We start from the raw sequence: 228,739 nt of genomic DNA on the forward strand, positions 1-228,739 counted from the left end.
CCGGAACTCCGTCGATGCCGTGAAGGCGCTGCTCGCAGCGGGTGCGGACCCGGAGCAGGGCGCGCAGTCCGCCCTCGCGACCGCGCGGATGTTCGAGCTTCCCGGAGATGCTGAAGCTCCTGGCGCCGGAGGGCGACCGCTAGGCCACGGCCAGGCCCGGGCCGGCCGTCCCGGTCGTGATCCCCAGTCCGGAGAGCACGGCCTCACCCTTCTGCCGGTCCAGGAAGCGCAGGCCCATGAAGTTGTCCCCCGGGTTGAAACCGGGAAGGGCCCACACCGCTTCGTACGGGATCCGTACCTGCAGCAGGTCGAGCAGACTGTAGACGTTGTCCCAGCTGCAGGCGGCCGGATCCGGCCGCCACAGTGCCTCCGCGAAGGCCGGGTTCCGGAAGCTCAGCCCCACCTCGCCGACGGCGAGGACGTGCTTCTGCCCGGTCAACAGGACGACGTCGCCGGTCCCGAGCCGGCACATCCGCCGGTCGTGCTTGGCCGTCGTCCCCCAGAAGTGCGCGGTCCCGGAGGGATGGAGCGCGTCGAGGGCGCGGCGTTCGGCCGGCCTGAGCGCCGACGCGTACCGCTGTTCTGTGAAAGGGACCGGCTGGTCCAGGGTGTCCGCCCAGTGGCGGCGGAACCTGGGCAGGCCGTAGGACGGCTGGATCACCACCTGTGTCATCCCCGTCCCTCCCGTCGGCCGGTGTCCCATCCTGCACGAGCGCCGGATGCGGCGCGCCCCGGACGCCAGAAGGTCGTCGACGCCCTGGCCCTCTGACCACCCTGCATGATCATCCGGGAATGCCACCTCCACCACCCGGGTTGGCGACGATATGAAGATCGGAATCATCGGTGCGGGACAGATCGGCGGCACCCTCACCCGGATGCTCTCGGGGCTCGGCCACGAGGTGCGGGTCGCGAACTCGCGTGACCCCGAGACCCTGGCGGAGCTCGCGGCCGAGACCGGCGCGACGGCCGTCTGGGCCGCCGACGCCGCGACGCACGCGGACGTCGTGATCGTCAGCATCCCGCAGAAGAACGTCCCGGACCTGGACGCCGGCATCGTCGCGAAGGCGAAGCCCGGCGCCCCGGTGATCGAGACGAACAACTACTACCCGCAGCAGCGCGACGGCCGCATCGCCGCGATCGAGGACGGCACCCCGGAGAGCGTGTGGGTCGCCGAGCAGCTCGGCTCCCCGGTGGTCAAGGTCTTCAACGGCATCTGGTGGAAGCACCTGCTCGAGCGGGGCGTGCCGGCGGGCACCGCCGGACGGATCGCACTGCCGATCGCGGGCGAGGACGGCCCGGGCAAGCAGCTCGTCTTCGAGCTCGTGGACCAGCTCGGTTTCGACCCGGTCGACGGCGGCACGCTCGAGGAGTCCTGGCGCCAGCAGCCCGGGACCCCGGTCTACGGCAAGGACTACGGCGTCGAGGACACGAAGAAGGCGCTCGCCGAGGCGCCGCGCGAGCGTCCGGAGGACTTCCGCGCGGCGTGACGGCCGGGTGGATCAGGCGGCGAGGGCCGCGGCGACGGCCCGGCGTCCGGCGCGGCGGAGCGGGCGGCCGAGGCGGGCGACGGTGTCGAGCATGACCCGCTCGTAGCGCTCGACGCAGGCGTCCCAGCTCAGGCTCTCACCCTTGGCCCGGGCCTTGCGGCTCGCGGCCCGCAGCGCCGTGCGGTCCGCGGCCAGCTCCAGCAGCGCGGTGCGCAGGCTGTCCTGGTCGCGGGTCGGGACGACGACGCCGACCCCCGCGACCAGGTCCCGCACGCCCGGCAGGTCGGAGACGACCGGGACGCACCCGGCGGCCATCCCCTCGAGGACGACCAGCCCGAAGGCCTCGGCCCGGGTCACCGACGGGAGGGTGACGACGTCGTTGCGGTCGTACTGGTCGTGCAGGTCCTCGTCGGAGATCCGGCCGAGGAACCGGACGTTGGACGCCCCGGCGGCCAGCTTCTCGTAGTCCGCTCCCCCTCGGGCGGGAGGTTGTCCTCCCCGCCGGTCCGGGATCTCGGCTCATCCCTGACACGAGGTGTCAGGGTTCGGCCCTAGCGTCGCCCGCATGACCACCTGGCAGGAGTTCGCCGACGTCGCCCCCCGGATCGCGAAGATCTTCATCCGCCGCCACGCCGCGACCGGCAACCTGTGCATGCTCGGCACCCTGCGGCCGGACGGGTTCCCACGGATCAGCCCGATGGAGCCGCGGTTCTTCGAGGGGCAGCTGTGGATCGGGGGGATGCCCGGGACGGCCAAGTTCCGGGACCTGGTCCGGGACCCGCGGTTCACCCTGCACACCGCGACGGTCGACACCCAGGTCACCGACGGCGACGCGAAGGTCTGGGGGTTCGTCGAGGACGTCCGGGACGAGGCGCTGCACCAGCGCTACGCCGAGGCCCTGTTCGCGGAGACCGGCTTCGACCTGCGGGGCCAGAAGTTCGAGAACTTCTTCGCCGCGGACGTCGTCGGCGCGTCGGCGGTCGAGGTCGGCGGGGACCACCTCGACGTCACGGTCTGGCGGGTGGGCGAGGCCGAGCGGGTCATCCGGAAGCACTGACCTCCGGGCCGGCCTACTCGTCCGGATCGTCCCGGAGCTTCAGCACCGTCCACAGCACGTACTCGACGGCCGCCTCGAACGCGGCCGCCCGGAGCTTCGCCCCGCACGGCGAGGTTCTGCGAGGCGAGATGCAGCATCCGGTCCCGGCCCATCCGGCGCACGACCAGCGCCGCGATCTCGTCCAGGTCGAGCTCCTCGTTGTCCAGGCGGGTGAGCGCGAACTCGACGACCAGTTCCTCGTCCGTCACGAGATCCGCTCCCTGGGCCGCCGGGTCCTGTGCAGGCCATCTTTCCGGAGTACCGGCGGGCAGCGGCGACAGGTCTCCGCGACGACGGCGCGATCCCGGTGGCCGCGACGCACGCCCTCCGGCCCGCGAACGGGACCGGAGGGCACTTGCGGGCGAGGCCCTACGCGAGCGAGCGGGCGAAGCCGGTCACGTCACGGACGGCCTCGGCGTAGACGTCGGGCATCGCCGCCCGGAACAGGATCTCGCCGACGTGGCAGAGGCCCAGGTTGATCTTCCCCACCGAGCTGACCCCGGCCGCGAGCAACAGCCGGTGGTAGGCCAGGCCCTCGTCCCGGAGCGGGTCGAGCTCGTTGCACGAGATCACGTGGGGTGGAAGACCCTGCAGGTCCTCGGCCTTCGCACGGTAGGGCCAGCACGTCGCGTCCGCGGCGTTCGCGGACCCGGGGTCGTAGACCTCCGCGAGCAGGGGGAACAGGCTCCGGTTGAGCCAGTACCGGTCGTTCTCCTGCAACGACGGGAAGCTCCGCCGGCGCGTCGGTCCAGTCGCCGAGGATGTACGGGCACTGCGCGTAGACACCCGCGATCTCCCCGACCCAGCCCTCGCGGTTGGCCTTGAGCGCCAGGGCGAGCGCGAGGTTGCCGCCTCCCGAGTCTCCCGTGACGACGACGTTCGACGCCCCGAGGTCGTCGAGATGCGCCGCGACCCATCGCAGCCCGGTCGCGCAGTCCTCGAGGCCGGCGGGGAAGGGGTGCGGTCCGAGCACGCCCCCGCCGTTGCGGTACTCGACCCCGACGACGACCGAGCCCGCCGCCGCGAGCTCCTCCCGCCACCGCCGGTAGATCGGGCCCTCGGCGCCGAGCATGACCATGCCGCCACCGTGGACCTGGTAGATGCACGGCAGCGGTCCGTCCGACTCCGTCGGGCGGTGCACGTGGAGCCGGATCTCGTTGCCGTCCCGCCCCTCGATGGTGATCACCTCGGAGGCGACCCCCGTCAGCGGCGGCCAGCCCTCGGCGAAGGCGGCGAAGAGGCCCTCGAAGCCCTCCTCGACGGCGCCGACGAACGCGAGGAGCTCCTCGCGACTCGCGGTGGGCGAGAGCGGCGCCCCCTCGGCGTGGACGCCGAGCCCGAGCCCGGACAGCACCGCGACCATCCGGGGGTCGGCGCGCGGATCCGTCCCCAGCGTCAGGTCCGGGTCGCCCAGCCGCCCGGGCGCGACGTACGCCGCGCCGGCGCTCACCGATGTGTCAGTACTCATGCGCACTCCTCGTCGAGATGCTCATCGTGGTCGTGCCGCTCACGTCCCCCGGCCTGCGGCAGAGCGGCGCCCGGGGTCGCGTCGGTTCGACGGACCCCTGGAACCGTCGCGCGAGTATGCGGTGGGTCACACATGCCGTCAACGCTGCGGGAGGAGGGCGTCCACGCGGCGAGACCCTCGTCCTGCGCCCTGAGGCGCGGCGCAGCATCCACCCGGCACGGGGAGGAGGTGTTCACCCGCGCCGGCGCCGCGATCGCGCAGGCGAAGGTGGCGGCCGGCGACAAGAACGTCCACCTCACGGGTGGCGCCGGAACCGTGGACCAGGCGCTGCGGCTGCGAATCAGTGCTGGGCGAACTCCAGCCATGCGTATTCGCCCATGTGACTTTCGAGGACCTTGGTGTTCAAGTTCTCCGACACCCATTGCCTCGCTGCGTCGTCGGCGGCCCTGGCGTCGCTCTCCGTGTTCCACGCGCTGAGCGAGACGATCTTTCCGTCCTGGATGATCGTGCCGTAGGCGAGGAAGCCCGGCTGCTGCTTGAAGATCGGCAAGATGCCCGCCCTGGCCTTCTCCGTGACCTCCTGGGCGTCGCCGTCGAACGAGTAGATCACGCATCGGCCGTAGGGCATGACTGTTCCCTTCTCGCGGGCTCATGTCGAGGGCAGACAGAGTCCTCCGATACTCTCGGTAACACCAAGCCCTTCACGGCGATCGGCCGATTCGGTCCGTACGTCATCAACGACGCCCTGCGCGACCCCCGTACCGCGGCGAACCCTCTCGTCCACCGCGAGCCGGGATCCAGTTCTACGCCGCGGCGCCGATCACGACCCCGGACGGGTAGCGGCTGGGAACCGTCTGCGTTCTCGACACCCGCCCCTGGGAGATCAGCGCGGCCGATCTCGCCACCCTGCAGGACCTCGCCGCCGTCGTGATGGAGCAACTCGAGCTACGCCTCGCCGCGCTGCGGACCGTCCGGATCGAACGGGAAGCTCCGCGAGCAGGCCGATCAGCACCGCGAGGAGATCGAGGTCTTCGCCTCCACACTGCAGCAGACCCTGCTGCCGCCCACGCTGCCGCACGTGCCGGGCCTGGAACTGGCCTGCCACTACTACACCGCGTCCCGGCACAACGTCGGCGGCGACTTCTACGACGTGTTCTCCCTGCCCGACGGTCGCTGGGCCTTCTTCCTCGGCGACGTCTGCGGCCACGGGGCTCCCGCGGCGGCGTTGACCTCTCTCACCCGCTACACCCTGCGTTCCGCCGCCGCCCACGACCCCGGCCCGATCACCGTGCTCACCGAGCTCAACACCGCGCTGCTCGACGACCCGGTCGCCCGCTACCGATTCGCCACCGTCGTGTTCGGCGTCCTCGACCCGGACCCCGAACAGGCGGACACGTTCACGGTCACGCTCGGGACCGGCGGCCACGAGGCCCCGCTGAAGATCGTCGCCCGGGCCGCAGGCGACGGATGCGACGTCACCGAGGTCCGGGCCGCCACCACGGGAATGCTCGTCGGTGCGGTCCCCGACGCGGAGTTCGCCGTCTGCCGGGTCCGGCTCGAGGCCGGGCAGGCCCTCCTGCTCCACACGGACGGGCTCACCGAGACCGCGGTCGACGACGGCCGGTTCGGCGGGGAGGGCCTGGTTCGGCTCCTCACCCGTGCGCGGACCGCGAGCGCGCACAGCATCGTCGGGTCGACCGTCGCGCGCATCGACGAGTTCGCCCCCGCCCCGAAGGACGACATCGCGCTGCTGGCCCTGCGCGTCCCGCCGTCATCCGGGTGACCGAGCGTCGCGACGGGCGGCGCCGGCCCGGCCCGAGCGGCCGGCCGGGTGACCGCGCTCAGAGCTGCAGGTACACCTGGGTCGTCGTGCCTTCCGGGCCGGTGTAGGTCCGCACGAGATCGGCGAGGTGGTGCACCATCAGCAGGCCGCGGCCGTTGAGCCGGGCGTGGTCGGGACGCCGCCGGCCGACGAGCGGGTCGTCGAGCCGGCCGTTGTCGCGGACCTCGCCGACGACCAGGCCGTCGTCGGTCCAGACCTGCAGGGTGCCGTGTCCACCGCCGTGGCGGATGCTGTTGGCGGCGAGTTCGCCCATCGCGAGCACGAGGTCGTCGAGCCGGAGCTCGTCGAGCCCGGCACGCTGCGCCTCACTCCTGGCGAAGTGGCGCGCGGCGCTGAGCCGGGACGCGTCGAAGGCGAACACCGCCGCGGACTTCGGCTGCGGCAGAGGGCTGTTGCTCCGTGCGGCCGCCCGGTCCGGGGCGTAGGCGTCGCTGCTGCGCGTCGTCCCGCGCTCGATCAGCTCGGGGTGGGTCTGCGCGGCGTCGGCCAGGACGGCCGGGTCCAGACCGTCGGCGTCGTACGGACACAGGATGGTGACCCGCCGGCCCCGGAACGCCAGATTGATCAACGCCTCGTGCTGCAGGCACGCCGGATACTCCAGCTCCGTGCGGCCGGCCCAGATCGGCTCCCCGATGATCCGCACGTGCCGGTCCAGGTGCTCGTCCGCCGCGGCGTGCAGCACCTCGGCCAGGATCCGCCCCGGGTTCCGGCCGACCTCGCCCATGTCGAGCATCCGCACCCGCTCCGCCGCGGAGCCCAGCTCGGCCCGCAGCAGGTCCAGGTTCGGCCGGGGAACCGACACCGCGACGGGGTCGCCGGCGGCGAGACCTTCGAGGACGAAGGGGACGGTTCCGGCGAGGTAGTCCTGCACGCCCGAGTACAGGAGCGCCGGGTGCTCGAACGAACCGTGGGGCCGGCCGTCTGCGACAATGGTCATGACTAGCTGATCCCGTCCTACCTCGCAGCTCCCCTGGCCGCCACTGTACCGACAGGGGCCCGCCCGTGCCTTCCCTGTGCCCTGGTACGTGGGCGATCCGTCCTCACCTCGTCGCCCCGGGCCCGCAGCGCGGCGGCATCCTCGACCCGTCAGCTCGATGCGGCGTCGGCCGCTCGTCGCCCAGATCGACCTGACCGCCCGTCCTCGGCTGCCCTGCCGGCAACCGCCCGGGCCTGACCGGCGTCGATCGTCTCGATCGCGCGTCACGCGGCCGGGAGGCGCCGCCCCGCACCTCTGTCTACGCTGGCAGCCCGCGACACGCTGCCGGGAGGACGGGGTCGGGGTGTCCCAAGCATTGACGACGACGGACCGGGTCCCGGTCGGGGGCGGGACGATCCTCGCGGCGCACGGGGTGGTGCTCACCCAGCCGGTCGAGGGCACGTTCCTCGCCTTCGACTCGACGTGCCCGCACCGGGGATGCGCGGTGCGGGCCGTGGCCGCCGGCCTGATCAGCTGCTTCTGTCACGGCAGCCGGTTCCGGATCGCGGACGGCTCGGTCGCCGGCGGGCCCGCCGCCGAGCCGCTGCGGCCGCGGGCGATCGTCGTCGTCGACGGGGAGATCCGGCTGACCGGCGACGGCTGAGGCCGCGACGAGGAAGGCTTCCCCCTGCCCCGGTGCACCGCGTACCGGGGCAGAACCGCGTGTCCGATGAGTTCCGGGCGGCGGCGCAGTCCTAGGGGCAGGAGTTCGTCGGCTCGAGGAGATCGCATGACTGGCGTACGAGTTCTCGTCGGCACCCGCAAGGGCGCGTTCGTGCTCACCGCGGACGGGGCACGGTCGGACTGGGAGGTGAACGGGCCGTTCTTCCCCGGCTGGGAGGTCTACCACCTGAAGGGCTCGCCGGCGGCCCCGGAACGCATCTACGCCTCGGTGTCGGGCGGCTGGTTCGGCCAGCAGATCCAGCGCTCCGACGACGGCGGCCGCACCTGGGAGCCGGTCGGCAACGAGTTCCGCTACGGCACCGTCCCGGGCACCCACCAGTGGTACGACGGCACGGCCCATCCCTGGGAGTTCGCGCGGGTGTGGCACCTGGAACCGTCGCGGACCGACCCCGACACCGTCCTCGCCGGTGTCGAGGACGCCGCTCTCTTCCGCACCGTCGACGGCGGCCGCAGCTGGTCGGAGCTGCCGGGCCTGCGCGAGCACGGCTCCGGGCCGCAGTGGCAGCCCGGCGCCGGCGGCATGTGCCTGCACACGATCCTGCCGGACCCGGTCGAGGAGAACCGCATGCTCGTCGCGATCTCCGCGGCCGGGGTGTTCCGGACCGACGACGGCGCGAAGACGTGGCGGGCGGTCAACCGCGGCCTGGTGAGCGAGGGCATCCCGGACCCCGACGCCGAGGTCGGGCACTGCGTCCACAAGCTCGCGCTGCACCCGTCGCGGCCCGAGACGGTGTACATGCAGAAGCACTGGGACGTCATGCGTTCCGACGACGGCGGCGACAGCTGGCACGACATCGGCGGGAACCTGCCGACCGACTTCGGCTTCGTCGTCGACGTGCACGCCCACGAGCCGGAGACCGTCTACGTCGTGCCGATCACCAGCGACAGCGAGCACTTCCCGCCGGAGGGGCGGCTGCGCGTCTACCGCAGCCGCACCGGCGGGGGCGAGTGGGAGCCGCTCACGCGCGGGCTGCCGCAGGAGCACTGCTACGTCGACGTGCTGCGCGACGCCATGGCCGTCGACGGCCTCGACGCGTGCGGCGTCTACTTCGGCACGACCGGCGGGCAGGTGTACGCCTCGCCGGACTCCGGGGACAGCTGGGCGCCGATCGTGCGCGACCTCCCCGCCGTGCTCTCCGTCGAGGTCCAGACGTTGCCATGAGCGGAAGCGGCCGGACGGAGATCAGGGTCAAACTGCCGACGCACCTGCGCCGCCTCGCCCACGTCGACGGCGAGGTGCGCGTCGACGTCGAGGGCCCGGCCACGCTGGGCGCCGTGCTCGACGCGATCGAGCTCACCTACCCGGTACTGCGCGGCGCGATCCGGGAGCACGGCACGCAGCGCCGCCGCGCCTTCGTACGGTTCTTCGCCTGCGAGGAGGACCTCTCCCACGACCCGTCCGACGCCCCGCTGCCCGAGGCGGTGAGCCGGGGGACGGAGCCGCTGCTGATCGTCGGGGCGATGGCCGGCGGGTAGGGGCAGGAGCGTCAGCTCGGGGGAAGGCCGGGCTGTCCTGCGCGCAGGTCGTGCCTTCGGGCGGGACCGTGCCGTCCACCAGATAGCCACGTGATGCGGTCCTGCGCGCAGCGGCTCGGGTTGAACAGCTCGGTGTGGCCCACGCCCTGCACCGTCAGCAGGTGCCCGTCCGCGAGCTTCCCGGACCGTCCGCTCCGAGCTGGCGTACGGGGTGGCCGGGTCGAAGGTGTTCCCGACGACCACCGGCACGCCCGGCGTGTCCCACGGGCCCGGGTAGGGCGAGGCGGCAGCGGACCGTCACGCACGGTCCGCCAGCACCGGAGGGGTATCAAGGTCGCGTGAACCGGCCGCCAGGTGGTACCCCACGTCCGAGCCGTTCTCCTCCGACGCGAGCATCGACGGGAAGTGACGAACATGATGACCGTCATCACAGAGGTCACGCTGAAGTCCGGCAGCGAGCCCGAATGGGACGCGGCCATGCGGGACAGGTTGTCGGCGGCGCGGGACCGGCCCGGCTGGATCGGTGGCCAGCTGACCATCCCCCTCGACAGGCCCGACAGGCGGACGGTGATCGGCACGTGGGAGAGCCGCGCGGACTGGGAGGCCTGGCACGGGGACGAGACCTTCGCCGAAACCCGCAAGCGGATGGACGGCCTGCAGGAGGGTCGCAGCGAGATGGCCTGGTACGAGGTGGTGACCGACGCACGAACCTGAGGCCCCGTGGGTGGACACCGCCCGCGCCCTCGACCTGCGCAGTCACGGCCGGTCACCAGACAGGCCCGCGCGCAGCGCCGACGACAAGGATGTCGGTGGCTCATCGAGCGGACAGCGTGAGCCGTAAGACGATCTCGCCGTCGTCGATCTCACCAGTGGGCTGGAAGCCGAATCGCCGGTAGAAGGGCCAGGGTTCGCCTTCGCCGGGCTCGTAGCTGGTCAGCAGCTGGGTGGCGCCATCGGCTCGAACCAGATCGGTGATCTGTGTCAGCACCTCCCAGCCGATCCCGCGCCTCTGGTACCGCTTGTCGATGAGGAGGCGCCAGAGGAAGTGCCGCCCTTTGAAAGGACCGGCCGGAGGTTTCCACGACAGCATCACGAAGCCGACCGGCTCGTCGCGGCGGTACACGGCGCGGTACCAGGGATTGGCCTCCGGCGTCGCTGCCGCCTCCTTGAGCGACTTGCGCACGGAGGCGACGAACTGCTTCTGCTCACGTGCGACGCGGAGGGCACGAACCGCATCCCGGTTGTCGTCGGTGATCTCCCGTAGGTGCACGTCTGGACACGTCATGCCGCACCCCTCCTGTAGGTAGCACTTGCCGTCCGGGTGGGCCGGCGATAGTCCCCTCCCAGGGCATCCAGCACCGGCAGCAGCAACGGTGCCGACCTTTCCGGGCACCCTGAGAACGTCCGTCGACACGATCTTGTCTCACGACCTGCATCACGCCGACAGCTCGAGCAGACGCGTCAGCGCGGCCACCCGCGTCTCGGCGGTCATCGCGTCCATCCGGGCCCCGAGGGCGATCGCGCCCGGCCCACCGGCCCGGCTGACCGCCGCCACCAGCACCGGGGTCGAGATGCCCCCATCGGCGCCTGCTGGATGGGTGTGGTGCAGCCGACGAGCTCCGTGGACGCCGTGGTCATCAACGCGATCACCCCCTGTGTCTGTGGGACGCCACCCTGGCCCACCACCCCGCCGGCCGGACACTGCCACCCGGGCGAGGGCCGCGGCATCCGCCGATCCCGCAGAGGATCAACGTCTCCACGACAGGCCGCGGCCCGGCCTACGCGACGCAGAACTCGTTGCCTTCGGGGTCCTGCATGATCCACCAGTGCCCGGCAGGTCCCTTGTCGACCTCGCGGACGCGGGTTGCCCCCAGCTCTTCCAGCCGGGCCACCAGCTTGTCGAGGCCGCCGGGCTCACTGTGAACGTCGATGTGCAGGCGGTTCTTGCCGGACCTGCGCTCGGGCACGTCCTGGAACAGCAGCCGCCGGCCGGCGCCGACGCCGCTGGTCCGGTCGAACGAGTCCTCGGGGTGGCGGATCGCGGCGTAGCCGCGGAAGGTCTTGCGGCCGTGATGCTCGACGACCGCCTCCGCGCCGATGCGGCCGGCGGTCAGCAGTTGTTCGACGAGCGCACTGGGGTCTTCCACCTCGTACTCCAGGGCCGCAGCCCAGAAGTCCGCGAGGGCGGACGCGTTCGTGCTGTCGACGACCAGCTTCCAACTCAACGCCATGTGACCAGTCCTATTGGTCACATGGACCACGCCGCAACCGAGGTACAGCCCGGGTGGGCGTTCGTCTGACCCTCCAGCGCGACTCCAGTGGCGACCAGGCCGTCTCGATGTCGCCTCTCGCGCAGGCCTTGCCGCCCCCGGAACGACCCGTGTCGCAGGCCGACACCGCCCACTCGTGCCGGATCTCGTGCCACGGAATCGACCCCGCTCGATCTCAACTCGTGCATCCCGGCTGGTCAGGCCTGGAGCCGGAGGTCGGGATCGAACCGACGACCTACCGCTTACAAGGCGGTTGCTCTACCACTGAGCTACACCGGCGTGCCCCGTCCACGGACCGGGCCAGCACGCATCGTAATCCCCGAACCCCGGCTCCGACCGGCTACGCCCCCGGATGGGAACCTGGCGCCGTGGTGGACGAGCTCAACAGCGCCGAGCGCCTGGCGAACCGCCTGAAGGGTGCTCTGCGACGCGACGCCCGGCGGCTGCTCGCCGCCGGACCGCCGACGGTGCCGATGTTGATGGTCGGGCCGAAGGTGCCCGACGACGCGCGGGTTCAGCAGGTCCTCGACTTCTGCATGCGGGTCGGGGAGGTGCAGCTCTCCAGCGGGGAGAGCGTCGACGCCGTCACCGACCTGATGCTGCGGCTCGCCTCGATCTGCGGCCTCTCGGCCGTCGACGTGGACATCACGTTCACCTCGATCACCATCTGCTGCCACCGCGGCATGGCGGCGTCGCCCGTCACGTCGATGCGGCTGGTCAGCTACCGGACGCTCGACCTCACGCGGCTCGCCTCCGTCGACCGGGTCGTCGCGGACCTGGAGGCCGGGCGCACGGACGTGCGGATCGCGTCCGTCGCGCTCTCGGAGGCAGTCGCGGCCAAGCACCCCTACCCGCGGTGGGCGGCGACGGCCGGCTGGGCCGCCCTGGCCGCCTCGATCGCCGTGATCCTGGGCGGCGGCCCGATCACGGCCGTCACGGCGTTCGTCGTCACCGGGCTCATCGACCGGATCGGCCGAATTCTGAGCAGGGCCGGCCTACCGGCGTTCTTCCAGCAGGTCGTCGGCGGATTCTTGGCCACCACCTCGACCGTCGGGCTGCTCGCCCTCGGGCTGTTCCCGCCGGGCACGAAGCCGTCGCTGGTCGTCGCCGCGAGCATCACGGTGCTGCTGTCCGGGCTGTCCGTCGTCGGTACCGTGCAGGACGCGATCTCCGGCTACTACGTCACTGCGGCGGGCCGGGTCGCGGAGATCGCCCTGCAGTCCGCGGGGCTCCTGACGGGCGTCGTGCTCGGCCTGCGGCTGGGCTTCGCGGTCGACGTCGCGCTCGAGGTGTCCGGTGACGTCTCGGGGAGCATCGGGCGGTACTGGGTCTCGGTGGTCGTCGCCTCCGTCGCGGCCGGCGGGTACGCCCTCGCCGGGTACGCGCCGTGGCGGTCCCTCGTGATCGGCGGCGCGGCGGGCGCCGCGGGCTGGGGCGTCTACCGGGCGCTGACGCAGTACGCCGGCCTCGGCCCGATCGCCGCGACCGGCGCCGCGGCGATCGTCGTCGGTGCCGCGGCAGGCCTGCTGCGCCGGACCAGGGAGGTGCCCTCGCTCGTCGTCACGCTCGCGGGCATCACCCCGCTGCTGCCGGGCCTCACCGCGTACCGGGGCTTCTACCAGCTGGCGGTGGAGGGACTGTCGGAAGGCCTGGTCACGATCTCGGTCGCCGCGGCGATCGGCCTCGCGTTGGCCGCCGGGGTGACCTTCGGGGACTTCCTGACGCGCCCGCGCCGGCTGAACCCGCTCACGGATCCGGCGGACGTGCAGGACGGTCCGGACTCCGCGGACCCCCCCTCGGACGGGGAGCGACAGTAGGCTCTGCCCCACGGATCCGCCGGCCCCCTGGGTCGTCGGGGGACGAGGAGGGGCACGTGACACGCAGCACCGGGGACACCAAGAAGAAGGACGAGCACCCGCCCGCGGACTTCGTGGTCGTCGCGAACAGGCTCCCCGTCGATCTGGAGAAGCTGCCGGACGGTGGCCAGCGCTGGAAGCGCAGCCCCGGCGGCCTGGTGACCGCGCTCGAACCGATGCTCCGGGCCCGGGACGGCGCGTGGGTGGGCTGGCCGGGCGTCCCGGACGTCGACGTCGAGCCGCTCGTCGAGGACGGCCTGCAGCTGCACCCCGTCCGGCTCTCCGCCCAGGAGGTCGAGGACTACTACGAGGGCTTCTCCAACGGGACGCTCTGGCCGCTCTACCACGACGTCGTCGCGCCGCCGGCGTTCCATCGGCACTGGTGGCGGGCCTACCGCACGGTCAACGAGCGCTTCGCCGAGGCGACGGCCGCGATCGCGGCCGAGAACGCCACCGTCTGGATCCAGGACTACCAGCTGCAGCTGATGCCGGCGATGCTGCGCGAGCTGCGGCCGGACCTGAAGATCGGTTTCTTCCTGCACATCCCGTTCCCGCCCACGGAGCTGTTCATGCAACTCCCGTGGCGCGCCCGGATCGTCGAGGGGCTGCTCGGGGCGGACCTGATCGGCTTCCACACCCCCGGCGGCGTCCGGAACTTCCGCTGGCTGGCCACCCACCTCGCGGGCGCGGCGCCGGTACGCAGCCGCAACGAGGTGACGGTCGGGCGGCGCACCGTGAAGATGGGCGCCTTCCCGATCTCCATCGACTCCGCGAACCTCGACGAGCTGTCCCGCACGGACGCCGTGATCAAGCGCGCGGCGCAGGTCCGCGAGGACCTCGGGAACCCGGAGAAGGTCATCCTCGGGGTGGACCGGCTGGACTACACGAAGGGCATCAACGTCCGGCTGCGCGCGTTCGAGGAGCTCCTGGAGGAGGGCCGGGTGAGCGTCGAGGACGCGGTGATGGTGCAGCTCGCGACGCCGAGCCGGGAGCGCGTCGAGCACTACCAGAAGATGCGCAACGACATCGAACAGTCCGTCGGTCGGATCAACGGCGAGTACGCGACGGTCGGGCACCCGCCGGTGCACTACCTGCACCAGTCCCTCCCGCGTGACGAGCTGGCGGCCTTCTTCCTGGCCGCGGACGTCATGCTCGTGACCCCGCTGCGGGACGGCATGAACCTCGTCGCCAAGGAGTACGTCGCCTGCCGGCACGACCTCGGTGGCGCGCTCGTCCTGTCCGAGTTCGCAGGCGCCGCGGCCGAGCTGACCAGTGCGTTCCTGGTCAACCCGCACGACACGGACGGGGTCAAGGAGACGCTCTACGCGGCCCTCACGATGAGCCCGCAGGAGGGGCGCAAGCGGATGCGGACGCTGCGCAAGCAGGTGCTGACCCACGACGTCGACCGGTGGGCACGCTCGTTCCTGGAGGCCCTGGGCCTCGACCCGGAGCCGCGCACGTGACCGAGCTGCAGGCCGAGCTGGAGCGTCTCGCCGGGCTGGAGACGCTGCTCGTCGCCCTGGACTTCGACGGCGTCCTCGCCCCCATCGTGCTCGTCCCGTCCGAGGCCCGGCCGCTCCCGGCGGCCGCGGCGGCGATCCGGGAGCTGGCGGCACTGCCCGGGATCTCCGTCGTGCTCGTCTCCGGGCGCGGGCTCGCGGACCTGGCGGCGGTCTCCGGCTTCGCCACGCCGGTGCGGATGGTCGGCAGCCACGGTGGCGAGTTCGGCGAGGGGCTGGTCGAGGGCGGCGGCTCGCTGCTCGACGACGACCAGGCGGCGCTCAAGGACGCGATGACCGAGGCGCTGGAGAAGCTGGTCGCCGGGGAGCCCGGTGCCGAGCTGGAGCACAAGCCGGCCGGGGTCGCGGTGCACGTGCGCAACGCGCCGCCGGAGGTCGGCGAGCGGGTGCTCGCCGCGGTCCGCTCGGGCGTCGGGACGTGGGGCGGCGTGGACTCCACCGAGGGCAAGGCCGTGATCGACCTGGCGGTGCTCAAGGTGAGCAAGGGCGCCGCGGTCGACCTCCTGCGCGAGCGGCTGCGCCCGGACGCCGTCCTCTTCGCGGGGGACGACGTCACGGACGAGACCGTCTTCACGAGGCTGCGGCCGGGCGACGTGGGGATCAAGGTGGGCGAGGGCGACACCGCCGCCGCCCACCGGGTCGACGGACCGGAGGACGTCGCCGCCCTCCTGACCGAGCTGGCCCGGCTCCGCCGGCGCTAGGGAGTGTCCGAGGGATCCATGCCGCGTCCGCGGCGTTCCGGGTGGATGCACCGCAAGGCCGAGGAGGGGCCGATCCCGGTGTTGGATCGGCGCCGACGAGAACGCCGCGGGGCGCCGCCTGGGGCGGCGCGGGCCGGCTGGAGATCCCTCGGACACTCCCTGGGTCGTGTGCGGAAGACGTCGCCCTGGCAACGGTTTCCGCGCACGATCTTCACCTACCAGCCGGAGAAGAACCGTTCGGCGGCGCGGGGCTCCCCGCTCGTCGTCCCGAGGACCAGTTCGGTGGGCAGCACGAGATGCCGGGGCCTCGTGCGGTCCCCGCGCTCCAGGAGGAGCTCGCCCGCCATCTGCCCCTTCTTGCGGAACGGTTGGCGGACGGTCGTCAGGCCGACCCGGTCGGCGTCCGGGATGCCGTCGAAGCCGGTGACCGTGAGGTCGCCCGGGACCGAGAGTTTCGCGTCCGCGGCGTGCCGGAGCGCGCCCATCGCGAGGATGTCCGACGTGCAGACGACGGCCGTGATGTCCGGATGGGCGGCGAGCAGCTCCGCGGCCGCGGACTCGCCGGCCTCCACGCTGTGCTCGAACCGCTCGTAGACCGGCACGTCCGCCCAGTCCACACCGACCTCGGCCAGCGCGTCCCGGATCCCGCCGAGCCGGGCCTGCTGCACCGGATAGGTCGTGGTCTCCTGCCGCTCGATGTCCGCGGGCCCGTCGTGCCGGTGGGCACCGAGCCGCATGCAGAGCACGCCGACCCGGCGGTGCCCGGCCGCCGTCAGGTGCCGCCCCAGCGCGAGCATGCCCGCGCGGTCGTCGATGCTCACCCGGTCCACGCCCTCGACGCCCGTGGGCTGGTCGCACACCACCGTCGGAACGGGACGCTCCAGGACGGCCCTGAAGTGCGGGTCGTCCTCGCTGACCGAGTAGACGATGAACCCGTCGACGCCCGCCTGGTGCACCGCGGCGACGTCCGCGTGCTCCGGGCTGACCGGCACCAGCAGCAGCCCCTGCCCGGCCTTCTCGCAGGCCAGCGCGAGACCTTCGAGGAACCCGGTGGCCACCGGGTCCCGGAACGCGTAGGACAGCGCCTCGGTGAGGAGCAGGCCGACGGCGCCGGCGCGCCGGGTGCGCAGCGAGCGCGCCACCGGGTCCGGCCCCGGATAGCCGAGCCGGCGAGCGGCCTCGAGCACCTTGGCGCGCAGCGGTGCGGAGAGCTGGTCCGGTCGGTTGTAGGCGTTGGAGACGGTCGTGCGCGAGACGCCGAGCTTCGCCGCCAGCGACGCCAAGGTCGCCGGACGACGCACGTGGGGGGCCCCGGTCATGTGCGAACCGTAGCCGCCGCCGGTCCCGCACCGGTAGTCCGCGCCCGGCGGGGGCGCGACGACCGCGGGAGACACACGCTAGAGTGAATTGACAATGGTTTTCAATACAGACATGCGCATCTGCTGATACGGAGCCCTCCATGATCCTGCGTCGCCCCCTGACGGTCCTCGTCGGCGTCGCCGCACTCTCCCTGGCCGTCGTGGCCTGCGGATCCTCGGACGACGCCGGGAGCGGCGCGCCGGCCGACGGGGCCGTTCCGGTCGTCGCCTCCACGAACGTCTACGGCGCCGTCGTCCGCGCCGTCGGCGGCGAGCACGTCTCCGTGACGTCGGTCATCGACAGCCCGGACGCGGACCCGCACGAGTACGAGTCCCGGCCCGCGGACGCCGCGGCCGTCGCCCAGGCGAAGCTCGTCGTGATGAACGGCGGCGGGTACGACGACTTCGCCACCAAGCTCGTCGCCTCGGCGGGGAGCTCCCGACGATCGTCGACGCCGTGCAGGTCTCCGGGCTGGAGCAGGCCGCCGGCTCCAGCGGGTTCAACGAGCACGTCTGGTACCACCTGCCGACCGTGCGGAAGGTCGCCGACCAGATCGCGAAGGACCTCGGCACCCTCGACCCGGCCAACGCGGCGGCCTACACCGCCAACGCCACGGCCTTCGACGGCAGGGTCGCCGGCCTCACCTCGAAGCTTGAGGCGATCAAGGCGCAGCACGCGGGCCGCCGGGTTGCGGTGACCGAGCCCGTACCGCTCTACGAGATCGAGGCGGCAGGCCTGGTCAACGCGACGCCCGAGGAGTTCTCCAAGGCCGTCGAGGAGGGCAACGACCCGCCCGCCGCGGTACTCGACGAGACCACGAGGCTCGTCGCCGGTAGGGACGTGAAGGCGCTGGTCTCCAACAGCCAGACCGAGAGCCCGACGACGACCCGGGTCGAGGACGCGGCGAAGGCGGCCGGGGTGCCGGTCGTGTCCGTCACCGAGACGCTGCCCGCCGGTGTCGACGACTACGTCGCCTGGCAGTCCTCGCAGATCGACGCCCTGGCCGCGGCGCTGGACGGGACGGCGTGACCGCCCTGGTCCCCGCCGCGGAGGGCGCGGGAGCGACGACGACAATGGGTCCCGTGAGCATCCCCGGGCGGGCCCCGTCGGTCAGCCTGCGCGACGCGCGGATCCGCTTCGGCGAGCGTGTCCTCTGGGACGGTCTGGACCTCGACGTGCACCCCGGCGAGTTCGTCGCCGTGCTCGGCCCCAACGGCTCGGGCAAGACGACGCTGCTGCGGGTGCTGCTCGGGCTGCAGCCCCTGGACTCCGGGACCGTCCTGGTCGACGGCCACCCGGCCCGGCGCGGCAGCGGCCGGATCGGCTACATCCCCCAGCAGCGGGGGATGCCCGAGGACCTGCCCCTGCGGGCGGCGGACCTGGTCGGGCTCGGGCTCGACGGGCACCGCTTCGGCCCGGCGTTCGGGTTGGGCCTGGCGGGGCGGCGCGAGCGGCGGGAGCGCGTGGCGGCGGCGCTGGCCGCGGTCGGCGCGACGTCGTACGCGGCGTCGCCGGTCGGGCGGCTCTCCGGCGGGGAACAGCAGCGGCTACGGGTCGCGCAGGCGCTCGTCGGGGACCCGGCTGTGCTGCTCTGCGACGAGCCGCTGCTGTCCCTCGACCTCGCCCACCAGCGGACCGTCACCGAACTCGTCGACGCGCGGCGGCGCACCGCGGACACCGCGGTCGTCTTCGTGACGCACGAGATCAACCCGGTGCTGCCGCTGGTGGACCGGGTCCTGTACCTGGTGGACGGCCGGTTCCGGATCGGCGCGCCGGAGGAGGTCATGACGTCGGAGACGCTCTCCGAGCTGTACCGGACGGACGTCGAGGTGCTGCGGACGCGGGGGCGGCTCGTGGTGGTCGGGGCCGAGCACGCGCAGGATCACCACCACCACGAGGCGCACGCGTGAGCAGCATGACCGACATCCTGGGCAGGCTCTTCAGCTTCGACGGCACCGGCGAGCTCCTCGACCTGCCGTTCGTCCAGAACGCCCTCCTCGCCTCCGCGATCCTCGGCCTCGTCGCGGGCGTGCTCGCCCCGCTGGTCGTCGGGCGCGGCATGGGGTTCGCGGTGCACGGCACGTCCGAGCTCGCGTTCACCGGCGCGGCCGCCGCGCTGCTGCTCGGGATCAGCGTGAGCGTCGGGGCGGTCGTCGGCGCGGTGATCGCCGGGCTCGTGTTCGGGGCGCTCGGGCTGCGCCGGCGCGAGCGGGACTCGGTGATCGGCGTCGTGCTGGCGTTCGGGCTGGGCCTCGGGGTGCTGCTGCTCGGGCTCTACTCCGGCCGCGCGTCCAACAAGTTCGGGCTGCTCACCGGCTCGATCGTGTCCGTGGACGCGTCGAACCTGTGGGTGCTCGGCGGGGTCGCGGTCGTCGTCCTCGGGACGCTCGCGGTGATCTACCGACCGCTGCTGTTCGCAAGCACGGACCCGGACGTCGCGGTCGCCCGCGGGGTGCCCGTCCGGCTGCTGTCGCCGTTGTTCGCCGTGCTCGTCTCGCTGACGACGGCGCTGGCGGTCCCGATCGTCGGCGCGATCCTGGTGCTCTCGGTGACGATCATCCCGGGCGCCGCGGCCGCGCGGGTGACGTCGAGCCCGCTCAAGGCGACGCTACTGGCCGTCGCGATCGCGGAGGTCGCACTGCTCGGCGGCACGGTCCTGTCCCTGGCCCCGGGACTGTCGATCTCCGGCTACGTCGCGACGATCGCGTTCGTCGCCTACCTGGCGTGCCGGGTCGTCGGCCGCACCCGCGGCGTCGTCCGCCGGTGAGCGGAGATCGCCGCTACGCCGGAAGGCGCCGCGGAGCTACAGCGATCTCCGCTCACCGGCACCTCAGTGTGCGAGGCGGCGGCGGCGCGCGACCTCGGAGAGCACGACGCCGGTCGCGACGGCCGCGTTGAGCGACTCCACCGGGCCGGCCATCGGGATCGACACGGTGACGTCGCAGGTCTCCCTGACGAGCCGGGACAGGCCCTTGCCCTCGGAGCCCGTGACGATGACCAGCCCGCTCTCGGCGAGGTCGAAGTCGTCCAGGGACACGTCGCCGTCGGCGTCGAGGCCCGCGATCATCAGCCCGGCCGTCGCGTACTCGCGCAGCGTCCGGGTGAGGTTCGTGCAGCGCGCGACGGGCACGCGGGCCGCAGTGCCGGCGGAGGTCCGCCAGGCGACGGCCGTCATCCCGGCCGCGCGGCGCTGCGGCACGACGACGCCGTGGCCGCCGAACGCGCCCACGGAGCGGACGACGGCACCCAGGTTGCGCGGGTCCGTCACCCCGTCCAGCGCGACGACCAGCGGCGGCGTCCCGGAGTCCGCGGCGGCCTCCAGCAGCTCGTCCGGGTGCGCGTAGGCGTACGGCGGGACCTGCAGCCCGACGCCCTGGTGCAGCGCCCCGCCGGACATCTTGTCCAGGTCGTTGCGCGGGACCTCGAGGATCGAGATGCCGACGTCCGCGGCCAGGTGGATCGCCTCGGCGATCCGCTCGTCCGAGGCGCTGCCGATCGAGACGTAGAGCGCCGTTGCGGGCACGCCCGCGCGCAGGCACTCGAGCACCGGGTTGCGCCCGAGGACCGTCTCCGGGGCGTCTCCGTCGCCGGTGCGGCGCCGGGTGTTGGCGTGCCGGGCCCGCTCCTCGCGGGCCTGCTTGCCCGCCGCGCGACGCGCGGCGGGGTGACCCTTGCGCTCCTCGGCGGCGGGGGTGGGTCCCTTGCCCTTCAGGCCACGACGGCGCTGGCCGCCGGATCCGACGACAGGCCCCTTCTTCGTGCCTTCCTTGCGCATCGCGCCGCGGCGTCGTGAGTTGCCGGCCATGTGTATCGAGTCCGTAATCCGTAGGGGTGTGACGAGAAAAGCGGTCTTGTCAGGCGTTCTTCAGCGACCAGGTGGGGCCGTCCGCGCTGTCCTCGACGGCGATCCCGGCCGTGAGCAGCCGGTCCCGGACGGCGTCCGCCTCGGCGAAGTCCTTCGCCTTGCGCGCCGCCTGCCGCCGCTCGAGCAACTCCTCGACGAGCGCGGTGAGCGCGCCCGCCGCGGCGTCGTCCGTGCGCTCGCCGGTGACCCAGCGGCCGTCGAGCGGGTCGACGCCGAGCACAGCGGTCATCGCGCGGACGGCCTCGGCCGCCGCCGTGGCCCCGGCCCTGTCCCCGGAGTCCAGCGCGCCGTTGCCCTCGCGCACCGTCGTGTGCACGACCGCGAGCCCGCCGGGCGTGCCCAGGTCGTCGTCCAGGGCGGCGGCGAACTGCGCCGGCACCTGTTCCGCGATCCCCGGCAGCCCGATGCGCTCGCGCACGCGGTGCACGAACGTCTCGATCCGCCGGTAGGCCGCGACCGACTCGCCGAGCGCCGCGTCCGAGTACTCGATCGCGGAACGGTAGTGCGGACCGACCAGGTAGTACCGCAGCTCGACGCCGCGGACCCGCTCGAGCACCGCCGGGATGGACAGCGTGTTGCCCAGGGACTTGGACATCTTCTCGCCGCCCATCGTGACCCAGCCGTTGTGCAGCCAGTACCGGGCGAACGGGTCCCCGGCGGCCTGCGACTGGGCCCGCTCGTTCTCGTGGTGCGGGAACACCAGGTCCAGGCCGCCGCCGTGGATGTCGAACTCCGGGCCGAGGTAGGCCGTCGCCATCGCGGAGCACTCGAGGTGCCAGCCGGGCCGGCCCGGGCCCCAGGGGGTGGGCCACGACGGCTCGCCCGGCTTGGCGGCCTTCCACAGCGTGAAGTCCAGCGGGTCCCGCTTCGTGCGGGACTCGCCCTCGCCCTGCGCGACGTCGTCGACCCGCTGTCCGGAGAGCTTGCCGTAGTCCGGGAACGTGCGGACGGCGAAGTAGACGTCCCCGCCCGAGACGTAGGCGTGCCCGCCGTCGATCAGGCGCCCGATGAGCTCGACCATCTGAGTCACGTGCCCGGTGGCCCGCGGCTCGATCGAGGGCGGCAGGCAGCCCAGCGCCTCGTACGCGGCGGCGAAGGCGCGCTCGTGCGTCGCGGCCCACTCCCACCACGGGCGGCCGGCGGCGGCGGCCTTGCGCAGGATCTTGTCGTCGATGTCGGTGACGTTGCGGACCAGCGTGACGTCGTAGCCCGAGCGGGTGAGCCAGCGACGCAGCACGTCGTAGTTCAGCCCGCTGCGGACGTGCCCGATGTGGGGCAGGCCCTGCACCGTGGCGCCGCAGACGTACATCGACACGGCTCCGGCGCGCAGCGGGACGAAGTCACGCAGCTCCCTGGTCGCGGTATCGAAGAGTCGGACGCTCACGTGACCCAGACTACGGAACCGCTGGTCCGCGAGGGCGGGCGGGCGGCGTGAGGAGGAGTTCCGCTTCGTCCAAGACGCCGGGCGGCCGTCCCGGCAGGCTGGACGGCATGAGCGACAGGTCCCCCATCATGTCCCTGTACCCGCGCCTCGCCGTCCGGGGCGCGGACGCCGCGATCGCGTTCTACGTCCAGGCCTTCGGCGCCGAGCTCGTCGAGCGGTACACCGCACCCGACGGGACGGTGGTGCACGCCATGCTCCGGGCCGGGCCCGTCCGGTGGGCGGTCAAGGACGCCGACGAGTACGACCCCGCTCCCGGCGAGGGCGGCCACTCCGCGATCCTCGCGCTCGACGTGACCGACGCCCACGCGGTCGCCGGCCGGCTCGAGGCCGCGGGCGCGACCGTCCGGTTCCCGGTCGCGGTCCAGCCCTACGGCGAACGCAGCGGCCGGCTCACGGACCCGTTCGGGCACCAGTGGATGGTGTCCCAGCAGCTCGAGGACCTGACGCCGGACGAGGTGCAGGCGCGGACGGACGCGATGTTCGCCGAGGGGACCTGAGCGCCCGGGCGGTGGCGGTTCCTCAGACCGCGGGCATCAGCAGGGCCGTGGCGATCGCCGCGATCCCCTCGCCCCGGCCGGTGAGGCCCAGGCCGTCGGTCGTGGTGCCGGAGACCGCGACGGGCCCGCCGACCGCCGCGGAGAGCACCCGCTGCGCCTCGTCCCGGCGCTTGCCGATCTTGGGAGCGTTGCCGATGACCTGCACGGCGGCGTTCCCGACGGTCCAGCCCGCCTCCGTGACGAGCCGGCGCACCTCACCGAGGAGCGTCACGCCGCTCGCGCCGGACCACTCCGGGCGACCGGTGCCGAACACCGCGCCGAGATCACCGAGGCCGGCGGCGGAGAGCAGGGCGTCGCAGAGGGCATGGGCCGCGACGTCGCCGTCGGAGTGCCCGGCGCAGCCGTCGACGCCCTCCCACTCCAGCCCGGCGACCCAGCACGGGCGTCCGGCCTCGACCGGATGAACGTCGCTGCCGATCCCGACCCTCACGAGCCCTCCTCCCGGACCAGCAGCTCCGCGATCCGCAGGTCCCACGCCGTCGTCACCTTGAAGGCCCGCGCGTCCCCCGGGACGGTGACGACCACCTCGCCCAGGGCCTCGACGAGCCCGGCGTCGTCCGTCGCGGACTCGCCGGCGGCTGCGTAGGCCCGCTCCAGGACGTCCCGGCGGAAGCCCTGCGGGGTCTGGACCGCCCGCAGCACAGAGCGATCCACAGTGGAATACACGACGCCCGCGGGGTCCACCTGTTTGACGGTGTCCGCCAGCGGGAGCGCCGGGACGACGGCCCCGTTCCCCGCCTCGACGGCGGCCACGACGGACGCGACGAGTGCGGCGGGCGTGAGCGGCCGCGCGGCGTCGTGCACGAGGACGACGTGGGGGCCGTCACCTGGAGGCCCGTCCGGTCGTTCACCGACGTGGGCATGATGCGGCAGAGCGCCGCACAGCACGTCGAGCGCCTTGCGCACCGACGTCGTCCGGTCCTGCCCGCCCACGATCACGGTGACGGGACGACCGGCGAACAGCGCGCAGGCCTCGTCGCGCAACGACTCCGGAACGGCGACGACCACCTGGTCGACGACACCGGAGGCCAGCAGTCCCTCGACGGCGCGGACGACGATCGGCACGCCCGCCAGCTCGACGAACGCCTTGGGCACACCCGCGCCCAGACGCACGCCCGAACCCGCGGCCGGCACGATCGCCGCCACGGTCACGACAGGACCATCCCTGATCCCGTCGTACTCGCCGCCGTACCCTTCGCCGATCAGGCGTTGGTGGTGGCCAGCACCTCGTCGAGCAGCACCTCGGCGCGGTCCTCGTCAGTGCCCTCGGCGAGCGCGAGCTCGCTGACGAGGATCTGGCGGGCCTTGGCCAGCATGCGCTTCTCGCCCGCGGACAGGCCGCGGTCCTTCTCCCGGCGCCACAGGTCGCGGACGACCTCGGCGACCTTGTTCACGTCACCCGACGCGAGCTTCTCCAGGTTCGCCTTGTACCGGCGGGACCAGTTGGTCGGCTCCTCGGTGTGCGGTGCGCGGAGCACCTCGAACACCTTGTCCAGACCTTCCTGGCCGACGACATCACGAACGCCCACGACCTCGGCGTTCTCCGCGGGCACGCGAACCGTCAGGTCACCCTGGGCGACCTTCAGGACGAGGTACTTGCGCTCCTCGCCCTTGATCGTCCTAGTCTCGATCGCCTCGATGAGAGCGGCACCGTGGTGCGGGTAGACGACGGTCTCTCCGACCTTGAAAACCATGTGTCCTCTGGCCCCTTTCGCTGCACCCAGGTTAACACGGCCGACAGCCGTCCTGTACGTCGGTGCGCAACGTCGTCGCAGGTCACGGGGTTGACAACAGGGTCAAAACGTGCAGGCGGCCGCATCGAGGGGGCCCAGCCCGAGCCGCGTTGCCCGCCGCTCGGACCCCGCGACTAGGCTGCTCGCGCGGGATGCTGCCACACGGTCACACCGGTGCGGACGCGTCCCGGACCCGCACCCGAAGACGACCGGCCACCACCGGAACCGCCCGGACCCGCGAAGCCCCGGGCCCGGCCGGCAGGAAGGACGCCCGAACCGTGAGCCGCCCCAGCGACACCCCGGCCACCCCGGCCCCCACCTCGCGTTCCCGCGCGTCCCGCCGCCCTACCGCGATCGCACTCGCGGGCGGCGTCGCGCTCGGTGCCGTGCTGCTGGCCGGCTGCGGTGCGGGTCAGCAGGCACAGACGTCCGAGCAGACCTCCGCCGTCGCCGGGGCCAACACCCAGGTCGGCAACATCGCCATCCGCAACGCCGAGATCGCCTTTCCCGACACGATCCCGGCGTCGGCGAACGTCTACCCGGTCGGGGGCACCGCCCCGGTCGAGATGATCATCGTCAACCAGGGGACGGCCGCCGACCGGCTCGTCTCGGGAACGAGCCCGCTCGGCACGGTCAAGATCGATGGCGACGGCTCGCTGCCGGCCGGGCGCGCACTCGTCGCGGGCACGAACAAGAACATCCCGACGCCGCCGGGCGCCAATCCCATCACGATGGAGATCACGGGCCTGCGCGAGGACATCCGGTCCGGCCTGTCCTACCCACTCGTGCTGAACTTCCAGCAGGCCGGGTCCGTCACCGTGCAGCTGCCGGTGGCACCGCCCGAGGAGCCCCGTCACGACCAGCCCGCCGAGGCGGCCGGCGGGGGCGCGCACTGACCGGGCGTACCCGCTCGCGCACCAGCTACCGGTGCGCCGAGTGCGGGCACCAGGCCGCCCAGTGGGTCGGCCGGTGTCCGCAGTGCCAGGCCTGGGGCTCGCTCGAGGAGACGGCGGCGCCCCCACGGGCGAGCGCCGCGAACCCCCTGCGCAAGGTCGCGGCGGGCGCGCCCAGCACCCCCGCGCAGCGCATCTCCGACGTCGCGCTGGACTCCGCGCGAGCCCGGCCGACGGGCGTCGACGAGCTGGACCGGGTGCTCGGCGGCGGGCTCGTCCCGGGCGCGGTGGTGCTGCTCGCGGGCGAGCCGGGCGTCGGCAAGTCCACGCTGCTGCTCGAGGTCGCGGCCCGCGCCGCGGCGTCCGGGCGCGTCCTCTACGTGACCGGCGAGGAGTCCGCCGGGCAGGTCCGGCTGCGCGCCGAGCGCACGAACGGCCTGCACGACGACCTGTACCTCGCCGCGGAGTCGGACCTCGGCGCGATCGTCGGGCACATCGACGCGCTCGCGCCCAGCCTGCTGATCGTGGACTCGATCCAGACCATGACCACCGGCGAGGTCGACGGCATCCCGGGTGGGGTCACGCAGACCCGAGCCGTGACCGTCGCGCTCACGTCACTGGCCAAGGAACGCGGGCTGCCGGTGCTGCTCGTCGGACACGTGACGAAGGACGGCAGCATCGCCGGGCCCCGCGTGCTCGAGCACCTCGTGGACGTCGTGCTGGCGTTCGAGGGCGACAAGCACTCGACGCTGCGCATGGTCCGCGGCGTCAAGAACCGCTTCGGGCCCGCGGACGAGGTGGGCTGCTTCGAGCTGCGGGACGAGGGGATCGTCGGCCTCGCGGACCCGTCCGGCCTGTTCCTCGCCCGGTTCGGCAGCACCCGCGAGTCCTCGGTCGCGGGGACGGCCGTCACCGTCGTGATGGACGGCCGGCGCCCGCTGCTCGCCGAGGTGCAGGCGCTGGTGGCGGGGGCGAACATCCCCAGCCCCCGGCGGGCCGTCAGCGGCCTGGACAGCGCGCGCGTCGCGATGCTCCTGGCCGTGCTGGAGCGCCGGGCGAAGGTCAAGCTGGCGGACTCCGAGGTCTACACCGCGACGGTCGGCGGCATGAAGATCGCCGAGCCCGCCGCGGACCTCGCGATCGCCCTGGCCGTCGCCTCCGCGAGGTGGGACGTCGCCCTGCCGCCGGACATGGTGGTGGTCGGCGAGCTCGGCCTCGCCGGTGAGGTCCGGCGGGTCAACGGCGTGCAGCGGCGGCTGGCCGAGGCCGCCCGGCTCGGCTTCACCCGGGCGCTCATCCCGACGGACAGCGACGTCGGCAAGGGCCTGGGCATGCAGATCACCGTGGTGCACGACCTGGGCCAGGTGCTCCGGGACGTGAAACCCCGCTGACGGCGCTCACGTCAGGCGGAACGCCGTGGGCGGGCTGATCCGGTCCGCCACCCGCGTCAGCAGCCGGTAGTCCCCCGCCGGCACCCGGGTGCGGGCGGCCTCGCAACCCGGTGTCGACGTCATGCCGGACCAGGTGACGGCGAACGCGACCGGCTGCCCCGGCACCAGCGTCCGCAGGTCGTCGGTCGACGGGTTGACGCAGTCGTTGCTGGACCAGAGCCGCTGCTGCTGGTCGCCGCTCCACACGACGATCTCCTGCAGGGCGCCGTCGAGGTCGCGGACGCACGCCTGCCCGCTCACGTTCGTGACGACGAGCCGGAAGACCGGATGGTCGCCGGACCGGTGCTCGGGGCGGTCGATCTCCGCGGTCACCGAGATCATGTCGTTCGTGCAGGGCGGCGGGCCGGTGCTGGGCGCCGGGGACGCGGGCGGCACCGCGACCGGGGGCCGCGGGGTGTCGTCGGGGCGGACGGTCTCGTCGGTGGTGGTCGGCCCCGAGGGGTCCGCTCCACCCTCGACCCCGGCGGTCGCGCTCGCGGGCCCGGCGCCGTCGGGCCCGGCGCTCGTCGGGGCGGCGCCCGGACCGCGCGGGCCGGTCCCGCTCGGGGTCACCTCGCTCGGGGCGGCACCGGTCGGGACGGCACCGCTCGCGACGGGGTCGCTCGGGACCGGGTTGCTCGGGACCTGGTTGCTCGGAGCCGCGAAGGCAGAACCCGCGGCCGGGCCGGGGAGCGCGCTCGCGGACTGCGTCAGGGCTGCGCTGTTGACCTCCCTGGTCGTCGCCTCGTCCGAGGCCCCCGGGTCCCGGTCGGCCGCGACGACCGCCGCCAGCGACCAGCCGCTCGCGATGAAGAAGAGGATGACGGACGCGAGCGCGTACCCGCGCCGCCGCCAGTACACGGGCGCGGGCAGCGGACCTACCGGCTCCCACATGTCACGCAACGTAGATCAGCTATTACTACGAGTACGCGGACTCGGCGCGGCGCGCCGCCCCGGTTCCACGCGTGTGGGGGACGGATCGGCCCACCCGCACGGCAATGGCACGATCGGGCACCGTGCCCAGCGCTCTGCTCCGTCCCGAGCTCGCCGACCACGTCTCCGGCTGGTTCCGCGAGAACGCCCGGGACCTGCCCTGGCGGCGCCCGGAGACGACGCCCTGGGGCGTGCTGGTCAGCGAGTTCATGTTGCAGCAGACGCCCGTCGCGCGCGTCGAACCGGTCTGGCACGTCTGGATGAGCGAGTGGCCCACGCCCTCGGCGCTGGCCGCGGCCTCGCGGGCCGAGGTCGTCCGCGCGTGGGGCAAGCTCGGCTACCCACGGCGGGCGATGCGCCTGCACGCGGCGGCCGAGGTGATCGCGAGCGAGCACGGCGACGTGGTCCCGTCGGACGTCGACGTGCTCGAGTCCTTGCCGGGCGTCGGCTCCTACACGGCGCGGGCCGTCGCCGCCTTCGGCTACGGGAAGCGCTGCCCGGTCGTCGACACGAACGTCCGCCGCGTCGTCGCCCGCGCCGTGCACGGGGCCGGGGACGCCGGACCCGCTCGGGTCAAGGCGGACCTGGCGGACGTCGAGGCCCTGCTTCCCCCGGACGACGCCCCGGCCGCCCTCGCGTCCGCGGCCCTGATGGAGCTGGGCGCCGTCGTCTGCACCGCCCGAGCGCCCCGCTGCGCCGCCTGCCCCGTTCAGGCACAGTGCGCATGGATCGCCGCCGGCCGCCCCGAGTACACGGGCCCCCGCCGTCCGACTCAGGGTTACGCCGGCACGGACCGGCAGGTGCGGGGCAGGCTGCTGGACGTCCTGCGCGCCGCGAACACGCCGGTCCCCAAGTCCGAGCTGGACGCCGTGTGGGCCGACGGGGCGCAGCGGGACCGCTGTCTGGACTCCCTGTTGACGGACGGGTTGGCCGAGCAGACCACGGACGGGCGGTTCGCATTGGGCGGCAGTGCACCGCATGGGTGAGAATGCATCCCAGGCCTTCACGCGCGGCAAGGGGTAGACGTTGGCGCAGATCGTCCGGTTCCGCCTCGACCTCGCGGCCGAGGACGCCGTCACTGCGCTGCGTGAGGAGTTGCGCGAGGCGGGGATGATCGTCCCGTCGGACACCCCCACGGTCACCTTCGCCGCCGCGGCGATCATCCCGGCGGCCGCCCGGGTGTCGCTGACCGAGGAGCTGCGGATCCTCTCCCTGCCCTCGCTCTGGCTCGCGACGCTCGGTTCCGTCGCCGGCCACGACGACGAGCTGGTGCTCGCCGCCGTCGTCGACACGGAGCTGCTGGCGGTGCACACCGCCGTCCACGACGCCCTGGCCGGACGGGTGCGCTCGCCCTTCGCGTCCTACCTGCCGGGGGCCTGGCTGCCGCACTGCACCCTGGCGCACGAGAAGCCGGCAGAGGCGTTCGCCCTGCTCCACCCCGTGCGCCCGATCCGGGCCGCGATCATGGGCGTCGAGATCGCGGACACCCGGGACGGGTCCAGCGAACCCCTGTTCGCCTAGTGGTCACCGCACCAGGAGGCCACCGAACGGCTGCGCCCGCACGAGGGCCGCGCCGTTCAGCACCCTCCTAGAGAAAACGTTCGACCAGGCGCAGGTACCGCTGCGGATCGGCGCCGTGCACGAGGTGACCGGTCCCCGGCAGTCGGACGTGCTCGGCGCGCGGCATCCGGGCCGCCATCGCGGCCATCTGTCCCGCCGGGGCCACGGACTCCTCCGCCTCGATCAGCAGGGCGGGACAGCGCACCGCGTCGACGTCCGCCCAGCGGTTCTCCCGGACCCACTCGCCGGCGATCGACACGGCGTGGTCGATCCGGGTCAGCAGGTGGAAGCCGTCGGACCGCTCCTCGACGCACTCGGCCATGTAGAGCCCGAGCTCCGGCCGGGGATGGCCGAAGCACTCCCGCACCTGCGCCAGCGACGCGAAGGGCTGCGGCACCGCGGCGAACCACGCGCGGGCGTCGTCGAGCGGGGTGCCGGGCAGGCCGGTGAAGTCCACGCCCATGTCCTCGACGACCAGCCCGGACACGAGGTCCGGCCGGTGCGCGGCGAGCGCCGTCGCGTGCAACCCGCCCATCGAGTGCCCCACCACGACCGCGGGCCCGGCGCCGGCCTGCTCGAGCACGTCCGCGGCGTCCCGGGCCATCCGATCCGTGGTCCAGGGGCCCGCGGCCTGCGAGCGGCCGTGCCCCCGGGCGTCCAGGCCGAGGACCCGGCCGTGGGCGGCGAGCCGGCGCGCGACGGGCCACCACGTCGTCGCCCGGCCCATGAGCCCGTGCAGCAACAGGATCGGCCGGCCGGTACCTCCGAACTCGACGACGGCGAGGTACGTCCCGTCCGAGGTCCGGACCGATCTGCGCACCCGCCGGAGACTAACGTGGAGAGCATGGCCGTCGTGAAGATCAACGCAATCGAGGTGCCCGAGGGCGCCGGTCCCGAGCTGGAGAAGCGGTTCGCCAACCGCAAGCACGCCGTGGACGGGCAGCCCGGCTTCCTCGGCTTCCAGCTGCTCCGGCCCGTCTCCGGTGACGCCCGCTACTTCGTGGTCACGACCTGGGAGTCCGACGAGGCGTTCGAGGCCTGGCGCAACGGCCCGGCCGTCGAAGCGCACTCCGGCCAGCACGACCCGAACGCGGGCGCCCGCCCGGTCGCGAGCGGCGCCTCGCTGCTGGAGTTCGAGGTCGTCGAGCTCTGAGCGAGGCGCTGGAGGGGGCCGCGGCACTTCTGCACGGTGCCGACGCCCTGCTGTTCTGCGCCGGCGCGGGCATGGGGGTCGACTCCGGGCTCCCGGACTTCCGCGGCCCCGAGGGCTTCTGGCGCGCCTACCCGCCGTACCGCGCACTCGGGCTGCGCTTCGAGGAGCTCGCGGACCCGGTGCACTTCGCGGACGACCCGACGCTGGCGTGGGGGTTCTACGGGCACCGGCTCGGGCTGTACCGCGAGATCACCCCGCACGCGGGCTTCGGGGTCCTGCTGCGCTGGGCCGCCTCGACACCGGCGAGGGTGTTCACCTCGAACGTGGACGGGCAGTTCCAGAAGGCCGGCTTCGCCCCGGAGCACGTCGCGGAGGTGCACGGCTCGATCCATCACCTGCAGTGCCTCGTCGCGTGCGGGCAGCCCGTCTGGCCCGCCGACGGGGTGTCCGTGTCCGTCGACCCGGACACGATGCGCGCGCGGGAGCCGCTGCCGTCCTGCCCGTCCTGTGGTGCCCTGGCCCGGCCGAACATCCTGATGTTCGGGGACCGGTCCTGGGACCCGTCGTACGCCGAACCCCACCTCGACGCCCTGGCCGCCTGGCTCCGGTCCCTGCGGAACGACGGGGCGCGGCTCGCCGTCGTCGAGATCGGGGCCGGGACGGGCGTGCCGACCGTCCGTCGCCAGGCCGAGCTGGCCTCCGCGGCGAGCGGCGCCCTCGTGCGGATCAACGTGCGGGAGCCGGAGGTCCGGCACGGCCGAGGCGTCGGCATCCCGGCGGGAGCAGCGGAGACCCTCGCCGCCCTGGCCCGCGCCATCGAGCGGTAGCGCGCCGACAGCCTCCCGGGCCCAGCCGCGTGAACCGGACACCTTCGGGCGCCTCGGCCGACCCGCTGCCGGCCCTTCACCACCCCGATCGGCCGGTGGGGGTGCCGAACTGCTCCCCGGAACCGGGCGGACCCGCCCGCCGGATGGCATTCGTCACAATGCCGTTGGCGCGGAGGCGTCGATACGTTCGGAAATTGCGCCATACGGGGTACCCAACTCGCGCAATCGGTGACCGAAACCGGACAGAAGGTGAGGCGAAATCGGGAGATTCCGTCTCAACTAGGACATCCGAGCATCGGCGCAGGGGCGTGGAAACGCTGCGTAACACGGCCTCCGAGGTCCTCGATGATCCGGCTGACAGGCGGCACCCCGCTCCCGTGAGGGCCGTCGCTCCCCCTGTCGGAAATGCGGTCCTCTCGTGGTTCGTCGTTCTGGTTCCTCCCCGCGTGCGGGCCGGCCCGCGCCGTCCTGGCTGCTCGTCGGCTCCCTCTTCGTGGTCTTCGTGACCGTCCTGCTCGTGAGCGGCTTCAGCTCGGCCGAGATCGGCAACGACGCCAAGGGCGCCCACGAGCAGGGCGATTCCGAGGCGGTCCCCGCGTCCGTGCTCGAGGGGGGCGCCATCGTCGACGGGCGGCAGAGCCCGGCGACGTCGACCGGCGTACCGGCCAAGACGATCGTCCTGACGTTCGACGACGGGCCGGACCCGACCTGGACCCCGCAGATCCTGGCTGTGCTGCGCAAGCACAACGTGCCCGGCACGTTCTTCGTCGTCGGGTCGATGGCGAGCCGCTACCCGGACCTGATCCGGGCCATCCACGACCAGGGCTCCGAGCTCGGCGTGCACACGTTCTCCCACCCGGACCTCGTGGACGTGCCGCAGTGGCGCCTCGAGCGCGAGATGAGCGAGACCCAGCTCGCCATCACCGGGGCCACGGGAACGAGCACGTACCTGATGCGGCCGCCGTACTCGTCGAGCGTCGACGCGCTCGACGACCGCAGCTACGAGACGGTCCGCCAGGTCGGCGCGATGGGCTACCTCACCATCTTCACCAACGTGGACAGCGAGGACTGGCAGCGGCCCGGGGTGCAGGCGATCATCCACAACGCGACCCCGCAGGACGGGACGGGCGGCACCGTGCTGATGCACGACGCCGGCGGGGACCGCTCGCAGACGGTGGCCGCGCTCGACCAGCTCATCCCGCAGCTGCAGTCCCGGGGCTACACCTTCACCACGACCACGGGCGCCATCCACCTCCCGCCGCAGCCGCAGGCGTCACAGCGGGACGACATCCTCGGCGGTCTCCTGCTGGGCACCATCGGAACCGCATTGTGGATCACCGACGCCGCCCGGTGGATCCTCGTCGCCGTCGCGACCCTCGTCGTGATCCGACTGGTGCTGATGATCCTGGCCGCCCGGCGGCACACCCGCCGTCGGCGTGACCCGAACTGGGCGTGGGGGCCGCCGGTGACCGAACCGGTCACGGTGGTCGTCCCGGCGTACAACGAGTCGAAGAACATCGAGTCGACCGTCCGGTCCATCCTCGCGAACGACCATCCGCTCGAGGTGGTGGTGGTCGACGACGGCTCGACGGACGGGACCGCCGACCTGGTGGAGGCGCTCGGGCTCGCCCGCGTGCGCGTCGTCCGCCAGCTCAACGCGGGCAAGTCCGCCGCCCTGAACACCGGCACCGCCAACGCCCGCTACGACATCGTCATCATGATCGACGGCGACACCATCTTCGAGCCGGACACCGTCCGCCATCTCGCGCAGCCGTTCGGGGACCCGAAGGTCGGCGCGGTGGCGGGGAACGTCAAGGTCGCCAACACCGACACCCTGATCGGGCGCCTGCAGCACATCGAGTACGTCGTCGGGTTCGGCATCGACCGCCGGGTGCAGGACACCACCCACTCGATCACCACCATCCCGGGCGCGGCGGGAGCCTTCCGCAAGTCGGCGCTCCGCGAGGTCGGCGGCCTGTCCGACGACACGCTCGCCGAGGACACCGATCTGACGATCGCCCTCGGCCGTGCGGGCTGGCGAGTCGTGTTCGAGGACCGGGCCCTGGCCTGGACCGAGGCCCCGGCGACGGCCGGGCAGCTCTGGCGCCAGCGCTACCGCTGGAGCTACGGCACCATGCAGGCGCTCTGGAAGCACCGCCGGTCCATCCGTGAGCCCGGCTCGTTCGGCCTGGTCGGTCTGGCGCACGTCCTGTTGTTCCAGATCCTGCTGCCCCTGACGGCGCCGCTCGTGGACATCTTCCTGCTCTACGGGCTGATCTTCGAGGATCCCGCGACGACGCTGCTGCTCTGGACGCTGATGATGGGCCTGCAGCTGGCCAGCGGGTTGTACGCGTTCCACGTCGACGGCGAGCCCAAGAACGCGCTGTGGGTCCTGCCCGTGCAACAGGTCGTCTACCGCCAACTGATGTACGTCGTGCTCGTCCAGTCCACGATCAGCGCCGTCAGCGGTGTCCGGGTGCGATGGCAGAAGCTGCAGCGCACCGGTGCCGTCGACGCCCTGATGTCACCCCGGCGGGCGCCGGTACCGCCGCCGGTGCCGCGGAAGCCGGAATCGGTGCTTCCCGCGCCGCGGAGCCCGGAGCCGCCGGCCCCGCGGCCGTCCGGCGGCCGGGAACGCTGGCTGGACTCGCTGCGGGCCGCAGCCCTCATCCGCGTGGTCGTCTACCACGCGCTCAGCCTCGGCTGGCTCTCCATCGTGTTCCCGTCGATGGGCGTCATGTTCGCTCTCGGTGGGTCGCTGATGGTGCAGTCGTTCCGCAAGATGCCGTCGATCGACGTCATCGGGCACCGGATCCGCCGGCTGCTGCCGCCGCTGTGGCTGCTCGGGCTGATCCTCGTACCGATCATGGTCTGGCAGGGCTGGGCCGCGGAGAACGACAACGCCGGGGTGCCCTGGCGGGACCTGGTGTTCTGGGTGTTCCCGATCCTCGACCCGCCCGGTAGTGACTGGGCCTTCGACGCGGTCGAGGTCCTCTGGTACATCCGCGCATACCTGTGGTTCGTGCTGCTCACCCCGGCGATGCTCGCGGCGTTCCGCCGCTGGCCGGTGGCGTCGATCCTGACCCCGCTCCTCCTGGTGGCCGTCGACGCGCTGCTCGGCTCCCCCCTCGCGGGCGCCTCGGGCATCGGTTCCGGGCTGCTGGACTTCCTCACGTTCGGCGCCTGCTGGATGCTGGGCTTCGCCCACCGCGAGGGCAAGCTCAAGCAGCTGCCGCGGGTCGTCCTGCTGGGGCTCGCCGCCGTGGCCGTCGCGGCCGGGGTCTTCTGGGCCCAGGGCCACCCGTCGCCGGACTCGGGGCTCGACCTCAACGACATCCCGCTGGCCCAGGCCCTGGTGTCCGCCGGAGCCGTGCTGCTGTTCCTGCGCGTCAACCCGCGCATGGGCTGGGTGGACCGGGTCCCGGGCCTCGGCCGGCTGATCACCGTGGTGAACAGCCGCGCCATCACGATCTACCTCACCAACAACATCGCCATCGACGGCGCGGCCTGGCTCAACGACCGGTACGGCCTGCCGTCCGAAGGATGGCCGTTGGTGGGGACGAGCTTCGTCCTCGTCGCGCTCGCGATCCCGCTCTTCGGCTGGGTGGAGGACCTCGCCGCGCACCGTCCGCTCCAGATCATCCCCGGTGGGCGGCGAGCGGTGCGGAAGCCGAAGGCCGACACGACCACCCTCGACGGCGCCTCGTTCCGCCCGCGGACGCTCGCCGCGGCGACGTCGGCCCGGATCGCGGCGGTCGCGGACACCACGGTGCTCCCGGTGGTGCCGAGGGCCACGGAGAGCCGCCGGACGCCGGCGCCCTCCCCTGCACCCGTGGGCGGCGGCCGACGAGCGGACGGTGGCCCACAGAGCGCGCCGAGCCTGCCGCGGCAGCCGCTGCCCCCCAGGCGCGGGACAGCGGGCCCGCCGCCACCTCAGCACGTGGTGCCGTCCCCACCGGCTCCAGGTCCCCGGCCTGCCCCGCACGCCCAGCAGGATCCCGGCTCCTCACCAGGGATGCCCCCGCCCACGCGGAGCCTGCCGGAGCCCCCGGAGCACCACCGCCGGTCCTGACCGGCGCGGCCTCCCGCTCCGCCGTACGTCCCGTTCGGGGGGACGTCGCGGACGGAGATCCCGACTCGGCAGGCGCTGGATCGCGGCTCGCGGGCGGTGGCAACGGAGAAAGACGAACGGCCCGCCCGGACGTGAGTCCGGGCGGGCCGTTCGGTGTCCTGCGCCGAAGCGCGGGGCGGGTCTAGCGCATCACTCCTCGCCGCTGCCGGCGGTGAGCTCCGCGGGCGGGGCGTCCGGGACGGTGACGGCCGGGCGGGGCTCACCACGGAAGGTGAAGCGCGCCTTGTCGTCCGCGGCCCGGGAGCCCTCGGGGGCGTCCTTGTCCAGACCCTCGACGTCGACGAGGACGATCTGGCCGGCCTCGATCTCGCCGAACAGGATCTTCTCCGACAGCTGGTCCTCGATCTCCCGCTGGATCGTCCGGCGCAGCGGCCGGGCGCCCAGGACCGGGTCGAACCCGCGGCGGGCCAGCAGCAGCTTGGCGTCCTCCGTGAGCTCGATGGCCATGTCCTTGTTCGCGAGCTGCTTCTCCACGCGACCGATCATGAGGTCGACCATCGTGATGATCTGCGGCTCGGTCAGCTGGTGGAAGACGATGATGTCGTCGATGCGGTTGAGGAACTCCGGCCTGAAGTGCTTCTTCAGCTCGTCGTTGACCTTCGTCTTCATCCGCTCGTAGTTCGACTGCTCGTCGTTGCTCTGCGCGAAGCCGAGCCCGACCGCCTTCGAGATGTCCTGGGTACCCAGGTTCGAGGTGAAGATCAGCACGGTGTTCTTGAAGTCGACCGTGCGACCCTGGCCGTCGGTGAGACGGCCGTCCTCGAGGACCTGCAGGAGCGTGTTGTAGATCTCCTGGTGGGCCTTCTCGATCTCGTCGAACAGCACGACCGAGAACGGCTTGCGCCGCACCTTCTCGGTGAGCTGGCCGCCCTCCTCGTAGCCCACGTACCCGGGAGGGGCACCGAAGAGCCGCGAGGCGGTGTAGCGGTCGTGGAACTCGCCCATGTCGATCTGGATGAGCGCGTCGTCCTCGCCGAACAGGAAGTTCGCCAGCGCCTTCGAGAAGCTCGGTCTTACCGACACCGGACGGGCCGGCGAAGATGAACGAGCCGGAGGGGCGCTTCGGGTCCTTCAGGCCGGCACGGGTCCGGCGGATCGCCTGGGCGACCGACTTGACGGCCTCCTCCTGGCCGATGATCCGCTTGTGGAGCTCGTCCTCCATCTTGAGCAGCCGAGTCGTCTCCTCCTCGGTCAGCTTGAAGACGGGGATGCCGGTCCAGTTCGCCAGGACCTCGGCGATCTGCTCGTCGTCGACCTCGGCCACGACGTCCAGGTCACCGGACTTCCACTGCTTCTCCCGCTCGCCCTTCTGGGCCAGCAGCTGCTTCTCGGAGTCCCGCAGGTGAGCGGCGCGCTCGAAGTCCTGCGCGTCGATCGCGGACTCCTTGTCCCGGCGCACGTTCGCGATCTTCTCGTCGAACTCGCGCAGGTCCGGCGGCGCGGTCATCCGGCGGATCCGCATCCGGGCACCGGCCTCGTCGATCAGGTCGATCGCCTTGTCCGGGAGGAACCGGTCGGAGATGTAGCGGTCCGCCAGCGTGGACGCCGCGACGAGCGCGTTGTCCGTGATGGTGACCCGGTGGTGCGCCTCGTAGCGGTCCCGCAGGCCCTTGAGGATCTCGATGGTGTGCGTGACGCTCGGCTCGCCCACCTGGATCGGCTGGAAGCGGCGCTCCAGCGCGGGGTCCTTCTCGACGTACTTGCGGTACTCGTCGAGCGTGGTGGCACCGATGGTCTGCAGCTCGCCACGGGCCAGCATCGGCTTGAGGATGCTCGCGGCGTCGATCGCGCCCTCGGCGGCACCCGCACCCACCAGGGTGTGGATCTCGTCGATGAACAGGATGATGTCCCCGCGGGTGCGGATCTCCTTGAGCACCTTCTTCAGGCGCTCTTCGAAGTCACCGCGGTAGCGGGAGCCCGCAACCAGGGAGCCCAGGTCGAGGGTGTAGAGCTGCTTGTCCTTCAGCGTCTCCGGGACCTCGCCCTTGACGATGTCCTGGGCCAGCCCCTCGACGACGGCGGTCTTGCCGACGCCCGGCTCGCCGATCAGGACGGGGTTGTTCTTGGTCCTCCGCGAGAGGACCTGCATCACGCGCTCGATCTCCTTCTCGCGGCCGATGACCGGGTCCAGCTTGCCCTCGCGGGCCTGCTGGGTCAGGTTGCGGCCGAACTGGTCGAGAACGAGCGAGGAGGACGGGGTGCCCTCGCCACGGCCGGAGCTGGCCTCGGCCGGCTCCTTGCCCTGGTAGCCGGAGAGCAGCTGCAGGACCTGCTGGCGCACGCGGTTGAGATCCGCGCCGAGCTTGACCAGCACCTGCGCCGCGACACCCTCGCCCTCGCGGATCAGGCCGAGCAGGATGTGCTCGGTGCCGATGTAGTTGTGTCCCAGCTGCAGCGCCTCGCGCAGGGACAGCTCGAGCACCTTCTTGGCGCGCGGCGTGAACGGGATGTGACCCGAGGGAGCCTGCTGGCCCTGGCCGATGATCTCCTCGACCTGCTGCCTCACGCCCTCCAGAGCGATCCCGAGCGACTCGAGCGCCTTGGCGGCCACACCCTCGCCCTCATGGATCAGGCCAAGGAGGATGTGCTCGGTGCCGATGTAGTTGTGGTTGAGCATCCGGGCCTCTTCTTGGGCCAGGACGACAACACGCCTTGCTCGGTCGGTGAACCTTTCGAACATGTGCACTCCTTGCCTGCTACGCCCACACATGAGGCGCGCAATGCGCCACGGACGTCGATACCAGCACCTACCACTGTATCGGCTACCGCCCGTCGGGCGCCTCTACGCGCACCCTAGGCGTTCACACGGACACAACGTGGTGACATCCGGTCTCATTCCCCGGAACGCGGACGTCCCGCCTGATCAGCTCGCCGCGGCGGTCTGTTCGCGCTGCCGCTCGGCGGCCTTGTCCGCCCGGAAGCCGTCCTCGTCCCGTCCCCTGCGCCAGTACCCGGAGACGGACAGCGCGTCCCGGTCGACGCCCCGCTCGCCGAGCAGGTGCCGGCGCACCTCGCGGACCTCACCCGCCTCGCCGTGCACGAACGCGTGCACGCGGCCGGGCGGGAACTCGAGCGCGCGGACGGCGGCGAGCAGCTGCCCCGCCCCGCCGGCGGCGGTGGTGTCGCGGTGCAGCCAGGTGACCCGGACGTCCGGGCCCGCCGGGAAGCTCCTGCTGGTCGTCGGCGTTCCCGACCTGCACGAGCACCCGTGCGGTGGCCCCGTCCGGGATCTTCTGCAGGGCCGCGGCGATGGCGGGCAGCGCCGCCTCGTCACCGACCAGGAGGTGCCAGCCGGCCGCGGCGTCCGGGGCGTAGGCACCACCCGGGCCGAGCAGCCGCAGGGTGTCCCCCGGCTTCGCCGCGGCGGCCCAGGGACCGGCCACGCCGGTGTCCCCGTGATGCACGAAGTCGATGGTGAGCTCGCCGGCGGCGTGGTCCAGCGCGCGGACCGTGTAGGTCCGGGTGAGCGGCCACTCGGCGCGCGGGTGGTCCCTGCGGATGGCCTCGATGTCGAACGGTGCCGCGTAACTCACACCCGGAGCCGGAAACAGAATCTTCACGTAGCGGTCCGTGTGCTCGGTGTCCGGGAAGGCGGCGAGCTCGTCGCCGCCCGCGATCACGCGGATCATGTGCGGCGTCAGCCGTTCGGTGCGCCGCACCTGCAGGGTGGTCATCCGACGTGCCACTGCGAACCTCCGAGGCGAACGGGCGGACGCGGACGGCGCGCCACGACGACGAACTCGATCGATGAGGCCACCCTAACCTCGTGGCGACACGAGGGGGCCGCCCGGGCGTGATCCGGACGGCCCCCTCGAACGCGGGACAGGAGGTCAGTTCTCCTGGTGATAGGCCTCGAGGACCTCGGCCGGGATCCGGCCCCGGTCCGACACCTTCATCCCGCGCTTGCGGGCCCAGTCCCGGATCGCCTGGTTCTGCTCACGGTCGATCGCCGGCCTGCGCGCCGGGGCCGAGCCGTTGCCCGTCGCCGTCGCTCTGCGGCGGCTGACGGCCGCCTTGCGCGCGGCACCCACGTAGTTCGCCAGCGCGTCCCGCAGTCTGTCGGCGTTCGTCGACGACAGGTCGATCTCGTAGTTCTTGCCGTCGATACCGAACTCGACCGTCTCGGCTGCAACCTCCCCGTCGAGGTCGTCGATCAATCTAATCTCACGGATCTGCGCCACCGCCGCAGCCCTCCACATCATTTGGTTCAACAGATGCACACGAACGAAATTGTGCACGGCAACGCCGTCGAATTGAATATATCTCCAATCCGGCGCCGTTGTCGAGGCGCCCCCACACGACCGGGTGGAGACGTCGGCGATTCGTGTGTTAAGGAGCTTTGCGCCGGGGGTGCGGCCGCCCGGAACGGAACGGGTCAGGACTCGGCGCGGACCAGCGGGAACAGGATGGTGTCCCGGATACCCAGCCCCGTCAGGGTCATCAGGAGCCGGTCCACGCCCATTCCCATACCGCCTGTCGGCGGCATTCCGTACTCCATCGCACGGAGGAAGTCCTCATCGAGCTGCATCGCCTCGGGATCGCCCTTGGCCGCGAGCAGGGACTGGGCGTGCAACCTGCTGCGCTGCTCCACCGGGTCCACCAGCTCGGAGTACGCCGTGCCCAGCTCGTGCCCGAAGACGATCAGGTCCCAGGCCTCGGCCAGCCGCGGGTCGTCGCGGTGCCGGCGGGTGAGCGGGCGGACCTCGACCGGATAGTCCCGCACGAACGTCGGCTCGATCAGCGTGTGCTCGACGAGCTTCTCGAAGAGTTCCAGGACGATCTGGCCGGCCGTCCACGATTCCTTGAGCGCGACGTCGTGTTCAGCGGCGATCTTTCGCAGCTCTTCCGTACCGGTGTCCGGGGTGACCTCGCTGCCCACCGCGTTCGCCACCGATTCGTGAAGCGTGACCGAACGCCACTCACCCCCGAGATCGTGCTCCGACCCGTCCGCGTGACGGACGACCGTGGAACCGAACACGGCGCGTGCACTTTCCTGCACGAGCTGCCGCGTCAGAACGGCCATATCGTCGTAGGTGGAGTAGGCCTGATAGGCCTCCAGCATCGCGAACTCCGGCGAATGCGTGGAGTCGATCCCCTCGTTGCGGAACACGCGGTTGAGCTCGAAGACCCGCTCGATCCCGCCCACGACCGCTCGCTTCAGGAACAACTCCGGGGCGATGCGCAGATAGAGGTCGGTGTCGAGGGAGTTCGCGTGCGTCACGAACGGGCGCGCGGTCGCGCCGCCGTGCAGCAGCTGCAGCATCGGCGTCTCGACCTCGACGAAGTCCCGGGCCGTGAGCTGCTCGCGCAGCGTCCGGAGCACGGCGGAGCGGGCGCGCACCATGTCTCGCGCCTCCGGGCGCATGATGAGGTCCACGTAGCGCTGGCGGACGCGCGTCTCCTCGGACAGCTCGCGGTGGGCCACCGGGAGCGGCCGGACGGACTTCGCCACCATGGACCACGAGTCCGCCATCACCGACAGCTCACCGCGCCGGGAGGTGATCACCTCGCCGTCCACCAGCACGTGGTCCCCGAGGTCCACCATCGCCTTCCACTCGGCGAGGGGCTCCTCGCCGACGTTCGCCAGGCTCAGCATCGCCTGCAGCTCGGTCCCGTCGCCCTCGCGGAGGGTGGCGAAGCAGAGCTTGCCGGTGTTGCGGACGAACATGACCCGCCCGGCGACGCGCACCCGGCGTCCGGTCTGCGTGTCCGGCTCGAGGTCCGGGAACGCGGCGCGGATCTCCGCGAGGGTGTCCGTGCGCGGGACCTCGACCGGATACGGGTCCTTGCCCCTCTCCAGCAGTTCCGCACGCTTCTCCCGACGGATCCGCAGCTGCTCGGGCAGATCGTCGTCGGCGGAGGGGGGCGTGTTCACGGAACCGTCATTCACGCTGGAGCAGCGTAGCCGCGACGCGGCGACGCCCGGCGGGCGGCCGGTGCTCCGGTTACGGTGCGCGGGTGACTTCCGCGGGTGGCGAGGGCCAGCAGGACGACCAGGAACCCGAGGACCCCGGGATGCACGGGGCGCCCGACCGGGAGCCGGAGGCCGGTTCCGGGGACGGGCGCGATGCCGGCGAGGGCGAACCGCGGGACCCGCGGCAGCCCGACCCCGAGGACCCCGGCATGCACGGGCCGCCGCCCTGAGTCGCCCCGCGGCCCGGGCGCCGGGCTACTGCCCGGCGCGCCCCGAGGCCGTCGGAGGTCTCACGTTGCCGCCGGCCACGAGGGTGCTGCGGACGTTGCGCAGGTAGGTCAGCCGTAGTCCCTCGAGCGTCAGGTCCGGGACGTACTCGGTGATCGTCTCCGAGACCCCCACCATCAGCGGCGCCAGGCCGCCGGTGCCCAGCACGGTGACCGGTCCGGCCTCGGGGCCGAGCTCGGCCTCGATGCGGTGCACCAGGCCGTCGACCTGGCCGGCGAAGCCGTAGAGCACCCCGGACTGCAGGCACTCCACGGTGTTCTTGCCGATCACCGAGCGCGGCGGCAGGAACTCCACCGTGCGCAGGGCGGCGGCGCGATGGGCCAGGGCGTCCATGGAGATCTCGATGCCCGGCGCCAGCGCGCCACCCAGGAACTCCCCGCGCGCGGACACCACGTCGATGTTGGTGGAGGTGCCGAAGTCCACGACGACGCAGGCCGTGTCGTGGCGGGCGTGCGCGGCGAGGGTGTTGACGACGCGGTCCGCGCCGACCTCCCGCGGGTTGTCGACGAGCAGCGGGACACCGGTCTTGACCCCCGGCCCGACCACGACCGTCGGCATCCGGGTGCCGCGCCGCTCCAGCATCACGCGGAGCTCGCGCAGCAGCATCGGCACCGTCGACAGCGCCGCGACCCCGGTGACCTGCCCGTCGTACTCGCCGATCATCGACCGGACGGCGACCTCGAGCTCGTCCGCCGTCATCCGGGGGTCCGTGCGCAGCCGCCAGTCCCGGACGAGCTCGGGCCGCACCCCGTCCTCGGCGTCCGGGTAGACGCCGAGGGCGATCTGTGTGTTGCCGATGTCGATGCAGAGGAGCACGTCAGATCGCGCTGACCGCTCCGGACAGCAGCCCCGAGCCCTCGGGGGCGTGCGCGGGGTCGTTCCCGAGCTCGACGACGCGGTTGTGCTCGTCGACGAACACGACGTGCGGCGAGTAGGTGAGCAGCTCGGCCTCGTCGAGCTGGCCGTAGGCGATCAGGATGACCAGGTCGCCGGGGTGCACCAGGTGCGCGGCGGCCCCGTTGATCCCGATCACCCCGCTCCCCCGCTCACCGGGGATCACGTAGGTCTCCAGCCGGGCCCCGTTGGTGATGTCGACGATCGCGACCCGCTCCCCCTCGAGCAGGTCCGCGGCCTCCATCAGGTCCTGGTCCACCGTCACCGAGCCGACGTAGTGCAGGTCGGCCTGGGTCACCGTGGCACGGTGGATCTTGGAGGTCATCATGGTGCGCAGCACGGGGGCTCCTAGAGCTGGACGGAGATGTTGTCGATCAGGCGGGTGGCGCCGAGGCGGGCGGCGACGAGCAGCCGGGCGCGCCCCGAGACCGGGTCCGGCCCCAGGTCGCCGTCGCGCAGCTCCAGGTACTCGACCTGCAGCGCCGGCTCCTCGGCCAGCACCGCGTGGGCCCGTTCGAGGACCGCGCCGGGGCCGTGGGCGGAGACCGAGGCCCCCTCGCGCAGCGCGCGGGAGAGCGTGGCAGCGCGGGGGCGCTCGTCCGCGGACAGGTAGGCGTTGCGCGAGGACCGGGCGAGCCCGTCGGGCTCGCGGACCGTCGGGACACCGACGACGGAGAGCGGGAAGTCCATGTCCCGCACCATCTTCTTGACCAGGACGAGCTGCTGGAAGTCCTTCTCCCCGAACAGCGCGACGTCCGGGCCGACGATGTGGAACAGCTTCGCGACGACGGTCAGCATCCCGTCGAAGTGCCCGGGCCGGAAAGCGCCGTCGAGCTCGCCGCCCAGCGGGCCGGCCGCGATGCGCGTGTCCGAGCCCGGCGGGTACATGTGCTCGACGCCGGGGGTGAACACCAGCTCGGCCCCCTCCTCGCGGCAGGCCTCGAGGTCCGCCTCGAGCGGCCGCGGGTACTTCGCGAGGTCCTCGTTCGGCCCGAACTGCAGCGGGTTCACGAAGATGCTCACGACGGGCACGACGTTGCCCGGGACCTTCCGCGCGTGCCGGATCAGCTCGCGGTGACCCTCGTGCAGCGCGCCCATCGTGGGGACGAGCACGACCTTGCGACCGGCGTTCCGCAGGGCGCGGGTGACGGGCGCCAGCGTCGACGGCTCGGAGTGCACGGTCAGCTCTCCGGCGGCGTAGCCGCCCCGGGTGCCACCGGCGGAGCCGGCCCTTCTGTACGCAGCAGGTGCGGTCACCGGTGTTCCTCCAGGGTCGCGCGGACCTCGTCGGCCGCGTGGTCGGGCAGCAGGCCGGCCGCGCCGGCGCGGTACGCGGTCCGGCGGGCCAGGGTGCGGTAGGTGTCCGCCAGCTCGGGATCGACGGCGTCGAGCTCGCGCAGGTGCTTCCGCACGGTCCCGGCGTCGCCGCGCGCGACCGGGCCGGTCAGGGCGCGGTCGCCGTGGCGCAGGGCGTTGTCCAGGGCCGCGGAGAGCAGCGGGCCGAGCAGCCGCTCGGCGGGCCGGATCCCGGCGTCCTCCAGCAGCTCGACCGCGTCCCGCACGAGCGTGACCAGGTGGTTCGCGCCGTGCGCGAGGGCCGCGTGGTAGAGCGGGCGAACGGCCTCGGCGATCCGCACGGGCTCGGCCCCGATCTCGACGACGAGCGCCTCGCCCACGCTCCACGCCGCCTCGTCGTCCTCCCGGGCGGTGACGCCGACGCTGCACGCGAGGAGCCGCTGGACGTCCTCCTCGCGGCCGGTGAACGTCATCACCGGGTGCAGGGCGATCGGCAGCACGTCGTGCTCGACGGCCGGGTCCAGGACCGAGATGCCGTGGGCGCCGGAGGTGTGGACGACGATCTGGCCGGGGCGGAAGCAGCCGGCGTTCGCGAGGCCGCGGACCAGGCCGGGAAGGACGTCGTCCGGGACGGCGAGCACCGCGAGGTCCGCGCGCTGGACCACCTCGTCGGGCGGCAGCAGCGGGACGCCCGGGAGCATCGTCTCGGCGCGGTGGACGGACGCCCGGGAGACGCCTGAGATGGCGACGACCTGGTGGCCGACACCGCTCAACACGGCACCGAGAGCTGCACCGACCCGGCCGGCGGAGACCACTCCGACGGCGAGCCGCGCAGGACGGCCTGCACTCATGACGCTCCTTCTCGTTCCAGTCCGCGCTTCGGGTACCGGACGAGCTGTCGACGACGACTGTTGGCGACGCGACGTCAGGGTAGACGCGGGGGACGATCAGGTAGCACGCTCGTGACGGGGTTCACCCGTCACGCGGGCGCGAGATCGTCCCCGGCGCAGCCCGGGAGCTCAGCGCGGCGGGCCCCAGCCGGGCGGCGGCCCCTGCTGTCCCTGCCCGTAGCCCGGCGGTGGCCCCGGCTGCCGGTGGCCCGGTGCCTGACCCGGCGGCGGCCCGTACCCCGGTTGCGGCGCGTACCCGAGCTGCCCGTACCCCTGCGGGCCCCGGAACGGCGCTCCCGGCACCGGCCCCGGTGCGGGCGGCTGCCAGCCGGGCGGAGGCGGCCGGCTCCCCCAGGTCGCGGTGAGGGCCTCGGGCATCCCGACCGCCCGGGCCCGGGCGGCCTCGAGGGTGTGCAGCATCTCGTCGTGCCGCCGGTGGGCGTCGTCCCGGGCCGCGCCACGGGAGATCCTGCTGCGCAGGAACGCGAGCTCGGTGACCGCGGCCTGGTAGTCCGCGACGGCCTTGGCGGCGCGCGATCCCGCCCGCCTGCGCACGGCGGCCCGCCAGCCGCGGCGACGCGCCAGGTTGCCGAGCAGCGGGACCTCGCTCCAGGCGATCCAGCCGGCCTCGGCGAAGCCCGGCAGCTGGTCCGCGACGGTGCGGGCCTCCCGTCGTCGCTGCCAGACGATCACCACGATCATCGCGACGAACAGCGGCAGCATCACGAACGCGTAGACGCCGAGGAACACCCCGCCGCCGAACAGCGTGGCCGCGCCGTTCCACATCGAGTGCAGGACCACTGCGACCAGGTAACCGGCCAGGACGGCCAGCACCCGGACGACCGGCGCGCGGTTCGAGGCGGCGATGCCCGCGCCGATTCCCGTCATGACGGTGAAGAGCGGATGCGCGAACGGCGAGAACACCCCGCGCAGCAGGACGACCGCCAGCACGCCGCCGCCCTGCGCCTCGATGCCCCCCTCGGCGAAGGCGCGGCCGATGTAGAGGATGTTCTCCGTGAAGGCGAAGCCCGCGGCGGTCAGTCCCGCGTAGACGATGCCGTCGACCACGCCGTCGAACTCCCGGCGGCGCCAGATCAGCAGCCCGACGAGGAACAGGCCCTTCACGGCCTCCTCCACGAACGGGGCGATCACGACGGCGCCGAGGACGTCCCCGCTGCCGCGGCCGAGCAGCTGGTCCGCCGCCAGCGCGGCGCTGGAGTTGATGAGCAGCGCGGACAGGGCGGCGAAGCACGCGCCCCACAGGAAGGCGTAGAGCAGCATCCGCGGCGGCTCGGGCTCCCAGCGGTCCACCCAGAGGAAGGTGGCGACGACGGGCCCGACGGGCAGCAGCGCACACAGTGCGCCGACGATCACGCCGCCGGAGCCGACGGAGCTTCCCGACGATGCCGAGCACCACGAGCCCGCAGATACCGAGCAGCACCAGCCCCACGACCGGGGCGAGCACGCCGCGGCGCCGCGCCACATGGGCATGCCTCGGAAGGGGATGAGCCATGTCCCGGGAGCCTACGGGTGGGGGAGGCCACCCGCCCGGCGCCGGGCACGAGCGGGTGGGAAGTCCGCGGCGGAGCCGTCAGTAGCGGCCGGGGTCCCCGTGGTCGCGGTCGTCGCGGTCGCGGACGTCGGCGTTCCGGTCGTCCCTGTCCCGGTCCCGGTCGCGGTCGTCCGGCGCCCGGCAGCACCGCTCGAGCCACAACGCCCCGGCGACGAGGCCCAGCGCGCACACCAGCCCGACGGCCGCCGACGCCGCGTCCGAGGCCGCCGCGGTGACGCTCCCGCTGCGGGGCAGGACGTACACCAGCAACCCCGTCCACAGCCCGGCGACGAGCGCCCCGCCCATGGCCGACGCCTGCGCGACGATCACCGCCCGGGCCGCGACCAGCGGTTCGAGCGGCCGGCTGCCGGGGCTGCGCCGGATCCGCCCGCGCAGCACGTTCCCGGCCACGGCCTCGGCGACGCCCAGCACCCCGAGCGTGACGCCCGCGGGCAGCGGGAACGCGGGCAGCGCGCCGTAGGTCAGCCGGACCAGCAGGAGCGCGACGACCGCCGCACCGAGCCCGGCGACGAGGAGATCACGCGGACGGGTGGGCCTCACGGCGCCAGCACCAGGTCGTCCCGGCGCCGCACGGCCTCGGCGTCCGCGTCCGGCAGCGCCCCCAGCAGGGCACGGACCGCGCCGCGGCCCGGGAGCATCGCGTCCGGCTCGACGTCCAGCCAGGGGACGAGCACGGTCGCGCGGTCCGCGGTGCCCGGGTGCGGGAGCAGGAGCTCGGGGGCCGCGCTGAACACCGGACCGTCCGGCCCGTCGACGCTCACGACGTCGACGTCCAGGGTCCGCGGGCCCCAGCGCACCTCGCGGACGCGCCCGGCGGCGTTCTCCAGCGACTGGCCGCGGCGGAGCCAGCCCCACTCGTCGAGGGCGGGGTCGTCCGCGATCAGGACCGCGTTGAGGAAGTCCGCCTGCTCGACGCCGCCCCAGGGCTCGGTCTCGTACACCGGGGAGACCGCGACGAGGACCTCCCGGAGGTCGTCGACCACGCTGCGGAGGTGGGCGAGGCGGTCCCCGAGGTTGGAGCCGAGGGACAGCACGGCCCGACTCATCGCGGGGTCCCCGCGCCGGGGAACGCAGCCGGGGTCATGCGGGGATCACCCTGGGCTCGCCGCCGCGGGCGCCGTTGCGGCGGGAGCGGCGGGCCACCACGGCGACGTCCGCGAAGTCCAGCGGGATCGGGGCGGACGGCTTGTGCAGCGTCACCTCGACGGCGTGCACCCGCGCGTCCTTCATGACGTCCTCGGCGATCTCCGCGGACACCGTCTCGATCAGGTTCCGGGGCTCGCCCGCCACGATCGCGGCGGCCCGCTCGGCCAGCTCCCCGTAGTGCAGGGTCTGCGCGAGGTCGTCCGTGGCGGCGGCCTCCTCCAGGTCCATCCACACGACGACGTCCACGACGAAGTCCTGGCCGTCCCGGCGCTCGTGGTCGAACACGCCGTGGTGGCCGCGGACCTTGAGCCCGCGCAGCTCGATCCGGTCCGTCATCGGGTCCTCCTCCGTGATCACGTCGAGGGTCACGCCGGGGGCGTGTCGCCCGGCCACGGGCCGGTGCGGGCCCGGGAGGCGCCCAGCCGGAACGCCGTGGCCACCGCGACCGCGTCCATCGTCGTCTCGACGTCGTGCACCCGGACGCCCCAGGCGCCCGCGTCGGCGGCGAGTGCGCTGACCGCCGCCGTCGCGCAGTCCCGGCCCGACGGCGGACGTACCGCGCCCGTGGAGTCCGCGAGGAGCTGGCCGAGGAACCGCTTCCGGGAGGCGCCGACCAGCACCGGGAAGCCCAGCGCGACGAGCACGTCCAGCCGGCGCAGCAACGCCCAGTTGTGCGCCGCCGTCTTCGCGAACCCGAGGCCCGGGTCCAGCACGAGCCGGCCGGGATCGACGCCCGCCATCACCGCGGCGTCGACCCGCGCGACCAGCTCCTGCCGCACCTCGCCGATGACGTCCTCGTAGCTCGCGAGCTCGTTCATCCGGTTGCTGTGCCCGCGCCAGTGCATGAGGATCCACGGCACCCGCAGCGACGCGACCGCCGCCGCCATGTGCGGGTCGGCCAGGCCGCCGGACACGTCGTTGACGAGCACGGCACCGGCCTCGACCGCGGCCTCGGCGACGGTGGCCCGGGTGGTGTCCACGCTGACCCGGACGCCCTCGGCGACGAGGTCCCGGATCACCGGGACGACGCGCGCGCGCTCGGTGTCCGCATCCACCCGCGCCGCGCCGGGGCGCGTGGACTCCCCGCCGACGTCGACGAGATCGGCGCCGGCGTCCCGCATCGCGACGCCGTGCGCGACGGCGTGCCCGCGGTCCACGTAGCGGCCGCCGTCGGAGAACGAGTCCGGCGTCACGTTGAGGATGCCCATGACGGCGCACCGGCCCAGGTTCGGGAGCGCGAGACCACCGGCCGCCATCAGCCGCCCCGGATCAGCGACAACGCCTCCGCACGCGACGTCGGCGAGGTCTTGAACATCCCTCGGACCGCCGAGGTGGTGGTGCGCGCGCCGGGCTTGCGCACCCCGCGCATGGCCATGCAGAGGTGCTCGGCGTCGATCACGACGATGACGCCGCGCGGGTCCAGCTTGCGGACGATCGCGTCCGCGACCTGGCCGGTCAGCCGCTCCTGCACCTGCGGGCGCTTCGAGTACAGGTCGACGACCCGGGCGATCTTGGACAGGCCGGTGACCCGCCCCTCGACCGACGGGATGTACCCGACGTGCGCGAAGCCGTGGAACGGCACGAGGTGGTGCTCGCACGTGCTGAACAACGGGATGTCCTTGACGAGCACGAGCTCGCCGTGGCCCTCGTCGAAGGTGCGCTCGAGCGGGGCGTCCGGCTCCACGTAGAGACCCGCGAACATCTCCTCGTAGGCCCGGGCGACCCGGGCCGGGGTGTCCCGCAGGCCCTCGCGGTCCGGGTCCTCCCCGACCGCGATGAGCAGCTCCCGGATCGCGGCCGCGGCGCGGGCGTGGTCCACGCCGCGCCGGGCCTCCAGCATCGCCGGGTCGAGCTCGGCTGGCGTGGTCAGTTCGGTACTCAGTTCCTGCCCCTGTCGTCGGGCGTTCCACCGGCGGGCGGGACGTCGCCGTCCGCGGGGAGCTGCGGCGCGGCCTCCGTGCGCTGTTCCTGCTGCGGCGCCGCCGGGTTCTGGGCATTCGGGTTCTGGGCGGTCGGGTTCTGGGCCGCCGGGTACGGGGGCGGCACCTGCTCCTGCGGCCCGGCCTGCTGCGGGTAGGGCGCCTGGGCGCCGTCCTGCGGGGGCGTCCAGTTCGGCGGCGGCCAGGCCTGGCCCGCCGGCGTGGTGGCCGGGCGCCAGTCCGCGGGAGCACCGTAGTTCGGCGGTACCGCGTAGGGCGGCTGGTGGGCCTGGTAGCCCCCGTTGCCGACCGGACCGCCCTGCCGGGCGACGTCCGCGCCGTTGCCGTGGCCGTTCCCGTATCCGCCGTTGACCGCCGGGGCCGGCTGGCCGTAGCCCGCGCTCGGGAAACCACCCGGGTATCCGCCGTTGGGCGGCAGCGGCCCCGGGCCACCGTTCGGACCCGGCGTCGGGACGCCGTTGCCGCCGCCCGGGTACGACCCGACGGGTGCCGGCTCGCGCTCGGGCTCGATCTGCGGCGGCCACGGCTCGCCGTTCTCGCGGGCGCGCTCGGCCGGGGTCTTGATCGGCGGCTTGTCCGACGGCGTGCGCTCGCCGAAGTCGTTGAACGCGGTGATCCGCGGCCGCTTCTCCACCCGGTCGAAGATGCGCTCGAGGTCCTTGCGGTTGAGCGTCTCCTTCTGCAGGAGCTCGAACACCAGGTCGTCGAGCACGTCCCGGTAGGTGTTCAGGATCTCCCACGCCTCGGTGTGCGCGGCCTCGATGAGCTTGCGCACCTCCTCGTCGATCTCGTGGGCGACCTCGAGCGAGTAGTCCGCCTGGTTGCCCATCGAGCGGCCGAGGAACGGGTCGCCCTGCTCGCGGCCGTAGCGGACGGCGCCGAGACGGGCGCTCATGCCGTACTCCGTGACCATCGCCCGGGCGATCTTGGTGGCCTGGTCGATGTCGCTGGACGCGCCGGTCGTGGGCTCGTGGAAGACCAGCTCCTCGGCACTGCGCCCGCCCATGGCGAACACGAGACGGCCGATCATCTCCGAACGCGTCATCAGGCCCTTGTCGTCCTCGGGGACGACGAGCGCGTGCCCGCCGGTGCGGCCGCGCGGCAGGATCGTGAGCTTGTAGACCGGCTCCAGGTCCGGCATCGCCCACGCGGCCAGCGCGTGCCCGCCCTCGTGGTAGGCGGTGATCTTCTTCTCCTGCTCGGAGATGATCTTGCCCTTGCGTCGCGGGCCGCCGACCACGCGGTCCACGGACTCCTCGAGCGCGGCGCCGTTGATCAGCGTGCCGTTCTCCCGTGCGGTGAGCAGGGCGGCCTCGTTGATGACGTTGGCCAGGTCCGCGCCGGACATGCCGACCGTGCGCTTGGCCAGGCTCAGGAAGTCCACGTCGTTCGCGAAGGGCTTGCCCTTCGAGTGCACGGCGAGGATCGCCTGCCGGCCCGCGAGGTCCGGGGCGCCGACGGGGATCTGCCGGTCGAAGCGGCCCGGGCGCAGCAGCGCCGGGTCCAGGATGTCCGGCCGGTTCGTGGCGGCGATGAGGATGATGCCGCCGCGCGCGTCGAACCCGTCCATCTCGACGAGGAGCTGGTTCAGCGTCTGCTCGCGCTCGTCGTGCCCGCCGCCGAGGCCGGCGCCGCGCTGGCGGCCGACCGCGTCGATCTCGTCCACGAAGATGATGCACGGTGAATTCTGCTTGGCCTGCTCGAACAGGTCCCGCACGCGGGAGGCACCGACGCCGACGAACATCTCGACGAAGTCCGAACCCGAGATCGTGTAGAAGGGCACGCCCGCCTCGCCCGCGACCGCGCGCGCCAGCAGCGTCTTGCCGGTTCCGGGCGGGCCGTAGAGCAGCACGCCCTTGGGGATCTTCGCGCCCAGGGCCTGGTAACGGCCCGGGTTCTGCAGGAAGTCCTTGATCTCGTAGAGCTCCTCGACGGCCTCGTCGGCCCCCGCGACGTCGCCGAAGGTGGTCTTCGGCATGTCCTTGTTGAGCTGCTTCGCCTTCGACTTGCCGAAGCTCATCACCCGCGAGCCGCCACCCTGGGCGTTGTTCATCATCCAGAACAGGACGAGGAGCACCAGGCCGAGCGGGATCAGGTAGATCAGCATCGTGGTCAGGAACGAGTCCTGGCGCACCACGGTGTTGAAGCTGGGGTTGTTCGGCGCGTCCTGCAGCTTCGTGAACACCGCACCGGCGGACTGCGCCGGGTACTGGGTGATCAGCTGCGTGCTGCCGTCGACCGGGTTGTTCAGCGTGAGGCGGAGCCGCTGCTCCTTGTCCTCGACCGTCGCGTCCTTGACGTTGCCGGTGTCGATCTGCGTCAGCGCGGTGGAGGTCGGCACCTGCGTGTAGCCGCGGGTGTCGTCGAACAACGTGCTGAACGCGAAGTAGACCAGGATCACGACGAGGATCCAGATCACGGGGTTGCGGAGCAGGCGCTTGCGGTCCATGCAGCTTCGGCCCTTGCGGCCTTCACCTTCCCGAGTGTGGTTCTCCGGGTCCGTACCCCCGCTGATCACGAAGGACCATGATCGCCCGGCGACGGGCGGAGCGGCCCTGATCCGCCAGGATAGCGGCCGAGGGACGAACCCGCGTCAACGCGTGCGACGAGGCGGACCCGGTTGGTGGATCGTGTTCGGACAACGAGCCGCGCGGGGGCCGGGTTCCCGGGCGGCAGCCGGCCCAAGGAGGCCTACGTCACGGATGGGTCACGATAGGACGGCGGGGTGAACCCGGATCCTCGCCGGACGTCCACCGGGTTGGTGGGGTATCCCCGGGGGCAGGCGCTCGTTGGACGGACGACGAGGCCCGGCGCAGGGACGGTGCCTCGTCCGTCATGTCTGTGTCAGCGGGGGAGTAGCGCCATGGTCGGGTCGGGTCGGGGAATGCGCGTCAGAGGCCTCGGAGCCGCGGCGGTGGCGGTCGGCGTCGTCACGGCGGTGGCGTTCGTCCTCCCCTCGACCGCGACCGCCCAGCCCACGATCCAGCTCCCCGCCGCCGCGCCGGCTCCCGGCTGGGCGCCGGCCGGTTCGGCCGAGCTGCACCCGGGCGTCCAGACCGTCACCACCGGCGGCGGCGCCTGCACCAGCAACTTCGTCTTCACCAGCGGGGACCGCACGTTCATCGGTCAGGCCGCGCACTGCGCCGGCACCGGGCAGGCCACGGAGACCAACGGCTGCGACTCCTCGACGATGCCGGTCGGCACCGCGGTGACGGTCCAGGGCGACCGCGGCTACACGACCAGCGGCACGCTCGTCTACAGCTCCTGGGTGACGATGCAGCAGCGCGGCGAAGCGGACCCGAACACCTGCGCCTACAACGACCTCGGGCTCGTCGAGCTCGACCGGGACGCCGTCGCGCACCTCAACCCGTCGGTCCCGTTCTTCGGCGGCCCCACCGGCCTCTCCGACGCGGGCCTGCCGGCCGGGGCGCTGACCTACTCCTACGGCAACTCCCCGCTCCGCCAGGGCGTCGCGGCGCTGAGCCCCAAGGCGGGCGTCAGCGCGGGCGACGTCGGCGGCGGCTGGGGCCACGAGGTCTACACGATCTCCCCCGGCGTCCCCGGGGACTCGGGCAGCGCGTTCCTGAACGACTCGGGCCAGGCCGTCGGCCTGCTGTCCACGCTGAACCTCGCGCCGCTGCCGGTGAGCAACGGCGTCTCGGACCTCTCCCGCGAGCTCGCCTACGCCAACGCCCACGGCGAGCTCGGGACGCTGAAGCTGGTCAGGGGCACGGAGCCGTTCACCGCCACCCCGCCCGGGATTCCGCTGCAGGACATCGCCCCGCCCGCCGGTCCGCCGGCCGGCGCCTGACGATCAGGTGTAGACGGCGGGCTCGAGGGTCCCGATGAACGGCAGGTCGCGGTAGCGCTCGGCGTAGTCCAGGCCGTAGCCGACGACGAACTCGTTCGGGATGTCGAAGCCCACGTACTTCACCGGGACCTCGACCCTCACCGCGTCGGGCTTGCGGAGCAGCGTCACGACCTCCAGCGACGCCGGCCCGCGCGACTCGAGGTTCTTCAGCAGCCAGGACAGGGTCAGCCCCGAGTCGATGATGTCCTCGACGATCAGGACGTGCCGGCCGGCGATGTCCCGGTCCAGGTCCTTGAGGATCCGCACCACGCCCGACGACGACGTCGACGAGCCGTACGAGCTGACCGCCATGAACTCCAGCTGCACCGGCAGCGGCATGGCCCGTGCGAAGTCCGTCATGAACATCACCGCGCCCTTGAGGACGCCGACGAGCAACAGGTCGTTCGGGGCGCCCCCGTCGCACGAGTCGGCGTAGTCCTTGCCGATCTCCTCGGCCAGCTCGGCGGTCTTGTCGCGAATCTGCTGTTCGGTGACCAGGACGGACGCGATATCGCCGTCGTACACGCCGATGCCTCCTGCATTTCAACGGATGGGCTGCTCAACGGATGTGCAGCACGAGCCTGCCACGCTCGCGGACCAGGTCCAACCCGCCCGGCAGCCGCGGGCCGCCCTGACCGCGCCACGCGCCCACGAGATCGTCCGCCGCGCGCAGGTGCGCGTCGGTGAGCGGACCGGTTCCGTGATCGCGCAACCAGGAGCGGAGCACCCGGCGGCGCACCGCGGCCGGGATTCCGGCGAGCTCGGCGACGTCCAGCGCGCCGTCGCGCTCTGCGGCGCATCTCACCCGGGACGCCCACCCGTCGAGCGCCGCGGCGTCCTCCCGGAGCTGGCCCGCGGTGCGTGCCAGGGCCTCGGCGACGCCGCCCGCGAGCACGTCCTCCAGCAGCGGGAGGACCTCGTGCCGCAGCCGGACCCGGGTGAAGCGCGGATCGGCGTTGTGGGGGTCCTCCCACGGGGTGAGCCCTCGTGCCGCGCACGCGGCACGGGTGTCCGCGCGGCGCACGGCGAGCAGGGGGCGCAGCCACGGCGCGTCCCACTCGCGCATCCCGGCGACCGAGCGGGGGCCGGAGCCGCGGCCGAGGCCGAGCAGGACCGTCTCGGCCTGGTCGTCGAGGGTGTGGCCGAGCAGGACGGCGGACCGTGGCTCGGGCCGCGCGGCGTCGAGGGCGGCGTAGCGGGCCCGCCGCGCGGCGGCCTCGGTCCCCCGGCCCCCTCGACGACGACGGGGTGCACGTCCGCCGTGATGCCCCGCTCGCGCAGCTGGGCGGCGAGCTCCCGGGCGCGTTCGGCGGAGCCCTCCTGGAGGCCGTGGTCGACCACGGCGGCGCGGGCGTCCGGCCGTTCGGCGTGCGTGGCGAACAGGAGCGCGAGGGAGTCCGCGCCGCCGGAGCAGCCGACGAGGGGTGGCGCGGCGCGGACGTCGTCAGGCAGGCGGGCCAGGGCGGCCCGGACCGCCCGCCGCACCGCCCCCGGATCCCCCGCCACCCCGCAACCCTCGCACGGGTCGTCGAAAGGCGCGTTGAGCCTCCACAACGCGGCCACAGGCCCGCGGGAAGCGCGTTGTGGCTCCGCGACGCGGAGGAGGGTCGAGTTCACCGGGTGCGGACCAGCCACTTCTCCGGGCTGCCCAGCTCCCCCCGGGTCGGGAGGGTGTCCGGGCTGGTCCAGATCCTGTTGAAGCCGTCCATTCCGATCGCCCCGACCACGTGGTCGGTGAAGGCGGCGCCGACGGCGTACTGCTTCATCTTCGCCTCGACACCGAGCAGCGCCCGCAGGATCCGGTCCACGATCCCGCCACCGCGGCGGCGCACGGTGAAGCGCTCCCGGATCGTCGCGACGCTGGGCACGACGCCCGGGCCCGCGGCGTCCATCACGTGGTCCGCGTGGCCCTCGAGCAGGGTGGTCAGGGCGAGGAGGCGATCCAGGACCGCGCGCTGCTCGGGGCCCTGCAGCAGCTCGACGAGCGCGAGGGTGTCCCCTCGGGAGTCCTTGAAGGCCCTGATCGCGTCCGGCAGCCGGTCGAGCATCCCGGCCTGCCGACCCGGGTCCCCGATGGAGAGGAACTGGCCGATCTGGTCGGCGAAGTAGTCCCGCAGCCACGGGACGGCGGTGAACTGCAGCCGGTGCGTCGCCTCGTGCAGGCAGACCCAGAGCCCGAAGTCCTCGGCCGGGACGTCCAGGGCCTGCTGGGCGGCGAAGATGTTCGGCGCGACGAGCAGCAGCCGGCCCTCGCGGTCCGGGCCGCCGAAGGGGTCGTACTGGCCGAGCACCCGGCTGCCGACGAACGCGAGGACGCCGCCGATCTGGAGGCCGGCCGTGGTGCCGGTGACCGCGCGCGCGGCCCGCGGGGTCTTCGGGAGGCGGGCCCCGGCCGTCAGCTGCGCCATGCCGTCGACGGCGGCGGCGGCCCACGCGGGCCGGTCCACGACGTCCGCGGGCAGGAGCGGGAGACCGGCTCCGAGCCCGGTGACGTCCCGGACGTGACCCTCGGCGACGGCCGCGTCCGAGCGCAGCCGGTCGACCAGTTCACGGGCGGTGGCCCGGTCCACCGGTGGGCCGTCCTGGACGAGCCGGGCGGCCGTGCGGCGGGCCAGCCCCCAGTTGATCGGGAGCCCCTGGGTGAGCTCCCGTTCGTCGGATCGGGCTGTCAGCCGGGCTGTCGACGTCACCGGCCCGAGGCTACGCGCGCCGAGCGGCGGCGCGGGGTCAGCGACAGCCGCAGCGGCTCAGGGTGGCGGCGATCGTGTCCAGCTTCGGCCGCACGGTCGCGGGGGACACACCGTTGGACATCAGCGCGAACACCAGCAACCGGCCGTCGACGTCCGTGACGACGCCCGCGAGGCTGCTCACCCCGGTCAGCGTCCCCGTCTTGGCCCGCACCACCCCGCGGCCGGCCGCCGAGGTGCCCTTCCCGAACCGGTCCGTCAGCGTGCCGTCGCCGCCCGCCACCGGCAGGCCGCTGATGATCGGGCGCAGGAACTCGGTGTCGTCCGGGCCCTCGGCGGGCGCCGCGGCGGCCCCCAGCACCGCCCCGAGCAGCCGCGGGGGCACCCAGTCGTCCGTGGACAGGCCGCTGCCGTCCACCATCACCGCGCCGGTGACGTCGAAGCCGGCCTGGGAGAGTGCCGCAAGGGTCTCCTGCGCCGCGCCCGCGAACGACGGATCGCCCTTCCGGGTGATCGCCAGCTTACGGGCGAGCGCCTCGGCCAGGACGTTGTCCGAGGTGGTCATCAGGTGTTCGACCAGCTGCGACACCGGCGCGGACACCACCACGCCGAGGTCCTGCGCGTCCGGTGGCGCAGTGCCCTCGGAGACCGCGCTCGCGCCGAGGCCCAGCTTCTTCGCGAAGGCGATGCCGGCCTGCCCTGCCGGGTCGTCGACGCGCGGGCCGTCCTGCTCGGCCGGGTCGATCCGGCCGCCGTCGAGCATCAGCGGCACCATCGGCGCCACGAAGCCGCCCGGGACGTCCGCGGGCTCCCAGCCTGGCGCGAGTGTCGGCCCGGTCCAGGCGCCGGTGTCGACCACGACCTTGCGGATCTGCTGGTTCGGCAACGCCTTCTCGACGTCCGCGACCAGGTCGTCGAGCCGGGCCGGGTCCGGGTACACGGAGTCCTTGCCGGTGGGCAGCGCGGTGAGGGTGGGGTCCCCGCCGCCGACGAGCACGACCGTGTCCGGCGTCGCCCCGGCGACCACGCGGGTGGCGAACCGATCGGTGGAGTCCAGGGTCAGCAGCGCCGCCGCGGCCGTGAGCAGCTTGCCCGTACTGCCCGGGACGAGCGCCTGATCCGGTGATAGTTGCCACAGCGGCCCCGCACCGCGCGGCGCGGCCGGGTCGACGACGACGCCCCCGAAGTCCCCGAGGCCCGACCCCTCGGTGACGGGCCCGAGTACCGAGGTGAGCCCGTTGCCGCTCGGCGTGGGCGCCGTCCCGGCGAGCGGGGCCAACTGCGGGACGGGTGCCGGGATGTTCGCGGCGGCACTCGCGGAGCGGCTGACGCCCAGGTCGGAGAGCAGCGACGGCGCCGAGAGCGCCACCGCCCCACCGCCCGCGGCGGCCATCGCGAGGACCACCAGGACGATGGTCAGGCGCCGCACACCGCGCCCGGGAAGCCGTAGAGTGTCACCGATCCGGCGGCCGAGACCCACGTGCGTCCGCTCCTCTCACGCCCGCGCGGAGTGAGCGGGCGGGTCGGCCGGTCACGACCGGCCCGATGCGGTCCCCCACACTAGAGGTAGGCGCCGCGGCCGATCCGCCGACCGGCCCGGCCTGCAGAACACGGTCTGTACACGAGCGTGCACGGCACGCACCGACAGCACAGGAGCACCAGAAGTGGACTTCGACGTCTTGATCGAGATCCCCAAGGGCGGACGCAACAAGTACGAGGTGGACCACAAGAGCGGGCGGATCCGGCTCGACCGGACCCTCTTCACCGCCACCCAGTACCCGGCGGACTACGGCTTCATCGAGGACACCCTCGGTGAGGACGGGGACCCGCTGGACGCCCTGGTCCTGATCCAGGAGCCGACGTTCCCGGGATGCCTCGTCCGGTCGCGGGCCATCGGCATGTTCCGGATGAAGGACGAGAAGGGCGGGGACGACAAGGTCCTCTGCGTCCCGGCGGACGACCCGCGCCAGGAGCACCTGCGGGACATCCACCACCTGCCCGAGTTCGACCGGGCGGAGATCCAGCACTTCTTCGAGATCTACAAGACCCTCGAGCCGGGCAAGAGCGTCGAGGGCGCGATGTGGGTCGGCCGCGCGGACGCCGAGCGCGAGATCCACAACTCGTACAAGCGCGCCCAGGACGCCGCGGCCGCCGAGGCCGCCGCCCTCGAGGCCGGGGAGTCGGTCGAGCACTAGGCCCCGAAGGGCCCTACCAGCCGCCCTTGTTCCACCGGTCCTCCAGGACCGACGTGAACCGGGACAGCAGCCGGGTGAGCGTCTCGCGCTCACCCGGCTCCCAGTCCGCCAGCATGGCGGCGATCCGTTCGTTGCGGATCTTGCGGTTCTCCTCGAACACGCGGCGGCCCTCCTCGGTCGCCGAGAGCACGGTGACGCGCCCGTCGCTCGGGTCCGCGGTGCGGGCCACGTAGCCGAGCCGCACCAGCTGCGCGATCTGCCGGCTCACCGTCGACGGGTCCGAGTGCACGGCCTCGGCGAGCGCCCCGGCCCGTTGCGGGCCGTCCTTCACCAGGTGCACGAGCAGCAGGTAGGCCGAGCGCTCGACGGCGTCCGGGTTCTCGGCCTGGTACTGGGCCTGAGCCCGGTCCACCAGCCGGAGCAACCGGACCAGCTCGGTGCCGAGCTCGTCCGCCCCCGCGATGGGGGCGGACGGCGGCTCCGTCACGTGCCTGCCCCCGTTCCTGCCTGCCTTCAGACCTTCTCGAAGACCGCGGCGAGGCCCTGTCCGCCGCCGATGCACATCGTCTCGACCCCGTAGCGGGCGTCCCGGCGCACCATCTCCCGCGCCAACGTGGCCAGGATCCGCCCACCCGTGGCCCCCACCGGATGCCCCAACGAGATCCCCGAACCGTTCACATTCGTCCGCTCGAAATCCGTCGGGGTGAACCCCCACTCCCGGGTACACGCCAACACCTGCGAGGCGAACGCCTCGTTCAACTCGATCAGATCCACGTCCTTGAGCGCCAACTCCGCAGCGTCCAACGCCTTGGCCACCGCCGGGACCGGCCCGATCCCCATCGTCCTCGGCGCCACCCCACCCAGCCCCCAGGACACCAACCGCACCAACGGCCGCAACCCCAGCTCCGCCGCCCTCTCCGGGCTGGTCACCACACAGACCGCCGCACCATCGTTCTGCCCGGACGCATTCCCCGCCGTCACCGTGGCGTTCTCGTCCTGCTTGCCCAGGATCGGGCGCAGCCTCGCCAACGTCTCGATGCTCGAATCGGGCCGGATGTGCTCATCCCGCTCCACCACCGTGTCACCCTTACGAGCCCGCACCGTGACCGGCACGATCTCCTCGGCGAAGCGGCCCTCGGCCGCCGCCGCGGCCGCCCGCCGATGCGAACGCACCGCGTACTCGTCCTGCTCCTCCCGCGGAATCCGGTACTCCGCCCGCAGGTTCTCCGCCGTCTCGATCATCCCGCCCGGCACCGGGAAATTCTTCCCCCCGCGGTCACCCGCCCCCGCGCCAGCGAATCGTTCAGCAACACCCCCGGCCCGCCCTTGGCGCCCCAGCGCATCGCCGTGGAATAGAACGACGCGTTCGACATCGACTCCGCCCCACCGGCCAGCACCACCTCCGACGCCCCGGTCTGCACCTGCATCGCCGCATACAGCACCGCCTGCAACCCCGACCCGCACCGCCGGTCGATCTGCAACCCCGACGCCGTCACCGGCAACCCCGCGTCCAACGCCGCCACCCGCCCGATCGCCGGCGCGTCCATCGACGGATAACAGTTGCCCAACAACACATCGTCCACCGACTCCGGCGGCAACCCGGTGCGCTCCATCAACGCCCGGATCACCGTCGAGGCCAACTCGTGCGCCGGCACGTCCCGCAACGTGCCCCCGAACCCCCCGACCGGGGTCCGCAACGGCTCGCAGATGACCGCGTCCCGCATCTCTTCTCGCTCCTCGTTCGGATCTTCGTAGAACTCAGCTGTACTGGCGGGTGAGCCACTCGGCGACGATCGCCGGGCGCTCCGAACCCTCGAGCTCGACAGTGATCTTGGTGGTGATCTGGACCGCGCCGCCGCCCGCGTCCGCGACGTCGACGAGCTCGACATTGCCCCGTACCCGGCTACCCACGGGGACCGGGGAGGTGAACCTCACCTTGTTCAACCCGTAGTTGATGCCCATCTTGACGTTGTCCACCCGGTACACCTGGGAGACCAGCACCGGGAGCAGCGACAGGGTGAGGAAGCCGTGGGCGATCGTCTTGCCGAAGGGCCCGTCCTTGGCCCGCTCGGCGTCCACGTGGATCCACTGGTGGTCCCCGGTCGCCTCGGCGAACTGGTCGATGTGGGACTGCTCGACCGTCACCCAGTCCGAGGCCCCGAGCTGCGAGCCCTTGGCCTGGCGAAGTTCGTCGACACCGTTGAAGACGCGCATGATCCACCCTTTCGGCGAGCTTGTGCTTTCGCGTCACCCTGCCACAGGGTCGGACGTTCGTTCGGTGTCCTCGGCCACGGGCGTGCGGCCATCGGGCGAGCGGCACGGCCCGGGGCGGGCCGCGGCCGGGAGCCCACCCCGGCCGGGTGTTCGGCGCCCGGACGGACCGCCCGGCGCTACGGGCCGCGACGAGGCGTTGCTCCGTTCGGCAACCGCAGGTCCGGCACACTATCGTTCGCCCCGGCGCGAGTGCTCGGGACGGGAACGATGACCACCGTGGGAACGGGTGACGCCCCCCGGCTGCGGGGTGGCCAAGGATGAGCGGCTCCTCTGTCGAGACCACGGCGGGGATGGTGCACGAGGGCGTCCTCCACGAGGGCCCGGAGCACCTGGCCGCGCAGTTGCGCGAGCCGCTGGCCGGAGCCGTCTCCGACGGCGAGCGCGTCGTCGCCGTCATGGACGACCTGACCCGCGAGGCCGTGAGCGCCGCGTTGGGCACGGCCTCGGAGCAGGTCGAGTTCCTGGATCCCGTCGAGGTGCACCGCGTCCCCGCCTTCACCGTGGCCTCCCGCTGGGGCCGGCTGACCCGCAACGCCGGGCGGCCCGGAGCGCGCACGACGGTCGTCGCCCAGCACTTCGCGGACGTCGCCGGACTCGGGCCGGAGCACTGGATCCGGCTCGACGCCGCGCTGAACGTGGTGCTCGAGGGCCTGCCGATCACGATGCTCTGCCCCTGCCCGCAGGATCCCGAGACGCTGTCGATCGTCCGGGCCACCCACCCGACGCTGCGGATCGACGGTCAGCGCGTCCCCAACGACCAGGTCCGGGACCCGATCGAGATCGTCGCGGAGTACCCGCCGCCCCCGCCGCCCGAGCTCGGCCCGCCGACGGCGCGCCTGGAGTTCCGGCTCGCGGACCTGCACGCGCTGCGCCGCCTCGTCGCCGCGGTGGCCGCCCGGGCCGGCCTGGGCCAGGAGCGCGCCGCGGACATCGTCCTCGCGGTGAACGAGATCGCCACCAACAGCGTCGAGCACGGCCCCGGCCTCGGCGTCCTGCGGCTGTGGGCGGACGGCACCGGGATGGTCGCCGAGGTGCACGACACCGGGCGGACGACGATCCCGTTCCCCGGCATGGTCGCCCCACCGGCGTCCGGCGAGCGCGGGCGCGGGTTGTGGCTCGCCTCGGAGCTGACGGACGTCCTGCAGGTGTGGAGCGACGAGCGGAGCGGCACCGTCACCCGACTGCGGATGGACCTCGGCTGAGCGCTCCCCGCCCGCGCGGTTGGCGGCGGTGGATGCCGCGGCGAGCCGCGTGACCCGCGCTCACGCCCCGTCGAGCTCCAGCAGCAGCTTCCCGGTGTTCTCGCCCTTGAACAGCCGGAGCAGGACGTCCGGGAAGTCCCCGACACCACCGCGGACGACGTCGTGGCGGCTGTGCAGCCTCCCCTCGGCGATCCACCGCGCCATCTCTGCGGCGGCCTCCGGGTAGCGCTGCGTGAAGTCCGTCACCACGAAGCCCTCCATCCGGGCGCGGTTGACCAGGAGGCTGAGGTAGTTCGCGGGGCCGGTCGGCTTGCCGGTCTTGTTGTACTGGCTGATCGCACCGCAGATCGGCACCCGTGCGTGCGTGCGGAGGCGGCCGAGCGCGGCGTCCAGGATCTCGCCGCCGACGTTGTCGAAGTACACGTCGACGCCGTCCGGGGTCTGCGCGCGCAGCGCCTCGACGAAGTCCGCGGACCGGTAGTCGACGGCGGCGTCGAAGCCCAGCTCGTCGACGAGCCAGGCGCACTTCCGCGGCCCGCCCGCGATCCCGACGACCCGGCAGCCGCGGATCTTCGCCAGCTGCCCGACGATGCTGCCCACCGCACCGGCGGCCCCGGACACGAGCACCGTCTCGCCGTCCTTCAGCGCCCCCACCTCGAAGAGCCCGAAGTACGCCGTCATCCCCGGCATGCCGAGCACGGCGAGGTTCGTGGGCAGGTCCGCGTCCGGGGCGAGCTTCTGCACGCCGCGACCGTCCGAGACGGCATACGTCTGCACGCCGAACAGGCCCGTGACCAGGTCGCCCACGGCGAAGTCCGGATGCGCCGTCGCCACGACCTCGCCACCGGCGAAGGCCCGCATGACCTCGCCGATCTGCACCGGCGGCACGTAGGAACGGCCCTCGTTCATCCACCCGCGCATCGCCGGGTCCAGCGAGACGAACCGGACGGCGACGACGAACGTGCCCTCGGCGGGGTCCCCGATCTCCGACTCGGTGTGGTCCCACACCTCCGGCGTGGGAAGGCCCGAGGGCCGCGCGGCGAGGCGGATCTGGTGGGTCGCGAACGTCATGGCCCCATCTAGCCATGTCGTTGGCCGGGCCCGCAGCGGCGGGTGCAGGATGTCGGGGTGGACGCGGTGCAACGGTTCGTCAGGCTCGTCTCGGCACCGGAGCCCCCGCTGGACGAGGCCGCGCTGCTCATCGCGGCCGGTGCGGACCCGTCGCTGGATCCGGCCCGCTGGCTGCACGAGCTGGATCGCCTCGCCGCGGGGGTGGACTCGCTGCCGCGGTTGCTGCGCCGGCTCTTCCTGGAGGAGGGCTTCCGGGGCAACGCGAGCAACTACTACGACCCGCGGAACTCCTTGCTCCCGCACGTCCTGACCCGCCGGACGGGGATCCCGATCTCGCTCGCCGTGGTGTGCATCGAGGTCGGCCGACGCGCCGGGATCCCGCTCGAGGGCGTCGGGATGCCGGGTCACTTCCTGGTCCGGGTGCCGGGTACGGACCAGCACCTCGACGTGTTCGACGGCGGCCGTCGCCTGGACCTCGCCGGCTGCGAGGCGCGCTTCCGCGCGGCGACCGGCGCGGGGCCACGGATCCGGTTCGGACCGCACCTGCTGGCTCGCGCCTCCACCCGGGAGATCCTGTCCCGGATGCTGGAGAACCTGCGCGGCGTCTACCGGGCCGGCGGCGCGCCCTCGCGCCGGGAGTGGGTGCTGCGGATGCGCCTGGCGCTGCGGGCGGACGAGGCCGCGCTCGTCGAGCTGGGCGAGGTGCTCGGGGAGCAGGGCCGCTGGGGCGAGGGCGCGCGGCTGATCGACAGCTGGCTCTCGGGCCGGGCCCGGGTGGACCCGCCGACGCGGGACCGCCTGGTCCTCGCCTCCCGGACGCTGCGGGCGCATCTCAACTAGCGCCGTACCGTGGACGACGTGACCACTCCCCCGCGTGTCCTGATCACGAACGACGACGGGATCGACTCCCCGGGCCTGTGGACGCTGGCGCGGGGCGCCCGGGATGCCGGGTTCGACGTCGTCGTGGCCGCGCCGCACACCAACGCCAGCGGGGTGGGCGCCTCGATCCTCTCCGTGTCCGACCGGCACCGCACCGCCGTCCATCCGCGGACGCTGCCTGGGCTCGACGGGATCCCCGCGTTCGCGGTGCAGGGGCATCCGGCGTTCATCGTGCACGCGGCCGGGCACGGCTGGCTGGACCCGCTGCCGGATCTCGTGCTCTCCGGGATCAACCTCGGCGCGAACACCGGGCACGCGGTGATCCACTCGGGGACGGTCGGCGCGATCCTCACGGGCGCGCTGCACGGCTTGAGCGGCCTGGCGGTCTCGCTGGACAGCGGGCTGAGCGAGCCGGAGGAGCCGCACTGGGAGACGGTGCTGCACGTGCTCCCGGAGGTGCTCGGGATGCTGACCTCGATGCCCGCGGCGACGCTGCTCTCGCTGAACGTCCCGGACCGGCCGGCGGACGAGCTGGGGCCGCTACGGGAGGCCACGCTGTCGTCGTTCGGGGCCGTGCAGGTCCGGGTGGATCACACCCCGGCTGTCGACGACGGCCCGGGCAGCCTGCTCACGACGATCTCCGAACCGGACGGCATCCACGACCCGGACTCGGACGTCGCGTTGCTCGCTCAGGGTCACCCCACGCTGACCGAACTGTCCCTGGTGGAGGCGAGACCGGGCCTGCTCTCGCAACGCTCCGTCACGCGTTCCGCCTGACGAGGTACGCCCACCCGGATGGCAGGGCCCGATGTGGGCGGGGTTCATGACGCATCGTCGATGAAGCACCCCCGGATCGGGCGTGACCAGCCCCACGTCGCACACTGTCACCATGGGTGACGGTGACGTGAGGTACGAATGGTCCACCCGCTTCGCGCGCGCCATCGCGGAGGAGCTCCGCCAGGGCGTCGCGAGCGGGGCGATGAGCCGGTTCGAGGCGGACCAGCTGCTGAACCGGATGCGCACCGTCGTCGAGCAGGCCCTGGATCCGGCGCCGATCCTGGGCTGAGCCCCCGCCTCGGGCCGACCTCGGTGCTAGTGCTCGTCCTTGCCGGTGAGCAGCTCCTCGAGCTCGTCCGCGGCCTTCACGACCAGCCGGAACGGCAGGTCGAAGCCGGTCAGCTCCCCTTCGTGCAGCGGGATGGAGTGCCGGAAGAGCGCCACACCGTCCTCGGCCGTGACCCCGCCGACGACGGACTCGGACGCCTTGGCGAGCAGCAGCGGCAGGTCCAGGTCCGCGATGCGACCGATCGGGGACTCGATCTGCGCCCAGGCCTGGCCGTCGGCGTCCGCCTTGTGCCGGACGACCACCAGCTGGGTGCGCTCCTGGGTGGTGGGCAGGTTGAACCACAGCTCGGCCTCGCTCGAACGCATGATCTCGTACCGCACCCGCACGAAGGACACGAGATCGTCCCAGCTCGCCACGTCGGCTCCTCACCTGTGCCGGTGTCTCCGGCATGTCGGCGACGCTACCGTGCCCAGCTCGTCCCGTGCGGTCCGAGGTCGGGAGTTGATCTGCCGGCGCGCGGTCGCCGGTGAGCACATCGGACTCCGGCAGGACCTCCGGGACGTCAGCGCCAGTCGTCGACCACCAGGGCGTCCGGCCGGTGGTAGCCGGGCTCGTCCGGGCGATGCATGGCGACCCCGATCAGGTCCGCGCGGTAGCCGCGCTCGCCGAGCATCCGGTAGGCGGCACGCCGGGCGGTGCTCACCCCGGCCACCACACGGCCCGCTCCTCGCGTGGTGGCGAACGCCTCGCAGGCGTCGAGAAGCCGGGCGAACGAGTCCGGCGCCCCCGTCCGGGCGGCGGCGAACTTGACGAAGCAGACCCCGGTGCCCGCCTCGCTTCCGGCGCCGACGTGGCAGATCGCGAAGCCCGAGCCGTCGTCGAGGAGGACCGTGTCGCCGAGGCCCAGCGTGTGGCAGGCCACCACCTCCCGGCTGACGTCGAGGCCGGGGTAGATGGTGTCGGTGAGCGACGCGCACTCGGCCAGCCTGGCGCTCGGGTCGGGATCGGAGTCGAAGGTCGACCATCCGGACCGGTGTGCGGCCGGCGCGGCCGGTGCGGCCAGCACGACGGTGAGGAATCGCGGCCGGAAGCCGTAGCGCTCGTAGAGGCCCAGGTGCTTGGGGCTGTGGCTGAAGGTGAACAGGCCTGCGTGGGTGAGCCTCCACGCGTCCATGATCTCCATGGTGCCGTCCATCAGACGCCGCGCCACACCCCGGTCCCAGAGCGGAGGGTCGACGGTCAGCGGCCCGAAGAACCCGACGCTGCCCCACCTGGTGGCGAAGGTGGACCCGACGAGCCGGCCGTCGATCTCCGCGGTCAGCGCGGCCTGCGGCGCGACGGCCCAGCGGCTGCGGACGTAGTCGCCGTCGCCGAGGAACGCCATCGGGTCCGGCATTCCCAGGAACGTCCCGAACGCCGTCCGCATGATCCGGTCGGCATCCGTCAGGTCGGCCTCGATCATCGACCGCACCTTGAGGCTCTCGACCTGGCCGGCCTGCGTGGCAGTCGTCATGACGCCCCTCCTCGGACGGGACGGCGCGCAGCGCGGACCAGCTGCTGCCGCCCGGGTGCGGGAGCAGGCCCGTCCACGTCGGAGGAACCAACGTAGTGACGCTCTGCCGTCGCCGCGACGGCTGATCGGTCGACGCAACGCCCCACCAGGCCCGCCGGCCGCGCCGGGGCGGGGGCCCGCCCTAGAGGCCGAGCTGGCGGGCGATCAGCATCCGCTGGACCTCCGACGTGCCCTCACCGACCTCCAGGATCTTCGCGTCCCGGTAGAAGCGCCCGACGGGGTACTCGTTCATGAAGCCGTAGCCGCCGAAGATCTGCGTGGCGTCCCGGGCGTTGTCCATCGCGGCGTTGGAGGACACCAGCTTCGCGATGGCCGCCTCCTTCTTGAACGGCTCGCCCTTGAGCATCTTCGCCGCTGCGGCGTAGTAGGCCAGCCGCGCGGTGTGCGCCCGGACCTCCATGTCCGCGATCTTGAACTGGATCGCCTGGTACTTGCCGATCGGGCTGCCGAAGGCCTGCCGCTCGTGGGCGTAGCGCAGGGACTCGTCGACGCAGCCCTGGGCGAGCCCGACGGACAGGGCCGCGATCGCGACGCGGCCCTCGTCGAGGATCGAGAGGAACTGCGCGTAGCCCCGGCCCCGGGCACCGAGCAGGTTCGCGGCGGGGACGCGGACGTCGTCGAAGAAGAGCTCGTGGGTGTCCGAGGAGCACCAGCCGACCTTCGAGTACGGCTTCGCCACGGTGAACCCGGGCGTGCCGGACGGGACGACGATCGCGGAGATCTCCTTCTTCTCGTCCGTCCCTCCCGTGACGGCGGTGACCGTGACGATCTCGGTGATGTCCGTGCCGGAGTTCGTGATGAAGCACTTGGACCCGTTGATCACCCACTCGTCGCCGTCGAGGCGGGCGGTGGTGCGGGTGGCGCCGGCGTCGGACCCGCCGCCGGCCTCGGTCAGACCGAAGGCGCCGAGCTTCTCCCCGGCCGCGAGCTGCGGCAGCCACTGCGCCTTCTGCTCGTCGGAGCCGAAGCGGTAGACCGGCATCGCGCCGAGCGACACCCCGGCCTCGAGGGTGATCGCGACGGACGAGTCGACGCGCGCGAGCTCCTCCAGGGCGAGGCAGAGGGCGAAGTAGTCCCCGCCCATGCCGCCGAACTCCTCGCTGACGGGCAGGCCGAACAGGCCCATCGCGCCCATCTTGCGCACGAGCTCGTACGGGAACTCCTCGCGCTCGTAGAGGTCCCCGATGACCGGGGCGACCTCCTTCTGCGCGAAGTCCTCGACGGTGGCCCGCAGGGCGGCGTGCTCCTCGCTCAGGTCGAGGTCCATCTCAGTTCTCCTCGGGTGTCTCGATGATCAGCAGCGTGGCGTCCTTGGCGACCGTGCCGCCGGCCCGCGCGCGCAGCTCGCGGACCACGCCGTCGACCGGCGCGGTGAGCACGTGCTCCATCTTCATGGCCTCGACGACGACGAGCTTCTGCCCGGCCGTCACCTCCTGGCCCTCAATGACCTCGACGACGGTCACGGTGCCGGGCATCGGCGAGAGCACCGGCCCGCCGCCGCCCGCGACGTCGGCCATCGCGGCCTCGAGCGGCTCCTGCTCCCGCACCGCCCAGGAGTACCCGTCCCGGCCGATCCACAGGACGCCGTCCTCACCCCGCGCCGTGACGTAGTGCCGGCTGACGCCGGCCTGTGCGTGGGAAACCTCGCTAGAACGAGGTTTCCCACTCACGAGGCGGGTCGACGTGCGGACACTCTCGCCTCCGTCGAGGGAGATCTCGGCGTCCGGCGCCCGGCCGCGGACACGGACCTCGACGGCGTCGTGGCCGGACGCGACGAGTTTGCGCGTGACCCACGCGGGGCCGCCGAGCCGCCAGCCGCCGGGGACGTCGAAGGGATCGACGATCTCGCCGTGGGGCTCGAGGCGGAGCAGGGCGCAGCCGGTCGCGACGCCCAGGACGTCCTCCGGGAGGTCCGCCGACGCCAGGTCGTCGACGCGGCGGCCGACGAGGCCGGTGTCCAGGTTCCCGGCGCGGACGTCGTCGTCCGCCAGCAACCCGCGCAGGAAGCCGATGTTCGTCCCGAGCCCGAGCAGCACGGTGTTCCCCAGCGCGGCGTCGAGCCGGCGCAGGGCCTCCGCCCGGTCCGCCCCGTGCGCGATCACCTTGGACAGCATCGGGTCGTAGTCCGACCCGACCGTCCCGCCCTCGACGATCCCGGAGTCCACCCGGATCCCCGGCCCCGCCGGCTCGTCCAGGGCGAGGATCCGGCCGCCGGTCGGGAGGAAGCCCGCGGCCGGGTCCTCCGCGTAGACCCGCGCCTCGACGGCGTGGCCGCGCAACTGCACGTCCCCCTGCGTGAGCGGCAGCGGCTCCCCCGCGGCGACCCGGAGCTGCAGCTCGACGAGGTCCAGCCCGGTCACCATCTCCGTCACCGGGTGCTCGACCTGCAGGCGCGTGTTCATCTCCATGAAGAAGAACTCGTCCGGCCGGTCCGCGCCGACGATGAACTCGACGGTCCCGGCGCCGGTGTAGCCGCAGGCCCGGGCGGCCTCGCAGGCCGCCGCCCCCATCGCCTCCCGTTGCTCGGGCGTGAGCAGGGGCGACGGCGCCTCCTCGACGATCTTCTGGTGCCGCCGCTGCAGCGAGCACTCCCGCTCGCCCAGGTGCACCACGTTCCCGTGCGCGTCGGCCATGACCTGGATCTCGATGTGCCGCGGCGTCGTCACCAGGCGTTCGACGAGCAGGGTGTCGTCCCCGAAGGACCCGCGCGCCTCCCGCCGGGCGCTCGCGAGCGCGTCGGCGAGCGCGTCGGCCGAGTGGACCTCGCGCATCCCCTTGCCGCCGCCGCCCGCGGACGGCTTGAGCAGCACCGGGAACCCGATCTCCTCGACGGCGAGGGCCAGGTCGGCGTCGGAGAGCCCGGCGCCGTCCGAGCCCGGGACGACCGGGACGCCGGCCTTCGCCACGGTCTGCTTGGCGCGGATCTTGTCGCCCATCGCCTCGATCGCGGACGCCGGCGGCCCGACGAACACGATCCCCGCGGCCTCGCACGCCGCGGCGAACGCGGTGTTCTCCGACAGGAACCCGTAGCCCGGGTGGATCGCCTCGGCGCCGGTGGCGCGCGCGGCCTCGATGACGCGGTCGATCGAGAGGTAGCTCTCCGCCGCCGCCGCGGGCCCGAGCCGCACGGCGACGTCCGCCGCGGTGACGTGCGGGGCGGAGGCATCGGCGTCGGAGTACACCGCCACCGAGCGGATCCCGAGGGCGCGCAGCGTCCGGATCACCCGGACCGCGATCTCCCCACGGTTCGCGACCATCACCGTCGAGAACATCCGCGCACCCCCTTCGCCGCTGCACGAACGGCACTCTCGATCACTAGGTCCGCACGAACGGCACTTTCCTGCAACGGAGCCGGCAGCACGGCGCTCACATCCGGAAGACGCCGAACGCCGGGTCGGCGAGGGGCGCGTTGGCGGCGGTGGACAGGGCGAGCCCGAGGACGGTCCGGGTGTCGGCGGGGTCGATGACGCCGTCGTCCCAGATCCGGGCCGTGGAGTAGTACGGGTGACCCTGGTGCTCGTACTGCGCCCGGATCTTGTCCTTGAACTCCTCCTCGGGCGTCTCGTCCCGCGGCGAGCGCACGGCGGCCAGCACCGTCGCGGCCTGCTCCCCACCCATCACCGAGATCCGTGCGTTGGGCCACATGAACAGGAACCGCGGGGAGTACGCCCGCCCGCACATCGAGTAGTTCCCCGCCCCGAAGGACCCCCCGATGACGACGGTCAGCTTCGGCACCCGGGTGGACGCCACGGCCGTCACCATCTTGGCGCCGTTCTTCGCGATCCCGCCGGCTTCGTACTCCCGACCGACCATGAACCCGGAGATGTTCTGCAGGAACACCAGCGGGATGCCGCGCTGGTCGCACAGCTCGATGAAGTGGGCGCCCTTGACCGCGGACTCGGAGAACAGGATCCCGTTGTTCGCGACGATCCCCACGGGGTGCCCGTGGATGTGCGCGAACCCGGTGACCAGCGTCGTCCCGTACTCGGACTTGAACTCGTGGAACCGCGACCCGTCGACGACGCGGGCGATCACCTCGCGCACGTCGTAGGGGGTCCGGGAGTCCGTCGGCACCGCCCCGTAGAGCTCGGCCGGGTCCACCGCCGGCTCCTCGGTCGGCACGACGTCCCACGGCCGGGGAGCGCGCGGCCCGAGCGTCCCGACGATCGACCGGACGATCTGCAACGCGTGCGCGTCGTCGTTCGCGAGATGGTCGGTGACGCCGGAGACCTTGGAGTGCAGGTCCCCGCCGCCCAGCTCCTCCGCGGTGACGACCTCGCCGGTCGCGGCCTTCACCAGCGGCGGCCCGCCGAGGAAGATCGTCCCCTGGTTCCGGACGATCACCGCCTCGTCGCTCATCGCCGGCACGTACGCACCCCCCGCGGTGCACGAGCCCAGCACGGCGGCGATCTGCGGGATGCCCAGCCCGGACATCTGCGCCTGGTTGTAGAAGATCCGGCCGAAGTGCTCGCGGTCCGGGAAGACGTCGTCCTGCTGCGGCAGGAACGCGCCACCGGAGTCCACCAGGTAGACACACGGCAGCCGGTTGTGCAGCGCCACCTCCTGCGCGCGGAGGTGCTTCTTCACCGTCATCGGGTAGTAGGTGCCGCCCTTGACCGTGGCGTCGTTGGCGACGATCACGCACTCGCGCCCGGCCACCCGCCCGACCCCGGTGATGATCCCGGCGCCCGGGGCCTCGTCGCCGTACATGCCGTTCGCCGCCATCGGGGACAGCTCCAGGAACGGCGACGACGGGTCGACCAGGTCGTCCACCCGGTCCCGCGGCAGCAGCTTCCCGCGCTCGACGTGCCGGGCGCGGGACTTCTCCGGCCCGCCGAGGCGGGCGACCGCCAGGCGCGCGTTCAGGTCCGCGACCAGGGAGCGGTGCGACTCCGCGTTGGCCGCGAACCGCTCGTCGCCCGGGTCCACCGCGCTGCGCAGCCGCGGTGCCTCGGTTCGGGTGTCCGGCATACCTCTCCTCAGCCAACTTCGTCGTCACGTCGGTTAGCGATCGTTAACATGTTAGCGGTCGTTAACCGGATGTGCCAGGGCCTTCAGCGGGCTCACATGGAGCGCCTTCTACGGTTCGGGGCGTGCGCGTGCTTCTGGTGGAGGACGAACGACCCCTTGCGGAGATGGTCCGCCGCGGACTCGCCCGGGAGGGCCACTCCGTGGACATGGCCCACGACGGGCCCTCGGGGCTCGACGCGGCGCTCTCGGGCGTGCACGACGTCGTCATCCTGGACATCATGCTGCCGGGGCTCTCCGGCTACCGGATCCTGCAACGGCTGCGCGCCGCCGGGGTCTGGACGCCCGTCCTCATGCTCACGGCGAAGGACGGCGAGTACGACGAGGCGGACGCCTTCGACCTCGGCGCCGACGACTACCTGACCAAGCCGTTCTCGTTCGTCGTCCTGCTGGCCCGGCTGCGCGCCCTGCAGCGCCGCGCCGGCGACGCCCGGCCGAGCGTCCTGACCGTCGGGGACCTGAAGCTCGACCCCGCGCGGCACCGGGTGTTCCGCGGGGACACCGAGGTCACGCTCACCCCGCGCGAGTTCGGCGTGCTGGAGCACCTGATGCGGCACGCCGGGGAGGTCGTCACGAAGACGGACATCCTGCGCGCCGTCTGGGACGCGCACTACGAGGGCGAGGTCAACGTCGTCGAGGTGTACGTCGGGTACGTCCGGCGCAAGATCGACGCGCCGTTCGGGACCGCGTCCATCGAGACCCTGCGCGGCGTCGGCTACCGGATGGCCGAGCCCACCTGAGCTATCTGCCCTCGGACGGCGAGTAGCTCTGCGGGCGGACGACCGGCAGCGGCCCCGTCGGGTTGACGTCCGCGGGTGAGTGGGCCTCGCCGAGCCGGATCGGCGTCGCGAGCTTCCCGGCCCGGACGGTCCGACGCGGGCCGGCCCTGCGGCACGGGGACCGGCCCGGACGTCGGCTCCGGGCGCGGCCGGGGCCGCCCACCCGGCGGGACGACGGGCGTGGGCCCGGTCGGCCGGTCGTCGTAGAGCGGCTGCGTCTCCTGCCTGGACGGCGCTGTCTCGGCCGGGTCCCGCTCCGCGGCCGGGCCGGCCGGCAGGGTCACCCGGAACAGCGCCCCGCCCAGCTCGGACTCGCCGATCTCGACACCGCCGCCGTGTGCGGCGATCACCTCGGCGACGATCGCCAGGCCGAGCCCGGCGCCGCCGTCGGACCGCGCGCGGGCCTCGTCCAGGCGCACGAACCGCTCGAAGACGCGCGTGCGTTGCTCCGGCGGGACGCCCGGCCCGTCGTCGCCGACCTCGACCACGGCCCGGTCGCCCTCGCGCCGTAGCGTCACCAGCACCCGGGACTCGGCGTGCCGGCGGGCGTTGTCCACGAGGTTGCGCACGACCCGGACCAGCTGCCCGCGGTCCCCGACGACGCGCACCGGCTCGGCGCGGACCGTGACGCCGTCCGCACCCACCCGGGCCCCGCCGATGTCCGACGGGCGGCCGCGCTCGGCCTCCACGATCTCGTCGAGGTCCACCTCGTCGTGGCGTGGCTGCAGGCCGCGCTCGTCGGCCCGGGCGAGCAGCAGCAGGCCGTCGACGAGCCTGCCGAGCCGGTCCGCCTCGGTGCGCATCGAGCGGACCGTGGCCCCGTCCGGACTGTCCGGGTGGTGCGCGGCGGCGATCAGCTCGAGGCCGGAGGAGATGGTGGCGAGCGGGCTGCGCAGCTCGTGGCTGGCGTCCGCGACGAACCGGCGCTGGTTGGTCTGCGCACCCTCCAGCCGTCCGAGCATCTGGTTCATCGTGGCCGCGAGCCGGCCGATCTCGTCCTGGGTCACGGGCTCGGGGACGCGCCGGTCCAGGTCCCGGTCCGTGAGGCTCGCGACGTGCGCGCGGATCCGCTCGACGGGACGCAGCGCCCGGCCGGCGAAGAGGTAGGTGAAGAACCCGGCGATCACCACGAGGATCGGCACCCCGATGTAGACCATCGTCTTGACCGTGTCCACGGCCTTGTGCACCGGTTCGAGCGGCTGTGCGGCCAGGATCGTGATGGGCCGGCCGAAGGGCTGGAACCCCACCGCCACCACCTGGACCTCCTGACTCGTGCCGTCCCCGAGCTCGACCCGGGTCGGGCCGACCACCCTCGTCCGGCCGCGCTCCACCAGCACGTCGGACATCCTCGGCATGCTCGCCAGCGGGTCCGACGCCGCGATGATCTGGATGTCCGGCTCGTCCGGGTCGTCGTTGTTCCAGTCCGTGACGACCTGGATCAGGTCCGTGCGCTTGCCGGTGGTGTCGAGCGCGTTGTCCCGGACGTTGCCGGTGGCCGTGAAGTTCGCCGCGATCCGCTGGCCGACCTGCTCGGCCTGCTGGGTCGCCGCCTCGTCGAGCTGGGTCTGCAGGGACCGGTTCAGCAGCAGCACGAGGGAGAACCCGGCCACCACGAGGACGACGGCCACCGCGGCGGCGGCCGCGAGCGCGGACGCCACCCGGACACCCATCCGGGCGCGGAGCCAGCGCAGACCGAGCATCCGACCAGCGTAGAGGGGCCGGCCTGTGTCCAGGCTGAGACGTTCGTCGGACGTTAGCGTTCGTTAACCTGACGCGCTACGCTCGGCCGATGGCGGCACCGGAGGTGGATCCGCGTACGGGCGTGCCCACCCGTCGGGAGCAGATCCTGCAGGTGGCCGCGCGGCTGTTCGCGAAACACGGCTTCCACGGGGTGAGCATCACCGACCTCGGCGCGGCCGTGGGGATCAGCGGGCCCGCCCTGTACCGGCACTTCCCGGGCAAGGAGGCGCTGCTCGCGGAGATGCTGCTCCGGATCAGCGAGGACCTGCTCGCCGGCGGCCGGGCCCGCAGCACGGGGGCGCCGCGGGACGTCCTGGCCGCGCTCGTGGACTTCCAGCTGGACTTCACCCTGCGAGAGCCGGAGCTGATCGTGGTGCAGGACCGGGACCTGGACAACCTGCCCGACGACGCCCGCCGCCGGGTCCGCCAGCTGCAGCGCACCTACGTCGAGATCTGGGTGGACACGCTGCGCCGGATCCATCCCGGGCTCTCGGCCGACGCCGCGCGGATCGCCGCGCACGGCACGTTCGGCCTGCTCAACTCCACCCCGCACAGCGGCTCACGGGGCAGCCCCGACGAGGTGGCCGCGCTCCTGCGCACCATGGCGCTCACCGCCCTCGACGGCCTCGGGCCAGCCGGGGCGGACGAGCAGCCGTAGCCCGTTCAGGCAGACGAGCACCGTCGACAGCTCGTGCCCGGCCACGCCCACGGCCAGCGGCAACGTCCCGGCGAGGTCCCACACGACCAACCCGACGATCACCGCGGCGGCGAACGCCAGGTTGGCCCGGGCGATCCGGCGGGCGCGCCGCGCGAGGGTGACCAGCGGCGCGGGCGCGCCGAGCGGGCCGCGCAACAGCACGCCGTCGGCCGCCTCGGCGCTCAGCGAGCCGGCCCCCTCGGCGACCGCGAGCCCGACGTCCGCGGTGGCCAGCAGGGGGGCGTCGTTGATCCCGTCGCCGACGGCGAGGACGGTGCGCCCCTCGGCCCGCCACCCGTCGACGATCGCGGCCTTGTCCGCGGGCAGCAGGCCGGCGTGGACGCGCGAGACGCCGACCCGGGCGGCCACGCCTTCCGCGGGGCCGGCCGCATCGCCGGTGAGCAGCGCGGGAGCGTCGCCCACGGCCTCGGCCAGCGCGGCCACCGCCGCGCGGGCCCCCGGCCGCAGCTCGTCCGCGAGTACGAGCGTCCCGGCCGGCTCCCCGTCCACGAGCACGTCGACGACCGTGTGGTCGACGGCCGGCGTCGCCGACCGGCCGACCCACACCTCCCGGCCCTCGACGACGGCCCGGACCCCGCTCCCCGGAACCGCTGCGAAGTCCGTGGCCGGCGCCAGGGCGAGCCCCCGCCGTCGCGCCTCGGCGACGACCGCCCGGCCGAGCACGTGCTCACTCCCCGCCTCCGCGGCGGCGGCAAGGGCCAGCAGCGCGTCGGCCGTCCCGGCCAGCGGCCGAACGTCCCGCACCTCCGGCCGCCCACGCGTCACCGTGCCGGTCTTGTCCAGCGCGACCGCGTCGACCTCGGCGAGCGTCTCGACGACCGTCGCGTCCTTGAGCAGCACCCCGCGCCGCCCGGCGACGGCGATCGCCGCGAGCAGCGGCGGCATCGTCGCCAGGACGATCGCGCACGGCGAGGCGACGATCATGAAGGTCATCGCCCGGAGCAGGGTCTCGCGCAGATCCGCGCCGAACGCGAGCGGGACTGCGAGCAGCGCCAGCGCGCCCACCACGACCAGCACGGAGTAGCGCCGCTCGACCCGCTCCACGAAGAGCTGCCGCCGCGACTTCGTCTCCGCGGCCCGCCTCACCTGCGCCGCGATCCCCGCGACGAGCGTGTCCGCGGGGTCCTTGTCGACCCGGACCCGGATGCTCCCGGTCCCGTTGACCGTCCCCGCGTGCACCTCGTCGCCGGCGCGGCGGCGCACCGGCAGCGGTTCCCCGGTGAGGCTCGCGGTGTCGATCTCGGTGACGCCGTCGACCACGGTGCCGTCCGCCGGGACCCGCTCGCCCGGCCGGACCACCACCTCGTCCCCGACGGCCAGGTCCGCGGCCCGGACCTGCTGCTCGCCGCCGAGGCCGACCCGGGTCGCGGTCTCCGGCGCCAGGTCGAGCAGCCCGGTGATGCCCGCGCGGGTGCGCGCCGTCATGACCGCCTCCAGCGCGCCCGAGCTCGCGAAGATGACGATCAGCAGCGCCCCGTCCAGGTACTGGCCGATCGCGGCCGCCCCCAGCGCGGCGACGATCATCAGCAGGTCGACGTCCAGGGTCCGTTCCCGCAGCGCCCGCAGTCCCTCCAGGGCCGGCTCCCACCCGCCCGCGAGGTAGCAGGCGGCGTACAGGACCGCGACGAGCGGTGTCGGCGCGCCGAGCAGGTCCGCGGGGACGGCCAGGGCGAACGCCGCGAGCGCCAGGGCCGCCCAGCGCACCTCGGGCAGGGACAGCAGACGGGACATGCGATCACCGTACCTTCGCAGGCACGCAGATACGCATACAGGAAGGTGTACTGCGAGCTGTTCAGGTGCTCAGGTGTCGGTGACCGGCGTGCGCCGCGCCGCGAACCGGCGCAGGGTCAGGAACGCGCCCGCAGGACCGGCGGTTCGCCCGTCGACCCCCGGTTGACGCCGACGAGGCCCCGCAGCCGGGGCTCCCCGCCGTACGCGGCGTGCATCCGCGGGCCCGCGGCGAGCAGCCCGCCGTCGACGACGATCTCCTCGCCGGTCACGAACCGCGACGCGTCGCCGCAGAGGAACGCGATCACCTCCGCGACGTCCTCCGGCCGGCCGAGCTCGGGCCAGGGCTGGGCCTCCGCCATCACCGCGGCCGTCACGTCCAGGTCCCCGCCGATCAACGGCGTGACGATCACGCCCGGGCACACGGTGTTGACCCGGATCCGGTCCGCGCCCAGCTCGGCCGCGGCCACCTTGCCCAGGTTGAGCACGGCCGCCTTCGCCGCGGAGTAGGCCTGCGGGCCGGCGCCGCCGCTGAAGGCCGCGACCGACGCCGTGTTCACGATCGCGCCGCCGCGCCCGGCCGCCCGCATCGCGCGGGCCCCGTGCTTGATCCCGAGGAACACGCTGCGGACCAGCACTGCGAACGTGTAGTCCCAGTCCTCGACGGTGATGTCGGTGAGCGCCCCGAACGCGCCCCCGACGCCGGCGTTGTTCACCACCGCGTCGATCCGGCCGAACGCCGAGACGCATCGCGCCACGGCCGCCTCGACGTCGTCCTCGCGGGAGACGTCCGCCCGCACGAACTCCGCGCCGAGCTCGGCCGCGGTCCGCGCACCGGTCTCGCCGTTGAGGTCCGCCAGCACCACCCGCCAGCCGTCCGCCTGCAGCCGCGCGACCGCGGCCCGTCCGATACCGCTCGCGCCGCCGGTGACGAGTGCGGCCGGAGCCTCGTTGCCCATGCCCCGGACGCTACCGGTCCACCCCCTGTGCGCGACGTTTCGCGCTAGAGCGCGAATCGCCGTGCACAACCCCGGCCGAGCTGCGAGGACAGGAGAAAACCCAGCTCAGGGCGGGTCGAGCGCGCGAAGCCTCGTTCTCGCGAGGCTGCGCGCTCACAGGGCGGCCTGACGTGCGGCGATGGGGTCCGGGGCGGCGCAGGCGGCCGCGGCACGGGCGCGGCACTCGTCGAGGGTGACCGACGCGAGGGACGCGCCCACCGCGGCCAGTGCACCGGAGCCCATCGACAGCGTGGCGACGCCCAGACCCACCAGCACGGGGGCGAGCGCCGGGTCCGCGGCGGCCTCACCACACACGCCGACCGGCGTCCCGGTCTCCACCGACGCCTCGCCGAGCATCCGGATGAGGCGGAGCAGGGCGGGCTGCCACGGGTCGTTCAGCGCGGCGACGGGCCCGGACTGGCGGTCCGCGGCGAACAGGTACTGCGCGAGGTCGTTCGTGCCGACGGACACGAAGTCCACCTCGGCCATGATCTCCCGGGCCGTCAGCACCGCCGCCGGGATCTCGATCATCACGCCCGCGCTGGTGATCCCGTGGGCGCGGCAGCGCTCGACGAACCAGCGGGCCTCCTCCGCGGTCGCGACCATCGGCGCCATCACCTTCAGCTCGGCGCCGGTCTCCTTCGCGGCGGCGGCCAACCCCGCGAGCTGGCGTTCGAGCACGTCGGCGCCGTTGCCCGGGACCCGCGCGATCCGCAGGCCGCGGACCCCGAGCGCCGGGTTGGGCTCGCCGTCGAGCGTCAGGAAGGGCAGCGGCTTGTCCGCGCCCGCGTCGAGCGTCCGCGCCGTGACGGGCTTGCCGGCGAACGCGGCCAGCACGCCGTCGTAGACCTCGCGCTGCCGCTGCTCCGACGGCTCCTCGGCCGCGGACAGGAACGCGAGCTCGGTGCGGAACAGGCCGACTCCCTCGGCCCGGTCGGCCGCACCCTTCGCGGCACCGGGCGCATCGCCGACGTTCGCCAGCAGCGGGACGACGTGCCCGTCGGCGGTCCGGCCGACGCCGTCCCACTCCGCGGCGACGGCGGCGGCACCGGCCACCGTCGCCTCCTCGGCCGTCGCCACCTCGACGACCTCGCCGGACGATCCGTCGACCACGAGGAACTGCCCGTCGGAGTAGGCCGTCGCCCCGGCACACCCGACGACGGCCGGGATGCCCAGCGAGCGGGCGAGGATCGCGGTGTGGCTGGTCGGCCCGCCCTGCTCCGTGACCAGCGCGAGCGCGACCCCCGGCCGCAGCCCCGCCGTGTCCGCGGGCGCGAGGTCCGCGGCGACGAGGACGGCGGGCGCGTCGAGGTCCGCGACGCCCGGGGCGGGCAGGCCCTGCAGCTCCGCGACGATCCGGTCCCGCACGTCCTGGATGTCCCGCGCGCGCTCGGCCATGTAGCCGCCCATCCCGGCGAGCATCTCCGCGAAGGCGTTCGCCGCCTCCCAGACCGCGCGGGGCGCGGGCCGGCCGTGGCCGACGAGCTCGCGCGCGTTGTCCAGCAGGGCGGGGTCCCCGACCATCGCGATCGTCGCCTCGAGGACGTCCTTCGCGTCACCCGAGACGCTGTCCGCCCGCGCCTGCAACCGCGCGGAGACCACCTCGACCGCGGGCTCGATACGCGCGCCCTCGGCGGCGGGGTCGGCCGGCGCGGGGCCGACCGGCGGCTCACCCGGCGCGTCCGCGACGCGCACGACGCGGCCACCGGCGCGTCCGGGACTGGCGGGGATGCCCTGCAGGGACAGGAGCGTCATCTGAATCTCCTCGGGGTTACTTCGACGTGACCCGTTGACAAACACAGTAAAACCCACATACTCGGACTGAAGCAAGCACCAACCCGGGAGCAAACAAAGATGTATGCAGCGGAGCGACAGCAGTGGCTGCTCAACCGCACCCGTGAGGCGGGGCGGGTCGACGTGGCCGCGACGGCCGAGGAGCTCGACGTCACGCCCGAGACGATCCGGCGGGACCTCGGCACCCTCGAGCGCCAGGGCCTCGTCCGGCGCGTGCACGGCGGCGCCATCCCCGCGGACCGGCTGGACTTCGAGCCCGCCATCGGCCAGCGGGACTCGCTCGCGGGCGTCGAGAAGGAGCGGATCGCCAAGGCGGCGCTCGCCGAGCTCGAGGGCTGTCTGACCGTCCTGCTGGACGCGGGCACCACCACCGCCCGGCTCGCCACGCTCCTCCCGCACGACCGCGAGCTGACGGTCGTCACCAACTCCCTGTCGATCGCCTCCATGCTCGCGACCCGGCCGAACATCGTCCTGCGGCTGCTCGGCGGCCGGGTCCGCGGGACGACGATGGCGGCCGTCGACGACTGGATGGTCGACACGCTCGCCACCCTCACCGTGGACGTCGCGTTCCTCGGCACCAACGGCTTCTCCCCCGAGCGGGGCCTCACGACCCCGGACCCGGCGGAGGCCGCGGCCAAGCGGGCCATGATCGCCGCCGCCCGGCGCTCGGTCGTCCTCGCCGACGCCGCCAAGTACGGCGCGGACCAGTTCGTCCGCTTCGCCACGCTGGACCAGGTCTCGATGCTCGTCACCGACACCGGCCTCGACGCCGCGACCGCCGCGACGATCGAGGCCGCCGGCCCGAGGGTGGTGCGGGCGTGATGCGCGGCGACGCGTTCCTTTCCGCGGTGGCCCGGTCCTGCCCCGTCGACGCACCGCTCCCCGTGGAGGCCCGATCGTGATCGTCACAGTGACCCCCAACCCGAGCCTGGACCGCACGGTCGAGCTCGCCGAGCTCCACCGCGGCGAGGTGCACCGTGCCCTGTCCGGCCGGCTGGACCCGGGCGGCAAGGGCGTCAACGTCGCCCGCGCCCTGACCAAGGCCGGCCTCGACACGATCGCAGTGCTGCCCTCCGGTCGCGCGCCGGGCGGGCGCCTCAACGGACTGCTCGACGCCCTCGGCGTGCATGCGGTCACCGTCCCGATCCACGGGGCGACCCGCTCGAACATCACCCTGGTCGAGCCCGACGGGACCACCACCAAGATCAACGAGCCCGGCCCCGTGCTGACGGCGGAGGAGGTGGCGGAGATCGCCGAGCAGGCCGTGGCCCGCGCCCCCGGCGCGTCGTGGCTGGTGACCTGCGGGTCGCTGCCCGAGGGCATGCCCGGCACCTTCCACGGTGACCTGGTGCGCCGCGCCCGTTCCGGGGGTACCCGGGTGGCTGTGGACACCAGCGGCGCGCCCCTCGTCGCCGCGGTGGCCGCCTGTCCCGACCTGATCAAGCCCAACCACGAGGAGCTGGCCGAACTGGTCGGCCGGCCCCTCGACAGCCTCGGCGACGTGCTCGCCGCGGCCCGTGAACTCCGTGCCGGCGGTGTCGGCGCGGTCCTGGTCAGCCTGGGCGCCGACGGCGCCCTGCTGGTCGAGGAGTCCGGCGAGTACCACGCCATGACCCCTCCCGTCACCGTGCGGAGCACGGTCGGCGCCGGGGACGCCACCCTGGCCGGCTTCCTGGCCGCGGGTGGCGCCGGACCGGACGCCCTGCGTCGCGCGGTCGCCTACGGCGCCGCCGCGTGCCGCCTGCCGGGAAGCGCGATGCCCGGCCCGCTCGACATCCCGCTCGCCGATGTCCGGCTCCACCCTGCGCCCGACGCCGCCCTCGTCCTCTAGAAGGAGACGCCACAATGACCGAACCGTTGATCACCGCCGATCTCGTCGACCTCGACCTGCCGTCCGACGACCGCCGCGAGGCGGTCCGGGCCCTGGCCGAGCGTCTGGTCAAGGCGGGCCGGGTCACCGACATCGACCAGTTCCTCGCCGACATCGAGGCTCGTGAGGCGCAGATGCCCACCGGTCTCGAGGGGGGCATCGGGATCCCGCACTGCCGCTCCGCCGCCGTCACCGTGCCGAGCCTCGCGTTCGGCCGCAGCACCGCGGGGGTGGACTTCGGCGCCGAGGACGGCCCCGCACGGCTGATCTTCATGATCGCCGCACCCGAGGGCGGCAACACCGACCACATGACCGTGCTGGCCGCGCTGGCCCGGCGGCTGGTCCGCAAGGCGTTCAAGAACGAGCTGCTCGAGGCGACCGACGCCGGTCACGTCGCCGACTACGTCCAGAAGGAGGTCGCGGGATGAAGCTGCTCGCCGTCACCGCGTGCCCCACGGGCATCGCCCACACGTACATGGCCGCCGAGGCCCTCGAGGTCGCCGCCGAGGAGGCGGGCCACGAGATCGTCGTCGAGACGCAGGGCTCGGCCGGCTCCACCCCGTTCACTCCCGAGCAGCTCGCCGAGGCGGACGCGATCATCCTGGCCGCGGACGTCGAGGTCCGGGACAAGGAACGCTTCGCGCACCTGCCGACCGTCACCAGCGGCGTCAAGAAGGCCATCGGCGGGGCGGACGGCCTCATCGAGCAGGCCGTCGCCGCCGCCGAGGCCGCACCGAAGGGCTCGCCGGCCGCCGCGGCACCCGCCCTGGCCGTCAAGCAGACCGGGCCGGGCACCGCGTCCAAGGTCCGCGGCTGGCTGATGACGGGTGTCTCCTACGTCATCCCGTTCGTCGCCGCGGGCGGCCTGCTGATCGCTCTCGGCTTCGCGATCGGCGGCTACCAGATCACGGACGCGCCGTCGGTCACCAAGGGCTTCGACTGGGGCTCCTCCACGAGCTGGGCCGCGCTGATGTTCCAGCTCGGCGCCCTCGCCTTCGGCCTGCTCGTGCCGGTGCTCGCCGGCTTCATCGCTTTCGCGATCGCGGACCGGCCCGCGCTGGTCCCCGGGTTCGTTGGCGGCCTGGTGGCCGTCGAGACCGGCGCCGGGTTCCTCGGCGGCCTCGTCGCCGGCCTGCTCGCCGGCGGGCTGATCTTCTGGATGAAGCGGATCAGGGTGCCCAGGGCGCTGGCCGGGATCATGCCGGTGCTGGTGCTGCCGCTGATCGGCACCGCGATCGTCGGCGGGATCATGTTCGTGGTCATCGGCGGACCGCTCGCCGCGGCGACGACCGGGCTCACCAACTGGCTGAACAGCCTCTCCGGCACCAACGCGATCCTGCTGGGCGCGCTGCTCGGCCTGATGATGGCCTTCGACATGGGCGGGCCGGTCAACAAGGCCGCCTACGCCTTCGCCGTCGCCGGGCTCTCGACGCCGTCGAACACCGCCCTGCTGATCATGGCGGCGGTCATGGCCGCCGGCATGACCCCGCCGTTGGCCATGGCGCTGGCGACGACGGTGCGCAAGCGCCTGTTCAGCGAGGTCGAGCGGGAGAACGGGCGGGCCGCCTGGCTGCTCGGCATCTCGTTCATCACCGAGGGGGCGATCCCGTTCGCCGCGGCCGACCCGTTGCGCGTCATCCCGTCGCTCATGGTTGGTTCCGCGGTCACCGGCTCGCTCTCGATGGCCTTCGGCAGCACCCTGCGGGCCCCGCACGGCGGCATCTTCGTGCTCCCGCTGATCGGCAACCCGGCCGGCTACCTGATCGCGATCATCGTCGGGACGGTCGTGTCCGCCGCACTCGTCATCACGCTGAAGACCCTGGGCCGCCGGAAGACGGCTGTCGCCGAGACCACCGACACCACCCCCGCCGCGGCTCCGCGCGCCGCCGCCCACGCCTGATCCCGAGGAGAAGAACACCATGGCCGAGCGCCGCGTCAAGGTCGGATCGTCCGTGGGGCTGCACGCCCGCCCCGCCAACCTGTTCTGCAAGGCCGCCGGGCAGCAGCCCGCGAAGGTCACCATCGCCGCGGGTGACCGCGGCCCGGTCGACGCCCGCAGCATCCTCTCCGTCCTCGGGCTCGGGGTGAACAGCGGCGAGGAGGTCGTGCTCACCGCCTCCGACGACGCGGACGGCGAGGCCTCGCTGGACGCGCTGGCGGACCTGCTGGCCCAGGACCTGGACGCCGTCCCCAACTGAGCCACCCGGGCGCTCGCTCCTCCTGAGCGCTCCCCTGCCGGACGGGCGGTTCTGCCGAGGGCACTCGGGAGGGCCGCCCGTTCGCACGTCCGGATGTTTCGTCGCTGTGACAACCGGCGGAAGGCCGACCCCCAGCGATGGCCCGGGGACGGTGCAGGGGCGACGATGGCTGCAGGACCTCACCGTTCCCGACGTCGCGAGCGGACGCACTCCCGATAGGACGGAGCACCACGGTGACCGCGAGCGCCCACCGCACCGAACTGCTGGCCCCGGACTCGCTGGCCGCGCACTCCGGTGTCGTCTCCGAGTCCGAGCACGACGCGCTGCGGGCGGACATCCGCCGGCTCTCGACGATGCTCGGCCGGACCGTCGCCCACCAGGCGGGGGACGAGCTGCTGGAGCTGGTCGAGGAGGTCCGCAAGCTCGCCCGGGACGCCACGGCGAAGGGCGGTGACCCGGACGCGGTCACCCGGCGGCTCGCGGGACTGGACACCGGCACCGCCGTCACCCTGGCCCGGGCGTTCTCCCAGTACTTCCAGCTCGCGAACGTCGCCGAGCAGCTGCACCGCTCCCGCGAGCTGCGGACCCTGCGCCCGCAGGACGCGCGCCCGTTGCACACGGTCATGGAGCGCCTCGCCGCGGAGGCGGACCGCGCCGCCGTCCAGGACGTCCTGGCCCGGGCCCAGCTGCGGCCCGTCTTCACCGCGCACCCCACCGAGTCCTCCCGGCAGTCCGTGCTGGCGATCCTGCGCCGGGTCGCGGACGGGTTGGACCACGGGCTCCCCGACGACGAGCTGGGCGCGCTCGTCGACCTGCTCTGGCAGACGGACGAGATCCGGCCCGGCAAGCCGACCGTCGCCGACGAGGCCCGCGCCGTCGGCTGGTTCATGGAGCAGCTGGGCTCGCGCACCGTCCCGGACGTGATCGGCGAGTTCGGCCGGGAGGCGAAGGCGCACGGCTTCGACGTCCCGGCGGACTCGCGCCCGTTGACGCTCGGGGTCTGGGTCGGCGGGGACCGCGACGGCAACCCCAACGTGACCCCGGACGTCACCCGCGACACCCTCGAGCTCTACGCGGACCGTGCCCTGAAGATCCACGGCGCGCTGGTCGAGCAGCTGATCCAGGAGCTCTCGATCTCCACCAAGGTCGTGGGCGTCTCCGAGGAGCTGCGCGGCGCGCTGGCCCGGGACCGGCGCAGCCTCCCGGAGATCCACGAGCGCTTCATCCGGCTCAACGCGAACGAGCCGTACCGGCTCAAGCTGTCCTACATCCAGGCGCGGCTGGAGAACACCCGCGCCCGGATCGCGGAGAAGGCCGCGCACGTCCCCGGGCGGGACTACCAGGGCTCGACGGAGTACGTCGCGGACCTGGGCGTCCTGGACCGCTCGCTGCGCGGCCACCTCGGCGCCCGGATCGCGGACGGCACCCTCGCCCGCACCATTCGCGCAGGCCAGGCGCTCGGGCTGCACCTCGCCGAGCTGGACATCCGCGAGCACAGCCAGCGCCACCACGACGCCCTCGGCGCGATCTACGACTCCCTCGGCGAGCTGGACAAGCCCTATGCGGAGCTGACTCGTGAGGAGCGCCGGGAGCTGCTGTCGCAGGAGCTGCAGGGCGGGCGGCCGCTGATCCGCCGGCACTACGGCGTCCCGGACGAGGCCGCGCAGGTCGTCGCGACGTTCGACATGCTGCACGAGGTCCAGCACGAGTTCGCCCCGGAGGTCGCGCAGACCTACATCGTGTCCATGGCCCAGGACGTCGACGACATCCTGGCCGTCACGGTGCTGGCCCGCGAGTCCTACATGGTCGAGCTGAAGACGGACCCGCGCTCGTCGGTGGACCTGGTGCCGCTGTTCGAGACCGTCGAGGAGCTTCTCCAGGCGGGCCCGCTGCTCGACGCGCTGCTGTCCGACCCGGGCTACCGCCAGCAGGTCCGCAACCGCGGCGACCTGCAGGAGATCATGCTGGGCTACTCGGACTCCAACAAGGGCGCCGGGATCACCAGCTCACAGTGGGAGATCCACCGCGCCCAGCGCCAGCTGCGCGACGTCGCCGCGCAGCACGGCGTCCGGCTGCGGCTCTTCCACGGCCGCGGCGGCTCCGTCGGCCGCGGTGGCGGCCCTGCTGGCGAGGCGATCGCGTCCGCCCCGTACGGCAGCGTCGACGCCACGATGAAGCTCACCGAGCAGGGCGAGGTCATCTCGGACAAGTACTCGCTGCCGACCCTCGCGCACGACAACCTGGAGATCCTGCTCGCCTCGATGCTCGACGCCAGCCTGCTCCACCAGGCGTCGCGCTGGCCCGACGAGACCCTCGCCCGCTGGGACGAGGTCATGACCTGCGTGTCGGAGGCGTCGAAGACGGCGTACCGGCGGCTGGTCGGGGACCCCGACCTGCCGGAGTTCTTCACCTCGGCCACCCCGGTCGACGAGCTGGGCCGGCTCAACGTGGGCTCCCGGCCGTCGAAGCGTCCGGGCAAGGGCGCCCCCTCCCTCGACGACCTCCGCGCGATCCCGTGGGTCTTCGGCTGGACGCAGACCCGGATGGTCGTCCCGGGCTGGTACGGCCTGGGCAGCGGGTTGGCGGCCGCCCGCGAGGCCGGGTACGGCGAGACCCTGGAGGAGATGCGGGACTGGGCCTTCTTCTCCAACCTGCTCGGCAACGTCGAGATGACCTTGGCCAAGACGGACCTGCGGATCGCCTCGTACTACGTGTCCGCGCTGGTGGAGCCCGCGCAACAGGGGCTGTTCGAGCTGATCCGGGCCGAGCACGAGCTGACCCTGCGCGAGCTGCTGCGGCTCACCGGGGACAGCACGCTGCTGGAACGGCACCCCGTCCTGCGCAACACGCTCTCGGTGCGCAACGCCTACCTCGAGCCGCTGCACCACCTGCAGGTCGAGCTGCTGGCCCAGCGCCGCAAGGCGGGCGAGTCGGACCCGGACCTCGAGCGCGCCCTGCTGCTCACCATCAACGGCATCGCGGCGGGCATGAAGAACACCGGCTGACGCCTCGTGCGCGAATAACGTTGTTCCCGCGAGGATCTCCGCGCACGAGGGCACGCTACCTTCAGCGCCGGGTCAGCCGGCCGCGAGCGCCGGCCGCCCCGCCGGTGAGCCCTCGGTGATCCAGCGGCCGAGGCGCTCCCGCGAGAACAGCTCGTCGACGACCATGAACGCCGCCCCCCGCAACCCGACCCGGTCGCTGAGCGGGGACAGCCCCACCTGCAGGTCCCGGGTGGCCAGCGGGAGCGAGCGGCGGTAGACCGCCTGCCGGATCGACGCCAGCAGCAGGTTCCCGGACGCGCCCACCCTGCCGCCGAGCAGGATCATCGACGGGTTGAAGAAGTTGACCAGCGCGGCGAGGGTCTCCCCGACGATCGCCCCGGCCCGCTGCAGGAGCTCGACGGCGACCGGGTCCCCGAACTCCGCGGCCCGGCCCACGTCGTGCGCGTCCAGCATGCCGGCCTCGGCCAGCCGCGCGGCCAGCACCGGGCTGCGCCCGCTCGCCGCCGCGGCCGTCGCGTCCCGGGCCAGCGCACCGCCGCCGGCCAGCGCCTCCAGGCAGCCGGTGTTGCCGCACCGGCACACTACGTCCGCCGCCTCCGGGACCGACCCGCCGAGCGAGATGTGCCCGATGTCGCCGGCGCAGCCCTGGGCGCCGCGGTGCAACCGTCCACCGGAGACCAGCCCGGCCCCGATGCCCGTGCCGATCTTGACGTAGATCAGATCGTCCACATGGCGCGCCAGCCCGCAGCGGACCTCGCCGAGCGCCATCATGTTCACGTCGTTGTCCACCCAGACGGGCGCGTCGTACCGGGCGGCGAGGCGATCCCGCACGGGGTGGCCGTCCCAGCCCGGCATGATCGGCGGCGCCATCGGCCTGCCGGACGCGAACTCGACGGGCCCCGGCACTCCGACCCCGACCCCCCAGACCGGCGCCGACGGGCCCTCGGCCAGCAGCGCGTCGAACAACGCCTCGACGTGGGCCAGGGTCGCGTCCGGGCCGGCGGCGATGTCCCACGTCTCGGCCCGGTGTCCGAGGAGCTCCCCGGCCAGGTCGGTGAGGCCCGCGGTGATGCTCGTGGCCCCCAGCTCGGCGACGAGGACGATGCCCGCGTCCGCGCGGAAGCGCAGCTGGCGGGGTGCGCGGCCACCGGTGGAGGGCCCGAGCGGGCCCTCCGCGACGAGGCCGCTGGCCAGCAGCTGGCCGAGACGCTGGGTCACGACCGTGCGCCCGAGGTCGGCGCGACGGGCCAGCTCCGGCCGTGTCTGCGCCTCGCCCGAGCGTATGAGGTCGAGCAGGGTCACCAGGCCGTCGAGTTGGTCCGGTGCGATCCCCGGCTCCGCCATCGTCCCCCTCCTTCGCGCGTGTGGCCGACGGTTCCGAGCGTAAGCTATTGACTTCTGTTTGTAGCGAACATTAGCGTGCTCGCATCGGTCCAAAGGAGGAGCGGGCATGCGACTCGGCTACCACTCGATCACCTGGGGCGGCGTCACCGGCGACGCGTCCGGGGTCACCAGCGTCAAGGACCTCGTCTACCGCGTCCCCGGGGACATGCACCGCGCCCTGCGCGACATCGCCGCGGCCGGGTACGAGGGCGTCGAGATCTTCGACGGCAACGTCGCGGAGCTCGCCGACGCCGGCCTGGCGGAGCTGCTCGACGAGACCGGGCTCGCCCTGGTCAGCGTCTACACCGGCGCCAACTTCATCTATCCGGACATCCTCGACGACGAGCTGTACCGGGTCCGGCGCGCCGCCGAGCTCGCGCAGCGCTTCGGCGCCGAGCAGCTCGTCGTCGGGGGCGGGGCCCGCCGCGCCGCCGGCACCACCGACCTCGACTACGACCGGCTCGGCGAGGCCCTCGACACCGTGGACGGGATCGCCGGCGAGCACGGCCTCTCGGCCTGCTACCACCCGCATCTGGGCACGATCGTCGAGGGACCGGACGAGGTCGAGAAGGTCTTCGCCCGCACCCGGATCGGCTTCTGCCCGGACACCGCGCACCTCGCCGCGGGCGGCGGGGACCCGGCGGCGCTGATCCGCCGCTACCCGGACCGCATCCGGCACGTGCACCTGAAGGACCTGCGGAACGGCGCGTTCCTGCCCCTCGGCGAGGGCGACGTCGACTTCGACGACGTGCTCGCCGCGGTCCGCGAGGTCGGCTACGACAGCTGGCTCCTCGTCGAGCTCGACTCCTACGACGGCGACCCCGCCGAGGCGGCCCGGATCAGCAAGGCGTTCCTCGACGCCCACCTGCCCAAGGCGCTCGCATGAGCCGGCGCGCACGCGGCCGCGCCGTCGCCGTCGCGGTCGCCCTGCTCGTCGCCCTCGCGGGCTGCGCGAGCACCGGCACGGCCGCCCCGCCGCAGCGCGGGTACCCGCCCGCCCAGCAGGCGCTCGCCGCCCTCGCCGGCACCGTCCTCGCCACCGGCCCCAACGGCGAGACCCCGGCCAGGGCGGACGCGGTGAGCCTCACCCCGGCCGAGATCGAGCAGGTCCGGGCGAAGAAGGCCACCGCCGCGATCGTCATGCACTACACCGGCGACGGCTGGACCGACGCCCAGATCGCGGGCCTGCGCCAGCAGTTCGACGAGCTGGGCATCGAGGTCGTCGCCGTCACCGACGCCAACTTCGAACCCGACCGCCAGGTCTCCGACATCGAGACGGTGCTCGCGCGCAAGCCGGACATCATCGTCTCCATCCCCGCCGACCCGGTGGCCACCGCGGGCGCCTACCGGCAGGCCGCCGCGGCCGGCGTGAAGCTCGTCTTCATGGACAACGTGCCGCAGGGCATGGTGGCCGGGAAGGACTACGTCTCCGCGGTGTCGGCGGACAACGTCGGCAACGGCGTGGTGGCCGCGCACCTGATGGCCGACGCGATCGGCGGCCGGGGCGAGATCGGCGTCGTCTTCCACGAGGCGGACTTCAAGGTCACCCGCCAGCGGCTGGAGGGCTTCGAGCAGACGATCGCGAAGGACTACCCGGACATCCGGATCGTCGACCGCAAGGGCGTCACCGGGCCGGACTTCGCCGGGCAGGCGCAGGCCGCGGCCACCGCGATGATGGTCAAACACCAGGAGCTGGCCGGGATCTGGGGCGTCTGGGACGTCCCGACCGAGGGCGTCATCGCCGCGGCCCGCGCGATCGACCGCTCCGACCTGGCGATCACCACCGAGGACCTCGGCCCGAACGTCGCCATCGCGCTGGCCTCGAACCAGTACGTGACGGGACTCGGCGCTCAGCGGCCGTTCGACCAGGGGCTGACCGAGGCGAAGCTCGCCGCCTACTCCCTGATCGGCAAGCAGGCGCCGCCCTACGTCGCGCTCGACGCGCTGCCGGTGACCCACGACAACGTCCTCGAGGCGTGGCGCGAGGTCTACCACTCCGACCCGCCCGCGCAGGTCACCGAATCGCTCACGGGAGGCCGGTCATGACCGCAGACGCACCTCGTCCCGCGGAGGCGCCGTCGACGCCGGCGATCGAGATGACGGGGATCGAGAAGGGCTTCGGCGGCACCCCGGTGCTGAAGGGTGTCGACTTCACCCTCGAGGCCGGCGAGGTGCACGCGCTCGCCGGCGGGAACGGGGCAGGCAAGTCGACCCTGATGAAGATCCTCCAGGGCGTGCACCGCCCGGAAGGCGGCACGATCCGCGTCGCCGGCCGCGAGGTCGCGTTCTCCGCGCCCAAGGACGCCGAGGCGGCCGGCATCGGGATGGTGTTCCAGGAGTTCAGCCTGGTGCCCACGTTGACGGTGGCCCGCAATGTCTTCCTCAACCACGAGCCGCGCCGCTTCGGCCTCATCGACGACGCCGCCATGGTGCGCCGCGCCGGGGAGATCCTCGCGGGGATGGGTGTGGACCTCGATCCCACGGCGCCGCTGCACACGCTCTCGACGGGCTACTGGCAGCTCACCGAGATCGCCAAGGCCCTCGCGCTCGACGCGAAGGTCCTGATCATGGACGAGCCGACCGCCAGCCTGACGAAGACCGAGTCCGAAGCGCTGTTCGCGCTGATCGAGCGGCTCAAGGGGCAGGGCGTCTCGATCGTCTACATCTCCCACCGGATGGAGGAGATCTACCGCATCTGCGACCGGATCACCGTCCTCCGCGACGGCGGGGTGGTCATGACGGAGCCGATTGCGGACGTGACGCCGGAGCGGATCGTCGAGGCGATCGTCGGGCGGCAGATGGAGAACGCGCTCGAGTGGGAGGAGCGCGCCGCACTCGACGGGGAGGGCCCGCCTCTGCTGGAGGTGCGGAACCTGACCGCGGCCAACGGGGTCACGGACATGTCGTTCTCGCTGCGCGCCGGGGAGATCCTCGGCCTGGCCGGGCTGATGGGCAGCGGCCGCACCGAGCTCGCGAGGCTGATCTTCGGGATCGACCGGCCCACGTCGGGCGAGATCCTGCTACGCGGCGAGCCCGCCGGGATCACCAACCCGCGGATCGCCATCGCCAAGGGGATCGCGCTCGTCCCCGAGGACCGTCGCCTGCAGGGCCTCGTCCTCACCCACGCCGTGCGGGACAACCTGCTGCTGCCCGCGCTCGGCGGCCTCACCCGGGCCGGGTTCGTCGACGACCGGTCGGGCGACGGCCTCGCCGCCCGGCTGATCGAGCGCCTGCAGATCCGGCTCTCCTCGCCGAAACGGCCCGTGAACCTGCTCTCCGGCGGGAACCAGCAGAAGGTCGTCATCGGCAAGTGGCTGGGCCGCGACCCCGACGTGCTGATCCTCGACGAGCCCACGGCGGGCGTCGACATCGGCACCAAGACCGAGATCATCCAGCGGATCCGCGAGCTGGCCGACTCGGGCAAGGCCGTCATCGTCATCTCCTCCGAGCTGGCGGAGCTCCTCGCCGTCAGCGACCGCGTCCTGGTCCTGCGGCGCGGCACCGTCACGGCAGATCTCGACCGGCGGGACATCGCCGACGAGGAGTCCCTCCAGCTCGCGATCCAGGGAGTCTGATCATGTCAACCTCGACCCTCGACCCCACCCCGGTCGGCACGAAGCCCGGCGGGCCGCTGCGCGGACTCGACTGGCGCAACTACGCGATCTACATCGGCTTCGTCGTGGTGTTCGCGCTGTTCGCGATCCTGCTGGGCGGCGACGGCTTCCTCACCGGCACGAATCTCCTCAACATCTTCCGGCAGACCGCGATCATCTCGATCATGGCCGTCGCGATGACGTTCGTGATCGCCTCCGCGCAGATCGACCTGTCGGTCGGGTCGACGGCGGGCCTGTCCAGCGTCGTCGCCGCGCTCGCGATCGGCAGCACGGGCAACGCGCTGTTCGGCGTGCTGGCCGGGCTCGGCGTCGGCCTGGGCGTCGGAATCATCAACGGCGGCCTGGTGACGTTCCTCGGGATGCCGTCGTTCCTGGTGACGCTGGCGATGCTCGGCATCGCGTTCGGGCTGGCGCAGTTCATCACGACGTCCGCCCCGGTGCCGATCCTGAACGACACGTTCAACGCGATCTTCGGCGGCGGCAACATCGGACCGATCCCCGGGCTGCTGGTCTGGACGGTCATCGCCGTGGCCGTCGGCGCGGTCGTGCTGGCCAAGACCCGCTACGGCCGCCAGGTCCTCGCCACCGGGGGCAACCGGGTGGCCGCGGAGTACAGCGGCGTGAACACCAAGCGGATCACCTTCACGGTGATGCTGGTGTCGTCGCTGGTGGCGTCGATCGCCGGGATGCTCTACGCCGGGCGCCTGGAGTCCGGCCGCTACCAGTGGGGCACCGGCGACGAGCTTCTCCGTCATCGCGGCGGTGATCCTCGGCGGGACCTCGCTCTTCGGCGGGGCCGGCAGCGTGATCGGCGCGCTGTTCGGCTCGCTGCTCATCGGACTCATCAACAACGGCCTGATCCTCGCGGGCCTCGACAACAGCCAGCAGCAGATCATCCGCGGCCTGATCATCATCGTCGCGGTGGCGCTGGCGCGGAAGAAGTGATGACGGATCGGATACGCGCCGGGATCATCGGCGCTGGCTTCATCGGCACCGTGCACGCGCATGCGGTCCGGGCGGCGGGCGGGACCGTCACCCGGGTGGCCGCGTCGAGTCCGGAGCGGTCGGCCGCGGCCGCCGCCCGGCTCGGCGCACTCGCCCCGGCGGACACCGGTGCGGACCTGATCGACGCCGACGACGTCGACGTCGTGCACATCTGCACCCCCAACTCGCTGCACGTGCCCCTGGCCCGGCGCGCACTCGCCGCGGGCAAGGCCGTGGTGTGCGAGAAGCCGCTGGCCACCGCGCTGGACGACGCCCGCGCGCTCACGGCGGAGGCCGCGGGCGCGACGGCCACCGTCCCGTTCGTCTACCGCTTCTATCCCGCGGTCCGGGAGGCCCGGGCGCGGGTCGCCGCCGGGGACGCCGGGCCGCTGCACCTACTGCACGGTGCCTACCTGCAGGACTGGCAGGCGGGCGGCGCGGGCGCCGGCTGGCGGGGCGCCGCGGCCGAGGGCGGGGAGCACGGAGCCTTCGCCGACATCGGCGTGCACTGGTGTGACCTCGTCGAGTTCGTCAGCGGGCACCGCATCACCCGTCTGCTGGCGCGCACGGCCGGCGGTGGGACGCGCACCACCGTGCAGTTCGAGACCGACGGCGGCGCGGCGGGGTCGGTGGTCGTCAGCCAGACCGCGATCGGCCGCCGGAACAGCCTGCGCTTCTCCCTCGACGGCGAGCGCGCCGCGTACGGCTTCGACCAGGAGCACCCCGAGGACCTGCTCGTCGGCGGCATGGACGGGAACCTGACCGTGCACCGCGGCTCCCCCGCCACGTCGCCTGCGGCGCAGCGTTTCTCCCTGCTCCCGCCCGGGCATCCGCAGGGCTACCAGGACTGCTTCAACGCCTTCGTCGCCGACACCTACGCGGCGATCGGCGGCGAGGCCCCTGACGGCCTGCCCACCTTCGGCGACGGCACACGGGCGGCCGCGCTGACCGACGCCGTGATCACCAGCTCGACCACTCGGACGTGGACGGAGGTCCCTGCATGAAGCTCGGTTTCCTGACCGCATGCCTGCCGGATCGGCCACTGGCCGACATCGCCGCCTGGGCGGAGTCGCAGAAGTACGAGGCGCTCGAGGTGGCCGCCTGGCCCGACCTCGGCGACAGGCCGTTCACCGCCACCCACCTCGACGCCGCCGGGTTCGGGGAGAAGGAGGCCGACGAGACGCGTGCGCTGTTCGAGAAGCACGGTCTCACGCTCAGCTCGCTCGCCTTCTACGACAACAACCTCCACCCCGACCCGGCCGAGCGGCAGGCGATCAACGACCACGTCCTCGCCTGCATCGACGCCGCCGCTCTGGTCGGCTGCCCCACCGTCGGCACGTTCATCGGCCGGCACCCCGGGAAGTCGGTCGCAGAGAACCTGCGCGAGGCCGAGCAGCTCTTCCCACGGCTGGTGGACCGCGCCGGGGAGAAGGGCGTCAAGCTCATCATCGAGAACTGCGTGATGGAGGGCTGGCACCCGGACGGCTACCCGGGCAACCTCGCCTACTCCCCGGCTTCTGGGAGTGGATGTTCGACCTCGGGCTCTACCTGAACTTCGACCCGTCCCACCTGATGTGGATGGGCATCGACCCCGTCGAGGCGCTCAAGCCCTACGTCGACCGGATCCCGCACGCCCAGGCCAAGGACATCCAGCTCTTCCCGGAGAAGCGGAACCACTACGGGTGGCCGGGCAAGGCCGTGGTCCGCGAGGACCCGTTCGACGTGGGGTGGTGGCGCTACCGCGTCCCCGGGCTCGGCGAGGTCGACTGGCTCCGCGTCGTGGACGCGCTCTACGAGGGCGGCTTCGACGGCGTGCTGTCGGTCGAGCACGAGGACCCGGTCTGGGGCGGCACCGAGGACAGGATCCACACCGGGCTGCAGGTCGCGCACCGCACCCTGCGCCCGCTGATCGTCGCCTGAGGAGAGAAGTGCGCTACACCGCAGAGATCCTGCCGTACCACGACTACCCGCTCGAGGTGGCGATCCGCGAGCTCGCCGGGCTCGGGTTCACCGAGGTCAACCTGTGGTCCTCGGCTGCGCCGCTGGCCCACCACGTCGACCCGGGTGACGACCCCGCCGCGATCCGGGCGATGCTCGACCGCTACGGCGTCCGTCCTTGCGGCCTGACGATGTACGGCAAGACGCAGGACGAGATGCTCCAACGCATCGACTTCGCCCGTGACCTGGGCATCGACACCGTGATCTTCGACTGCGAGGCCAACTACCCCGACTTCGTCGCGAAGTTCCTGCCCCCGCTGGTGGAGGCCGCCGCCCGCAACGGCGTGCGGATCGCCGTGGAGAACCACCTCACCGTGCCGTTCAGCGCCGACTTCGAGTCCGGTCACGGCGAGGAGCAGCGCTGGGACGAGGGCGTGGACACGCTCGCGCAGATCAAGCGGCTCGTTCGCGACATCGACCACCCGAACCTCGGGATCTGCCTCGCGCCGCCGCACCTGTGGGTGATGCAGGACGGCATCAGCGAGGCGATCACCTGGCTCGCCGAGCGCAAGAAGCTCTTCTACTACTACATCTGGGACATCGACCGCGCCTACCGCCACCGCGTGGACGGGCTCAACTTCGGGCCCGGTGAGCAGCAGCTCCCCCGGCCCGGCGGCACGCTCGACCACGCCGTCCCGCTGGGGACGCTCGCGCGCGTCGGCTACCGCGGCCCCGCCAGCCTCAAGTGCCACGGCACCGGCGGCTGGCCCCTGCACCACATCACCACCGAACTGGCCAAGGCCGACGCGTACGTGCGCTCGTGCCTGGCCGCCATCTGAACGGAGCAATCTTGTCCGAGATCGACGCCTACGGCGGATCCACCCGATGGACCTTCGACGCCACCGGAGCGTTCCGGCTCGACCGCGACGGCGACCGGTGGTGGCTGGTCGACCCCATCGGCAACGGGTTCCTGTCCGTCGGCCTCAACCACATCGACGACTCCGACCTCAAGTACCCGCACAACCTCGACATCTGGAAGAAGCGCTACGGCAGCTCCCGCGAGCGCTGGATCTCCGAGGGCGTCGTCGCCGACCTGAAGAACTGGGGCTTCAACTCGATCGGCTGGACCCAGCAGTACATCGGCGGCGGCTGGCGCGAGAAGTTCGACTGGTCGCAGATCGTCGTCGTCGAGCACGGGTCGCAGTGGACGGTGGCCGACCTCGAGGCCGCCGGGATGCCGTACATCATCCAGATGCGCCTGGCGGAGAACGAGAACTGGAACGGGCGCCCGTACTACCCCGACGTCTTCGACCCCGACTTCGACGACCACTGCGCCTATCTCGCGCGCAGCATCTGCGTCGACGCGGCCGAGAGCAAGAACCTCATCGGCTACTCGTTCGTCGACGCCCCGCTGTGGTTCCGCCACCCCGCGGGCGCGGACTGGCCCGGCCTGGAAGGCCTCGAGGGCGACAAGCGTGACGCGAAGCTGTTCGAGATCGCCACGAAGTACTACGAGACGATCCACCGCCACATCCGCACCTACGACCCGCACCACCTGATCCTCGGCGACCGCTACAACGGCGACAACGAACTCCCCGAGGTGGTGCTCGAGGCGGCGAAGCCCTACATCGACGTGCTGTCCGTGCAGTACTACCCGGGCAACGACCAGACGTCGCGCGACCAGATGATCACGCACGCCCGCGGTCTGTACGAGCGCGTCGGCAAGCCGATCCTGATCCCCGACATCGGCAACTGGACCGCCACCGAGCTCAACCCGCAGCGCACGATGGACGGCGTGCCCGACCAGGCCACCCGCGCCCGGCACTACATCGACACGTTCACCGACCTGGTGCGCGAGCCCTGGCTGCTGGGCTGGCACTGGTGCGGCTACGTCGAGAACCTCTCGCGAGGCTGGGGCATGAAGGACCCGTGGGACGAGCCGTACGGCGAGTACGTCGACCCCATCGCGGACTTCAACCGCCGCGTCTACGACCTGCTCCCGTAATTCCCGAGGAGAACCATGCTCGACATCACCGACCACGCCGGCATCCCCGTCACGCACGGCCGCAAGACCGTCAACGGGGTGCGGCTGCACTACGTCACCGCCGGGTCGGGGCCCGCGCTCGTGCTGCTGCACGGCGTGCCGAAGACTTGGTACTACTGGCATCGCGTCATCCCGCTGCTCACCGAGCACTTCACCGTGATCGCGCCCGACGTGCGCGGTTTCGGCGACTCCGAGCGGCCCGCGGACGGCTACGACATGGGCACCATCGCCGAGGACATCGGAGCGCTGCTCACCGAGCTCGGCCACGAGACGTTCGCGGTGGCGGGCGAGGACTGGGGCGCCGCGTTCGCCTACGCCGTCGCGGCGACGTTCCCCGAGCGCGTCACGAAGCTGTCCTACGGCGAGATGCTGCTGCCCGGCTTCGGGCTGGAGGACTGGTCGGCGCTCACCGCCGACAACGTGCGGTCCAGCCACTTCCTGTGGCACGTCGGCTTCTTCCACGTCCCGGACTTCCCGGAGATGCTGATCACCGGCCGGGAGGAGATCTTCTGGTCGACGTGGATGAAGAACGAGACCTACAACCCCGCCGCGATCACGCCGGACTGCGTGGCCGAGTGGACGCGCTGCTCGTCGGCGCCGGGCGGGCTGCGGGCGATCTTCGAGGTCTACCGCGCCACGTTCACCAACATCGCGCTCGACGAGAAGTGGGGCCAGACCAAGCTCCCGATGCCGGTGCTCGCGGTGGCCAGTGAGCTGTTCATCGGCGAGGAGACACGCCGGCAGATGGAGCGGGTGAGCGACGACGTGCGCTACGTCGAGATCGCCGAGTGCGGACACAGCATGGCGCTGGAGCAGCCGGCGGAGCTGGCCGGCGTCCTGCGCGACTTCTTCGCTGCGTGAGAAAGAACGGAAGGAACTGACATGGGCCGCATGGACGGCAAGGTCGCGGTGATCACCGGCGGCGGACGCGGGCAGGGCCGCTCGCACGCGGTCACGCTCGCGAGCGAGGGCGCCGACGTCGTCATCCTCGACGCGCCGGGCGACATCGCCACCATCGACTATGCGATGAGCACCGCCGACGACATGGCCGAGACCGTGGCGCTGGTGGAGAAGCACGACCGGCGCTGCCTGGCGATCGAGGCCGACATCCGCGACACCGCCGCGGTGAACACCGCCGCGGAGCAGACGATGTCCGAGTTCGGCCGCGTCGACGCGCTGATCTCCAACGCCGGCGTCATGGGCGCGGCGGACAGCACGTGGCAGCTCACCGACGAGCAGTGGCAGGACATGCTCGATGTCAACGTGACCGGCGGGTGGAAGGTGTGCCGGGCGTTCATCCCGCACATGATCGCCGGAAAGCGCGGCGGGGCGATCACGCTCACCGGTTCCACCGGTGGGCTGCGCTCGGTGGCCGGCTGCACGCACTACAACGTGGCCAAGCACGGCCTCATCGCGCTGATGCGCACGCTCGCGTGGGAGCTGGCGCCGGAGATGATCCGGGTCAACGTCGTGCACCCGACGGGCGTCAACACCGACATGTCCAACAACCCGTGGTTCGTCGAGTGGATGGGCACCCACGAGCGGCTCACCGGCCCGATGCGCGGCAACCTCATGCCCGTGGACGTGGTGCAGCCCGAGGACGTGTCGAAGATGATCGCGTTCCTCGTCAGCGACGACGCCCGCTACGTCACCGGCACGGAGGTGCGGGTGGACGCGGGCTTCATGCTGAAGTAGCCCCTTCTCGGACGGCGCGGTGCATGGCCATCCGGTGGCCGGCGTCCTGCGGGCGCCGGAACATCGTCCGCCCGATCACCGCCTCGCCGACCCGACCGGGGACAAGATCCACACCGGGCTGCAGGTCGCGCCCCGCACGCTGCGCCCGCTGATCGTCGCCTGAGGAGGCACTATGAAGATCGTCGACCACGAGGGAAACCCCGTCCGCCACGGCCGCGCGACCGTGAACGGGGTGCGCCTGCACTACCTCACGGCGGGCAGCGGCGAACCCGTCCTGCTGCTGCACGGCGTCCCGAAGACCTCGTACCACTGGCGGCACGTGATCCCCCTGCTCACGCCGCAGTACACCGTGGTGGTCCCGGACATGCGCGGCCTCGGTGACTCCGAGCACGCGACGAGCGGCTACGACATGCGCAACGTGGCCGAGGATTTCGCGCAGCTGATGACCGAGCTGGGCCACGAACGCTTCCGCCTCGTCGGCGAGGACTGGGGCGCCGCCGCGGCCTACCAGCTCGCGTCGGCCTACCCGGAGCGCGTCCGGCAGCTCGTCTACCAGGAGATGATCCTGCCCGGCTTCGGCCTGGAGGACTACTCGTTCCTCACGCCCGAGAACGTCCGTAGCTACGTCTGGCTCTGGCACATCAACTTCTACTCGGTGCCCGAGTTCCCGGAGATGCTGATCAACGGCCACGAGCGGGAGTACTTCTCGTACTTCATGAAGCACGAGACGCACGACCCGGCGGCGATCACGCCGGACGCGCTCGACGAGTACGTGCGGTGCTACTCCTCGCCGGGCGGCGTGCGTTGCATGTGCGAGATCTACCGGGCGACGCTGACCGACGGCGACCAGAACCGCGCGTCCGCGAAGAAGAAGCTGCCGATGCCGGTGCTCGCCGTCGGCAGCGAGCACTTCATCGGCGCGGACAACGAGCGGCAGATGCGGGAGGTCGCCGACGACGTCCGCGCCGTGATCCTGCCCTGGGGCCACCAGCTGGCCGAGGAGTCCCCGGACGAGCTCGCCGGGCACTACCTGCGGTTCTTCGCCGGGGAGGAGCCGGCATGAGCGCCTTCGCGATCCGGGACGGGCGGCTCGTCGACCCCGACGGCGCCCCGTTCCTGTCCCTTGGCCTCAACCACGCGGACGAGACCGCGCTGAAGTTCCCGCGCAACGTCGACGTCTGGCGCGAGCGGTACGGCTCCCGGGAGAGCTGGATCCGCGACGGGGTGGTGTCCGACCTGCGCAGCTGGTCCTTCACCACGCTCGGCTGGACGCAGGAGTACGTCGGCGGCGGCTGGGGCGAGGCGCTGGACTGGTTCGGCGACCCGATCGACCTGAAGCACTCCACGCCGTGGTCGGCCGCGGAGCTGCGCACGGCCGGGATGCCCTACGTCGCGCAGCTGCCGGTGCAGGAGATCGAGGACTGGAACGGCTATCCGGCGTTCCGCCCGCTGGACGACGACTTCGAGGTCTGGTGCGACTACCTGGCCCGCAGCATCGTCGTCGAGCACGCGGAGTCGCCGGACCTGCTCGGGTACTTCCTGGTGGACATCCCGGCCTGGCTGCCGCATGCGTCCGGCCGGGACTTCGCCGAGCTGGCGGGACTCGACCCGGCCGAACGGGAGAAGCGGCTCTACGACGTCGCGAGCCGCTACTACGAGACGGTCGCGGCCGCGATCCGCCGCTACGACCCGGACCACCTGATCCTGGGTGACCGGTTCAACGGCAACAAGGGCATCCCCGAGCCGGTCCTGCGGGCGATGGCACCCCACGTCGACGTGCTCTCCGTCCAGTACTTCACCGAGCCGACCGCGGAGTCCCGCACCCGGCTGCACGACGACCTGGCGGCGTGGCGCGAGCAGTGCGGCGACAAGCCGGTGATCGTCGCCGACGTCGGCAACTGGACGCCCACACAGCTCAACCCGCACCGCGAGGGCCTGCCCGACCACGCCGCGCGCGGCGCCGACTACGGCGCCGCCCTCGACGCGGTGCTGCACGAGCCGTGGCTGGCGGGCTGGCACTGGTGCGGCTACGTCGAGAACACCGGTGGCCGGGGCTGGGGCCTCAAGGACCCCTGGGACGAGCCCTACCGCGACCTCACGGACGCGATCACCGAACACAACCGCCGCGCGCTGGCGCGGTACGGAAGGAACTGAGATGGGACAGCTGGACGGGAAGGTCGCCGTGATCACCGGCGGCGGCCGGGGACAGGGCCGCTCGCACGCGATCCGGCTGGCGGAGGAGGGCGCGGACATCGTGGTCTGCGACATCACCGAGCAGGTCGGGTCGGTGCCGTTCCCGACCGGGCGCCCGGGTGACCTCGAGGAGACCGTGGCCGCGGTCGAGAAGCTCGACCGGCGCTGCGTCGCGCTGCAGGCCGACGTCCGCAGCACCGCGGACATGAACCGGCTCGCGGACACCGCGATGAAGGAGTTCGGGCGGATCGACATCCTGCTCGCCAACGCCGGCATCCTCAGCCTGTCGGACAACACCTGGGAGCTCGACGACGAGACCTGGGACGACATGATCGACATCAACCTGACCGGCGTGTTCAAGGCCTGTCGGGCCGTGGTGCCGCACATCCGGGCGGGCGGGCGGGGCGGCTCGATCGTCATCACGTCGTCGATCGCGGGGCTGCGCGGCGTCGCGGGCTGCACGCACTACACGGCGGCCAAGCACGGCATCGTCGGCCTGATGCGCACGCTGGCGCGCGAGCTGGCGCCCGAGTCGATCCGGGTGAACACGCTCCACCCCACGGGCGTGGACTCGCCGATGTCGAACAACGACTTCTTCCCGAAGTGGCTCGACGAGCACAAGGAGCTCGGCGACGCGATGCGGTTCAACCTCATGCCGGTCGACGCCATGCCGATGCGCGACGTCTCCGACGTGGTCGCGTTCCTCGTCTCCGACGCCGGCAAGTGGGTCACCGGCACGACCATGCAGGTGGACGCGGGCTTCATGCTCAAGTGACACTTTCCCCGCCTCCCGCCGGGACCGATCACCCGGCGGGGGCGGGGACCGCGATCCGGGTGGCCTCGGTGCGGCCGCGGAGGACGACGGAGTCCTCGACGCTCCAGCGCTCCGCCTCCCGCCCGCTCGCCAGTGACACCGCCGCGCCCGAGGCGACGACTCCGCCGGGCGCGGTCTTCGCCAGCTCGGTGAGCCGGGCGGCCTCGTTCACCGGGTCCCCGATCACCGTGTACTCGTAGCGGCGGACGTCCCCGACGTTGCCCGCGACGGCGTCCCCCGCGGAGACGCCGATGCCGGCGGTGAGGTCCGGCAGCTCCTCGGCCAGCCGTTCGGCCAGCTCCCGGCCCGCCGCCAGCGCGCACCCGGCGACGTCCGGAAGATGGTTCGGGGCGCCGAAGACGGCCAGCGCGGCGTCGCCCTCGAACTTGTTGATCCAGCCGCCGTGCCGCTCCACCACCTCGACGACCACGGCGAAGAACGCGTTGAGCACGCCCACGACCTCGGTCGGCGGGCGCTGCGCGGCCATTGCCGTCGACCCGACGAGATCGACGAAGAGCACCGCGACCCGTCGCACCTCGCCGCCGAGCTCCACCCCGTCCGACGCCGCCGCGGCCCGCGCGACCTCGTGCCCGACGTGCCGGCCGAACAGGTCCCGGATCCGCTCGCGCTCGGCGAGGCCCTCGGCCATGGTGTTGAACCCGGCCTGCAGCCGGCCGAGCTCGGTGTTGTCGTAGACGGGGACGCGGACGTCGAAGTCGCCCTGCTCCACCCGCTGCATCGCCCGCCGCACCGCGACCACCGGGTCCGAGGTCGCCCGCGCCGCCCCGATCGTCGTCAGCACCCCGGCCAGCAGCGCGCTCCCGCCGATGGCCAGCACCATCACCGCGAGCCGCTCCGCGGTGACGTCGCCGAACACCAGGGTCGCGATCCCCGCGAGCAGCAGCCCGCCGACCGGGACCGCGGTGCCGAGCGTCCAGAACAGCACCGCCCGCACGAGCACGCCGGGGACGAACCTCCGCTGCCGGGGCGGGGTGCGGGACAGCACGCGGGAGGCGGCGCCGCGCAGGATCCGCTCGGTGAGCAGGTAGGACAGCGAGCAGGTCGCGATTGCGCCGATCGTGATCGTCTCGGCGATCTGCATGGCGAGCCGCGGGGAGAAGCGCAGGTTGAACAGTCCGAACAGGACGACGGCGCCGATCCAGAGCGTCGCCAGGATCGTGACGATCCGCAGCGGCCCGTAGAGCACGAGGTGGCGGATCCGGCGTTCCGGGTCCCTCCGCGCGGTGCGCCCCAGCCGGAACCGCAGGCTGCCCCACACGAACCCCAGCGGCACGCAGACCACGAGGTAGCCCGCGAACAGCAGCACGTTGACGACGCGGGCCCGCCCGGGATCGGCGAGCCCGCCCGTGGGGAGCACCCACGCCCCGAGCACGAACACGATCAGCGCGCCGCCGATGTTCGCCACCGCCACGACGGCAGCCAGCAGCAACCGGACGGGCCAGCCAATGACCGAGCGTCCAGGTGTCAGGTCACGGCTGCGGGGGAGCGCAGGCGACGGCAGGTCCGCCATGGCGGGAGTGTAGGCCGAACGGCCGCGCACCATGGAGCCACAACGCGCTCCTCGCACCCCGAACTCTCGCATTATGGAGCCACAACGCGCTTTTCAGGCCTCCGAGGTGGCGTTATGGCTCCATAACGCACAGTTCGGGAGGTCAGTGGACCTGGGCCGCGAGGTGGGCTGCGGAGGTGCGGCGGTTGCGGACGGACAGGTTCCAGCCGTCCCCGGCGCGCTGCGTCACCAGTTCCACCGCGGACGGCAGCAACAACGGCTTGCGGAACAGCACCTCGTACGTCGCCGCGTCCGGGACCCGGCCCTGCAGCGACGCGACCGCACGGGCCGCCGTCCACATCCCGTGTGCAATGGCCCGCGGGAAGCCGAAGGCCCTGGCCGTCAACGGGTTCAGATGGATCGGGTTCACGTCCCCGCTGACCGCGGCGTACCGGCGGCCGGTGTCCTTCTCCACCCGCCAGACCGCGGATGCCGGTCCGTCCACGTCGGACACCTCGGGCATCTCCCCGGCGAGCCCGGTGGGTGCGGACGCGCCGCGGGCCAGGTACGTGCTCCGCCCGTCCCAAACCGGTTCACCGGCCACGGAGACGGCCGCGACCAGGTCCACCTGCGCGCCCTTGGGATGAGCGGCGAACCGCTCCGCCCTCACCCGGACGTCGAGCCGCTCGCCGGCCCGGATCGCCCGGTGCGCGGTGATCCGGTTCCCGACGTGCACGAGCCCGGGCAGCGGCAGCGGGAACGCGCGGTCCGCCATCAGCTCGACCTGCAGCGGGAACGCGAGGACGTGCGGGTAGGTCAGCGGCAGGGTGTCGGTGAGCGCGAACCCGCAGACCCGCGCGTAGTCCGCGAGATGCCCGAGATCGACGGCGAGACCCTCGCGGGCGATCTCCCGGTCCGGCAGCGTCTTCCCGCGGCCGGGGAGCACCGCCCCGACCGCGGCCTTCGCGTACAGGGCTCCCAGAGCCATCACGCCCCCAGGATCGACTGGCCGCACACGCGCACGACCTGCCCGTTCACGCCGCCGCTCGAGGACTGCCCGAGCCAGCCGATCGTCTCCGCCACGTCGACCGGCAGGCCGCCCTGGCGGAGGCTGTTGACCCGGCGCCCGGCCTCCCGGGTGCCGAGCGGCATCTTCTGGGTCATCTCGGTCTCGATGAACCCCGGCGCGACGGCGTTGATCGTGGCCCCGCGCTCGGCGAACCTGGGCGCGTACGCCCGCACCATGCCGATGATCCCGGCCTTGGACGCCGCATAGTTCGTCTGCCCGCGGTTGCCCGCGATCCCGCTCTGCGACGAGACGCAGACGATCCGGCCGGCCTCGTGCAGCGCCGTCTCGTCGGCGAGCAGCGCATCGTTGATCCGCAGCTGGGCGGCCAGGTTGACGGCCAGGACCGAGTCCCAGCGCCCCGCGTCCATGTTGGCCAGCAGCTTGTCCCGGGTGATCCCGGCGTTGTGCACCACCAGGTCCACGCCGCCGTGCCGCTCGCGCAGGTGCCCGAGGAGCCGCTCGGGCGCGTCGGCGGCGGTGATGTCCAGCTGTAGCGCGACACCCGCGGTGCGGTTGGCGACCTTCGCCAGGTTCTCCCCGCCCCCGGGATGTCGACGGCGACGATCGACGCCCCGTCCCGCGCCAGGGTGTCCGCGATGGCCGCGCCGATCCCGCGCGCGGCGCCGGTTACGACGGCGACCCGCCCGGCGAGCGGCCGGTCCGGGTCGATCGGGTCGTCCATCCCGACCGGGTCCTGCGGCGTCCCCACCGGCACCCCGACGTGCACGACCTGCCCGTCGACGTACGCGGAGCGCGCGGACAGGAAGAACCGCACCGAGCTGTCGACGGCGGCGGGCAGCGCGTCCGCAGCGACGACCAGTAGGTTCGCGGTCGCACCCGCCCGCAGCTCCTTGCCGATCGAGCGGACCAGCCCGTCGAGGGCCTGGGCGACGGCGGCAGCTTCCCCCGTCGACGCTTCGGACGGCTCGGGCCCGAGCACGAGCAGCCGGCCCGACGGCGCGATCTTCCGCACCGCCGGCGTCAGGATCTGCTGGGCCGCGGCGAGGTCGGCGAGGGACGCGGCGGCCGTCAGGTCGAGGACGACGGCGGCGAGCTTCTCCTCGCCGGCGCTCTCGACGACGCCCTGCCCGGACTCCTCGACGAGCGCGGCGATCGGCTTCGCGAACCGGCCCGCGCCCACGCCGGTGACCAACGCGGGGCCCGGGAGCAGGGGTTGGCCGGGCTCGTGGCGGCGGAGCACGGGAACCCGCGGCACGCCGAGCCGGCCGGCGATGCCGGTGTTGGAGAAGTCCCGCAGACGGTCGTTGCTCATCTCTCCTCCACCGAAAAGATCATGTCGTCGGTCCTCACTTCGCAGCCTCCAGGATCGCGACGACGCCCTGCCCGCCCGCGGCGCAGATCGAGATGAGCCCCCGCCCGGAGCCCTTCTCGTGCAGGGCCTTCGCCAGCGACGCGACGATCCGTCCGCCCGTCGCGGCGAAGGGGTGCCCCGCGGCGAGCGAGGAGCCGTTGACGTTGAGCCTGCTGCGGTCGATCGAGCCGAGCGGGCTGTCCAGCCCGAGCCGCTCCTTGCTGAACGCCGGGTCCTCCCAGGCCTTCAACGTGGCGAGCACGGTGGACGCGAAGGCCTCGTGGATCTCGTAGAAGTCGAAGTCCTGCAAGGTGAGCCCGTTGCGCTCGAGCAGCCGCGGGACGGCGTGGACGGGCGCGGTGAGCAGCCCGTCCCGGCCGTGCACGTAGTCCACGGCGGCGGTCTCGGCGTCCACGAAGTGCGCCAGGACCGGGAGCTTGTGCTCGGCGGCCCACTCGTCCGAACCGAGCAGGACCAGCGCGGAGCCGTCCGTGAGCGGGGTCGAGTTCCCGGCCGTCATCGTCACGTCCTCGCCGCGGCCGAACACGGGCTTCAGCTTCGCGAGCTTCTCGACGCTGCTGTCCGGGCGCAGGTTGTCGTCCCGCGTGAGCCCCAGGTACGGCGTGACGAGGTCGTCGAAGAAGCCGCGGTCGTAAGCGGCGGCGAGGTGCCGGTGGCTGGCGGCGGCCAGCTCGTCCTGCGCCTCGCGAGAGACACCCCACTCCTTCGCGGTGATCGCCGCGTGCTCGCCCATGGACAGGCCGGTGCGCGGCTCGGAGTTCTGCGGGATCTCCGGGACGATCTGGCCGGGGCGCAGCTTGCCCAGCAGCTTCAGCCGGGCGCTCGCGCTCCGGGCGCCGTTGAGCGCCACCAGGATCCGGCGGAGGTCCTCGTTGACGGCGATCGGCGCGTCGCTCGCGGTGTCCACACCCCCCGCGACGCCGCTCTCGATCTGCCCCAGCTTGATCTTGTTGGAGACGGCGATGGCGGCCTCGAGACCGGTGCCGCAGGCCTGCTGGACGTCGTAGGCCGGGGTCGACGGGGCGAGCCGGCTGCCGAGCACGGCCTCGCGGGTGAGGTTGAAGTCCCGGGAGTGCTTGAGCACCGCCCCGGCGACCACCTCACCGAGGCGCTCGCCGGCCAGCCCGTAGCGGGCCACCAGCCCGTCGAGCGTGGCGGTGAGCATGTCGAGGTTCGACGCGCGGGCGTACTTGCCGTTGGCGCGCGCGAAGGGGATCCGGTTGCCCCCGATCACCGCGGCCTGGCGGGTCTGACGAGTCTTCGCGGCCATGAGCCCTTCTCTCCTGTGGGGGTGCCCTGCCTGTCCCGGTGCCCTGTCCTGTCCGGGTGAACAGCATTACCCACGAGTAGCTTGTACCCAAAGTACACGGTACTGTGAGTTTCATGAAGACCGCCCGGGACCGTCGGGACAGCCGGTGGGACACCCACCGGGAGCAGCGGCGTGTCGAGCTGGTCGCCGCCACCATCACCGCGGTCCGCCGGCACGGCGCGGGTGTCGGCATGGACGACATCGCCGCCGAGGCCGGCACCAGCAAGACCGCCGTCTACCGGCACTTCCGCGACCGCACCGGCCTGTACGTGGCCGTGTGCGAGACCGTCGCGAAGGTCCTCGTCGGACAGATCCGCAAGGCCACGGACCGGGAGTTCGGCGCCTCCGGACGCGGGCCCCGCTTCGCCCTCTCCGAAGGTATCGACGCCTACCTGCGACTGATCGAGTCGGACCGTGAGGTCTACCTGTTCGTGGTACACCGGCCGCTCCTCGATCCCGCGGTCCACGCCGCGGACCCCGTGACCGACCTCGTCGCCATGATCGGCGACCACGTCGCCGGCGTGATCGCGAAGCAGTTCCGCCGCAACGGCCACGACGACCCCGCCCGCGCCCGCTCGTGGGGGCACGGCCTCGTCGGCCTGGTCCGCGGTGCCGCGGACGACTGGATCACTCGGCCCGACGGCACCACCCGCGACGAGCTCACCGCCCGTCTCACCGACCTCGCCTGGGCCGGACTCGCCGGCCCGGCACCCTCCCCGGAGGTGACCGCATGACCGCCACACCCTCAGTAGAAGCACTCCGCACCGTTCTCGACGGCCGCTGGGCGAACGTCCGCGAGGACGTCCGATCCCGGATGGGCCTGTTCCGGCCCGCGAACCCGGACCTGAGCACCGAGGAGTACCGCGCCCGCGTCCTCGAGCTCGTCGAGGAGCTCGCGAAGACCGGGCACCCGCACACCGGGTTCGCCGAGGAGTACGGCGGCAAGGGCGACGTCGGCGGGGTCGTCGTCGCCTTCCAGGCCCTCGGCTACGGCGACCTGTCCCTCCTGGTCAAGGCGGGCGTGCAGTGGGGCCTGTTCGGTGGCGCCGTGCAGGTCCTCGGCACCAAGCGTCACCATGACGAGTACCTGCGCCGGATCATGGACGGCGAGCTGCTCGGCTGCTTCGCGATGACCGAGACCGGCCACGGGTCGGACGTCCAGCACCTGCGTACGACCGCGACCTACGACCCGTCGACGCGCGAGTTCGTGATCGACACTCCGGAGCCCGGGGCGCGCAAGGACTACATCGGCAACGCCGCGCGGGACGGGCGGATGGCCGTCGTGTTCGCACAGCTGGTCACCGAGGGCACCTCGCACGGCGTGCACGCGTTCCTGACTCCGATCCGGGACGACGAGGGCAAGGCCGTGCCCGGTGTCGAGATCTCCGACTGCGGGCAGAAGGCCGGGCTGAACGGCGTCGACAACGGCCGCCTCACGTTCGACCACGTGCGCGTGCCGCGGGAGGCGCTGCTCAACCGGTTCGCGGATGTGGCCGAGGACGGCACCTACTCGAGCTCGATCGAGAACGAGAACCGCCGGTTCTTCACGATGCTCGGCACCCTGGTCCGCGGCCGGATCAGCGTCGCGGGCGGCGCCGGCAGCGCCGCCCAGAAGGCGCTGGCCATCGCGATCCGCTACGGCGAGAAGCGCAGGCAGTTCAGCGACCCGGCCTCCGGTGAGGAGGTGGTGGTCCTGGACTACCGCGCCCACCAGCGCAAGCTGCTCCCGACGCTCGCCACGACCTACGCCCTGCAGTTCGCCCAGGACGATCTGGTGGCCGAGATGCACCGGCTGCAGTCGCCCGGCGCCCCGGAGGACGAGGCCGCACAGCGCGAGCTGGAGAACCGCGCGGCCGGGCTCAAGGCCGTGGGGACCTGGCACGCGACGGCCACGATCCAGGCCTGCCGCGAGGCCTGCGGCGGGGCGGGCTACCTGTCCGAGAACCTGATCCCGCAGCTCAAGGCGGACACGGACGTCTTCACGACGTTCGAGGGTGACAACACCGTGCTTCTGCAGCTCGTCGGCAAGGGGCTCCTCGGGGACTACAGCAAGCGGGTCGGGAAGCTCGGCCCGCTCGGCATCGCCCGGTTCGCCGGGGAGCAGGTGCTGGCGTCGGTGACCGAGCGGACCGGCGCCAACAAGCTCCCGAGCAGGCTGCCCGGGCGTGGCTTCGCGCCGCGGGACCGCGCGCAGCAGCGGAAGCTGATCACGGACCGCGCCGAGCACCTGCTCGCCGGCCTCGCCCGCCGGATGCGGCCCGCGCTGAAGAAGGGCGCGGACCAGTTCGGGATCTTCAACGCCGCCCAGGACCACATGCTCGCCGCGGCCCGCGCGCACGTCGACGCGCTGGTGTTCGAGTCCTTCGTGGACGCGATCGGGCGCGTGACGGACCCGGCGGTGCGGGCGCTGCTCGAGACGATCTGCGACCTGCACGCGCTCGCGGTGATCGAGCGGGACCGGGCGTGGTTCCTGGAGCACGGGCGGCTCACCGCCGCCGAGAGCCGGGCCGTCACGGGCGCCGTCAACGACCTCTGCGCGGAGCTGCGGCCGCACGCCCGGCTCCTGGTCGACGCCTTCGGGATCCCGGAGGGCTGGCTCGCCTGCCCGATCCTGGCGGACGAGAGTGCCACGGAGGCCGACTCCGAGCCCGTCCCGTCCATGGTGGGCTGACGCCCCTGTGCGCGGAAATCGTTGCCAGGGCGACGGTTTCCGCGCACGAGCGGCCGTTCGCGAGCCGGTAGATCGGTGCGGTGTCCATGCCCACCACGACTCCATACCCCCAGCCGGTATTTCTGGCCTATCGTCGGACCGTGGCCGTCGTCAGACCCGTGACCGATCTCCGCGCGGTGCGCGCCGTCCTGTTCGACATGGACGGGACACTCGTGAACTCCGACGCCGCCGTGGAACGGGCGTGGCGCACCTGGGCGGGCGAGTACGGCGTCGATCCGGAGCGGGTGATCCGCGTCGGGCACGGCCGGCCGTCGTGGGACACGATCCGCGAGGTCTGCCCGGACCTCGACGACGCGGAGAACGCCCGCGCGGGGGTGCGCCAGCTCGAGCTGCAGTACACCGATCTTGCCGACGTCGTCGCGACGGCGGGCACGCACCGCCTCCTCGCGACGCTGACGCTCCCCTGGGCGATCGTCACCAGCGCCGACCGGAGGTTGACGGCCGCGCGTCTCGGCGCCGCAGGGATCACGCCGCCGAAGGTGGTGATCACCAGCGAGGACGTCGTGCGGGGCAAGCCCGATCCGGACGGCTACCTGCAGGCGGCGGCCGCGCTGGGCGTCCCGCCGGAGGCGTGCCTGGTCGTCGAGGACGCGGACGCGGGGCTCGCCGCCGCCCGGGCCGCGGGTGCGCGGACCGCCGCACTGCGGGGCCTCGCCGGCGACGTCCCGATCAAGACGCTCGACGACCTCGTCCCCCTGCTCACCCGCCGGGTCGGTCCCGGGCGACGATCTCGGGCACCCGGTCGTTGATCCAGCCGATCAGGCCCGCGAGGTGTTCGGTGAGCCCCCGGCCCAGCTCGGTGAGGCTGTAGGTCACCTGCGGCGGCGCGGTGGCGGCGACGACCCGGTTCACGAAGCCGTCGGACTCGAGCGTCCGGAGCGTCTGCGCCAGCATCTTCTCGCTGACCCCGCCGACCTCCCGGCGCAGCGCGCTGAAGCGCAGCTCGTTCCGCGACAGTGCGACGAGCACGAGCACCGCCCACTTGGACGTCACGTGGTCCAGGACGGCGCGCGCCGGGCAGTTCTTGTCGAACGCGTCACCCGGGCCGGGCCACCTGACCGCCTCCACCTGCGCGCTCACGTCTGCTCCGTGTCCTTACCGAAAGGTACGTACTTACCAGAAGTGAGTACATCACCGTAGCGTCGCAAGCGCAACGAACCGAGGAGAGGAACACAGAGATGATCGTGGTGACCGGCGTGACCGGCAATCTCGGGCGCGTCGTCGTCGAGGACCTGCTGACCAGGGTCCCCGCCGACCAGCTCGCCGCCGTGGCACGCACTCCGGAGAAGGCCGCGGACCTGACGGAGCGCGGCGTCGACGTCCGCGCCGGGGACTACGACGACCCGGCGAGCCTCGAGGCCGCGTTCGCGGGTGCGGACGTCGTCCTACTCGTCTCGTCGCCGGACGTCACCCCGGGCACCCGGGCCCGGCAGCACGGGAACGCCATCACCGCGGCGAAGGCCGCCGGCATCGGGCGGATCGTCTACACGAGCGCGATCAAGGCGGACAGCGGTCCGGGTTTCCTCGCCGACCACGCCGCGACGGAGGCGCTGCTGCGGGAGTCCGGGCTCACCAGCACGGTGCTCCGCAACAGCTTCTACTCCGACTTCTTCGTCAACCCGGGAGTGGTGAAGGCGGCGGTCGACGCCGGCGAGGTGACCTCCGCGGACGACGGAAAGGCCCTCAACACCGCGACGATCAGGGACTTCGGGCTCGCCGCCTCCGCCGTGCTGACGGGCGGCGGCCACGACGACGCGGTCTACGAGCTGCGGGGCCCGCTGTGGACCTACGACGAGCTCGCCGCCACGATCTCCGAGGAGTCCGGGGCGACGGTCGTGCACCGGGAGATCCCGCTCGCCGAGGCCGGCGAGGGCGCGTTCGTCGCACAGCTCGTCGGCGACGGGTTCTTCGCCGAGCCGTCGGACGACCTGGAGAAGCTGCTCGGCCGCCCCGCGACGGGGATCCGCGAGCTCGTCCGTTCCGCTCTCGCCTGAGGCACCCTCGTGCGCGGAGAACGTCGCCGGAACAACGTTGTCCGCGCACGGGGGTCGGGCTCACGTGGCGAGGTCGGCGTGCTCCACCCGGAGGTCCTTCTTGAGGATCTTGCCGCTGGGGTTCTTCGGCAGGGACTCCGCGAACACGACGTACTTGGGCCGCTTGTACCCGGCGAGCACCTCGCGCGCATGCGCGTCGACCTGTTCCTTCGTCAGGGTGACGCCCTGCTTCGGCACGACGACCGCGGTCACGGCCTCGATCCAGTGTGGGTGGCTGATCCCGAACACGGCGACCTCGGCGACCCCGTCGAGCAGGTAGATCGCCTCCTCGACCTCCCGGCTGGCGACGTTCTCACCGCCGGTCTTGATCATGTCCTTCTTGCGGTCGACGACGGACAGGTAGCCGTTCTCGTCGATGATCCCCAGGTCGCCGGAGTGGAACCAGCCGTTCCGGAACGCCGCGGCCGTCTTCTCCTCGTCGCCGAAGTAGCCCAGCGCGGCATGCGGGCTGCGGTGCACGATCTCGCCCACCTCGCCCGGGGGGACCTGCTCGTCGTTGTCGTCGACGACGCGGGTCTCGACGTTCAGCGACGCCCGCCCGGCCGATCCGGCGTGCGGGAGCTGCTCGTGCGGACGCAGGATCGTGGCGAGCGGGGACATCTCGGTCTGCCCGTAGAAGTTCCAGAACTGCACGTCGGGCAGGCGCCGGGACAGCTCGCGGAGCACCTCGACGGGCATCGCGGACGCCCCGTAGTAGCCCTTGCGCAGGCTCGAGAGGTCCCGGGTGTCGAAGTCGGGGTGGCGCAGCAGGGAGATCCACACCGTCGGCGGGCAGAACAGCTTCGTGACCTTCTCCCGCTCGACCGTCGCCAGGAGCGTCGCAGGGTCCGGGCCGGGCAGGATGATGCTGGTCGCGCCCAGATAGACGTCGACGGAGAAGAAGCAGTCCAGCTGCGCGCAGTGGTACATCGGCAGCGTGTGGACCTCGACGTCGTCGACGCTCATGCCGCCGTCGACGGTGCAGGAGACGTACTGCGCGATCAACGACCGGCTCGACAGCATGACGCCCTTGGGCCGGGACTCGGTGCCGGAGGTGTACATCAGCCGGAGCGGGTCGTCGTCGGCCACCAGGACCCGGGGCGACGACGGGTCGCCGGCGTCGATCCAGGAGTCGACGTCCTCCCAGCCGTCCGGGGCACCGCCGCCGGTCAGGGGGATCGAGCCGCGCAGGCCGTCGGTGAGGCCGGCGCCCGAGAGGGCCTTCTCCGCGGTGGGGACCAGGGCGTCCTCCGCGACCATCCCGACCGCGCCGGAGTGCCCGAGGATGAACGCGATCTCCTCCGCGCCGAGCATGAAGTTGACCGGGACCAGCACCACGCCGAGCTTCGCGGTGGCGAAGACGAGCACCGCGTACTGCCAGGAGTTGTGGCTGAGCAGCGCCAGCCGGTCCCCCTTGGCCAGCCCGCGGTCCGCGAGGGCGTGGGCGCAGCGGTTCACCGCGACGTCGAACTCGGCGAAGGTCACCCGGCGCTCGCCCGCGACCACGGCGAGCTTGTCCGGGTAGCGCAGCGCGGTACGGCGCAGCAGGTCGCCGACCGAGTGCTGGCGCGCACGGGCGATCGACTCGGCGGTGGCGGGGGTGAAGGGCACGACGTCGGACACGCCCGAATACTGCACAACGGCCGAGCGGTTGGCCAGACCGTCCTGCGAGGCCGGACGACCTCACGCCGTGGTCAGGATCCGCGGGCCGTCCTCGGTGATCGCGATCGTGTGCTCCGCGTGCGCGGCCCGGGATCCGTCCGCCGTGCGCAGGGTCCAGCCGTCCGGGTCGTGCCGGTAGGCGTCCGTGCCGCCCGCGATCAACATCGGCTCGATCGCGATGACCAGCCCGGGGCGCAGGATCAGCCCGCGCCCGGCCGTCGCCTCGTTGGGGACGTGCGGCTCCTCGTGCATCGACCGGCCGACACCGTGCCCACCGTGGTCGGCCAGCATCCCGTAGCCCGCACCTCGCGCGACCCGGGCGATCGCGTGTCCGACGTCGCCGAGCCGGGCGCCCGGGACCGCCGCGGCGATGCCCGCGGCGAGCGAGCGCTCCGTCGCCTCGACCAGGGCCAGGTCGCCGGGGTCCGCCGGTGCGCCGACGACCATGCTGAACGCCGCGTCCGCACACCAGCCGTTCAGATGGACGGCGCAGTCGACGCTGAGCAGGTCCCCCGCCCGGAGCTTCGTGCGGCCGGGGATTCCGTGCACCACGGCGTCGTTGACGCTCACGCAGAGCACGCCCGGGTACGGCATCGGCGCCCAGCGCGGGTGGTAGCCGAGAAAGCTCGGCCGCACCCCGGCCTCGCGCATCAGCCGGTGGGCCAGCCGGTCCAGGTCGGCCGTGCGCACACCCGGCGCGGCCGCCTCACGCACCGCGGCGAGGATGTCGTGGACGACGGTGCCGGCCGCGTCGACGGCGTCGACCTCGGTACGGGTCTTCATCTCGATCACGCGATAACTATACCGGTATTACTATTCGGGCATGGTGCGCATCCCGCTGACCCCCGCCGACCGCGAGCGCGGGGAGCGGCTCGGCGCCGTCCTGCGCGGGGCCCGAGGGGAGCGCAGCATCGGCGAGGTCGCGGCCCTCGCCGGCATCTCCGCCGAGACGCTCCGGAAGATCGAGACGGGACGCATCCCCACCCCGGCGTTCTTCACCGTCGCCGCGCTCGCCGCCGTCCTCGACCTGTCCCTCGATCGACTCTCGGGCGCCACCGAGGCGGTCCGAACAGGGAGAACCTAGACTTCCGATCACCGGTGGCCGATCGTCACCGTCTGCCACCCCCGGAGGTCCGTGTGTCCACCCCACCCATCGATCCGCCCGTGGACGCCGAGGAGGCGAACCTCGCGGTCGGCAAGCAGAAGCGCGCCGCCGCCGGCCTCCCCGCGGTCCGGGTGAGCCTCACCCGGGCGGTCAGGCAGATGGGGGTCGCGAAGACCGCCCGGAACCTGCTGAAGCTCAACCAGGCCGAGGGTTTCGACTGCATGAGCTGCGCGTGGCCGGACCCGTCGCCGGAGCACCGGCACACCGCGGAGTTCTGCGAGAACGGCGCGAAGGCCGTCGCGTGGGAGGGCACCCGCTCGCGGGTGGACCGCGAGTTCTTCCGCGCCCATCCGGTGTCGGACCTGCAGACGCGCACCGAGTACTGGCTGGAGAAGCAGGGCCGGCTCACCGAGCCGATGGTCCGCCGCCCCGGTGGGACGCACTACGAGCCGCTGAGCTGGGAGGACGCTTTCTCGATCATCGGCGCGGAGCTCACCGCCCTGGACAGCCCGGACGAGGCGCTCTTCTACACCTCCGGGCGGGCGTCGAACGAGGCGGCGTTCGTCTACCAGCTCTTCGCCCGCGCGTTCGGCACGAACAACCTGCCGGACTGCTCGAACATGTGCCACGAGTCGACGTCCGTGGGCCTGGCCGAGACGATCGGGATCGGCAAGGGCTCGGTATCGCTGCAGGACCTGCACGAGGCCGAGCTGATCGTCATCTCCGGGCAGAACCCCGGCACGAACCACCCGCGCATGCTCTCCGCGCTGGAGATCGCGAAGAAGAACGGGGCGAAGATCCTCGCGATCAACCCGCTGCGCGAGGCCGGGCTGCTCAAGTTCGACAACCCGCAGAACGCGCGCGGCCTGACCGGCCTGGGCACGGACCTGGCGGACCGGTTCCTGCAGATCCGTTCGGACGGAGACCTGGCGCTGTGGCAGGCGTTCGGGCTGCTCCTGCTCGAGGCCGAGGACCGCACCCCGGGCACCGTCGCGGACCGGGACTTCATCTCCCGCCACACCCTCGGGTACACCGAGTGGGAGAAGAACGTCCGCAACCTGGACAAGCAGAAGGTGCTGGAGGCGACCGGGCTCGAGTGGTCGGAGATCGAGGCCGCGGCGGACATGCTGCTCGCCTCGAAGCGCACCGTGCACTGCTGGGCGATGGGTATCACCCAGCACCGCAACGCCGTCGCGACGATCAAGGAGTTCGTCAACGTCGCACTGTTCCAGGGCATGATCGGCAAGCCCGGCGCCGGGCTGTGCCCGGTCCGCGGCCACTCCAACGTCCAGGGCGACCGGACGATGGGGATCTGGGAGAAGGCCCCGGACACCTTCCTGGACGCCCTGGGCGCGGAGTTCGGTTTCGAACCCCCGCGCGAGCACGGCCACGACGCCGTGGCGTCGGTCCAGGCCCTGCGCGACGGCAGGGCGAAGGTCTTCATCGGGCTCGGCGGGAACTTCGTCGCGGCGATGTCGGACACGGCGGTCACCGAGGCCGCCATGCGCAAGGCGTCGCTGACCGTGCACGTCTCCACGAAGCTCAACCGCTCGCACGTCACCACCGGCAGGACGGCGCTGATCCTGCCGACGCTGGGTCGCACCGAGCGCGACCTCACCGGCGGGCGCGAGCAGCGCGTCACGGTGGAGGACTCGATGTCGGCGGTACACGCCTCCCGCGGCCGGGCGACGCCGGCGAGTCCGATGCTGCGCTCCGAGGTCGACATCATCTGCGGTATCGCCCGCGCCACCCTCGGGGAGCGCCACGACATCCCGTGGGCGGAGTTCGCGCAGGACTACGACGCCATCCGGCGACGGATCGGCCGGGTCGTCCCGGGCTGCGAGGCCTACGCGGACAAGATCGAGCTGCGCGGCGGGTTCGTCCTGCCCCACCCGCCACGGGACACCCGCACCTTTCCCACGAAGGAGAAGAAGGCGATCTTCTCGGTCAGCCCGGTCGAGGTCACCTCGGTGCCCGAGGGCCGGCTGGTCCTGCAGACCCTGCGCAGCCACGACCAGTTCAACACCACGATCTACGGACTCGACGACCGCTACCGCGGCATCCACTCCGGACGTCGCGTCGTGTTCGTCTCCGCGGCGGACCTGAACGAGCTGGGGTTCCGGGACGGGGACACGGTGAACCTCGTCAGTGAGTGGGAGGACGGCGTGACCCGGCGCGCGGACGCGTTCCGGCTCGTCGAGTACTCCACCCCGAAGGGCTGCATCGCCGCCTACTACCCGGAGACCAACCCGCTGATCCCGTTGGAGTCGCAGGCGATCGCGAGCGGCACCCCGACGTCGAAGTGGGTCGTCGTCCGGTTCGAACGCGCCTGATCCCCGTCGTTCCGAAGCGGCGTTCCGGCATTCGGCCGGGACGCCGCTTCACGCGTCTGCACACCATTGCCCGGCGCCGCGTCCGCATTCCTCGACCCGCAGTGCCCGATGCACGGGGTCGGGAAATATGACGCCGGCCCATTCTTCGCGGCACACCCCGGGTGTCCGAGCGAAACAACGTCACCGCTACTCCGTGCGCATGAAATCGCGTCGCGGGCCGAACCGGTAGTCCGTCGTCGCAGAAGCGACCCGCGATACCGCGTCCCGATTCTGTGTTCCCGTCGGGTTGAGCGAGAATGCAGGTTGGTAATCCCGTATTCGTGTGTGCGGGAGCGGGCTACCGGAGGCGGAGAGCGACCTTGCCGCGCGTGTGGCCGTGCTCCACCGCCGCCAGGGCGGCGCCCGCGTCCTCGAAGGGCCGGACGTCCGTGACGTGCGGGGTGAGCTCCCCGGCCGCGACGAGGCGGGCCAGCTCGGTCAGGACGGCGGTGCTGCGGTCCCGGACCACCTCGCCGCCACCGAGCTCCTTGGCCAGTTCCTTGTCCGCCACCGAGCGGACGCGGGAACGGTCCCCGGCCAGGACCGCGACCGTGCGCAGGGCCTCGCCCCCGACCAGGTCGAACACCGCGTCGACGCCCCCGGGCGCGGCCTCGCGGATCCGCTCGGTGACCCCGGGCCCGTAGGCCACCGGGGTGGCGCCGTAGGAGGCGATCAGATCGTGCTTCGCCGGGCCGGCGGTTCCCACCACGACCAGGCCGCGGGCCCGGGCGAGCTGCACCGCCGCGATGCCGACCCCGCCACCGGCCCCGTTCACCACCAGGGTGGCTCCGGCCGGGAGGGCCAGGCCGGTGAGGGCGTCGTGGGCGGTACCGGCCGCGACGGGGAGCACCGCGGCGTCCTCGGGGGAGACGCCGTCGGGGCGGTGCGCCGCGAACGAGGCCGTGACCAGCGCGAGCTCCGCCCAGCCGCCGACCATCCCGGGACAGCCGCCGAAGACCTCGTCGCCGACCGCGAAGCCGTCGACGTCGGGTCCGACCTGCTCGACGGTCCCCGCGACCTCCCGGCCCAGCACCGCCGGACCCGCGACGCCGTAGGAACCCTCGCGGAGCTTCCAGTCCCCCGGGTTCACCCCGGCCGCCCGCACCCGGACCAGCAGCTCGCCGGGGCCGGGGGTAGGCACTCCGACGTCGAGGAAGGCCTCGTTCTCGGGCCCGCCGACCGTCGTGAAGCCGTACGCCCTCATGCCTCCAGCGCCTTCCGCAGGTTCGCCAACCGGGACACGGCCTCGGCCAGCACCTCGTCCCTCTTGCAGAACGCGAACCGCACCAGCGTCCGCCCCAGGTCCGGGTCCGCGCAGAACACGGACACCGGGACCGCGGCGACGCCGACCAGGTCGGGTAGCCGCCAGCAGAACTCCGCCCCGTCCGCCACCCCCAGCGGTGCGACGTCGGTGACCACGAAGTACGTCCCGGACGACGGGTACACGGTGAGCCCGGCGGCCCGGAGCCCCGCGGAGAGCAGGTCCCGCTTGCCCTGCAGGCCCGACGCCAGGTCGTCGTAGAAGGAGTCCGGCAGGGCCAGCGCGTTCGCGATCGCGGGCTGGAACGGCGCCCCGCTCACGTAGGTCAGGAACTGCTTCGCGGCCCGCACCGACGCGAGCAGCTCGGCGGGACCGTGCACCCAGCCCACCTTCCAGCCCGTCACCGAGAACGTCTTGCCCGCGGAGGAGATCGTCAGCGTGCGGTCCGCGAGACCGGGCAGCGTCGCCATCGGCACGTGCTCGCGGCCGTCGTAGAGCATGTGCTCGTACACCTCGTCGGCGACGATCACCGCGTCGAACTCCACGGCCAGCTGCCCGATGAGCGTCAGCTGCTCCCGGTCCAGGACGGTGCCGGTGGGGTTGTGCGGGGTGTTGACCAGCACGACCCGGGTGCGCCCGGAGAACGCGGCGCGCAGCTCGTCCGGGTCGAAGGCGAAGCTCGGCGATCCCGATGGACCGGGTCGCAGCGGCACCGCCCGCAACGTGGCTCCGGCCAGCGCGATCGTCGCGGCGTAGGAGTCGTAGTACGGCTGGAACGTGACGACCTCGTCCCCCGGCTCGCACAGCGCGAGGATCGCGGAGGCGATCGCCTCGGTGGCGCCGGTCGTGATCAGCACCCGTTCCGGGTCGACCTCCTGGCCGTAGAAGCGGCGCTGGTGCTCCGCCACGGCGGTGCGCAGCTCCGGGATCCCCGGTCCCGGCGGGTACTGGTTGACGCCTCCGGTGACGTTCGCGGCGACGTCGGCGAGCAGCGACGGCGGGCCGTCGGTGTCCGGGAAGCCCTGGCCGAGGTTGATCGCGCCGGTCCGCAGGGCCAGCGCCGACATCTCGGCGAAGATCGTGGAGGTGAAGGGCCGCATCCGCGCCGCCATGGGTTCGCGCACGTCACCACCCTGACATGCGCTGGACCGGCGAACCGGCCCGGGCCATGCTGACCGGTCATGAGCCGAGTCGACGGGACCATCCGTGAGCTGTCCGACGCCGGCGTCGCCGGGTTGACGATCGCCTGGGCGGACAACAACGGGATCCCGCGCTCGCGGACCGTGCCGATCGCGGCACTGCACGACGTCGCCCGCACCGGGGTCGGCGTGACGCCGCTTTTCGCCGTCTTCGACAGCTCGGACGCGATCACGTTCGCCCACCCGGGCCTCGCGACGCCGTCCGGGGACGTGCGCCTGGTCCCGGACCACCTGCGCATCACCCGGCTGGCGGGCCAGCCCGCGCTCGCCTGGGCGCCCGGGACGATCGTGACCGCCGAGGGGGAGCCCTGGCCCTACGATCCGCGGTCCGCGCTGCAACGGCAGGTCGACGCCCTGGCCGAGGCCGGGCTCACCGCACGCGCGGGCTACGAGCTCGAGTTCGGGGTCTACCTCGACGAGGGGATGGCCCCCGCCCATCACGGTCCCGCGTACGGCCCGGCGGCGCTCACCGAGATCGACGCGTTCGTCGGGGACGTGCTGCACGACTTCCGCGCCAACGGCCTGCGGATCGGCCAGCTGCACGCGGAGTACGGCCCGGCCCAGGTCGAGGTGACGCTCGGCGCGGCGGACCCGGTGACCGCGGCCGACGAACAGCTGCTCGCCCGGCAGACGCTGCGGGCCGCGGCCCGGAAGCACGGGCTGTGCCTGAGCTTCGCGCCGCTGCCGTCGCAGGCGTCCGCGGGCAACGGCTGGCACCTGCACACCTCGTTGTGGCGGGGGGAGCGCAACCTGCTCGCCGGCGGCCCGGAGGGACCGGGCACGGACGGCGCCGCCTACGTCGCCGGGATCCTGCGGGACCTGCTCGCCGTCGCCGCGGTCAGCGCGCCGAGCCTCGGTTCGACGGCCCGCCTGCGGCCCGGCTTCTTCGCCGGCGCCTACGCGTTCTGGGGGGTGGAGAACCGGGAGGCGCCGCTGCGGTACGTGCCCGGGTCGGCGCTGCTCGGCGAGGACCACGCGAACCTCGAGCTCAAGACGTCCGACGCGTCCGGCAACCCGTACCTCGCGCTGGCCGCCGTGCTCGCGGCCGGCGCCGCCGGGGTGGCCGAAGGCCTCGTCCCGCCCCCGCCGGTCGCCGAGGACCCCGGCACGTGGAGCGACGCCGAGCGCGCCGCGAGCGGGATCGTCGCGCTGCCCACCACACAGGCCGGTCAGGAGGAGGCGCTGCTGGCCAGCTCGCGCGTCACCGCCGCGCTCGGCCACGACCTGCTCGGCGCGTTCCTCGCCGTCCGCCGGTCCGATGCGGCGGCGGCCGAGGGCAAGGACCTCGACGACGTCCTCAGCGGGCTCCGCTGGCGCTACTGACCGATCCTCGCCGCGGCCCGCAGCAGGCCGGGGGTGAGCCGGGACAAGGCCAGCGCGACGTGCGCCTCGGGCGTCACCGGGGCGAGCGCGACGTCCCTCTCCACGGCGCGCACCACGCGCTCCGCGACCTTCGACAACGGGTAGTTCCGCCGCAGGATCAGCGCGTTCGCGGAGCGCCGCTGCTCGGAGGCCGTCGACTCGTCCACGCCGACCATCCGGGCGGAGGACACGATGTCCGTGGGCACGAACGCGGGGCACAGCGCGGTCACGCCGATCCCCTGCCCGGCCAGCTCCGCGCGCAGGCACTCGGACAGCATCAGCACCGCGGACTTCGTCGTGCAGTACGCCGGCAGGCCCGCCACCGGCGTGAACGCCGCCGCCGATGCGACGTTGACGATGTGCCCGCCCTCGCCGTGCTCCCGCAGTTGCGCGCCGAAGAGCCGGCAGCCGTGGATCACCCCCCACAGGTTGACGTCCAGGATCGCCTCCCAGTCCTCGACGCCGGTGTCCGCGAAGGGCCCCGACACGGCGATCCCCGCGTTGTTCACCACGACGTCCGGCACGCCCGCCTCCGCCGCGACCCGGTCCGCGAAGGCGGCCATCGCGGCGCCGTCGGACACGTCGACCTCGTACGCCAGGCCGCCGGTCTCGAACGCGGTCTCCTGCGCCGTGGCCAGGTTCAGGTCCGCGGCGACGACGAGCGCGCCGCGCCGGCCGAACGCGTGCGCGACCGCGCGGCCGATCCCGCTCCCCGCCCCCGTCACGACGACGACCCGGCCGACCCAGCGGCCGACACCCTTCGCGACCGCCCGGGCCCGGCGCAGCGACGGCGTCTCCGCCGCGCCGTCGACGTGCGCGGCGAGCTCACGGACGCACCGGGCGACGACGTCCGGGCGCTCGCGGGGCAGCCAGTGCCCGCCGGGGACGGTCCGGACCCGCAGATCGTCGACGTACGGGGCGATCTGCGTCTGCAGCGCGGGCGTGACGAACGGGTCGTCGGCAGGGGCCAGGACCTGCACGGGGACGTCCGTGCGGACCGGCGCGCCCACCGGGCCGCCGATGTTCTCGCGGTACAGCTCGAGGCCGCGGACGGCGTCCGCGGTCCTGGGCCGCGGGACGCCCGCCCGGCGGGACATCACGGCGCCGATCAGGCCGGAGCGCCAGCCGAGCTCGGGCAGCACCGGAGCCCTGAACAGGAGCATGTACCAGGACGCCAGGGCCTGGCGGAGGCGGTCGCGGCGCCGGGCCCGGCGGTAGAAGGCGGCGACGTGCTCGCGCGCCGGCCCGGAGATCGACGTGAACGAGGCGACCCGCCCGTCGAGCGCCCCGTGCGTCACCGCGTGCCAGGCCTGGGTGGAGCCCCAGTCGTGGGCGAGCAGATGCACCGGCGTGCCGGGCGAGACCTCGTCGACGACGGCGCGCAGGTCCGCGGCGAGCCGCTCGATCCCGTAGCCGGCCCGCTCCCCGGGACGTCGGAGGCGCCGGCGCCCCGGACGTCGTAGGTCGCGACCCGGTGGGTGGCCACCAGCTCCCCGACCACGCCGTCCCAGACGGTGTGGTCGTCCGGGTAGCCGTGCACCGCGACGACCACCGGCGCCCCCTCCGGGCCGCTGACCTGCACCGCGAGCCGGAGCCCGTCCGTTGTGGTGATCACTGTCGCGCTGCTCGGCATGGGGCAACCCTAAGTCGCCCGGATCACAGCGAAACGCGCGCGGGAACATCACCCGGACGGGTGGGCTTGAGGCTGACGGTGGGTCGCGCCGTGGGGGGCGACGTCGGTGCGCCACCGGCCCCACCACGGACCAGGAGATGAAGGTGCCGCGTGACCACCACCCCTGATCGCACTCGGACGGAGAAACGAGCCCGGGGCACCGCCGCCCCCGCGACTCCCGCCACCCCGCCCGGGCGGCTCCGGACCACCCTGTTGCTGGGCGCGCTCATCGCGCTCGGGCCGCTCACCATCGACATGTACCTGCCGGCCCTGCCGACGCTGACCGCGGACTTGCAGGCCACGGCTTCGGCCGTGCAGCTGACGCTCACCGGCACCCTGGTCGGCCTCGCGCTGGGCCAGCTGATCCTCGGCCCGCTCTCGGACTCGCTCGGCCGGCGGCGCCCGCTGCTCGCGGGGACGGCGCTGCACGTGCTGGCGTCACTGCTGATCGTGGTCGCCCCGAACATCGCCGTGCTCGGGGCGCTCCGGGTGCTCCAGGGCGTCGGTACCGCGGCAGGCGCGGTGATCGCGCTGGCCGTGGTCCGGGACCTGTTCTCCGGCCGGGCCGGGGCCACCCTGTTCTCCCGGCTGATGCTCGTGATGGGCGCCGCCCCGGTGCTCGCGCCGACCATCGGCGGCGAGCTGCTGCGCGTCACGGACTGGCGCGGGATCTTCGTCCTGCTCGCCGTCTACGGCGTCGCCCTGATCGCGCTGCTCACGGTCATGCTCGGCGAGACGCTCCCGCCGGAGCGCCGGCGCAAGGCGGGCGTGGCGCACACCCTGCGCACCTATGGCGGCCTGTTCCGCGACCGCACCTACGTCGGCCTGGTCCTGGTGGCGGGGCTCGTCATGGCGGGGCTGTTCGCCTACGTCTCCGGCAGCTCGTTCGTCTACCAGGAGCAGTTCGGCCTCGACGAGCAGCAGTTCGGTCTGCTCTTCGGCGCCGGCGCGATCTGGCTGATCGCCGGTACCCAGCTCAACGCGGCCCTGCTGCGGCGGTTCGAACCGCGGCAGCTCCTGCCCGCCGCGATCGTCGGCGCGATGCTGGCCGGCCTGGCGCTGCTGATCCTGTCGTCGACCGGGACCGGGGGACTACCCGGCGTCGTCGCGCCCCTGTGGGTCGCACTGTTCTTCTGCGGGATCTCGATGCCCAACGGCCCGGCGCTCGCGCTCGCCCGGCACGGCGAGTCCGCCGGGACCGCGGCGGCGCTGCTCGGCGCGGTGCAGTTCGGCGTCGGCGCGCTGGTCTCGCCGCTGGTGGGCCTGCTCGGCAACGACGCGCCCGCGATGGGCGTCGTCATCTTCGCGGCCCTGCTGCTCGCGCTGCTGGTGCTCCTCACCGTCGTCCGGCCGTGGCAGCTGGCGGACCTCGACGAGGACGCCGCCGCCTGACCGCACCAGGGAGCCATGACGCGCTTGTCGAACCCCCGCCCTCGCGTCGTGGCTCCATGACGCGGGTCAGGTATGGGCGCGTTCCAGCTCCTTCTCCAGGCGCTCGATCGCCCAGACCGCCCAGCTGTGCACGGCGTCGTACTGCCGCACCCCGTACTCCGCGGCGAGCAGCCCGAACCCCTCCTCGCTGGTGAACGGCACGTCGTCGTTCTCCACCCGGATCCGGCGCAGCTCTTCCGCGCCCTCCCGGGTGTGCTCGGCGATCCCGCGGAGCAGGATCAGCGCGTCCTTCGGGTCCAGGGCGGAGATCAGGAACATCCGCAGCACCTGCTCGTTGCGGACCCGGCCCGCCCGCGGCGGCGCCAGCAGCCATTCGCGCAGCTCGGCGCGGCCCTCGGAGGTGACGGCGTAGGTCCGGCTGCCGCGTGCGCCCTCGTGAGTGACCTCGACGAGCCCGCGCTCCGCGAGCCGGTTCAGCTCCGGGTAGATGCTCGTGTGCCCGGCCTGCCAGGCGTAGCGGCCCAGGTCGCCCTCGAACGACTTCGTCAGCTCGTACCCGCTCGAGGGCCGGACGGCGAGCAGGCCCAGCAACGCGTGCGTCAGCGACATGCGAGGAGCTTAGCTGCCATCGTCGACATGTCACTATTGACATGTCGTGGGACACGGGTGCAGAGTCGCGGTCATCACCGAGGAGGACGCGACGATGACCACCGGCACCTCACCGCGCTACCTGACCGGGCACCTCGCCCCCGTCCCGGACGAGATCGAGGCCCGGGACCTGGCCGTCACCGGCATCCTGCCGCCCGAGCTGACCGGCCGGTACTTCCGCAACGGCCCCAACCCGCTGCCCGGCCAGGACCCGGGCCACTGGTTCATGGGCGCCGGGATGCTGCACGGCATCCGGCTCCGGGACGGCCGGGCCGAGTGGTACCGCAACCGCTGGACGCGGACGAGGGCCCTGCAGGGGCAGCCCTTCATCCGACCGGACGGCACGTTCGACCGGACGGCCGTCGTCGCCAACACCCACGTCGTCGAGCACGGCGGGAAGATCATGGCGCTGGTCGAGAACGGCTTCCCGTACGTCGTGACGCCGGAGCTCGACACGGTCGGTCCGGACGACTTCGGGGGCCGGCTCACCACCGCGATGACCGCCCACCCCAAGACCGACCCGGCCACCGGTGAGCTGCACTTCTTCGGCTACGGCTTCGCCCCGCCGTTGCTCACCTACTACCGGCTCGACGCCGCCGGGACGCTCGTCGAGAGCGCCGCGATCGACGTGCCCGGGCCGACGATGATGCACGACTTCGCGATCACCGAACACCACGCGGTGTTCATGGACCTGCCGATGACGTTCCAGTTCCGGCAGGGGATGCCCTACGCCTGGGACGAGTCCTACGGCGCCCGCCTCGGCGTCATGCCGCTGGACCGGCCGGGCGAGGTCCGCTGGTTCGCGATCGACCCCTGCTACGTCTTCCACGTCGGCAACGCGCACGAGGACGCGGCCGGACGGATCGTCCTGGACGCCGCGCGGTACGCCCCCGCGGACGTCGCCGCCATGTGGGACGCCCTCGGCCCGAACCCGGCTGGTCATGCCTCCGCCGCCGCGTCGACCGGCCTCGCCCGGCTGCACCGCTGGACCCTGGACCCGGCCACCGGCGCCGTCACCGAGAGCGCGCTGGCCGAGCGCGGGCTCGAGTTCCCCACCCTCGACGACGAGCGGGTGGGCCGCCCGAGCCGCTACCTGTACGCGGTCGCGGACCCCGGACACGCGGCCGGCGGGAGCGCGATCCTGCGCTACGACGGCGAGCGGGGCAGCACGTCCGCGCACTCGCTGGGCCCGGACGTCGTCGCCGGGGAGGCGGTGTTCGTACCGGCCGCCGGCATCGATCGCGGTGAGGACGAGGGCTGGCTGCTCTCGGTCATCACCACCCGGGACGGGAAGGCGTCCGAGCTGCTCGTGCTCGACGCGTCGGACGTCTCGGCCGCGCCGGTCGCGACCGTCACGCTCCCGCGCGGCGTGCCCGCGGGCTTCCACGGATCCTGGATCGCCGACGCGCGGGAGGAGTCGTGATCGCCATGACCGACGAGCAGACCCGGTCGCGGCCCGCCGGCGCCGGTCCGCTGGGCATCGTCCGCGGGCTGGCCTGGGACGTCGGGCTGCCCGCCGGGGCGTACTACGCGCTGCACCTGCTGGGCGCGTCGGACTGGGTGGCCCTCCTGGCTGCCACCGGGGTCGCCGGGTTGCGCCTGGTCTGGACGGCGCTGCGGGACCGTGCGCTCAACGCGTTCGCGCTGGTGATGTTGATCGTCTACGGCATCGGGTTGGTCCTGGCTTTCGCCACGGGAGATCCCCGCCTGCTGCTGCTCCGCAGCTCGATCACGACCGCCGCGGTCGGGGTCGCGTTCCTGGTCAGCGCCGCACTCGGCAGGCGGCCGCTGACCCTCGCGGCGCAGCAGAGCTTCTCCCCGGGGTCCGCGGCGGAGCTCGCCGAGGGGTACCGGACGCAGCCGCTGGCTCGGCACGGCCACCGGGTGAGCTCGACGGTCTGGGGCGCGGGCCTGGTCACCGAGTCCGTGCTCCGGATCCCGATCGTGTTCCTGCTGCCCGTCGACGTCGCGGTGGGGCTGTCCGAGGGCCTGCTAGTCGTGACGTTCGCGCTGCTGATCCTCTGGAACGGCTGGTACGTCCGGCGGCTCACGCGGTCCGGACGGGCTCCGGCTCGCGGACCACGAACAACGGCAGGAAGAGCTGGGTGAGCGGCCCGATCGCCAGCGCGTAGAGCACGGTGCCGACGCCGACGGTCCCGCCCAGCAGCCAGCCCGTCCCGAGCACGACGATCTCGATGGCCGTCCGCACCAGCCGGATCGACCGGCCGGTGCGGGCGGCGAACCCCGTCATCAGGCCGTCGCGGGGGCCCGGGCCGAGCCGGGCGCCGACGTACGCGGCGGAGGCGACGCCGTTGAGCACGATCCCGCCGGCCATCATCGCGACCCGCGGGACCAGGCCGGTCGGCGCGGGGAGCAGGGCCAGCGCGGCGTCGACGGCGAACGCGATCACCACGACGTTGGCCACCGTCCCGATCCCCGGGCGCTGCCGCAGCGGGATCCACAGCAGCAGCACGACGACGCCGGTCACCGCGGTGATCGCACCGAAGCTGATCGGGAGCCGCGTCGCGAGCCCCTGGTGCAGGACGTCCCACGGGTTGAGGCCGAGGCCGCCGCGGATCTGCATCGCCATCGAGGTCCCGTAGAGCGCGAGGCCCGCGAAGAGCTGGGACAGGCGGCGGAGCGGGGCGTGCGCGACGGGCAGGGGGCGGAGGTCGGGGGCGGCCATGATGTCGATCGTCCGCCCGATCCGGGCGGATACCGATGGCCAATCGGGGAGACGTGGCATCCTGGGGGCGAGCGCGACTGGCGGCAGGACAGAGGATGGCATCGACCATCGGGGAGCCGAGAAGTCCGTGGGGGTCGACCGCCTGGGCACCCACGATCATCGGGAGTCCGCATGACCGCACGTCTGTTGCCCGGTAAGCCCGTCGCCGAGAGGGTCCTGGCGGACGTCACCGCCCGCGCCTCCGCCCTGCGTGAGCAGGGGGTCACGCCCAGCCTGGCCACGATCCTCGTCGGCGACGACGACGCGAGCGCCGGTTACATCCGGATCAAGCAGAAGCAGGCCGCCGAGCTCGGCATCGACTCGCCGCACACCCACCTCCCCGCCGATGCCACCCAGGAGGACCTGGTCCGGGCGATCACCGGGTACAACCAGGACCCGTCCGTGCACGGGCTGCTGATCCAGTACCCGGTGCCCGGCCACCTGGACTACGACGCCGCGCTGTCCGTGATGGACCCGGACAAGGACGTCGACGGCATGCACCCGACGAACATGGGCCGCCTCGCCGTCGGCCTGCCCGGCCCGCTGCCCTGCACCCCCGCGGGGATCGAGGAGCTGCTGGCCTTCCACGAGATCCCGGTGTCCGGCCGCGAGGTCGTCATCCTGGGCCGGGGCGCGACGCTCGGCCGCCCGCTCGCGATGCTGCTCACCCAGAAGCGCCCGACGGCGAACGCCGCGGTGACGGTGGTGCACACCGGCGTCCCCGACTGGGACCGCTACACCAGGCGCGCGGACATCCTCATCGCCGCCGCCGGCGTCCCGGGGATCATCCAGCCGGAACACGTGAAGCCGGGCGCGACCGTCGTCGGGGGCGGGGTGCGGTACTCCGGCAAGAAGCTGCTGCCGGACGTCGACGAGTCCTGCGCCGAGGTCGCCGGCGCGATCACGCCGCGGGTCGGCGGCGTGGGGCCGACGACGGTCGCCATGCTCTTCCGGAACGTGATCGCGGCGGCGGAGAAGGCCTCCGCCTGACCTCACGAACGGCACTCCCGTCCGGCCCCGTGGGGCGGGAGTGCCGCTCGTCCGGGCTTCAGGCCCCGAGGTGCCGTACGAAGAAGTCCCGCGCCGGCGGGCTCGCGTGGTCGAAGCCGTCGACATAGGCGTCGAAGTGGCCGCCCGGCATGATCTTCAGCTCCTTCGGCTCGCGGGCGTGCTCGTACGCATCGATGGCGAGATGGGCCGGGGTGAGGTGGTCGCCCTGCGCGACGAGCATCAGCAGCGGGGTCGGGCTGATCCGGCCGATGTACGCGATCGGCTCGTACTCCCCGAGCATCTCGACGGTCCGCAGCGTGACCTCGTTGCGCCAGGACGGCGCGCGGAGCTTCCCGGTCTCGGTGAACCAGGTGTACGAGTCCGGGGTCGGCAGCGCGGACGGGGCGTTCGGGTCCTCGTCGACGACCGGCACCATCGCGGGCGGGTCCCCGGCGTAGCGGGCGGCGCGGTCGGCGTCGAACATCTCGCGGAAGCCGGCCCGGAAGTCCGCGCGGACCAGCTCCCCGATGTTGGCCGAGCCGCTGACCAGCGGGACCTGCGACACGATGGCCTTGACCCGGCGGTCGATCGCGCCCACGACGAGCACGTGGCCGCCGGAGTAGCTCGAACCCCAGATGCCGATCCGGGTGCCGTCGACCTCGTCGAGGGTGGTCGCGTGGGTGATCGCGTGCCGGTAGTCCCGGACCTGCGCGACCGGGTCGATCTCCTGGCGCGGCTCGCCGTCACTGGCGCCGAAGTTGCGGTTGTCGAAGACCAGCGCGTTCAGCCCGGCCGCGGCGAAGACCTCGGCGAACGAGTCCAGGTACATCTCCTTGACGGCCGAGAACCCGTGCGCCATGACGACCGTCGGGGCCGGGCCGCTCGCCCCTTCCGCCCGGTAGAACCAGCCCCGCAGCGTCGTGCCCTCCGCGTCGAACTCGATGTCCCGTCGTGTCCCGGTCATCCCGGCCTCCTCACGTCGTGGGACCCGAGTCTCAGCCGGTGGTCGCCTCGGCGGCTTGAACGGCCGCGCCACCTTCCGGCCGGTGCGCGCCAGACCGCGGGGCACCGGCGCGGTAGTCGCTGGGCGAGCAGCCGTAGACGGCCCGGAACGCCCGGCTGAAGTGGCTGCCGTCGGCGAAGCCCCAGCGGTGGGCGATCGACGTGATCGGAGCGGCCCGGTCGACCAGCTCCTCCCGGGCCCGCGCGAGCCGGCGGACGCGGACGACCTCTCCGACGGTGTGCCCGGTCGCGCTGAACGTGCGGTTGACGGTCCGCACGGACACCCCGTGGGCGCGCGCGACCGCCGCCGGGGTGACGTCGTGGCCGAGCAGGTGCCGGTCGATCCACCGCTCCATCGACGCCCGGAGCGCCGGAGCGGCCGGCCGGCCCTCCACCACGCCCGAGTCCGCCCGCGCCGCCCCGACCAGCAGTTCCAGGGTCGCGTTGCGGGCCGCGGCGACGGCGGACGGGCCGAGCGTGGGCAGCGCCTCCCGCAGCGTGTCGAGGTAGCCGCGCAGGAGCCGGACGGCGGGGGCGCCGCCGTCGAGCACGGTTCCGGTGCCCAGCCACGCGCGCCCGCCCACCTCCTCGAGCGCCGCGCGCGGCACGAGCAGGCTCCGCTTGCCGAGCGGTTCGTGGACGGCGAACGATGCCGCGACGGTGCTGTCCCAGAGCACGGCGTCACCCGGCCGCAGCTCCAGCCGGACCCCGCCCTGCTCGACGCTCTCCCGGCCGGCCAGCGTCATCAGCACGACGACGAACTCGCCGTCCGTCGCGGCGATCTCGCGGCGCCGGCGCACCCCGGAACACGGGCCGCACGCGCAGTCCACGAGGGCCAGGTCGTCGATCCACCACCGGCGGGCCCAGGCCGTGAACGGACGGTCCGGGTCCGGCGGCAGCCGCGCCTGCCAGGGCAGATGGGTCGCCGAGAGCAGCGACGCCCAGCCGTCGGGCCCCTCGGCAGGACCCGACGTCCAGTACTCGGCAGCCGTCACGGCACACCCCTGTCGTCCGACACCGGCGGCGAACAGGCTCGACGGTAGCGAGGGGCCGGGTGTTCCGCGACGGTTCGCGGGAGGTCCTCCGGGTCAGGCGGCGGACCCGGTGGCCCCGTGCGGGTCGATCACGTACTTGCGCGCCGCGCCCCGGTCGAACTCCTGGTATCCGCGAGGCGCGTCGTCGAGGCCGATCACGGTGGCGTTCACCGCGTCCGCGATGTGCGCCTTGTCGTGCAGGATCGCCATCATCAGGTTGCGGTTGTAGCGCAGCACGGGGCACTGGCCGGTGGTGAAGCTGTGGCTCTTGGCCCAGCCCAGGCCGAGCCGGACCTTCAGGGTGCCCTCCTGCGCGTCCGGGTCGCCGGCCCCCGGGTCCCCGGTCACGTAGAGGCCCGGGATACCGAGCTTCCCGGCCGCGCGGGTGACCGTCATGATGTCGTTGAGCACCGTGGCCGGCGCCTCGCCCGTGCCGCCGTGCCCGCTCGCCTCGAACCCGACGGCGTCGACCGCGCTGTCGACCTCGGGCACGCCGAGGACCTGCTCGACCTGGTCCGCGAGGGTGGCGTCCTGGGAGATGTCGACGGTCTCGCAGCCGAACGAGCGGGCCTGTTCCAGGCGCTCCTTGTTGAGATCGCCGACGATCACGACGGCCGCGCCGAGCAGGTACGCGGAGTACGCGGCGGCGAGGCCGACGGGGCCCGCGCCCGCGACGTACACGGTGGAACCGGTCGTGACGCCCGCCGTCACCGCGCCGTGGTAGCCGGTCGGGAAGATGTCCGACAGCATCGTCAGGTCGAGGATCTTCTCCATCGCCTTCTCGCGGTCGGGGATCTTGATCAGGTTGAAGTCGGCGAAGGGCACCATCACGAAGTCGGCCTGGCCGCCCTCCCAGCCGCCCATGTCGACGTAGCCGTACGCCGAGCCGGCGCGGGCGGGGTTCACGTTGAGGCAGACGCCGGTGTTCTGCTCGCGGCAGTTGCGGCAGCGCCCGCAGGCGATGTTGAACGGCACCGTGACGATGTCCCCGATGTCGAGGAACTGGACGTCGGCGCCCTTCTCGATGATCTCGCCCGTGATCTCGTGGCCGAGGGTCTGCCCGGGCGGGGCAGTGGTCCGGCCGCGGACCATGTGCTGGTCCGAGCCGCAGATGTTGGTGGTGACGTTTCGCAGGATCACCCCGTGCGGCGCTTCGCGGGTCATCCCCGTGGCCCGAGCGACGTCCTCGGGCACCTCCAGCTTCGGCATGTCGTGATCCTCGACGGTGACGACGCCCGGCTCCTTGTAGACCACAATCCTGTTTCCACCCATGACCCCTGCCTACTCCGGTGTGGCGGTGCTCACAACCGCTGGATGATGGTCCATAAGGTCCCGGACGGGCCGCACCCCTTGATCTGAAGTTCACTTCAGCTCCTACCGTCCCGGACCATGGACATGAACGCGTGGAGTGCCCTCCGCACCGTCTCGCGGGAGCGGGAGGCCGCCCGCGCGCCCGTGCCCGTCACGGCGCGCAGGATCGCGTCGTTCGCGAGGCCGCACCGGCGCCGGATCGGCGGCTTCCTGCTGCTCAGCGTGGTCGGGGCGGTCCTGACCGTCGCGACCCCGCTGCTCGCCGGCCGGGTCGTCGACGCGATCGACGCGCGGTCCGGGATCGACGTCGTGCTGCGGCTCGCCGGGCTGATCGCGCTGATCGCGGTGGCGGAGGCCGGGATCGGGCTCCTCACACGCCTGCTCTCGGCGACCATCGGCGAGGGCCTGATCCTGCGGCTCCGGACGGCCGTGTTCGACCACGTGCAGCGGATGCCGGTCGCGTTCTTCACCCGGACCCGCACCGGCGCGCTGGTCAGCCGGCTGAACAACGACGTCCTCGGCGCGCAGCGGGCGTTCAGCGACACCCTCTCCGGCGTCGTCGGGAACCTGGTGACGCTGGTGCTGACGCTCGTCGTCATGATCGGGATCTCGTGGCAGGTCACGCTGCTCGCGCTGCTCCTGCTGCCCGTGTTCGTCGTCCCCGCGCGCCGGATGGGGCGGCGCCTCGCCCGGCTGCAGCGCGAGGGCGCGGACCTGAACGCCGCCATGAGCACCACCATGACCGAACGGTTCTCCGCGCCGGGTGCCACGCTCGTCAAGCTGTTCGGGCGGCCGGACGAGGAGTCCGCGGAGTTCGCCGGACGCGCCGCCCGGGTGCGGGACATCGGGGTGCGCTCGGCGATGGTGCAGTGGGTGTTCATCACGGCCTTGACGCTGGTCTCGGCGCTGGCGCTCGCCCTCGTGTACGGCCTCGGCGGCGTGCTGGCGATCGGCGGCGCCCTGGCGCCCGGAGCCGTCGTCTCCCTCGCGATGCTGCTGACCCGGCTCTACGGGCCGCTGACCGCGCTGGCCGGCGCCCGGGTCGAGGCGATGAGCGCGCTCGTCAGCTTCGAGCGGGTCTTCGAGGTCCTGGACCTGGAACCGATGATCCACGACGCGCCGGACGCGCGTCCCGTGCCCGAGGGCCCGACGGCGCTGCGCTTCTCCCGGGTCCGGTTCGGCTACCCGGCCGCGGACCGGGTGTCGCTGGCGTCGCTGGAGGAGGTCGCGACGCTGGACACGCGCGGCGGCGAGGAGGTGCTGCACGACGTGTCGTTCGCGGTCCCGGCCGGGCGGATGGTCGCGCTCGTCGGCTCGTCCGGCGCCGGGAAGTCCACGATCGCGCAGCTCACCGCCCGCCTCTACGACGTCGACTCCGGCTCGGTGTCCCTCGGCGGCGTCGACGTCCGGGAGCTGCGCGCCGAGGCCATCCGCGGCGCCGTCGGGTTCGTGACGCAGGACGGGCACCTGTTCCACGACACGATCCGGGCGAACCTGCTGCTCGCCCGGCCCGGCGCGACCGACGACGAGCTGTGGGACGCCCTGCGCCGCGCCCGGCTCGGCACGTTGGTCGGCGGCCTGCCGGACGGTCTCGAGACCGTCGTCGGCGAGCGCGGCTACCGCCTCTCCGGCGGGGAGCGCCAGCGGCTCACGATCGCGCGGCTGCTGCTCGCCCGGCCCCGGGTCGTCGTGCTCGACGAGGCCACGGCCAGCCTGGACTCGACCTCCGAGGCCGCCGTGCAGGCCGCGCTGGGTGAGGCGCTGGAGGGGCGCACCGCGCTCGTCATCGCGCACCGGCTCTCCACGATCCGGAACGCGGACGAGATCCTCGTCCTGGAGGCGGGAACGATCGTCGAACGCGGCAGCCACGAGACCCTGCTCGCCCGTGACGGCCGCTACGCGGAGCTGTACCGCACCCAGTTCGCGGACCCGGCCACCGACACGGCCGCCTGACCCGGTGTCCCTCTCGCGACGGGACGGAGCGCGGTGTGCGTGGAGCAGGGGTCAGCGGAAGTCCTCGGGGTCGACGTCCGCGAGGAACTCCTTGAACTCCCGCACCTGCTCCGCGGGCGGGGCGTCGCTCCCGTTCGGGAAGAGCTCCGCGGTGGGCTGGCCGACCTCGTCGAGGATCTCGTCCGCCATCCCGATCGGCAGGCTCTCCCGGACCGCGATCGCCAGGGCGTCGCTCGGCTTCACCGGCACCCGCACCCCGCCGGAGATCACCAGATCGGCCGAGAACACGCCGTCGACGAGGGCCGTGACCTCCGCGCCCTCGAGCTTCGCGCCCAGCGCCTCGACCACGGGGACCAGCACGTCCTGGCTCAGCGAGGTCTCGTCGTCGCGGGCGCCGGCGGAGATCACCTCGGCCTGGGCCGGGCGCAGGAAGACCGGGACGCAGCGTTCGCCGTCGGCCTCGCCGAGGATCAGCACCGGCTGCCGGGAACGAGCGTGGACGACGAGCCGCAGCACCCGCATCGCGCGCATGCGCCCAGTCTGGCGGGCCCGGGGCCCGGCACCGGTCTCACAGTGAGACGCCGGGTCGGGCGAACCCCTCAGCCTCGGCCGATGAAGGGCATGGTCGTGGCGGTGATGGTCAGGAACTGCACGTTCGCCTCGAGCGGCAGCCCGGCCATGTACAGCACCGCGTCCGCGACGTACCGGGCGTCGAAGGTGGGCTCCGGGCGTACGCTGCCGTCCGCCTGCCTCGCGCCGGTCGCGATCCCGGCCGTCATCTCCGTGGCGGCGTTGCCGATGTCGATCTGGCCGCAGGCGATGCCGAACGGTCGGCCGTCGAGGGACAAGGACCTGGTCAGACCGGTGATCGCATGCTTCGTCGCGGTGTAGGCGGCGCTTCCGGGCCGTGGGACGTGCGCGGAGATCGAGCCGTTGTTGACGATCCGCCCGCCCTGCGGCTCCTGCGTGCGCATCAGCGCGAACGCCTCCCGGGCGCAGAGGAAGGAGCCGGTGAGGTTCGTGCCTACCGCGGCCAGCCAGTCCTCGACCTCGATCTCGTCCGGGGTGCCGGAGGGGCCGAACGTGCCGGCGTTGTTGACGAGCAGGTCGATCCGGCCCCAGCGCTCGCGGACCGCCGCGAACAGAACGGCCACCGACCCGGGATCGGCGACGTCCGTGGGCACGACGAGCGCGGCCGGCGACCCCGCGGCCGTCTTCTCCAGGGCCTCCCGGCGGCGCCCGGCCAGCGCCACCTCGTACCCGGCGCCGAGCAGCGCCTCGGCGATCACCCGTCCCAGCCCGGACCCGGCTCCGGTCACCACCGCCACTCGAGCGTTCATTCAGCCAGCTTCGCAGCTCAGATCGAGGATGCCGAACGCGAGCCGCGCGGTGAGCAGCGCGTCGAAGTTCCGCACGTCCAACCCGGTCACCTCGGCGACCCGGCCCAGCCGGTACCGCACGGTGTTCTCGTGGACCCCGAGAGCCCGGGCGGCCGCCCTCACCTGGGCCGCCGCGTCCAGGTAGGTCCGCAGCGTCTCGAGCAGGCCGGCCTCGCGCAGCGGGCCGAGCACGTCCTCGGCGAAGCGCCTGGCCTCGTCGACCCGGCCGCTGTTCGCCACCAGCCGCAACGGCCCCAGCTCCTCGACGGCGAGCACGCCGGACTCCCGGCCGAACGCGGCGGCGAGCTCGTCGACCCGGCCCGCCTCGGTATGGGCACGGGGGTGGTCGCCGGGGCCCGTGCAGGTCTCGGAGACGACGACGCGGTGCACGCCCGCGCCGTCGCCGAGCCCGTCCAGCACCGCGGCCGCGACGGCCCGGGAGGCCGCCGGGACCAGCAGGATCACCGCGCCGGGGATCGCGACGGCAGGAGGTTCCGCGCCGAGCACGCGGGACGCGGCGCGCACCACGAGCGACCGGCGGACGGCCGCGGGCAGGGGCGACGCGGGGTCCGGGACCGCGAACCGGAACAGCACGTGCGGCTCGTCGAGCGCGATCCCGCAGGCCAGGGCCCGGCGTACGAGACGGGGGCCGTCGCCTCCGCGCAGCAGGTCCGCCAGCAGGTCGTCCCGCTCGCGGCCGGCAGCCTCGTCGTGCCGCGAGTCCGCGAGCAGCCGCAGCGACAGGACCGCGGCGCCCTGCTCGGCGAGGCAGTCGTCGAGCGGCCCGAGCCGGCCGCCCATCTCGACCACCCCGAGGTAGCCGCTCAGCCGGCCCTCGGCGACCAGCGCGGCGACCAGATGCCGGTGCCCGATCCCGAGCGCGGGCCGGGCCGGGACGGTCGCAGTAGGCCGGTCCGCGTCCAGGGCGGCGAGGGCCTCCCGCACCCCGGCAACGGCCCTGACGTGCGGCGCCAGCGCGGGTGCGCGGTCCAGGCCGAGCCCGGGTGGCGCCGCCCACTCCCGGACCTCCAGGTCCGTGCCGTAGAGCACGACGGGCTTGCCCGCGAGCTCGGCCAGCAGCGTGACGACGGCGGGTGCGTCCGCCCCGCCGAGCGCGGCCCGGACGAGCCGGGAGCGCAGCGCCTCCCGGCGTTCGAGCAGGTCCAGCCGGCGGGTGAGCCGGGCGCCCGCGGCGGCCTGGGCGGCCAGGGTCCCGGCGAAGCGGGCGACGCAGTCCGCGAGGGCGACGTCCGCGTCGTCGAAGGTCCGTCCCCGCCGGTCGACGACCTGCAGCAGGGCGAGCACGTCCTCCCCGGCGGGCACGGGGACGACGAGGCGCGCGGAGCCCGGACGCGCCCGGAACCGGCCGTCGTCGTCGCGCAGGACGACCGTGCACCCCTGCGCGCCCAGCAACCCGGACAGGCGGCCCGCGACGGCGTCGAGGAGGTCGGGGACGGAGGCGCCGGGGACGAGCGCGGCGAGGTCGGACAGCGCCGTGACCACGGCGGCCGGGTCGACCGGGGCACGGGGGCACCGATCGATCGTCGCCAGCACCGACATCGGCACCCTCCTCGGTGAGACCCGTTGACCAGCGGTGACGTGCGCCACTACCGTGACAGCCCTAACGGGCGTTAGGCAAGGGTCCGCAAGGAACTCACCCACACGGAACTCGACGAGGAGAGCCGCATGGACGTCGGTGTACTGCTGGTGTTCCAGAACTGGCACGAGAACCTGAGCGACGCAGACATGTTCCGACAGGAGGCCGAGCTCGGCGTCCAGGCCGAACAGCTGGGATTCGACTCGGTCTGGGCGGCCGAGCACCATTTCGACGACTACTCGATGTGCCCGGACAACCTGCAGCTGATGTCGTATCTGGCAGGTCGGACGAGCCGTATCAAACTGGGCACCGGCGCGGTCATCCTGCCGTGGAACGATCCGCTGCGCGTCGTCGAGAAGGTGACGATGCTGGACATCCTGTCGCAGGGCCGCGTCGTCTTCGGGATGGGCCGGGGCCTCGCGAAGATGGAGTACGAGGGCTTCGGGGTGGACATGAACACCTCGCGGCAGAAGTTCGACGAGGCCGGCGAGATGATCCTGCGCGGGCTGCGGAACGGCTACGTCGAGAACGACGGGCCGATCTACCAGCAGCCCAAGGTCACCGTGCGGCCCGGCGCGGACCCGGGGACGGACTGGGCGGATCGGCTCTACGGCGTCGCGATGTCGCCGGACTCGGTGCCCGCGGTGGCGAAGCTCGGCGCCCGGATGATGACCTTCATGCAGTACCCGGCGGAACAGCACGCGGAGGCGATCAACCGCTACCGCGACATCTACCGCGCCGAGCACGGCAAGGAGCCGGGCCCGGTCCTCACCCAGGACTTCGTCTACTGCCACGAGGACCCGGCCGAGGCGGAGGCGACGGCGCGGGAGTACCTGAGCCGCTACTTCCTCTCCGTGATCAAGCACTACGACTTCGCCGGCGAGCACTGGCGGGACACGAAGGGCTACGAGGCCTACCAGGCCGGCGCGGACATGATCCGCGAGGCCGGCATGGAGGCCGCGGGCGCCGGCTACGCGGACACCCAAATCTGGGGGACGCCGGAGCAGATCGTCGAGAAGTACCGGCACCGCCTGGAGGTCCTGGGCGACCACCAGCCGAACATCGCCCCGTCCTTCGCCGGGCTGCCGTTCGACAAGGTGCGGGCGAGTCTGAAGCTCTTCGGCGAGAAGGTCGTGCCCGAGCTGAAGAAGATGGGAGTGAAGACCGCGGTGCCCGCCTGACCTGGCCCTGTGGGTCCCCGGGACGGTCCTTCCCGGGGGCCCGGGGCGGGCGTGGTTCGATGGCGCCCTCCTCAGTCGTCTCCGCCGGAAGGGACCGTCGATGACGGCAGCCGAGCAGCACCCCGCCGCGCCGCGGACCCGCTCCGGCGCCCGGCGCGCCGAGATCGTCGCGCTGGCCAGTCGCATGTTCCGCGAGCGCGGCTACGACGCCGTCGGCATGCGGGCGATCGCCGAGGCCGCGGACATGCAGGCCGCGTCGCTCTACCACCACTTCCGCAACAAGGAGGAGCTCCTCCTCGAGGCGATCTTCGTCGTCGATCGGGACCTGGTCGTGGACCAGCTCCCGATCCTCGACGGCGCCGGGGACCACCGCGAGCGGCTGGCGAGGCTGGTCCGCGGGCACGTGCTGCACGTCGGCGCCAACCGGGACGCCTGGTGGGTCGCCGGACGGGAAGCTCCGCGCGCTCTCCCCGGAGAAGCTCGACGCCGTGCAGGTCTACCGGCGCCGCTACCAGCACGCGATCGCGGACTTCCTCGCCGCGGGCGTCGCGGCCGGGGAGTTCGCGTGCCCGGACCCGCGACTGACCGCGCTCGCCGTGCTCGACATGCTCAACGGGCTCAACGGGTGGTTCACCCCCGGCGGCCGGCTGGGGATCTCCGAGCTCGCGGACCGGTACGCGGAGCTGGCGGTCCGGCTCGTCACGGCGTAGGCGCCTTCGACGCTCGTGCGCGGAAATCGTCGCCCTGGCGACGATTTCCGCGCACAGGCGCGTCAGCGCACGAAGGCGAGGAGCTCGGAGAGGTAGGTCTCGGCGTCCTCGACGAACGGAGCGTGGCCCACGCCGGGGAACTCGACCAGCCGGGCGTCGCGGAACAGCGGGATCGCGGCCTTCGCGCCGTCGAAGGCCACGAACGCGTCCTCGGTGCCGTGCAACGAGAGGACCGGGCAGCGGATCGTGCCGATCAGATCCCGCTGGTCCAGGGCGATCAGCGAGCGCATGGTCTCCGTGGAGCGCGTCCCGGTCTGCATGAACTGCAGCCAGAACCCCTCGACGACGTCGTCCCCGACCGGCTTGGCGCACACCGCACCGGCGATACCGCGGAACGTCGTCGGGCGGTCCGCCTCGAGGCCGGCGAGGATGCCCTCGACGTCCGCCGCGGTGCCGCCGTGGGGCCAGTCCTCCGTCCGGGTGTACCGCGGGGTGGCGCCGCCGGTGAGGACCAGTCCGCGGAGGTCGTCGCGCAGCTCCGCGGCCGCCGCGGCGACGACCGCGCCACCGAGGGACCAGCCGTTGAGCACGGGCTCGCGGAGGCCGAGGTGCCGGACGAGCGCGACGACGTCCGAGGCGATGGCCTCGATCGAGACGTCGTCGAAGTCCTTGTCCGAGCGGCCGCACGCGCGGTGGTCGATCAGCGCGACCTCGTGACCGGCCTTGAGCAGCGCGGTGAGCGTGGTGTCCCAGCACTGGGTGGTCGCGCCCCAGCCGTGGACCAGCACGACCGGCCGCCCGCCACCGCCCCGGTGGTGCTCGTAGTAGACCTGCTTGCCGTTCTCCACGTCGAGAAAAGCCATCGGTTCTCCTGTGTCGTCGTGACGGGGTGGGATACGGGGCCCGTTCACGCCCCCGAACGGAGGCGGGCACGGACCTCGGGGGCCACCTTGGTGGCCAGGTACTCGATCCGTTCCGAGCCGCTGTCGGTGGACTCGCCGGGCAGCTGCGCCCAGAAGTGCACGTCCTTGACCTGCGGGCGCTCGCGGAACAGGGCGGTCAGCTCGGCGACGGCGGTGCTCGCGTCCCACAGCACGTATGCCCCGGCCTCGAGGATCTGCGCCGGATCCGTGAACTGCGGCGTCTGCTCCGGCGGTCCGAACGCACCCCACGCGATGTACTGGTTGAGCTGGTAGAGCGCGTGCTTGCCGATCCGCGCCCAGACCCGCTCCGGGTCCTCCGCGACGATCGCCCACTGCCCCGCGTAGATCCGTGCGTCCGCGACCGATCCGCCCTGGCGCTCGACGGCGTCGAGGTAGATCTGCTGGTGGGCGTTCTGGGTGGAGAGGAAGCCGTCCGCGATCCGGGCCGCCCGCACGATCGCGGGGTCCGCCATCGCCCCCACCAGCAGCTGCGGCCGCTGCTCGGGCATCGGGGTGACCGTCAGGCCCGCGGGGAGCCGGAACCGCTTGCCCTCGAAGCCGCTGTCGTCACCGGCCCACGCCCGCCGGATGATCTCGACGCCCTCCTCGAGGAGGCTCGGCCGGTTCCGCAGCCGCTGACCGAACGCGTCGAACTCGCGCCGCCAGTAGCCCTGCCCGACACCGAGGTCGAAGCGGCCGCCGGTGAGCAGCGACAACGTCGCCGCGTCCTCGGCGAGCCGGACCGGGTCGTGCAACGGCGAGACGATCAGGTTGGTCCCGATCCGCAGGCTCGACGTCCGCTCGCCGATGGCCGATGCGAGCACGAACGGCGAGGGGCTGTAGCCGTCGTCGCAGAAGTGGTGCTCGGTGAGCCAGACCGACCCGACGCCCTGCTGCTCGGCCCAGCCGATCTGGTCCAGCACCTCGCGGTAGAAGGAGCCGAAGGGGCGGCCGGGGTCGGGGTTGCGGAAGTCGTACCAGAGCCCGAACGTCGGATCGGCCACGCCGCCACCTCCGTGTGCGGGCGGGCCACGCCGCCCGCCGTCCGCACCGAAGGCTGGCCGGGCGGGGCCCGGTTGTCACGCGCCCCGGCTCCGTCGCGTTGTGCACCCTTCCAAAAACGCGCCCTCCGCGGGCGGCGGCCCACCCGGAGGTCGTGGCGTAACGGCGTCACGTGATCACCGATGAACGGGTACTCGCTCCCCGCGAACTCGGAGACCCCATGCCGCCTCGTCCCGGGGCACGCCACGCCGGCGTGCCCGCCCCGTCCTGCTCGACGCCCGGCGGAGCGTGACCGTCACCCGCGAGGAGCACCACCAGGACGTCCTCGCGCAGTACGCGCCGGCGCCGGGCTCGACCCGTCGGATCGTCGCCGACCTCGCGTTCTGCCGGATCGGGGCCGGCAGGTACCGGGGCGAGCGCGGGATCGAGGTGCGGCTCGGCGGGCGTCGGGTCGGCGAGCTGACGCACCGGATGTCCGAACGCTATGCGGGCACGGTCGGGGCAGTGCTCGGGAGCGGGCGGCGGCCGGACTGCGAGGCCCTGGTGAAGCGCGGCGGCCGCGGGTTCGAGGTGGAGCTGTGGCTACCGGACGCGGCGGATCCGGCCCCGACGGCCGGGGCCCCGGTCGAGCCGGTGACGGACCGGTTGCCGCAGGTCCCCGGCCCGCCCGCCCCCTCGACGGCCGTACTCCCTCGGCAAGGCGGCCGCCCCGGCCAGGCCTCGGTACTCGCCGGGTCGGGCCCGGTAGTCGCCGGGTCGGGCCCTGCCGCGCCCGGCGGGAGCCGGCCGACCTCGTCGAGGCCGGGGATCGTCCTGGAGCCTCGCCGCCGCCGGCTGCGGAAACCGCACTGGACGGCGGCGAGCGCCGTGGGCGTGGTGCTGCTGGCGATCGGGATCGGGGCGGGGGACGGCGGGGAGGACCCCAAGGCGGAGGTGTCCGCGAAGACGAGCACGACGCTGCCGGATCCGACGCCCGTCCCGGAGGTCCCGGTCGCCGCGACGCCGACCCGGGCACCGTCGGTGGCCGCGGAGCGGGTCGCCCCCACCACGACGCGGGCGCGGGCGGCCGCGCCGCCGACCATCACGCGCGCGGCCGCACCGGCGGGCTGCAGCCCGAACTACAGCGGCTGCCTCCCGATCACGGACGACCTGAACTGCGCGGACATCACCGGCACGGTCCAGGTCCTCGGCAGGGACGTCTACAGGCTGGACGGCGACGGTGACGGCTACGCCTGCAATAGCAGCTGATCACCGGTCGAACATCCAGCGGCCCGGTTCCTCCCACGGCCCGCCCAGGTAGCGCCATGTGTGCGGGGACCTCGCGTGCGCCCCGGCACGTCAGGGTGGAGAAGGCGACCGCGGCGTTGCGCCCGACACCGGGTACGGACGTCGCGCAGCGCCGCACCGGCCTGCGGGAACGTGCGCAGGACTTCGCCAAGGCCGTGCCGGGCCGAGCCGGGCCCGCCCGAGCCTCACTGCTCGAGCACCCGTTTGAGCGTCCGCAGGTCCCCCGCGACCGCCTCGACGTCCGCCGCGAACTCCGCATCGCCCACCCCGGGCCGCCGCTGCACGGTGAACACGAGGTCCGAGCCGGACCCGTTCGGGACGACGCGCATCGGGTTCGTGACGACCTCGCCGGACGGCAGCTCGACGTCGTGATCCAGGACACCCCACGGGTTCGGCGCGGCGAACGTCACCGCCACCCGGCCCATCGGGGAGTCCGCGAACCAGCGCCCGTCGACGCGCTCCATGCTCCCGGCGAGCCCGGCCGCCCACACGGGCAGATGCACGGGATCCGCGACGTACTCCCGGACCCGCTCGGGCCTGCGCGCGATGTAGACGCCCACGTGGCGGGACGTGCTGTCCGGTGTGGTCATGGCTGGTGTCTATCAAGCATCGACGGACCGTGACGGTCCGGCGACGTACGGTTCGTCCGATCGGTAACGAAACGGCGTCGACGGCGATCAAGGACATGGCCCCCGTTCGCTCCCCGCATCGGAGTTCACCCCATGTCTTCCGCCCCCGGCCTGGCCGTGCTCGAGCCACGCCGCACCATCCTCGTCACCCAGGTCGAGGACCATCAGGACATCCTCGCCCCCCACGCGCCCGTCGGCTCCGAGCGCCACGACGTCCTCGTCGAGCTGGCGTTCTGCACCGTCTCCGCAGGCATGTACGCGGGCAGCCGCGGCATCGAGGTCCGCCTGGACGGGTACCGCGTCGGCGAGCCACCCCGACGATGTCGCACCGCTACGCGGAGCTCCTCGAACAGGTCTACGCCGCCGGCCAGCAGCCCGGCGCGGAGGCCGTCGTCAAGCACGGCCCGCGCGGCGTGGAGATGCAGCTGCGGCTCCCGGTCCTCGACGAGTCCGAGGAACCGACGCGGATGACCCCGGTCGTCGAGCCGCTCACGTCGCACGTCGAGGACCTTCCGCAGCAGAACCAGGGGTCGGACCTCGGCTTCGTCCCCGCCCAGCAGGCCGAAGGCGCCTGGATGCAGCAGGACCCGTGGCCCGAGCCCGAGACGGTGACGGGCTACGCCGGCCCGTACGAGCCCGGCTACGACGCGTTCCACGACGACCGCGCCGGCGCGGTGGCCCCCGCGCCCCGCCGGTTCGAGCGCGGGCGACTCGGCAGGTCGGCCTGGATCGCCGCGGGAGCGGCGGCGGCCGTGCTGATCGGTGTCGCGGTCCTGGTGACCAGCGGCGGGGGCGACGAGCCCACCTCGTTCTCGGCGTCCACCACGCTGCCCAGCCGGGCCACGCCGGCCACGACCGCGCCCGTGCCGACGACCACCACGGCCGTTCCGGCCGAGACGACGCAGGCCGAGGCGGCCGCCACCACCCGGCGGCGCGCGGCCGGGCAGCTCACGCTGACGGTGGCGCCGGCGCCGCGGGCCTCGGTCAGCCCGGCACCGGCACCCGCCGCACCGGCACCGACCGGCGGGCTCCTCCCCCGCTCGGGTGCCACCGGAGGCACCGGCGAAACCGGTGGCCCGGGAGGCACCGGGGAGCCCGCTGGCGGCGCGGGCGGAACCAGCGAGACCCCGACCGACTGCCCGGACACCGCGACCGGCGGGGGCACCAGCCAGAGCCCGGGGCCGATCCAGATGCAGCCGACCTGCACCTCCGCCGCCAGCTGACCCTCCTCCCGCCGGCAGCGGCTCCTCCCGGCCCACGGGGGGACGCTGCCGGACCTTCCCCGGCGACGTCCCGACCACCTGCCTGAACGCCCGGCTGAACGCCGCCTCCGAGCGGTAGCCGAGCGTCCCCGCGAGCTGCGCGACCGTCGCGTCCCCGTTCTGCAGCCGGTCCCGCGCGACGTGCATCCGCCAGCGCGTCACGTACGCCATGACCGGCTCCCCGACGAGCTCGGTGAACCGCGCCGCGAAGGACGAGCGGGACAGGGCCAGTTCCGCGGCGAGCGACGCGACCGTCCAGTCCCGCGCCGGGCCCGTCGCCGTGCTCCAACAACGCATAGCGGTCGTCCCGACCACGCTCGCCGAGTTCGTGCCCGCACTGCTCCGCGAGGCCGGGGAGCCCGTCCGGGCCGTCGGCCGCTCCGCCGAGACGTCGACGGCGCCACGACCCTGCTGGCCACGGGCCCGGGCTGAGAGCGAGGTCTCCCGGACCGGGGATGGCCACTCCGCCTCCCGGGAGGCAGAGTGGACCCCCGGTCCGCTTCCCCGGACCGTCTCGTATCGGACGACCCCGGGGAAGACGTGCAGCACGAGCAGCGGCGCTATGCCGCGCTACGCGCGGACCAGGAGACCATCGCCCGGGCGGCCGCCTGGCTGCGACACGACGCCGTCCAGTCGCAGTACGCCGGGCTGAGCCGCCAGGAGTACGCGTTCGGGATGGCGTCCCTGCTGGACGTCGTCGCGATCAACCTCGCGGACCTGCCGCCGTCGCTGCGGGACCACGCCGTCCGGGTCTGCCGGACGATGCTGGGGGACCGGATGGACATGCCCGCCACGAGACGGACCCGACGCCGTTGAGCTGCGGAAGCACCAGTTGTCCACAGCTGTGGACGGACGTGTGGGCAACTCGAACGCGCGTTCGATGTCGCCCTCTCCTCAGAGCTCGGCCGGCCCTTCCTGGGGATGCGTCCCCAGCTGCTCGGCCACCGCGCCCATGATGTCCTGCACCGCGATCGTGTCCGCCAACGGCATCACCGCGCTCTCGGTCCGACCTGCGGTGATGCACTCCGTGACCTCGATGAGCTCGTGCGAGTACCCGCCGCCGAGTGGTGGCCGGACGATCGTCTCCGGCTCGTGACCTTCGCGCTGCAGCAGGATCGCGGACGGGTGGTGGAAGCGCGGGAGCACCTCGATCCACCCCCGGGTGCCGACCACTCGCGCCATCCCCGGGGTCTGACAGCGCATCGAGGCGAACGTCGTGGCGGTCCGGCCGTCCGGGTAACCGAGCAGGACGGACTCCTCGACGTCGACGCCGCCCGCGTCCACCACCCCGTGCGCGTGCACCGTGTCCGGCGTCCCCAGCACCATCTGCGCGAACGAGAGCGGGTAGACGGTCAGGTCGAACACGGCCCCGCCACCGAGCGCAACGGAGAAGTACCGGTCGCTCGGGTCCGCGTTCTGCTTCGCGCCGAGCTCCACCTGCACGGCCGCCACGTCGCCGATCGCCCCGTCCGCGATCAGCTCCCGCATCCGGACGACGGCCGGCTGGAACCGCGTCCACATCGCCTCCATGACGAAGATCCCGCGCTCCCGGGCGAGGCCCACGACCTCCCGGGTGGCCTCGGGCGTCACCGTGAAGGCCTTCTCGACCAGCAGCGCCTTGCCGGCCCGCAGGGCGGCGAGGGCGATCGCGCGGTGGTGCGGGTGCGGGGTCGCGACGTACAGGACGTCGACCGCCGGATCGTCGAGGATCGCCTGGTAGGAGCCGTACGCGGTGCCGATGCCGTGCTCGGCGGCGAACGACGTCGCCCGCTCCTTGGAGCGCGAGGCGACGGCCACCACCTCCGCCCCGGGGACGTACGGGAAGTCCCGGACCACCTTCGCCGCGATGCGGCCCGGGCCGACGATCCCCCAGCGGACGGTCATTCAGCGCACTCCTTCCATGAGCCGGCGCAGCACCGGCGCGAGCAGGGCCACCACGGCCCCGACGATGATCGCGACGGCCCCGAGGACGCCGAAGTACGGCACCTCCGACTCCGCCGAGTAGTACCCCGCGAGCGTGCCCGAGAGCGCCGAGCCCAACGCGACCGACAGGAAGAACAGCGCCACCATCTGCGTCCGGAAGGCCTCGGGCGCCAGCTTCGTGGACAGCGACAGGCCCACCGGCGAGATCAGCAGCTCGGCGATGGTGAACACGAACAGGATCCCGACCAGGCCGAGCAGCGGCGCGCTCGCCGGGCCGCCGCCGACCATCGGCAGGAACAGCAGGAACGCGACGCCCATGATCGCGGTGCCGAGCGCGAACTTGACCGGTGTCGACGGCTGGCGCGGGCCGAGTTTCGTCCACAGCGCCGCGAACGCCCCGGACAGCACGATGATGAACACCGGGTTGATCGACTGCACCCAGGACACGGGCATCTCCCAGCCGAACAGCGAGCGGTCCAGCCGGGAGTCCGAGTAGAGGGTGACGACGGTGAACTGCTGCTGGTAGAGCGACCAGAACACCGCGCTGGCGATCCACAGCGGGATGAACGCGAGCACCCGGCGGCGCTCGATCCGGGTGATCCGGCGGCTGGCGAGGATGAGGACGAAGTACCCCACCGCGGCGACGACGGTGACGCCGACGACGATCGCGTTCAGCCGGTCCGCACGCAGCACCCCGGTGAGCCCCAGCACCACGATGACGACGACACCCGCGAGCGCGACGCCCGCCGCGACCAGCCGCTCCCTGCCCGCCAACGGTGCGGGGACCTCGGCCGCGGAGCGGGGCAGCCGGCGTCGGCCGACCGTGTACTGGGCGAGCCCGAGCGCCATGCCGAGCGCGGCGAGGCCGAACCCGTAGTGGAAGCCCAGCGTGGTCTGCAGCAACCCGGTGAGCAGCGGCCCGAGCAGCGCGCCCAGGTTGATGCCCAGGTAGAACAGGGAGAAGCCGGCGTCGCGGCGCTCGTCGCCCTCGGCGTAGAGGCTGCCGACCAGCGAGGTGGCGGTGGCCTTGATCCCGCCGCTGCCGAGCGCGACGAGCACCAGCCCGACGCCGACCCCCGCGAGTCCGGGGAGCACGGCGAGCGCAATGTGCCCGGCCATCACCAGCACGGCACTGAAGAACAGGGTGCGTTCGGCACCGAGGAGCCGGTCCGCGATCCAGGCCCCGGCGACCGTCGAGAGGTAGACGAGCCCGCCGTAGGCGCCGATGATGCCGGTGGCGGTGGTCTCGTCGATCCCCAGGCCGCCCTCGGCGGTGGAGTAGATCAGGTAGAGCAGCAGGATGCCCTGCATCCCGTAGAACGAGAACCGCTCCCACAACTCGACGCCGAACAGGGTGGCCAGCGGGCGCGGCTGCCCGAAGAACGTCGGCCCGGAGTACGGCGAGGCGGTGCGGTCGAGCTCGGTCACGGCGGCCACCCTTCCACCGCGGGGGGCGACCGGCCGCGCGGGGTTGGTCCGGCGCTCGAGTGGCTCGAGCGGCGCGGGGTGGCGCTCGAGCCACTCGAGCGCCGTTCAGAGGCGCCGGTAGCCCGGGTGGACCCCGGGCGTCAGGTCGTGCTCGGCAGCGAGCCTGGCGAGCAGCGCCCGCAGGGCCTCGCGCTCCTGCGGCTCGAGCGCCCCGCAGATCGCCTCGTCGTGGGCGCGGGCGACCTCGCCGATCCGCCGCAGCAGCTTCTCCCCCTCCTCGGTGAGATGCAGCGCGTGCAGCCGGCGGTCGTCCGGGTTGCGGCGGCGCTCGACGAGCCCCCGCTCGTCCAGCCCGTCGACCAGCGTGACGAGCCGGCTCGGCGGCGTCCCGAGGAGCGTCGCCAGCGCCTGCTGGGACCGGCCGGGCTGCGCGGCGATCGCCCGGAGCAGGCCGGTCTGCGGCGGCGTCAGGTCGAGCTCGGCGATCCGCTCGGCGAAGCGGCCCGCGGCGTAGGCCCCCAGCTGGGCCAGCAGGAAGGCCGATCCCGGCCCGGAGTCCGGGGTGCGGTCGGTCGTGGTCGGCACGAGCAGAACCATACCCGTTGACAAATCATATACGCAGAAGAACGATTCTGTTCAGTAACGAGTTCACCGAGGAGGAACCCATGATCGTCACGGCACCCACCCCGGTCCGGCGAGCCCGCCAGGGCGGCCCACCCCTGATCGTCCCTGCGCTGGCGTTCACCGGCCTGACCGTCGCGGGCGCCGTGATCGGCGGCGGTGGGCCGCGGCCGGATTCGACCGCGGCCGAGGTCCTCGCCTACGCCACCAGGCACGCGGGCGCGATGAACCTCGGCGCCGCGCTGCTCTTCGGCTCGGCGTTTCCACTGGTCGTGTACGCGGCGACGGCGTTGCGACGGCTCCGGCGCCTCGGCGTCGCCGCGCCCGGTCCGCTCATGGGGCTCGCCGGCGCGGTCCTCGCCGCGGGTTCACTGATGACCAGTGCCCTGACGAGCTGGGCGGCGGCGCAGACCGCGAGCCTCGGCGACCCCGCCCTGGCCCGCCTGCTGGCCACCCTGTGGTTCGCGACCGGTGGCGTGGGCTTCGTCGCGCCGTTCGGCCTGCTGCTCGTCGGCGTCGCCGTGCCGGCGCTGGTCCTGAAGCTGCTGCCGCGCCCACTCGCGTGGGCCGGTCTCGTCGTCGGGGTTCTCGCCATGCTGAGCACGTTCGCCCTGCTCACAGGCCTGCTCTACCCGCTGCTACCCGTCGGCCGGTTCGGTGGGGTCCTGTTCCTGGTCGCCGTCGCGGCGCTGCTCCCGCAGTCCGCCCGCCGCAGGGAGGCCTGAGGTGCAGGACTTCCGCTTCGGCGCCATCGAGGCGCCCCACGGCACGACCGAGGACTGGCTCGTCACCGCCCGCCGAGCCGTCGACCTGGGGTTCTCGACACTGCTCACGCCGGACGGCACGCAGCAGCACGCCCCGTTCCCGGCGCTCGCCGCCGCGTCCACGGTGCCGGGCCTGCGGCTCGGCACCTTCGTGCTCGCCGCCCCGCTCCGGCCGCCGCGTTCCGCGGCCTGGGAGGGTCACACCCTGTCGGTGCTGTCCGGGGGCCGGTTCGAGTTCGGCATCGGCACCGGACGACCCGACGCCCGCGCCGAGGCCGAGGCCTTCGGCCTGCCCTGGGGCACCGGGGCGGAGCGGCTGTCGATGGTCCGGGAGACCGTCGCGCACCTGCGGAAGCTCGACGCCCGAGGAGATCGGCAGGGACAGCGCACGCCGGTCCTGATCGCCGCTGGCGGTCCGCGGGCCCTCGCCCTCGCCGCCGAGGAGGCGGACATCGTCACGCTGGCCGCGCCGCCGCTGACGCCGCGTGCGGAGGTCGCCCGGATGTCCGCCGACCTGCGGGAGCGGGCCGGCGCCCGGGACCTCGAGATCGCGATGAACCTGTTCGTCGTCGGGACGGAGGTGCCGCCCTGGACCAGGCGGTTCCTCGGCGTCGACCCCGCCACGCTCGACGAACGCGAGTCCCTGGCGGTGCTCCGCGGCACCCCGCGGCAGATGGCGGACGAGCTGGAGCGCCGCCGCGAGGAGCTCGGCGTGACCTACTTCGTGAGCAGCGCGAGCTACGGCGAGGCGCTCGCGCCGGTCGTCGAGCTGCTCACCCGGTGAACGGCCAGGACGCCACGGTCGCGTACACCGGGGGACCCGTCGAGCCCGGCGGCGACGTGCTGCTCACCAGGTGCAGGTCGGCGGCGGTCCACGGCGTCCCCGTGAACCCGGCGAGCCGGGAGACGAGCGGGCGCAGGTCCGTCCCCGCCGGCGCCCGGGCGAGGGTGAGGTGGGGGCGGTAGCGCCGGGCGTCGAGGCTCAGGCCCGCGCGCCGTCCGGCCGCCTGCGCCCGGGCCGCGGTCCGGGCCAGCCGTTCGGTGTCGCCGCCGACCCGCGTCCAGAGCACCCGGTCCCCGAAGCGGCCCCCGCCGCCCAGGGCCAGCGTCGGCGCGGGCCGGGCCGCCGCCACCCGGGAGAGAAGTCCTCGCAGGTCACCGAGTATGCGGGGATGGACGTCGCCGTAGAAGGCCAGGGTGACGTGCCACTGCGCACGCACGGTCCAGCGCAGCTCCGGCGCGCCGAGCCCCGCGAGCGCCGCCTCCAGCTCGTCGAGCACCGCCGCCGGCGGGACCAGCGCGGCGAACATCCTCACGGATGGTGATGCTGACAGAAATCCGGTGGGTCCAGGTGTCGACGCGGCTAATCTGCCGGGGGTGACCCTGACGCTCGCGGCCGTCGCCCGCTACCCGGTCAAGTCCTGCCGCGGGCACTACGTCGGGTCCGCCGTCGTCGAGCCGTGGGGGCTCGCCGGGGACCGGCGGTGGCTGGTCACGGACCCGGACGGACTCGCCGTGACCGCACGCACCACGCCCCGGATGCTGCTGATCGAGCCCGTCCCCCTCCCGGACGGCCTGCTCCTGCGCGCTCCCGGCCTGCCGGACCTGCGCGTCCGGACGCCGTACGGCAACCCGCTGGCGGACGTGCAGGTGTGGGCGGACCGGGTCAAGGCCACGCTGGCGGACGAGGACGCGCACGGCTGGCTCACCACGGCGGTGGGCGCACCGGCCCGGCTGGCCTACCTGGACGACCCGCGGCGCCGCCCGGTCGCCCCGGAGTACGCCGACGCCGAGGACCGGGTCTCCTTCGCCGACGGCTTCCCGATGCTCATGACCTCGAACGCGTCGCTCGCCGCCCTGAACGAGCTGATCGCGGCCGGGCCGAACGCGGCCGGCGCCCCGCTGGCCATGACCCGATTCCGGCCGAACCTGGTGGTCGACGGCGCCGCCCCCTGGGCGGAGGACGGCTGGACGGCGCTGCGCATCGGCGAGGCCCCGTTCCGGGTGGTCAAGGCCTGCAGCCGGTGCGTGATGACGACCGTGGACCCGGAGACCGCGACGAAGGGCCGCGAGCCCCTCGCGACGATGGCGAGGCACCGGAGGTTCGGGTCCAAGACCTGGTTCGGCGTGAACCTGATCCCGGAAAGGGCGGGCGTCACGGTGCGCGTGGGCGATCCCGTGGAGGTGCTCGGGACGCGCGACGGGAGCGAGCCGCTCCGCTAGTCGTGGGGGTGAGCGGCGACAATGCACCCATGGGAATGTCCGCGGCGCGGCCGGACGACGGGGAGCTGGACTACTGGTCCTTCGTGGACGTCGCGATAGCCCGGACCCTCGCCGCGCAGCCCGAGGTCGATCCCGCCGCGATGCGGCTCGTACTGAGCCTGCACCGGGCGTCGACCTCCCTGGCCTACGACCTGGAGTCCGCCGTGCACCGGCCCCGGGGCTGGTCCTGGCCGGGTTTCCGGGTGCTCTTCGTGATCCGGCTGACGGCGCCGGTGGAGGCCAAGCGCGTCGCGCAGCTCTCCGGGATGAGCCGCGCGGCGGTGTCCGCGCTGCTCAAGACCCTGGAGCGGGACGGCCTGGTCTCCCGCACCCCCGCCGCCTACGACCGGCGCGCCGCCGAGCTGACCCTGACCCCCGCGGGCGAGGAGGCGTTCAGCAGCGCCTTCGTCGCGCACAACGAGCGGGAGCGGACCTGGGCCTCCGCACTCGACGACGACGAGGTCGAGACCCTCACCGCGCTGCTGGAGAAGCTCATGGCGGGCGACGCCGCGCAGCGCGCCAACCGCCGGTCCTGATCGCTCAGAGCAGCGCTTGGTAGGCGCCGCCGTCGACCGGGATCGCGGCGCCGGTCAGGTACCCCGCCTGCCGGGAGCAGAGGAATGCGACGATCGCGCCGAAGTCCTCGGGAGCGCCGAGCCGGCCGGCCGGGATGTCCTCCGCGGCGCGGGCCAGCGCCTCCTCGCTGTCCGCCATGCTCCGCAGCCGGTTCGTCAGGTGCGAGGCCGGCTGCAGCGAGTTGACGGTGACGCCGTCGCGCGCGATCTCCCGGGCGAGCGTCCGCAGGAACCCGGTGGCGCCGGCCCGGGCGGTGTTGGAGAGCACCAGGTTGTGCAGCGGCTGCCGCACCCCGATCGAGGTGATCGCCACGATCCGGCCCCAACCCTGCGCCTGCATCCCCGGCGCGGCCGCCAGGCACATCCCGACGACGGCGAGCAGGCTCCGGTCCAGCGCGGCCTGGTAGTCCCCGAGGACGGTCTCCGCGACCGTGCCGGGCTTCGGTCCGGGCCCGTTGACGACCAGGATGTCCAGCCCACCCATCCGCTCGCGCGCCTGGTCGACGAAACCCGCCGCCGCCTCCGGGTCCCGCAGGTCCGTGACGAGGTACTGCGCCCCGAGCTTCTCGGCCGCGGCCCGGGCGCGGTCCTCGTCGGACCCGCAGATCGTGACCTGCGCGCCCTCCGCGACCAGCACCTCCGCGCTCGCGTAGCCGAGCCCGCCGCTCGCGGCCGCCACCGCCGCCCGCTTCCCCGCGATCCCCAGGTCCACGTGACTCCCTCCGATCCCGCGGGCCACCGGTCCGCGCAGGCAACCTACCGAGTCCCGGTCGGGACGCGCCGGTTCCGGTGCACGATCTCCTCGGCCGGGGAGCCGAACGTCGCGGTGCCCCGGACGGCGTCACGGGAGCGGGGCGGTGCCCGGACGGGAGAGCACCACCTCCGCACCGGCGTCCGGATCGGACGCCTCCGGCGTTCTCGAGGGGAGGAGGACCGCGGAGCCGACGGCGCCCGCTAGCACCAGGCCGGCGAGCACGAGGAGCGCTGACCGTTGCCCGGTGAGCTCACTGCCGAGCGGAGTCCCGCCCGCCGCCAGGGCCCGCGCCGCCGCGGACCCGGTGAGCAGCGTGACGACGGTGATTGACAGTGCCGCGCCGATCGCCTGCGTGCTGTTCAGCGCTCCCGCCCCGACGCCGTGCCGGGCCCGCGGGATGCCGGACATCGCGGTGACGGTGCAGCTCACGCTCGCCGCGCCGGTGCCCGTGCCGAGCAGGAGGAACGGGAGCAGCAGGTCGGGGTACGTCGTCGTCGGCCCGACCGCGGTGGCCAGCAGGAATGCACCCGTCGCGGAGACCAGCAGGCCGGCCGGCACGAGCACCCGCGGACCGACGAGGTGCAGCGTGCGGGAGGCGATCTGCGCGACGACCGCGGTCGTCGCGGCCCACGGGACGAACGCCAGCCCGGCCTCGAGCGGGGACCAGTCGAGCGACTCCTGCATGAACAGCGAGCTTGTGAAGTAGGTCCCGATCCCGGTCCCCGCGGTGATCACCACGAACAGTAAGGCGAACGACGTCCGGGTCCGGAAGAGCTTCAGCGGGAGCAGCGGATCGGGGCTGCGCAGCTGCGACACGACGAACGCCGCGCCGAGCGCCACCGCGCCGACGAGCAACCCGACGGCGAGGGGCAGCCCGGCCGATCCCCGCAGCCCACCCAGGCCCAGGACGAACGACGCGACCGCACCGGTCCCGAACAGCCCGCCGACCAGCCCGAGCCGCTGGCGCCGTCCGGGGCGCGGGTCCCGCACCGTCAGCAACGCCGTGACCGCGGCGACCAGGCACACCGGGACGTTGACCAGGAAGATCCAGCGCCAGCCACCCGCTTCGGTGAGGAGGCCACCGACGACGTTGCCGAGCGTTGCGCCGAGCGCCCCGACGCCGGCCCACGCGCCGAGCGCGACGCTGCGGTCCCGAGTGGTCGTGAACACTCCGGTCAGCAGCGCCATCGCGGCGGGCGAGGCCATCGCGGCGCCGACGCCGGCGAGCGCCCGCGCGGCGATCAGCGGGCCGGCCTGGCCCACGACCGCGCAGAGCAGTGAGCCGGAGGCGAAGACCAGCAGCCCGGTGAGGAAGAGCCGACGGCGCCCGAAGACGTCCGCGAGCCGGCCGCCGAGCAACAGCAGGCAGCCGAACGCGACCGGGAAGGCCGTCAACACCCATTGCAGCTCGGCGGGCCCGAGGCCGAGTTCGCGGCGGATCGAGGGCAGCGAGACCGTCACGACCGTGCCAGCGACCAACATCATGAACTGGACGCTGCACATCAGGACGAGGAACGGCCCCCGACGCGCGACGGCGGCCGTCGTACCGGGCGCCGTGCGGTGTTCGGTGCTCACGCGCCTCGGCCGGCCCCCAGGTACGCGGTGATTGCGCCGAGGGTGTCGTCGAGGTACTCCACGACCATCCCGTGCCCGCCCCGCGGCTGGACCCGCAGCGTCCCGTTCGGCAGCAGCTCCGCCATCTCGACGGACTGCGCCACCGGGGTGAGCACGTCCTCCGCCCCGGCCAGCACGAGCGTCGGGGTGGTGGCGGACGGCAGGCCCGGCCGGGAGTCGTAGAGCCGCAGCCCGGCAGCTTGGGCCTCGAACCCCGCGAGCGAGGTCGGGTGCGGGTCCTTGCGGGCCAGCTCGGCCTGCGCCGCAGCCGCGGCGTGGTCCGAGAGCAGCCGCGGCGTGAACGCCCAGGGCATGCCGTGGATGCCGATCGAGACCGGGTCCAGGCCGGCCCGGCGCAGGGCGAGCCCCGCGTCCAGCCAGGCGTCCTGCACCCCGGTGTAGGAGGGGAAGGCGTTGAGCAGCACAGCTTTCGTGAGCACGCGCGGGTGCCGGATCAGCAGGGACTGCAGCACCGAGCCGCCGAGCGACCAGCCGACCGCTGCGACGGGGCCGAGCCCGAGGTGGCCGACGAGCGCGGCGGCGTCGTCCCCCAGGTCGTCGATCGTGTAGGGCCCAGGCGGCACCTCGGAGAGCCCGGTCCCACGGTTGTCGAAGGTGATCACCATGAAGGACTGCGCGAGCAGGGGCGCCGCGGCGGCCCATGCCAGCGAGCTCAGCCCGAGCCCTGCGATCAGCAGCAGCGGCGGACCGTCGCCCCGGACGTCGTAGCGCAGGGTGACGCCGTTGACGGTTGCCGTACTCACGAGCCCGCCACCAGCGACGGGGCGGCCGCGGCGACCCGACGCCGGCTCACCTCGGGGGTCCAGTGGTCCGGCTCGTCCGCCCACAGGTCCCGCAGTTGCGGGATGACCTTGGTGCCGAAGAGGCGGGTGTTCTCTGCGGCCGTCTCCTCGGGCAGGTTGCCCATGTGCAGGGAGGCGATGAGCTGCCCGACGCGCAGCTCGGTGGCCAGCTCGCGCAGCCGCTGCGCCACCCGGTCCGGGGTGCCGGCGATGATGTAGCCCTTCTCGTCGTACTCCCAGAAGCTCATCTCGCCTCGGACCGCGCGCCGCTTGTCCTCCATCGCCTCAGGGCTCGTCGTCCGCTTCAGCACTCCCGCCATCGCGGCGGGGGAGTTGTAGCCGGGCGGCGTGGCCCAGCGCATCGCGGGATCCCGGACGCGCTGGAAGTACTTCACCGCCTCGGAGTACTTGGCCTCGGCCTCGACGTCCGTGTTCGCCACGCAGACGAGCTGGGTGAACGCCATCCGGTGCGGGTTCATGTCCCCGTCGTTCGCGGCGACGTAGTCCCAGTAGCCGTCGACCAGCGGTTTCGCCGCCTGCAGGCCGGAGAACGAGAGGTGGCCGTAGCAGTAGTTCTCCCGCGTCACGAGTTCCCAGGTCTCCGGGCTCGACGAGCCGGGCACCCAGATCGGCGGCCGCTGCTGGATCGGCCGGGGCCACAGGTTGACATAGCGGAGCTGCGTGTACTTCCCGTTGAACGCGAAGGGCTCCGGTTCGCGCCAGGCCCGGGTCACGAGCTCGCGAGCCTCATGGAAGCGCTCGCGCAGCTCGATCGGCGGGCGGGCGTAGGCGAACGCGGAGTCCATCGGGGTGCCGAAGACGAACCCGGCGATGAGCCGTCCCTCGGACAGGCAGTCCAAATAGGCCATCTCCTCGGCGACCCGGATCGGAGGGTTGTAGAGGGCCAGCGAGTCCCCGATCACGAGGATCGCGGCGTTCTCGGTGCTGCTCGCGACACTGGCGGCGAGCAGGTTCGGCGACGGGGTCATCGCGAACGGGGTCTGGTGGTGCTCGTTGACGGCGAGCCCGTCGAAGCCGTCCCGATCCGCCTGCTGCATGAGCCGGATGAACATCCGGTAGTTGGCGCCGACCCGTTCCGGGTTCGCCATGGCGATCGGGCTGTCCACCCAGCCGCCCTGGCCCGGGGCCGGGAACTCCGCCGGCAGGCCGTCGTAGGTGACCTCCGCGAACCAGTGGAACTTCACCCTCGCACCATCCTCACCCTCGTCCTGCTCGAAGCCTGGGCGGCGCTCGGCGCCGCGGACAATGGAGAACCGCACACTCGTTTCCGAGTGGATGTGGATGCTTCTCCAACGATCCCGTTCAGCCGTCCGTGAAGGGTCGGTCGTCCCGAAGTCGTCCACATATCCGAGTGCGGATGCGTTGCCTTTTCAGGCCCATACCGCTTAGCGTCCGAAGGCGGCGCCCCACAGCGAAGCGCCAATTCGAGCCGGTACACACACCGGTCAACGACCGACACCACCGCACGAGAACCCGGGGGCCGATCCCCGGGCTGCCGCCGTGCACGGAAATGTTCCGGACCGACTTCGACGAGGAGGTCGATCATTCGTGCTGAAGTTCTTCCTGACGCGCCTGGCGACGACCATTCCGGTCCTCATCCTGGTGACCTTCGTGGTCTTCGGGTTGGTGCTGCTGATCCCGGGCGACCCGGCCGTCACGATCGCCGGGCCGGACGCCACGGTCGAGCAGGTCGCCGCGGTCCGGGCGCGACTCGGCCTGGACCGGCCGATGGTCGTCCAGTACTGGGACTGGATCACCGGTGCGGCCTCGGGCGACCTCGGTACGTCGCTGTTCACCAGCCGCCCGGTCGCCAAGTCGATCAGCGACGGACTGCCGGTCACGATCGCCCTCGCCGGGACGGCGCTGCTGATCTCACTGCTGATCGCAATCCCGACGGCGATCTTGTCCGCGCTGCGCCGCGGCACCTGGCTGGACCGGGTCTCGACGATCGGCTCGTCGCTGGGGATCGCGCTGCCGTCGTTCTGGCTGGGCCTGATGTTCGTGCTGCTGTTCAGCCTCACCCTCGGCTGGCTGCCCGCCACCGGCTACGTGCCGATGTCGAAGAGCCCCGGGGACTGGCTGCTCCACATCTTCCTGCCCGCGCTCACCCTCGGCATCGCCGGCGCCGCGGAGAGCGCGCGTCAGCTGCGCGGCTCGATCATCGGGGTGCTGCAGCAGGACTACGTCCGCACCGCCCGGGCCAAGGGCCTGCGCACCCGGATGGTGATCGGCAAGCACGTCATGAAGAACGCGAGCGTCCCGCTGGTCACCGTGCTGGGCCTGCAGATCACGGCCCTGCTCGGCGGCGCGGTGCTCGTCGAGCAGATCTTCGGCGTCCCGGGGCTCGGCCAGGTGGCGATCAACGCCGTCACCACCCGGGACATCCCGGTGATCCAGGGGATCGTGCTGGTCGCGGTGGTGGTGGCGATGGGCTCCAACCTGCTCGTCGATCTCACGTACGGCTACCTCAACCCGAAGGTGCGGCCCCGATGACCAACGTCGAGAAGAAGCCGGAGACCACGGTGGCCCCCGACGCGCCCGCCGCCTCCGAGATGCCTGCGGGCGACCCGGCCACCGTCTCCGCCGCCGCGCTCGCCCACGGCGGCGGCGCCTGGTCGGACTTCCGGCGGCGGGTGGGCGGCAACACCGGCGCGATGGTCGCGCTCGGCGTCCTCGCGTTCCTCGTCCTGATCGCCGCGATCGGACCGTTCATCACCCCGGCGGACCCCAACGAGCAGAACCTGCGCGCCGTGCTGCTGGACCCGTTCTCCGCGGGACACCTCCTCGGCACGGACCAGCTCGGCCGGGACATCCTCAGCCGGCTGATCGTCGGCACCCGGGTCTCCCTGCTCGCGATCGCCCTGGCCCTCGCGGTGGCGATGGTCATCGGGGTGCCGCTGGGCTTCGTGTCCGGCTTCCTCGGCGGCCGGTTCGACCAGCTCGTCATGCGGCTCAACGACGCCGCGATGAGCTTCCCGCCGCTGCTGCTCGCGATCACCCTCGTCGGGGTGCTCGGGCCGAGCCTGCGCAACGCGATGTTCGCCGTCGGGATCCTGATGGCGCCGCGGTTCCTCCGGCTGGTCCGCGGAGTGGTGATCGGGCTGAAGGAGGAGACCTTCGTCGAGGCGTCCCGCAGCATCGGCACCCCGACCTGGATGATCATCATCCGGCACATCCTGCCGAACACGCTGTCCCCGCTGACGGTCGCGATTGCCGTGACCGCCGGCTACGCGATGCTCTCCGAGGCGGGCCTGAGCTTCCTCGGCCTCGGCGTCCAGCCGCCGGACGCCAGCTGGGGCTCGATGATCCGCGAGGGGTTCCTCTACTTCGGGCGCTCGCCCTGGCTGGGGATCTTCCCCGGCGTCCTCATCGCGCTCACCGTGTTCACCTTCGTCACCCTCGGGGACGGGCTGCGCGACGCGCTGGGCCGCGAGGAGAGGACCGAGTCGTGACCGCGACCACCGGAACCGGGATCACCACGGACACCACGCTCGAGGTCGAGAACCTGAAGGTCGACGTGCTCACCGAGAAGGGCTGGGCCACCGTCGTGGACGGCGTCAGCTTCGGGGTGGCCCGCGGCGAGACCCTCGGCATCGTCGGCGAGTCCGGCTCGGGCAAGAGCGTCACCTGCCTGTCCATCGCCGGGCTGATGCCGCCCGCCCAGACCCGGGTCACCGCGGACACTCTGCGGCTGCTCGAGCACGACCTCACGACGCTGTCCCCGAAGGAGATGGCGGACATCCGCGGCCCGAAGATCGCGATGATCTTCCAAGAGCCGATGAGCAGCCTGAACCCGGCGTTCACCGTCGGGGACCAGATCGCTGAGGTGCTTCGCCGGCACGAGGGGTTGTCCCGCAAGGAGTCCCGCCGGCGCGCGGTGGCCCTGCTGGACCGCGTCGGGGTGCCGAGCCCCCAGCGGCGGGCGGCGCAGTACCCGTTCGAGTTCTCCGGCGGCATGCGGCAGCGCGTGATGATCGCGATCGCGCTGGCCTGCAACCCGGACGTCATCGTCGCCGACGAGCCGACGACCGCCCTGGACGTCACCGTGCAGGCCCAGATCCTCGAGCTGCTCCGGGAGATCCAGTCCGAGCACGGGATGTCGGTCATCTTCATCACCCACGACCTCGGCGTCGTCGCGGACGTCTGCGACCGGGTGCTGGTGATGTACGCCGGGCAGATCGTGGAGGGCGCGGACCTCGCCGAGCTGTTCGCGGACCCGCGCCATCCCTACATGGAGGGCCTGCTGGCGGCGATGCCGCGGATGGACAACCCCTCCGACACGCTGGTGAGCATCCCGGGACATCCGCCGCGGGTCGATGACATGCCGGCCGGCTGCCGCTTCCACCCCCGCTGCCGGTACGCGAGCGACGCCTGCCGTACGGGCGACTCGCCGCTGCTGGAGCGGGTCGCCCCCGGCCACACCACCCGGTGCCTGCGGCACCCCGAGCTGACCCTGCGAGGTTCCCCGTGAGCGAGGCGCCCCTGCTCCAGGTGAAGGACCTCGAGGTCACCTTCTCCCCCGCAAGCGGCTCTTCCGCGAGCGGGTGCACCTGCGTGCCGTCGACGGCATCAGCTTCGACCTCACCGAGGGTGAAACGCTCGGCCTGGTCGGCGAGTCCGGTTGCGGCAAGTCGACGACGGCGCGCGGGCTGATGCGGCTGGTCGAGCCCACCCGGGGTTCGGTGAAGCTGGCGGGCCGCGAGCTGCTGGGCCTGCCGCAGAAGGAGCTGCGCACCGCCCGCCGGGACATCCAGATGGTCTTCCAGGACCCGTACTCCTCGCTCGACCCCTCGATGCTGGTCCGGGACTCGATCGGCGAGCCGCTGGACGTGCACGTCGGGCTCGGCCGCACCGAGCGCGTCGAACGGGTCGCCGAGCTGCTGCGCCGGGTCGGGCTACCGCCGGACTACATGACGCGCTACCCGCACGAGTTCTCCGGCGGACAGCGCCAGCGGCTCACCATCGCCCGGGCCATCGCCGCGGACCCCAAGATCCTCGTCCTCGACGAGGCGGTGTCGGCCCTGGACGTCTCCACCCAGAACCAGGTGATCGGCCTGCTGGAGGAACTGTCCGCGAAGATCGGGCTGACCTACCTGTTCATCGCGCACGACCTGTCCGTCGTGCGGCACATCTCCGACCGGGTCGCGGTGATGTACCTCGGGCAGATCGTGGAGCACGGGGACGCGAAGCGGGTGTTCGACTCCCCGGCCCACCCGTACACGCAGGCGCTGCTGTCCGCCGTGCCCGTGCCGTCGCCGCTGACCCAGCGCAACCGGGAGCGGATCGTGCTCTCCGGGGACCCGCCGGACCCGTCCCGGGTGCCGCCGGGCTGCCGGTTCCACACCCGCTGCCAGTACGCGATGGACGTCTGCCGCACGGAGGTCCCGTTGCCGACGCCCGCGCTGGGCTCCGGCGAGGTGGCCTGCCACCTGCACACGACGGGCCCGCGGCTCGGCGGCTCCTCTGTGCGGACCATCGGCACCGGCCGGCATTCGCGCAGCTCGAACGAGGTCCCGGCGTGAGGACGGCCCGTTGGGAGGGCATCGAGAAGATCGCGCTCGTCGAGGTCGACGCGCCGGAGCCAGGCCCACGGGACGTCGTGCTCGATATCGGCGCCTGCGGGATTTGCGGCTCGGACGTGCACGCCTACGCCGAGGGGGCCTGGATCGCCGAGGGCTCCCCCATGGGCCACGAGTTCTCCGGCACCGTGCGGAGCGCGGGCGCGGAGATTCGCGGCCTCGCCGTCGGGGACCGGGTCGCGGTCAACCCGATGGGCCCGTGCGGAACCTGTCGGCAGTGCTCCCTGGGCCGCACCAACCTGTGCTCGGGCGCGGTGAACAGCGCCCGCGGCGGCCTGTCGGACCAGGTCCTCGTGCCGGAGGCCGAGTCCGGCGCGCGGCTGTTCCGGATGCCGGACGGGATGTCGTTCGAGGAGGGCGCGTTCCTCGAGCCGCTCTCCGTGGCGGTCCGCGCGGTGACCTCCGCCACGCCGGACCTGGACGCGCCGATCGTCGTCGCCGGGCTGGGCTCGATCGGCCAGTGCGTGCTGCGGGTCCTGCTCGCGTACGGCGCGACGGACGTCGTCGGGATCGACGTCTCCCCCGCCCGGCTCGACGTGTCCCGCGAGACCGGCGCCCCCGTGCTCGACGCCCGCGCCGAGGACGCCCGCGCCCACCTGCTCGACCGTTGGGGCACTTCGGTCTCGCCATACCAGCAGGGCGGCAACGTCGGCACCTTCTTCGAGTGCTCCGGCGCCGTGCCGATGACCACGATCGCGACCGAGGTGACGCGCGCGGGCGGCACCGTCTCCCTCGCCGGGCTCAACGGGTCCAGCCCGCCGGTCGACCTGGACACGGTGGTGCAGAAGGAGCTGCGGCTGCTCGGCAGCTTCGCCTACACCGGCCCGGACTCCACCGAGGCCTTCCGGCTGCTGTCCACCGGGGCCGTCCGGGTGGCGCCGCTGGTGTCGCACCGGGTGCCGCTGAGCCGGGTCGGCGAGGCGTTCGAGGCCCAGCACGCCGTCGACGGCTCGATCAAGGTCGTCGTCCTCCCCGACTAGAGGAGTCACACGCATGTACGCCGTCGGAATCCCGCAGCCCGGTGGCCCGGAGGTCCTGCAGCTCGTCGAGCTGCCGACCCCCGAGCCCGGGCCCGGCGAGATCCGCATCCGCACCGCCGCCGCGGCGGTCAACCCCACCGACACCGCGTTCCGCCAGTGGGGTCCGCGGCAGAAGGAGGGGTTGGCGCCGCCGTGGGTCCCCGGAATGGAGATGGCCGGGACGGTCGACGCGGTCGGCGAGGGTGCGCCCTGGGCGACAGGGGACCGGGTGATGGCGATCGTCATGCCCCGTCGCGCGCTCGGCGGGGCCCAGGCCGAGTACGTCGTGGTGCCGGCGGACGGTGCCGCGGCGATCCCGAACGGCATCTCCGACGCCGAGGCCTCGACGCTGCCGATGAACGGCCTCACCGTCCACTCCGCCCTGCTGCACCTGGGCCTGTCCCCCGGTCAGACGCTCGGCGTCACCGGGGCCGCGGGCGCGGTCGGCGGCTACGCGATCGAACTCGGCAAGATCACGGGGCTGCGGGTCGTCGCCGACGCGAGCGAGCCTGACGAGGAGTTGGTCCGCGGCCTCGGCCCGGACGTCGTCGTGCGGGCGTCGAAGAACCTCGACGAGGAGGTCGCCGCGTTCCGCGGGGCCGTCCCCGAGGGCGTCGACGGGCTGATCGACGCAGCGGTGCTGGACGTCGGCGCGCTTCCGATCGTCAAGGACGGCGGGGCGCTGGCGACCCTCCGGTTCTGGGCCGGGCCGTCCGAACGAGACATCCGGATCCACCCGGTCATGGTCTCCGACCACCTCCACGACGGGGCCGAGATCGCGAAACTCGCCCAGCTCGTCGTCGAGGGGCGGTTGACGTTGCGGGTCGCCGCCACCTACCCGGCCGCCGAGGCCACCGCCGCGCACGAGCGGCTGCAGGCCGGCGGTACCCGCGGCCGTCTCGTCCTCACGTTCTAGAAGGGAACTCACCATGGGCAGGCTCGACGGCAGGATCGCCGTGATCACCGGCGGTGCCAGCGGAATCGGACAGGCGACCGCGGTGCGGTTCGCCGTGGAGGGCGCGGACGTCGTCGTCGGCGACCTCGCGGACGGCGCCGAGACGGTCGCGCTGGTCGAGAAGGCCGGCCGCAAGGCCCGCTACGTGCGCACGGACACCACGAACGAGGCGGACTGCGACGCACTGGTCGCGGCGGCCGTCGAGACGTTCGGCAAGGTCGACGTCGGGGTCGCCGCGGCCGGGGTGGCCACCGCGGCCGGGGCGAGCAACATCCAGACCCGGGCCGCACAGGGCGACGCGACCCACGTCGTCAACCTGGAGCCGGACAACTTCCGGCGGGTCCTCGACGTGAACCTCCTCGGGGTCCTGTTCACCGACCGGGCGCTGGCCCGGCAGATGCTCGCGCAGGGCACCGGCGGCTCCATCGTCAACATCGCCTCGACGGCCGCGAAGATCCCGCTGGCCGGCGCCGCGCCGTACTGCGTGTCCAAAGCCGGCGTCTGGATGCTCACCAAGGTCATGGCTCTGGAGCTGGCGACCACGGGCATCCGGGTCAACGCCGTCGGCCCCGGCTACACCGCCACACCGATGATCGCCGGGCTGGAGCAGAACCGGCCCGCCTACGACGTGGCCATGAGCATCACGCCGATGAACCGGCTCGGCACCGCGGCGGAGTCCGCGGCCGCCTGCCTGTACCTCGCGAGCGACGAATCCTCGTTCACGACCGGCCAGATCCTGCACCCCGCCGGCGGCCAGTTCACGGGCTGATCGCCCCCCGAGAGAGGACCACACTCGTGACAGGCACCCCACGCCGGCTCCTGGTCGGCCTGATCGCCGCGCTCGCCCTTCTCGTCTCCGCCTGTGGCGGCGGGGACGCCGGGAGCGACACGCCCTCCGCGGCGTCGGACCCGAACGCGATCCTGCGCTACGCGTTCGTGCAGAACGTCTCCAGCTTCGACCCGCACCGCTCCAGCAACGCCTGGGACATGGTCAACCTGCGGCTCGTCTACGACCAGCTGCTGCAGGAGGACCAGAACGGCGAGATCCGGCCGATGCTCGCGACGAGCTACGAGTTCACCGACGGCGGGAAGGTCCTGCAGCTCACCCTGCGTGACGACGTGACCTTCCACGACGGGACGAAGTTCGACGCGTCCGCGGTGAAGGCCAACCTGGAACGGGCGAAGACGCTGGAGACGAGCACGCTGCGCGGTGCGTTACGGGCCATCGACTCGATCGACGCCCCGGACCCGAGGACCGTCCGGCTGAACCTCAACTCGCCGGGTGGCAACCTGCCCGCGCTGTTCACCGAGCGGTACGGCTCGATGATCAGCCCGGCGGCGTTCGGCAACCCGGACCTGGACCAGAAGCCCGTCGGCTCCGGCATGTTCACGATGACCGAGTACGTCCCCGGGCAGGTCACTCGCTACACGAAGGCCGCGAACTACTGGGATCCCGAGGCGGTCAAGGTCGCGGGCGTCGAGGTGTACGTCCAGACCTCCTCGCCGACGCGGCTGAACATGCTGCGCACCGGACAGATCGACATGACGTATCTGGACCCGTCGGTGCAGGACCAGGCCGTCGCCGCAGGCCTGAACGTGCAGTCCTCGCAGAGCACGACGATCTTCCGGATGACGGTGAACACCGCCAAGACCCCGTTCGACAAGCTCGAGGTGCGCCAGGCCATGGAGCACGCGATCGACCGCCGGGCGATCGTCGACGGGATCCTGTTCGGCATCGGCCAGCCGACCGCGCAGCTGATCCCGCCGGGCCACTGGGCCTACGACGAGAAGGTCGCCTGGGACGGGCCGGACTACAACTACGACCCGGCCAAGGCCAAGCAGCTGCTGGCCCAGGCCGGATACCCGGACGGGACCGAGTTCGAGATGCTCATCCCCGCCCTCGACGACCACCGCGCCGTCTCCGAGGCCGTGGTGCCGATGCTGGAGGCGGTCGGCCTGCGCCCGAAGACACGGGTGATCGAGCCGGCCACCACGCCGTCGACCTTCTTCAGCCGGCAGGAGGGCAACGCCTACATCGGCGCGAGCGCCCCCTTCGTCGACCCGACGACGCAGTACGAGTCGAACCTGGCCGGACAGTTCACCAACCCGTGGAACACGACGTCACCGGAGTTCACGGCGGCCTGGAACGAGTCCCTGGTGGGGGCGTCGCGCGAGGAGCGGTTGCCGGCCGTCCACAAGATGATCGAGGACGAGAAGGACCTCCGCCGCCAGTTCGGGATCTACGCCGCCCAGCCGCCGAGCGTGTGGACGGACAAGGTGATCTTCCCGCAGGGCTACAAGCCGGCGTACGCGCCGACCTTCCGGGGCGTCGCGATCGCGGCTGGCTGACAGCGGCGACGCCGCGGCGGTGGATCGCACCGCCGCGGCGTCCTCGTCGGAAGCGGTGACGGCCGCCCGGCCGTGACAGCATGGGGCCGTGCCCGACGGATCCAGCTCGGCCCTGCCGCTCTACGAGGTCACGGTGATGCGAGAGGACGAGGGGTGGGTGGTCACCGTCGACGGCGTCCCCGGATCCGTGCAGGTGGAGACGTTCGCCGAGCTCGATCCCGCGGTACGCGGGCTCATCACGGAGGGCACCGGGACGAAGGACTTCGACGTGTTCTGGACCTACGTGTAGAACGAACTCGGGGAGCCCGTCGCGGATGCGTGTAGAACGAACTCGGGGAGCCCGTCGCGGATGCGGATACCGGGGCCGCTCGGGGCCGAGGCACGGTGAGAGGAACGGCACGGACGCTGCTACGCCAGCCGGAACACCGGTACCGCTTCGGACTCCTCGTCCGCCCGCTCGAACGCCACCGTCAGCCGAGCCCCCGCCGCGACCTGCTCCGGCTCCGCGCCGATCACCTTCGACCACCACCACGGGCCCTCGTCGAGCTCCGCGACCACCAGGGTGTCCCGATCACCGCCGCGCTGATGCGCGACCGAGCGGCTGACGACCGACGCCCCGCCGGCGGCAGCGACGGACACGAGATCGACCGAGGCGCACGTGTCGCACTGCTGCGCGTACGGCGGCGAGAAGTGCCCGGCCGGGCAGCGGAACAGCAGGCGCTCGCTCCGGGCCGTGCCGTCGAAGAACGCCGCCGTGGCCTCGTCGCGACGCACCGGGCCGACCCTCACGAGCTGCTCCTCCCGGCCGGCCCGTGCGGGGAGAGCACGAGCGTCGAGTGATGGTCGAGCACGCCGCCGTTGCCGCTGACCAGCACGACGTCGTGCCGGTCGACCTGCCGCTCGCCGGCCTCGCCGCGGGCCTGCAGGATCGCCTCGGACAGGGGGGTCATGCCCCACATGTAGGACGACGAGAGCTGCCCGCCGCCGGTGTTGACCTTGAGCTTGCCGTCCGGGCCGAGGGTGCCGTCCGCGACGAACCGGCCGCCCTCGCCCTTCGGACAGAAGCCGTAGTCCTCCAGCGTGATCAACACGGTGAAGGTGTAGCAGTCGTAGAGCTCGGCGACGTCCACGTCGTCCACGGTCAGGCCCGCCATCGCGAGCGCTGCCGGTCCGGACCGGGCCGCACCGGACACGAGGCCGAAGTCCTCGTGGCGCCGCTGCGCGTGCCCCGGGTGCGCCTGCCCCCAGCCCAGGACGTGCACCGGCGGGCGGGCCAGCGACGCCGCCCGCTCCGCGGACGTGACGATCACGGCGATCCCGCCGTTGGACACCAGACAGCAGTCGAACAGGTGGAACGGCTCCACGATCCAGCGGGACGCGTGATAGTCCTCCAGCGTCATCGGCGTGCGCATCTGCGCCTGCGGGTTCAGCTCGGCCCACGCCCGCTGCCCCACCGCGATGTGCCCGAGCTGGTCGTTCGTGGTGCCGTAGGTGTCCATGTGCCGCTGCGCGGCGAGCGCGTACAACGAGTTCGTGTCGCGGATCCCGGCCGCGCCGAGCAGCCCGCGCCAGCCGACCGCCCCGCGCGCGCCGTAGGCCGCCCCGGTGCTGGTGTCCTGGCGGAGCGGGGCGTCCGCGAAGACGCACGCGACGGTCTCGGCCATCCCCGCGGCGATCGCCAGGGACGCGTACTGGACCATCTGCCCCGCCGTCGAGCCGTAGGACTGCATCTCGGACAGCAGCCGCAGGTCCCGCAGGCCCAGGTCCCGTTGCAGCGCCAGGCCCACGCCACCGCTGACGCCGGCCGAGGTCAGCAGCCCGTCGACGTCGCCGAGCTCCAGGCCCGCGTCCGCCACCGCGAGCCGGACGGCGTCGCCCGCGAACTGCGCCGCGGTCCGGCTGTAGACCTTGCCCAGCTCGGTCATTCCGAGCCCGACGATCGCGGCGCTCCGCTCAGCCACGGCGGACCTCCGAGAACGGCAGGTCCCGGTCGGCCTCGGGTTCCTTCGGCAGGCCCAGGATCCGCTCGCCGATGATCGTGCGCTGGATCTGGTCCGTGCCCCCGCCGATCGAGGTGAAGTAGGCGTTGAAGGCCAGGAAGTTCGCCTCGTCCCCGACCGGTTCGTCCGGCCCTTCGAGCATGGCCCGTGACCCGGCGAGCGAAGTACGGACCCGGGCGCTCTCGTGCAGCAGCCGGGACATCGCGAGCTTGCCCAGCGACATCACCGACGACGACGAGCCCTGCTCCACCTCGGCCTTCGCCCGCTGGTTGTTCCAGCCGTTGACCAGTCGCAACGCCGCCATCCGGGCCAGGTCCTGGCGAACCACCGGATCGTCCAGCCGTCCGACCTCGCGGGCGAGGGCGACCAGCTCGTCGCCCATCTCGGCCATCCCGGTCGCGTCCCGTCCGGCGCGGGCCCGGTCGCCCATCACCGACCGCTCGTAGGCCAGGGCGGTCTGCAGCACACCCCAGCCGCGGTCGACGTCGCCGAGCCGGTGCATGTCCGGCACCACCGCATCGGTCAGGAAGACCTCGTTGAAGTGGGCCTCGTTCGTGATCTGGCGCAGCGGCCGGACCTCGACGCCCGCCTGCTTCATGGGGAACAGGAAGAACGTGATGCCGCGGTGCTTGGGCACGTCCCAGTTCGTCCGGGCGACGAGCATCCCGTAGTCCGCGGTCGCCGCCGACGATGTCCAGACCTTCTGCCCGTTGACGACCCAGCGGTCCCCGTCGCGGTCCGCCCTGGTCCGGACGGCGGCGAGGTCCGAGCCCGCGTCCGGCTCGCTGTAGAGCAGGCACATCGACACCTCGTCCCGGAGCATCGGGCCGATGAGCCGGCGCTTCAGCTCATCGCCGCCGAAGGTGAGGACGGTGGCCGCGTAGAGGTTGTGCCGGTCCTGCCCGGTGCCGGGCGCGCCGACCCTTCGGAACTCCTCCTCGACGACGTGGCCCAGCTCGTCGGGCAGCCCCCTGCCGAACCACTCGCGTGGCCAGCGCGGCGCCGCCCACCCTGCCTCGACGACGGCGGCGAGCCACTCCTTCGCCGGTCGCGCCGGGTCCCACTCGGCGGCGAGCCAGGCGGCGACCTCGCGACGGAGGTCATCGGCGTTCATCGGTGCTTCTCCCCATTCCGATTCCCCGGACCGCGACACGGTGGCCCCGAAACCCCGACTCGCGGGGTCCCGGACCCCGACTCGCGGGCATCGCTACACCCCGGTCCGGCGCAGGTACCGCTCCCGGTGGAACGCCGGATCGCCGAGCAGCAGCGCGCTCGTGCGGGCCCGGCGCAGGTACAGGTGGGCGGGATGCTCCCAGGTGAAGCCGATGCCGCCGTGAATCTGGATGGTGTCCGCGGCGACCTTCACGAAGGAGTCCGAGCACGAGGAGCGGATCAGGCTCGCGAGGGCGGGGAGGTCCGGGGCGCCCTCGTCGGCCGCGGACGCCGCGTACCGGGCGGCCGACGTCGCGGACTCGGACTCGAGCAGCAGGTCCGCGCACAGGTGCTTGATCGCCTGGAAGCTGCCGATCGGGCGGCCGAACTGCACCCGGGTCTTCGCGTACCCGACGCTCATCTCCAGCGCCCGCGCCGCTCCCCCGCCTGCTCCGACGCCAGGGCGATCGCGGCCAGGTCGAGCATCCGCTCCACCGCCGGCAGCCCGCCGTCGAGCGGCGTGCCGGGGGTGTCCGTGAACGTCAGCCGGGCCTGCTTGCGGGTGCGGTCCGCCGTGGTCAGCAGGGTGCGCCCGATTCCGGAGGCTTCCCGCTCGACGGCGAACAGCGCCACCCCCGCGGTGGTCCGCGCGGGAACGAACACCAGGTCCGCGACGTGCCCGTCGAGCACGTAGGGCTCGGTACCGGTCAGCCGCCAGCCGTCGTCGGCGCGGCGGGCGACGACGCCGGCGCCCGGGAGGCCCGCTGCGGACACGGCGACCGTCGCGACGGTGCCGCCCTCCGCGATCCCGGGCAGGTACCGCCCCTGTGCCGCCCGGTCCCCGGAGGCGAGCAGGAGGTTCGCGGCGAGTCCGATCGTCGAGAGGAACGGCGCGCAGAGCAGCGCCCGGCCCATCTCCTCGAAGACGATCCCGAGCTCGACGTGCCCGGCCCCGGCGCCGCCGAACTCCTCCGGAATCCCGAGGGCCTGCAGGCCGAGCTGCCCGGCCATCCGTTTCCAGACGTCGGGATCGAAGCCCTGCTCGGTCTCCGACAGCCTGCGGACCTCGGACTCGGGGGAGCGGTCCGCGAGGAACCGGCGCACGGACGCGCGCAGGTCCTGCTGCTCGGGCGTGACGGCGAAGGCCGGCATCGGCGCTCCTCGACGAGGCTCGATCGACGGATACGAACGGTGATCATCCGATATGTCTCGACGGTAGGTGGCCGGTCGGCCGGCCACAAGGCCGGGGTGGCACGTGCCCGTCGAGCGCGAGGCCCGGCAGCGGACGAGAGGGTCAGCCCGGCGCGGTCGGCGGCGTGCTACCCGGGGTCCCGGTCAGCACGAGGTCGACCAGCTCCGCGGCGTAGCGGTCGCCACCGGCGGACACCACCGGACGCAGGTGGTCCGGCGTGGCCAGCGCGTGGTTCAGCATCGCGCCGCAGACGGCGTCGAGCACCAGGGTGGCCGACGTCCCGGGCGCGAGCTGGCCGCGGGATACGCCGCGGCGCACGATCGCCCGGGCGGCCGTCACCCGCGCTTTGTTGCGGCGTGCGAACAGGTCGGCGAAGACCTCGGGGTGCGTCCGGGCGTCGACGAGCATCCGCATTCCGACCGTCCCGCGGACGCCGAGGTACTCGGCCAGCAGCTGCCGGGCCAGCTCCACGAGCTGGTCGCGCGCGGTTCCCGAGTCCGGCACGACCACTTCCATCCCGGACCGTTCGACGGCGTCGACCAGCAGGGCGCGGCCGGAGAGCCAGCGCCGATAGAGGGCGGGCCGGCCCACGCCCGCCCGGCGGGCGACGGCCTCGAAGTTGAAACCGGCCCAGCCGAGGTCCGCGTAGACCTCGAGCGCCGCCTCGAGCACCTTGCGGTCCACCTCCGGATCGCGCGGCCTGCCGGGACCCGCCCTCCCCGCGCGCGCGTCGACCTGCCCGGAGCCGCCCGTGGGGCCTGTCGACATGCGCGGAGTATCCCATCGGCCCGGGCCCGCCGCGGCCATGGACGACTGCCCACCCGCACACCCCCGACGCTGGTCGGACTCACGTTGTCCGGCGGATGCGACGCCGGTCACAGTGGGCTCCGGGTGGTCGCCGCGCCGCGGCGTCGTGCCGCGCATGCGGCGCAACGCACCCCACCGTGAACCCAGCTCGTCCCCGACCGGAGGTCGCCGTGAGACCGACAGCAACGACGCTGCGGCCCGCACGCACCAGCCGTTGGCTGGTCAGCCTGCTCGCCGTCCTCGCCCTGGGCCTTGCGGCGTGCGGCGGGGTCGGCGGAGCACAGGCGGGTGGCGGAGAGATCGACCCGAACGGGACGTTCCGCTACATCTTCGTGCAGAACCCGTCCACGTTCGACCCGCACAAGTCCGCCAACCCGTGGGACATGATCTTCTTCCGGCTGGTGTACGACCAGCTGATCCGCGAGGACGAGAACGGCGACCTCGCCCCCCAGCTGGCCACCTCCTGGGAGTTCGTCGACAACGAGACCGCCCTGGTGCTGAAGCTGCGCGACGACGTGACGTTCACCGACGGCACCAGATTCGACGCGACCGCGGTCAAGGCCAACATCGAGCGGATGAAGACGCTGGACGGCAGCACCCAGAAGGGCGCGCTCGCCCGGGTGGCCGGGGTCGACGTCGTGGACCCGACGACCGCACGGATCAACCTGAGCGGCCCGGGCGGCAACCTGCCCGCCCTGTTCAGCGGTACACCCGGGACCATGGTCAGCCCCGCTGCCATGGCCAACCCGGACCTCGACCAGAAGCCTGTCGGCTCGGGCATGGCGACGCTCGCCGAATACGTCCCGGGGCAGGTCAGCCGCTACGACCGCAACCCCATCTACTGGGACCCCCAAGCCGCGAAGGCCGCGCATTACGAGATCTACGTGCAGACGTCGGCGCCCACCCGGTTGAACATGCTGCAGACCGGCCAGGCCGAGCTGACCTACCTGGACCCGTCGCAGGCGGACCAGGCGAAGGTCGCGGGGCTGAACACGGCCGAGTCGAAGAGCTTGTCGATCATGTCGATGTACATGAATAGCGGTAAGCCACCGTTCGACGACATCCGGGTACGGCAGGCGTTCCAGCACGCGGTCGACCGGCAGGCGATCGTCGACGGCGTCTTCTTCGGGATCGGCAAGCCCGTGGCGCAGTACATGCCGCCGGGCTACTGGGCCTACGACCAGAAGGTGTCCCCGGACGCACCCGACAACAACTACGACCCGGCGAAGGCGAAGCAGCTGCTCGCCGAGGCCGGGTACCCGGACGGCGTCGACTTCGAGATGCTCGTCCCCAGCCTGGACGACCACCGCGCCGTCGCCGAGGCGATCGTGCCGATGCTGGCCCAGGTGGGCATGCGGGCGAAGACCAGGGTCATCGAGTCTCCGACGACGCCGGTGACGTTCTTCGGCCGCCAGGAGGGCAACGCCTTCCCCGGGATGGGTGCCCCGTTCCAGGACCCGACGACCATCTACCAGACGAGCCTGCCGGGGCAGTACGCCAACCCGTGGAACACCACGACGCCGGCGTTCCAGCAGGCCTGGATGGACGCGCTGGCCGGCTCCACACGGGAGGCACGGCTGCCCGCGATGCACCGGATGATCGAGGAGGAGAAGAAGATCCTCAAGAACTTCCCGCTGCACGCCCACTTCCCGCCGAGTGCCTGGACCTCGCGCGCGGTGTTCCCGGAGGGCTACCGGCCCGCCTACGCGCCGACGTTCTACGGCGTCGGGGTCACCGCCGAGTAGCCCGTCCCGCGACCCGCTCGACGAGGCCCGGTACCAGGGAAACACCCCCGGTACCGGGCCTCGTGCCGTGCGGGCCGGGATGGACGTCCGCACAGAGGACCGGCCCGAGGCGTGGACGTCCGTCCGTTGTCCGGCCTCCGCCGCGACTCGCAGACTCGACCCGAGGAGGTCCTGCGCCGGGCCTGCCGGAAGGGGGAGAGACCACCGATGACCACGCTGGAGATCCCGAACATCGGGACGTTCGACGTCGAGCTGTGGGAGGAGGGCACGGGCTCACCGCTGCTGTACCTGCACGGCTACGAGCGGCACCCCGGTGGGGCGGGATTCCTCAAGCGCCTCGCCGCCCACCACCGGGTGCTCGCCCCGGAGCAGCCCGGCTACGGCCGCTCGACCGGCTTCGAGCACTTCACCGACGTGCAGGACGTCGCGCTCTACTACCGCGAGCTCGTCGAATCCTGGGGTGTCGAGGGCATCGACGTCGTCGGGCACTCACTCGGTGGCATGTTCGCCGCGGAGCTCGCCGCGATCGCACCGCAGCTGGTGCGCCGGCTGGTGCTGGTCAACGCGTTCGGGCTGTGGCTGGACGACGAGCCGTCGCGGGACCCGTTCGGCCCGGCCGACCAGGTCAAGGCGGCCAAGTGGCACTCCGCGCCGCCCGTCCCGGAGCCGAGCAACTTCGTCCCGGACCCCGCGGACCCGCACGCGCCGATCCTGTTCTCGGCGCAGAACCTCGGCTCGGCCACGAAGTTCATGTGGCCCATCGCCGACCGCGGCCTGCGCCGCCGGCTCCCGCTGGTCGACGCGCCCACGCTCGTCGTCCACGGCACGTCGGACGGGCTGCTCCCGGTGTCCTACGCCGAGGAGTTCGTGCGCCTGATCCCGGACGCCCGGCTGGCCCGGATCGAGGCCGCGGGGCACTACCCGATGGTCGAGCAGGAGGACGAGTTCGTGTCCGTGGTCTCCGAGTTCCTCGACGCCGGGGCGGCGTGATGGGCCGGGTCGAGGGGAAGATCGCCCTGGTCACCGGGGGTGCCGCCGGCATCGGCGCGGCCACCGCCGCCACGCTCGCGCGCGAGGGTGCCACGGTCGTCGTCGCAGACATCAACACCGACGGCGCGAAGCAGACGGCCGAGCGCATCGGCGGTTCCGCGAGCGCCCTGCACTTCGACGCCACCAGCCCGGAGTCCATCGAGTCCCTGGTCGGCGCGGTGATCGCCCAGCACGGCCGGGTGGACGTCGTGCACAACAACGCCGCGCTCGTCGGGCCGGACGCCTGGTTCACCGACGGATCGGTGATCGACACGTCGATCGAGATGTGGGACCGGGCGTTCGCGACGAACGTCCGGAGCATCTTCCTGATGTGCAAGTCCGCCCTGCCGCACATGGTCGCGAGCGGTGGCGGTTCGATCATCAACATGGCGTCGGTCGGCGGGCTCCGGGGCAGCCCGGCACTCACCGCGTACGGCACCACGAAGGCCGCAGTCATCGGGCTGACGCGCTTCGTCGCGGCACAGCACGGCAAGCAGGGCGTGCGGTGCAACGCCATCGCGCCCGGTGTGATCCGCACCCGGCAGCTGCTCGACGCGGTCCCGGAGCTGCCGGTCAAGGCCCTCGAGGCCGTGGCGTCGCCGCGCGTCGGGGAGCCGGAGGACATCGCGAACATGGTGCTGTTCCTCGCCTCGGAGGAGTCCGCGTTCGTCAACGGCGAGACCTACCGGGTGGACGGCGGCGCGATGGTCACCGCGCCCGCGAGCAGAGATCAGGGAGCCCAGAAGTGAAGTTCCACTGGTTCGCCCAGCAGTACTACACCCGGCTGCCGCAGGAGTACGGCGACACCGTCGAGAGTTCGTGGGTCACCCCGCCGGCGGCGACGGCGGACCCGGCGAAGGTAGGCGAGGACTACCACACCTACCTGCGTCTGATGCAGCAGGCGGACGGCCTGGGCTGGGACTCGCTGCTGCTCAACGAGCACCACCAGACGTCCCTGGCCATGACCCCGTCGCCGAACCTGATCGCTTCGATCCTGGCCGCGACCACGGAGAACGCGGCGATCGCGCTCTGCGGCAACTCGCTGGCGCTGTACAACCCGCCGATCCGGGTGGCGGAGGAGATCGCGATGCTGGACTGCCTCTCCGGCGGCCGGATCATCGCCGGGATCGTGTTCGGCACACCGATGGACAGCGCGTTCTCCTACGGCATCCCGCCGATCGAGTTGCGCGAGCGCTTCCACGAGGCCCGGGAGCTGATCACCCGGGCCTGGAAGGCCGAGGAGCCGTTCGCGTTCAACGGGAAGTACACCCAGCTGCGCTACGTGAACCCGTGGCCGCGGCCGGTGCAGGACGAGATCCCCGTGTGGATCCCGGGCAGCGGCAGCGTCGAGACCTGGGACGTCGTCAACGCGTTCGACCACTGCTACGGCTACCTGTCGTTCTCGGGCAAGCAGAGCGCCGAGCCCATCGTGAAGGGCTTCTGGGAGCACACCCAGCGCCAAGGCGCGAACATGAACCCGAACCGGATGGCGTTCACGCAGGTCATCTGCTGCGCGGACACCGACGAGGAGGCGGAGCGCCAGTACGCCGACGCGGTGAAGTACTTCTACCGCCAGAACCCGACCGCGATCTGGCAGGCGACGCCGCCCGGCTACACCTCCCAGGCATCGATCCGGGAGAACCTGACCCGGGCGAAGACGATCTCGGCCGAGGAACGGCTCAAGGCACAGCGCGGCGAGCTGAGCTTCTGGGAGTACGACGAGCTCGGCTACATCATCGCGGGCACGCCGGAGCGGGTGGAGCAGCGTGTGCGGGAGCTCGTGACGGACCTGCGGATCGGCCAGCTCATCACGTGCATGCACGTGGGTAACCTGCCCGAGGACGTGGCCGCGAAGAACAACCACCTCGTCGGTACGCAGGTGATCCCCAAGCTGCGGGACATCTGGGCGGACCAGGAGGACCGGTGGACGCCGAAGGTGAGCCAGGAACGGGTGGCGGCGAGGTTCGGCGGGGTGAGCGTCTGACCGGCCCGTGGTCGCCGCCGCCCGGCGGCCGGGTCGCCGGGGCGATCGCACCGTTTTGGGCTGTTCGCGTGATCCCGCAAACGACCTTCGTACCCTAGTCTGAACCCGCTGAACGAACGATCGCTAACTGGCGGTGGGTCCGGAGTGGACATCGACGTCCAAAGCGGGAGGCAGCGCATGAGCGCGACCGGAACGGGCGGTCCCGGTGTGGACGAGACCCTGGCCGTCCTGCTTCGCCTGCTCGCCACCGAGGCCCCGGACGAGGCGTTCCACCGGCTCGCCGAGGTCGGCGAGGCCGGCCCGCCCGGTCCGGTCCGGGACGCGGCGCTCCTCGCCCTGCGTCGCGCGGAACGGATCCGGGCGCGGCTCTCCCGCCGCAAGCGCCGGGAGAAGGAAACCCAGGCGCTGCTGGAGACCGCTCGCGGGCTGGCCGCGATTCGGGACGTCGACGAGGCGCTGGAGGCGATCGTCGCGCGCACCCGGCAGCTCCTCGGGACCGACGCGACCTACCTGGCCCTGGTCGACCCGGAGCGCGGCGACGCCTACATGCGCGTCACGCTCGGCACCGTCACGCGGACCATCGAGACGGTCCGGCAGCCGCCGGGCAGCGGCGTCGGGGGCCGGATCGTCGCGACCGGGGAGCCGTTCGCCACCGCCAACTACCTGCTCGATCCGCGGCTCACCCGCAACCCGCACGTCGCGGACGCGGTGGCCGAGGACGGCATCGTCAGCATCGCCGGCGTCCCGATGCGCCGTGGGCCGGAGGTCGTCGGGGTCCTCTTCGCCGCCAACCGCCACGAGCGCACCTTCGACCAGGACGAGATCGCGCTCCTGTCCGCGCTGGCGGACCACGCGGCGGTCGTGATCGAGAACGCCCGCCTCTTCGCCGACGCCGAGGCGACGGCCCGGCGGCTGCGGGAGGCGAACGCCGAGCTGGCGGCGCACGGCAGCGCCCTCGAACGGGCCGGCGCCGCCCACGAGCAGCTCATGCCGATGGCGTTACGGCGGGCGGACGTCGGCGAGCTGGTCGAGGTGGTCGCCGGGATGCTCGGCGGCACAGTCGTGGCCGTCGGGCCCGACGGCGCGGCCCTCGCCGTCGCCGGCGGCCCGGCCCCGGAGCCCCTTCCGGTGCCCGAGCCGGGCGTCGTCGGCGCGCAGCGGGCCGGCGACTCGACCTGGGTGGTGCCGGTCCGCGCCGGCACGGACGAGTTCGGCCATCTCGTGCTCGACAGCCGCGAACCGCTGCTCGGCGCGGACGTCCGGACCTTCGAACGGGCGGCGCAGACGGCCGCGCTGCTGCAGCTCATGGAACGCCAGGCCTTCACGGCCGAGCAGCATGTGCGGGGCGAGCTCGTCGACGAGCTGCTGGCCGAGCGGGAGCCGGACTGGCCGGCGTTCGACCGGCGGGCCCGGCGCTCCCACGGCATCGACCTCACCCGGCCGCACACGGTCCTGGTCCTCACCGCCACCGGGACCAGCCGCCGCGCGCTGCTCCGCGCCGCGACCGAGCGTGCCGGCCGGCACCGGGGCCTCGCCCTGGAGCACGCGGCCCACGTCGTGCTGCTGCTCCCCGACGTCGATCCGGCGGAGGCGGCCCTCGCCGTGCCCGTCGAGCTCGGGCGGGCGACCGGCGGCATCGTCACCGCCGGCGCGGCCGGGCCGTCGGCCTCTGCGCGCGAGCTCCGGAGCCGGCACCGCGAGGCGGACCGCTGCCACCGGCTGCTCCTCGCGCTGGGCCGAGAGGGCGAGGGGGCGAGCACGGACCAGCTGGGCGCGCTCGGGCTGATCCTCGAGGGCACGTCGCGCGCACAGGTGCGCGCGCTGCTGGCCCAGACCGTCGTCCCGCTGCAGCGCTACGACGCCGAGCACGGGTCCGAGCTGCTCCAGACCCTCGACGGCTACTTCGCCGCCGGGCAGAACCCGCGGGCCGCGGCCAAGGCCCTGCAGGTGCACCCAAACACGGTCTACCAGCGGCTGGATCGGATCGACCGGGTGCTCGGCCACCGCCGCTGGCGGGAACCGCCGGGCGCGCTGACCGCGCAGGTCGCACTGCAGCTCCACCGGATCTGCGAGCACATCCCGGTCGAGGAGCTGGTGGCCGGGTGAGCCCACCTCAGGCCGTCACCGACACCGTCCGGCGGGGACAGGAGGCCCGATGACGCTGACCACGATCCGCACGTCCACTCCCGCAGAGGTCCTGGACGCGCTGCTCGCCCTGCTCGCCGAGGACGCCCCCGCCGCCGAGATCGCGGCGCGGGCCGCCGAGCTGGTCGACGGCGCCGACCCCCGCCGCCGTGACCTGCTCGCCCGCGCCGCGGCGGATGCGGTCCGCATCCGGAACCTGCTCGACCGTCGCGAGCAGCGCGAACGCGAGGCCCAGGCGCTCTACGAGACGGCCCGCGACCTGACGTCCCTGCGCGGCACCGACGAGGTGCTCCGGGCCATCGTGGATCGGGTTCGCAGGCTGCTCGGCTCGGACTCGGCCTACATCGCCCTCGTCGACGAGGCCACCGGCGACGCGTTCATGCGCGTCACCTCGGGCACACGGAGCAGTGCCATCCGGTCGGTGCGGCAACGCCCCGGGTACGGGGTCGGCGGGTACGTCATCGCGACCGGGCAGCCGATGGCCACCTCGAACTACCGGGCCGACCCCGCGATCCGGCACGATCCGAGCGTGGCCGCCGCGGTGGGCGCGGACGCGATCGTCAGCATCGTCGGCGTGCCGATGAAGGCCGGCGGGACGGTGATCGGTGCCCTGTTCGCCGCGGACCGCACCGAGCGCACGTTCGACCAGGCGGAGATCGCCCTCCTGACCTCCCTCGCCGCGCACGCCTCGGTGATCATCGAGAACGCCCGGCTCTACGAACGACTCCAGTCCGATACCGACGACCTGCGCCGCGCGGGCGCCCGGCTGGCCACCCAACGCCACGCGCTGGAGCGGGCGGCCTTCGCGCACGAGCAGCTCATGCCGCTGGTGCTGCACCGCGCCGACGTCGGCGAGTTCGCCCGCACCCTGACCCGCATCCTCGGCGGGACCACCGTCGTCCTCGACGAGTCCGGGCGGGCGCTCGCGGAGGCCCGGGCTCCGGGGTCGCCCGAGGTCGCGGACCTGCGCACGGTTCCCCTCCCGCCCGGCGCCCGGGCGCTGCCCGTCCGCGCGGGCGAGGAGACCTTCGGCTGGCTCCTGTTCGCCCGCGGCCTCACGCTGACCGAGGCCGACGAGCGGACGCTGGAACGGTCCGCGCAGACGGCCGCGCTGCTGCTGCTGATGGACCGGCAGACCACGATCGTCGAGCAGGAGCTGCGGGCCGAGCTGCTGGCCGACCTGCTGGCCGAGCGCGCCCCGGACTGGGCGGCCTTGCAGCGGCGCGCGGAGCGGTCCGGCGCGGTGGACTTCGATCGGCCGCACACCGCCGTCGTCGCCTCCGCGGGGGACACGTCCCGGCGCACGGTCCTCACCGCCGCCGCCGAGCTGGCCGAGCGGCACGGCGGGATCGCAGGCGAGCACGGCGGCACCGTCGTGCTGCTGCTCCCCGAGATCGACGCGGCGGCGGCGGCCCGGCTCGTGCCCGACGACTCGGCCGCACGCTGGGGTCGGCGGTCACCGCCGGCGCGGCCGGCCCGGCCACGAGCGCCCGCGGGATCCGCACCCTGCACCGCGGGGCCGCCCGGTGCCACCGGTTGCTGCTGGCCCTGGGCCGGACCGGGCACGGCGCGGCGCTGCCGGAGCTTGGGGTGCTCGGGATGGTACTGGAGGGCACGACCCCGGACCAGGTGCACCGGCTGCTCGACCGCACGCTCGGACCGTTGCTGCGCTACGACCGGGCGCACGACTCGTCCCTCGCGGAGACCGTGGAGTGCTACTTCGCCTCGGGGGCGAACCCGCCGGCGACAGCGAGAGAGCTCGGGGTGCACGTCAACACCGTCTACCAGAGGCTGGACCGGGTCGACGCCGTGCTCGGCAGCCGGACCTGGCGCGAACCTGCGGGCGCGCTGGAGATGCAGATCGTCCTGCAACTGCACCAAATCCTCACGAAACAGACACCGCAACCGCCGTCCGCGTGGCCCCGGCGCGCGCAGATCGCGCCCCGTAACAGGGTCGCAATTACCGAGCAACGCAGCCTCCCCTTCCACCGCTCACGCTGAACCGTCGACACAGGTCGAAAAGCGTGCGGGAACCCGCGGATGCACGGGGAGGGACACCGGTGACGCAGGACACGTCGGCGGCGACGACCAGGCTGGACACCAGTACCGATGTCGGGACGGCGCGAAGGAGACGCTGTAGGACTACACCCTCCGGTTCGCTCCACGCAGTTATCCGAAATGGCCGACCGGCGTCGTCGGAATCACCGCTCTCGGCGGGATCGCCTATCTCGCGGATTCGCGATCGGCGCCAACATCGGGTCCCCTACGGCACGTCGAACGCGCTGTGGGGAATTCAGGTCTTCGCGGTCGTCCTCTTCGCGACCGGTTTCCCGCTCGCCTTCTACGCCGCCCGCTACAACCTCGACCTCGACCTGATCACCCGCGGCAGCGGCTTCGGCTACTACGGCTCGGTATCTCGGCCGGGGTGTCCGTCATCGTGTTCTTCGGCGGCTTCGGCTCCGGGATCCAGCCGTTCTCGCCGCTCGTCGCGATCGTGCTCGCCCTGGTGCTGCCGCCGATCATCGCGGTCGCGACGAAGGGCAGGTACTACCTCAGGCGGGACGACGACGGCATCTCCCTGCCGATGTACGACGAGTACGCCAACCCGTCGGGCGAAGTCCTGGCATGTCACGTGTGCGGCCAGGACTTCGAACGCCCGGACGTCACGAAGTGCGTGGCGCACGAGGCGGTCGTCTGCTCGCTGTGCCTGAGCACGGACAAGACCGGGGAGCATGTGCTCCCGGCGCGCGCCGTCGCCCCGGTGACCACGTAACGCGCACGACCGGGAAGGCCACCCGCCGGCAGACGGGTGGCCTTCCCGTGCGTTCCGGGCGGCCAGAGGCGGCGGCTAGGCTGGACGCGCTGTCCGCTCGGGACCGGCTCTCCGCATCCCTGAGGACGGACATGACCAGCACGCCCACCCGCCACCGGCCCCGGTGCGGCTGCGCGGGCCTCGTCACCGGCATCCGACGGCGGAAGGTCCGTCTCGTCGCCGCCGGCCTCGGCCTCGCGATCGTGGTGGGGGCGGGCGCCGTGGTGGTCGGCACCGCGGGCGGCCCCGCCGGTGGCGTCCGGATCGGTCCCGCGGCCGACCCCTCCGCGGCCGTGACCTCCTCGGCTGCGGCCCCGCCGAGCACCACCGGCCCGCCGCCGCCCGTCCGGGACGCGCGGCTGGCCGTCGCGGGCCACCTCGGTCCCGACCAGCGGCGGATAGCGGACCAGCTGGTGAGCGTCTTCGAGAACGACACCCCGGTGATCCAGTACGACTACGTCGAGGACCTCGGTGACGGCCGCGGCATCACGGCGGGCCGGGCGGGCTTCTGCTCCGGCTGCGGAGACATGCTGGAGGTCGTGCGGCGCTACGCCGAGGTCGCACCGGACAGCGACCTGGCCGGTTACCTGTCCGAGCTGAAGGCCGCGGCGGACGGCGACGACGCCGATCTCGGCGGGCTCGACGCCGCGTGGCGGCGGGCGGCGGCGGACGCCCGCTTCCGGGCGATCCAGGACGCCGTCGTCGAGCAGTTCTACTTCGGCCCCGCCGCGGCCCTCGCGGCGGGCAACGGCCTGCGCACCGCGCTCGGCGTGGCCGTCCTCTACGACACCGCGGTGCAACACGGCACGGGCTCCGACCACGACAGCGTGCGGGGCATCGTCGACCGGACGAACGAGGCCATGAACGGGTCCCCCGCGGACGGGGTCGACGAGGTCGCATGGCTCGGCACGTTCCTCGGGCAGCGCCGCGCGGTGCTGGAGAACCCGAGTTCGGCGGCTACGGCGAAGGCCTGGGGCGAGTCGACCGGCCGGGTGGACGCGCTCGGCGAGCTCCTGCGGCAGGGCGAGCTCGCCCTCGTGGCCCCACTGGTGGTCAGCCCCTGGGGGACGGCCCGGACGCTGGGGTGACGTCGCCCTGGGGCGCGCCCGGACGCCGGGATGACGTCGCCCTGTGGACCCGCCCGGACGCCGGGGTGACGTCGACGGGCCGGTGCCAGCGCGCCGTCCGGGCTCAGCGCACGAGGACCGGCAGCGCCTCGACGCCGTAGACGATCGAGGTGTCCCGGAACTCCAGCTGGTCTGCCGGGACGGCGAGGCGCAGCTGCGGGAAGCGGCGGAACAGCGCAGGGTAGGCGGCACGCAGCTCCATCCGGGCCAGCTCCGCGCCGATGCAGCGGTGGATCCCGTGACCGAATGCGTAGTGCGGGCCGGGGGCCCGGTGCGGGTCGAAGACCTCGGGGTCGATCGTGGCGTCGCCGCCGCTGTCCCGGTCCGCGCCGCTGAGCGAGCAGATGATCGCGTCGCCCTCGGCGATCGCGGTGCCCCCCAGCACGAGATCGCGGCGGGCGAAACGCGGGAACGCGACCTGCACGACCGTGAGGTACCGCAGCAGCTCCTCGACGATCGGGCCGATCGCCGCGTCGTCCTCGCGGACCAGCCGGGCGGCCTCCGGGTCCTCCAACAGGGCCAGGGTGCCGAGCGCCAGCATGCTCGCCGTCGTCTCGAAACCGCCGGTCAGCACGCCGTCCGCGAGGCCGGCCAGCTCCTCGTCGTCGATCTGGTCCCGGTGCTCACGGATGATCATGCCGAGCAGGCCGTCCGTAGGGGCGTCCCGCTGCTTCTTGACCTGTTTGCGCAGGTAGACCAGGGAGTCCGAGATCGCGCCGAGGGAGGCGCTGGCCCCCGAGATCAGGTCGAACCGCGCGGTGGCGAGCTCCTGGAACTCCGCGCGGTCCTCGTAGGGGACGCCGAGCAGGTCGCAGATCACCAGCGACGGGATCGGCAGCGCGAACTCCTCGACCAGGTCCACGGGACCCTCGGCCGCGGCGATCCGGGCCAGCCGCTCGTCGACGACCTCGCTGATCCGCGGGGTGAGCCGGGCGAGCCGGCGCATCGTGAACTCCGGCGTCAGCAGCTTGCGCAGCCGGGTGTGGTCCGGCGGGTCCGCGAAACCGAGGCCACCCGGGCTGTTCGCGGCGTCGAGCCCGGCCTGGCGGGCGACGTGCGCGAAGTCCGTGGAGTAGTCCTCCGTGGAGCCCAGCACCGCGCGCACCTCGTCCCTGCCGGACACGAGCCAGACGTTGATGCCCAGCGGGAACTCCAGCTCGGACACCGGCGTGGCGTTGCGCACCCGTGCCAGGTCCGGCACCGGATCGAGGCCGTCGCGCCGCAGCGGCATCAGGGTGGATGCGGGCAGCGCGGAGATGGAGGACAGGTCCAGGCCACCCTCGCTGAGCTTGGCGAGCTGCCTGCGGACGAACCAGGAGGCGATGCGGGCTCGGAGTCTGCGCACCTCGCCGACCCTAGCCGGGGCTCCGACCGGAGCCCGGACACGCCTGGCCGCACGTCACGTGCCGTTCACCGGCGCCCGCCTCAGCGCTCTCTCAGAACCGGGCCTCCGGCGCCTCCTGGTGGTGCGCCGCCCGCGCGCGCGTGACGTCGAGCGCTCCCCTGGCGCTGCTACTGCCCACCTCGAGCTTCTCGGTGCCGAGGTGCACATCGGACTCGGTCCCCCGGGCGACGGCGGAGAAGGCGGGGATCCGCCCGGGCCGGGGACGACCGTCGCGCGCCTACGCTGTGCCCGGCGGACGCGGCACGAGGAGGATCCCCATGCGCGTGCTGGTCACGACCGCGCCCGGCGCGGGGCACCTGTTCCCCCTGGTACCACTGGCCTGGGCGCTCCGCTCGGCCGGGCACGACCTGCTCCTGGCGACGGCGGGCGGTGGCGTCGAGCTCGGCCCCGCGGCCGGCCTGCCGACCGTCGACGCCGCTCCGGGGATGGACATGGGCGACGTCGTCCGGGGCCTCGGCGCGCGGCCCGGCTTCACCGGGAAGGCCGTCCCCGACGCCCGCGCGCACGCCGTCGCGCTGTTCACCGAGGTCGGCAGGAGGCTGCTCGACGGCGTCCGGCACGCGGCGGACCTCTGGCAGCCGGACGTGGTGCTCCACGAGGGCATGGAGGGCGCCGGTCCGGTGGTCGCGGCCGAACGCGGCCTCCCGCGCGTCGAGCACGGGATCAGCCCGGCGGACCGGGCAGGGGCGATGGGGGCGTCGATCCAGCAGGGGCTCACGGACGCGGCCCACGTCCCCGCCGTCGCCACCATCGGGATCGCCCCGCCGAGCATGGCCCCGGCCCCCGACCCCGGTTGGACGATCCGCACGGTCCCCTACAACGGCGGTGCTGTCGTCCCACCCTCCGTGCTCACCGCGCCGGAGCGGCCCCGCGTGCTGGTCACGATGGGCACCGTCGCGCCGCGGATGGGCGGTACCGGCGCGATCCGGGCGCTGATCGAGGCCCTCGCCGCGGAGCCCGTCGAGGTGCTCGTCGCGCTCGGGCTGGACCCGGCCGAGCTCGGTCCGCTGCCCACCTCCGTCAAGGCCCACCGCTGGGTGCCCCTGACCGCGGCGCTCCCGCGGTGCTCGGCGATCGTGCACCACTGCGGGGCCGGGACGACGCTGTCCGCGCTCGCCGCGGGGGTCCCGCAGGTCGCCGTTCCGCAGGGCGCGGACCAGTTCCTCAACGCGGACGCGCTGGTGCGGCGCGGCTGCGCGGTCCGCAGCTCGACCGAGCCGGACGAGCTGCGGGCCGCCGTCCGCCGCGCGCTCTCCGGGGAGCTCGCGGCCACCGCGGAGGACCTCCGACGGGAGATCGGCGCCCTGCCGACACCGGCCGCCGTCGCCGCGGAAGCTCGGTGCGCTCCTCGGCGCACGGTGAGCAGGCGTACCCGCCGCGGCGGTTCCACTACGGCATCCGCACGCACGCGAGCCGGCGCGCGAGGAGGACACGCCACTCCGAGTGCTCGTACCGAGCTATCCGAAGGAGTACGTTCCCGAGACAGGCGGAGTGGCCCCGGACCCTGGTGACTCCGCGGACCGCAGTATGCGCTGGGCTTGCCACCGGGGGTGTCCGTGACCGACGAGGGTGTGTCCACCTCCTCGCTGCTCCTTCCCAGACCCCGTACCTCGCACGAGCACGCCCCGCCCGAGCCTGCGGCCCTCACCCGGGTCCTGCTCGTCTCCGACGACGAGCCGCTGCGCGTCCTGTGGGCGCACGGCCTGCACGGCCTGAGCCGGGCGGTCGAGGAGATCTCCACACTGGCGGACGCCTACGACCGCAGCCGGGAGGGGCCGCCGCCGGACCTCGTGGTCGTCGACGCGGGGACAGCGGCGGCCGCGGGTCCCGAGCACACCGTGACGGGCCTCGCGCAGACCGCCCGGGTCGTCGTCCGCGGGACGCCCGACGGCCAGCAGGAGGTGCAGCTGCTGCTGCGGTCCGGTGCCCGCGGCTACCTGTTCGCCGGCCCGCCGCCGGCGCCCCGGGCGGTGGTCCAGCCGGAGAAGCCGGCGGAACCGCCGCCGCGCAAGCTGCGCGTGCCGGACGTGCACGGGGTCGACCGCCTGCTCAGCCACCGCGAGATCGAGATCATCCGGTGCGCCGCCGACGGCGAGACGAACATCGAGATCGCCCGCCGGCTGCGGCTCTCGCCGCTGACGGTGAAGAGTCATCTCGGCCGGATCGGCCGCCGGCTGGGCACCGGCGACCGCGCCCGGCTCGTCCTGCTCGCACTCCGCGCCGGCGTCATCTCCTGACCGGCCCCGACGCCTGCGGGGTCCCCTGACGCGGGAGGGGTCGGCAGGGGACCCCGCAGGCAGCCCAGGGTGCTCCGCCGCTCGGCGCCGGCCGCCCCACGGCTCTTCTTGACGGTCGTTCGGCGTGGTACGCATCGACGTGTGCCGCGACTGTCGAAGCTCAGCCGTTCCATCGCCGACCGGGTCGTCCTCGTGACCGGCGCCGCGAGCGGGATGGGCCGGGCGACCGCCTACGTCCTGGCCGACGAGGGCGCCCGCGTCGGCATCGTGGACCGGGACCCCGAGGGGCTGCAGAAGGTCGCCGCCGAGCTCCGGGGAGCGGGCGCGCGGGCGCACGCCGTCGTCGCGGACGTCTCGGAACGGGAGGCCCCCGCCGCGGCCGTCGCCGAGATCCGGGAGGCACTCGGGCCGATCGACGCGCTGGTCAACAACGCCGGCGTCAGCATCCACATCCCCTTCACCGACGACGGGTTCGAGGACGCCTGGGCGACGACGCTCGCGGTCAACCTGACCGCGCACACCCGTTTCGTCCGGGCGGCGCTCCCGGACCTGCAGCGCAACCGCGACGGCCGGATCGTGAACATCGCCTCGACCGAGGCCCTGGGCGCCACCGCGGGCATCGCGCCGTACACGAGCTCCAAGCACGGCGTCGTCGGCCTGACCCGGTCGCTCGCGGTGGAGCTCGGGAGGAGCGGCGTGACCGTCAACTGCATCTGCCCCGGCCCGATCGACACCGGCATGACCGCGCGGATCCCGGAGGCGGACAAGGCGGTCTTCGCCCGTCGCCGGACGGCGCTGCGCCGCTACGGGGACCCGGAGGAGGTCGCCCACGCGACCGTGTCCCTGCTGCTGCCCGCGGCCTCGTACATCACGGGCGCGACGCTGGTGGTCGACGGCGGTCTGACGATCCGTAACGCGTGATCGGCGCCGGATTGCTCCCCGGCGTCCGACGGGCGCTACGCGGCGGGCAGCGTCACGCAGCCGACCCGGTCTCCCGCGGTGCCCGCCTTGCCCGGCTCGCTGCTGGTGGGCATCGCGTGCACGACGACGGCGTTCGGCCGGGACGCGCCGGTGAACTCCCAGTCCACGGTGGAGGTGGACGTGGCGTTGCCCTGGGCGTCCGTGGTGACGTCGAGCCACACCTCGTTGCGCGGGTTGGCGAACGCCGGGTCGACGCTCGGGGTCATCGGGTCCTTCTCGTGCTGGACGTGCGGTCCGGAGTCCGCGGGCGCGGGGCCGCAGGCCTTCGCGTGGGCGTGCGCGCCGTACTGCCGGTTCGGGACCAGGCCGGTGAGCTCGAGGGTGACGGTCGAGCGGCCGCTCTGCGAGCTCGTCACGACGTGGGCGCCCGAGCCCACCGGGACCAGCGCCGGGTTGTAGGTGATCGCGGGACCCTGTTCCGCGAACGTGACCCGCACGTCCGACGAGGAGGAGCCCGCCGCGGCGACGGACGAGGCGGGGGCGGCGGTGTCCGCTCCGGACGAACAGCCGACGAGCGAGAACGAGGCGAGGACCACGGCGGCGCCGAGGGCGCGTGAAGCGGACATTGCGGGAGCATGGCCGCCCACGAAGCGTGTGGCAACCGACACACCGTGCCCGATCAGTCGAGAACGTGCAGCCGGTAGTCCCCGGAGTCGTCGTCCCACTCCATCTCGATCAGGTCCCGCGCGCGGGCGGCCTTGGCGAAGGACAGGAAGCTGTTGAAGCCGAAGCTCTTCTCGCTGAAGCCCGGCTGACGCTTACGGATCTTGTCCTTCAACCCGCTCAGCTGCGGCGATCCCAGCTCGCTGACGACGTCGGCGAGGAGCCGGAACGCGTCGTCGTCCGCGGAGCCGTTCTCGGGGAACATGACCTCGGGGTCGCCCTGTGCCGACCCCTGCGCCAGCTCGACGACGCCGCGGGTCTGCAGGTTGCGCAGCAGCTCGCCGAACCCGCGGAAGCCATGGTCCGCCTCGTCGAACGTGGGATCCTTGCGGAGGATCGCGCGCTTGAGCCGGGAGGCGAGGACCGGGCCGTCGGTGTGCCGCTGCAGGCCCGCGAGGGTGCGGGTGACGAGCGGCCCGACCTCCCGGTCCGTGCCCGTCTCCACCTGCTCCTCGTCCTGGGGGTCGTCGACGACCGGTTCCGGGGCGGGCGGTTCCGGCGGCGCAGGCGTGACCAGCAGGGGCTCGATCGCAGGGACGACGGGCGTGAGTGCGGCGGCGATCACCGGGCGGACCGGGCGGCCCCGGCCCTTCCGCACGACGGGCGCCTGGGTCGGCTCGACGCCCGGGAGCCGGTCGTAGAACAGGAACTCGTCGCAGGCGGGCGGGAGCAGTGCCGACGTCGAGGACTGCACCCCGATCCCGATCACCCGCTTGTCCATCTCGCGCAGCTTGTGGACGAGCGGGGTGAAGTCCGAGTCCCCGGTGCCGATCGCGAACGTGGTGATGAAGGGGCGCTCGTAGGCGAGCTCGATCGCGTCGACGGCCATCTTGATGTCCGCGGCGTTCTTCCGGGAGCCGCCCACGCGCTGGGGGATCTCGATGAGCTCCACTTGCGCGCGGGCGAGCAGTCGCCGGTCGTCGTCGAAGTAGGACCAGTCCGCGTAGGCGCGGCGCGCCACGACCCGGCCGCGTTCGGCGAGGGCGTCCGCGACGGGGCCGAAGTCGAAGGGCGAGACCCCGAGCCCGTCGCGCGCGCCGATCGCGAGGTTCTCGTAGTCGAGGAACAGCGCGATGCGCTCGTCGTCGGTGATCACTGCTGGGCCTCCCAGGGCTGGTCGGTGGCAGCCTAGGGCGGGCTGCCGGTCAGGCCGACAGTGCCGTGCCGTACAGCTCGGCCAGTGCCTCCCAGTGCCGCTTCTCGGCGTCGGGGTCGTAGGTCGGGTTGTCCGGCACCGCGAAGCCGTGGGCGGCCGGGTAGAACAGCAGGGTGTGCGGGACACCGGCGCTGGTCAGCGCCTCCTCCAGGCGGTCGAACTGCTCCTGGTCGAACGAGGCGTCGTTCTCCGCGCCGGCGACGTAGACGGTCGCCCGCATGCTCGGGGCCAGCAGGTGCGGGCTCGTCGGGTCGTCCGCCGCCGCCAGCCCGCCGCCGTGGAACGACGCCGCCGCCGCGACCCGCTCCGGGTAGCTCCCGGCCACGGTCAGCGACGTCCAGCCGCCCCGGCAGTAGCCGGTCGTCCCGACGGCGTCGCCGGTCACCTCGTCCCGGGTGAGCAGGAAGTTCAGGTAGTCCCCGGCGTCGCGGATGACCAGCTCCTGGGTCAGGCCGTGGACCATCCCCATCAGCCGTGCCCGCTCTTCCGGGTCGCTGAACGCGGTGGCCATGTCGAAGGGCTTCCAGTCGCCCTCGCGGTAGTAGATGTCCGGGAGCAGGGCGACGTAGCCCATGGCGGCCACCCGGTCGGCCATCTCGCGGAAGGTCTCGCGGGCGCCGCCGGCGTCCGGGTAGACGAGCACGCCGGGCCAGGGGCCCTCGCCCTCGGGGACGTGCAGGGTGCCGGACGCGGAGCCGTCCGTGGTGACGATCGTGACGTCGGTACGTGTCATCGGCCCACGTTCCCACGACTCGCCCGTTCTGGCTCGCGACGGCGCCGGGACCGCCGGATCGGGCGTCGGCTCGCGCTCAGCCGGCCGGGAAGCGGTACCGGGTCCGGCTGTACGGGCCCTTGCCGAAGCCGAACGCCGTCGTCGGCTCGACGCGGAACACCAGCGCCAGGCCGTTGCCGCCGTCGAAACCACCGAGCGCTCCGGCAGCTCGGTCAGCGCCACCGTCGTGCCCGCGCCCGCGCGGAACAGCATCGGGTCCTAGGCGGGATCGGACAGGAGTTCGAGCCCGAGGACGTCGCGGTGGAAGGCCAGGATGCGGTCGCCGTCCCGGGCGGGGACACCCCGGAACCCAGCGCGGACATTTCCCTCGCAATCACGCGCCTTCCGGAGGAAGGTCTCTCGAGCCCCGGCCGCGCCGGCGGAGCCACCAGCCGAGGCCGAGGGCGGCGATCCCGCCGCCGGCCGCCACGAGGGCGGTCCGGGGCCGGCGCTCCGCGGCGGCGGCCGGCTCGTCCGGCTCGTCGACCAGGGTGACGGTGCCCGCGTCGCCGTCGACCCGGACCCGGGCGCCGTCGGTGATCCGGCGGGTCGCGGCGCCGGTGCCGAGCACGGCGGGGATCCCGTACTCGCGGGCGACGATCGAGCTGTGGCTCAGCGGGCCGCCGATGTCCGTGACGACGGCGGCGGCCATCGCGAAGAGCGGTGTCCAGGCGGGCGTCGTGATGCTCGCGACCAGCACGTCCCCGGGCCGCATCCGGCCGAGGTCCTGCGGCCCGGCGAGCACCCGCGCGGTGGCCACGGCCTGCCCTGCGCTCGCGCCGGTACCCCGTAGGACGTTCCCGGTCTGCTCCGCGGACGACGCCGGCAGCACCGCGTCGAACCGCTCCCAGTACGAGCCCCGGGGCAGCACCTGCGGAGGGGTGGCGCGGCGCCGTCCCCGCCAGAGCTCCTTGCGCTGCTCGACGGCTCCCGGTCGCCCCTGCAGCACCTCGTCGCGGCGCAGCCAGAAGACGTCGTCCGGGTCGTCGATCACCTTCTCCTCGACCAGCCGGCGGCCCAGCTCGCGCAGCATCCGGCGCAGCTGCGGCCACGCCAGGCCCACGTCCGCGAGGGCGTCCTCACGGACCGGGGCGATGTTCTGGGCCCACCGCAGCAGCCTGGTGAAGGTCCTGCGGCGCAGCGGGTCCAGCCTGGCCAGGACCTGCGCCGTGGCCGCCTCGCGACGGTCCGCGGAGGCGCGCTGCCGCTCGTGCGGGTCCGCCCCGCCGCCGCCCAGGTAGAACCGCACCGTGTCCAGCAGCGGGGTCGGGTCGTCGGCCGGGACGGGGTTGGCGAAGTCCATGTTGTAGAGCGTGTGGCCGTGGGCGTCGAGGTGGGCGCGGAGGCGGACGTCCCACTCCGGCCAGGGTTCGGTGCTCTGCCCGGCCAGCAGCGCGCGCGTCAGGTCGGGTGTCGTCCGCGCCCAGGCCGCGAGGTCGTACAGGGACTTCTCGGCGCGGATGGGCGCGCTGTCGAAGCCCAGCAGGAACGTCGCGGCGGGCGGGTCGCCGGGCCGCCGCACCAGGTGCTCGTAGAACCAGGTGAAGACCACCTCGCTCGACGCGGCGATCGGGATGATGGTCTGGACCGCCGTGTAGTACTCCGTGCCCGCGTCCAGCAGCTCGACGACACCGGCCATCAGCTCGTCCGTCGTCAGCTCGTCGAGAGGCCGGTCCGTCCAGCGCCGGACGACCTCGGCGTAGGCCGGGCGGGACCGCTCCCGCCACCGCACCTGCGCGCGGGCCTCGCCGTTCGAGCCGGCCAGGACCGGCAGGGCCGCCGGGCTGCGCAGCATGATCCGGGCCATCCCGGCGCGGGAGTAGCGGTAGTAGGCGTAGCCGTTGACGGTCGGGAGGCCCACGTCGCCGTCGCGCACGACGCCGGCGTCCAGCAGCTCGGTCATCAGCGCCTGCAGCGAGCGGGTGACCGAGCCGTCGATCAGCTCCTCGAACAGCGGTGTGAGCGGGTCCGGCAGCTGCTCGACGATGCTCGCCCGCACGTAGATCGCCTTCGGGTCCGGCACCGGCCAGTCCGTCGGCGGCGCGGCCTCGGGCTCGGGCAGCGCGGTGACCGGGCGGGACTGCACGATCCGGAACGCGGTCCCGGAGCGGGCCCACTCGATGTCCTGCGGGCCGCCGAAGTGGTCCTCGATCCGGGTGCCGAGGGCCGTCAGCGTGGCCACCTGGTCGTCGGAGAGGACGGGTTCGGAGCGCAGGCCGGCCGGGACCGGCCGTTCCTCGGTGCCACGCCCGGTCGGGACGGTCATGACCGCCTTGTCCGCCGTGGTGCGGGAGCGCACCCGCCCGGTCTTCTTGTCCGCCACCGTGTCGTCCGTCGTCACCGAGCCGTTGGCCACGGACTCGCCGAGGCCCCACGCCGCGGAGATCACCGCCTCGTCACGACGCCCGGTGGTGGGGTTCGCCGTGAACAGGACCCCGGCCGCGTCCGCCTCGACCATCTCCTGGACGACGACGGCGAGCGCGATGTCCGCCGGACCGATCCCCTGCCGGGCGCGGTAGGCCATGGCGCGCTCCGTCCAGAGCGAGGCCCAGCATCTCCGGACCGCACCCAGCAGCTCGCCGCGGCCGTTGCCGACGTCGAGGTAGGTGTCCTGCTGGCCCGCGAAGCTCGCGCCCGCGAGATCCTCCGCGGTGGCCGAGGACCGGACCGCGACGGGACCCTCGCCGAGGGCCTTGCGGGAGGCCCGCAGCTCGCGGGCCATCGCGTCCGGGAACTTGACCGTGCCGAACAGGGCCCGGATCGCGGCCGACGCCGCGGCGAGATCCGGGCCGGCGGCGAGCTCGAGGATCGTCGGGCCGATCCCGCTCGCCTCGACGACGGCGCGGTAGGCGTCCGTCGTGAGCACGAACCCGGGCGGCACGGGGAACCCCGCGCGGGTGAGCTCGCCGAGGTTCGCACCCTTGCCGCCCGCGACGTCGACGTCGTCGCGGGAGAAGCTCGTCGAAGCGACGGATGAACCGCATGCACGGCATTCTGCTATCGGCCCGGCGGGCGGCCCCGAGGAGGACGGCGGTGCACCCGTCCGGGCCCATCGCGATCCCGCCGCGACCGTAACGACGGCCAGATCGGCGATGAACGAGCGGCGCCTCGACGATCTCCTCTCGCCGGACGTCGTGCGTGCGGACACCTCGATCTTCCCGGACGACAGGCAGACGTTCGAACACGTCCTCGTCGACGGGGACATGGCCGCGAAGTTCAGCTTCGCCGGAGTCCTGCGGATCGCGGACGGGAGGATCGCGCGATGGTGGATGACGACCAAGCTGGTCTGCAAGGTCGGCTCCCCCATCACGCGATCCGGCCGCTGGCGTTCGACCGGGACATCAACTGCGTCCTCGCCCTGGAGTACTACGGTGGCGAGCTGCTCAGCGACGCCATCTCGCGCGCGATCCGGGACGGGGACAAGGGGCACCTCTTATGGCGGCTCACCGCGCCGGCCTACTACCTCGCCACGCAACACAACCGGACCGTCAACGGGACGGCCGTCGAGTTCACCGCGGACTGCTCCTACCTGGACGTCCAACTCGGAACCCTGCGGGACGTCGACCGGATCGGACGATGGGACACCGACGACTCCGCCGGCCGTGCGGGCTGTGGGCGGACCGTCCGCGGATGTGGGAGGACCCGCAGGTCTGGCTGCACGGCTTCGCCGTCGAGACGGCCGGCACGTTCGACCTCGACGCCGAGCTCAAGATCTGGCTCTCCGGGATGTCGATGCCGATCGTCAAACAGTTCGGGAAGGGCGTCGACGTCTACGAGGTCCAGGCTCTGATGAGCACCTACGTGGGGCGGTAGCCGGGGCCTCGGGGAACCGGACGCCGTGACGACGGCACGGACGGTTCGACCGCGTCGTCACCGGTGCGAAGCCGAGGCCCGGCCGTGACCTGAGGCGGTCAGACTTCTGCTCCCGCCACCCCAGGAGGACGTCATCACCGCCATCGCCGCAGCCGTCCTGTTCGCCGTCGCCCTCGTCCTGCACCTCGCGAGCCTGTCCCTCGGTCCGCTCGACGCGACCGCTTTCCTGCTCGGCGGGCTGCTCCTCACCGCCCTGCACCTGGCCGGCATCGGCACCGCGCGGAGGACCAGGCGCCGCTGACCCGGGGCACGAGGGTCCCGGCCGCGCTCTCGGCCGCGCGCCCACCAGTTCCACGCGCGTGGTCGACCGCGCGCGTCGCGCCGGATCCCGCGCGTCGAACGCGGCCGGCCGTCAGCGCCGCTCGCGCCGCCTGCGGACGGCCTCGCGGATCCGGGCACGGGCCGAACGCAGGCCCCGGCCCACCGCGTCCCGCAGGGCCGCGGTGGCGATCGCCACCGGGCTGGGGCCGGACCCGACCTCGGGTGCCGTGCCGGTCCGGGCGGTCTCGTCGACGGCGTCGGCGAACTGCTCGAACATCCGCCGGCTGACGTCGCCCGCCAGCGCCCGGCCGAACTGGGCGATCCGGCCGGAGAGGTAGAGCTGCGCGTCCGCCTGCAGACGCGTCCCGCCCTCCGCCCCTTCGTCGGGGACGGCCGCCAGCGTGATCACGGCCTGGGTGGCGCTGCCGCTCTTGTCCGCGCCCTGGGCGAGGACCTTCATCCGGTGGTCGTCGCGATCATGCTCGACGACCTGGGCCAGGCCCTCGAAGGACAGCTTGACCGGCCCGAGCGCGATGGTGGCCCGGCCCCGGTACCGGTCGTCCCCGAGCACCTCGACGAGCTGCGCGCCGGGCAGGCACCGGGCGAGCTGGTCGAAGTCCTCGAGGACCGGCCACACGTCGTCGATCGGTGAGGACAGCGCGCTGGTCACCGAGACGGTTGCGGACGGCGCCCCGACGGGGATGCGCACCTCGGTCGGCAGGGCCGGCCCGGTCTCCACGCCCTCGTCGTCGGCGCTGCCCGCCGGACCCCTGCCGCCGCCCCGGCCGACCAGGGTGCGGGCGCCGCAGTTTCCCGGCGCGGGCGGGCCGTCCGGGTACGCCTCCGCGACGTCCGAGACCGCCGCGAGGATGCCGCGGTAGCCGGTGCACCGGCAGAGCACCCCGGACATCTGCTCCGGGAGCTCCTCCTCGGTCTCTCCCGGCGGGTTCGCGAGCAGGTCGTAGCTGCTCATCAGCATGCCGGGGGTGCAGAAGCCGCACTGCAGACCGTGGTGCGCGGAGAAGGCCTGCTGCAGCGGGTGCTGCTCCTCGGCGGTGCCGAGGCCCTCGACGGTCACGATCTCCGCTCCGTCGCACTGCACGGCGAACAGGAGACACGCGCGGGCGGCGTCGCCGTCGACGAGCACGGTGCACATCCCGCAGACCCCGTGCTCGCACCCGAGGTGGGTGCCGGTCAGCCCGAGGTGCTCACGCAGGACGTCCGCCAGGTGCACCCGGGCCGGTACCGAGACGGTGACCTCGGCGCCGTTGACCGTCATCGAGACCTCGGCCAGCTCGCCGGCGGGGATCTTCTCGGCACGCGGACGCGGGCGGTGCGACGCGCGCGCGTCCGCGTCCGCCGTGCTTGCGGTCCGGTCGTCGAGCTGGGTCATGCGGAAACTCCTCGGAGAAGATGCGCCGTGAGCGGGTCAGGTGGGCTAGGGGCGGCCGGAGGCGCGGGAACCGCGGGCGCGGCGCAGGCCCTTGGCCAGCTCCCGGGCAGCGAGCACGCCGAACAGTCGGCGGCGGTAGCCGGTCGAGCCGTGGGTGTCGCCGCCGGTGTCGACGAGCTCGGCGGCCAGCTCCGCGGCGCCCCCGCGGAGCTCGCGCTCGACGTCGTCCGCGTCCGCGGCGGCCCGGACCAGGTCGGTGACCTCGCGGAACGCCGGGCGGTCCGAGATCCCGAAGCCGGTCAGCCGGGCGTCGGTGACGGCGCCGTCCTCGGACACGGTGACGGCCGTGGCCACCCCGGCCAGCGCGAAGTCGCCGTGCCGGCGCGCGATCTCGGCGAACCCGAAACCCTCACCCGGCGCGGCCACCGGGAACTCGGCGGCCACGACGACGTCCTCCGGGGTCACCGCGGTCGTCATCGCCCCGACGAAGAACTCCCTCGCGCCGAGGGTGCGCCGGCCCCCGGGGCCGGCGACCTCGATCTTCGCCCCGACGCAGCACGCGACGGCGGGGAGCTCCGCCGCGGGGTCCGCGTGGGCGAGGCTGCCGCACACGGTCCCCCGGCTGCGCAGCTCCCGGTGCCCGACGAAGGGCAGTGCGAGACCGAGGAGCGGCACCGCGCGGGCCTCCGCCGACCGTTCCACCGTGCGCTGGCGGACCGCGGCGCCGATCCGCAGCCCGCCGGCCGACGCGCCGTACCCGTGGAGCTCCTCGACGGCGGTGACGTCGACGAGGGTCGCCGGCCGGCCCAGCCGCATGGCCAGGACCGGGACCAGCGACTGCCCGCCGGCAAGCACCTTCCCGTCCCCGCCGGACAGCTCGTCGAGGACGTCGTCGAGGTCGGCGGGGCGCACGTAGGCGAAGGGTGCTGCTTTCACGAGGGACCTTCCCTGAATGGTCTGGGCGCGGGGCGGCTCAGCGCCCGGTGAACTCCGGCTTGCGCTTCTCGCCGAACGCCTTGACGCCCTCGGCGAAGTCGTTCGTCGAGCGCAGCATCGCGTAGGCCTTCCGCTCCAGGTCGATGCCGGTGTAGAGCGGCGCGTCGATGCCCTTGTCGAGCACCTCCTTCGCGGTCCGCTGGGCGGCGGGGAGAAGTTCGCCATCTTCGCGGCCAGCTGCTCGACCGCCGCGTACAGCGCGTCCCGGTCGTCGTGCAGCTCGGCGACGATGCCCCAATCCAGCGCCTGCTGGGCCTGGATCCGGGTGGCGGTCATGATGTGGAACTTCGCCCGGGACAGCCCGATCAGGCGGGACAGGCGCTGGGTGCCGCCCGAACCGGGGATCATGCCGAGGTTCATCTCCGGCAGCGCGAACTGGCTGCGCGGGGTGGCCAGCCGGATGTCGCAGGACAGCACCATCTCCAGCCCCACGCCGAAGCAGTAGCCGTCGATCGCCGCGATGACGGGCTTGGTGCTGCGCGCCGGCGCGGTGACGTTGTGGCCCAGGTCGGTGAAGTCGATCGGGTCGACCTCCATGAACCCGGCGATGTCCCCGCCCGAGGTGAAGTGCTCCCCGTCGCTGCGGACGACGACGACGCGGATGTCCTTGTCGGCGTCGATCTCCGCGAAGCGGTCCGCGACGAGCTGCCGCATCTGCCAGGTGACGACGGTGTACTTGCCGTGCGACAGCGTCAGGTACGCGACGCGCCCGTCCGCGCTCCGCTCGAGCAGGACGTCTCCGCCGGTCAGCGCCATGTCAGTGGGTCTCCTTCGTGGTGGTGTTCTCGAAAAGTTGGTGCAGCACCTCGCCGTGCAGGGGCAGGCGGGTGATCTCGATGCCGTGCGGGCTCAGCGCGTCCGCGACGGCGTTGGCGAACGCGACCGGGAAGCTCATCGAGGAGCCCTCGCCGCAGCCCTTGGCTCCCAGGGGCGTGAGCGGCGACGGGCTGACGATGTGGTCGGTGCGCAGGTCGTAGCCGGCCTCGGCGCTGGTGGGGCACAGGTAGTCGAGGAAGGTGGCCGAGGTCGGCTGGCCCGAGTCGGCGTAGGTGAACTCCTCGTACATGGCCCCGCCGAGCGCATGCGTGAGCGCGCCGTGCACCTGCCCGTCCAGCAGCTGCTGGTTGAGCACGGTGCCGGCGTCGTGCACGGACGAGACGCGGTCCACGGTGATCTCGAGGGTGTCCGGGTCGATCCGCACCGCGACGACTCGGCGACGAACCCGTAGCACAGCGAGGAGTTGATCTTGTCGTCCTTCGTGGCCGCCCGGACCTCCCGCGGGGTGAACGCGGCCTCCTCGTAGAGCCTCGCGGACACGCCCTCGGGCAGGGCCCCGGGATCCCAGTGCACGACTCCCGCGGCGTGCCGGAACAGCACCGCGCGCTCCGGGTCGTCGCGGTGGCGGACCTTCCCGTCGACGAGCTCGAGCTCCTCGGGAGGCAGGTCCAGCAGCACCGAGCCCGCCGCGCGGACCGTCGCCGCGATCCGGTCCGCGGCCTCGACCACCGCGCTGGTCACCAGCGGCGCGAACCGGGAGGAGTAGCTGCCCGAGGTGACCGTCCACGGCGTCGTGCTCGTGTCCATGTCGACGACGGCCCGCACCTGCTCCTCGGGCAGACCCAGCCGGCGCGCGGCGATCGACCGGGCGACCGTGGCGTGCCCCTGCCCCTGGGGGACGCTGCCGAGCATGACGGTGACCAGACCCTGCATGTCGACCGAGATCCGGACGTGCTCGGTCGAGCCGGACTTGTCCCGGCCGGGCTTGCGGTCCTCCGCGGGGGTCGCGAGGCCGACGTAGCCGATGTTCGTGCCCGAGGGGTCCACGACGAGGCCGACCCCGATGCCGTAGTAGGCGCCCTCGGCGCGCGCCGCGGCCTGCCGGGCCCGCAGCTCGTCGAGCCCGGCGTTCTTCACCGCGAGGTCCAGGGCGGCCGGGTAGTCCCCGGAGTCGTAGACGCCGCCGGTGGGCGTCTCGTACGGGAAGTGGTCGACGAGGTTCTGCCGGCGCACCTCCACCACGTCCCGCCCGGTGGCCGCGGCCACGGCGTCCATCAGCCGTTCCAGGCCGAAGTAGAGCTGCTGGCCGCCGAAACCGCGGTTCAGCCCGGTCGGCATGGTGTTGGTGACCACCGCCCGCGCCCGGATCTCGACCGCGCCGATCCGGTACGCGCCGGTGATGTTGCCGAAGCAGCGGTAGAGCGTCGACGGCTCGGGCGGACGCAGGTAGGCGCCGACGTTGTCGACCAGGTCGACCTTGAGCGCGGTGACCGTGCCGTCGTCCGCGACGGCCGCGGAGAACCGCATGGCCCGGTCGGCGCCCGAGGCACTGGCGAGGAGGTGCTCGATCCTGTCCTCGGTCCAGCGCACCGGGGTGCCGGCGTGCTTCGACGCCAGCGCCATCAGCACCACGTACGGGTAGATGCCCGCCTTGATGCCGAAGCTGCCACCGATGTCGGCGGGCACGTGGAGCCGGACGCGGGAGGTCGGGATGCCGAGGGCACCGGCCATGACCGGCACCATGGTGAACGGGCCGTGGAAGTTCGCCCACGTCTCGACCGCAGGCCCGTCGGCCGTGTCCTGCCAGTTCGCGATGACCGAGTAGCACTCCATCGGGACCGAGGAGTAGCGCGGGAAGTCGTAGTCCGCCTCGACGACGTGCGCCGCGTCGGTGAAGGCCTGCTCCACCGGCCCGAACGAGAAGGTGCGGTCCGTGGCGACGTTGTCCCCCGCCTCCTCGTGGAGCACCGGTGCGTCCGGCAGGAGCGCCGGGCGGGGGGCCACGACCGCGTCGAGCGACTCGTACTCCACGGCGACCAGCTCGGCGGCGTCCTCGGCGGTGTAGCGGTCCGAGGCGACCACGACGGCGATCGGCTCGCCGACGAAGCGGACCTTGTCGACGGCCGTCGGGTAGTAGGCCATCGGCGTCGTCGTCGAGAGGGGAAGGGCCGCACGGCGGCCCGGACCTCCTCCGGCCCGATCACGGCCGCGACACCGGGTTGCGCGCGGGCGCGGCTGAGATCGACCGAAACGAGGCGGGCGTGGGGCTGCGTGGAGCGCACGACGGTGGCCACCAGGGTCCCCGGCAGGGGATCCATGTCGTCGAGGAACCGACCGCCGCCGGTGACGAGCGCGGCGTCCTCAACGCGGGCCGGGTTCCAGCGGGGCGTGCCGCCCTCCGTCACCGGGGCATGGTCAGCCACGAGCTTCTCCCTTCGCGTCGTAGTCACCCGCGGACAGGACGCGGCGCAGGGTCTTGCCCACGCCCGACCGGGGGATGACGTCGACGGCGATCACCCTCTTGGGGCGCTTCAGCGACGGCAGCACGCTGCGCGCGTGTTCCAGCGTCTTCTCCGCCGCGGCGATCGGATCGGTGCCGGCCGCGGGGACGACGAACGCGGTGACCGCCTGGCCCCAGCGCTCGTCGGGCAGGCCGACGACCACGACGTCGTCGATCGCGGCGCATCGGGCGAGCGCCGCCTCGATCTCGTCCGGGTACAGGTTCTCCCCGCCCGAGTTGATCATATCGTCGACGCGGCCGGCCACCCACAGGTCGCCGTCGGAGTCGGCGACGGCCAGGTCTCCGGTGTAGTACCAGCCGTCCCGGATGGACTTCTCGTTGGCGTCCGGGCGCTGCCAGTAGCCGGCGAACGCCTCCGGGCTGTCCAGGGACACGATCACCTGTCCCTGCTCGCCGTCGGGCACCAGCGCGTCCGGCGGGGCCCCGATCTCGGGGGTCACGAGCCGCACGCGGGAGAAGATCCCGGCCCGGCCGGCGGAGGCGGGCTTGGCGACGACGTCCGGGTTGACGGTGAACGTGTAGATCTCGGTGCTGCCGAAGTGGTTGACGAACGACGCCGGGCGCACCTCGGCGGCGAGCTGCTCGGCGAGGGACGGCGTCATCGCGGCGCCGGCGTACGCGAGCCGGTCGAGGGCGCGGGCGTCACCGAGCCGCCCGCTGCGCAGCAGGGACCAGTAGATGGTCGGCACCAGGTACAGCGAGCTGATCCCCTCCTCGAGGATCAGTTCCGTCGACGCCTCGGCGTCGAACGCCGGCTGCGCGACCCAGGTGCCGCCCACCACGATGCTGGTCAGCAGGGTGCGCAGCCCCATCGTGTGGAACATCGGCATCACCCCGAGCACGACCTCGCCGATGCGCTGCTGGGTCTGCACGGCGTGCGCCACCGCCGCCGAGTGCTCCGCCCGGTGCGTGCGCGGGACGCCCTTGGGCCGCCCCGTGGTGCCAGAGGTGTAGAGCATGACGCTGATCGCGGACTCGTCCGGCACCGTCGGCAGGTCGCCGTCGGGCTCGCCGGCCGCCAGCTCGTCGAGCTCCGCGGCGGTGTGCAGCCGGGGTCCGCCACCCGAGGTGGCGGCCGCGCCGCGCTCGGCGTTCGCGTCGTCGACCACGAGCAGCACCGCGCCGCTGTCCTCGATGCAGTGCCGCAGCTCGTCCGGCGAGAACCGGGTGGACAGCGGAACCGAGACCGCGCCCAGCTTCTGCGCGGCAAGGTGCAGGCTCGCGAGCGGCTCGCCGCCCGTCAGGGCGAGTGCGACCCGGTCGCCCGGCCCGACCCCCACCGTCTGCAGAGCCCTGGCCAGCGCGTTCGTGCGCGCGTCCCACTCGCGATAGACGAGGTGACGCCCTGCGCCGCGAACCGCGAACCGGCCGGGGTAGCGCTCTGCGGCCCCGCGCAGCGCCGTCGCCAGATCCATGAAGCCTCCCATGACCGTCTGAAACGTACGGTACAGTTCAGATTGTTGGTCGGCAAGACGAGCGCTCGCACCCGGTGTGGGTACCCGTTTCGTAGACTGCACAGGCACGCGGTGCAGGCTCGACCGACGGCGTGTGCTGCCGACCCGAGGAGTTTCGTGGCCGAGGTCCGCCTGTCCCCCACCTCGTACGTCGTGCTCGGCATGATCGCTCTGCGCGGTCCGTCGACCCCGTACGACCTCAAGCGCGGCGTCGCGCACTCGGTCGGCTACTTCTGGAACTTCCCGCACGCGCAGCTCTACTCGGAGCCCGAGCGGCTGGCCGCGCTGGGCCTGCTCGCCCTGTCCGCGGAGGACTCCGGGCGCCGTCGCAAGACCTACTCGCTCACCACGGCGGGCAGGGAGGCCCTGCGGACCTGGCTCGCCTCGCCCACCGAGGAACACTTCGAGATGCGGGACATCGCCGAGCTGAAGCTGTTCTTCAACGAGGCCGGCGAGCCCGAGGACGTCGCCGCCCTGGCCCGGGACCAGATCCGCCAGCACGAGGACCGCATCGCGGTGTACGAGGACATGGCGGAGCGGTTCGGCGACGACCCGTCGCTGCGGCCGCGGATGCTCACCCTCGAACTGGGCCTGGAGATGGAGCACGCGGCCCTGCGCTTCTGGACCGCGCTCGAGGCGGGGGATCTCACCGCGCTGCAGGAGTCCCGTCGCGGCCGAGGCGCGGTCCGCTCGCAGTCCTGACCTCCTCGACGCGGCCCACCGCGCATGGCACGCACCTCGGTGGGTACCAGGTCGCGTCCGAGGACGACGGCGACCGCTCACGGTCACCCTCGGGCTGCAGGGCGGCATCGGGAGGTCCGGCGTGAGCCATGACGAGGACGGGATGCGGCGGATCGCCGTCCTGCGGTGCAACGCGCTCGGGGACTACCTGATGATCACCCCGGCGCTGGCGGCGCTGCGCCGCGCCTTCCCCGAGGCCGAGCTCACCCTGCTCGGCGGGGCCTGGCAGGCGGACTTCCTGTCCGGCCGCCCCGGACCCGTCGACCGGGTCGTGGTGGTACCGCAGGTGGCCGGGTTGGCGGGACAGCCGGGTGGAGCGCCGCAGGCATCCGCCCTGCCGGAGTTCCTCGCCGAGGCCCGCGCCTACCGCTACGACCTGGCTGTGCAGCTGCACGGCGGCGGGACCGCGTCCAATCCCCTGGTGCGGGCCCTCGGCGCCCGGCGGTCGATCGGGCTGCGCGCCGCCGACGCCGCGCCCCTCGATGCGACCGTGCCCTACCGCTACTACCAGCCGGAGGTGTTCCGCTACCTCGAGGTGGTCGCGCTGGTGGGTGCCGACGGGCCGCCGGAGTACCCCCTGCTCGCGGTGTCCGACCAGGAGCAGGCGGCCGCGGCCGAGGCCTGCCCGGCGACGGGCCGTGGGTCGCGCTGCACGCCGGTGCCGGTGATCCGCGCCGGCGCTGGGCGGCGGAGCGGTTCGCCGCCGTCGCCACCGGCCTCGCCGCCGCCGGGGTGCGCCCGGTGCTCGTCGGCTCGGCCGCCGACCTGCCGGTGAGCGCGGAGGTGCGCAGCCACGCCGCCGTCGCGGTGCACGACCTGACCGGCCGCACGGGCCTGGGCACGCTGGCTGCCGTGCTCGGTCGGTGCGCGGTGGTGGTGGCCAACGACTCCGGGCCGCTGCACCTCGCGCGCGCAGCCGGTGCCGCGACGGTCGGGCTGTACTGGTGCGGCAACGCGATCAACGCCGCGGCGACCGTCCGGACGAGGCACCGGCCGCTCCTGAGCTGGACCGTGCTCTGCCCGGTGTGCGGCGTCGACGCCAGCACGGCCGGCTTCCCGCACCGCCCCGGGAGGGCTGCGCGCACCGGCCCTCGTTCCTCGGTCAGATCCCGGTGGCCGAGGTGCTGGAGGAGGCCCTGGACCTGGTTGCGGGAGCGACCTGCGGCCCGCAGGACGTGCCTTCGGCCCGATGGGCGCCTCCCTGAACCCGGGCCGACGACCGCCGCGGGACGCCCCCGCGGGCGGGCGGGCACGGCCCGCCCGCGGCCGCCGGGTGGTGCGGGTGGAACGCCGGGAGGGAACCGGGCCGGACCTCGTCCCGGCCTCGGGCGGACGGCCCGGTCCGCTCCCGGACGACGGGCGTCAGCTCCGCTGCTTCTCCGCCGCCTCGAGGACCGACGTGACGATCGAGTCGTATCCGGTGCAGCGGCAGAGGTTGCCGGAGATGCCCTCCCGCACCTCCTCGGCCGACGGGTCGGGGTTGTCCGCCAGGAAGCTCCGTGGCACACATCAACATGCCGGAGGTGCAGAAACCGCACTGGAGCCCGTGGTTGTCCCAGAACGCCTCCTGCAGCGGGTTCAGCTCGTTGCCGCTGGCCAGCCCCTCGACGGTGGTGATCGTGCTGCCGTCGGCCTGGACCGCCAGCATCAGACACGCCCGCGCGGTGCGTCCGTCGAGCATGATCGTGCACGCGCCGCACACGCCGTGCTCACAGCCCAGGTGGGTGCCGGTGAGACCGCACTCGTGACGGATGAAGTCCGCCAACGTGAGCCGCGGTTCACAGTCGGCCGTGTAGACGTGGCCGTTGATGGTCACCGAGACCGTCTGCTTGTCACTCATGCGCTCACTCCACTTCGCTCGACGGCCGCGGCCACCGCCCTCTTGACCAACAGCTGGATCATGTCCCGCCGGTACGACGCGGGAGCGTGGACGTCATCGGTCGGGTGGACGCTCGCCGTGACCGTGGCCGCGGCGGCGTCGATCGCGTCCGCCGTCGGCTGCGCGCCGGCGAGGACCTCCTCCGCGGCGTGCAGCCGGAGCGGGACCGAGGCCACCCCGCTCGCGGCCACCCGGATCAGGTCGACCGAGCCGTCGGCAGCGAGATGGACCGCGGCCATCGCGCCCACGATGGCGAAGTCGCCGTGCCTGCGGGCCAGTTCCTCGACCGCGACACCGGTTCCCGCGGGCAACCGCGGAATCCGGATCTCGGTCAGCACCTCGTTGTACTCCATCGCCGTGGTGAACGTGCCGGTGAAGTAGTCCTCGGCCGCGATGGTGCGGGTCCCGTTCGGACCCTCCACCACCAACTCGCCACCCAGGCCGGTGACCAGCGCCGGAAGCTCCGCGGCCGAGTCTGCGTGGGCCACGCTGCCGCCGACCGTCCCGCGGTTGCGGTTGGTGATGTGGCCGACGTGGTGCAGGACCTGGGGCAGCAGCGGGACCTCGGCCGCGACGACGTCGCTGATCTCCACGTCGCGCTGCCGGGTCATCGCCCCGATCACCAGGCTCCCGTTGTCCACGCGGATCTGGTCCAGCCCGCTGATCCGGTTGATGTCGATCAGGATCGACGGCCGGGCGAGCCGGAAGCTCATCAGCGGGACGAGGCTCTGCCCGCCGGCGAGCACCTTGGCGTCCGAGCCGTGCTCGGTGAGCAGTGCGACCGCTTCCCTGACGTCACCGGCGCGGGCGTACTTGACAGCTGGGGGCTTCACAGCGACCCCTCCTTACCCGACTGGGCGTCGCGGATCAGATCGAGGAGACGGGGCGGGGTGACCGGGAACCGGGTCACCGCCACGCCGATGTCGCTGAGCGCGTCGTCGACGGCGCTGCCGACCAGCGACACCCCGGCGATCGTGCCCGCCTCACCGACACCCTTGATCCCACCGGGGATGTCGGGGGCCGGGGTCTCCTGGTGGTAGAAGTGGAACGGCGGGATGTCCGTCGACGTCGGCAGCAGGTAGTCCATGAAGCTCGCCGTCCGCAGCTGGCCCTCCTCGTCGTAGACGAGCTCCTCGAGCAGCGCGCCACCCAGCGCCTGGGCCAGGCCGCCGGCGAGCTGGCCGTCCACCAGCATCGGGTTGATCACCGTGCCGCAGTCGTGGGCCTGCAGGCAGTCCAGCAGCGACACCATCCCGGTCTGGCGGTCGACCTCGACCAGCAGAGCGGTGCAGCCGTAGGAGGTCGCCATGTTCGGCGGGTCGAACACGTCGACCTCCTCCAGCGTCGGCATCTCCGCCTCGGGCAGCCGGTCCAGCAGCCGCCGGTAGGCCGCGTCCCCGACGTCCTTGGTGGACACCGACTTGCCCGACGTCCCGCGCACGCTGATCTGGCCGTCGACGATCTCCAGGTCGTCGGCGGACGCCTCGAGCAGCTCGGCGGCCACCCGCAGGATCTTCGCCTGCAGCCGCTCGGTCGCCCGCTGGATCGCGGCGCCGCCGAGCGGTGCCGCCCGGCTCCCGCCCGTGCCGTAGCCGGTGTAGGGGCAGGAGTCGGTGTCCCCGGTGACGACGACGATGTCGTCCATCGGGATGCCGAGCCCGTCCGCGGCCAGCTGGGCGTAGATGGTGTCCGTGCCCTGGCCCATGTTGATCTGGCCGGAGTAGACGGTGACCTTGCCGACCGAGTCCATCCGGACGGTGACCTCGTCGAAGCCGGAGTGCTGCAGGCCGACCAGGTTCATGATCCGGCTGGGACCGTAGGCGCTCGGCTCGATGTGGAACGAGTACCCGATCCCGACGGAACGGCCCTCGGCCCGTGCCTGCGCCTGGCGCTCCAGCCATCCGAGCTCCTCGACCTTGGCGATCGCCAGGTCGAGGCAGTCGGCGTAGCGGCCGCTGTCGTAGGTGAAGGCGGCGCCGCTGAAGTGGGGGAACTGGTCCGGGGCCACGAGGTTCTTGCGCCGGATCTCGAGGCGGTCCATCCCCAGCTCACGGGCGGCGAGCTCGATCAGCCGCTCGTGCACGATGTTGCCCTTGGGCGCCCCCCACCCCCGGTACGAGCCGTACGGCGAGCGGTTGGTCATGACGACCTTCACCGTCACGTCCAGGTTGGGGATGTTGTACGGGCCCATGCAGGTGAGCACGGACGCCCAGCACGGCCCGGCGCCGACCGTGCCGAGTGCACCGCCGAGCGCGCCGTAGGCGGTGCCGCGCAGGCCGAGGATGGTGCCGTCGTTGCTCAGCGCCATCTCGAAGTCCATGCGCTGGTCGCGCGAGTGCGAGGTGGCGAAGAAGCTGTCCACGCGGTCCTCGATCAGCTTCACCGGACGTCCGGTGCGGCGGGACAGGACCGCGGCGATCACCTCCTCCCCGTAGAAGTCGAACTTGTTGCCGAAGCCGCCGCCGAGGTTGGGCGTCCGGACCCGGATCTTGTGCACCGGTACCCCGAGCACCTCGCACAGCAGGTCACGGGCGAGGTTGGGCGACTGCGTCGACAGGTGGAGGTCGAGGGTGTCGGCGAACGAGTCCCAGGTCACGATGCAACCGCGCGGCTCCAGCGGGCAGCCGAAGGCGCGGCCGTGGTCGAACGTCCCCTTGACCACGACATCGGCGGAGGCGAAGGCCTTCTCGGCGTCGCCGAACTGGTAGGAGTGCGAGCCGCTGACGTTGTCGGGCCAGTCGTCGTAGAGCTTCGGCGCATCCGGGGCGAGCGCCGCGTCGAGGTTCGCGACCACCGGCAGCGGCTCGTACTCGACCTCGATCAGCTCGAGCGCGTCCTCGGCGACGTAGCGGTTCACCGCGACGACGGCCGCGACCGCCTGCCCGACCCAGCGGACCCGGTCCACGGCCAGCGCGTAGGTCTTGGCGATCCGCTGGTCCGGGATCGGGAGCCAGATCACCGGCTGCTGGCCCGCGACGGCGGCGAGGTCCTCGCCGGTGATGACATCGAAGACACCGGGAAGCTCACGCGCCCGGCTGACGTCGATGCTGGTGATCCGCGCGTGCGCCATCGGGCTGCGCAGCACCGCGGCTTCGATCATCTTGGGAACCGTGAGGTCGTCGATGTACTGCCCACGGCCCGCCAGCAGGCGGGGATCCTCGGTACGTCGGATCCGCGCCCCGGTGTACTTGGTCTGGCTCTGAACGGGTTCGGTGATGGTCATGGCGCAGCTAATCGCTCCTCAGGTCATCAGTGGTACGACGGCACACGACGGGTCCGGGGCGCCGCCGAGCTCGGGGGTGGCGTGGTGGGTGGGGCGCTCGATCGCCTCGGTGCCCGTCGCCCGGTCGACGATCACCCGGACCTGATTCCGTCGGAATCCGATCTCCTGACCGCTCTCTTGTGCGGTGCGGATCATCATGAAGTGGAACCTAGGCAACGCCCCACGGCCCGACCATGGGCCATTCGCCACAGTTTCGGGCCCACAAGTGCAAGCCGACAAAATGTTTCGCGAATGATTCTGATACATGACAGCGCGTGGTATACGCGCAATGCCGCGAGCCGGAAATCGGCGGGCACGACGGCGAATCCGGCCCGGCACCGGACCCGCCGGCTCGCCGAGGCGTTCGTCCTCGGCGAGCAGCGGGCCCGGGGGCGTCATCGACGGTTGGCCCGCAGGGCCGCGAGCACGGCGAACGGGGAGAGCGGCAGGTCGGTCACCGTCACCCCGATCGCGTCGGACACGGCGCAGGCGAGCACCGCCGCCACCGGCACGATGGGCGGCTCGGCCACACCCTTGGCGCCGTAGGGCCCGGTCGGGAGCGGGTTCTCCAGGATCTCCAGGTCGATCGGCGGCACGTCCGGTGCGGTGGGGATCCGGTAGGTCTCCAGGTTCCGGTCGAGCACCCGCCCGTCCGGCCCGAGCCGCAGGTCCTCGTACAGCGCGTAGCCGATGCCCTGCGCCACGGCGCCGTTGACCTGGCCGACGACCATCGCCGGGTTGATCGCCCGGCCGACGTCCTGGGCGACGACGTAGCTCAGCACCGTCACCTCGCCCGTGTCCGGGTCGACCTCCACCTCCGCGGCATGGGCGTGGGAGGAGGTGGCGTTGATCGTGCTGAAGAGGCCGCCGATCACGCAGCCGGCGTCGAACTCGGGAGGCTGCGCCACGAACCGGCCGGTGGCCGACAGCGGCCCACTGGAGAACATCGCGGCCGCGCTGACCGCGGCGAGAGTGACCGACGCGCCGGGGCTGCCCGCGACCTGCACGACGTCCCCGGCGATCTCCAGGTCCGTCTCCGCCGCCTCCAGCATGCCCGCGGCGGTCCGCAGGATCTGCTCGCGCAGCTCGCCCGCGGCCTGGCCGGCCGCGTTGCCCGCACCGTAGGTCGTGCGGCTGCCCTGGGCGCCGTTGTCGAAGCCCGCGGCGTCGGTGTCCGGGGTGGACACCAGCACGTCGTCGACGTGCACGCCGAGCCGCTCGGCGACGATCTGCCGCACCCCGGTCTGGACGGCGCCGGTGCCGATCTCCGTCGCCGCGGTGGTGACCAGGACGGTCCCGTCGTCGGACAGCGAGACGGACGCCTCGCCGGGGCCGGGGTTGGTGAGCCAGGTCAGCGGCACCACGGCCTTGCCCCGCAGCTTCCCCGGGGTCGCCGGCCGCTCCCGGTCCCACGGCGCGCGGCGCTCCACCGACTCCAGGGCCTCGACGAGGATCGGGTCGTCGAGGGCCTGGCCGTTGACCATGGCCTCACCGGCCCGCAGCACGTTGCGCAGCCGCAGCTCGCGCCGGTCGACGCCCAGCTCGCGGGCGACGTGGTCGAGGTGCGACTCCTGGGCGAACACGACGTACGGCCCGCCGACCCCGCGGAACGCCGCCGTCGGTGCGGTGTTGGTGTAGACCACGCGGGTGCGGTACCGGGCGAGCGGGATGCGGTAGGTCGACCCGAGGGCGAGCGCGGGCAGCCCGGCGCAGATGACCGTCTCGCCGCTGGAGTTCGCGCCGTTGTCGGTGAGGACGTCCGCCTCCTGGGCGAGGATGCGGCCCTCCGCGTCGACGGCGGTGCGCAGCCGCAGGACCGCGTTCTCCCGCGGGCCGGCGGTGGCCAGCTCCTCGGCGCGGCTGTTGACCAGCCGGACCGGGCGCCCCGAGCGTCGGGCGAGCAGGCACGCCATCGGCTCCAGCATCGCGTCGAGTTTGCCGCCGAACCCGCCGCCGACGGTCGGCACGAGCACGCGGACCGCCGACGGCCGGATGCCCAGCAGCTCCGCGGTGCGGCTGCGGACCGAGTGCGGGAACTGGGTGGAGGTGTGCACGGTGTAACGGCCGGTGGTGTACCGGGCCACGCAGGCGTGTGGCTCCAGCGGCGTCTGGTGCTGGCGGGGGACGCGGAACTCGTCGCTCACGACCCGGTGCGCCGCGGCGAACGCGGCGTTCCACTCCTCGTCCGTGCCCTTCTCCAGGCGGGCGTCCCAGGCGACGTTGCCGCTGCGGAAACCGTCGACCGGCGCCGCGTAGTCCGCCCAGCCGGGGTGGATCAGCCGGGCGTCGGGCGCCACGGCCGCGTCCAGGTCGACGACCGGGTCGAGCGGCTCGAGCTCCAGCTCGATCGCGGCCAGCGCCGCCGCCGCCTGCTCGGGCGTCTCGGCGGCGACGGCGGCGATCGGCTCCCCGGCGTAGCGGACGATGTCGATCGCGAACACGGTCTGGTCCTTGACCACCAGCATGCCCGACAGGGCGGGCGCGTCCGCCCCGGTCACGACGGCGTGCACGCCCGGCAGGCCGGCCGCGGCGGAGGTGTCGAGCCGGATGATCCGCGCGGCGGAGAGCTCCGCGCGGAGGACCGCGGCGTGCAGCATGCCCGCCTCGGCGAGGTCGACGGTGTAGACGGCCGCGCCGCGGACCTTGGCGTCGGCGTCCGGCCTGGGGATCGAGCGGCCGACGGCGCCGCTCGCGGGGACGGCACGGGCGGCGGGCTCGGACAGCGCGGTCACAGCCGGTCCTCCCTCGGGGTCGGGGCGGCCGCCGCCGCGGTCAGGGCCGCGTCGACGATGGTGTGGTAGCCGGTGCACCGGCAGAGGTTGCCGGTGAGCGCCTCGCGGACCTGCCCGGCGTCCGGATCCGCCGTGGTGTCGAGGAACGTGCTCAGGGTCATCACCATGCCGGGGGTGCAGGCCCCGCACTGCACGCCGTGGCAGGAGACCATCGCCTCCTGCACGGGGTGCAGCGGCCCGTCCGGCGCGCTGAGCCCCTCGACGGTGGTGACCGGCTCGGCCTCGGCGAGGGCGACCGGCAGCAGGCAGGACGCGACGGCCCGGTCGCCGAGCCGGACGGTGCAGGAACCGCAGCGGCCCGTCCCGCAGGAGACCTTCGTGCCGCGCAGGTGCAGGTGGTCGCGCAGCACGTCGGAGAGCGGGGTCCCGCCGGGCACGTCGACCTCGGCGGCGCGGCCGTTGACGGTCAGCCGGTAGTTCACGGGGCCTCCCCGGTGTCGTGGTCGGTGGCCGGGTCGGTGAGGCAGTCGGCCGCGGCGCGGGCGAACACCGCGGGCAGGACCTCGAGGCGGTACCAGCCGGGTGCCAGCAGGTCGTCCCGCGGGGTCAGGACGGCGGCCGCGGCCAGCCCGGCGGCGCGGGCGGCGGCCTCGTCGAGGGTGGTGCCGGCGAGCGCCGCCTCGGCCTCGGGACACCGCCGGGCACGGGCCTCCACCGACCCGACGGCGACGCGGACCGCGGACGCGACGCCCGCCTCGTCGAGATCGGCGGAGATCGCCACGGACACCAGCGCGTACTCGCCGCCGCCGCGCACGGTCAGCCGGGCGTACCCGGAGCGGCGGCCCGCCGGGGCGGAGGCGGTGACGGAGACCAGCACCGCGGCCGGGTCGGTGGTGTCGCCGTGGGCCGACCGCAGGTAGCCGTCGACCCCGATCCGGTGCCGTCCGGCCGCGGTCGCGACCTCCACTCCTGCGTCGAGCGCGAGCAGGGCCGGGACCAGGTCGGCCTCGGCGAACCCGCGGGCGTTGAGGTTCCCGCCGAGCGTCGCCACGTTGCGGACCTGCGGGAACGCCGACGTCCGCGCGGCCGTGCCCAGGGCGCGCAGCGCGGGGGGCAGGGGCGCGGCGGCCAGCTCGGCGTGGGTCGTGAGGGCGCCCCACGTCCCGGCAGCGACGCCGCGCAGCTCGGCGATGCGGTGCAGTGAGACGAAGGTCCCCGGCGGCGTGGGCGACCGCATGAGCCAGGTCCCTCCGGCGAGCGCGGCGCCGTCGGGGCCCAGCTCGGCCAGCCGGCGCACCGCCTCGTCGACCGACCCCGGCACCTCCACCCGGGGCCGGGCCAGATGGGTGGGGGCCGTCATTGCACGACCGTCCCGGCCACCGCCTCGAAGGCGCTGATGTAGCTGCGGAACTGGTCGAAGAAGCTCGCCGGGGTCGCGGCGATCGACTTCTGGTAGGTCGCCAGGTCACTGATCTCGATGATCTCGAGGTAGCTGTAGGAGGGGGTGGCCACGCCGTCCATCACCGGGCCCTCCAGCCGGACCACCCGGTACCGCTCGACGCCGGGCAGCGCCTCCGCGGTCGGCTGGTCGACCTCACGGACCCACTGCTCGTAGGCCTCGCGCACGTCCTCGGATGCCAAGGTGGTCAGGAAGAACACGACTTCACTCATGGGAGCAGGCCTTTCGGGTCAGGTCAGAGGTGGGGCAGGACGTCGGCAGCGGTCAGCTCGAGGATCGCGTCGTTGGCCTCGGCCGGGAACGGGGCCAGGACGACGGAGGTGGCGCCGGCGTCGAGGAACGCGCGGATCTTGCCGACGCACTCCTTCGGCGTCCCGGCGATGGTGAAGGTGTCCACCCACTCCTCGGGGAGGGCGGCGGCGATCCGGTCGAGGTCGCCCAGCCCGAGGATCTCCGCGAGCCGCTCGTTGATGCCGTACGCGCCGGTCATCGGGGTCGGGCCGACCGCCTGCAGGTAGAAGGCGAGCGCCTCCCGGGCGGCGGCGCGGGCCACGTCGCCGTCGAGGTCCGCCCGGTAGATGGCGAAGGTGGGGATGCGGTGGGCGGCGGCGTCCCGGCCGGCCTTCGCGGCCCCGGCGGCGATGTGCTGCCTGGCGAACTCCAGGTACTTCGGGGCGGCGATGACGGACATGACCGTGCCGTCGGCGATCTCCCCGGCCAGCTCGAGCGACTTCGGTCCGATCACCCCGGCGTAGAGCTCCACACCCGCCGGGTTGGGGTGGACCAGCGAGACCTGGTCGAACACGAACGGGCCGTCGTCGATGGTCAGGGTCTCCCCGGCGAGCAGCGCGCGGGTCGTCTCGATCACGGCGCGCAGCGACCGCATGGGGGACTTCGGGTACAGCCCCATCTGCTTCGTCCAGAAGGGCACGCCGTGCCCGATGCCGGTGATCAGCCGCCCGGGGTAGGCCAGGCTGAGGGTGGAGACCTCCATCGCGGTGACGGCGGGGTGCCGCACCACGGCGGACAGGATGCCGATCCCCACCGGGATCTCGCGGGTGCCCTGCAGGGCCATGGCGGCGGTCGTCGGACCGCCGAGGAAGAAGTAGTCCTCGCTCAGCCACAGCTCGCCGAAACCGGCGTCTTCGATGCCGACACAGACGTCGACGAGCTTGTCGGGCGGGGTGGTGCCGTGCACCAGCACGCCCACAGGGGAACGGTTCGTCATCGTGAGTCCTCTCGCGGGGTTTCTGGGCCGGCCCCGGCGACGGCTCCCGCCAGGGCAGTCGGTTCTGATGGGTCCGGGGTGACGGTCGGGGGCCGGTGTCGCTCGCCACGTCGGTGAGGCAGCCGCAGCTCGCGGCCGCCGGTGAGCCCGCTCGGGCGGCGCAGCAGCATCACGACCAGGACGACGCCGAGCACGACGTCGGCGACGCCGGGACGGGCCGGGACGGGCACCCCGAGCAGCGACCCGCCCTCCGCGCGGCGCAGCACCTCCGCCAGCACCGACACCGCGACGCTACCGGTCACGGCCCCGGTGAGCGAGCCTGCGCCGCCGAGCACGAGCATGGTGATGATCAGGAAGGTGTAGTCGAGGTAGAACACGTCGGGATTGATCGAGCCGAGCTGCAGGGCGAACAGCGCCCCGCCGATCCCGGTGAGGAACGCGCTCAGCACGAATCCCACCCCGCGCTGCACCGGCACCGAGATCCCCGACGCGGCCGCGGCGACCTCGTCGGACTTGGAGGCCCGCAGGCGGATCCCGAAGGACGAGCGTTGGTACGCCCAGGCGAGCAGCAGGGCCGCCAGCACCCAGCCCAGCGCCACCGGCATCGTCGTGCTCGTCGGTATCGACGAGAGACCCTTCTGCCCCCGGGTCACCGACTGCCACTGGGCGGCGACGGCGGAGAAGGCGATCAGCAGCGACACCGTCGCGAGCCCGGCGGAGAGCCCGCCGATCCGGGACAGCGGTACCGCCACCACCACGGCCACGAGCGCCGCGACCAGCCCACCCGCCACGACCGCGACGAACGGCCCGGCGTGCAGCTCCCGGACCAGGGCCGGGGCGTCGGGCAGCAGCTGCCCCTTGAGCCGCACCGGCAGCGCGAGCAGCCCGGCGACGTAGCCGCCGACCAGGGCGAAGCTCATGTGCCCGAACGACCAGACGCCGGAGTTGCCGACGAACACGTACAGCCCGACGACCAGCACGACGTTGACGAGCCCGCCCACCGCCAGCCGCTCCAGCGACGCCGGCCCGGTGGTGGCGAGCAGCGCCACCACGACGATCCCCGCGAACAGCGCCGACGGGACGCCGAGGGCGCCGCCGGCCCGTCGAAGAAACCCGTTCACACCCGCACCCCCTGGCCGGACCGGATCAGTCCCTGCGGCCGGACGACCAGCAGGCAGAACACGGCCGCGAACAGCAGTGCGTCGCGGAACGGGGCGAGCCCCACCGGGAGCACCTCCTGCAGGAGCTGGCTCGCCGCGCCGAGCACGAACCCGCCGGCGACGGCCCCGCGCAGGCTGGACAGCCCGCCCACGACCGCCGCGATGAGTCCGAACAGCACGGCGTTGAACCCGAACGTCGGGGTGACCGACCCGTTGGCGCCCAGCAGCAGCACGGCCGCGGCGGCGGCCAGCACCCCGCTGACCGCGAACGCCAGGCTGATGACCCGGTTGGCCGCCACGCCCAGCAACCGGGCGGTGGCGAAGTCCTCGGCCGCCGCCCGCATCCGCAGGCCCGCCGGGGTGCGGGTGAGGAAGAGCCCGAGCCCGCCGATGAGCACCACAACGACGACCACCGTGACCACGTTGATCTTGGGCAGGTAGATCTGCCCGAAGGTCCAGCTCTCCCGGAACACGGGATCGACGTCGGTCGAGCGGGGCAGCGCACCGAACAGGCTCTCCGCGAGGCTGGCCAGCAGCACGCTCACCGCGAACGAGGTGACGAGCATCGTCTCGGGCGCGGCGGAGCGGATCCCACGGAAGGCGACCAGCTCCAGCAGCATCGCGAGCGCGACGCACACGGCGACGGTGAGCACCAGCCGCACCACCAGCGGCAGCGAGGCCGTGAACACCAGGGTGTACCCGCCCGCCATGATCAGGCTGGAATGCGCGAAGTTGACCAGGCGCAGGATGCCGAACACCATCGCCACGCCGAGCGCGTAGAGGGCGTACAGCCCGCCGAGGTTCAGCGCGTTGACCAGCGCCTGCACCAGCGTCGTCACGGGGTCACCCCCGCCTCGCCGAGGTACTCCGCCGCCATCGCCGCGCCGCCGCCCAGTTCGTCGGCGGTGCCACTGCGCACGATCCGGCCGGTCCGCAGGACCGACGTCCGGTCGGCCAGCTCGACGGCGCGGGTCGCGTTCTGCTCGACCAGCACGATCGTCAGTCCCTCCCGGCGCAGCTGCGCCACGGTCTCGAACACCAGGTCGACCAGCCGCGGCGCCAGGCCGAGCGACGGCTCGTCGAGCAGCAGCAGCCGGGGTCGGGACATCAGCGCCCGCGCGATGGCGAGCTGCTGCTGCTCGCCGCCGGAGAGCAGCCCGGCCTGCTGGCCGTAGCGGTCCCGCAGGATCGGGAACCGGTCGAGCTGGCGGTCGAGGTCCGCGGCGACCCCGGCGGCGTCGCGCCGGATCGTCGCGCCGAGCGCGAGGTTCTCCGCCACGGTCAGCGAGGTGAAGATGTTGCGGCCCTCCGGCACCAGCGCCACACCGTGCCGGACGACCCGCTCGGGCGCCAGCCCGGACACGACGTCGCCGGCCACCGTGACCGTGCCCGCAGCCGCGCGGACCAGCCCGCTGACGGCGGCGAGCGCGGAGGACTTCCCGGCACCGTTCGGGCCGACGAGGGCCACCAACTCGCCCTCGTCGACGTCGAGGTCGATGCTGTGCAGGGCGGTCACGGACCCGTAGCGGACGGTGAGCCCCCGGACCGAGAGCAGGGGACAGGGCGCAGGGGCTCAGCCATGCGCCACCGCCTGCCCGGCCGCCTCGCTGCCCAGGTAGGCCTCGATCACCGCCGGGTCGGCCCGGACCTCGGCCGGGTCTCCCGTGGCGAGCGTGCGGCCGTGGTCGATGACGTGCAGCCGGTCGCACAGCCGCATGATCAGCCGCATGTCGTGCTCGATCACCACCAACCCGCACCCGGACTGTTCCGGGACCGCCCGCAGCCGGTCGAGGAGCTCGTCGCTCTCCTCCTCGTTGAGGCCTGCCGCGGGCTCGTCGAGCACGACGTAGCGCGGCTCGCCGACCAGCGCCCTGGCAATGCCCAGCCGGCGCTCCAGCCCGTAGGGCAGCGCGGTGGCCTCGACCCCGGCCAGCCCCGTCAGGTCGAACCGCTCCAGCAGCTCGCCGGTCGAGCGGCGTGCGGCCGCGCGGCCCAGGCCGACCCCGAGCGCCGCGGCCTCGAGGTTCTGCGCCACCGTCATCCCGGCGAACAGCCGCACGTTCTGGAAGGTGCGCCGGACGCCGAACCTGCTCAGCCGCTGCGGCGACCAGCCCGTCACGTCCCGGCCGTCGACCGCGACGGTGCCCGCGTGCCGCTGGAAGCCGGTGAGGACGTTCGTCAGCGTCGTCTTGCCGGCCCCGTTCGGGCCGATCAGGCCCAGGATCTCCCCGGGCCGCACGGCCAGCTCGATGTCCTCGCACGCGGTCAGCCCGGCGAACCGGACCGTGACCCCGGACGCCCGGAGCTTCCCGGTCACCCGTCCCCACCGGCGTGTCCATCAGCAGGGAGCCTGGCCCATGAGGGACTGCACGGTGCGCTGGCCGATCACCTTCGGCGTGCCGTCGGTGTAGGTCTTGAGCAGCATCGGGCGGCCCGACGGGATGTGGCAGTCGGCGGTAAAGGTGGTCGGCCCGAGCAGCAGGTCCTCGTTCGTGAACCTGTCCAGCTCGGCCTTGACCGCCGCGGTGTCGGTGGAGCCGGCCCGCTCGACGGCGCGGGCGATCGCCTGGACGATCGAGTACCCCTCGAGCGGGTAGTTCGCGCTGGCGGCGGGCTCGCCCGTCCGCTGCTGGAGGCGGGTGAAGAACTCGTTGCGCGCGGGGACCGGGTCGTCGCCGTTCAGGCCGCCGGCGGACAGGATGGTGAAGTCCGAGAGCCCGGGCACCGCGTCGGTCCAGTAGGTGCCGTCGAACGCGGCCGAGCCGAGCAGCGGCTGGGTCAGGCCCGCGGCGCGGAGCTGGCGCAGCAGGGTGGCGCCGCCGGGCGGGTAGCTGGCCACGAGGATGACGTCGGGGTTGGCGCGCTGCGCGGCCGCGATCTGCGAGGCGGCCGACTCGTCGCCGTTCTGGTAGGTCTCCTTGCCCACCAGCGTCCCGCCGAGGTCCGTCCACCGCTTCTCGAAGAAGTCCCCGACGACCTGGGAGTACTCCAGGCCCTGGTCGGTGATCACGAACGGCCGGCTGTAGCCCTTCTCCTTCGCGTACTCCGCGAGCAGCGCTCCCTCGGTGCGCGAGCCGGGGTAGAAGTTGTAGGTCATCGGGCCGACGCCGTCGACGCCGTAGAGCGGGCCGCCGGCGCAGCCCAGCGCGATCTTCCCGGCGTCGTTGGCGACCCGGGCGGCGGGCCCGCCGATGTCGAAGTCACAGGAGGTCACCACGAACTCCGCCCCCTGGTCGAGGACGTCCTGTGCCGCGGTCTGGATCTTCGATACGTCGGTCTCGTTGTTGGTGGTGATCATCTTGAGTTGCCGGCCGAGGACGCCGCCCCGGGCGTTGATGTCGTCGACGGCCAGCTGCATGCCCTGCTGTACCGGGATGTCGAAGACGGACATGAAGCCGGTGGTCCCGGCCGTCTGGCCGATCACGATGGGCTCGGCGGAGCCGGGCTCACCGCGGGCTGCTCCTCCGGAGGAGCAGCCCGCGGCGAGCGCGGCGAGGACTGTCAGGGGCGCGATCGCGCGCCACGCGCGGGTGTGTCGCATCGGGTGGGGCTCCGTTTCGGGGGAAGGGGGCACTGCGTCGTGCGGGGGACTCGCAGGGGCGTGCTCCCGGGCGGGGCTCCCGGGTCGTGCGGCGTGGCGCGCCAGGTGGTCGCGCCCCGTGGTCACATCCGGCCGAGGGGCCCGGCGGCCTTCACCCGGATCCGGACCACCGGTTCGGTGAGGTACGCCATCGGGACCTCCTCGACCTCGACGATCTCGACGGCCGCCGGGTCGGCGCCGGCGCTGATCGCCTCGTCCTTCGCGGCCGCGCAGGCGAGGTCCAGGACCTCCTGACGGTCCCGGCCCGCCAGCTTGAACACCTTGTCCACCTGGCCGGACACCGAGGCGATGGCGGCGCCGATGGCGTTGGCCACGTCGTAGTTCTCCGGCCGCACGATCTGCGCGACGCCCGGCACCTCGGGCGGGAGGATGACGCTCCCGCCGCCGACGACCACCAGCGGGACCGGTCCGCGCGCGGTCTTGATCTGGTCGGTGGCGACGAAGACCAGCTCGTCGGCCCGGCGCAGCGCCGCGGCCAGCAGTTCCTCGTGCCCGGCGACGGCGCCGGCGTCGCCCATGCTCGCGCGGCCGCCGGCGACGGCGGCGTCGGACAGCGTGGGGGTGGCGCCCCCGAAGACCAGGGCCTCCTCGCGGAGGCGGTAGCCGACGCTCTCCGGGCCGACCCGGACGTCCTCGGCCGACCCGGTGACCCGCGTGCCGCCCCCGACGGCGATGGCCACCAGGTCGGGCATCCGGAAGTTGGTGCGCACGCCGCCGATGTCGGTCGGGGTGCTCGACTCCCGGGGGAACCCGTTGAGCAGCATGCCGACGTCGCTGGAGGTGCCGCCGACGTCGACCACCACGGCGTCGCTGACGTCCGCCAGGTAACAGGCGCCGCGCATGCTGTTCGCCGGGCCGCTGCCGATGGTGAGCACCGGGAACCGCAGCACGTAGTCCAGGCCCATGAGGGTGCCGTCGTTCTGCGTCAGGAAGGCGACGGCGTCGATCCCGTTCTGTGCCAGAGCGGCGGTGAGCCCGTGCACCACCTTGTGCGCGACGCCGACGAGCGCGGCGTTGAGGATGCAGGCGTTCTCCCGCTCCAGCAGGCCGAGCGCGCCGATCCCCTGGGAGAGGCTGACGGGGATGTCCGGGCCGAGCACCTCCCGCACGACCTGCTCGGCCTCCTGCTCGTGGTCCCCCGAGACCGGCGAGAACACCCCGGAGATGGCGACCGCCTCCGCGCTGTCGCCGACCTTCTCGAGGAAGCGGGCCACCTCGTCGCGGCCGAAGGGGACCAGCGGCACCCCGGTGACCTCGCTGCCGCCCGGCACGACCACCTCACCCGCGGACACCACCTGCCGCAGGTCGTCCGGCCAGTCGGAGAAGGGCGGGATCGACACGGTGGCCGGCGCCCCGATCCGGACGACGGCGACCTTGAGCAGGTCGCGGCGCTCCAGGATCGCGTTGGTGGCGTGGGTGGTGCCGAGCATGACGTGGGTGATCCGCTCGACGGGCTGGTCGATCTGCCCCAGCACCGCCTCCAGCGCGCTGGTGATACCGCTGGTGAGATCGGGCGTCGTCGGGGTCTTGTGCTTGGCGAGCAAGCGGTTCGCGGAGTCGAGGACGACGGCGTCGGTGTTGGTGCCGCCGACGTCGATCCCGATCCTGAGGTCAACCGACCCGGGCATGGCGGTCCTCCACGGGGACGTAGTCGAGGTCGTAGCCGAAGGCGCGCGGGCCGACCACGGACAGGCCGCGCTCGCTGCGCCACTGGTCGGGCGCGCGGAACACGCCGACGACCACGCGCTGCCCGTAGCGGATGTGCTCGGTGACGATGCCGCGCGCGGAGTGCCGGTCGAGCAGGGTGATGATGTCCGGGACGGTGGCCAGCGCCTCGCCGTCCTCCATCGCGACCAGGTTCTCGTTCTGGAACTCGATGCGCACCAGCCGCCCGGCGTCGTGCTCGATGCCCTCGACCACCGCCGACCCGCGGACGAAGCCGCCCGCCGTGCGCCGGTCGACGTCGACGACCTTCCCGGTGAGCAGGGGGTACAGGTCGACCTGGGCGTCCAGGGCGCGGAAGGGGTCGTCGGTCGCGGTGCGGATGGTGCGGCCGATCTGCACCGCGCGGGACACGGTGCCGCGCAGCAGCGGGGTGGCCGCGGTGCGGGCGTCCATCGGGTAGAGGCCGGCGCAGGCGCAGCCCCCGAGCGTGGAGACGGCGTTGCGGGCCAGGCGCTCCAGCCACACGTTGTCGCGCGGCTCGAAGGTGATCACCTGCGAGCGCTCGTCGACCACGACGCACGGCCAGGAGGGGATGTCGTAGAGGTGCGGGGTGCACATCTGCAGCTCGGGGAAGGCGCGGCCCATCAGGTCGCCGTCCACCAGCGGCAGGCCGGCGTGCGCGGCCCAGGCGACCGGCAGGACCCCGTTGATCCCGCCCATCTCCAACGGCATCAGCGCGGCGACCGGGCGGTTCAGCCGCGCCTCGAACGCGGCGCGGATGACGTCGCCCTCGTTGCCGTTGGGGATCTTCTCGACCATCACCGTCGGCGCGCCGATCATGCCCGCCGGCACGACCAGGTCGTCGGCGGCCAGCGAGTCGAGGTCGATCAGCGGCACCGGGCCGGTGCGCCGCACGGCGTTCAGCGCCATGAGCAGGCCGATCCGCGGATCACCACCACCGCCACCCGCCAGCACCGTGCAGCCGACGGACAGGTCCACCAGGTCCTGCTCGTCGAGCTTGGGAGGGTCGTTCGTCATATCCGGAAGGTAGGTCCGGGCGCGCCGCCACTCCATGGCCAAAGCGCCCAAGTTGAAGATCGGATTGTGCAATCCGACGAAGTGTGTCGGAAAAGGGACGTCAATATTTCTTGTGCACTCACACCCTGTATGCAGGTCATACTGCGCGGGTGAGCACGCTCGAATCGGTCGTGGACCTGCTGGCCCACCGGCACCCCGGTGCCGTCGAGGTGCTGGTCGGCCCGACCGACCGGCGGGTCGCGGACGTACGCCTCGTCGAGCAGGTCGACCAGGTCGACGACGCCCCGCCGGGTGCCCTCGTCGTCCTCGAGCGGGGGCTGGCCGCGTTGACCGGCGACTACCGGTTCGACGTGGTGGTCCGCCGGGCCGCCGCCCGCGAGGTCGCCGCGCTGGTCGTGGTGCTCCCGGAGGACGCCAGGTTGTCGCTCACGGCACTGGCGCTGGCCCGGCGCGCCGGGGTCGCCGTCATCCGGCTCGCACCGGAGGTCGACCTCACCGCCGCGGTGGGCACCATGGTCCGCCAGGCCACGGATCGGCTCAGCGTGACCGTGGACCGGGCGCGGGCGGTCTGCGAGACGATCGACGGGCGGGCCCTGGACAGCGTCGACGTGCTGCTCGACCGGGTCGGCATGCTGCTCGGGCGGACGGTCCGCATCGGGCCCCGCCCCGAGGACGACCAGGTGCTCGCCGTCCCCGCCGGGCCCGACCACGACGGCTGGCTGTGGACCGAGCGCCCCGGCGACCCGGACGCCGACGCGCTGCTGGAGATGGTGCTGTGGCGGATCGCCGCGGAGACCACCCGGCTCACCGCCGAACGGGTGCGCGCCGAGCAGGTGTCCCGTCGCTCGGCCGGGGAGGTGCTGGTCCAGCTGGTCGAGGCCGACCGCGGGGCCCGCGCCACCATCGCCCCGTCGGCCCGGCGGCTGGGCATCCCCGTCGACGGCTGGCACGTCGTCACCCGGATCGAGCCGGACAACCTGCTCGAGGTCACCGGCGACGACGTCGCGGCCTACGAGATCCGCGACGAGCTGGCCTCGCTCGCCCTGCAGGCCGCCGCGAGCATGCCCGGCACCTGGCACGTCGGGCACGACCCGGCCGTCGTCCTGCTGCTGTGGACCGGCGACAACCCGCCCCGCCAGGAGACCCACGCCCGGCTCCACCGCCAGCTCGACTTCGTGCTGAAGGCCCTGGTCGGGCGGGTACCCGGACTGCGGATGTTCTGCGGGACCGGCACCGCGCGGCCGGGCATCGCCGGGCTGGCGAGCAGCGCGACCGAGGCCCGCCTGGCCGTGTCGTCGGCGCGGTTCCGCCGGCGCAGCAACGTCGCGGTGCACTTCGACTCCGTCGGCATGCGCGCCACCCTGCTCGAGTGGTACGGCTCGCCGACGGTGCAGCAGTCGATCGACCGGCTCTTCGCCCCGATCGCCGACCTCACCCCGGCCAAGCGCCAGGCGATGATCGACACCGTCTGCACCTACCTCGACCTGCAGGGCTCGGCGGCCCGCACCGCGGAGGTGCTGCACCTGCACCGCAACGCGGTGCGCTACCGGGTGCAACGCGCCTTCGAGGTGCTCGGGATCGACGAGGACGACGCGGACCAGCGGCTGTTCCTGCATCTCGCCTGCCGAGCCCAGCGGCTCGGCGACATCAGCGCCTGAAGGCCGGCCCTGCTCCGGCCGCTGGCGCAGAGCACCCGGATGGGTGAGGATCCGGTCTGCCCCGAGGAGGTGCACTCGTGCCGGATGCCCGGAACGTCCCACCACAACCACAGGACACGACCGACGAGGCCGACCTCGACGCCGCGGACGTGGCCGAGAAGATCGGGGACCATCCGGTCCTGCACGCGCTCGGCCGGATCGGGCTGGTCTCCTACGGCGTGGTGCACCTGCTGATCGCCGTGCTCGCCGCCCGGATCGCGCTGGGTGGCCCCGGGCGGGCGGACAAGGCCGGCGCCCTGCAGGCCGTCGCCGCCACCGGGTTCGGGCGGGTCCTGCTCTGGGTGGTCGCCCTCGGCCTCGTCGCGCTCGTGCTGTGGCAGCTCGCCGAGGTGCTGTTCGGGCACCGCGGGCTGCCGCGCGCGCAGCGGGTCCGGCGCACCGCGGTCGACCTGGCCGAGGCGGTCGTGTTCGGGCTGCTCGCGAAGACCGCCGCCGATGTGGCCGCCGACGGCGGCGCCCCACCGTCGTCCAAGCCCGTCCCGTCGGCGGTCCTCGAGCTTCCCGGGCGGCCCGTTCCTGCTCGTCCTGGCGGGGCTCGGGATCATCGCCGTCGCGGGGTACGCGGTGTACCGGGGGCTCAGCGAAGCGTTCCTGCGGGACCTGGACCTGCGCGGCGCCGGGCTGCGCCGGTCGCTGCTGGTGATGCGCCTGGGCCGGGTCGGCTGGCCCGCGCTCGGCGTCGCGTACGGCACGTCCGGGGTGCTGCTGGTGGTCGCGGCCGTACGCTACGACCCGACCCAGCCGGTCGGCCTCGACGCGGGCCTGAAGGCGCTCGGCGCGCAGCCGTTCGGCCAGCTGCTCCTGCTGGTGCTGGCGGTCGGGCTGGCCGTGTTCGGGGTCTACTCGCTCTTCGACGCCCGCCACCGCGCCGACTGACGGCACGTCGGCCGGCTCAGCGGCCGGTCGCGGCGGAGTGCTCCCGGGCGCGGGCCAGCTCGCGCAGCGGGCCGTCCAGCACGCGGCTGAAGGTCGGGAAGGGCCGGACGACGTCGGCGAGGACGCGGATCGGGATCTCCGCACGGATCGCCAGGGCGAGCTCGGACACCCACTCCTCGGCCCGGCCGCCCACGCCGGTGGCTCCGACGAGCACCTCTCGTGCGGGGTCGGCCACCAGCCGCACCCAGCCCTGGTGGACGCCTTCGGTGACCGATCGCGCGGTCTCGCCGATGTCCGCCCGGGCGGTCAGCGGGTCGATCCCGGCGTCGCGGGCGCTCGCCTCCGTGTGCCCGACCGCGACGACGCTCGGGTCGGTGTAGACGGAACGCGGAACGGCCCGGTAGTCCGCTCGGGTGTCCTCGCCGCGCAGGTTCGCCGCGACCACCCGGCCCTGGTAGTCGGCGGTGTGCGTGTACGACGCGATGCCGGTGACGTCGCCGGCGGCCCAGACGTGCTCGGCGCCGACCACCCGGCACCGCTCGTCGACCGGCACCGGCGCGCCCGCCCGCACCTCGACCCCCAGGTTCTCCAGACCCAGGTCCTGCGCCCGCGGCTCGCGACCCACCGCGAGCAGCAGCCGATCGGCGTCGACGGGCCGTCCGATGTCGAGGGTCGCGCGAACCCCGGCGCCGCGCGGGGCCACGTCGACGACCGTCGTGCCGGGCAGGGTGCGGGCGTCGAGGGTGTCGAGCCTCTCGGTGAGTGTCTCGGCGACGGCGGGCTCCTCGCGCGGGAGCAACCGGTCGGCGCGCTGCACGATGGTGACGACGGTGCCGAACGTGGCGAACAGCAGCCCGAGCTCGCAGCCCACCGGGCCACCGCCGACCACCACGAGCGACTCCGGCAGCTCGCTGGTGGTGAGCGCATCCTCGCTGGTCCACGGCGTGATCGAGCCCAGCCCCGCGATCGGCGGCAGGATCGGCACCGAACCGGTGACCAGCACGAGGTCCCGGTAGCGGATCCGGACCCCGCCGACGTCCAGCACCCCGGGCTCGACGACCCGGCCGTCGCCGCGGAAGAGCCGGGCGCCGCTGCGGCGCAGCCGCTCGGCGGCCTCGAAATCGTCCCGGTCGTGCACGGCCTGGTCGCGGCGCCGCACCGCCTGCCGGAAGGCCAGTGCGGGGTCGACGGGCCCGAGGAAGAACGGCGCGAACTCCGGATCGGCCGCCGTCCCCCACACCGCGGCGCTGCGCAGCATCGACTTGCTGGGCACGCACGCCAGGTACGGGCACGCCCCGCCGACCAGTGCGCGCTCGACCACGGCGACCGAGCGGCCCTCGGCCGAGGACCAGACCGGCTCCGAACCGGGGCCCGAACCGACGACCACCACGTCGAAGGACTCCATGAGCGACGGCCTCCTCGCCAGTGGGTTGGCGGCCGATCCTCATCCACCCGGTCGGCGCCGCGCCTCGACCCCGGCGCGTGAAGTTCTCCCGCCGTTCTGGGCCCGGAAGGGGGAGCGCGGCCGCGATTCGGCGCGCCGGGGTGCCACCGCCTCGTGTGCAGCAGGTGCGGCCGCCTTCCCCGGTAGCCGGTACCGCGCTCGGTCTCGCGGGCCCAGGGAACCCGGCACACCTCATTCCGGTGGAGCGAAGCCGGTCGGCGCCCCGAGCAGCACAATCTGTGGCTGACGCCGCCGACCGGCGAGCCGGCGGGCGTGCCGTGCGCTCGCGGCGGGATCACCGAGAGGAGTTCGACGTGGACGAGCAGGAGTTCTTCGCGTCCGTGGCCGCGCGCACCGGGCTCGGCCGCGAGGAGGCCGCCGACCTGACCCGGGCGACGCTGCAGGCGATCGCCCAGCGCCTGAGCGAGGGCACGGTCCGCGACCTTATGACGGGTCTGCCGGACGGCCTGGACGGGGAGGTGCGCGCGGTGAAGGGCCGTCCGTCGCGGCGGGTGGGGCTGGAGGAGATCGAGGAGAAGGTCAGCGAGCGCACGGGGCTGCGACGCGACGAGGTGCACTCGGGCTTCCGCGCCGTGCTCGCCACGTTGCGCGAGGCGGTGCCCGAGGACACCTACGAGAAGGTCGTCGGGCAGCTGCCCGGCCAGTTCCGCGACCTCGTGGCGGAGGAACCGGGCTGACGTCCGGGTCGTCGCCTCGGTGAGACTGGAGCCGGTGCATGGACGTGGTGTTCGAGGTCACGGCGCTGATCCTCGTCGTCGCGGTGGTCCGCGCGGCGGCCCGCCGGGTCGGGCTGCCGGAACCGGTCCTGTTGCTGATCGTCGGCGTCGGTCTCGCGTACCTGCCCGGCTTCCCCGACTACCGCCTGCCGCCCGAGCTCGTGCTGCAGGTGGGGCTACCGCTGTTGCTGTACGCGGCGGCGTTCACCACCTGGGTGCCGGCGTTGCGGGCGAACGCCCGCCCCATCGCCCTGATGGCGGTGGGCTACACCCTGTTCACCACGGTCGTCGTCGGCTACCTCGCCCACCTGTTGGTCCCGGGCCTGCCACTGGCCGCCGGCATGGTGCTCGGCGCGCTGGTGGCGCCGCCGGACGCGGTGGCCGCTGTCGCGGTCGGCCGGGAGGCGGGAATGCCGCGCCGGGTGGTCGCCATCCTGGAGGGCGAGAGCCTGTTCAACGACGCCGCCGCACTGACCGCGCTGAAGGTGGCGGTGGCGGCCGTGGTCGGCGGATCCTTCGGCCTGGGGGACGCCGTCGGGCGGTTCCTGCTCACCAGCGCGGGGGGTCTGGCCGTGGGCTGGGGCGTCGCCCGGCTGCTCGCCAAGGTGCGGGCCCGGGTCGAGAACCCGATGTCGGACGCCATGCTGTCGCTGCTCGCCCCGTTCCTCGCCTACCTGCCGGCCGAGGCGATCGGGGCGTCCGGGCTGGTCTCGGTGGTGGTGACCGGGCTCTACCTCGGACACCAGGCACCCCGGCTGATGGATGCGCAGGCCCGGCTGGTCGCCCACTCGTTCTGGCAGGTCATCGAGTACGCGCTGGTCGGCGTGGTGTTCGTGGTGATCGGGCTGCGCCTGCCGGACATCGTCGCCGGGCTGGACCGCTACTCGGCGGGATTCCTCGCGTCCGTGTCCGTCACCGTCGTGGCCGCCGTGGTGATCAGTCGGTTCGTGTGGGTCTTCCCGGCGGCCTACCTGCCGCCGTTGCTGTCCCGGCGACTCCGGGAACGGGACCCCGCCCCGCCGTGGCAGCTGCCGGCGCTGGTGTCGTGGGCGGGTATGCGCGGCGTGGTGTCGCTCGCGGCCGCGCTCGCGTTGCCGACCACCACGGCCGGCGGTGCGCCGTTCCCGCAGCGGGAGCTACTGCTGTTCCTCACCTTCGTGGTCATCGTGGCGACGCTGCTCGGCCAGGGGCTGACCCTGCCCGCCCTCGTGCGCCGGATCCGGCCGCCGGTCGACGACGACGCCGTCCACGCCGAGCAGGAGACGCTCGCCCAACGGGCCGCCGCCGCCGCGGGGCTGGAGCGTCTCGACGAGATCCTGGAGCGGGAGAACCCACCGCCCGAGGTGGTGCAGCGGCTGCGGCAACAGGCCGAACGTCGCCTCACCCTTGCTCTGGCGGGAGGCGCTGAGGTGGAGCGGGAGCCTCCTGCCCTCATCTACCGGAGGCTTCGCCGGCAGATGCTCGAGGCGGCCCGCGCCCGGCTCGTCGAGCTGCGCGACAAGGGCGAACTCGACCAGGATGCCTTCGTCCATGTCCTGCGGGAGATCGACCTCGAGGAGTCCTCCCTGGTGCACGACGACCGGGGGCGCCGAGAAGTTGCGCGGGGCACGCGAACGACGCGATCGCACCGCTGAGACCGCCGCGAGGCTCGCGCGCGGAGCCCGGCCCGGTAGGGCCCGTCCGGGCATGAACCTGGCATGGTGAGGATCGGCGGGGGATTCCGGCCCGTGGGCACCGTTTGGCGGCCGGATCCGGGTGCACCCCACGGCCATGGACGACGACCGCTTCTTCTCCATTGTCGAGCGCGAGGCCGGGGTCGACCGCGAGACGGCCGTGGCCGCCGCCCGCGCGACGCTGGTGACGCTCGCGCAGCGGGTGCACGCCGGGCCCCTGCACAAGGTCCAGACGCAGGCCCCGAAGGCGACACGGTCCTGGCTGTCGCCGAAGGAGCCGCACGAGCTCCTCGACGCGGACGCGTTCGTGGCCCGGGTGGCCGAGCGGACGGAGGTGGACCAGGACACGGCGCGCCGCTACGTGCACGCCGCGCTCCTGGCACTGAGCCGGGCCGTCACCGCGGACGCGTGGGAGGACGTGGTGCGCGAGCTGCCCGCCGACTTCGGGCCGTTGCTGGAGGGCACCAGGCCCTCCGGTATCCCGATGCCGCTCGACGAGTTCCTGCAGTGGGTCGTCGACCGGGCCGGGACGGACCGTGACACCGCGCTGCGGGCGACCGAAGCCGTGTTGGAGACGCTCGGCGAGCGGATCGCCGGCGGCGAGGTGGACGATCTCGTCAAGGAGCTGCCGCCCGAGTTCCGGCCGGTGCTCGACGGCTGGCGACAGTACAGCGGCCGACCGGCGCAGAAGATGTCGCTGGAGGAGTTCGTGCGGCGGATCGCCGAGCGGGAGGGCGTGCCTGTCGACGTCGCCCGCGCGCACGCCCGTGCGGTGCTGAACACGATCCGGGACGCCGTGGTGGCGAAGGAGTGGCACGACATCGAGTCCGAGCTGCCGCGCTCCTACCTGGCCGAACTCGCCGAGCCGTAGCGGCTCAGGACTCCGGCGCGACGTGCCGCACGACGAGCACCGGGCACGGGGCGTACCGCAGGAGTCCCTCGACCGTGCTGCCGAGCAGGACGTCGTGCAGCGCTCCGTGGTCGTGCTTGCCCACGGCGACGGCGGCGGCGCCGACCTCGCGCGCCACCCGGACGAGGGTGTCCCTCACCGTCTTCTCGTCGGCGACGGCGACCCCCTCGGCCGGCATTCCGAGGGACACGGCGATCGCGGCGCCGCGGCGGGCCAGCTCCAGGGCGTCGGTGTAGAGCTCCTGGTCCAGCTCGGCGGCCGGACGGAGGTCCAGCCGGCCGGGCGGGAGGTCGAGGCTCCTGCTGGGGATCGTGGCGAGGTCGTAGGCGGCTCCCGCCTCCCAGACCACGACGATGAGGCCGGGCCGCGGACCCAGCAGCGCCGCGGTCTCGCGCAGGCCGCGCAGCGCGGCGGGGGAGCCGTCGAAGGCGATGACGACGGGACCGGAGGGCATAGCGGCGGGATTCCCGGATCGGGGCCGCGGAAACGGCCGCCGGGGAGGCGCTGACACCGTCGACACGGGTCCGCGTCCTCGAGAGCCGGCGCCGGGCCGTCGGCCACGCGCGCCCTCAGCCCGTCAGCACGGGGAGCTGCCAGCCGCGGCCCGTGGCGACCTGGGACAGCGTGGCGGTGATCGCTCCGACGACGCAGAACAGGCCCAACGCCGCGGCGTCGAACGGGACCCGGACGCCGAGGGGCAGGCCGCCGAGCACGCCGTAGCCCAGCGCGGCCACCCGGCCGCCGGCGAGGCGTGCAGTTCTTCGGTCGGATCGGCTAGCACCCTCGCCTGCTGCCTACGGCTGCAGCCGACCGAGCGCACATAGCTCCGTGCGGCCGGGCGTCAATACCCCCGAATGGGGGTCGGGTCCTCCCCATTCTCGGCTGTCGAGATCCACCGGCGCTGACGAACAGTAAAGCCTGGCTCTGCGGCGGCCCGAGGCCGATGCCGGCGCGGCGATCAACCCTGGGGGGCTCCAGATGGAAGGTCTCGTGCGGGACCGCAGTTCCCGGACTACCGGCTACCGGCATCGCCGGTCGGCGATGGTCCGGCGTCTTGTCGCAGTCGTCGCTGCTCTCACGATGACGCTCCTCGCGTCTCAGCCGGCTTTCGCGGCCACCGGAGTCACGGTCAAGGACGCTGCCGGTCTGAAGGCCGTGGGCCCGACCAGCTCCGATCACGGGTTCCCGACCTGGTACCAGGACAAGGCCGGCGAGCGCCTGGAACTGTGCCTGGACAAGGACAACCTGCTGTGCGGCTTGCTGCCCGGCACCGTCCCGCACGATGAGCAGCCCATCTCGTTCCCGGACAACTTCCCCGAAGAGATCTTCTACTTCCTGGCGGGTTCGACGCTCGACCTCCCCGGCGGTGGCCGGGCCGTGCTGACCAGCGGGCTCGAGGCCGCCTTCGTCAACGGCGTCGCGGCCGGCGGCCAGCAGACCTTCACCCGCATCCGGGTCGTGGTCAAGGGCGGGCCCGCCAACCAGACGATCACCGTCAAGCACCCCTACGGCCAGCTGACGATCGACACCGACTCGACCGGAGCCGGCAAGCTCGTCCGCGACGTGGCCCCCTCGGTGGGGAACTTCTCCCTGGCCCTCAACGGCGACGTCGGGCCGTGGCTCAAGTGGACGGGCAACGCCGCCCCTGCCGGATACCTCGGCGACCCGGCCATCCCGCACACGATCACGGGCGGCCCGGTCCGCAACAGCTTCTCGCTCGACGCACAGAATGGCACCCAGGTCGCTTCGACCGACCTCTTCACCGTTCAGGGCAAGATCGCCACGAACACCGGGGTCACCGCCGACTCCGCCGTCGTCAACGGCGACTTCGTCGACGTCTTCGCGACCTCGACCGGCGCGGCACTCGAGGTCGTCGGACAGGACGGGAAGTTCCCGACCACGATCATGGCGCATCAGGAGGGCAACGACCGGTTCTACGCCCGCGTACCGATCACCCCGGGCGCCACCGTCACCGACGTGACGGTGCGCAACAACACCGACACACCCCCGAGCACCGCCGTCGCGAAGATCGCCGGAATCGCGGTGACCCAGGCCTCGTACGGCGTCGACGACGCGGGGGTCGGGGCTCTGACGGTCAAGGCGTCGGCGGTCGCTCCGGCGGCCTATCCGCTCACCGTCGAGGGCATCGGCACGATCTCCGACTCGAGCGCCGCCACCTTCCCGATGGTCGCGCCGCCGGCGACCGTCAGGGTGACCGCCGCCGGCGGGTTGTCTGCCACGGCTCCGGTCGTGATCACCGGCGGGCCTGCGTCCCGGGCAGGCACCACTGCTGCGCCGGTCGGACCGCCCGCTCCGCCGAACTGTGATCCGAGCCCCTGCGGTGCGGGTGGCGTGGCCGGGGGTGCGGCACCGACCGCCAAGGTGGCGGCCGCCACGCTCACCGCACCCCGTGGCCTCGCCACGGTGATCGACGGCAGCACCTCGACGAATGCGACGTCGTTCTCCACCGTGTACAAGAGCGGACCGGTGCCGACCATCGCCAACGGCACCACCAACAAGCCGACGGTGACGCTGCCGACGTGGGCGGCGACGACCGACCAGGGCCCGAGGCCGCCGGTCGACGCCACACCGACCGTCGTGACGTTCACGGCGACGAACACCACGGCGAGTCCGCCGGTGTCCCATTCGGTCGACGTGACCCTCAACCCGGTGGGCGACACCCTGAACGTCGCCACGGCCCGCTCCCGAGGCGGATCGGACCTGCGGGTCGACGGCACGTCGACCGTCCCGGGCGCCGGGCTGATCCTCAACCCGCCGACCCAGGTCGTGGTCTACGCACAGGGCACCGCCAACGGCGCCTGGGTGAAGATCGGCAGCGCAACCGTCGACAGCACCGGAGCCTTCTCGGTGCGGCCCAGGCCGGCCCCGGCGGCCACCTACGTGAACTACAAGGTGCAGACATCCCGAGGCACCGAGGCGACAGGAGCCTTCACCCGATAACCACCGCCATCACGCGAACCGGAGGGGCCGTCGCGATGCGACGGCCCCTCCGCCATGTTGTTGCGACCAGGATCCGGCGTGGACCGGACCCTCCACATGATCGACGCAGGCGGTTCGGCTGCACCACTGGTGGCCGCCGGGTGATCGCCCTGCTCGCTCGACCTTCGAGGTCCGGCATGAGTATCTGCGGGGCCGCTGGTCCCAGTCACACCGACTGGCGACAGGGCTGCGCGCCGACGAGCGCCGATCTCCGGCGCCACCGCTGAGGAGCCCTGGGTGCCGGGCTGTCCGTACATCATTCCGGCTGGTCGGCCCGGGGATCTCACCTGGCTGGCGCTTCGTGCGTTCGGCCACGATCCTGGTCACATGACCGGTACCCCGGTTGGCGGTCGCGCCGCCCAGTTCCCGACCACGCCACCGTCACCGCGGTCGTCGTCGGCCCGGGCCCCTGATGCGGCCGACGCCGAGCGGCGGCCCGAGCTTCCGGTCCGTCCCCGGTGCCCGCAGACGGCGGACCGTTTGCGCAGGTTGGGCAGGGGTGGCCGGGGTCTGCTGCTACATCTGGTTCCTGTTCGCTCCTCTGGCCGGGCGACGGCTGAACCCGACCCGGGCGTTCGTCAGCGAGCTGGCGGTGCGTGGTTCACCGCACAGCAGCTGGTTCCGGGCCGCCGACGTCGCCGCCGGCGTCCTGATCGTCGTCCTGGCCGTGGGTGTCTGGGAGTGGCTGGGTCGACCGTCAGGCCGAGGGTTGGCGGGCCCCGCCGGGGTGGGCATGGTCGGCGGGGCGGGGATCGTCGACGGCATCAGTCCCATGACCTGTGCTCCTTCCGCGGACCCGGTCTGTCGGCGGGTCGAACGGTCGGCGCCGCTGCTGGATCAGCTCCCCGACCTGCACACCGTGTCGGGCGTCGTCGGGATGATCGCAGCGGCGGCCGCGATGGTCCTTGTCGGGCACCAGGCCAGGCGCGTGCTGCACCGGAGATGGTTGTGGCCGCTCGGCATGGCCTGCTGCGCGGCGGTGCTGCTGCTCGGTAGCGCGCTGAGCGCGCTGACCCTGTTGGGCGGCCCCGCCGTCGGCGCCGTGGAGCTCGTCCAGCTCTTGATCGTTGCCGGCTGGCTCGGGGTGGTGTCCGCGATGCTGATCCGCTACCCGGCGCGACATCAGATCCTCCCCGGAAGTCGTGCACGGGCCGACCCGGCCACCCTGGGCCCACGGGCCGGTCCACCTCGATGACCGGCCGTTCGGATTGCTGGAGACGGCTTCGCCTGTCCGGCGACCCGGCAGCATGGATGCGGTGACAGGACCCCACGGGCATGCCCGCCCGCGAATCGTCTCGTTGAACGCCCTGTCCCCGCAGTAGGCGGACGGGCCGGGACGGCGGCAGACCATCCGGTGCCGAGCTGCGCCGTTCGCAGCCGGACGTGGATGTCGCGCCCGTGGAACGGCGCCGGGTGCCGGAGGGGGTGCCTCGGGATCCGGCTTGGACGTGCGGAGCCCCCGATCCGCTGCGTCATGCGCCGTCGGCGCGGTCCCGTAGCCGTTCCCGTTGGGGGACCACCGTGTAGGACGGGTCGCGGGAGGACACCATGCCGGCGTCGAACACCCCGAACCGGGTGGCCGCCGATCCCGCGTTGAGCAGCACGCCGGCCGCGATCGACAGCGCCCGGCCGCGCCGTCCCCGCACCAGCCGGCCCACGACGGCGCCCGCCGCCCCCGCGACCGTCGCGGCCCGGGCCGCGCGCAGCAGCGCGCCGGCCCGGCCCCCGGTGTAGGCCTTCCGCGCGTACCCGACGCGGCGCTCCAGCAGCGCCGTGGCTCCCAGCTCCAGCACCGCGCCCGCGACGGCCACGCGCCACGCGGGACGGGTGTCGCCCGCGGCCAGCAGGCCCATGCCGCCGCCGGCAGCCATTGCGCTGCCCGCGAACACGAACGGCAGCTCCCGGAAGCCCTCGTGCCATGCGGGCACGGCCGTGTCGGCGAGCAGGACCGCGGTGTAGGTGGTCATCGCCGGCCCGACCGCGCCGGCCCCGAACCCGGCCAGCCGGCCGATCCCGGGCGCGATCCCGGTCAGCTCCGACGCCGCGGCCAGCCCTGACAGGGTGCCGAACGGCGAGAGGATCCACGATCCCACCGACAGCGGCGACGTCGGCTTGATCACCCGCAGCATGTGCAGGAACCGCTTCGGCCGGCCCAGGTCGTGGATCAGTGCCCCCACGCTGACCAGCGCGCCGCCCAGCGCCGCGAACCGCCCGACGCGCCGCAGCTCCGGGCGGCCGGTGACGTCGGCCAGAGCCGCGAGCGACGCCGACACGCCCGCCGCACCGCCCAGGTAGAGGTA

Annotated in this window: 206 protein-coding genes, 1 tRNA gene and 19 pseudogenes (2 of these 226 running past the window's edge); 106 read left to right on the forward strand and 120 right to left on the reverse strand. The window is 73.1% G+C overall.

Translation table 11 applies throughout. The features are described 5' to 3' along the window. Positions 1-16 (forward strand): annotated as a pseudogene (locus WBK50_RS29685) (ankyrin repeat domain-containing protein) (its annotated part extends 215 nt beyond the left edge of the window); the annotation flags it as partial. Between the two features lie 123 nt (positions 17-139). On the opposite strand, the gene WBK50_RS29690 reads toward WBK50_RS29685, so the two are convergent. Then, positions 140-673, reverse strand: coding sequence for a hypothetical protein (locus tag WBK50_RS29690; RefSeq protein WP_341338731.1), 534 nt, complete (start codon positions 671-673; stop codon positions 140-142). A gap of 151 nt (positions 674-824) precedes the next feature. Between WBK50_RS29690 and WBK50_RS29695 the strand changes: the two genes are divergently transcribed. Next, positions 825-1,487, forward strand: a complete 663-nt coding sequence (locus WBK50_RS29695) for an NADPH-dependent F420 reductase (RefSeq protein WP_341338732.1) — start codon at positions 825-827, stop codon at positions 1,485-1,487. Between the two features lie 12 nt (positions 1,488-1,499). Here the strand turns inward: WBK50_RS29695 and WBK50_RS29700 are convergent, their stop codons facing one another. Next, positions 1,500-2,000 carry a glycosyltransferase family 4 protein gene (locus WBK50_RS29700; RefSeq protein WP_341339547.1) on the reverse strand — a complete coding sequence of 167 codons (501 nt, stop codon included), beginning with the start codon at positions 1,998-2,000 and terminating at the stop codon, positions 1,500-1,502. A 52-nt stretch (positions 2,001-2,052) separates the two neighbouring features. Between WBK50_RS29700 and WBK50_RS29705 the strand changes: the two genes are divergently transcribed. After that, positions 2,053-2,544, forward strand: coding sequence for a pyridoxamine 5'-phosphate oxidase family protein (locus WBK50_RS29705; RefSeq protein WP_341338733.1), 492 nt, complete (start codon positions 2,053-2,055; stop codon positions 2,542-2,544). 13 nt (positions 2,545-2,557) lie between these two features. Here the strand turns inward: WBK50_RS29705 and WBK50_RS29710 are convergent. The 4 genes and pseudogenes from WBK50_RS29710 to WBK50_RS29725 form a co-directional block, all read right to left on the reverse strand. Further along, positions 2,558-2,792 (reverse strand): annotated as a pseudogene (locus WBK50_RS29710) (hypothetical protein). Between the two features lie 160 nt (positions 2,793-2,952). Further along, positions 2,953-3,369 (reverse strand): alpha/beta hydrolase fold domain-containing protein, encoded by a 417-nt coding sequence (locus tag WBK50_RS29715; RefSeq protein ID WP_341339548.1) that lies wholly within the window; start codon positions 3,367-3,369, stop codon positions 2,953-2,955. Positions 3,370-3,382: 13 nt separating this feature from the next. After that, a pseudogene (locus WBK50_RS29720) lies at positions 3,383-4,051 on the reverse strand (alpha/beta hydrolase); the annotation flags it as partial. A gap of 340 nt (positions 4,052-4,391) precedes the next feature. Further along, the gene (locus WBK50_RS29725; RefSeq protein ID WP_341338734.1) at positions 4,392-4,661 is read right to left on the reverse strand and encodes a hypothetical protein; all 270 of its coding nucleotides are present in this window, start codon (positions 4,659-4,661) and stop codon (positions 4,392-4,394) included. A 468-nt stretch (positions 4,662-5,129) separates the two neighbouring features. On the opposite strand from WBK50_RS29725, the gene WBK50_RS29730 reads away from it, so the two are divergent. Then, a complete protein-coding gene (locus WBK50_RS29730) occupies positions 5,130-5,834 on the forward strand; it encodes a PP2C family protein-serine/threonine phosphatase (RefSeq protein ID WP_341338735.1) in 705 nt (234 codons plus the stop codon). A 58-nt stretch (positions 5,835-5,892) separates the two neighbouring features. Here WBK50_RS29730 and WBK50_RS29735 read toward each other — a convergent pair whose 3' ends face one another. Beyond that, the gene (locus WBK50_RS29735) at positions 5,893-6,831 is read right to left on the reverse strand and encodes a sensor histidine kinase (RefSeq protein WP_341338736.1); all 939 of its coding nucleotides are present in this window, start codon (positions 6,829-6,831) and stop codon (positions 5,893-5,895) included. Positions 6,832-7,174: 343 nt separating this feature from the next. Here WBK50_RS29735 and WBK50_RS29740 point away from each other — a divergent pair, with 343 nt between their 5' ends. The 4 genes from WBK50_RS29740 to WBK50_RS29755 all read left to right on the forward strand — a co-directional run bounded on the left by WBK50_RS29740 (position 7,175) and on the right by WBK50_RS29755 (position 9,744). Then, the gene (locus WBK50_RS29740) at positions 7,175-7,474 is read left to right on the forward strand and encodes a Rieske (2Fe-2S) protein (protein ID WP_341338737.1); all 300 of its coding nucleotides are present in this window, start codon (positions 7,175-7,177) and stop codon (positions 7,472-7,474) included. 126 nt (positions 7,475-7,600) lie between these two features. Next, a complete protein-coding gene (locus tag WBK50_RS29745) occupies positions 7,601-8,716 on the forward strand; it encodes a WD40/YVTN/BNR-like repeat-containing protein (RefSeq protein ID WP_341338738.1) in 1,116 nt (371 codons plus the stop codon). Beyond that, a complete protein-coding gene (locus WBK50_RS29750) occupies positions 8,713-9,030 on the forward strand; it encodes a MoaD/ThiS family protein (RefSeq protein WP_341338739.1) in 318 nt (105 codons plus the stop codon). The genes WBK50_RS29745 and WBK50_RS29750 overlap by 4 nt, the downstream gene beginning before the upstream one ends. 417 nt (positions 9,031-9,447) lie before the next feature. Next, on the forward strand, positions 9,448-9,744 hold the full coding sequence (locus tag WBK50_RS29755) for an antibiotic biosynthesis monooxygenase family protein (protein ID WP_341338740.1): 297 nt from the start codon (positions 9,448-9,450) through the stop codon (positions 9,742-9,744). A 100-nt stretch (positions 9,745-9,844) separates the two neighbouring features. Here WBK50_RS29755 and WBK50_RS29760 read toward each other — a convergent pair whose 3' ends face one another. From WBK50_RS29760 to WBK50_RS29770, 3 genes are all read right to left on the reverse strand, one after another. After that, positions 9,845-10,300 (reverse strand): GNAT family N-acetyltransferase, encoded by a 456-nt coding sequence (locus tag WBK50_RS29760; RefSeq protein WP_341338741.1) that lies wholly within the window; start codon positions 10,298-10,300, stop codon positions 9,845-9,847. Between the two features lie 508 nt (positions 10,301-10,808). Next, positions 10,809-11,261, reverse strand: a complete 453-nt coding sequence (locus WBK50_RS29765; protein WP_341338742.1) for a VOC family protein — start codon at positions 11,259-11,261, stop codon at positions 10,809-10,811. 243 nt (positions 11,262-11,504) lie between these two features. Then, a tRNA-Thr gene (locus WBK50_RS29770) sits at positions 11,505-11,579 on the reverse strand. An 89-nt stretch (positions 11,580-11,668) separates the two neighbouring features. On the opposite strand from WBK50_RS29770, the gene WBK50_RS29775 reads away from it, so the two are divergent. From WBK50_RS29775 to otsB, 3 genes are read left to right on the forward strand one after another with little or no spacing between them, the layout of a single operon-like run. Then, a complete protein-coding gene (locus WBK50_RS29775; protein ID WP_341338743.1) occupies positions 11,669-13,117 on the forward strand; it encodes a threonine/serine ThrE exporter family protein in 1,449 nt (482 codons plus the stop codon). A gap of 56 nt (positions 13,118-13,173) precedes the next feature. Then, entirely contained in the window at positions 13,174-14,619 is a 1,446-nt protein-coding gene (locus tag WBK50_RS29780) for an alpha,alpha-trehalose-phosphate synthase (UDP-forming) (protein ID WP_341338744.1), read from the forward strand. Continuing rightward, positions 14,616-15,377: a trehalose-phosphatase gene (otsB, locus tag WBK50_RS29785; protein ID WP_341338745.1), complete on the forward strand. Its 762-nt coding sequence runs from the start codon at positions 14,616-14,618 to the stop codon at positions 15,375-15,377. The genes WBK50_RS29780 and otsB overlap by 4 nt, the downstream gene beginning before the upstream one ends. Before the next feature lie 215 nt (positions 15,378-15,592). Here the strand turns inward: otsB and WBK50_RS29790 are convergent, their stop codons facing one another. Then, positions 15,593-16,696, reverse strand: a complete 1,104-nt coding sequence (locus WBK50_RS29790) for a LacI family DNA-binding transcriptional regulator (RefSeq protein WP_341338746.1) — start codon at positions 16,694-16,696, stop codon at positions 15,593-15,595. Positions 16,697-16,836: 140 nt separating this feature from the next. Here WBK50_RS29790 and WBK50_RS29795 point away from each other — a divergent pair. From WBK50_RS29795 to WBK50_RS29810, 4 genes and pseudogenes are all read left to right on the forward strand, one after another. Next, positions 16,837-17,109 (forward strand): annotated as a pseudogene (locus WBK50_RS29795) (metal ABC transporter solute-binding protein, Zn/Mn family); the annotation flags it as partial. 83 nt (positions 17,110-17,192) lie between these two features. Next, complete coding sequence (locus WBK50_RS29800; protein WP_341338747.1) at positions 17,193-17,765, forward strand: metal ABC transporter solute-binding protein, Zn/Mn family; 573 nt, start codon at positions 17,193-17,195, stop codon at positions 17,763-17,765. Between the two features lie 44 nt (positions 17,766-17,809). Beyond that, a complete protein-coding gene (locus tag WBK50_RS29805) occupies positions 17,810-18,646 on the forward strand; it encodes a metal ABC transporter ATP-binding protein (RefSeq protein ID WP_341339549.1) in 837 nt (278 codons plus the stop codon). A gap of 5 nt (positions 18,647-18,651) precedes the next feature. Continuing rightward, on the forward strand, positions 18,652-19,503 hold the full coding sequence (locus WBK50_RS29810; RefSeq protein WP_341339550.1) for a metal ABC transporter permease: 852 nt from the start codon (positions 18,652-18,654) through the stop codon (positions 19,501-19,503). Between the two features lie 63 nt (positions 19,504-19,566). Here WBK50_RS29810 and rlmB read toward each other — a convergent pair whose 3' ends face one another. Further along, positions 19,567-20,541 (reverse strand): 23S rRNA (guanosine(2251)-2'-O)-methyltransferase RlmB, encoded by a 975-nt coding sequence (gene rlmB, locus WBK50_RS29815; RefSeq protein WP_341338748.1) that lies wholly within the window; start codon positions 20,539-20,541, stop codon positions 19,567-19,569. Between the two features lie 49 nt (positions 20,542-20,590). Beyond that, positions 20,591-21,985: a cysteine--tRNA ligase gene (cysS, locus tag WBK50_RS29820; protein WP_341338749.1), complete on the reverse strand. Its 1,395-nt coding sequence runs from the start codon at positions 21,983-21,985 to the stop codon at positions 20,591-20,593. Between the two features lie 107 nt (positions 21,986-22,092). On the opposite strand from cysS, the gene WBK50_RS29825 reads away from it, so the two are divergent. Next, complete coding sequence (locus WBK50_RS29825) at positions 22,093-22,542, forward strand: VOC family protein (protein ID WP_341338750.1); 450 nt, start codon at positions 22,093-22,095, stop codon at positions 22,540-22,542. Between the two features lie 22 nt (positions 22,543-22,564). On the opposite strand, the gene ispF is transcribed toward WBK50_RS29825, so the two are convergent. Genes ispF through WBK50_RS29840 form a run of 3 tightly spaced genes read right to left on the reverse strand, consistent with a single transcriptional unit; the run spans position 22,565 to position 24,296 of the window. Then, entirely contained in the window at positions 22,565-23,032 is a 468-nt protein-coding gene (gene ispF, locus WBK50_RS29830; RefSeq protein WP_341338751.1) for a 2-C-methyl-D-erythritol 2,4-cyclodiphosphate synthase, read from the reverse strand. Then, positions 23,029-23,754, reverse strand: a complete 726-nt coding sequence (ispD, locus tag WBK50_RS29835) for a 2-C-methyl-D-erythritol 4-phosphate cytidylyltransferase (protein ID WP_341338752.1) — start codon at positions 23,752-23,754, stop codon at positions 23,029-23,031. The genes ispF and ispD overlap by 4 nt, the downstream gene beginning before the upstream one ends. 50 nt (positions 23,755-23,804) lie before the next feature. Then, positions 23,805-24,296, reverse strand: a complete 492-nt coding sequence (locus tag WBK50_RS29840; protein WP_297495455.1) for a CarD family transcriptional regulator — start codon at positions 24,294-24,296, stop codon at positions 23,805-23,807. Between the two features lie 317 nt (positions 24,297-24,613). Between WBK50_RS29840 and WBK50_RS29845 the strand changes: the two genes are divergently transcribed. Next, positions 24,614-25,231, forward strand: a complete 618-nt coding sequence (locus WBK50_RS29845; protein ID WP_341339602.1) for a hypothetical protein — start codon at positions 24,614-24,616, stop codon at positions 25,229-25,231. Then, positions 25,228-26,619 carry a DNA repair protein RadA gene (gene radA / locus WBK50_RS29850; RefSeq protein WP_341339551.1) on the forward strand — a complete coding sequence of 464 codons (1,392 nt, stop codon included), beginning with the start codon at positions 25,228-25,230 and terminating at the stop codon, positions 26,617-26,619. The genes WBK50_RS29845 and radA overlap by 4 nt, the downstream gene beginning before the upstream one ends. Before the next feature lie 6 nt (positions 26,620-26,625). On the opposite strand, the gene WBK50_RS29855 is transcribed toward radA, so the two are convergent. Then, complete coding sequence (locus WBK50_RS29855; protein ID WP_341338753.1) at positions 26,626-27,552, reverse strand: hypothetical protein; 927 nt, start codon at positions 27,550-27,552, stop codon at positions 26,626-26,628. Between the two features lie 104 nt (positions 27,553-27,656). Here WBK50_RS29855 and WBK50_RS29860 point away from each other — a divergent pair, with 104 nt between their 5' ends. Together WBK50_RS29860 and WBK50_RS29865 are read left to right on the forward strand one after the other, a co-directional pair. Then, entirely contained in the window at positions 27,657-28,577 is a 921-nt protein-coding gene (locus tag WBK50_RS29860) for an A/G-specific adenine glycosylase (protein ID WP_445942321.1), read from the forward strand. 40 nt (positions 28,578-28,617) lie between these two features. After that, positions 28,618-29,112 carry a 2'-5' RNA ligase family protein gene (locus WBK50_RS29865; protein WP_341338754.1) on the forward strand — a complete coding sequence of 165 codons (495 nt, stop codon included), beginning with the start codon at positions 28,618-28,620 and terminating at the stop codon, positions 29,110-29,112. Between the two features lie 67 nt (positions 29,113-29,179). On the opposite strand, the gene WBK50_RS29870 is transcribed toward WBK50_RS29865, so the two are convergent. Continuing rightward, positions 29,180-29,971, reverse strand: coding sequence for an alpha/beta fold hydrolase (locus WBK50_RS29870; protein ID WP_341338755.1), 792 nt, complete (start codon positions 29,969-29,971; stop codon positions 29,180-29,182). A 24-nt stretch (positions 29,972-29,995) separates the two neighbouring features. On the opposite strand from WBK50_RS29870, the gene WBK50_RS29875 reads away from it, so the two are divergent. The 3 genes from WBK50_RS29875 (at position 29,996) to WBK50_RS29885 (ending at position 35,203) form a co-directional block, all read left to right on the forward strand. Next, on the forward strand, positions 29,996-30,304 hold the full coding sequence (locus tag WBK50_RS29875) for an antibiotic biosynthesis monooxygenase family protein (RefSeq protein WP_341338756.1): 309 nt from the start codon (positions 29,996-29,998) through the stop codon (positions 30,302-30,304). Continuing rightward, a complete protein-coding gene (locus tag WBK50_RS29880) occupies positions 30,301-31,131 on the forward strand; it encodes an SIR2 family NAD-dependent protein deacylase (protein WP_445942409.1) in 831 nt (276 codons plus the stop codon). Before WBK50_RS29875 ends, WBK50_RS29880 begins: the two co-directional genes overlap by 4 nt. Positions 31,132-31,549: 418 nt before the next feature. Continuing rightward, positions 31,550-35,203, forward strand: coding sequence for a glycosyltransferase (locus WBK50_RS29885; RefSeq protein ID WP_341338758.1), 3,654 nt, complete (start codon positions 31,550-31,552; stop codon positions 35,201-35,203). Between the two features lie 189 nt (positions 35,204-35,392). On the opposite strand, the pseudogene WBK50_RS29890 reads toward WBK50_RS29885, so the two are convergent. From WBK50_RS29890 to lysS, 4 genes and pseudogenes are all read right to left on the reverse strand, one after another. Continuing rightward, positions 35,393-37,943, reverse strand: a pseudogene (locus tag WBK50_RS29890) (ATP-dependent Clp protease ATP-binding subunit). A 183-nt stretch (positions 37,944-38,126) separates the two neighbouring features. Next, positions 38,127-38,937, reverse strand: a pseudogene (locus WBK50_RS29895) (siderophore-interacting protein). A 156-nt stretch (positions 38,938-39,093) separates the two neighbouring features. Next, on the reverse strand, positions 39,094-39,444 hold the full coding sequence (locus WBK50_RS29900; protein ID WP_341338760.1) for a histone-like nucleoid-structuring protein Lsr2: 351 nt from the start codon (positions 39,442-39,444) through the stop codon (positions 39,094-39,096). A 194-nt stretch (positions 39,445-39,638) separates the two neighbouring features. Next, positions 39,639-41,138: a lysine--tRNA ligase gene (lysS, locus tag WBK50_RS29905; RefSeq protein ID WP_341338761.1), complete on the reverse strand. Its 1,500-nt coding sequence runs from the start codon at positions 41,136-41,138 to the stop codon at positions 39,639-39,641. A gap of 83 nt (positions 41,139-41,221) precedes the next feature. Here lysS and WBK50_RS29910 point away from each other — a divergent pair, with 83 nt between their 5' ends. Beyond that, positions 41,222-41,407, forward strand: a complete 186-nt coding sequence (locus tag WBK50_RS29910) for a hypothetical protein (RefSeq protein ID WP_341338762.1) — start codon at positions 41,222-41,224, stop codon at positions 41,405-41,407. A 25-nt stretch (positions 41,408-41,432) separates the two neighbouring features. Here the strand turns inward: WBK50_RS29910 and WBK50_RS29915 are convergent, their stop codons facing one another. The 11 genes from WBK50_RS29915 to ftsH all read right to left on the reverse strand — a co-directional run bounded on the left by WBK50_RS29915 (position 41,433) and on the right by ftsH (position 51,653). Then, a complete protein-coding gene (locus tag WBK50_RS29915) occupies positions 41,433-42,281 on the reverse strand; it encodes a type III pantothenate kinase (protein ID WP_341338764.1) in 849 nt (282 codons plus the stop codon). Between the two features lies 1 nt (position 42,282). Beyond that, positions 42,283-42,699, reverse strand: coding sequence for an aspartate 1-decarboxylase (panD, locus tag WBK50_RS29920; protein ID WP_341338765.1), 417 nt, complete (start codon positions 42,697-42,699; stop codon positions 42,283-42,285). Positions 42,700-42,707: 8 nt separating this feature from the next. Next, entirely contained in the window at positions 42,708-43,616 is a 909-nt protein-coding gene (panC, locus tag WBK50_RS29925; protein WP_445942322.1) for a pantoate--beta-alanine ligase, read from the reverse strand. After that, positions 43,613-44,506, reverse strand: coding sequence for a Rossmann-like and DUF2520 domain-containing protein (locus WBK50_RS29930; RefSeq protein WP_341338766.1), 894 nt, complete (start codon positions 44,504-44,506; stop codon positions 43,613-43,615). Before WBK50_RS29930 ends, panC begins: the two co-directional genes overlap by 4 nt. 168 nt (positions 44,507-44,674) lie before the next feature. After that, the gene (locus WBK50_RS29935; protein ID WP_341338767.1) at positions 44,675-45,919 is read right to left on the reverse strand and encodes a PrsW family intramembrane metalloprotease; all 1,245 of its coding nucleotides are present in this window, start codon (positions 45,917-45,919) and stop codon (positions 44,675-44,677) included. A gap of 217 nt (positions 45,920-46,136) precedes the next feature. Then, the gene (locus tag WBK50_RS29940) at positions 46,137-46,658 is read right to left on the reverse strand and encodes a DUF3180 domain-containing protein (protein WP_341338768.1); all 522 of its coding nucleotides are present in this window, start codon (positions 46,656-46,658) and stop codon (positions 46,137-46,139) included. Next, entirely contained in the window at positions 46,655-47,164 is a 510-nt protein-coding gene (gene folK, locus WBK50_RS29945) for a 2-amino-4-hydroxy-6-hydroxymethyldihydropteridine diphosphokinase (RefSeq protein ID WP_341338769.1), read from the reverse strand. The genes WBK50_RS29940 and folK overlap by 4 nt, the downstream gene beginning before the upstream one ends. 34 nt (positions 47,165-47,198) lie before the next feature. Beyond that, positions 47,199-47,600 carry a dihydroneopterin aldolase gene (gene folB, locus WBK50_RS29950; protein ID WP_341339554.1) on the reverse strand — a complete coding sequence of 134 codons (402 nt, stop codon included), beginning with the start codon at positions 47,598-47,600 and terminating at the stop codon, positions 47,199-47,201. A 29-nt stretch (positions 47,601-47,629) separates the two neighbouring features. Then, complete coding sequence (gene folP, locus WBK50_RS29955; RefSeq protein WP_341338770.1) at positions 47,630-48,520, reverse strand: dihydropteroate synthase; 891 nt, start codon at positions 48,518-48,520, stop codon at positions 47,630-47,632. Continuing rightward, entirely contained in the window at positions 48,520-49,104 is a 585-nt protein-coding gene (gene folE, locus WBK50_RS29960) for a GTP cyclohydrolase I FolE (protein WP_341338771.1), read from the reverse strand. Before folE ends, folP begins: the two co-directional genes overlap by 1 nt. A 38-nt stretch (positions 49,105-49,142) precedes the next feature. Continuing rightward, entirely contained in the window at positions 49,143-51,653 is a 2,511-nt protein-coding gene (gene ftsH / locus WBK50_RS29965; protein ID WP_341338772.1) for an ATP-dependent zinc metalloprotease FtsH, read from the reverse strand. 435 nt (positions 51,654-52,088) lie between these two features. Here ftsH and WBK50_RS29970 point away from each other — a divergent pair, with 435 nt between their 5' ends. Next, positions 52,089-53,015, forward strand: coding sequence for a serine protease (locus WBK50_RS29970; RefSeq protein WP_341338773.1), 927 nt, complete (start codon positions 52,089-52,091; stop codon positions 53,013-53,015). 3 nt (positions 53,016-53,018) lie between these two features. On the opposite strand, the gene hpt is transcribed toward WBK50_RS29970, so the two are convergent. The 4 genes and pseudogenes from hpt to dacB form a co-directional block, all read right to left on the reverse strand. Further along, positions 53,019-53,579, reverse strand: coding sequence for a hypoxanthine phosphoribosyltransferase (gene hpt / locus WBK50_RS29975; RefSeq protein ID WP_341338774.1), 561 nt, complete (start codon positions 53,577-53,579; stop codon positions 53,019-53,021). A gap of 34 nt (positions 53,580-53,613) precedes the next feature. After that, positions 53,614-54,560: pseudogene (gene tilS, locus WBK50_RS29980) on the reverse strand (tRNA lysidine(34) synthetase TilS). A gap of 107 nt (positions 54,561-54,667) precedes the next feature. Further along, positions 54,668-55,726, reverse strand: coding sequence for a zinc-dependent metalloprotease (locus WBK50_RS29985; protein ID WP_341339555.1), 1,059 nt, complete (start codon positions 55,724-55,726; stop codon positions 54,668-54,670). A gap of 55 nt (positions 55,727-55,781) precedes the next feature. Next, a complete protein-coding gene (gene dacB, locus WBK50_RS29990; RefSeq protein WP_341338775.1) occupies positions 55,782-57,221 on the reverse strand; it encodes a D-alanyl-D-alanine carboxypeptidase/D-alanyl-D-alanine endopeptidase in 1,440 nt (479 codons plus the stop codon). A gap of 184 nt (positions 57,222-57,405) precedes the next feature. Between dacB and WBK50_RS29995 the strand changes: the two genes are divergently transcribed. After that, positions 57,406-57,936: an inorganic diphosphatase gene (locus WBK50_RS29995; RefSeq protein WP_297493851.1), complete on the forward strand. Its 531-nt coding sequence runs from the start codon at positions 57,406-57,408 to the stop codon at positions 57,934-57,936. A 13-nt stretch (positions 57,937-57,949) separates the two neighbouring features. On the opposite strand, the gene WBK50_RS30000 is transcribed toward WBK50_RS29995, so the two are convergent. From WBK50_RS30000 to WBK50_RS30010, 3 genes and pseudogenes are all read right to left on the reverse strand, one after another. Beyond that, a complete protein-coding gene (locus tag WBK50_RS30000; protein ID WP_341338777.1) occupies positions 57,950-58,423 on the reverse strand; it encodes a MarR family winged helix-turn-helix transcriptional regulator in 474 nt (157 codons plus the stop codon). Between the two features lie 26 nt (positions 58,424-58,449). Further along, positions 58,450-59,660, reverse strand: a pseudogene (locus WBK50_RS30005) (acetyl-CoA C-acetyltransferase). Between the two features lie 34 nt (positions 59,661-59,694). Then, entirely contained in the window at positions 59,695-60,150 is a 456-nt protein-coding gene (locus tag WBK50_RS30010; RefSeq protein WP_341338778.1) for a MaoC family dehydratase, read from the reverse strand. A 317-nt stretch (positions 60,151-60,467) separates the two neighbouring features. On the opposite strand from WBK50_RS30010, the gene WBK50_RS30015 reads away from it, so the two are divergent. Continuing rightward, on the forward strand, positions 60,468-61,412 hold the full coding sequence (locus WBK50_RS30015; protein ID WP_341338779.1) for an ATP-binding protein: 945 nt from the start codon (positions 60,468-60,470) through the stop codon (positions 61,410-61,412). Between the two features lie 60 nt (positions 61,413-61,472). Here the strand turns inward: WBK50_RS30015 and WBK50_RS30020 are convergent, their stop codons facing one another. Then, positions 61,473-62,483 carry an NADP-dependent oxidoreductase gene (locus WBK50_RS30020; protein WP_341338780.1) on the reverse strand — a complete coding sequence of 337 codons (1,011 nt, stop codon included), beginning with the start codon at positions 62,481-62,483 and terminating at the stop codon, positions 61,473-61,475. 57 nt (positions 62,484-62,540) lie between these two features. On the opposite strand from WBK50_RS30020, the gene WBK50_RS30025 reads away from it, so the two are divergent. The 3 genes from WBK50_RS30025 to WBK50_RS30035 all read left to right on the forward strand — a co-directional run bounded on the left by WBK50_RS30025 (position 62,541) and on the right by WBK50_RS30035 (position 64,428). Continuing rightward, a complete protein-coding gene (locus WBK50_RS30025) occupies positions 62,541-63,323 on the forward strand; it encodes a SirB1 family protein (RefSeq protein ID WP_341338781.1) in 783 nt (260 codons plus the stop codon). Positions 63,324-63,341: 18 nt separating this feature from the next. Further along, the gene (gene surE, locus WBK50_RS30030; protein ID WP_341338782.1) at positions 63,342-64,139 is read left to right on the forward strand and encodes a 5'/3'-nucleotidase SurE; all 798 of its coding nucleotides are present in this window, start codon (positions 63,342-63,344) and stop codon (positions 64,137-64,139) included. A 112-nt stretch (positions 64,140-64,251) separates the two neighbouring features. After that, positions 64,252-64,428, forward strand: coding sequence for a hypothetical protein (locus tag WBK50_RS30035; protein WP_341338783.1), 177 nt, complete (start codon positions 64,252-64,254; stop codon positions 64,426-64,428). 26 nt (positions 64,429-64,454) lie between these two features. Here the strand turns inward: WBK50_RS30035 and WBK50_RS30040 are convergent, their stop codons facing one another. From WBK50_RS30040 to WBK50_RS30060, 5 genes are all read right to left on the reverse strand, one after another. Further along, complete coding sequence (locus WBK50_RS30040) at positions 64,455-64,844, reverse strand: hypothetical protein (RefSeq protein WP_341338784.1); 390 nt, start codon at positions 64,842-64,844, stop codon at positions 64,455-64,457. Between the two features lie 146 nt (positions 64,845-64,990). Next, positions 64,991-65,941 carry a GNAT family N-acetyltransferase gene (locus tag WBK50_RS30045; protein WP_341338785.1) on the reverse strand — a complete coding sequence of 317 codons (951 nt, stop codon included), beginning with the start codon at positions 65,939-65,941 and terminating at the stop codon, positions 64,991-64,993. Positions 65,942-66,122: 181 nt separating this feature from the next. Next, positions 66,123-67,268: an acyl-CoA dehydrogenase family protein gene (locus WBK50_RS30050; protein ID WP_341338786.1), complete on the reverse strand. Its 1,146-nt coding sequence runs from the start codon at positions 67,266-67,268 to the stop codon at positions 66,123-66,125. Position 67,269: 1 nt separating this feature from the next. After that, the gene (locus tag WBK50_RS30055) at positions 67,270-69,273 is read right to left on the reverse strand and encodes an acetyl/propionyl/methylcrotonyl-CoA carboxylase subunit alpha (protein ID WP_341338788.1); all 2,004 of its coding nucleotides are present in this window, start codon (positions 69,271-69,273) and stop codon (positions 67,270-67,272) included. Positions 69,274-69,367: 94 nt separating this feature from the next. Further along, positions 69,368-70,972, reverse strand: a complete 1,605-nt coding sequence (locus WBK50_RS30060) for a carboxyl transferase domain-containing protein (protein WP_341338789.1) — start codon at positions 70,970-70,972, stop codon at positions 69,368-69,370. A 122-nt stretch (positions 70,973-71,094) separates the two neighbouring features. On the opposite strand from WBK50_RS30060, the gene WBK50_RS30065 reads away from it, so the two are divergent. Continuing rightward, positions 71,095-71,769 carry a response regulator transcription factor gene (locus tag WBK50_RS30065; protein WP_341338790.1) on the forward strand — a complete coding sequence of 225 codons (675 nt, stop codon included), beginning with the start codon at positions 71,095-71,097 and terminating at the stop codon, positions 71,767-71,769. On the opposite strand, the gene WBK50_RS30070 is transcribed toward WBK50_RS30065, so the two are convergent. Then, positions 71,745-73,508: a sensor histidine kinase gene (locus WBK50_RS30070; RefSeq protein ID WP_341338792.1), complete on the reverse strand. Its 1,764-nt coding sequence runs from the start codon at positions 73,506-73,508 to the stop codon at positions 71,745-71,747. The two genes, WBK50_RS30065 and WBK50_RS30070, sit on opposite strands and share 25 nt — an antisense overlap. An 89-nt stretch (positions 73,509-73,597) precedes the next feature. Here WBK50_RS30070 and WBK50_RS30075 point away from each other — a divergent pair, with 89 nt between their 5' ends. Next, positions 73,598-74,206 carry an SACE_7040 family transcriptional regulator gene (locus WBK50_RS30075; protein ID WP_341338793.1) on the forward strand — a complete coding sequence of 203 codons (609 nt, stop codon included), beginning with the start codon at positions 73,598-73,600 and terminating at the stop codon, positions 74,204-74,206. On the opposite strand, the gene WBK50_RS30080 is transcribed toward WBK50_RS30075, so the two are convergent. The 3 genes from WBK50_RS30080 to WBK50_RS30090 form a co-directional block, all read right to left on the reverse strand. Then, entirely contained in the window at positions 74,108-75,997 is a 1,890-nt protein-coding gene (locus WBK50_RS30080) for a heavy metal translocating P-type ATPase (protein WP_341338794.1), read from the reverse strand. The two genes, WBK50_RS30075 and WBK50_RS30080, sit on opposite strands and share 99 nt — an antisense overlap. Before the next feature lie 116 nt (positions 75,998-76,113). Next, positions 76,114-76,953, reverse strand: coding sequence for an SDR family NAD(P)-dependent oxidoreductase (locus tag WBK50_RS30085; protein WP_341338795.1), 840 nt, complete (start codon positions 76,951-76,953; stop codon positions 76,114-76,116). Positions 76,954-77,106: 153 nt separating this feature from the next. Then, positions 77,107-78,747 (reverse strand): phosphoenolpyruvate--protein phosphotransferase, encoded by a 1,641-nt coding sequence (locus WBK50_RS30090; RefSeq protein WP_341338796.1) that lies wholly within the window; start codon positions 78,745-78,747, stop codon positions 77,107-77,109. 99 nt (positions 78,748-78,846) lie between these two features. Here WBK50_RS30090 and WBK50_RS30095 point away from each other — a divergent pair, with 99 nt between their 5' ends. From WBK50_RS30095 to ppc, 6 genes are all read left to right on the forward strand, one after another. Then, positions 78,847-79,608, forward strand: a complete 762-nt coding sequence (locus WBK50_RS30095; RefSeq protein WP_341338797.1) for a DeoR/GlpR family DNA-binding transcription regulator — start codon at positions 78,847-78,849, stop codon at positions 79,606-79,608. 76 nt (positions 79,609-79,684) lie between these two features. Next, positions 79,685-80,617, forward strand: a complete 933-nt coding sequence (pfkB, locus tag WBK50_RS30100; RefSeq protein WP_341338798.1) for a 1-phosphofructokinase — start codon at positions 79,685-79,687, stop codon at positions 80,615-80,617. Positions 80,618-80,631: 14 nt separating this feature from the next. Continuing rightward, complete coding sequence (locus tag WBK50_RS30105) at positions 80,632-81,084, forward strand: PTS sugar transporter subunit IIA (RefSeq protein ID WP_341338799.1); 453 nt, start codon at positions 80,632-80,634, stop codon at positions 81,082-81,084. Continuing rightward, entirely contained in the window at positions 81,081-82,556 is a 1,476-nt protein-coding gene (locus WBK50_RS30110) for a PTS fructose transporter subunit IIC (RefSeq protein ID WP_341338800.1), read from the forward strand. The genes WBK50_RS30105 and WBK50_RS30110 overlap by 4 nt, the downstream gene beginning before the upstream one ends. Positions 82,557-82,575: 19 nt before the next feature. Then, complete coding sequence (locus WBK50_RS30115) at positions 82,576-82,854, forward strand: HPr family phosphocarrier protein (protein ID WP_341338801.1); 279 nt, start codon at positions 82,576-82,578, stop codon at positions 82,852-82,854. Positions 82,855-83,087: 233 nt separating this feature from the next. After that, positions 83,088-85,859 carry a phosphoenolpyruvate carboxylase gene (gene ppc / locus WBK50_RS30120; protein ID WP_341338802.1) on the forward strand — a complete coding sequence of 924 codons (2,772 nt, stop codon included), beginning with the start codon at positions 83,088-83,090 and terminating at the stop codon, positions 85,857-85,859. Between the two features lie 72 nt (positions 85,860-85,931). Here ppc and WBK50_RS30125 read toward each other — a convergent pair whose 3' ends face one another. Beyond that, positions 85,932-87,203 (reverse strand): ROK family protein, encoded by a 1,272-nt coding sequence (locus WBK50_RS30125; protein ID WP_341338803.1) that lies wholly within the window; start codon positions 87,201-87,203, stop codon positions 85,932-85,934. 106 nt (positions 87,204-87,309) lie between these two features. Between WBK50_RS30125 and WBK50_RS30130 the strand changes: the two genes are divergently transcribed. From WBK50_RS30130 to WBK50_RS30195, 14 genes are read left to right on the forward strand one after another with little or no spacing between them, the layout of a single operon-like run. After that, positions 87,310-88,128: a sugar phosphate isomerase/epimerase family protein gene (locus WBK50_RS30130; RefSeq protein WP_341338804.1), complete on the forward strand. Its 819-nt coding sequence runs from the start codon at positions 87,310-87,312 to the stop codon at positions 88,126-88,128. Continuing rightward, the gene (locus tag WBK50_RS30135; RefSeq protein WP_341338805.1) at positions 88,125-89,288 is read left to right on the forward strand and encodes a substrate-binding domain-containing protein; all 1,164 of its coding nucleotides are present in this window, start codon (positions 88,125-88,127) and stop codon (positions 89,286-89,288) included. Before WBK50_RS30130 ends, WBK50_RS30135 begins: the two co-directional genes overlap by 4 nt. Further along, positions 89,285-90,817, forward strand: a complete 1,533-nt coding sequence (locus tag WBK50_RS30140; protein WP_341338806.1) for a sugar ABC transporter ATP-binding protein — start codon at positions 89,285-89,287, stop codon at positions 90,815-90,817. The genes WBK50_RS30135 and WBK50_RS30140 overlap by 4 nt, the downstream gene beginning before the upstream one ends. A 2-nt stretch (positions 90,818-90,819) precedes the next feature. Then, positions 90,820-92,844, forward strand: coding sequence for an ABC transporter permease subunit (locus WBK50_RS30145; RefSeq protein WP_341338807.1), 2,025 nt, complete (start codon positions 90,820-90,822; stop codon positions 92,842-92,844). Beyond that, positions 92,841-93,392, forward strand: a complete 552-nt coding sequence (locus tag WBK50_RS30150) for a sugar phosphate isomerase/epimerase family protein (protein ID WP_341338809.1) — start codon at positions 92,841-92,843, stop codon at positions 93,390-93,392. The genes WBK50_RS30145 and WBK50_RS30150 overlap by 4 nt, the downstream gene beginning before the upstream one ends. After that, positions 93,368-93,760, forward strand: a complete 393-nt coding sequence (locus tag WBK50_RS30155; protein WP_341338810.1) for a sugar phosphate isomerase/epimerase family protein — start codon at positions 93,368-93,370, stop codon at positions 93,758-93,760. Before WBK50_RS30150 ends, WBK50_RS30155 begins: the two co-directional genes overlap by 25 nt. Before the next feature lie 8 nt (positions 93,761-93,768). Next, positions 93,769-94,617, forward strand: coding sequence for a sugar phosphate isomerase/epimerase family protein (locus WBK50_RS30160; RefSeq protein WP_341338811.1), 849 nt, complete (start codon positions 93,769-93,771; stop codon positions 94,615-94,617). A gap of 11 nt (positions 94,618-94,628) precedes the next feature. Next, positions 94,629-95,783 carry an agarase gene (locus tag WBK50_RS30165; protein ID WP_341338812.1) on the forward strand — a complete coding sequence of 385 codons (1,155 nt, stop codon included), beginning with the start codon at positions 94,629-94,631 and terminating at the stop codon, positions 95,781-95,783. Positions 95,784-95,798: 15 nt separating this feature from the next. Beyond that, on the forward strand, positions 95,799-96,683 hold the full coding sequence (locus tag WBK50_RS30170; protein ID WP_341338813.1) for an alpha/beta fold hydrolase: 885 nt from the start codon (positions 95,799-95,801) through the stop codon (positions 96,681-96,683). Between the two features lie 21 nt (positions 96,684-96,704). Continuing rightward, positions 96,705-97,517 carry a mycofactocin-coupled SDR family oxidoreductase gene (locus WBK50_RS30175; protein ID WP_341338814.1) on the forward strand — a complete coding sequence of 271 codons (813 nt, stop codon included), beginning with the start codon at positions 96,705-96,707 and terminating at the stop codon, positions 97,515-97,517. 34 nt (positions 97,518-97,551) lie between these two features. Continuing rightward, a complete protein-coding gene (locus tag WBK50_RS30180) occupies positions 97,552-97,680 on the forward strand; it encodes a hypothetical protein (protein WP_341338815.1) in 129 nt (42 codons plus the stop codon). 9 nt (positions 97,681-97,689) lie between these two features. Next, positions 97,690-98,580, forward strand: a complete 891-nt coding sequence (locus WBK50_RS30185) for an alpha/beta fold hydrolase (protein ID WP_341338816.1) — start codon at positions 97,690-97,692, stop codon at positions 98,578-98,580. Further along, positions 98,577-99,671 carry an agarase gene (locus tag WBK50_RS30190; protein ID WP_341338817.1) on the forward strand — a complete coding sequence of 365 codons (1,095 nt, stop codon included), beginning with the start codon at positions 98,577-98,579 and terminating at the stop codon, positions 99,669-99,671. Before WBK50_RS30185 ends, WBK50_RS30190 begins: the two co-directional genes overlap by 4 nt. A gap of 1 nt (position 99,672) precedes the next feature. Then, positions 99,673-100,485, forward strand: coding sequence for a mycofactocin-coupled SDR family oxidoreductase (locus WBK50_RS30195; RefSeq protein WP_341338818.1), 813 nt, complete (start codon positions 99,673-99,675; stop codon positions 100,483-100,485). A gap of 28 nt (positions 100,486-100,513) precedes the next feature. Here WBK50_RS30195 and WBK50_RS30200 read toward each other — a convergent pair whose 3' ends face one another. The 4 genes and pseudogenes from WBK50_RS30200 to WBK50_RS30215 form a co-directional block, all read right to left on the reverse strand. After that, a complete protein-coding gene (locus WBK50_RS30200; RefSeq protein WP_341338819.1) occupies positions 100,514-102,055 on the reverse strand; it encodes an adenylate/guanylate cyclase domain-containing protein in 1,542 nt (513 codons plus the stop codon). A 142-nt stretch (positions 102,056-102,197) separates the two neighbouring features. Further along, positions 102,198-103,022 (reverse strand): MaoC/PaaZ C-terminal domain-containing protein, encoded by an 825-nt coding sequence (locus WBK50_RS30205; protein ID WP_341339556.1) that lies wholly within the window; start codon positions 103,020-103,022, stop codon positions 102,198-102,200. Next, positions 103,022-104,376, reverse strand: a pseudogene (locus tag WBK50_RS30210) (3-oxoacyl-ACP reductase). Before WBK50_RS30210 ends, WBK50_RS30205 begins: the two are co-directional and overlap by 1 nt. Positions 104,377-104,410: 34 nt before the next feature. Further along, entirely contained in the window at positions 104,411-105,706 is a 1,296-nt protein-coding gene (locus WBK50_RS30215) for an acetyl-CoA C-acetyltransferase (RefSeq protein ID WP_341338820.1), read from the reverse strand. 113 nt (positions 105,707-105,819) lie between these two features. Here WBK50_RS30215 and WBK50_RS30220 point away from each other — a divergent pair, with 113 nt between their 5' ends. The 3 genes from WBK50_RS30220 (at position 105,820) to WBK50_RS30230 (ending at position 109,225) form a co-directional block, all read left to right on the forward strand. Next, positions 105,820-106,479, forward strand: a complete 660-nt coding sequence (locus WBK50_RS30220) for a TetR/AcrR family transcriptional regulator (protein ID WP_341338821.1) — start codon at positions 105,820-105,822, stop codon at positions 106,477-106,479. Further along, a complete protein-coding gene (locus WBK50_RS30225; RefSeq protein ID WP_341338822.1) occupies positions 106,476-108,416 on the forward strand; it encodes an acyl-CoA dehydrogenase family protein in 1,941 nt (646 codons plus the stop codon). Before WBK50_RS30220 ends, WBK50_RS30225 begins: the two co-directional genes overlap by 4 nt. Positions 108,417-108,556: 140 nt before the next feature. Then, on the forward strand, positions 108,557-109,225 hold the full coding sequence (locus WBK50_RS30230) for an HAD-IA family hydrolase (RefSeq protein ID WP_341338823.1): 669 nt from the start codon (positions 108,557-108,559) through the stop codon (positions 109,223-109,225). On the opposite strand, the gene WBK50_RS30235 is transcribed toward WBK50_RS30230, so the two are convergent. Continuing rightward, a complete protein-coding gene (locus tag WBK50_RS30235; RefSeq protein WP_341338824.1) occupies positions 109,176-109,556 on the reverse strand; it encodes a winged helix-turn-helix transcriptional regulator in 381 nt (126 codons plus the stop codon). The two genes, WBK50_RS30230 and WBK50_RS30235, sit on opposite strands and share 50 nt — an antisense overlap. A 98-nt stretch (positions 109,557-109,654) precedes the next feature. Here WBK50_RS30235 and WBK50_RS30240 point away from each other — a divergent pair, with 98 nt between their 5' ends. Next, positions 109,655-110,470: an NAD(P)H-binding protein gene (locus tag WBK50_RS30240; RefSeq protein WP_341338825.1), complete on the forward strand. Its 816-nt coding sequence runs from the start codon at positions 109,655-109,657 to the stop codon at positions 110,468-110,470. Between the two features lie 60 nt (positions 110,471-110,530). On the opposite strand, the gene WBK50_RS30245 is transcribed toward WBK50_RS30240, so the two are convergent. Beyond that, a complete protein-coding gene (locus WBK50_RS30245) occupies positions 110,531-112,132 on the reverse strand; it encodes an acyl-CoA synthetase (protein WP_341338826.1) in 1,602 nt (533 codons plus the stop codon). 60 nt (positions 112,133-112,192) lie between these two features. Continuing rightward, entirely contained in the window at positions 112,193-112,963 is a 771-nt protein-coding gene (map, locus tag WBK50_RS30250; RefSeq protein ID WP_341338827.1) for a type I methionyl aminopeptidase, read from the reverse strand. 31 nt (positions 112,964-112,994) lie between these two features. On the opposite strand from map, the gene WBK50_RS30255 reads away from it, so the two are divergent. Together WBK50_RS30255 and WBK50_RS30260 are read left to right on the forward strand one after the other, a co-directional pair. Beyond that, entirely contained in the window at positions 112,995-113,255 is a 261-nt protein-coding gene (locus WBK50_RS30255) for a helix-turn-helix domain-containing protein (protein ID WP_341338828.1), read from the forward strand. Between the two features lie 53 nt (positions 113,256-113,308). Further along, complete coding sequence (locus WBK50_RS30260; RefSeq protein ID WP_341338829.1) at positions 113,309-115,609, forward strand: FdhF/YdeP family oxidoreductase; 2,301 nt, start codon at positions 113,309-113,311, stop codon at positions 115,607-115,609. Positions 115,610-115,946: 337 nt separating this feature from the next. Here WBK50_RS30260 and WBK50_RS30265 read toward each other — a convergent pair whose 3' ends face one another. Together WBK50_RS30265 and WBK50_RS30270 are read right to left on the reverse strand one after the other, a co-directional pair. After that, entirely contained in the window at positions 115,947-116,852 is a 906-nt protein-coding gene (locus tag WBK50_RS30265; protein WP_341338830.1) for an NADP-dependent oxidoreductase, read from the reverse strand. After that, the gene (locus WBK50_RS30270; RefSeq protein ID WP_341338831.1) at positions 116,849-118,033 is read right to left on the reverse strand and encodes a pyridoxal phosphate-dependent aminotransferase; all 1,185 of its coding nucleotides are present in this window, start codon (positions 118,031-118,033) and stop codon (positions 116,849-116,851) included. The genes WBK50_RS30265 and WBK50_RS30270 overlap by 4 nt, the downstream gene beginning before the upstream one ends. Before the next feature lie 57 nt (positions 118,034-118,090). Here WBK50_RS30270 and WBK50_RS30275 point away from each other — a divergent pair, with 57 nt between their 5' ends. Beyond that, positions 118,091-119,431 carry a glutamine synthetase family protein gene (locus WBK50_RS30275; protein ID WP_341338832.1) on the forward strand — a complete coding sequence of 447 codons (1,341 nt, stop codon included), beginning with the start codon at positions 118,091-118,093 and terminating at the stop codon, positions 119,429-119,431. Here WBK50_RS30275 and WBK50_RS30280 read toward each other — a convergent pair. Both WBK50_RS30280 and WBK50_RS30285 read right to left on the reverse strand, forming a co-directional pair. Further along, entirely contained in the window at positions 119,425-120,876 is a 1,452-nt protein-coding gene (locus WBK50_RS30280) for an SDR family oxidoreductase (protein ID WP_341339557.1), read from the reverse strand. The genes WBK50_RS30275 and WBK50_RS30280 overlap by 7 nt on opposite strands. Then, on the reverse strand, positions 120,765-121,103 hold the full coding sequence (locus tag WBK50_RS30285; RefSeq protein WP_341339603.1) for a hypothetical protein: 339 nt from the start codon (positions 121,101-121,103) through the stop codon (positions 120,765-120,767). The genes WBK50_RS30280 and WBK50_RS30285 overlap by 112 nt, the downstream gene beginning before the upstream one ends. Before the next feature lie 150 nt (positions 121,104-121,253). Between WBK50_RS30285 and WBK50_RS30290 the strand changes: the two genes are divergently transcribed. Then, positions 121,254-122,534, forward strand: coding sequence for a multidrug effflux MFS transporter (locus WBK50_RS30290; RefSeq protein ID WP_341338833.1), 1,281 nt, complete (start codon positions 121,254-121,256; stop codon positions 122,532-122,534). A gap of 66 nt (positions 122,535-122,600) precedes the next feature. Here the strand turns inward: WBK50_RS30290 and WBK50_RS30295 are convergent, their stop codons facing one another. Then, entirely contained in the window at positions 122,601-123,143 is a 543-nt protein-coding gene (locus WBK50_RS30295) for a PadR family transcriptional regulator (RefSeq protein ID WP_341338834.1), read from the reverse strand. Between the two features lie 94 nt (positions 123,144-123,237). Between WBK50_RS30295 and WBK50_RS30300 the strand changes: the two genes are divergently transcribed. Next, the gene (locus WBK50_RS30300; RefSeq protein ID WP_341338835.1) at positions 123,238-124,605 is read left to right on the forward strand and encodes a carotenoid oxygenase family protein; all 1,368 of its coding nucleotides are present in this window, start codon (positions 123,238-123,240) and stop codon (positions 124,603-124,605) included. A 5-nt stretch (positions 124,606-124,610) separates the two neighbouring features. Next, a complete protein-coding gene (locus tag WBK50_RS30305; RefSeq protein ID WP_341338836.1) occupies positions 124,611-125,291 on the forward strand; it encodes a VC0807 family protein in 681 nt (226 codons plus the stop codon). Here the strand turns inward: WBK50_RS30305 and yczE are convergent. Beyond that, the gene (gene yczE / locus WBK50_RS30310) at positions 125,230-125,868 is read right to left on the reverse strand and encodes a membrane protein YczE (protein ID WP_341338837.1); all 639 of its coding nucleotides are present in this window, start codon (positions 125,866-125,868) and stop codon (positions 125,230-125,232) included. The genes WBK50_RS30305 and yczE overlap by 62 nt on opposite strands. A 171-nt stretch (positions 125,869-126,039) precedes the next feature. Here yczE and WBK50_RS30315 point away from each other — a divergent pair, with 171 nt between their 5' ends. Then, a complete protein-coding gene (locus tag WBK50_RS30315; RefSeq protein ID WP_341338838.1) occupies positions 126,040-126,897 on the forward strand; it encodes a bifunctional 5,10-methylenetetrahydrofolate dehydrogenase/5,10-methenyltetrahydrofolate cyclohydrolase in 858 nt (285 codons plus the stop codon). 58 nt (positions 126,898-126,955) lie between these two features. Here the strand turns inward: WBK50_RS30315 and WBK50_RS30320 are convergent, their stop codons facing one another. The 3 genes from WBK50_RS30320 to fdhA form a co-directional block, all read right to left on the reverse strand. Next, the gene (locus WBK50_RS30320; RefSeq protein WP_341338839.1) at positions 126,956-127,861 is read right to left on the reverse strand and encodes an alpha/beta hydrolase; all 906 of its coding nucleotides are present in this window, start codon (positions 127,859-127,861) and stop codon (positions 126,956-126,958) included. Positions 127,862-127,892: 31 nt separating this feature from the next. Then, on the reverse strand, positions 127,893-128,894 hold the full coding sequence (locus tag WBK50_RS30325; RefSeq protein ID WP_341338840.1) for a helix-turn-helix domain-containing protein: 1,002 nt from the start codon (positions 128,892-128,894) through the stop codon (positions 127,893-127,895). 93 nt (positions 128,895-128,987) lie between these two features. Continuing rightward, a complete protein-coding gene (gene fdhA, locus WBK50_RS30330) occupies positions 128,988-130,205 on the reverse strand; it encodes a formaldehyde dehydrogenase, glutathione-independent (RefSeq protein WP_341338841.1) in 1,218 nt (405 codons plus the stop codon). A 117-nt stretch (positions 130,206-130,322) separates the two neighbouring features. On the opposite strand from fdhA, the gene WBK50_RS30335 reads away from it, so the two are divergent. Continuing rightward, entirely contained in the window at positions 130,323-132,197 is a 1,875-nt protein-coding gene (locus tag WBK50_RS30335) for an ABC transporter ATP-binding protein (protein ID WP_341338842.1), read from the forward strand. Positions 132,198-132,248: 51 nt separating this feature from the next. Here WBK50_RS30335 and WBK50_RS30340 read toward each other — a convergent pair whose 3' ends face one another. The 3 genes from WBK50_RS30340 to WBK50_RS30350 form a co-directional block, all read right to left on the reverse strand. Then, complete coding sequence (locus WBK50_RS30340) at positions 132,249-132,728, reverse strand: bifunctional nuclease family protein (protein WP_341338843.1); 480 nt, start codon at positions 132,726-132,728, stop codon at positions 132,249-132,251. Between the two features lie 68 nt (positions 132,729-132,796). Then, entirely contained in the window at positions 132,797-133,537 is a 741-nt protein-coding gene (locus WBK50_RS30345; protein WP_341338844.1) for an SDR family oxidoreductase, read from the reverse strand. Next, on the reverse strand, positions 133,538-135,136 hold the full coding sequence (locus WBK50_RS30350; RefSeq protein ID WP_341338845.1) for a helix-turn-helix domain-containing protein: 1,599 nt from the start codon (positions 135,134-135,136) through the stop codon (positions 133,538-133,540). A 126-nt stretch (positions 135,137-135,262) separates the two neighbouring features. Here WBK50_RS30350 and WBK50_RS30355 point away from each other — a divergent pair, with 126 nt between their 5' ends. The 3 genes and pseudogenes from WBK50_RS30355 (at position 135,263) to WBK50_RS30360 (ending at position 137,064) form a co-directional block, all read left to right on the forward strand. Further along, on the forward strand, positions 135,263-136,354 hold the full coding sequence (locus WBK50_RS30355; protein WP_341338846.1) for an LLM class flavin-dependent oxidoreductase: 1,092 nt from the start codon (positions 135,263-135,265) through the stop codon (positions 136,352-136,354). 100 nt (positions 136,355-136,454) lie between these two features. Further along, positions 136,455-136,646 (forward strand): annotated as a pseudogene (locus WBK50_RS35490) (helix-turn-helix domain-containing protein); the annotation flags it as partial. 25 nt (positions 136,647-136,671) lie between these two features. Further along, the gene (locus tag WBK50_RS30360) at positions 136,672-137,064 is read left to right on the forward strand and encodes a hypothetical protein (protein ID WP_341339558.1); all 393 of its coding nucleotides are present in this window, start codon (positions 136,672-136,674) and stop codon (positions 137,062-137,064) included. Between the two features lie 62 nt (positions 137,065-137,126). Here the strand turns inward: WBK50_RS30360 and WBK50_RS30365 are convergent, their stop codons facing one another. Next, a complete protein-coding gene (locus WBK50_RS30365) occupies positions 137,127-137,927 on the reverse strand; it encodes an alpha/beta fold hydrolase (RefSeq protein ID WP_341338847.1) in 801 nt (266 codons plus the stop codon). Positions 137,928-137,971: 44 nt separating this feature from the next. Further along, positions 137,972-138,991 (reverse strand): LLM class flavin-dependent oxidoreductase, encoded by a 1,020-nt coding sequence (locus WBK50_RS30370; RefSeq protein WP_341338848.1) that lies wholly within the window; start codon positions 138,989-138,991, stop codon positions 137,972-137,974. Positions 138,992-139,277: 286 nt separating this feature from the next. On the opposite strand from WBK50_RS30370, the gene WBK50_RS30375 reads away from it, so the two are divergent. Then, on the forward strand, positions 139,278-140,237 hold the full coding sequence (locus WBK50_RS30375; protein ID WP_341338849.1) for a hypothetical protein: 960 nt from the start codon (positions 139,278-139,280) through the stop codon (positions 140,235-140,237). A 224-nt stretch (positions 140,238-140,461) separates the two neighbouring features. On the opposite strand, the gene WBK50_RS30380 is transcribed toward WBK50_RS30375, so the two are convergent. Further along, positions 140,462-140,866, reverse strand: coding sequence for an SRPBCC family protein (locus WBK50_RS30380; RefSeq protein ID WP_341338850.1), 405 nt, complete (start codon positions 140,864-140,866; stop codon positions 140,462-140,464). A 359-nt stretch (positions 140,867-141,225) separates the two neighbouring features. On the opposite strand from WBK50_RS30380, the gene WBK50_RS30385 reads away from it, so the two are divergent. Next, entirely contained in the window at positions 141,226-142,128 is a 903-nt protein-coding gene (locus WBK50_RS30385; protein WP_341339604.1) for a hypothetical protein, read from the forward strand. Positions 142,129-142,182: 54 nt separating this feature from the next. On the opposite strand, the pseudogene WBK50_RS30390 reads toward WBK50_RS30385, so the two are convergent. Beyond that, positions 142,183-142,464: pseudogene (locus WBK50_RS30390) on the reverse strand (helix-turn-helix transcriptional regulator); the annotation flags it as partial. Between the two features lie 243 nt (positions 142,465-142,707). Between WBK50_RS30390 and WBK50_RS30395 the strand changes: the two are divergent. Beyond that, a complete protein-coding gene (locus WBK50_RS30395; protein WP_341338851.1) occupies positions 142,708-142,983 on the forward strand; it encodes a hypothetical protein in 276 nt (91 codons plus the stop codon). Between the two features lie 78 nt (positions 142,984-143,061). Here WBK50_RS30395 and WBK50_RS30400 read toward each other — a convergent pair whose 3' ends face one another. The 3 genes from WBK50_RS30400 to WBK50_RS30410 all read right to left on the reverse strand — a co-directional run bounded on the left by WBK50_RS30400 (position 143,062) and on the right by WBK50_RS30410 (position 146,103). Next, positions 143,062-144,051: a Gfo/Idh/MocA family protein gene (locus tag WBK50_RS30400; RefSeq protein ID WP_341338852.1), complete on the reverse strand. Its 990-nt coding sequence runs from the start codon at positions 144,049-144,051 to the stop codon at positions 143,062-143,064. Continuing rightward, the gene (locus WBK50_RS30405; protein WP_341338853.1) at positions 144,052-145,518 is read right to left on the reverse strand and encodes a peptide MFS transporter; all 1,467 of its coding nucleotides are present in this window, start codon (positions 145,516-145,518) and stop codon (positions 144,052-144,054) included. A gap of 105 nt (positions 145,519-145,623) precedes the next feature. Further along, entirely contained in the window at positions 145,624-146,103 is a 480-nt protein-coding gene (locus WBK50_RS30410; RefSeq protein ID WP_341338854.1) for a MarR family winged helix-turn-helix transcriptional regulator, read from the reverse strand. An 80-nt stretch (positions 146,104-146,183) separates the two neighbouring features. Between WBK50_RS30410 and WBK50_RS30415 the strand changes: the two genes are divergently transcribed. Both WBK50_RS30415 and WBK50_RS30420 read left to right on the forward strand, forming a co-directional pair. After that, positions 146,184-146,864, forward strand: coding sequence for a DUF4386 domain-containing protein (locus WBK50_RS30415; protein WP_341338855.1), 681 nt, complete (start codon positions 146,184-146,186; stop codon positions 146,862-146,864). Position 146,865: 1 nt separating this feature from the next. Beyond that, entirely contained in the window at positions 146,866-147,687 is an 822-nt protein-coding gene (locus tag WBK50_RS30420) for an LLM class flavin-dependent oxidoreductase (protein WP_341338856.1), read from the forward strand. On the opposite strand, the gene thpR is transcribed toward WBK50_RS30420, so the two are convergent. Further along, positions 147,677-148,213 carry an RNA 2',3'-cyclic phosphodiesterase gene (gene thpR, locus WBK50_RS30425; RefSeq protein WP_341339559.1) on the reverse strand — a complete coding sequence of 179 codons (537 nt, stop codon included), beginning with the start codon at positions 148,211-148,213 and terminating at the stop codon, positions 147,677-147,679. The genes WBK50_RS30420 and thpR overlap by 11 nt on opposite strands. A gap of 67 nt (positions 148,214-148,280) precedes the next feature. Between thpR and WBK50_RS30430 the strand changes: the two genes are divergently transcribed. Next, positions 148,281-149,126, forward strand: coding sequence for an MOSC domain-containing protein (locus WBK50_RS30430; RefSeq protein WP_341338857.1), 846 nt, complete (start codon positions 148,281-148,283; stop codon positions 149,124-149,126). A gap of 29 nt (positions 149,127-149,155) precedes the next feature. Next, complete coding sequence (locus WBK50_RS30435; protein ID WP_341338858.1) at positions 149,156-149,701, forward strand: MarR family winged helix-turn-helix transcriptional regulator; 546 nt, start codon at positions 149,156-149,158, stop codon at positions 149,699-149,701. Between the two features lie 4 nt (positions 149,702-149,705). Here the strand turns inward: WBK50_RS30435 and WBK50_RS30440 are convergent, their stop codons facing one another. The 4 genes from WBK50_RS30440 to WBK50_RS30455 all read right to left on the reverse strand — a co-directional run bounded on the left by WBK50_RS30440 (position 149,706) and on the right by WBK50_RS30455 (position 154,116). Continuing rightward, positions 149,706-150,452, reverse strand: coding sequence for an SDR family oxidoreductase (locus tag WBK50_RS30440; protein ID WP_341338859.1), 747 nt, complete (start codon positions 150,450-150,452; stop codon positions 149,706-149,708). A 129-nt stretch (positions 150,453-150,581) separates the two neighbouring features. After that, on the reverse strand, positions 150,582-151,997 hold the full coding sequence (locus tag WBK50_RS30445; protein ID WP_341339560.1) for an MFS transporter: 1,416 nt from the start codon (positions 151,995-151,997) through the stop codon (positions 150,582-150,584). 68 nt (positions 151,998-152,065) lie between these two features. Further along, positions 152,066-152,872, reverse strand: coding sequence for an alpha/beta fold hydrolase (locus WBK50_RS30450; protein ID WP_341338860.1), 807 nt, complete (start codon positions 152,870-152,872; stop codon positions 152,066-152,068). Continuing rightward, complete coding sequence (locus WBK50_RS30455) at positions 152,869-154,116, reverse strand: LLM class flavin-dependent oxidoreductase (RefSeq protein ID WP_341338861.1); 1,248 nt, start codon at positions 154,114-154,116, stop codon at positions 152,869-152,871. The genes WBK50_RS30450 and WBK50_RS30455 overlap by 4 nt, the downstream gene beginning before the upstream one ends. 364 nt (positions 154,117-154,480) lie before the next feature. Here WBK50_RS30455 and WBK50_RS30460 point away from each other — a divergent pair, with 364 nt between their 5' ends. From WBK50_RS30460 to WBK50_RS30500, 9 genes are all read left to right on the forward strand, one after another. Further along, positions 154,481-155,425, forward strand: a complete 945-nt coding sequence (locus tag WBK50_RS30460; protein ID WP_341338862.1) for an ABC transporter permease — start codon at positions 154,481-154,483, stop codon at positions 155,423-155,425. Next, the gene (locus tag WBK50_RS30465; RefSeq protein ID WP_341338863.1) at positions 155,422-156,384 is read left to right on the forward strand and encodes an ABC transporter permease; all 963 of its coding nucleotides are present in this window, start codon (positions 155,422-155,424) and stop codon (positions 156,382-156,384) included. The genes WBK50_RS30460 and WBK50_RS30465 overlap by 4 nt, the downstream gene beginning before the upstream one ends. Beyond that, positions 156,381-157,403, forward strand: coding sequence for an ABC transporter ATP-binding protein (locus tag WBK50_RS30470; protein ID WP_341338864.1), 1,023 nt, complete (start codon positions 156,381-156,383; stop codon positions 157,401-157,403). Before WBK50_RS30465 ends, WBK50_RS30470 begins: the two co-directional genes overlap by 4 nt. A 73-nt stretch (positions 157,404-157,476) precedes the next feature. Further along, positions 157,477-158,454: an ABC transporter ATP-binding protein gene (locus tag WBK50_RS30475; RefSeq protein WP_341338865.1), complete on the forward strand. Its 978-nt coding sequence runs from the start codon at positions 157,477-157,479 to the stop codon at positions 158,452-158,454. Beyond that, a complete protein-coding gene (locus WBK50_RS30480) occupies positions 158,451-159,491 on the forward strand; it encodes a zinc-dependent alcohol dehydrogenase (protein WP_341338866.1) in 1,041 nt (346 codons plus the stop codon). The genes WBK50_RS30475 and WBK50_RS30480 overlap by 4 nt, the downstream gene beginning before the upstream one ends. Positions 159,492-159,504: 13 nt before the next feature. Beyond that, positions 159,505-160,446 carry an NADP-dependent oxidoreductase gene (locus WBK50_RS30485; protein WP_341338867.1) on the forward strand — a complete coding sequence of 314 codons (942 nt, stop codon included), beginning with the start codon at positions 159,505-159,507 and terminating at the stop codon, positions 160,444-160,446. Between the two features lie 13 nt (positions 160,447-160,459). Further along, on the forward strand, positions 160,460-161,254 hold the full coding sequence (locus WBK50_RS30490; protein ID WP_341338868.1) for an SDR family NAD(P)-dependent oxidoreductase: 795 nt from the start codon (positions 160,460-160,462) through the stop codon (positions 161,252-161,254). A gap of 26 nt (positions 161,255-161,280) precedes the next feature. Next, positions 161,281-162,834: an ABC transporter substrate-binding protein gene (locus WBK50_RS30495; protein WP_341338869.1), complete on the forward strand. Its 1,554-nt coding sequence runs from the start codon at positions 161,281-161,283 to the stop codon at positions 162,832-162,834. A gap of 88 nt (positions 162,835-162,922) precedes the next feature. Continuing rightward, on the forward strand, positions 162,923-163,123 hold the full coding sequence (locus tag WBK50_RS30500) for a hypothetical protein (RefSeq protein WP_341338870.1): 201 nt from the start codon (positions 162,923-162,925) through the stop codon (positions 163,121-163,123). A gap of 119 nt (positions 163,124-163,242) precedes the next feature. Here WBK50_RS30500 and WBK50_RS30505 read toward each other — a convergent pair whose 3' ends face one another. The 6 genes from WBK50_RS30505 to WBK50_RS30530 all read right to left on the reverse strand — a co-directional run bounded on the left by WBK50_RS30505 (position 163,243) and on the right by WBK50_RS30530 (position 167,946). Beyond that, positions 163,243-163,623: a Zn-ribbon domain-containing OB-fold protein gene (locus tag WBK50_RS30505; RefSeq protein WP_341338871.1), complete on the reverse strand. Its 381-nt coding sequence runs from the start codon at positions 163,621-163,623 to the stop codon at positions 163,243-163,245. After that, entirely contained in the window at positions 163,620-164,795 is a 1,176-nt protein-coding gene (locus WBK50_RS30510; protein ID WP_341338872.1) for a thiolase family protein, read from the reverse strand. Before WBK50_RS30510 ends, WBK50_RS30505 begins: the two co-directional genes overlap by 4 nt. Continuing rightward, the gene (locus WBK50_RS30515; RefSeq protein ID WP_341338873.1) at positions 164,788-165,948 is read right to left on the reverse strand and encodes an acyl-CoA dehydrogenase family protein; all 1,161 of its coding nucleotides are present in this window, start codon (positions 165,946-165,948) and stop codon (positions 164,788-164,790) included. Before WBK50_RS30515 ends, WBK50_RS30510 begins: the two co-directional genes overlap by 8 nt. A 93-nt stretch (positions 165,949-166,041) precedes the next feature. Beyond that, positions 166,042-166,407: an acyl-CoA dehydrogenase family protein gene (locus WBK50_RS30520; protein WP_341338874.1), complete on the reverse strand. Its 366-nt coding sequence runs from the start codon at positions 166,405-166,407 to the stop codon at positions 166,042-166,044. Then, on the reverse strand, positions 166,404-167,138 hold the full coding sequence (locus tag WBK50_RS30525; protein ID WP_341338875.1) for an acyl-CoA dehydrogenase family protein: 735 nt from the start codon (positions 167,136-167,138) through the stop codon (positions 166,404-166,406). The genes WBK50_RS30520 and WBK50_RS30525 overlap by 4 nt, the downstream gene beginning before the upstream one ends. A gap of 142 nt (positions 167,139-167,280) precedes the next feature. Next, entirely contained in the window at positions 167,281-167,946 is a 666-nt protein-coding gene (locus WBK50_RS30530) for a TetR/AcrR family transcriptional regulator (protein WP_341338876.1), read from the reverse strand. A 209-nt stretch (positions 167,947-168,155) separates the two neighbouring features. On the opposite strand from WBK50_RS30530, the gene WBK50_RS30535 reads away from it, so the two are divergent. From WBK50_RS30535 to WBK50_RS30570, 9 genes and pseudogenes are all read left to right on the forward strand, one after another. Next, complete coding sequence (locus WBK50_RS30535) at positions 168,156-169,730, forward strand: ABC transporter substrate-binding protein (RefSeq protein ID WP_341338877.1); 1,575 nt, start codon at positions 168,156-168,158, stop codon at positions 169,728-169,730. A gap of 207 nt (positions 169,731-169,937) precedes the next feature. Beyond that, the gene (locus tag WBK50_RS30540; RefSeq protein ID WP_341338878.1) at positions 169,938-170,720 is read left to right on the forward strand and encodes an alpha/beta fold hydrolase; all 783 of its coding nucleotides are present in this window, start codon (positions 169,938-169,940) and stop codon (positions 170,718-170,720) included. Next, complete coding sequence (locus WBK50_RS30545) at positions 170,720-171,508, forward strand: SDR family NAD(P)-dependent oxidoreductase (RefSeq protein ID WP_341338879.1); 789 nt, start codon at positions 170,720-170,722, stop codon at positions 171,506-171,508. Before WBK50_RS30540 ends, WBK50_RS30545 begins: the two co-directional genes overlap by 1 nt. Beyond that, the gene (locus WBK50_RS30550) at positions 171,505-172,743 is read left to right on the forward strand and encodes an LLM class flavin-dependent oxidoreductase (protein WP_341338880.1); all 1,239 of its coding nucleotides are present in this window, start codon (positions 171,505-171,507) and stop codon (positions 172,741-172,743) included. Before WBK50_RS30545 ends, WBK50_RS30550 begins: the two co-directional genes overlap by 4 nt. Before the next feature lie 177 nt (positions 172,744-172,920). Then, a complete protein-coding gene (locus WBK50_RS30555) occupies positions 172,921-174,849 on the forward strand; it encodes a helix-turn-helix domain-containing protein (protein WP_341338881.1) in 1,929 nt (642 codons plus the stop codon). Positions 174,850-174,898: 49 nt separating this feature from the next. After that, positions 174,899-175,582, forward strand: a pseudogene (locus WBK50_RS35495) (GAF domain-containing protein); the annotation flags it as partial. Between the two features lie 905 nt (positions 175,583-176,487). Further along, a complete protein-coding gene (locus tag WBK50_RS35500; protein ID WP_445942410.1) occupies positions 176,488-176,889 on the forward strand; it encodes a PucR family transcriptional regulator in 402 nt (133 codons plus the stop codon). Positions 176,890-177,313: 424 nt separating this feature from the next. Beyond that, positions 177,314-177,661, forward strand: a complete 348-nt coding sequence (locus WBK50_RS30565; RefSeq protein WP_341338883.1) for a hypothetical protein — start codon at positions 177,314-177,316, stop codon at positions 177,659-177,661. Between the two features lie 131 nt (positions 177,662-177,792). Next, on the forward strand, positions 177,793-178,788 hold the full coding sequence (locus tag WBK50_RS30570; RefSeq protein ID WP_341338884.1) for a chitosanase: 996 nt from the start codon (positions 177,793-177,795) through the stop codon (positions 178,786-178,788). Positions 178,789-178,891: 103 nt separating this feature from the next. Here the strand turns inward: WBK50_RS30570 and WBK50_RS30575 are convergent, their stop codons facing one another. Next, positions 178,892-180,151: a cytochrome P450 gene (locus WBK50_RS30575; protein WP_445942411.1), complete on the reverse strand. Its 1,260-nt coding sequence runs from the start codon at positions 180,149-180,151 to the stop codon at positions 178,892-178,894. 338 nt (positions 180,152-180,489) lie between these two features. Between WBK50_RS30575 and WBK50_RS30580 the strand changes: the two genes are divergently transcribed. From WBK50_RS30580 to WBK50_RS30590, 3 genes are all read left to right on the forward strand, one after another. Further along, positions 180,490-181,743: a glycosyltransferase gene (locus WBK50_RS30580; protein WP_341338886.1), complete on the forward strand. Its 1,254-nt coding sequence runs from the start codon at positions 180,490-180,492 to the stop codon at positions 181,741-181,743. 45 nt (positions 181,744-181,788) lie between these two features. After that, the gene (locus WBK50_RS30585) at positions 181,789-182,469 is read left to right on the forward strand and encodes a helix-turn-helix transcriptional regulator (RefSeq protein WP_341338887.1); all 681 of its coding nucleotides are present in this window, start codon (positions 181,789-181,791) and stop codon (positions 182,467-182,469) included. A 141-nt stretch (positions 182,470-182,610) separates the two neighbouring features. Continuing rightward, entirely contained in the window at positions 182,611-183,390 is a 780-nt protein-coding gene (locus tag WBK50_RS30590) for an SDR family NAD(P)-dependent oxidoreductase (RefSeq protein WP_341338888.1), read from the forward strand. A gap of 35 nt (positions 183,391-183,425) precedes the next feature. Here the strand turns inward: WBK50_RS30590 and WBK50_RS30595 are convergent, their stop codons facing one another. The 4 genes from WBK50_RS30595 to WBK50_RS30610 all read right to left on the reverse strand — a co-directional run bounded on the left by WBK50_RS30595 (position 183,426) and on the right by WBK50_RS30610 (position 189,333). Next, complete coding sequence (locus WBK50_RS30595; protein ID WP_341338889.1) at positions 183,426-184,016, reverse strand: superoxide dismutase family protein; 591 nt, start codon at positions 184,014-184,016, stop codon at positions 183,426-183,428. 53 nt (positions 184,017-184,069) lie between these two features. Beyond that, positions 184,070-185,209, reverse strand: coding sequence for an NYN domain-containing protein (locus tag WBK50_RS30600; protein WP_341338890.1), 1,140 nt, complete (start codon positions 185,207-185,209; stop codon positions 184,070-184,072). A gap of 49 nt (positions 185,210-185,258) precedes the next feature. After that, on the reverse strand, positions 185,259-186,002 hold the full coding sequence (locus WBK50_RS30605) for a dienelactone hydrolase family protein (protein ID WP_341338891.1): 744 nt from the start codon (positions 186,000-186,002) through the stop codon (positions 185,259-185,261). Between the two features lie 373 nt (positions 186,003-186,375). Next, positions 186,376-189,333 carry a PEP/pyruvate-binding domain-containing protein gene (locus tag WBK50_RS30610; RefSeq protein ID WP_341338892.1) on the reverse strand — a complete coding sequence of 986 codons (2,958 nt, stop codon included), beginning with the start codon at positions 189,331-189,333 and terminating at the stop codon, positions 186,376-186,378. A 371-nt stretch (positions 189,334-189,704) separates the two neighbouring features. Between WBK50_RS30610 and WBK50_RS30615 the strand changes: the two are divergent. Further along, positions 189,705-189,854 (forward strand): annotated as a pseudogene (locus WBK50_RS30615) (PH domain-containing protein); the annotation flags it as partial. Between the two features lie 412 nt (positions 189,855-190,266). Here WBK50_RS30615 and WBK50_RS30620 read toward each other — a convergent pair. From WBK50_RS30620 to WBK50_RS30650, 7 genes and pseudogenes are all read right to left on the reverse strand, one after another. Beyond that, on the reverse strand, positions 190,267-191,568 hold the full coding sequence (locus WBK50_RS30620; RefSeq protein WP_341338893.1) for a xanthine dehydrogenase family Fe-S subunit: 1,302 nt from the start codon (positions 191,566-191,568) through the stop codon (positions 190,267-190,269). Positions 191,569-191,613: 45 nt separating this feature from the next. Further along, the gene (locus WBK50_RS30625) at positions 191,614-193,320 is read right to left on the reverse strand and encodes an FAD binding domain-containing protein (protein WP_341338894.1); all 1,707 of its coding nucleotides are present in this window, start codon (positions 193,318-193,320) and stop codon (positions 191,614-191,616) included. Between the two features lies 1 nt (position 193,321). Then, entirely contained in the window at positions 193,322-193,459 is a 138-nt protein-coding gene (locus WBK50_RS30630; RefSeq protein ID WP_341339605.1) for a hypothetical protein, read from the reverse strand. Between the two features lie 147 nt (positions 193,460-193,606). Then, positions 193,607-193,795 (reverse strand): annotated as a pseudogene (locus WBK50_RS30635) (molybdopterin cofactor-binding domain-containing protein); the annotation flags it as partial. A 44-nt stretch (positions 193,796-193,839) separates the two neighbouring features. Further along, positions 193,840-195,483 (reverse strand): annotated as a pseudogene (locus tag WBK50_RS30640) (xanthine dehydrogenase family protein molybdopterin-binding subunit); the annotation flags it as partial. Between the two features lie 95 nt (positions 195,484-195,578). After that, a pseudogene (locus WBK50_RS30645) lies at positions 195,579-195,659 on the reverse strand (hypothetical protein); the annotation flags it as partial. A gap of 97 nt (positions 195,660-195,756) precedes the next feature. Beyond that, entirely contained in the window at positions 195,757-197,277 is a 1,521-nt protein-coding gene (locus tag WBK50_RS30650) for a class I adenylate-forming enzyme family protein (RefSeq protein WP_341338895.1), read from the reverse strand. Between the two features lie 156 nt (positions 197,278-197,433). On the opposite strand from WBK50_RS30650, the gene WBK50_RS30655 reads away from it, so the two are divergent. Both WBK50_RS30655 and WBK50_RS30660 read left to right on the forward strand, forming a co-directional pair. Next, positions 197,434-198,018, forward strand: a complete 585-nt coding sequence (locus tag WBK50_RS30655) for a PadR family transcriptional regulator (protein ID WP_341338896.1) — start codon at positions 197,434-197,436, stop codon at positions 198,016-198,018. 165 nt (positions 198,019-198,183) lie between these two features. Then, positions 198,184-198,939 (forward strand): annotated as a pseudogene (locus tag WBK50_RS30660) (glycosyltransferase family 9 protein); the annotation flags it as partial. 480 nt (positions 198,940-199,419) lie between these two features. Here the strand turns inward: WBK50_RS30660 and WBK50_RS30665 are convergent. The 16 genes and pseudogenes from WBK50_RS30665 to WBK50_RS30740 form a co-directional block, all read right to left on the reverse strand. Continuing rightward, positions 199,420-199,897, reverse strand: a pseudogene (locus WBK50_RS30665) ((2Fe-2S)-binding protein). Further along, complete coding sequence (locus WBK50_RS30670; RefSeq protein WP_341338898.1) at positions 199,894-200,769, reverse strand: FAD binding domain-containing protein; 876 nt, start codon at positions 200,767-200,769, stop codon at positions 199,894-199,896. Before WBK50_RS30670 ends, WBK50_RS30665 begins: the two are co-directional and overlap by 4 nt. Continuing rightward, on the reverse strand, positions 200,766-203,159 hold the full coding sequence (locus tag WBK50_RS30675) for a xanthine dehydrogenase family protein molybdopterin-binding subunit (RefSeq protein WP_341338899.1): 2,394 nt from the start codon (positions 203,157-203,159) through the stop codon (positions 200,766-200,768). Before WBK50_RS30675 ends, WBK50_RS30670 begins: the two co-directional genes overlap by 4 nt. Before the next feature lie 18 nt (positions 203,160-203,177). Continuing rightward, entirely contained in the window at positions 203,178-203,357 is a 180-nt protein-coding gene (locus tag WBK50_RS30680; protein ID WP_341338900.1) for a hypothetical protein, read from the reverse strand. 236 nt (positions 203,358-203,593) lie between these two features. After that, positions 203,594-205,930: a xanthine dehydrogenase family protein molybdopterin-binding subunit gene (locus tag WBK50_RS30685; protein ID WP_341338901.1), complete on the reverse strand. Its 2,337-nt coding sequence runs from the start codon at positions 205,928-205,930 to the stop codon at positions 203,594-203,596. Then, on the reverse strand, positions 205,927-206,412 hold the full coding sequence (locus WBK50_RS30690; protein ID WP_341338902.1) for a (2Fe-2S)-binding protein: 486 nt from the start codon (positions 206,410-206,412) through the stop codon (positions 205,927-205,929). The genes WBK50_RS30685 and WBK50_RS30690 overlap by 4 nt, the downstream gene beginning before the upstream one ends. After that, complete coding sequence (locus WBK50_RS30695; RefSeq protein WP_341338903.1) at positions 206,409-207,290, reverse strand: FAD binding domain-containing protein; 882 nt, start codon at positions 207,288-207,290, stop codon at positions 206,409-206,411. Before WBK50_RS30695 ends, WBK50_RS30690 begins: the two co-directional genes overlap by 4 nt. Further along, entirely contained in the window at positions 207,287-207,601 is a 315-nt protein-coding gene (locus WBK50_RS30700; protein WP_341338904.1) for a hypothetical protein, read from the reverse strand. Before WBK50_RS30700 ends, WBK50_RS30695 begins: the two co-directional genes overlap by 4 nt. 23 nt (positions 207,602-207,624) lie before the next feature. After that, positions 207,625-208,617, reverse strand: coding sequence for an LLM class flavin-dependent oxidoreductase (locus WBK50_RS30705; RefSeq protein WP_341338905.1), 993 nt, complete (start codon positions 208,615-208,617; stop codon positions 207,625-207,627). After that, positions 208,614-209,738: a branched-chain amino acid ABC transporter permease gene (locus tag WBK50_RS30710; protein ID WP_341338906.1), complete on the reverse strand. Its 1,125-nt coding sequence runs from the start codon at positions 209,736-209,738 to the stop codon at positions 208,614-208,616. The genes WBK50_RS30705 and WBK50_RS30710 overlap by 4 nt, the downstream gene beginning before the upstream one ends. After that, complete coding sequence (locus tag WBK50_RS30715; RefSeq protein ID WP_341338907.1) at positions 209,735-210,616, reverse strand: branched-chain amino acid ABC transporter permease; 882 nt, start codon at positions 210,614-210,616, stop codon at positions 209,735-209,737. Before WBK50_RS30715 ends, WBK50_RS30710 begins: the two co-directional genes overlap by 4 nt. Beyond that, on the reverse strand, positions 210,613-211,293 hold the full coding sequence (locus WBK50_RS30720) for an ABC transporter ATP-binding protein (RefSeq protein ID WP_341338908.1): 681 nt from the start codon (positions 211,291-211,293) through the stop codon (positions 210,613-210,615). Before WBK50_RS30720 ends, WBK50_RS30715 begins: the two co-directional genes overlap by 4 nt. Before the next feature lie 57 nt (positions 211,294-211,350). Continuing rightward, positions 211,351-212,094 carry an ABC transporter ATP-binding protein gene (locus WBK50_RS30725; protein WP_341338909.1) on the reverse strand — a complete coding sequence of 248 codons (744 nt, stop codon included), beginning with the start codon at positions 212,092-212,094 and terminating at the stop codon, positions 211,351-211,353. 21 nt (positions 212,095-212,115) lie between these two features. Next, positions 212,116-213,318 carry an ABC transporter substrate-binding protein gene (locus tag WBK50_RS30730; RefSeq protein ID WP_341338910.1) on the reverse strand — a complete coding sequence of 401 codons (1,203 nt, stop codon included), beginning with the start codon at positions 213,316-213,318 and terminating at the stop codon, positions 212,116-212,118. Positions 213,319-213,440: 122 nt separating this feature from the next. Then, positions 213,441-215,006 carry a hydantoinase/oxoprolinase family protein gene (locus tag WBK50_RS30735; protein WP_341338911.1) on the reverse strand — a complete coding sequence of 522 codons (1,566 nt, stop codon included), beginning with the start codon at positions 215,004-215,006 and terminating at the stop codon, positions 213,441-213,443. Next, on the reverse strand, positions 214,990-216,081 hold the full coding sequence (locus WBK50_RS30740) for a DUF917 domain-containing protein (protein WP_341338912.1): 1,092 nt from the start codon (positions 216,079-216,081) through the stop codon (positions 214,990-214,992). The genes WBK50_RS30735 and WBK50_RS30740 overlap by 17 nt, the downstream gene beginning before the upstream one ends. Before the next feature lie 149 nt (positions 216,082-216,230). Between WBK50_RS30740 and WBK50_RS30745 the strand changes: the two genes are divergently transcribed. The 3 genes and pseudogenes from WBK50_RS30745 to WBK50_RS30750 all read left to right on the forward strand — a co-directional run bounded on the left by WBK50_RS30745 (position 216,231) and on the right by WBK50_RS30750 (position 218,675). Further along, the gene (locus tag WBK50_RS30745; protein ID WP_341338913.1) at positions 216,231-217,739 is read left to right on the forward strand and encodes a PucR family transcriptional regulator; all 1,509 of its coding nucleotides are present in this window, start codon (positions 216,231-216,233) and stop codon (positions 217,737-217,739) included. A gap of 239 nt (positions 217,740-217,978) precedes the next feature. Further along, positions 217,979-218,074 (forward strand): annotated as a pseudogene (locus WBK50_RS35505) (hypothetical protein); the annotation flags it as partial. A gap of 160 nt (positions 218,075-218,234) precedes the next feature. Continuing rightward, positions 218,235-218,675, forward strand: a complete 441-nt coding sequence (locus WBK50_RS30750) for a DUF1206 domain-containing protein (RefSeq protein ID WP_341338914.1) — start codon at positions 218,235-218,237, stop codon at positions 218,673-218,675. Between the two features lie 16 nt (positions 218,676-218,691). Here the strand turns inward: WBK50_RS30750 and WBK50_RS30755 are convergent, their stop codons facing one another. Next, on the reverse strand, positions 218,692-220,080 hold the full coding sequence (locus WBK50_RS30755; RefSeq protein WP_341338915.1) for a dihydrolipoyl dehydrogenase family protein: 1,389 nt from the start codon (positions 220,078-220,080) through the stop codon (positions 218,692-218,694). A 353-nt stretch (positions 220,081-220,433) separates the two neighbouring features. Here WBK50_RS30755 and WBK50_RS30760 point away from each other — a divergent pair, with 353 nt between their 5' ends. The 3 genes from WBK50_RS30760 to WBK50_RS30770 all read left to right on the forward strand — a co-directional run bounded on the left by WBK50_RS30760 (position 220,434) and on the right by WBK50_RS30770 (position 223,400). Then, positions 220,434-220,817 (forward strand): DUF2267 domain-containing protein, encoded by a 384-nt coding sequence (locus tag WBK50_RS30760; RefSeq protein ID WP_341338916.1) that lies wholly within the window; start codon positions 220,434-220,436, stop codon positions 220,815-220,817. Positions 220,818-220,855: 38 nt separating this feature from the next. Then, positions 220,856-222,490 carry a Na+/H+ antiporter gene (locus tag WBK50_RS30765; protein WP_341338917.1) on the forward strand — a complete coding sequence of 545 codons (1,635 nt, stop codon included), beginning with the start codon at positions 220,856-220,858 and terminating at the stop codon, positions 222,488-222,490. A gap of 136 nt (positions 222,491-222,626) precedes the next feature. Further along, positions 222,627-223,400, forward strand: coding sequence for a DUF2267 domain-containing protein (locus tag WBK50_RS30770; protein ID WP_341338918.1), 774 nt, complete (start codon positions 222,627-222,629; stop codon positions 223,398-223,400). Positions 223,401-223,404: 4 nt separating this feature from the next. Here the strand turns inward: WBK50_RS30770 and WBK50_RS30775 are convergent, their stop codons facing one another. Together WBK50_RS30775 and WBK50_RS30780 are read right to left on the reverse strand one after the other, a co-directional pair. Then, positions 223,405-223,893, reverse strand: a complete 489-nt coding sequence (locus WBK50_RS30775; protein WP_341338919.1) for a universal stress protein — start codon at positions 223,891-223,893, stop codon at positions 223,405-223,407. A gap of 115 nt (positions 223,894-224,008) precedes the next feature. After that, positions 224,009-224,173, reverse strand: a complete 165-nt coding sequence (locus tag WBK50_RS30780) for a hypothetical protein (RefSeq protein ID WP_341338920.1) — start codon at positions 224,171-224,173, stop codon at positions 224,009-224,011. A gap of 421 nt (positions 224,174-224,594) precedes the next feature. Between WBK50_RS30780 and WBK50_RS30785 the strand changes: the two genes are divergently transcribed. Then, positions 224,595-226,400 carry a hypothetical protein gene (locus tag WBK50_RS30785; RefSeq protein WP_341338921.1) on the forward strand — a complete coding sequence of 602 codons (1,806 nt, stop codon included), beginning with the start codon at positions 224,595-224,597 and terminating at the stop codon, positions 226,398-226,400. 538 nt (positions 226,401-226,938) lie between these two features. After that, positions 226,939-227,634, forward strand: coding sequence for a DUF998 domain-containing protein (locus tag WBK50_RS30790; protein ID WP_341338922.1), 696 nt, complete (start codon positions 226,939-226,941; stop codon positions 227,632-227,634). Between the two features lie 277 nt (positions 227,635-227,911). On the opposite strand, the gene nrfD is transcribed toward WBK50_RS30790, so the two are convergent. After that, positions 227,912-228,739: the 3' portion of an NrfD/PsrC family molybdoenzyme membrane anchor subunit gene (gene nrfD, locus WBK50_RS30795; protein ID WP_341338923.1), read on the reverse strand. It continues 141 nt past the right edge of the window; the window shows 828 of its 969 coding nt (coding positions 142-969); its start codon lies off the right edge, out of view — the gene reads right to left on this strand; it ends in the stop codon at positions 227,912-227,914.

Source organism: Pseudonocardia sp. T1-2H, assembly GCF_038039215.1.
Taxonomy (GTDB): Bacteria; Actinomycetota; Actinomycetes; order Mycobacteriales; family Pseudonocardiaceae; genus Pseudonocardia.

Coding starts and splice junctions, on each gene's coding strand:
- WBK50_RS29690 (WP_341338731.1), bottom strand. CDS start 673: ATGACACAGGTGGTGATCCAGCCGTCCTACGGCCTGCCCAGGTTCCGC.
- WBK50_RS29695 (WP_341338732.1), top strand. CDS start 825: ATGAAGATCGGAATCATCGGTGCGGGACAGATCGGCGGCACCCTCACC.
- WBK50_RS29705 (WP_341338733.1), top strand. CDS start 2,053: ATGACCACCTGGCAGGAGTTCGCCGACGTCGCCCCCCGGATCGCGAAG.
- WBK50_RS29735 (WP_341338736.1), bottom strand. CDS start 6,831: ATGACCATTGTCGCAGACGGCCGGCCCCACGGTTCGTTCGAGCACCCG.
- WBK50_RS29745 (WP_341338738.1), top strand. CDS start 7,601: ATGACTGGCGTACGAGTTCTCGTCGGCACCCGCAAGGGCGCGTTCGTG.
- WBK50_RS29750 (WP_341338739.1), top strand. CDS start 8,713: ATGAGCGGAAGCGGCCGGACGGAGATCAGGGTCAAACTGCCGACGCAC.
- WBK50_RS29755 (WP_341338740.1), top strand. CDS start 9,448: ATGACCGTCATCACAGAGGTCACGCTGAAGTCCGGCAGCGAGCCCGAA.
- WBK50_RS29765 (WP_341338742.1), bottom strand. CDS start 11,261: ATGGCGTTGAGTTGGAAGCTGGTCGTCGACAGCACGAACGCGTCCGCC.
- WBK50_RS29790 (WP_341338746.1), bottom strand. CDS start 16,696: ATGACCGGGGCCCCCCACGTGCGTCGTCCGGCGACCTTGGCGTCGCTG.
- WBK50_RS29805 (WP_341339549.1), top strand. CDS start 17,810: ATGGGTCCCGTGAGCATCCCCGGGCGGGCCCCGTCGGTCAGCCTGCGC.
- WBK50_RS29810 (WP_341339550.1), top strand. CDS start 18,652: ATGACCGACATCCTGGGCAGGCTCTTCAGCTTCGACGGCACCGGCGAG.
- rlmB (WP_341338748.1), bottom strand. CDS start 20,541: ATGGCCGGCAACTCACGACGCCGCGGCGCGATGCGCAAGGAAGGCACG.
- WBK50_RS29825 (WP_341338750.1), top strand. CDS start 22,093: ATGAGCGACAGGTCCCCCATCATGTCCCTGTACCCGCGCCTCGCCGTC.
- WBK50_RS29840 (WP_297495455.1), bottom strand. CDS start 24,296: ATGGTTTTCAAGGTCGGAGAGACCGTCGTCTACCCGCACCACGGTGCC.
- WBK50_RS29855 (WP_341338753.1), bottom strand. CDS start 27,552: ATGTGGGAGCCGGTAGGTCCGCTGCCCGCGCCCGTGTACTGGCGGCGG.
- WBK50_RS29860 (WP_445942321.1), top strand. CDS start 27,657: ATGGCACGATCGGGCACCGTGCCCAGCGCTCTGCTCCGTCCCGAGCTC.
- WBK50_RS29875 (WP_341338756.1), top strand. CDS start 29,996: ATGGCCGTCGTGAAGATCAACGCAATCGAGGTGCCCGAGGGCGCCGGT.
- WBK50_RS29930 (WP_341338766.1), bottom strand. CDS start 44,506: ATGAGTGCAGGCCGTCCTGCGCGGCTCGCCGTCGGAGTGGTCTCCGCC.
- folK (WP_341338769.1), bottom strand. CDS start 47,164: ATGAGTCGGGCCGTGCTGTCCCTCGGCTCCAACCTCGGGGACCGCCTC.
- folB (WP_341339554.1), bottom strand. CDS start 47,600: ATGACGGACCGGATCGAGCTGCGCGGGCTCAAGGTCCGCGGCCACCAC.
- folP (WP_341338770.1), bottom strand. CDS start 48,520: ATGGCGGCCGGTGGTCTCGCGCTCCCGAACCTGGGCCGGTGCGCCGTC.
- folE (WP_341338771.1), bottom strand. CDS start 49,104: ATGCTGGAGGCCCGGCGCGGCGTGGACCACGCCCGCGCCGCGGCCGCG.
- ftsH (WP_341338772.1), bottom strand. CDS start 51,653: ATGGACCGCAAGCGCCTGCTCCGCAACCCCGTGATCTGGATCCTCGTC.
- WBK50_RS29970 (WP_341338773.1), top strand. CDS start 52,089: ATGCGCGTCAGAGGCCTCGGAGCCGCGGCGGTGGCGGTCGGCGTCGTC.
- WBK50_RS30010 (WP_341338778.1), bottom strand. CDS start 60,150: ATGCGCGTCTTCAACGGTGTCGACGAACTTCGCCAGGCCAAGGGCTCG.
- WBK50_RS30015 (WP_341338779.1), top strand. CDS start 60,468: ATGAGCGGCTCCTCTGTCGAGACCACGGCGGGGATGGTGCACGAGGGC.
- WBK50_RS30020 (WP_341338780.1), bottom strand. CDS start 62,483: ATGACGTTCGCGACCCACCAGATCCGCCTCGCCGCGCGGCCCTCGGGC.
- WBK50_RS30035 (WP_341338783.1), top strand. CDS start 64,252: ATGGGTGACGGTGACGTGAGGTACGAATGGTCCACCCGCTTCGCGCGC.
- WBK50_RS30045 (WP_341338785.1), bottom strand. CDS start 65,941: ATGACGACTGCCACGCAGGCCGGCCAGGTCGAGAGCCTCAAGGTGCGG.
- WBK50_RS30050 (WP_341338786.1), bottom strand. CDS start 67,268: ATGGACCTCGACCTGAGCGAGGAGCACGCCGCCCTGCGGGCCACCGTC.
- WBK50_RS30055 (WP_341338788.1), bottom strand. CDS start 69,273: ATGTTCTCGACGGTGATGGTCGCGAACCGTGGGGAGATCGCGGTCCGG.
- WBK50_RS30060 (WP_341338789.1), bottom strand. CDS start 70,972: ATGCCGGACACCCGAACCGAGGCACCGCGGCTGCGCAGCGCGGTGGAC.
- WBK50_RS30070 (WP_341338792.1), bottom strand. CDS start 73,508: ATGCTCGGTCTGCGCTGGCTCCGCGCCCGGATGGGTGTCCGGGTGGCG.
- WBK50_RS30075 (WP_341338793.1), top strand. CDS start 73,598: ATGGCGGCACCGGAGGTGGATCCGCGTACGGGCGTGCCCACCCGTCGG.
- WBK50_RS30080 (WP_341338794.1), bottom strand. CDS start 75,997: ATGTCCCGTCTGCTGTCCCTGCCCGAGGTGCGCTGGGCGGCCCTGGCG.
- WBK50_RS30085 (WP_341338795.1), bottom strand. CDS start 76,953: ATGGGCAACGAGGCTCCGGCCGCACTCGTCACCGGCGGCGCGAGCGGT.
- WBK50_RS30090 (WP_341338796.1), bottom strand. CDS start 78,747: ATGACGCTCCTGTCCCTGCAGGGCATCCCCGCCAGTCCCGGACGCGCC.
- WBK50_RS30095 (WP_341338797.1), top strand. CDS start 78,847: ATGTATGCAGCGGAGCGACAGCAGTGGCTGCTCAACCGCACCCGTGAG.
- WBK50_RS30105 (WP_341338799.1), top strand. CDS start 80,632: ATGACCGAACCGTTGATCACCGCCGATCTCGTCGACCTCGACCTGCCG.
- WBK50_RS30110 (WP_341338800.1), top strand. CDS start 81,081: ATGAAGCTGCTCGCCGTCACCGCGTGCCCCACGGGCATCGCCCACACG.
- WBK50_RS30115 (WP_341338801.1), top strand. CDS start 82,576: ATGGCCGAGCGCCGCGTCAAGGTCGGATCGTCCGTGGGGCTGCACGCC.
- WBK50_RS30125 (WP_341338803.1), bottom strand. CDS start 87,203: ATGGCGGAGCCGGGGATCGCACCGGACCAACTCGACGGCCTGGTGACC.
- WBK50_RS30130 (WP_341338804.1), top strand. CDS start 87,310: ATGCGACTCGGCTACCACTCGATCACCTGGGGCGGCGTCACCGGCGAC.
- WBK50_RS30135 (WP_341338805.1), top strand. CDS start 88,125: ATGAGCCGGCGCGCACGCGGCCGCGCCGTCGCCGTCGCGGTCGCCCTG.
- WBK50_RS30140 (WP_341338806.1), top strand. CDS start 89,285: ATGACCGCAGACGCACCTCGTCCCGCGGAGGCGCCGTCGACGCCGGCG.
- WBK50_RS30145 (WP_341338807.1), top strand. CDS start 90,820: ATGTCAACCTCGACCCTCGACCCCACCCCGGTCGGCACGAAGCCCGGC.
- WBK50_RS30150 (WP_341338809.1), top strand. CDS start 92,841: ATGAAGCTCGGTTTCCTGACCGCATGCCTGCCGGATCGGCCACTGGCC.
- WBK50_RS30155 (WP_341338810.1), top strand. CDS start 93,368: ATGTTCGACCTCGGGCTCTACCTGAACTTCGACCCGTCCCACCTGATG.
- WBK50_RS30170 (WP_341338813.1), top strand. CDS start 95,799: ATGCTCGACATCACCGACCACGCCGGCATCCCCGTCACGCACGGCCGC.
- WBK50_RS30175 (WP_341338814.1), top strand. CDS start 96,705: ATGGGCCGCATGGACGGCAAGGTCGCGGTGATCACCGGCGGCGGACGC.
- WBK50_RS30185 (WP_341338816.1), top strand. CDS start 97,690: ATGAAGATCGTCGACCACGAGGGAAACCCCGTCCGCCACGGCCGCGCG.
- WBK50_RS30190 (WP_341338817.1), top strand. CDS start 98,577: ATGAGCGCCTTCGCGATCCGGGACGGGCGGCTCGTCGACCCCGACGGC.
- WBK50_RS30195 (WP_341338818.1), top strand. CDS start 99,673: ATGGGACAGCTGGACGGGAAGGTCGCCGTGATCACCGGCGGCGGCCGG.
- WBK50_RS30200 (WP_341338819.1), bottom strand. CDS start 102,055: ATGGCGGACCTGCCGTCGCCTGCGCTCCCCCGCAGCCGTGACCTGACA.
- WBK50_RS30205 (WP_341339556.1), bottom strand. CDS start 103,022: ATGGCTCTGGGAGCCCTGTACGCGAAGGCCGCGGTCGGGGCGGTGCTC.
- WBK50_RS30215 (WP_341338820.1), bottom strand. CDS start 105,706: ATGGCCGCGAAGACTCGTCAGACCCGCCAGGCCGCGGTGATCGGGGGC.
- WBK50_RS30220 (WP_341338821.1), top strand. CDS start 105,820: ATGAAGACCGCCCGGGACCGTCGGGACAGCCGGTGGGACACCCACCGG.
- WBK50_RS30225 (WP_341338822.1), top strand. CDS start 106,476: ATGACCGCCACACCCTCAGTAGAAGCACTCCGCACCGTTCTCGACGGC.
- WBK50_RS30240 (WP_341338825.1), top strand. CDS start 109,655: ATGATCGTGGTGACCGGCGTGACCGGCAATCTCGGGCGCGTCGTCGTC.
- WBK50_RS30255 (WP_341338828.1), top strand. CDS start 112,995: ATGGTGCGCATCCCGCTGACCCCCGCCGACCGCGAGCGCGGGGAGCGG.
- WBK50_RS30265 (WP_341338830.1), bottom strand. CDS start 116,852: ATGAGGGCGTACGGCTTCACGACGGTCGGCGGGCCCGAGAACGAGGCC.
- WBK50_RS30275 (WP_341338832.1), top strand. CDS start 118,091: ATGAGCCGAGTCGACGGGACCATCCGTGAGCTGTCCGACGCCGGCGTC.
- WBK50_RS30285 (WP_341339603.1), bottom strand. CDS start 121,103: ATGCCGAGCAGCGCGACAGTGATCACCACAACGGACGGGCTCCGGCTC.
- WBK50_RS30295 (WP_341338834.1), bottom strand. CDS start 123,143: ATGTCGCTGACGCACGCGTTGCTGGGCCTGCTCGCCGTCCGGCCCTCG.
- WBK50_RS30300 (WP_341338835.1), top strand. CDS start 123,238: ATGACCACCGGCACCTCACCGCGCTACCTGACCGGGCACCTCGCCCCC.
- WBK50_RS30305 (WP_341338836.1), top strand. CDS start 124,611: ATGACCGACGAGCAGACCCGGTCGCGGCCCGCCGGCGCCGGTCCGCTG.
- yczE (WP_341338837.1), bottom strand. CDS start 125,868: ATGGCCGCCCCCGACCTCCGCCCCCTGCCCGTCGCGCACGCCCCGCTC.
- WBK50_RS30315 (WP_341338838.1), top strand. CDS start 126,040: ATGACCGCACGTCTGTTGCCCGGTAAGCCCGTCGCCGAGAGGGTCCTG.
- WBK50_RS30320 (WP_341338839.1), bottom strand. CDS start 127,861: ATGACCGGGACACGACGGGACATCGAGTTCGACGCGGAGGGCACGACG.
- fdhA (WP_341338841.1), bottom strand. CDS start 130,205: ATGGGTGGAAACAGGATTGTGGTCTACAAGGAGCCGGGCGTCGTCACC.
- WBK50_RS30335 (WP_341338842.1), top strand. CDS start 130,323: ATGGACATGAACGCGTGGAGTGCCCTCCGCACCGTCTCGCGGGAGCGG.
- WBK50_RS30340 (WP_341338843.1), bottom strand. CDS start 132,728: ATGCGCGCGATGCGGGTGCTGCGGCTCGTCGTCCACGCTCGTTCCCGG.
- WBK50_RS30345 (WP_341338844.1), bottom strand. CDS start 133,537: ATGAACGCTCGAGTGGCGGTGGTGACCGGAGCCGGGTCCGGGCTGGGA.
- WBK50_RS30350 (WP_341338845.1), bottom strand. CDS start 135,136: ATGTCGGTGCTGGCGACGATCGATCGGTGCCCCCGTGCCCCGGTCGAC.
- WBK50_RS30355 (WP_341338846.1), top strand. CDS start 135,263: ATGGACGTCGGTGTACTGCTGGTGTTCCAGAACTGGCACGAGAACCTG.
- WBK50_RS30365 (WP_341338847.1), bottom strand. CDS start 137,927: ATGGCTTTTCTCGACGTGGAGAACGGCAAGCAGGTCTACTACGAGCAC.
- WBK50_RS30380 (WP_341338850.1), bottom strand. CDS start 140,866: ATGACCACACCGGACAGCACGTCCCGCCACGTGGGCGTCTACATCGCG.
- WBK50_RS30385 (WP_341339604.1), top strand. CDS start 141,226: ATGTCGCACCGCTACGCGGAGCTCCTCGAACAGGTCTACGCCGCCGGC.
- WBK50_RS30400 (WP_341338852.1), bottom strand. CDS start 144,051: ATGACCGTCCGCTGGGGGATCGTCGGCCCGGGCCGCATCGCGGCGAAG.
- WBK50_RS30415 (WP_341338855.1), top strand. CDS start 146,184: ATGATCGTCACGGCACCCACCCCGGTCCGGCGAGCCCGCCAGGGCGGC.
- thpR (WP_341339559.1), bottom strand. CDS start 148,213: ATGTTCGCCGCGCTGGTCCCGCCGGCGGCGGTGCTCGACGAGCTGGAG.
- WBK50_RS30435 (WP_341338858.1), top strand. CDS start 149,156: ATGGGAATGTCCGCGGCGCGGCCGGACGACGGGGAGCTGGACTACTGG.
- WBK50_RS30445 (WP_341339560.1), bottom strand. CDS start 151,997: ATGTGCAGCGTCCAGTTCATGATGTTGGTCGCTGGCACGGTCGTGACG.
- WBK50_RS30465 (WP_341338863.1), top strand. CDS start 155,422: ATGACCAACGTCGAGAAGAAGCCGGAGACCACGGTGGCCCCCGACGCG.
- WBK50_RS30485 (WP_341338867.1), top strand. CDS start 159,505: ATGTACGCCGTCGGAATCCCGCAGCCCGGTGGCCCGGAGGTCCTGCAG.
- WBK50_RS30490 (WP_341338868.1), top strand. CDS start 160,460: ATGGGCAGGCTCGACGGCAGGATCGCCGTGATCACCGGCGGTGCCAGC.
- WBK50_RS30515 (WP_341338873.1), bottom strand. CDS start 165,948: ATGAACGCCGATGACCTCCGTCGCGAGGTCGCCGCCTGGCTCGCCGCC.
- WBK50_RS30520 (WP_341338874.1), bottom strand. CDS start 166,407: ATGAGCGTCGGGTACGCGAAGACCCGGGTGCAGTTCGGCCGCCCGATC.
- WBK50_RS30525 (WP_341338875.1), bottom strand. CDS start 167,138: ATGCCGGCCTTCGCCGTCACGCCCGAGCAGCAGGACCTGCGCGCGTCC.
- WBK50_RS30530 (WP_341338876.1), bottom strand. CDS start 167,946: ATGTCGACAGGCCCCACGGGCGGCTCCGGGCAGGTCGACGCGCGCGCG.
- WBK50_RS30540 (WP_341338878.1), top strand. CDS start 169,938: ATGACCACGCTGGAGATCCCGAACATCGGGACGTTCGACGTCGAGCTG.
- WBK50_RS30545 (WP_341338879.1), top strand. CDS start 170,720: ATGGGCCGGGTCGAGGGGAAGATCGCCCTGGTCACCGGGGGTGCCGCC.
- WBK50_RS30555 (WP_341338881.1), top strand. CDS start 172,921: ATGAGCGCGACCGGAACGGGCGGTCCCGGTGTGGACGAGACCCTGGCC.
- WBK50_RS35500 (WP_445942410.1), top strand. CDS start 176,488: ATGGTACTGGAGGGCACGACCCCGGACCAGGTGCACCGGCTGCTCGAC.
- WBK50_RS30570 (WP_341338884.1), top strand. CDS start 177,793: ATGACCAGCACGCCCACCCGCCACCGGCCCCGGTGCGGCTGCGCGGGC.
- WBK50_RS30580 (WP_341338886.1), top strand. CDS start 180,490: ATGCGCGTGCTGGTCACGACCGCGCCCGGCGCGGGGCACCTGTTCCCC.
- WBK50_RS30595 (WP_341338889.1), bottom strand. CDS start 184,016: ATGTCCGCTTCACGCGCCCTCGGCGCCGCCGTGGTCCTCGCCTCGTTC.
- WBK50_RS30605 (WP_341338891.1), bottom strand. CDS start 186,002: ATGACACGTACCGACGTCACGATCGTCACCACGGACGGCTCCGCGTCC.
- WBK50_RS30620 (WP_341338893.1), bottom strand. CDS start 191,568: ATGACCCAGCTCGACGACCGGACCGCAAGCACGGCGGACGCGGACGCG.
- WBK50_RS30625 (WP_341338894.1), bottom strand. CDS start 193,320: ATGGCGCTGACCGGCGGAGACGTCCTGCTCGAGCGGAGCGCGGACGGG.
- WBK50_RS30630 (WP_341339605.1), bottom strand. CDS start 193,459: ATGAGCTTCCCGGTCGCGTTCGCCAACGCCGTCGCGGACGCGCTGAGC.
- WBK50_RS30650 (WP_341338895.1), bottom strand. CDS start 197,277: ATGGATCTGGCGACGGCGCTGCGCGGGGCCGCAGAGCGCTACCCCGGC.
- WBK50_RS30675 (WP_341338899.1), bottom strand. CDS start 203,159: ATGACCATCACCGAACCCGTTCAGAGCCAGACCAAGTACACCGGGGCG.
- WBK50_RS30680 (WP_341338900.1), bottom strand. CDS start 203,357: ATGATGATCCGCACCGCACAAGAGAGCGGTCAGGAGATCGGATTCCGA.
- WBK50_RS30695 (WP_341338903.1), bottom strand. CDS start 207,290: ATGACGGCCCCCACCCATCTGGCCCGGCCCCGGGTGGAGGTGCCGGGG.
- WBK50_RS30700 (WP_341338904.1), bottom strand. CDS start 207,601: ATGAGTGAAGTCGTGTTCTTCCTGACCACCTTGGCATCCGAGGACGTG.
- WBK50_RS30705 (WP_341338905.1), bottom strand. CDS start 208,617: ATGACGAACCGTTCCCCTGTGGGCGTGCTGGTGCACGGCACCACCCCG.
- WBK50_RS30730 (WP_341338910.1), bottom strand. CDS start 213,318: ATGCGACACACCCGCGCGTGGCGCGCGATCGCGCCCCTGACAGTCCTC.
- WBK50_RS30735 (WP_341338911.1), bottom strand. CDS start 215,006: ATGCCCGGGTCGGTTGACCTCAGGATCGGGATCGACGTCGGCGGCACC.
- WBK50_RS30740 (WP_341338912.1), bottom strand. CDS start 216,081: ATGACGAACGACCCTCCCAAGCTCGACGAGCAGGACCTGGTGGACCTG.
- WBK50_RS30750 (WP_341338914.1), top strand. CDS start 218,235: ATGTGGCCGCCGACGGCGGCGCCCCACCGTCGTCCAAGCCCGTCCCGT.
- WBK50_RS30755 (WP_341338915.1), bottom strand. CDS start 220,080: ATGGAGTCCTTCGACGTGGTGGTCGTCGGTTCGGGCCCCGGTTCGGAG.
- WBK50_RS30765 (WP_341338917.1), top strand. CDS start 220,856: ATGGACGTGGTGTTCGAGGTCACGGCGCTGATCCTCGTCGTCGCGGTG.
- WBK50_RS30770 (WP_341338918.1), top strand. CDS start 222,627: ATGGACGACGACCGCTTCTTCTCCATTGTCGAGCGCGAGGCCGGGGTC.
- WBK50_RS30775 (WP_341338919.1), bottom strand. CDS start 223,893: ATGCCCTCCGGTCCCGTCGTCATCGCCTTCGACGGCTCCCCCGCCGCG.